Here is a 176,105-nt window from a genome sequence, read left to right on the forward strand (position 1 = left end):
CGCGAACAACCGCACGGCGGTCGGCATCGAGTCGGTGGGGACGAACCCACTGCCGAGGAACGGCAGGAGGATCAGCGGCATGGGCAGGTTGCTGGCCGTCTCGACACTGTCACTGACCAGGCCGAGGGCGACGGACAGCCAGGTCAGCGCAAAGGTGATCATGGCGAGCACGCCGATCGCCGCGAGCCACTCCACAGCGTTGGCGTTGGGCCGGAACCCGACCAGCAGCGCCACGACGGTGACGGCCACGAGGCTGAGCAGGGTCTGCGCCAGGCTGCCCAGTACGTGACCCGTCAGGACCGACGGTCGGAAGATCGACATCGTGCGGAACCGGGCGATGATCCCCTCGGTCATGTCCATCGCGACCGAGATGGCGGTGCCCTGCGCGGCGCTGACCACTGTGATGAGCAGGATGCCGGGGGTGACGTAGTTGGCGTACTGGGAGCGGTCGCCGGACGGGCCGAGGCCGGCGCCGAGCGTGCCGCCAAAGACGTAGACGAAGAGCAGCAGGATGATGATCGGGATGCCGATGAGCAGGAACGTCATCGACGGGTACCGCCGCATGTGCAGCAGGTTGCGCCGCAGCATCGTGCTCGAGTCGCGGACGGCGAGGGAGAGGGTGCTCATCGCGCGGGAGCCCTTTCGTGGTCGGGTCGGCTGGCCCGGGTGTCGGGCTGACCGGTGAGGGTGAGGAAGACGTCGTCAAGGTCGGGGGTGTGCACGGAGAGCCCCGCCACGCTGATCGAGGCGCTGTCGAGCTGGTCGAGCAGGGATCGCAGCGACCCGACCCCGCCGTCACTCGGCACCTGGAGGGTGAGGGCCGCGTCGTCCCGGGTGGCGGCCCCGAACGTCCGGGCCGCCACGTCGAGCCCTTCCTGGTCGGCGAACTGCAGCACGACGTGGCCGCCTGGGATGAGCCGCTTGAGCTCGCGCGGCGTGCCCTCGGCGATGAGCCGGCCGTGGTCGAGGAACGCCACCCGGTCGGCGAGCTGGTCGGCCTCCTCCAGGTACTGCGTGGTGAGCAGGATGGTCACGCCCTCGGCGGCGAGTGCGCGGATGATGTGCCACATGGCCCGGCGGCTGCGCGGGTCGAGGCCAGTGGTCGGCTCGTCGAGGAAGATGACGCGGGGCTCGCCGACCAGGGTCATCGCGAGGTCGAGCCGGCGGCGCATGCCGCCGGAGTACGTGGACACCGGCTTGCCCGCCGCCTCGGTCAGGTCGAACTGGTCGAGCAGGTCGGCGATGCGCCGCCGACCGGCGGCCCTGTCCAGGTGGCACAGGTCGGCCATCAGGGTCAGGTTCTCCCGACCGGTGAGCAGGTTGTCGACGGCGGAGAACTGGCCGGTGACGCCGATCAGGGCGCGTACCGCGTCGGGTTCCCGGGTCAGGTCGTGGCCGAAGACGCGGGCGTTGCCGCCGTCGGCGTCGATCAGGGTGGAGAGAATCTGCACCGTGGTGGTCTTGCCGGCGCCGTTCGGACCGAGCAACGCGAAGATGGTGCCCTCGGTGATCATCAGGTCGATGCCGTCCAGCACGACCTTGTCGCCGTAGGACTTGCGCAGGTCGGTGGCGACGATCGCGGGGTTCATGGAGTTGGTCATGGTCTCCTCATTTGTGGTCGTCGTGCGGGTTGTCAGGCGCGACGGATCGTGATGTCGCCGTAGGAGGTGTTCGCGCGAACCTCGGCCGTCTCGTCGGTCTGCGCCGGGCTGTCGGTCGACTCCAGCGCGTTGTGCACGCGGCCGTGCTTGGAACTGAGGTCGAGCCAGGCGGCGGTCCCGCGACGGATGCCGACCTCGATCGCACCGTAGGAGGTCTGCAGGTCGACCGCCCCCCGGACGACCTCACCCAGCCGGAGGTTCCCGTAGGCGGTGCGGGCCGTCACCGAGGCCGTCGACGCGTCCACTGTGATGTCGCCGTAGGCCGTGTTGATCCGGGCCGCGCCGCCGCTGCGGCCGATCCAGCAGTCGCCGGACGAATTCTTGATCTCGACGGTGCCGTCGACCGCGCCGAGGCGCACCTTGCCGGATGAGACCTTCACCCGGGCGGAGCCCAACACACGCTCGACCGTGACCTCGCCGTGGCTACTGTCGATCTCCAACGGCCCGGTCTCGTCGAGCCGGACGCCGCTGCCGGTCTTGATCAGGCACTCGCCGAGCCGACCCTCGCTGCGGAACGCCGCCCACGACGACTCGGCGTGCAGTCGCGACCCGGTCGGCACCTCGATCAGGACGTCGACCGACGGCCCGGGGCCGAACCCGTAGCGGCGCCAGCTCTTCGGCACCCGGATCAGCAGTTTCCCTGCGGCGTACTCGACCGTGGTCTGTTCGGCGGCGCCCACGTCGGCCTTGCTCGACGGGTCGCGGGGCCGCACGGTCACCACCGTGTCGGTGCGGTCGCTCGCGGCGATCCAGGCATCGCCGATCGGCAGCTCGATCTGGACGGAAATCGGTTCTGGCGTCTCGAAAATAGGCATGGTGGTCTCCCGAACTGTGGTCGGCGGAGGTCGCCGCTGGTCAGCGGCGTGGCGGTGGAAGGGGTACGGAGAGTTAGCGGGCCCAGCCGGTGAAGTGCTGGCCGGAGGTCGGCTCCACCCGGCGTGGTGGATGACGCTGCGTGTCGCCCGCCCCGATGGCACCGGCGACGGCGCGCACCAGCCAGGCGTTGACCGAGAGCCCGGCGCGGCCGGCGGCGTCCTCGACGCTGGCCTTCAGGTGGTCGGGGATCCGCAGGTTGATCCGCGAGGTGCCGCCCTCGTCGCCGTCGGGCGCGGACACCGGCACCGACAGCGGTGGCGGGCCACTGGGCTCACTCGCCACCTCGACCGGCGGGCTGGCCGGCGTCACCACGAAGTCGGGTTCGCGCCCGCGCAACCGGACATGCACCGAGCCCGGTGCGAGGTCGCGGGTGATCTCGTCGGCCGCGTCGGACAGCGCTTCGAGCAGCGTGAGACGGGTGGCCGCCTCCAACTGCGCGAAGAGTCGTTCGGCCAGTGCCCGGGCTTCCGGGTCCACGCCCTCCGCAGCCACGGCGAACTCGTCACGCAGGTTCTCGACGTATGACCTCAGCTCCATGACACCATCATGGCACCACTTTGGCTCAGAGTGCAACAGTCATGGCTCAAGAAGACGCCGCCACCTGGCTCCACTGCGGGTCACCTGACTCTCAGAGGTCGCCGAAAAGCCTCCTGACCAGGTGATTCGCATCCTCCTGGCTCAGCCCGGAGGCGACCAGGAGGTCACTGACGGTCGTCCGGATCTGTGCCACCACCACCGCACCAGAGAAGCCAACGCCGTCCCGATAGGCGTGCCCGGCCGTCCGGACCGCCCGTAGCGCCTGCTCCCGGGCCCGGTTCGGCTCGGCGCCGGCGGCGAACTGCCGCTTGAGAAGGCGGACCGCCTCGGCGAGATCGGCCACCGCCGTCGGCAACGACTCCGGCACCGGCTCGCCGTCCTCGATGAGCGTCACCGATCGTCGGATCAGGGTGCCGCTGTTGCGCATCGCCCGGTCGATCGGCTCCGCCGCCTGCGCGTAGCGGCCCACCGGCCCGTGCCGCTGATGCCAGTACACCGGCGACAGGGTGCTCGCCTCCCGGGCGCCCTGGGTCGCCTCGACGAACGCCTTCAACCGGCCCGCGCTCTGCCGCAGCTCACTGCGGGCGGTACGGGCCCGAGCGGCATCCCGCTCGGTCAACGCCTCGGCGGTGGCGTCAAGCTGGGACGCGAGGAGATCCAACGCCGGCCGCGCGGCCCGGTTGAGCACGCGCAGCGGGTTCAACGGCAGCAACACGGCGGTGACCAGCAGCGCCACTCCTCCCCCGACGAGCGCGTCCACGAACCGGGGGATCTCCAGATCCCGGACGGCCGGGCTGAGCGTGGCGATGAGCACCGCCGTCGCCCCGGCCTGGACCACCACCGCAGCGCTCCCCGCGAGGAAGAGCGCGACGACGATCGCCAGCGTGACGATCAGGGCGAGCTGCCACCACCCGGTGCCGATCACCAGGAGGAGCAGGTCGCCGATCAGCACTCCGACGGTGACACCGATGATCAGTTCGACGGTGCGACGCAACCGCTGACCAACCGACGCGGCGAGCGTCGAGACGGCGGAGATCGGCGCGAAGACCGGCTGCGACACCTGCAGCAGCGAATGCGCCACGAACCAGGACAGCCCCGCGGCCAGGCCGGCCTGCAGGGCCAGGCCGCCGATGGTTCGTACTCGTCGGACCCGGTCGCGCAGCGCGGCCACCAAGCGGTCCCACCACCGGGCGACGGTCGACGGGCCCGCGTCCGCTCCGCGCCGACCGGCAGCGACCATGGCGGCACCTACCCCGCCACGACCGGGTCAATCCTCGCCGGCACGGCCCGGCCGTCCTCAGCGCGAGGCGAGCGCCTTCTCGGCGTACGCCCAGAGCCGGTCGGCCGCGGCCGGGTCCAGCGCGTGGGCGGCGACTCCGCCGGTGGCGTCGGGACCACCGGGAACGACCTCGGCCTCCTGGTTGTCGTCGAAGTACCGGCCGCCGACGCCGTCGAGCAGTGGTGAGCCGGCGAGCAGGACCGTGGTCGACGCTCCCTGGTCGGGCTTCTTGTAGTACTCCGCCTCGATGAGGTTGCCCGCTTCGTCCATCGCGCCCATCGCCCGCATCGTGTCGTCGTCGATGTGGCGCTGGAGGTTGGTGAAGATGTACCCGGGGTTCAGGGCGTTCGCGGTGATCCCGTCTCCCGCCCACTGGCGGGTGATGCCGACCGCGAGCAGAACCTCCGCGGTCTTCGACTGGCCGTAGGCCGACCACGGATCGTACGGCCGCCGCTCGAACTGCGGATCGTCGAAGTCGAACGGCGTGGCAAGGTGCGCCCCGGAGCTGACCATCACGACCCGGGCCGCCTCGGCGGCCCGCAGATTGTCGTGCAGCCCCCGGGCCAGCGCGAAGTGGCCGAGGTGGTTCGTCGCGAGTTGGAGTTCCCAGCCCACGGCGGTCAGCTGGCGGGTCGGGATCGCCATGATTCCGGCGTTGGCCACCAGCACGTCGAGCGGGCCCTGCCAGGCCGCGACGAAGGCGTCGACCGACGCCAGGTCGGAGAGATCGAGGGCGGACGACCGGACGGTGCCCACTGCGGCATCGGTGGCGAACTCCTCGGCGAGCCGGTCAGCCGCCCGAGGATTCCGGGTCGCGATGGTGACGTCGGCGCCGGCCCCGGCCAGCGCGCGCACCGTCTCCACACCGATGCCGGAGGCGCCCCCGGTGACGATCATCCGGCGTCCGGTGAGGTCGACACCGTCGAGGACCTCGGCGGCGGTGGTGCGCGCGTGGAACGGGGTGATGAGGCGTGGGTTCGCTGTCATGAAACCCAGGCTACGAACGCTCGGATCAGACTGCCTATAGCCTGGAGTCCTTCATACTTTCGTGAGCGTCCAGAAGAGGTGGGGATGGATCCGCTGGACGATGTCCTGGCCCTGCTCGGCGCGACGAGCCACGTCTCCGCCGGCCTGGTCGGGGGCGGACGCTGGGCGGTCGGTTTCGAACCACCGACGGGGGCCAAGTTCAACGCCGTCCGTCGGGGCCGATGCTCGCTTCGGGTCGACGGCCACCCCGAGGTGATCAACCTCGGTACGGGCGACTGCTTCCTGCTGACCCGACCGGCGGCCTACACCCTCTTCAGCGACCCTGATGTGCCGGTCCAGCCCGCGTACCCGATCTTCACGGCTGCCACCGACGGTGCGGCGCACGTCGGCGACGGTGACGACGTGTTCCTCATCGGCGGTGCCTTCACCCTGGGCGGACGGGCACGCAGCCTCCTGCTCGACAACCTCCCGCCGGTCATCCACGTGCCCGCCGACACCCCGGAGGCCAGTACCGTCCAGTGGGCCCTCGGCGAGATCGACGCGGAGCTGCGATCCACGCGACTCGGCTCCCACCTCGTCGCCGAGCACCTGGCGCTGGTCCTGTTGATCCGAGTCCTGCGGCTGCACCTGGCCCGCCACGAACAGCCCACCTCGGGGTGGCTGGCCGGTCTCACCGACCCGGTGGTCGCTCCCGCGCTACGAGCGATGCACGCACGACCCGCGCACGCGTGGACGGTGGACGAGGTCGCCCGGGCGGCCACCGTCTCCCGGTCGACGCTGGCGGCCCGATTCAAGAAGGTCGTCGGGGTGGGTCCACTGGAGTACCTGACCGGGTGGCGGATCGAACTCGCGGCCGACCGCATCCGGCGCAGCTCCGACACGGTCGCCACCATCGCCCAGGCCGTCGGATACCGCTCGGAGAGCGCGCTCAGCGTGGCTTTCAAGCGCACCACCGGCCTCTCACCGCGCGCCTACCGCACCGAGCTGGCGAGGGAGGGCCGGAACGACGTACCCGAAGCGGCAGTGACCGCCGGTCCGGCCCTGCCTGGGTGGTAGCGCCCCGGCCGGTCGAGATTGAGCGGGTCCGGTTCGGGTAGAACCCGCTGCCGTCACCCGGTCGGCGGCCCCGGCGCGTGCCGTCGAGGCTGGGTCGCGGGACGGACGGCGAGACGCCTCGGGGGGACGTGGGATGGGCCAGAGCGGTTGAGCGGGGCGGACAGCTCCGGTGGCGTCGTGGAGCTACGGGTGCACGGCGTCTCCGGCGCGAGCGCCGCACAGGTGCTGGGCCTGGGACAGACCGCGCAGGTCGCCGGTGACCGCAGTGGTGGGTTCTACCGGCCGCGCCCCCGGTACTCGGACAGCACCGGCGAACACGGGGTGACGCGTGAGGCGTACCGCTGGGGTGACCTGCCCTCCGGGACTGTGGCCCGCACCCTGGCGGTGGTCTTCCTGCTCCCCTTCATGCTTGTCAACGTCGCGATCTGGATGCGCCCGGCGAACCCGAGTTCCGAGGCGACGGTCAAGTCCCTCTGCCGGCTGCTGGCACTCACGCTCACAGTGCTGTACGTGCTCGCCATCGCCGGCGTCGCCCTGGACCTCGTCGGATGGAAGTGTCTGGCGTCGCCGGACTGCCTGGCCGGACGCAGTTGGTTGTCCTGGTTGGGTGGACGGCCGGTCGGACTGCGGCTGGCGGTGCTCGCGCTGGTCCCGGCCGCCGCGATCGGCCTGATCTGGCGGGTCAGCTGCCGACCGGAGCGGACGTTCGAGGCGTTTCGCGCACCCGATGAGGACATCTCCACATCCCGACTCGGCACCCTCGGTCAGTGGGACGCCGAGCCACTGGTGGGCCGGTTGCGCGCCATCCATGTCGCGGTGGCCTTCGCGACGCTGGACCTCGCCCTGCTCCTGGCTCGCGGCGCGAGTGGCGCTTCGGCGGCCACGATCGCGCTGACCGCGGTCACGGGGGTGATCCTGGCGGGCTGCGTGGGGCTGCTCTGCACGCCGCCCCTGATCGACCGGGCCCCCGACGACCGGCGGCTCGACCGGGTCACCCGCACCCTCCGGACCGCTGCCATCATCCTGACCGTGGTCGTCGTGGCGCACGTGCTGACCAGTTCGCAACCCTGGCCAGAGGAGCGGGAGCTCCCCGGCTACGACTCGACGCTGACTGGTCTGTTCGTGGCCCAGACGACGCTGCTGACCGCGCTGGGCGTGGTGCTGCTCTGGCAGCAGCGCCGGGAGCGCAGCGCCATCCCGCTGTTCGGGCTGGGCGCTCTCGTCGTCGCCGCCACCGGGATCAGCATGGCGGTGGCGTACTCGGCCGAACTGGTCGGCCGGGTGGCGGATTTCCTGGATCGCGACGCCCCAACCGTGGAGGGCGTCGCCGCGGGCCCACCCCGGGCCTTCGTCTGGGCGATCTACGGCTTCTTCCGCGCGGTGCTGATCACCGCGATCGTCGCCGGCCTCGTCATCCTGATCTCCCGTCGCGGTCGACGCCGGGCTGGCGAGGGGATCGTCGCGCGCGACTTCCCGAACCCGCCGGCCGAGGCAGGGCCCCGACTGCGGCAGGTCCGAGACGCGATAGCCCGGGCTCGCTTCACCGAGAAACTGGTGCCGTTGGCAGTGGTCTACGGCTGCCTCGCCGGACTCGGCACGGCCACCACCACGATCGGCCTGCTCGGGCAGTTCCCGGGCGACGTCATCGAGCGGAACATTGGATTGCCGGCGGCGGCGACCACGTTCGCCATCGTGTTCGCCAGCTGGGTGATCGCGGCGATCATCCTCGGCCTGATCATCGGCGGCATCTTCGCGTACCGGACCGAGCCGTACCGCCGGCACATCGGTGTCCTCTGGGACCTCGGCACCTTCTGGCCCCGGGCCGCCCACCCGTTCGCGCCGCCCTGCTACGCCGAGCGGGCCGTGCCGGAACTGGTCCGCCGGATCACCTACCTCGTCGAGCGCGGCGACGCGGTGCTGCTCACCGGGCACAGCCACGGCTCGGTCCTGCTCGCCGCCACTGTGCTCCAACTGCCGCCGCAGGTCGGCGACCGGGTCGCCCTGCTCACCCACGGATCACCGCTGCGCCGCCTCTACGCACGACTCTTCCCCGCCTACGTCGACGATGCGGCACTGCACGAGATCGGCCAGCGGGTGGGTTGGCGCTGGGTGAACCTGTGGCGCGACACCGACCCCATCGGTGGCTGGATCTTCTCGCCACGTCCCGCACCCGCGCCGGCCACCACCGGTGACCCGGCCGCCGCTGTGGATCGTCGACAGCGTGACCCCCGTGACGTGGTGACACCCCCCGGGGACAGCGTCGCCCCAGCCATCCACGGGCACTGGCCGGGCGAGTCCGACGAGCCGTTCATCGAGGCGGTACGGGAGTTGGTGCAGCGCCTCGGTGGGCGGGCCGGCCCGCCCGGGACGCCGAGGTAGCGGGCCGGCTCAGCGTTCCCGGCCCGCCCGGGTACGCCAGGCGTCCAGGGCGGTGCCGGCGAGGCGGGCACCGTCGGCCGGGACGAGCGAGCGTTCGCCCAGCTTGGCGCCGAAGTACCTGGCGTCGGGGTCGGCCACCACCGAACGACGGTCCTGTTGGTCGGTGAGGAGGGAGCGGCCCAGTTCGTCGAGGCGGAACTGCTCCGGGCCGGCGACCTCGACCACGGAGTTCGTCGGCGCGCCGAGCGCGACCTCGGCGACCGCGGCCGCGACGTCGTCCGCGGCCATCGGCTGAATGAGCACCGGCGCGAGGTGCACGGTGTCGCCTTCAGTGGCGGTGTCGATGATGCCCTGGAGGAACTCGAAGAACTGGGTGGCGTGCACCACCGAGTACGGGAGTCCGGACGCGACGATGAGCTTCTCCTGGGCGACCTTCGCGCGCATGTACCCGCTGTCCGGGATCCGGTCGCACCCCACGATGGAGAGCGCCACGTAGTGGTTCACCCCGGCGTCCGACGCGGCGGCGAGAAGCGTCCGGGTCGAGGTCTCGAAGAACTCCAGTACGGCGGCGGCCTCGAACGATGGCGAGTTCGACACGTCGACGACGACCTCGGCATCGGTGAGCGCGCCGGCCACTCCCTCGCCGGTCAGGGTGTTCACGCCGGTCTTCGGCGATGCCGGCACCGCCTCGTGGCCCTGGGCGCCGAGGCGGTCCACGAGCTTGGAGCCGATGAGGCCGCTGCCCCCGATCACGACGATCTTCATGGTCGCACCACGTCCTGTCTGCACTGGGTTGAGTCGTGCTGCCAACCAGTAAGACGGAAAGCGTGCGCGGATGCAGGACAATCGGGAGAACAGTTCGACGGAGATCAGGAGGTCGACGTGGCCACGGTGTCCCACCCGGTGTTCGCTCGGGTCTACGAGCGGCTCAGCGTCGCTATGGACCGTGCCGGCACGGCGGCGTTCCGGCGGGACCTGGTCGCCGGCCTCTCCGGCCGGGTGATCGAGATCGGCGCGGGCAACGGACGGATGTTCGCCCACTACCCGCCGGGGGTGACAGAGGTCCTCGCTGTCGAACCGGAGCGGCGTCTGCGGGCCGCCGCCGAGCGCGCCGCGTCGGCCGCGCCGGTTCCGGTCGCTGTCGTCGACGGTCTGGCCGAGGCGCTGCCCGCCGGGGACGGCGAGTTCGACGCGGCGGTGGTCGCGTTGGTGTTGTGCACAGTGCCCGATCAGGCGAGCGCGTTGGCCGAGATCAGCCGGGTGCTGCGCCCCGGAGGCGAGGTGCGGTTCTTCGAGCACGTGGCCGCCGAGGAGGCCAGCGGTCTGCACCGCGCTCAACGCCTCCTCGACGCCACACTGTGGCCGAAGCTGTTCGCCGGCTGCCACACCAATCGCGACACCGTCGCGGCCATCGCCGCGGCCGGCTTCGAGGTCGAGGAGCTGCGCAGGTTCCGTTTTCCGGTCACCAGCAACAGCCCCTCCTCCCCCTGCGTCCTCGGCCGCGCGGTCAGGCCGGTCCCGACGGTCCGGCAATAGGTCGAGATCGGCTCGACCGCTTCGCCGCGCCCACCCGCCATCCGTGGAAGCGGCGAAACACGAACGCGAAGGTCGATCCAATTCAGATAGTTGCAACCTGGCTATTGTCCCGTTTTGTTCTCATTCGAACACCTGGCGTGATGTGGTGGTCAGCGCGCTTATCGGCGCCATACAGGCCGTATCACGCAGGACGCCACTCGCTGGCCGTCTCCTGCGAGTAGTACCCACGGAGGGTGTTCTGTGACAGCTAAACCCAAGAATTGGCTACGGCGGCGAGTTGTCCTGCCGTCGCTCGCGGCTGGCGCAGCCGCCACTGTGGCAGCCAGCCTGCTGCTCTTCAGCTCGACCGCCGCCAACGCGCAGGAAGCGCCGGTTAACCTGGGGACGGCGGCCGACTTCTCCGTCCTGGCCGGAGCGGAGCCCACCAACACCGGCCCCAGCTTCCTGGCCCAGAGCCTCGGGCGGTTCCCCGGAAACACCTCGTCCGGCTTCGAAACGGCAACCATCGGCGGCGAGATCCACCTCGGCGACGCTGTCGCGCTCCAAGCTCAGAGCGACCTGACCATCGCCTTCAACGACGCCGCCGGCCGGACCCCGTTCACCAACCTCCCGGCCGAGCTGGGGGGCAACACGCTCAACGAAGGGGTCTACCGGATCGGGGCCGCCCAACTGACCGGACCGTTGACGCTCAACGGCCAGGGCGACCCGTCGGCCGTGTTCATCTTCCAGATCGACTCCTCGCTGACGACGGCGTCGAACAGCAGCGTCGTCCTGATCAACGGGGCATCGGCCTGCAACGTGTTCTGGAAGATCGGCAGCTCGGCGACGATCGGCACCGGCACCACCTTCGTGGGCACCATCATGGCCCAGGCCGCGATCACGATGGCCACGGGAGCGACCCTCCAGGGCCGGGCGTTGGCGCGCACCGAGGCCGTCACCCTGCAGACCAACACCATCACCGCACCGATCTGCGCCGGGCCGACGGGCCCGCCCGGACCGACCGGCCCACCCGGGCCCACCGGTCCGCCCGGTAGCCCCGGCGCACCCGGCAGCCCCGGAGCACCCGGCAGCCCCGGAGCACCCGGCAGCCCCGGAGCGCCCGGAAGCCCGGGAGCGCCCGGAAGCCCGGGAGCGCCGGGAGCGCCGGGAGCCCCTGGCGCGCCCGGTAGCCCCGGAGCGCCCGGTAGCCCCGGAGCGCCCGGTAGCCCCGGAGCGCCCGGTCCGTCCGGACCCCCCGGACCTCCCGGTCGACCTGGTGGCGGCGGCAAGCACCCCATCCTGCCTGTCACCGGCAGCGGTGCGATCCCGGCCATGACCGGCGTCGGAAGTGTGATGGTCGTGCTGGGCGCTGTCGCGTTCTTCCTGGCCCGGCGTCGACGCCTGGAGTCCTGATCGGTGGCCCGGCCGGTGTGATCCCGGCCGGGCCAGGTCACGTCGTCGGCCCGCTCCCCACCGGGAGCGGGCCGACGACGCGCTCGCCATGGACGGTCAGTCCACAAGCCCCAACCCGCGCATGGCTTCGTCCTCCCGCTCGTGGGACAGGTAGAGCAGAATCTGGGGCCGGGGGTCGCCGAGGCGTACCACGTAGGTCTGCGCGAACTGCGCGCTGCCGGCCGTGCCCCGGGGCGGCGCGAAGTCCAACGTCCACCTGGTCGGCACGAGGACGTACCCCGGTGCGAGATCGAGAACGTCCAGAACCGCCACCTGCGCTCCGGTCAGACCAAACTGCTCGGTCATCGCCGCGTGGCGTTCGTCGAGAGCGGCCCGGTACCCGGCGTCGTTGGTGACGGCCGCCGCCCCGCCCGGGTCGCCCTCGATGTACGTCTCGGCGTAGCTCGCGGCAACGGTGGCGCTGTCGCCGGTCTCGACGGCCCTCGCGTAGGCGTGCAGGAAGGCGATGATCTCGTCGCGTACCGGTGTCTCCGTCGACTTCATCCTCGGTCCTCTCAGTTCGGCGAGTGTCCGCGTGACCTCACCGGCGGGGCAGCCCGGCCAGCCAGACGTCCAGCTCCGCTGGGGAGCGCAGTAACACCACTGGCGGCGCGGACGGGTCGGCCTGCCAGGCCCGCATCCGCCGTCGGGCCCGGCCGAAGGCGGCGACGTGCCACACCAGAATCGAGTCCGAGGACAGCACACTGCTCAGCGACTCGCGGTTGCCGTTGCAGATCACCTCGCCGGTGGCCACCCGGCGGACGGTACGGCGGAGCAACCGTCCGAACGACAACCATCGTGGATAGTCCAGGCCGACGACCAGATCGGCGCGGGCCATCGGGACGTCCCGCCAGCCGTGGTACGCCCCGTCGATGATCCAGCGGTCCCGTCGGCAGACCTCCTCGATCCGGGCGCGTTGCTGGGCGACCGGCACCTCGACCCAGCCCGGTTGCCAGAGCAGGTCGTCCACCGGATACCAGGGCAGTCCGAGGTGGTCGGCCAACCGCGCCGCGAGGGTGGACTTGCCGGAGCCGTACACCCCGTAGACCAGGATGCGACGCGGTGCGCTCATCGCGGCAGCGTACGTCGTGAAGAAAAATCGGTTGTCGTGCCCGGCGCGCCTCGGCCAGAGTGACGTCCATGACGTACTGACGGACTCCACCCCCTGCTCCGCGCCACCGGTGATGCCTCCCGGGGGCCGTGACGCCGTCCGCTTTCACGTTCGCAGCCAGAGACGAGCCTCCTTGTCCCAGCACCATCTCCCTCGGGAGCCCCTGCCTCCGTCCGCCCCGGCCACCGTCACGGTGTTCGCCTCTCCCGCGAGCTGGATCGAGTCCGATGCGCTCGCACAGTGCCAACAGGTCGCCGCCCTGGACGGCATGCGGCACGTCGCCGCGATGCCGGACCTGCACCCCGGAAAGGGTGCGCCCATCGGCGCGGCCATGGCGTCGACAGTGCTGTACCCGTTCCTGGTGGGCTCCGACATCGGCTGCGGCATCGCCGTGTTTCCGATCACGCTCAAGCGGGCCGTACCGGAACGGCTCGCCGCGCGGTTCCCCGACCTCGACCAGGCGCTCGACCCGGTACGCGACGCCGACGACCCCGCCTGGGCCGCTGTCGACCGTGACGTTCCGGCCGGCCACCTCGACGGTCTCGGGACGGTGGGCCGGGGCAACCACTTCGTGGAGCTGGCCCGCGTCGACACCGTCTTCGACGTACGGCACGCGGGCCGGCTCGGGCTCGACGCGGGCGATCTCGTGCTCATCGTGCACAGCGGTTCCCGTGGTCTGGGCGAGCGGATTCTGCGGGCACACACCGAGGTCCACGGTGCCGGAGCGGCGCCCGACCCCGCCGCCTACCTCGAAATGCACGACGAGGCGGTGCGTTGGGGCTCGCTCAACCGCCGGGTGCTGGCCACCCGGGTGGCGCACGCGTTGGGGGCCGAGCCCACCGCGCCGATCGTCGACCAGTGTCACAACCTGGTCGAGGTCCGAGACGGGGTCTACCTGCACCGCAAGGGCGCGGCGCCGGGCGACGGGCGCGATGTCCTGATCGCCGGCACCCGGGGAACGGCGTCCTACCTGGTGGCCGCGCACGCCGGGCCGGAGGCCAACCATTCGGTGGCCCACGGCGCTGGCCGCAAGATGTCGCGCGCCGACGCCCTGCGGCGGGGCCGGGCCAAGCACACGGTCGAGGAGCTACGCCGTACCCCGGTGGGTTCGCTGGTGGTGTGTGGTGACCGGCAACTGCTCTTCGAGGAGGCACCCACGGCGTACAAGCGCATCGAGCAGGTGATCGCCGACCTGGTCGAACACCGGCTGGCCACACCGGTGGTCAGCACGACGCCGGTGGTCACCTACAAGACGCCCGACCTCGGGTCCGCCGCACGCCCGCAGCGGCGGGGCCACCGCGGCCGGCGAGGCCGCTCATGACCACGTTCCTGCTGTTGTCGGCCGGGCGTGGGCCGCAGGAGTGCGCCTGGGCACTGAGCCAACTGCTGCACCGGCTGCGCGACGAGGGCGTCCGCCGAGGTCTGACGGTCCAGCAGGTCGAGGCGGTCCCCGGTGACCCCGCCGGCACCTACCGGTCGGTGCTGATCCGGATCTCCGGCGTCGACGCCGAGGCGTTCGCGGCCTCGTGGACCGGGACGCTGTGCTGGCAGGCCCCGAGCCCGTACCGGTCGGGCGTCGGTCGGAAGAACTGGTACGTCACCGCCCAGCCGCCCGAGCGTGACGCTCGGCCGACGACCTTCCGCGAGGTGGACGTCGACATCGTCGCCTGCCGCACCGGCGGGCCGGGTGGTCAACACCGGAACAAGGCCAGCACTGCGGTACGCGCGACGCACCGCCCCTCGGGCCTGGTGGTCGTGGTGGACGAGGAGCGGCAGTTCAGCCTCAACCGTCGGATCGCCCTGGACCTGCTGCGCCAACGCATCGAGCGGGGCGACGAGGCGGCGCGGCGGGCCGTCACCACCGCCCGGTGGCGCATCCACGACGGGCTGGTTCGTGGCGATCCGGTGCGGGTGGAACGTCCGACGCCCCGGTGACCGGGAGGCCCAGCGACTCAGACTTCCAGCACCGCGTCCGCGAATGCCTGCGGCGCCTCCTGCGGCAGGTTGTGTCCGACACCGCCCCCGACGGTCCGGTGCTCGTACGGGCCGGCGAACTGTTTGCCGTAGACGCTGGGCTCCAGGTGCGGCGCACCGTTGGCGTCGCCCTCCAGCGAGATGCTCGGCACCGTGATCGTCGGCTTCGCGGCCAGGCGCTCCTCGATCTCCGCGTACTGCGGCTCGCCGTCGGCGAGGGCCAGCCGCCAGCGGTAGTTGTGGATGACGATGTCGACGTGGTCGGGGTTGTCGAACGCCACCGCGCTGCGGTCGAACGTCGCGTCGTCGAACGTCCATCTGGGCGACGCGGTGTGCCAGATCAGCTTGGCGAAGTCGCGCCGGTTCTTGTCGTACCCTTCCCGACCGCGCTCGGTGGCGAAGTAGTACTGGTACCACCACGCGAACTCCGCCTTCGGCGGCAGCGGGACCGTGCCCGACTTCTGCCCGTCGATCAGGTAACCGCTGACCGAGACCAGTCCCCGGCAGCGATCGGGCCACAGCGCGGCGACGACATCGGCGGTCCGCGCGCCCCAGTCGAACCCGGCGAGTTTCGCGGTGTCGATGTTCAGGGCGTCCATCAGGGCGATGAGGTCGAGCCCCATGGCCGCCGGTTCGCCGTTCCGCATGGCGTCGTCGGAGAGGAACCGGGTCGTGCCATAGCCCCGCAGGTACGGGACGACGACCCGGTGACCGGCGGCGGTGAGCAGCGGTACGACGTCGGCGAAGCTGTGGATGTCGTACGGCCACCCGTGCAGGAGGATCACCGCGTCCCCGTCGGGCGGCCCGGCGTCCACGTAGCCGACGTTCAGCACTCCGGCCTCGACCTGTCGCAGGTCGGTGAACCCGCCAGCAGCCCTTGCCATCGACTTCTCCCCGCGTTCGGACCTGCTCGGATGTGCCGATCACGCCCGAATCTAACGACCCACCGGGAGCCTGAGCACCGTTCACACAAGGACCGCTCGACGGATGCCGAACTGGCTAGGATGACCACGTCCTGCGACGTTCCCGGTGGAGGTCGTGGGGTCGTAACCGGATGACCGTAGGGTGATGGCATGGCTGAGCGACCTCTGACCCTGATGGCGGTGCACGCCCACCCCGACGACGAGGCGACGAGCACCGGTGGCGTGCTTGCCCGCTATGCCGCCGAGGGGGTCACCACAGTGCTCGTGACCTGCACCGACGGGCGCTGTGGGGACGGCCCGGGTGGGGTCAAGCCGGGCGAGGAGGGGCACGACCCGGCCGCTGTGGTGGCGATGCGCCAGGCCGAGCTGGAGGCCAGCTGCGCCACGCTGAACGTCACTCACCTGGAGACCCTCGGCTACGCCGACTCCGGGATGATGGGTTGGCCCACCAACGACCTGCCCGGCGCGTTCTGGACGACACCGGTGGCGGAGGCGGCGGCCCGACTCGCCGAGCTGATCCGGCGGTACCAGCCGGATGTGATCGTCACGTACGACGAGAACGGTTTCTACGGCCACCCGGACCACATCCAGGCCCATCGGATCACCATGGCCGCCGTCGAGCAGACGGACGTCCCGGCGAAGGTCTACTGGACCACTGTGCCGCTTACGGCGTTCGCGGAGTTCGGCCGGATCATGAAGGAGCTCGGCGTCGAGTGGGCCGATCCGGACGCGGCGGCGGAGCCGGGCCCGCAGCTCGGCCTGCCCGACGACGAGATCACCACCTGGGTCGACACGAGCAAGTACGGCGCGCAGAAGTTCGACGCGCTGGCCACGCACGCCAGTCAGACCGAGAACATCTTCTTCCTGCAACTGGGCCAGGAGCGGTTCACCGAGCTGATGGGCGTGGAGACCTTCGTACGGGTCCGGGACCGGACGGGCGCGCCGACCCCCGAGGACGACCTCTTCGCCGGTCTGCGCTGATCGCTCTTCCGTAACGCCACCAGGCATCGTCGGCCACCGGGTCGACGATGCCTGCGCTGTGCGCCGCCGTGACCTCACCACGCGAACCGGCCGCCGAAAGTTTCGACCGCCAGCCCTTCAACGCTGGGCAGGTCATGTGATGAATTTCCGGAAGTTTTCAGCGTTGACGCCCAGACATAGATCGGCTTAACGTTTCGAGCAAGTTTCCGGTTTCCGGCCGGAACTACCGGAGTCCCCCATCAGTTTGCGTTTCCCCCGACCACCACCGGACCCTCACCTCCTAGATCGACATCTATCTATTGATCGTCTGGAAGGGAAGGCACATGAAGTTAAGACAGTGGTCGTCCGTCGGCCTGGTCGCCGTCGCGACCATCGCCACGCTGAACACGGTGCCGGCGACCGCGAGTCGACCGTACGACCCCACGACGCAGAGCCTCGGCACCCTCGGCCTGCGCCACGGCCTACACGTCGGCACCGCGGTCGACATGGCTGCCCTCAACGACGCCAGCGACCCGCAGTACCGCAAGCTGGCCTCCTCCGAGTTCGCCTCGGTCACCGCCGAGAACGTGATGAAGTGGGAGAGCCTGGAGCCAACCCGCGGCACCTACAACTGGGCGCCGGCCGACGAGTTCGTCGACTTCGCCAAGCGCAACCGGCAGAGCGTGCGCGGTCACGTGCTGGTCTGGCACAACCAGCTGCCCGCCTGGTTGACCAGCGGCGTCGCCGACGGCTCCATCAGCAAGCAGGAGTTGCGCGAGCTGCTCCGCAACCACATCACCACTGTCGTCAACCGCTACAAGGGCAAGATCTGGCAGTGGGACGTGGTCAACGAGGCGGTCAGCGACCCGTGGGACACCCCGTCGACCCTGCACTACAAGGGCTTCTGGGCGCAGAACCTCGGTCCCGGCTACATCGCCGACGCGTTCCGCTGGGCGCGGGCCGCCGACCCCAAGGCCCTGCTGTTCTACAACGACTACAACATCGAGGCGTTCGGCTCGGGCAACCCGGCGGACGACAAGACCCAGTTCGTGTACGACATGACCAAGAGCCTGCGCGCCCAGGGCGTCCCGATCGACGGCGTCGGCTCCCAGGGGCACCTGGGCACCCAGTACGGCAACTTCGACACCCTCCAGGTGACCGCCGCGCTGAAGAAGTTCAGCGGGCTCGGCGTCGCGACAGCGTTCACCGAGGTCGACGTCCGCAGCCAGCTGACCGAGGGCGTCCAGGCGGGCAACGCGGAGGAGATCAACCCTCGGCTCCAGGCGTCGGCCGCGAACTTCAGCGTGCTGATGAAGGCGTGCCTCGCCGTGCGGAGCTGCCTGTCGTACACCGTCTGGGGCTTCAGTGACAACCATTCGTGGGTGCCGGGCTGGTTCGACGACCCGCCGGAGGGCCTGGCCACCATCTACGACGAGAACTACCAGCCCAAGCGGGCGTACCAGGAGTTGAAGTCCGACCTGATCTTCGCAGGGCCGCCGTACGTCCTGCCGCGCATCGCACCCAGACCCCGCCGCTGACGCCCAGGGCCGTGTGGAGCTTCCCGAAGCTCCACACGGCCCGTGTGCCACCACGGATGTCGACGTTCGACTCACGTTCGGTGGTTCCGCTGTCGCCATCCGGACGCCATCGGAGGGCTGGTGCCGGATCTGCCGGTTTATTGATGGTGTTGGTGTCACTATGGCAGGCGTGGGAACTGCGAAAACTGCCATGCCTGCGATCTCGCCGCTCACCGGCGATCCCATCAAGCGGGCCGATGCCGAACGGCTAGCGGGGGTGCTGAAGGCCTTCGCCGATCCGGCGCGACTCCGGTTGCTCAGCCTGATCCAGTCCGCGCCGGAAGGTGAGGCGTCAGTGAGTGACCTCACCGCGGCGCTCAACCTCTCCCAGCCGACGGTGAGTCATCACCTTCGGATCCTCACCGAGGCCGGCCTCCTCGAACGCGACAAGCGCGGGGTCTGGGCGTACTACCGCCTGGTGCCCTCCGCGATCGCGCAGATCGCCGACCTGTTGACGCCGCCCAGGAAGCGGGCGACGAAGAGGGCCCGCTGACCGGGCCGGAGGGCGGCTCGTCACATCCGCTCCACTGTGCGGATGCCCAGCAGGCGCAGCCCCTGCCGCAGGGTCCGGGCGGTCAACTCGGCCAGCAGCAGCCGACTCTCCCGCAGCTCATCCGTGGCACGTAACACCGGGCAGCGCTCGTAGAACGCGTTGAACGCTGTCGCGAGTCGGTGCAGGTAACCGGCGAGCTGATGGAACTCGAAACTCTGCTCCAGCTCGCCGACCACCGCCGCGAAGCCGAGCAGCTCGACCGCGAGCGCCCGCTCCGCCGGCTGCGCGACGACGATGGGGACGTCCGGCCGCACGGCGGTCCCGGCCCGCCGCAGCACGGACCGGATCCGGGCGTACGCGTACTGGAGGTAGGGCGCGGTGTTGCCGTCCAGCGCCAGCATCCGCTCCCAGTCCAGGACGTAGTCCTTGGTCCGGTCGACGGACAGGTCGGCGTACTTGATGGCGCCGATGCCCACCGCGCGGCCGATCTCCTCGGCGGTCCCGGCGTCCAGATCCGGGTTCCTGCTCCGGGCCAGGTCGGTGGCGCGGGCGACCGCCTCCTCCAACAGCCCGACCAGCTTCACCGACTCACCGGCCCGGCTGCGCAGCATCCGCCCGTCGGCGCCGAGGATGGACCCGAAGCCGAGGTGCTCGGCCCGTGCCGGCGGGCAGAGCCAGCCGGCCGCCTCGGCGACGGCGAACACCATCGCGAAGTGCTGCCGCTGCGGTAGGCCGACGACGTACAGCAGCCGGGTGGCGCCCAACTCGCCGACGCGCTGCCGCAGCGCGGCCAGGTCGGTGGCCGGGTAGCCGTACCCACCGTCGCTCTTGCGCACGATCAGCGGCAGCGGCTCGCCGTCGCGGCCGGTGAACCCGGGCGGAAAGACGCACTCGGCCCCGCCGCTGGGCAGCAGCAGCCCCAACCGGTCCAGGTCGTCGACGACGCCCGCGAGCAGATTGTTGTAGGCGCTCTCGCCCCGAAAGTCGGCAGCGGACAACGTCACGTCGAGCAGGTCGTACACGGTCAGGAAGTACCGCTCTGACTGCGTCACCAGCAGCCGCCACAACCGGCGGGTCCGCTCGTCACCGCCCTGCAACGCGACCACCCGCAGCCGCGACCGTTCCTGGAACGCCTCGTCGGCGTCGAACGCCACCCGGGCCGCCCGGTAGAAGGTATCCAGGTCCCCCATCGACAGGTTCTGCGCGGCTTCGGCCTCACCGAGGTCGATCAGGTGTTCGATCAGCATGCCGAACGGTGTCCCCCAGTCACCCAGGTGGTTGACCCGCACCACCCGGTGTCCGAGCCACTCCAGTAGCCGGACCGCAGCATCACCGATGACCGTGGAGCGGAGGTGCCCGACGTGCATCTCCTTGGCCACGTTGGGCGCCGAGTAGTCGACCACCACTGTCTGCGGCGTCGCGGTCGGCGGCACGCCGAGCCGGGCGTCACCGGCCAGCCCGGCGACCAGGTCGGCCAGGGCCTGGTCGGTAACCGTCAGGTTGAGGAAGCCCGGCCCGGAGACCTCCGCCGACACGCCGACGTCATCGAGCACCGCGTGCGCCAGCACCGCGGCGGCGATGTCGCGCGGCGGGCGGCCGAGCCGCCGGGCCAGCGCCAGCGCCGCGTCGGACTGGAAGTCCGCGCGCGGGGACCGCCGCACGAGCGGGTCGACCGGGCCGCCGGCCACCGCCGCGAACGCCGGTGCCAGCCGGTCGGACAACAACTTTTCAAGATCCATGAGTACGCCGATCTCGCTCGGACCCACGCTGCCACGTGAGCCGTTGACGGGGAGATACGGGCGGACCGAGGACGACCAGCGAACAACCGGCGGCTCGATCCGCCGGTCGCAGGAAACAGGTCAGCGCGGGCGGGCGACGGATCGCCGGCGTCGCCCCGCACCGACCTGGACGTCACACGACAGTCCGGTGCACTGAGCGATCACGCTGGTCATGCGGGGCAGCCTAGCGGCCCGGCCGAGGCGACGACACCCCAATTCCGCGGTCCCGCCGATGCCCGAGGGGCCCCTTGTCGTTTCGGTCGACTCGGGGCAGGGAACGTCCTCGGGACAAACGAGGGGTGATGATGAGCCGATACACACCACTGTCGATGGCCCGTACGCGACGCGCGCTAGCGCTGCTCGGCACCGTCGCACTGACCGCTGCCTGCACCGCCACCGAGGATTCGCCCGGTTCGGCCCCGGCGGCCACCGCACCGGTCACCGCGTCGGCGTCAGCGCCCCCGACAGACCCGCCATCGCCGAGCGCGAGCACCCGGGTAACCATCCCGACCTCGGCCTTCGTCGAGCTGCCCGCCGAGCTGCGCAAGTCTCCGCGACGGACGACACCCGTCGAGGAGGCCCTGCCGAAGCTCTGCGGCAACGAGTTCGGCACCGGCGGCCGGCAGGTCACCGCGAGCGCTGCCATGACAGTCACCTACCAGAAGGCCGGCGAGCCCTCCAGCAACGTGCCGCAGGGGATGATCCACCAGACCATCTTCACCTTCGACGGCGACGGCGCCGCGGGTTACCTGAGCCGGCTCCGCACCGCCCTACAGGCGTGCCCCTCGTACGACCAGTCCGGAAGCCGCGTCACCGTCAAGAGCAAGGCGCTGCCCGGGGTCGGCGACGAGGCGTTGCTGCTGACCCGGACGTGGCCCGAGACGAGCCTGAACGGCGAACGCACCGGCGGCACCGCGTCCAGCCAGATCGCTGTGGCCCGCGTCGACAGCGCGGTGACCGTCTTCGACGACCAGGGGTGGGAGGGCACCAGCGGCAACCCCGCCATCCTGGACCGGGTCGTCCGCGACGGCGTAGGCACCATCGACGCCTGGCAGCGGTAGCCCCGAGGCCGCCGCCACAACGGCTTCCACCGACCGGTCCTGTTCTTCGTCGGATCATGGACACCTGGACCCGAGCCGCGCTCGCGCCCGGAGACTAGAGGATCTCGGTCCACAGTGACGTCGACGACCTGGATGTGGCGGCTGATGAAGGTTTCTCCCCCGGGCAGTGGCGAGCACCGCGACGGTCCACCGCACGCCGGCGAGCTGTTCACCGACCGGGAGAGCGAGTCCCAGGCGTTCAAGTCGACACTGACCCGTTTTCGCCAGCTGCTCGACAGCGACGACGAGGTCGGGGTCGCCCGCCACAACGTACTGACCTTCTACGGCCTGGGCGGCATCGGCAAGACCGCTCTCTCGGAACGGTTGGAGGCCTGGGTCCGTCACGATCTCCCGCTCGTCAACGGCTGGGGTCCACCTCCGGCCACCACCGTCGACGCGACGGCCCGCATCGACCTGCATGGCTCTGCCGGTCGAATGGACCTTCCGGCCGCACTGCTCGCGTTGAGGGCCGGTGCGGCCGGCATCCGCCGCCGCTGGCCGGTCTTCGACCTGGCGTTCACCGCCTACTGGTCGGCCCTCCGTCCCGGTGAGCCGCTGCCACGCTTCCGGGGGCGGGACGAGCTGGAGAACTCCGTGGCGGAGACGGCGGGCGAGGTGCTCAAAGACCTCGGCTCGCTGGCGGACCTCGCCGGTGGCACGGCCGCCTCGCTCGGAGTGCGTGGTGTCCGGAAGGTCGTCGGCGTACTTCGGCGCCGACGTGATCTGCGGCTCGCCGTCGACGGGTTCCCGGGCTTCGAGGATTTCCTGCTCCGCTGCGCCGACGAGCCGAGCCCCACCGAGCCTCGACCGGCCCTGGCCTGCGAACTCGCCGCGGCTCTGTCGTGGGAGCTGGCCCAGATCGTTCCGTCGCCCCTGGTGGCGGTGTTCGTCGACACGACCGAGCGGCTCGCCCTGGACCCGCGACGGGTCTCGGAGGGGCACCTCAACCGGCTGATCCACTGCATGCCGAACGTGTTGTTCGTGCTGACCGGGCGCGATCTGCTGGACTGGTACGACGAGAGCCGCGTCGACCTTCCGCACCGCGGTGCCTGGACCTGGCCGGGGCTCGTGCCGGGAGCCTCGGACAATCCCCGGCAGCATCTCGTGGGCAACCTCTCCCCCTCGGACACCCGGGCGCTGATCCTGCGCGGACGTACCCGACTCGACCTGCCGATGAGCGACGACGTCGTCGAGCACCTCGTCCGATCGTCGGCGGGGCTGCCGCAGTATCTGGAACTGGCCCGGCAGGTCGCCATCTCGATCAAGGATGCCGGGGTTGGACGCCAGGTGAAGGCCCAGGACGTCACGGGCTCCCTCGGTTCGCTGGTGATGCGCATCCTCGACGACGTTCCGGCCGACGAGCAACGGGCCATCCGGGCCGCGTGCCTGTTCCGGGTCTTCGACACGCACCTGATGGCGGCCGCGGCGGACGTCGACCACGGGTGCGCCGAGCGGGCCGTTCGGCGTCCGATGATCGACCACCACCACGGCGACCGCTTCCCGTACCGGATTCACGACGCCGTCCGGGAGGCGATCCGCCGGTCCGACCACCAGATCTCCGGCGGCTGGGCCGAGCGCGACTGGGAACTGGCCGCCGGCCGGGCCGCAGCGGCGGTCCGACGTCTGCATGACGACGCCAAGGATCGTGAAGACAATCGCGAGGTCCTGGACCTGATCGGTGTCGCGGTCGTGCTGGTGTGCGAGCAGGGCACGACGCTGGAGCCAGCTCCGAGCGAGAACTACGCGGACTGGTTGTCACGCGCGATCGTGTTCAGTCCTTCGGTGCAGGGCCTACGGTCCCGGGTGCCGGCCGCGAGCCGCACCGGGTACGGCCGCCTGGTCCTGAACTTCATCGCGGCCAAGTCCATCGAGACGCCCGTGGACGAGCGGCTCAGTCTGCTCCGCGAGATCTTCGACTCCGATCACCCGCTCTGGACGCCCGCGGGCCGGCATCTGGGCTACACCCTGCGGCTGCACCAGCGTTGGGACGAGGCGCTCGCCGTCTTCGACGAGCTGGTCGCACGTAAGCCCACGCCACTGCACCTCGGGCAGCGTCCACAGGTGCTGAGCCTGGCGCGACGTTTCACAGATGCCGACCAGGCCGCACAGGGGCTCCCGGTGCGGAGCCTCATCACGAGGGTGGCGGAGTACGCCCATGGCCGGCCGGAGCGCTACTTCGCCGAGGTCCCCGACAAGATGGCGAAGCTGCGCGACGCCGGTCGCCAGCGGGAGTACCTGGAAGAGGTCGGCACACTGCTGATGCGGCGGGCGTTCTTCCGCGGCGATGTGAGCGCCGACGAGATGCTCGACTTCGCCGAGCAGGCCGACCTGTCCGGGCACCTGGTAGCGACCCGCTCGGCGTTGCTGACCACTGTCCTGCTGGGACACTCTGCCCCGACGGACATCGCGCCGACCATCGACCGGCTACGAATCCTGGACGAGGCGTCGATGGGCGACATCGGGTACCGCTACGGACTTGCCGAATCCTGTACCGCACTGATCGTCGGCGACCGCGACCGCCTGGAGCGACTACGAGACGAGCTCAGCCGGCTGACGTCGCGAACCCGTTCGATGATCCCGGTCGAGTGCTTCCTGGAGTCGGTCGGCCTTCCACTGCCCGCTCAACCAACCCAGTGGCTCGAGCCCGCCGAGGTCGTCACCCGCCGCTGGGCCGATCACTTCGCGGCGTACGCCGCACGTCACAGGTAACGCCAACCCGTCATCATCCGTCGCTACGGGAGGTTCGCCATGTCGGACGGTCAGGGAACGAAGGCGCCGTGGCTTCCGCCGCGGTGGTTCATCCGGCTGGCCTGGTCGGTGCACCGGGGCCTGTACCGGGTCACCGGCAGCAAAGTTGGGCTGTGGCGACCGCGCGAGCACCGGTGGGGCACGCTGCGGCTGACCACGACCGGTCGCCGCACCGGTCAGCAGCGCAGTGTCATCATCGCGTACTTCGAGGATGGCCCGAACCTGGCCGGGGTGGCGATGAACGGGTGGGGCGAAGGCGCCCCGGCCTGGTGGCTCAACCTCCAGGCCCACCCGGACGCGTCAGTCGAGCTGGCCGACGGGCGGCGGCTGGTGCGCGGTCGGGCCGCCACCGACGACGAGCGGTCACGACTGTGGCCACGCTGGCGCGAGGCCGACAAGAACTTCGACGCCCACGCGGCGCGGCGATCGTCGGAAACCACAGTGGTGATCCTGGAGCCCAGATCAGAGGGTGAATTCCCATCGTCGGGTCAACGGCCGAACGCGAGGTAGAGACCCAGGCCGAAGCTCACGACCAGGACGATCGCGCCGACGACGGCGCGGCTAGCTCGCGCGCCGAGGCCGCCAGTGCGAGTCCTCAACGGGAGGTCGGGTTGTGCCGGTGGCCCTCGGCCAGGTTCGCGTCGTAGCCGGCGGCCTGGAGGGCGAACAGTTCGGCGTACCGGCCGCCGGTGGCGACGAGGTCGGCGTGTGTGCCGGCCTCGACGAGCCGGCCGTGGTGCAGGACGAAGATCCGGTCGGCGTGCCGGACGTTGGCGAGCCGGTGCGTGATGAGGATCGTGGTGGCACGACCTCTGCGGTCCCGGATCGTCTGGAACAGCGCGTCCTCGGCGCGGGGGTCGAGCGCGGAGGACGGCTCATCCATGATCAGCAGTTCGGCGTCGCGCAGGAACCCGCGAGCCGCGGTGATGCGCTGCCACTGCCCACCGGAGAGGTCCTGGCCCCGCGCGAAGGTCCGGTCGAGCAGCGTCTCGTACCCGTGTGGAAGTTCGTTGATCATGTCGTGGGCGACGGCGCGGCCGGCGGCGGCCTCGATGCGGTCCTGCCGGGCGTCGCTGTCGACGTCGCCGATGGCGATGTTCGTGGCCGCCGTGAACGGCCACTTGTGGTATTCCTGCGTCACCACGGCGATCCGGGCGCGCAGCCCGTCGACGTTCCAGTCCGACAACGGCCGACCGTTCCACTCGATACTGCCCTCGGTGGCAGCGCGAAGGCCGGCGATCATCGCGGCGAGGGTCGTCTTACCCGAACCGTTCTCCCCGACGAACGCGACAGTCTGCCCGGCGGTGATCGTCAACGTGACGCCGTCGACGGCGGGGTCGTCCCGATCGGGGTAGCGCAGGCTCACCTCGTTGACTGTCAACTCCCGCAGCCGGTCAGGATCGGCGGCGGCAGCGGGTCCGGTGCTGGTCGGTAGGTAGGCGTCGGCGCGGGCCATGAAACCGGTGTAGTCGCCGAAGTGCTGCCCCTGGGTGTAGACGTGGTCGACCTGGAAGGTGGCGATGGACAGCGACCGCTGCGCGGACTGCACAGCGATGACGCAGGTCGCCGCGGCGGCGAGCGGGATCTGCCCGTCGAGGAGCAGCAATCCGAGCAGGGCGTAGACGGTGCCGGTCGCGAGGCCGCCGACGATGGCTCCGACAGTGGTGGTCGTGGTGACTCGCCGGGCGAGGGCGAGTTGGATGTCGGTCTCCACCTGCATCACCCGGTCGTACTGGTCGAGCAGGAACCGGCGCAGCCCGTAGGAGCGCAACTCCGGGGCCGAGGCCCGTTCGGCCATCAGCTTGTGCAGCAACCACAGTCGACGTCGGCGCACCGACCCGGCGTTGTACGTCTGGTAACGCAGGTGACCGGCCCGCAGCGACGCCCACGCGTTGGGCACAGTGGCGACCAGCAGCGCCAGCAGCAGCAGCGGATGGATGACGATGACGGCGGCCACCACGGCGAGCAGCCCGGCCAGCCCGGCGAGCAGGTTCATCGACGCCTGCACCAGCGCGATCGTCGACTCGGTGCCGCGCGAGGCGCGTTCCATGTCGTCGGCGAACGCGTCGGCGTCGAACGCCTCCAACCGGACCGCTGTGGACACCTCGAACAGGCCCCGCTCCACCTCACGGCTCACCCGGGGTGTCAAGCCGTTCTGCGCGTACCCGGTGGCGATGCCCATCCCCGCGCGGAGCGCGACAGTCGCCGCCAGCACGGCCAGCGCGGGCAGGGCCGCCCGCACCTTGTCCGCTGTCGGTCCACCGGCGAACAGTTCCACCAACACCCGCTGGGTGGCCAGCAGGCCGAAGGCGGCCATCACCCCGGCGCCGACAGTGGCCGCGGCCACCACTCCGGTACGGAACCGGTCCGCGCGCCAACTGATGCCGAGGGCTGTCCGGACGAGCCTGGGCAGTTCAGCGAAGACGGCGAAGAGGCCGGCCTCCGCCCGTGCCCGCACCCCCGTCTCCCACCACATCTCCCGCAGCTCCGGCAGCACCGACTCCGTACGTCCAGCGTGAGGCGTGCCGGGATTGGTGCGGTGAGCCTCTGCGGTGGCGGTCTCGCTCATGGACGTACCTCCGGGCGGCGCAGCCGTCGCCATTCCCTGCCGGGCTGGCGGGGCGGCGGGTGGCGGCTTTCTGGAGGATTGGACCACCCGAAGATAGCTCTCGGCAATCGCCCGAACACTCGCCGTTATCGATGCGAGGTCGCCGGGAAGGCGTCCCGGTGCGTCACTGTGTGCGCGGAGCGTCGAGGCGCGCTTTCAGCGCCGTGGCGATCTCGCCCGCCGCGACGATCTGCTCCGGCGTGAGGGCGTCGACGAAGAGCTCCCGGATGGCGCGCAGGTGCGGAAAGGTGGCTCCCCGGAACGCGTCGGCGCCGGCCGTCGTGAGCAGCACCTGCGCCCCGCGGGGAACAGTGGCGCACTCCTGGCGGCGGATGAGGCCACGCCGCTCCATCCGCCCGAGGTGGTGGGAGAGCCGGCTCCGCTCCCACCCGATGTGCGAGGCGAGTTCGGACGACCGCATCGCCTCGCCCTGCGCCTCACTGAGGGCGAGGAGCACTGCGTAGTCCCCGGTCGAGAGCGAGGAGTCGCCCTGTAGGCGGGACTCGAGCCGGGAGCCGAGCGCTGCCGTCGTCTCGATGAAGTCCCGCCAGATTCGCAGCTCGTCGGCGGTCGGGAGTTGGCGTCCGCCCCGCCGGCCGGGTGTGGCCTCCGTCATCTCACTCTCCTGGGAATTGACGTGTCAATCTCGAAGTTAGCATCATTGACACGTCAACCGGTAGGTCCCGCTCTCCGTGGATCGCCGGCGGATTGCACCGAGGAGGAGACGATGGCAGCTGCAGACTTCGAGCTGGGGCTCAACTCGTTCGGGGAGGTGGCCACCGACGGCGACCGGGTCCTGAGCGACGCCGAGACGGTACGGCTGCTCGTGGACGAGGCACGGCTCGCCGAGTCGGTGGGACTCGACGTGTTCAGCGTCGGTGAGCACTACCGCGAGGGCCACAACGACTCGGCGACACCAGTGCTGCTGGCCGCGGTCGCGACGGCGACCGAGAAAATTCGCCTCGGCACCTCGGTCACAGTGCTCAGCACGAACGACCCGGTACGGCTCTACCACGAGTTCTCCACCCTCGACGCCGTCTCCGACGGCCGCGCCCAGATCGTCCTCGGACGCGCGTCCGCTACCGAGTCGTTCCCGCTGTTCGGTTACGACCTGGCCGACTACGAGCGGTTGTTCGAGGAGAAGCTGGACCTCTTCCTGCGGCTTCAGCAGGACGAACCGGTCACCTGGTCCGGGACGGTACGAAGCCCACTGACGGCGCAGCGGCTGCACCCACTGATGCAGCCGGGCGGCATCCCGACCTGGATCGGTGTCGGGGGAAGCCCGAACTCGGTCATCCGCGCCGCCCGGCACGGACTTCCGCTCATGCTCGCGATCATCGGCGGGCGCCCCCAGCGCTTCGCCGGCCACGTCGACCTGTACACCAGGGCGCTCGAACAATTCGGGCATACCCTGCAGCCAATCGGGCAGCACTCACTCGGCCTTGTCGCGGACACCGACGAGGAGGCGGTGGAGACGTGGTGGCGATACTGGCAGCCGGTCGTGGCGGCCCTGGCCGCCGAACGCGGCTTCTACAAACCGGACCGCGCGCGCTACGAGGCCGAAATCGACCACGGAGCACTCTTCGTCGGTTCACCCGAAACGGTGGCGCAGAAGATCGCCACTGTCGCTCGCGACCTGCGGCTGAGCCGCTTCGACCTGAAGTACGACATCATGCACCTGCCCCGCGAGGCACGCGCGCGCACCATCCAACTGCTCGGCAGTGAGGTCGCGCCGCGGGTCCGGGAGCTGCTGGCTAAGGAGCCCAACCATGTCTGATCTGCTGTTCGGCCTGGACACGTTCGGCGACGTACCGGAGGACGACAACGGCAAGCTCGTCTCCCACGCGGCGGCGATCCGGCAGGTCGTCGACGAGGCCGTGCTCGCCGACCAACTCGGGGTCGACGTCATCGCCCTGGGCGAGCACCACCGACCGGAGTACTCGGTCTCCACACCGGAGACGGTGCTGGCCGGAATCGCCACCCGCACCTCGCGGATCCGGTTGGCCTCCGGCGTGACAGTGCTGAGTTCCGACGACCCGGTACGGGTGTTCCAGCGCTTCGCCACAGTGGACGCGCTGTCGAACGGCCGGGCCGAGGTCATCCTCGGTCGCGGCTCGTTCACCGAGTCGTTCCCGCTGTTCGGCTACGACCTGCGCGACTACGACACCCTGTTCGAGGAGAAGATCGAACTGTTCGTCAAGTTGCTGGACGAGAAGCCGGTCACCTGGAGCGGCACCCTGCGTGCCCCGCTGGAGAACGCCGACGTGTTCCCGAAGACCGAATCGGGTCACCTGGACACCTGGGTCGGTGTGGGTGGCTCGCCGCAGTCGGTCGTCCGCACCGCCCAGTACGGGCTGCCACTCATGCTCGCCATCATCGGTGGCGCACCCGAGCGCTTCGCGCCCTACATCGACCTGTACCGGCGGGCCGCCGACCAGCTCGGTACGACCGCGCACCCCGTCGGCATGCACTCGCCGGGCTTCATCGCCGACACCGACGAGCAGGCCAAGGAGATCTACTGGCCGCACTATCGGATCATGCGAGACCGGATCGGCAAACTGCGGGGCTGGCCACCGATCCGCCGCCAGGAGTTCGACTCCGAGGTGGAGAACGGCTCCCTCTACATCGGTTCACCGGAGACGGTGGCCCGCCGGATGGCCCGTGCGATCCGCAGCCTCGGCGTCGGCCGGTTCGACCTCATCTACTCGGCCGGAGCGCAACCGGCCAGCGCCCGGATGCGCGCCGTGGAACTCTACGGCTCGAAGGTGATCCCCATGGTCCGCGAACTGCTGGCCTGATCAGCACTTTCCCAGCGAGAGGACGACATGAACGACAACGACCGGAGCCAGCCGGCGACCCTCGGCATCCTCGGGGCCGGCAAGGTGGGCACGGTGCTCGCCCGGCTCGCCGTCGCCGCCGGCTACCGGGTACGGGTGGCCGGCTCCGGCGACCCGGCGAAGATCGCCCTCACCGTCGAGGTCCTCGCCCCGGGGGCCGAGGCCACGACGGCTGTCGACGCGGCGGCCGACGCCGACGTCGTCATCCTCGCCCTGCCCCTGGGCAAGTACCGCAGCGTTCCCGCCGAGGCGTTGCGCGGCAAGCTCGTGGTCGACGCCATGAACTACTGGTGGGAGATCGACGGCATTCGCGACGACCTCACCAACCCGCGTACCTCGTCGAGCGAGACCGTCCAGGCGTTCCTGTCCGGCTCACGCGTCGTGAAGGCGTTCAACCACATGGGCTATCACGACCTGGAGGACGAGGCCCGGCCGGCGGGGGCGACAGGCCGCAAGGCCATCGCGGTCGCCGGCGACGACGACGCCGACCTCACCGAGGTCGCGGCCCTGGTGGACGCGCTCGGCTTCGATCCGGTCGTCGCCGGCCCGCTGGCCGAGGGGGTACGCCTCGAACCGGGCAGCGAGTTGTTCGGCGCCAACGTGAGCGCCGACGAGGTACGCGCCATGCTCGACCGCTTCGGAGAGTCGGAGCGGGGACGGATCATCACCGCTGCCCGCACGGCGTCGTAGCCGTCACCTGGGGCCGCTCAGCTCAGAGATGATCGGGTCGCGGGGAGTCTCCGAACCCGCCCGCCGACCCGATCATCGTCATCGTGCCCCGGAGCTAGTTGTTGTTACGCCACCAGGGCGACCATCCGGAGCAGCCCCAGGCGCCACAGGCCCGGAACCGCACCCGACTGCCTTGATCTCGGTAGCGGTGAGTCGTGCCGTCCTCGTAGAAGTCGTAGTTGCACACTCCCCAGGCACCCTCGCCTTCGAGGTTCTGGCAGTCGCCACTGCGGTAGTTGTGCCAGGTTCCGCCGTAGTAGAGCTGGTTCTGCCATTCCCCGATGGCCGCGTACGGCGTGTCGCGGTCGTAGACCCAGATCTGGTCACCGTAGGCCCGGAAGCAGGCTTGGGCTGGCGACGACGAGCTGGAGGAAGGGCCCGGCGCGTCGACGCAGTCCACGACGTCGGGCGGCCAGCCGGCCGGCGTCGCGATGGTAGCCGCGGCCGGCGCGCCGGCGAGTAGGACGAAGAGGGCCGCCAGGGCCACGATGAAAGCTGGTCGCGTTGCTCTCTTGACTGACATGAGGCGAACCCATCATCGCCACTCGAGCCCCACAAGCCATCAGGGTGTACGGAACAGTGCGGATTCGTTCCGAACGCTGGAAGACCGCTGTCGAACGACGGGCAACAGTTCCCGCGGTTCAGCCGTTGCCGAACGCCGCCCGCGGTTCGAGGTGCTGGCCCACGGCGTACTCCCGGTCGAAGTCGGTCGGGCCGAGCGCCTCGGTCGCCGCGGCGCCCATCCGGGCGAGGTCCGCGGCGTCGTCCGGGTCCGGCACCTGGCCGAGCGCCGCGAACGCGGCATCGGCGACACCGATCATCCGCGCCGCGCGGGCGTGGTCCCCCTCGGCAGTCGCGAGCGCGGCGCCAGCAACGCAGACGTACGGCACGAAGTCCGCCCAGCCGTTGCGGAACACCCGCTCGCGGTTCTCGGCGAACAGCGTCCGGGCCACCTCCACGTTGCCCAGCCCCAACTCGCAGAACGCCAGGTTGTGATATTCGGAGTTGACCGTCTTGGGCTGGCCGAGCGCCTCGTTGAGCGCGATGCTCTCGCGGTACAGGTCCCGAGCGCGGAGCAGGTCACCGGACATCCTCGCGACGCCGGCCAGCACGTGCCGCGGTCGTTCCTCCAGGGCCCGGTCGCCGGAGCGCAGCGCCACCGCGAGGGCCTCCCGGGCCCGTGCCTCTCCGCCCGGCAGGTCACCGCCGCGAATGGCGACCCGGGCGAGGCTGTACCGGGCCTCCACCTCGCCCGCCGGATCGCCGGCCGCCTGGGCCCGCTCGATCTCGGCCTCGCTCATCCGCACCACGGCGTCGGTCTCGCCTCGGCGAAACGCCGAGCGCACGCTCTCACTGAAGGTCATGACCCTCTCCCCCGTCACTGACTCCGCCCGGTCGACATCGTCCGTCACCGCGCGTGGAACATGGTCCAGGTCTCCACGAGCGTGAAGCCCATCGACTCGTAGAGCGGCCGACCCATCACGCTGGTGTGCAGGTAGGCGGCGTCCGCGCCGGCCGCGATGCCGTCCCGCAGAACCGTTTCGGTGATCACCCGGCCCAGGCCACGACCCCGGGCGGACGGAACGACGGCGATGTTGAACACGCCGATCACCCCGGCGGTCCGCATTCCGAGCCCGGTGCCGACGGGCCGGCCCGACTCCTCGGCCAGGTAGCCGGTGATGGGGTCGGCGTCGAGCACCGCACCACCCATCAGCGATCCGAAGAGGCCCTCGGGAACCTCGAAGCTCCGGGTGAGGGCGTCGGTGTAGAGATCGTTCTCGGCGGCGCCGACCTGACGAACCAAGGAACGCTCTGCCGAGCCGGCGCGGAAGGTGAGGTCGTCCGCCGCGCAAGCCAGCACTGGCAGCTCGGCGCGTTCGAGCAGGCCGTGCCGGGCGGCGAGCTCAGCGACCTGATCGTCCGCCTCGCCCCTCACGATGATCGACCACTGCGCGGCCTGCCCGCCGACCTCGGTCGCCATCTCGTCGAGGGCCGCGAGGTCGGGCTCCGTGGACCTGTCGTAGGCGGCGTTGAGCGTCGCGACGCCGGCCTGCGTCACCCCCGCGCGGGCGGTGCCCCGCTCGGCGTACCCACCCTTCGGGGTCATCCTGCACAGGGTCTCGAAGGCGTCGAAGTACGCCGCCGCCATCCGATCGGCGGTGATGTTCATTTCGGGACTCCCTAGACCGGTCGTTCTGCTTCGGTCGTCAACCTAGCCACCGATCACGCTGACCAGCAAATCACGGGCGCGAGGACCGCCACCTGCTGTCCGGCTTCGAACCGATCAGGAATCGAGAAGCCCGCCAGAGGCGAGCGGCCTAGCCTTTCCCCAGGTGAACGGCAGCACGCCGACCTGGACGACGAGAGGGAGCCCGAGAATGTCCGCGAAGACCACCACCGTGTCCGACGGCTTCAGCCCCGAGGAGCGGGCCGCGATGAAGGAGCGCGCCGACGAGCTGCGCGCCGAGGGCAAGAAGGGCGCCAAGAAGGCGGACGGGCTGCAAGCGGTCCTCGACCGGATCGCGCAGATGGAGCCGGAGGACCGAGCGCTCGCCGAGCGCGTGCACGTGACGGTGACCGCTGCCGCCCCGGGCCTGATGCCGAAGACCTGGTACGGGATGCCCGCCTACGCGAAGGAGGACGGCAAGATCGTCGTCTTCTTCCAGGACTCCGGCAAGTTCAACTACCGGTACTCGACTCTGGGCTTCCAGGACCCGGCCAACCTCGACGACGGGGATCTCTGGCCGGTGGCGTACGCGTTGCAGCAGTGGAGCCCGGCCGTGGAGAAGAAGATCACCGAGCTGGTGCGGAGGGCGGTCTCCTGACCGACGCCCGCCCCCTCGTCGGCGCGCTCACGGTGCGATGATCGAGGGCCGGAGCCGATGGAGACAGGTGGTGCGGACGATGCGGTTTGAGCCTCCGGTGGTACGACGAGTCGCCCGATGACCGGCCGGGCCGGTGAGGTGTTCGACACCGGTCGGACGGTGTCCGACATCGAGTCGTTGCTCGCCACGGACCTGCCCACTGGCGGCGTACCGGTCAGCGAGGGGGACCCGGCCACCGGTGAGTGGACGGGCACCCGAGGCGAGGGCTTTCAGATCGTTCCGCTCTGGGAGAGCGACGCCCTGACGGGTGTGTACGGTGCCGAGTGGAACCAGGCCGAGGATGCCGCCGAGGCGAACCTGGCCCTCGTCGTAGCGGAGTTGGACCAGAGGTGGGGCGCGCACCGCACGGTCTCCATGCGGGTGCCGCTGTTTCGGGATCAGGCCGGTGAACCCATGCCGGCGCTGTTCCAGTCGCTCTGCGACCTGGACTGCTACGGCGACCTGACCGTCTGGGGGCCGACGGTGGCCGACGGCCGGTGGGTGGCGGTCTCGGTCAACCAGTGTGACGGCGACGCTCCCATGATCATGACGGCGGTCGTCAGTCAGCTATCGATCATCGAACTGTCGGACTGACCTGCCCGGTGACCCCCGGGTGCGGGCCGTCATCGACGTTGCCCACGGCTCCTAGGGTTCGGGCATGTCGATCACAGACCAGGCCCTGGCCATCGAGGCGGCGGAAGCGGGAGCCGCAGTCGTCCGCTCCCGGTACGGCTCAACTCTGACGCGCGTCATGAAGACCGCCGGCGACTTCGCCACCGCCGCCGACGTCGAGGCCGAGCAGGCCATCCTCGACGTCCTGCGCGCGGCGCGTCCGCAGGACGCCGTGGTGGCCGAGGAGAGCGGGCGCACGGGTGCCGGCGACAACGGGCGCACCTGGCTGGTCGACCCACTGTGCGGAACGTTGAACTTCGCCGCGCGGACCATGCTGGCCTCGGTCAACGTCGCCCTGCGGGTCGGGTCGGACGTCACAGTGGCGGCCTCGGCGGACCCGTTCGCCGCCGAGGTGTTCTGGACCGACGGCACCGCCGCGTACGTCCGGGGCGCGAGGACGGACGAGCGACTCGTCCCGTCGGCCGAGTCGACGCTTGTCGACCTGAACCTCGACCCGCCCTTCCCCAACCGGGACGTCTTCCTGGCCGCCCGCATGCTCACCGACGAGGGCTTTCTCGCACAGTTTCGGCCCCGGGTGGTCTCCACCAGCCTGGCCGTGGCCTGGGTCGCCGCCGGTCGCCGCGCCGCCTATGTGACGGACCGTCACGACCTGCGGAACAGCGTCCACTTCGCGGCCGGAATCGCGCTCTGTCAGGCGGCTGGCTGCGTGCTCACCGGGCTCGACGGCCAGCCGCTGCACGCCGGTGGGGACGGCCTCGTCGTGGCCGCGGACGAGCGGACGCACGCCGCTCTGCTGACGCTCATCCGGAAACAGCGCTCGCGATAGACCCGACCTTGACATGAAGTGCGGTTGAAGTTCTAGCGTCCCTAGATGATCACGTCCGGGCGACAGTGCCCGGCCGTACGTCAGACGAGCACCACCGTCGAAGGGATTCTGATGTTCCTGTCCCGCCTTCTCCGCCCGCGTACCGTCGCGAGCGCGCACTGCGACCTCCCCTGTGGCGTCTACGACCCGGCGCAGGCCCGCATCGAGGCCGAGTCGGTCAAGGCGATCTCCGAGAAGTACCAGGCCAGCGACGACCCGGAGTTTCGCACCCGCGCGTTGCTCATCAAGGAGCAGCGCGCCGAGTTGGTGAAGCACCACCTCTGGGTGTTGTGGACCGACTACTTCAAGCAGCCGCACTTCGAGAAGTACCCCCAGCTGCACGGCCTCTTCAACGAGGCGACGAAGCTGGCAGGTGCCGGCGGCGCGAAGGGCGCCGCGGACCCGGCGGTCGCCGAGCAGCTCCTCGGCAAGATCGAGGAGATCTCGAAGATCTTCTGGGAGACCAAGCAGAGCTGATCAGCCGGCACCGGGTGGCACCCGCCACCCGGTTCGGCGTACCGCGTTCGGGAGGAACCGCATGACGTCGCGCACCGACCTCGTCGAAGATTTGATGGGCCGTTTTCCACACGTGCCGCGGGAGGCGGTCCTCAAGGAGGACCTGCTGCGGGGCGGCCTCGCCTTCGACGACGCGGCACTGACCGACAACGAGCACGGCGACATCAAGCCGAAGTCGTACTTCATCTTCTCCTTCGACCATCGGACGCTGCCGGAGTTGGGGACGGCGGCGCTGCGCCGGCCACCGGAGGAGATCGTGCTCACCGGGGGCCCGTACGACCTGCGTCGTACCGTCGTCTCGGTCCGCACCAACCCCGGCTCGCCGTATCGCGTCGGCACCGACAACGACGGTCGACTGCGCCTCTTCCTGGACGGACGGCCGATCGCCGATGTCGGGCTGCCCCCCATGCCGGCGTACTACCGCCACACGCTCGCCAACGGCAAATCGGTGATGGAGGTCGCCCCGACGATCCAGTGGGGCTACCTCATCTACCTCACCGCGTTCCGGGTCTGCCAGTACTTCGGCGCCAAGGAGGAGTGCCAGTACTGCGACATCAACCACAACTGGCGGCAGCACAAGCAGGCCGGCCGGCCCTACACCGGGGTCAAGCCGGTCGACGAGGTCCTCGAGGCTCTGGAGATCATCAACCGGCACGACGTCGATCGCGCGTCGCAGGCGTACACGCTGACCGGTGGCAGCATCACCTCGCAGGTCAACGGGCTGGCCGAGGCCGACTTCTACGGCCAGTACGCGCAGGCGATCGAGGAGCGGTTTCCGGGTCGGTGGATCGGCAAGGTCGTGGCCCAGGCGCTGCCCCGAGCCGATGTGCAGCGGTTCCACGACTACGGGATCCGCATCTACCACCCCAACTACGAGGTGTGGGACAAGCGGCTGTTCGAGTTGTACTGCCCGGGCAAGGAGCGGTACGTCGGTCGGGAGGAGTGGCACCGCCGCATCCTCGACTCGGCCGAGGTGTTCGGCCCGCGCAACGTGATCCCGAACTTCGTGGCGGGCGTGGAGATGGCCGCCCCGCACGGCTTCACCAGCGTCGACGAGGCAATCGCCTCCACCACCGAGGGGCTCGACTACTTCATGTCCCGGGGGATCACGCCCCGGTTCACCACCTGGTGCCCGGAGCCCACCACCCCACTGGGCCGGACGAACCCGCAGGGCGCGCCGCTCGAATACCACGTCCGTCTGTTGGAGGCCTACCGGGCGACAATGGACGCCCATGGTCTGTCCAGCCCGCCCGGGTACGGCCCCGCTGGGCCGGGGCGAGCGGTCTTCTCGGTCAGTTCCTTCATGGACACCCTGCCGTCCACGGATTCCTGACGGACGCGCTCGGCTGGCCTCCCCATGTCGATCCGCCGAGGAGCGGTATACCTCAGAGGTATAAATATGCCTCTGAGGTATACCGCTCAGAACCGCATCCGCCCCGACGAAGGTTCCGACGGCGATCGGCCGAGCGACACTCGCCTAGCTGGCGTACGTCTCGAATTCACCGATCCGTGGCGTACCGCTGGAGCTGTTGATCTTGAAGTTGAGCTTGCTCGTCGCGGTTGCCGAGAAGGTGATCGAACCGGCCCCGCTGCCGGCGGCCAGGACCGCCCCGTTGTCGTTGTTGATCAACTGCCAGGACCCGATGGAGCCCTGGGTGCCGGACGGTTCCCGGATCACCACCCGGGACACCTGGGTCGCGGAGCCCCACTTGATCGAGATCGTGCCGGTCGCTCCGGCCGGTGACCAGTAGGTGCTCAGGTTGCCGTCGCGCACGTTGCCGTAGCTGGTTCCGCTGGCCTTGCTGGAGCCGTCGGCGCCGGCGCCGAGGCTGAGGTTGGTCCCGCCGGTGGGCGGGGGCGTCGTGGGCGGAGGCGTGGTGGGCGGGGGCGTGGTCGGCGGCGGGGTGGTGGGCGGCGGGGTCTGCGGCGAGCAACTGCCGTTGGACACCTTCAGGCCCGTGTTGGCGCCGACCGTCTGACGGACGATGTCCGGCACGCAGCTCGCCCCGTCGAGGCTGTACGAGTACGGGATGCTGACCGTGGTGGTGGAGGTCGGGTTGGGGCCGGCGGGGTAGTTCTCGCTGCCGGCGCTGGACCAGGTCACGTTGTCGAAGACGTTGCCGGCGACCTGCCAGTAGCCGCGCTCGTTGGTGTAGAAGGTCCCCAGGACGTCCTTGGAGTTGCGGAAGTAGTTGTTCTCCACCTTGGCCCTGGCTCCGGCCCGGGAGTTGATTCCGGACTCGTGCAGGCTCACGTAGTGGTTGTTGTAGATGTGGGCGACCCCACCGCGCAGCAGCGGCGTCCGGGAGTCGATGTTCTCGTAGAGGTTGTGGTGGTACGTGATGAAGCCGTTCGACAGGTCGCTCTCGCTGGACCCGACGAGGCCGCCGCGACCGGAGTTGCGCAGGATGCTGTAGGACAGCGTCACGTACTGGGTGTTGTCCTTCATGTCGAAGAGGCCGTCGTACCCCTCGGACTCCCCGCCCGACGCCTCCAGGGTGACGTGATCGACCCAGACGTTGCGGACCGTGCTCTCCATGCCGATGGCGTCCCCACCGTTGGAGGTGGGCGAGCCCGACTTCTTGACGTTCCGGATGGTCACGTTCTGGATGATGATGTTGCTGGAGTCGCGGATGTGGATGCCGAGCTGGTCGAAGACGGCGCTACCGACCCCGATGATGGTGACGTTGCTGATCTGCTTGAGCTCGATCACGCCCGCGGCGGTGTTGCAGCTCGACCCCGACACCTTGCTGGTGTTGCCGTGATTGATGGTCCCGGTCACCTCGATGGTGATCGGAGTGCTGCTGCTGGTCCGACCGCACAGCGCGGCATGGATCGCAGTGCCCGTGGTGGCCCGTACCGTCTGCCCGCCCGCGCCGCCGGTGGTCCCGCCGTTCTGGGTGGCGTAGCCGGTGGCGCTGCCGACCGCCGCCGATGCCTGCGGGGTCGGTAGGACCACCCCGACCGCGATCGCCACCGCCGCCGCAGCCGCCGCGGCCAACACCGCCTGACGTCGCAGCACGACTGGTCGTCTCATGTCGCCTCACCTTCGCATTCGTCTCGTTCCAGGCTTCGCCCCGACGGACATCGCGACCACACCTACCGACGGACGTCATTCAGAAATTGGCGACAGTCAATCGCGAAGAGTTCATCGAGGTCTCTCGTGCCCTGGTGGAAGCAGGGTTGTGTCGTGCGAGCGGAGTGCGCCCGGTGCCATCGCTCGCCCGACCATCAAATGGAACATCGATGTAACGCAATCGTAGGAAAGCGGTTTCCCTGAAGGCAATAGCTGACGCTTGCAGGTTTGTTGCAGTGCTCGGTATTGACACGACCAGGCCCGCCATCGATGCTCTGCTAAATCAGTTTAGCGACCGGCTCGCTCCGACCCGTCCCACTCCCGGTCCCCGAACGGGATCGCTGGCTGAGAGCTCCACCCCCGAGAAAGGACACGCATGAGACTGCGAAGAGGACTGATCCCGCTCGCCGCCACCCTCGTTCTGGCCGGCGCCTCCGGCACGGCGTACGGCAGCGCGAGCGACAGCCGGGGCGCCACCGACGGAATCCGCAGCATCACCCCGATCACCACCGTCTACACCTACGGCCAGAAGGTCTCGGCGGTGGCGATCGAGTACGGGGCCACTGTCAACCCGCGCACCCTCGACACCGCGACGTTCTCGGTGACGGACACCATCTACAACTTCCGCTTCAACCCCATCGAGGACCTGCCGAAGCTCGCCGACCGGACCGTCACCCACACGTACACCAACGGAACACCGGGCACCCGTGCCGACCACCGGTCGGCGCCGGGCCGGTACGTCATCGTCGAACTCGACCCCGCCGACACCGGCGGTTCGACGGTCATCGTCTCCAAGTGCCCGACGTTCCTCTGCACGGTGAAGGTCAACCCCGAGCTGCCGACCCGGGTCGTGCAACGCAAGGACGTGCACGGCCAGACCGGCCGCGGGGCCGGCAAGGGGCCGGTGCTCGCCCGGGCCACCCCGCGCGACTCCCGTCCCGTCACGGAGAAGCCGGTCAACCAACTGGTCGACGAGTTCACCTACGGCTCGTTCCTGAGTGGCGGAATGGTGCTGCCGTACCACTACCACCTGCCGAAGAACTACCAGCCGGGCCGCACGTACCCACTGATGGTCGTCCTGCCCGGTCACGGCATGGGCTGGGACGGTGACAACCTCGGCGTCCAACTCGCCGCCGACATCCCGGCGACCGCGTGGCTCCAACCGCGCTGGACCGGCACCGCCGAGGACGTCATCGTCCTGGCGCCCCAGCACCAGCGGGTCGGTGGGGTCGCCGAGGCGGACCTGCTGGTCAAGCTGCTCGACCAGTTCGCCGGCCAGTTCGCGGTGGACACCCGTCGGGTGTACGCGACCACCGTGTCGTACGGCTCGCAGCTGCTCTGGGAGGCGTTCGCCAAACGTCCCGACCTGTTCGCCGGCGGGCTGGTGACCGGTGGGTTCCCGGTCAACGCCACCCAGGCGACCGCCATCGCGGCGGCCGAGGTGCCGGTGTGGATCACTCACGGCGAGCACGACCACCTGCTCAACGTCTCGGGCGCGCGCAACTCCACGGCGGTGCTGCGGCAGGCGTACGCGGCCCGGGGCAAGACGCCGGAGCAGACCGCCGACCTGGTGCGCTACACCGAGTACGCCGACGCTGCCTTCTCGGTGCCGGACTACCACGCGGCGTTCGGACCGACCTACGAGGACGCCAGCATCCTGCGGTGGCTGCTCAACCAGTCCAAGCCCTGAGGCTGGGGCCGGGCGACGCCCTCACCGTGATCCGGTAGCGCGACTCCCTCGCGCCGACCGGTCACCGGCGGGCGTCGCCCGCGTCGGACTCGCCAGCAGTGGCCGCACCCCCGACGAGCACCGACTCCTGACCCTCCTGCCGGCCCTCCTGCCTGGCGCGGGCCAGCAGCCCGGCCAGCCGACGCCGCCGGTGCCGGGCCGCCGCCCGCAGCCCCAGGAGCAGGCCGGCGAGCAGACCCAACAGTGCGAGCTGCGCCCACGGCACGACCCAGGTGGTGACGGTCGCGGAGGCCGGTCGGAGGTCGGCCCCGGCCTGGCCGTCGCCGAGCAGCGTCGGCGACGTGCTGACTGTCGTGCGGAGGCGCCCCAGGGCCCAGACGCCGCCGGCCCGGGTCTCCACCGTCCGAGCGCCGCCGGGCAGCAACTCCTCGACCTCGCTGGTGGCGTCGTGGCTGTTCCGGCCCAGGAGGTCGGACATCGCCACCCGACTCGTTCCGCTGACCCAGACGTTGCCGTCGTTCTCGACTGTGTAGCGGACCCGCACCGTGCCGCCGGCGAAGGGGTTCCACGACGGGGAGTACGTCGCGCCGAGGCCCCGGACGGCCAAAGCCGCCCGCGCGGTGCCGTTCACCCGCAGCATCACCCGGAAGCCGACGCGGCTCTCGACGTTGACAGTGCCGCCGGTGCTGGTGACGGTCGCGGCGATGCCGGCCGGGTGGTCGCCCGGTGTGGCGTCCTCGGGCACCGTGATCGTGAACGGCACCACCCGTGTCTCGTTGGGGCCGACGGTGACCTTCTCCTGCACGTCGATCCAGGTGCCGCCGTCGACCGAGGGACGGTCGGACGACAGCATGTTGAAGCGGCCCTTGTCGGTGAGGTAGCCGTCGGCGGCCTTCAGGGAGAAGGCGACGGCGGTGCGGCTGAAGTTCCGTACCGCCAGGTGTTCGGTCACCGCCTGCCCCGGGTCGAGGCTGGCGTTGATCCATCGGCGTTGGTCCGGCCCGGTCGCGGTAGCCGGCTGGACCGTCCAGGTCAGGGCCTTCGGGTCCGGTTCCGCCGCCGCCGCGCTCGGCGCGGCCACAACCGCGAGGGACGCGGCGGCGAGGACGACGAGCGCGCGGCGCAGCGGGGTGACGGTCATGAAACGGCCTTTCGGCACGGGGCTGGGCGGGGGCCTGATCCGGGCCCCCGCCCAGGCCACTACTCGAACAGTGAGAGCGTGAGGGTGGAGCTGTACTCGCCGGCGGCGACCTCCGCGGGGGTCCGCAGGTACAGGTCGGCGTTCACCGAGTACGAGTCGCTGGCGACGGCCTCGGAGTCGAAGGCCGAGACCAACAGCTCCTGGTCGACGAGGCCGACATTGTTGCCCGGCTGGGTCGCCTCGTCCAGGCTGGTCACCACCTCCTCGCCCTCGGTGACCAGGCCGGTCTCCCCGCCGTCGAGCAGGCGCGGCTTCCAGCCGAAGTGGTCGGCGGTGATCGGTGCCTGGCCGGCGGCGCCCGCGAAGTCGGAGGAGCTGCCGAGCACCGCCCAGTTGGCGCCGTCGGGGACCTCGTCGGCGACGCGGGTGTCGGTGACCGTCACCGTCGGCAGTGTGCCGACGAACTGGCGAACCAGCAGGGTCGAGCCGTCCTCGGACAGCGCGACGGCGTCGCCGGCGATCGACAGGGCGAGCACGCCCGGTTCCCTGATCTCGTCGATGTCGACGGTGACCCGCACGCTGGCGTCGTCACCGGGCTCGGCCAGTGCGGGCGACGGCAGCACCGCCGCCCCGGTCAGCACGGCGCCGACGACGCCGGCCGCGAGTGTCTGCCGCCGTTTGTATGTGTTCATGTGATCTCCGTTCTCCGCCATCAGGGGTTATCCGCCGCAGGTGCCGGCGGGGTGTTGCACGGTGCGGACGGTCGTCACGTCCTGTCCGCCGATCGCCCCAGTCACCCGGACCGTCGCCGAACCCGCCGGCACCGACACGGCACGGGTGTTGAAGGACTGGTAGGCGTTCGCGCCCGACGCGACGGCAGTGAACGACCGCTCGCCGTACGGCGTCTCGAGGGTGATGCCCACCGGCGCGTCGTGGTCGTTGCGCGCCTGCACCGCCACGTACGCGTTGCCGCCCACGCACCGCGCAGACGCGGTGAGCGTGACGGGCAGGTCGAGGCTGGCCGCCGCGAAGGCCCAGTTGTCGATCTCGAAGAGGTCGACACCGGCCGGGCCGGTGTAGGTGAAGTAGACGTCGTGCACGCCACTGACGCCGTCAAGCTCGGCGGTCACCTCGGCCCACTGTCCGACCGGGCTGTCCACTGTGGCCGTGCCGACGACGGGACCGTTGACGTCGTCCAGCCGTACCTGGATCTGCCCGCCGGCGGCCAGCGCACGCACCCGCGCCGTCAGGCTCTGCGCGCCGTTGTCGCCGAAGTTCACCGAGGACAGCGCCGACCAGTCCCCATTGTCGATGTCGCGGACCACGAGGTTGGGTGCCGCGCCACCGAACTGGGCGGAGCCGCCGTCGACCTTCGTGGTCGCGACGCCCTTGCTCCAGCCGAAGGTCTCGGCCTCGAAGACGCGGTACGGGTCGAAGTGGCGGACCTGGTCCACGCCGGCGTAGGTGCCGACGACCTGCTGGATGGTGCCGTCCGGGTTGAAGGCCAGTTCCTGGATGTGCGGGCTGCGATATCCCTGGGTGGTGTTGCCGTTGATGCGCTTGTTCAGCGTCGGGGCGTGGTACGTGAAGTAGTACTTGCCCCCGAACTCGAAGACCGACTGGTGGTTGTTGCCACCGGTGCCGGCCCCGAAGAACTGCGACTGGTTCGGGAAGAGCACACCGGCGTAGGTCTCCTTCGGCCACGACATCGGCCCGTCGGAGATCATGTAGCCGATCTGGCCACCCCCGGGGTAACCGGGGAGCGGCTGCTGGCTGCCACCGAAGTCGTTCCCGCCGAAGTGCGAGGAGTACGAGAAGTAGTACTTGCCCTGGCGCTTGAAGACGTGGCCCGCCTCGAAGGCGACCGGGGCGTCGACCACAGCGGCCGTCCCCTCGGTCGAGACCATGTCATCGCCGAGTTCGATCGACCGGATGTTCTTCGGGTTGTTGAAGCGCTCGGCCGGCGGCATGCTCGTCGACGCGGGACCACCACCGAAGTAGAGGTACGGCTGGCCGTCGTCGTCGACGAACGGGGCCGGGTCGAACTTCCACGCGACGGCCTCGGCGCCGGGGGTACGGCCGTCGATCAGCGTGCTGGTGCGCTCGCTGGTCCACGGGCCGAGCGGCGACGCACCCGTGATCACGTTGCTGGAGCCACCGCCGTTGGCGTAGTAGAGGAAGAACTTCTCCACTCCGTTCACCACCTTCTTGGTGATGCCCGGAGCCCACGAGTTGGCGGTGAACGGGGCCACCCCGTTCGGGCCGGCGACCTGGATCTCACCGTGGTCCGTCCAGTTCACGAGGTCCTCCGAGGAGATCACCGTGATCTGGTTGATGTCGCCGTAGTTGATCCCCGGTGAGACGCCAGTGGTCGGGTTCGGCGCGTAGCCCTGGGTGTCGTTGGTCATGTACATGTAGACCCGGCCGTCGTGCACGAGGCCGAAACCGTCAGCCCCGAACTTGTGCCCGATCAACGGGTTGTGTTCCCCGGGCAGCTTGCCGACGACCTCGATGGTCTTCGACGCGGGCGCGGGCGGCGCGGCGCCGACCACTGACACGTCGTCGAGCTTGAAGTCCATCAGGTGCAGAGCCGGGTCGGTGGACGGCGCGCTCGTCCAGGGGGTCTCGAAGAACAGGCGCGCCGTCGACACGCTCTGCGTCGTCGGGATCGTGAACGTTCCGTTGAACTGTGCCCACTGGCCCTTCGTCGCCGTCACGCTGACGAGGTTGGTGTAGGTGCCACCGCCGTAGTGCATCGTGGCGAAGAACTGCTTCGTCGCCGGTCCGCTCTCGTTCTCGTACTTGATGCGGGCCGTCAGGGTGTAGGCCTGCCCGGCCTGCACCTTGCCGCTGAGGTCCTGCATCGGGCCGGACCCGGTGGTCGTCCGGCTGGTGACGAGCGCCGCGTTCGCGCCGGAGTGGGCGTCCAACGTGGCCGACAACTGGGCGCCGTCGGAGGCGTTTCCGTTGTTGACGAACCAGTTGGTCAGCCCGTCCTCGAACCCGCCGTTGACGACGAGGTTCGTGTCGGCGGCCTGGACCGGCGACGCCGGGGCGACGAACCCCGTGGCCAGCATCAGGCCGACCGTCGCGAGCGCTGCGACCCGTCCTCGGGTCGCCCGTCGCATTCGTTGTTCCACGAGACATCCTCCTTCATCTCTGACGTGCGGTCATCGGTGTACGGGGGATCGGTGGGTGCGCTTTCCGTGGGTGGTCCGGGCATCAGGGGTCGACTGCCGCCGCCGGTCCGAGAGTGGGCGGCGGCGCGGGGCAGGTCGGGTGTACCGCGCCGCCCGGCCGGTGGCCGGTGGTGCTGGTCGGTGGGCCGAGGGCTCGTGGTGGGGTTATCCGCCGCAGGCGTTGGCGGGGTGCCCGACGGCGTGGACGGTGGTCACGTCCCGGCCGGCGACCGCCCCGGTGGCCCGGACATTCGCCGAGCCGGCCGGCACCGACGACACGCGGGTGTTGAACGACTGGTAGACGTTCGAGCCCGGCGCCACGGCGGTGAACGACCGGTTTCCGTACGGGCTCTCGACGGTGATGTCGACCGGCTCGTCCGAGTCGTTGCGCGCCTGCACCGCCAGGTACGTCTTGCCGCTCAGGCAGCGCACCTGGGCGGTGGCCGTCACGGGCAGCGCCGCCAGCACTCCGAGTCGGGCCAGTTGGTAGCTGAGTGCCCGCTCCGGCGCGTCGATCTGGTTCTGGGTGCCGAACTGGCCGGCCCGTGCCGACGTCGCCGCCGCGAGCGCGGACTGCGTCGCGGCCCACGCGTCGGCCGGGTAGTGGCGCGGATCGAGAGTCTGCGCGTGGGCGATGGCCGCGTCGAGGGCTGTGGTGTCCAGTGGCCGGGCCTGCGCGGTCAACACGTCGCTGAGCAGGTAGTCGTCGAAGTCGACGTGGCCGCCGGTCTCCTGGGTCGCGTAGGTGAACAGGCCCACCCGGTGACCCATGAAGTGGGCGAGGCTACCGTCGAGCGCCTGCGGGCCCACGCGGTTGCCCAGCCGGGTCCACTGGACGCCGTCCAGGCTGTAGTAGAACGTCGTCCACAGCTGGCCGACCGGCGCGGAGAAGTCGAGGTCCGCCTTCACGTGCACCTCGGTCGCGTCGCCCAGCGACACCGTCGTGCCGGCGATGAAGTTCTCCAACGTCGACTGGTCGAGGTCGACAGCGAACGGCTGCGACCGGTTCACGACGCCGAGGGTGTTGACGTCACCGACGCGCTTGACCGCCACGTACGAGAATCCGCGGTTGTAGGCGGCCAGGCCCGCGACGTCGCCGTTCTTCATCCCGGAGACGTCCATTCGGGTCTGGACCGACTGCCGTGGCCCGAACGTCCGCTGCGAGAGCGTGTTGCGTGCCTCCTCGAACCACGCCAGCTCGGCCCGGTTGGACAGCTTCGTGTAGACGTACTGGCCGGTGACCACACTGCCGGCCGTCAACCGCAGCCAGCCGTCGCGGTCGGTGAGTGACCAGTACCGGTTGTCCGGGGCGTGGTTCCACTCCCAGGCCAGGTCCAGCCGTGAGCCGTTGGGGGCGATCTCCGCCGGGTCGAGCGGCGCGGGGACGGTCCACTGCTCGTCCTGGTACGCCTTGTGCGGCGCGTCGTTGGCGAAGTCGTCCGAGGCGACGATGCTCTTCTGCCGCTCGAACAACTCCTCGGCCGGGCTGAGCCGGATCGGCTTGTCGAACAGGCCGTTGACCGGTACGACCCCGTTGGTGCCGAAGGTCGGCCACCCGTTCTGCCAGGTGGCGGGGATGAGTGCCGGGATCCGGCCGATCGGGAACGTGTCCCGGAAGAACATGCCGTGCCAGTCCGTCCCGCCGCCCGCGCGGCTGATCGGCACCAGGCTGCCCTGCGCGAAGCCGTTGGAGTTGAGTACGCCGCGCGCCTCGTAGGTGTTGACCCCGCCGGCCGAGGTGTAGCGCCCGAGCAGGTCCTTCGACCGGAACATGACCACCTGGCGCCCCTGACCGGAAGGCCAGGTGATGATGACGGCGTAGTACCAGCCGTCGATGTGGTAGACCTGCGCGCCCTCGAACAGCCCACCGATGAACGGCTGACCGGCGTAGTTGTTGGCGGTGAAGATGTTCGGGTAGTCCTGCGCGATGGCCGTCAGGTCGGCGTTGAGGCGGACGGCGCTGGTGCCGCCGGAGCCGTAGAAGATGTACGGCGTGCCGTCGACGTCGAAGAAGAGCGACGGGTCGTGCAGGCCACGGCCGAGGGCGGTGCGCTGCCACGGGCCGTTCTCGATGTCGTCGGTGCGGTAGAGGTACGCCCCGCTGAGGTTGTTGGTGTTGAAGACGGCGTAGAACGTGCCGTCGTGGTAGCGCAGCGACGAGGCCCACTGGCCCTGGCCGTACGAGTTCTGGCCGTTGCGCAGTGAGAAGGAGTCGCCGATGCTCGCCCGGTCGAAGACGTAGTTGACGATCTCCCAGTTGACGAGGTCGTACGACTTCATGATCGGCGCACCCGGGCTCAGGTGCATTGTCGTGCTGATCATGTAGTAGACGTCGCGGCCCTCGTCGTTCTCGGCGGCTGGCACCCGCTCGACGCTGATGTCCGGCACGTCGGCGTTGAGCAGCGGCACCGAGTAGGTGCCGGCGCCGGTGTCGGTCGAGGTGTACGACGATCGGGGCGACCATCCGTCGGCGGCGTGCGCGGCGGCGGGGGTGGCCACCAGGCCCGCGCCGACGAGAACGGCCGCCGATGCGAGCGCACACAGTGAACGAAGGCGATTCGTGAGCACTGTGGACACCCGTCGGGCCAACGTGGTCGTGGCACGACGAGCGGCGGCGTTCAGGCTGTTCACAGCGGATGCGCGGGCGATGTTCAGGACACGCGAGCGGACCGACACGACCAAGGCGAGCTCCAAACGCGAGAGCGGCGTGAAGGCCATCGTGTTATCGCTAACAACCCCTGTCAAGACTATCGATGAAACGCGCCCGAAGTATCCCCGTAACACCGCCGGCATTCCACAGTGGACAGCCATACCGCAGCTCCGACCCCGGTGATCATGAAGTTATTGCCATGACACGCCGTCATTGACGGTAATAACTTCATGATCACCGGGGAGCGCGGCGGCTCGAGCGCCTCAGTCGTTCAGGCAGGCGCGGACGGCGGCCGTTAGGCGGTTGGCGCGCTCGTCGCCCAACCCGCGCATCTGGTTGACCACGTAGCCGAAGCCCACCTGATGCTCGGCGTCGGCGAAGGCCAGGTTCCCGCCCGCGCCGTCGTGGCCGAAGCTGCGCTCACCCAGCAGGGGCCGGGCCGGTGGCGAGTGCAGCAGGAAGCCGGTGCCCCAGCGCTGCCCGGTGTCCGGCGGCCCGTGCCGCTGCGGGCCACGCGAACGAACCACTACCGCGTCGTCCACCGACGCCGCCGTCAGCAGCGGTGCACACTGGATCTCCGACACACAGGCGGCGTAGAGGCGCGCGAGGCTCTCGGCGGTGCTCACCGCGCCCGCGCCGGGAACACCGGCGGCCCGAATGGCGTCGTCGTTGAAGCTGACCAGGCCGTCGGCGTCGGCGGGGAAGGCGAAAGCACCCCCCATGGTGATGCCCCGTTCGGCCACCGGGTCCACGAACGGGTCAGGGTCCGGGGGCGGTGCCAGGCCCCAGGCGACGGTGTCGCTCTCGGAGGCCGGGAGCCCCAGCCAGGTGTGCAGCCCGAGCGGGCCCGCGACGGTGTCGGCGAAGAACGCGCCGGGTAGTTGGCCGGTGATGCGGTGGATCACCTCACCGACCAGCCAGCCGTAGGTCATCGAGTGGTACCCGTGCGCCGTGCCCGGTTTCCACAGCGGGGCCTGCTCCTCGATCGCCGTGACGACCGGATCCCACGCCAACACCTCGTCGAGGGTCAGCGGTCGGTCCACCGCGGGCAGACCTGCCTGGTGTGTGAGCAGCCAACGCACCGGGATGTCCGCCTTGCCGTGCTGTCCGAACTCCGGCCAGTAGCGCGTCACGGGAGCGTCGAGGTCGAGCCGACCCTGTTGGACCAGCAGGTAGGCGCAGATCGCCAGGATCCCCTTGGTGCAGGAGAAGACGACGACCGGCGTGTGCGCGTCCCACTGCCGCCCGGTACGGGTGTCGGCCACCCCGCCGTACAGGTCGACGACCTTGCTGCCCCGCAGGTAGACGGTGACCGCGGCGCCGACCTCTCCCCGGGAGGTGAAGTTGTCGCGGAAGACGTCGGCGACGCGCCCGAAGCGATCGTCGACGTCGCCGTGGATCTGCGGCTGTGTGACCACTGCCTACCCCTTCACTGACCCTTGGATCAGGGCCTTGATGAACTGTCGCTGGAAGATCAGGAACACGATGAGGGTCGGAGTGAGGATCAGCAGCGACCCGGCGCACAGCAGCACCAGGTCGGTGCCCCACTGGCCCTGGAACGCTCCGAGCGCCCCGGCCATCGTGCGTTTGGTGGCGTCGTCCACGAGGACGATGGCGAGCAGGAACTGGTTCCACGTCCAGAGGAACATCAGGATCGTCAGCGAGGCGATCGCCGGGCGGGCGAGCGGCACCTGGACCCGCCAGAACAACTGCCACGTGCTGCTGCCGTCCACCCGGGCCGCCTCGGACAACTCGACCGGCACGTTGGTGAAGTGGGCCCGCATCCAGAACACCGCGAACGGCATGTACAGCCCGATCAGCGGCAGGATGATGGCCCAGCGGGTGTTGAGCAGGCCGAGGTCCTGCATCTGGTAGTAGAGCGGCGTGACCACTGCCTCGAACGGCAGGGTCAGACCCAGCAGGAAGAGACCGAAGACGAGTCGGCCACCGGGCACCCGCAGCTGACCGAGCCCGAAGCCGGCCATGGTCGCGATGAGCACCGACACCGGTACGACGCCGGCCACGATGAGCAGGCTGGAGCGGAGCAGGGCGCCCATGTTCGCGGCGGTGAAGGCGTCGGCGAAGTTTCCCCACTGCGGGTCGGACGGCCACTCGAGCCCGCTGGGCACCGTGCCCCGGGGCTGCAACGCCGCCGAGAGCATGCTCACGAACGGCAGCAGGGTGACGACGATCAGGGCGATCAGAAAGACCCGGCCGGTCAGTTGTTCGCGTCGGCTCAGGTTCACGGCTTCTCCCCTCGGCTCAGGCGCTGGATGGGCAGCACGCACGCCAGCACCAGCAGCATGAGGACGACAGCGAGCGCCGAGGCGAGCCCCACCTGCCGCTGCGAGAAGGCCAGCCGGTAGATCTCCAGGCCCGGCACTGTGGTCTGGAGGCCGGGGCCGCCGCTGGTGGAGATGTAGACGATGTCGAAGCTCGCCAGCGCGGCGATGATCGTCACGGTGAGGCAGACCCCAATTTCCTGGCGCAGGCTGGGCAGGGTCACGGCGAGGAACTCGCGGACCGGACCGGCACCGTCGAGGCGGGCGGCCTCGTACAGCGCCGGATCGATCTTGCTCATGCCGGTGACCAGCAGAATCGTGCAGAGGCCGAGCAGGACCCAGGCCCCGATGACGCCGACGGCGGGCAGCGCCGTGTCGAAGTCGCCGAGCCAGGCGCGGGCGACGCCACCTAGCCCGACCGCGCGCAGCGCCTGGTTGACCAGACCGTTCGACGAGAGCAGCCAGCTCCACGCGATGCCCGCCGCCACCAGGGGGATGACCTGCGGCAGGAACAGGATGGTCCGGACGACGGTGCCGAACGCGCCGGTCGTGATCCGGCGGACCATGCTCGCCACCAACAGTCCCAGCGCGACGGGGATGAAGCTGAAGAAGACGATCAGCACCATCGCGTTGCCGATGATTTTCAGCAGGTCGCTGTCGGTGAAGACGGTGAGGTAGTTGTCCAGGCCCACCCAGCGGGCCGCCCCGATGCCGTTCCAGTCGTAGAGCGAGTACTGGAGGGTCAGGACGAGCGGGCGCAGGACGAACACCGCGTACATCACCAGGGCGGGCAGGACGTACAACCAGCCGGTCCCGGCCGCGCGGGCCCACCGGAATCGGTGGGCCCGCGTCGGGGTGGGGCGGGCGCGACGATCGTCGCGCCCGGTTGGTGCGCTGCCGAGGGCAGACGTCATCGGGACAGTTCCTTCTGATACTCGGCCTGGACCGCCTTCACGTACCCCTCGGGCGTCTGCTGACCGGCGATCAGCTTCTGCATCTCCGGCGTGATCGCGGCGGCGAAGATGCCGCCGGTCGCGTTCGCGGTGAAGTCCACAGCGCCGTTCTCCGCACCGAGCTGCTGCGACGCCTTCAGGGTCTCGGCCAGCACCGTGTTCGGGGTGGCGCTCGGCACCGGCAGGTCACTCGGGCCGCCGGGGCTGGAGCCGCCGACTGTCACCGAGATCTCGCGGGCCTTGGCGTTGGTGTGCACCCAGTTCAGGAAGTACGCGGCGGCGTCCGGGTTCTTGGCCTTGGCGGAGACGCCGAAGGTGTTGGGGGCGGACATCGCCACGTGCTTTCCACCGGCGGACTCGGTGGGGAAGAGGAAGAAGCCCACGTTGCCGGGCATCGACTTGTCGAGGTTGGCCGACTCCCAGTCGCCGTTGAACATGAACAGGCCGTTGCCCTTCTGGAACTCCCCCACCATGCCCGCGTAGTCGAGGGCGTTGGCGTCCTTGGTGAAGTAGCCGGCCTGGGCCCACTTCTGGATGGTCTGGGTGGCCTTCAGGGCGGCCGGGGTGTCGAACGTGGCCCCCGGCTTCTGGAAGATCCAGTCGGCGACCTGGGTCGGGTCGCCGAACTGGTTCTGCAGCGCCTGGTGCGGGAAGTTGATGCCAGCGGTGTTCTTGTTGAACTGCATGATCGGCTGGACCCCGCCGGTCTTCGCCTTGGCCAGCAGCTCCTCGAACTCGGCGACCGTCGCCGGCGGCTGGGTCATGCCGATCTGGCTGGCCAGCTTCTTGTTGTAGAAGACGCCGGTGACGCTGTAGCCGAGCCCCATCCCGTACAGCGATCCGGTGCCCCGGGTGTTCTCGCCGACGCGCAGCTGCATGAGCTGCGAGGCGGGGAACTTGTCCCAGCCGTACGCGGTGAAGTACGGGTCGAGGTTCTTGAGCAGGTCGTCCTTGACCAGGTCGACCATGGTCGGGAGCCGGATGATGTCCGGCGAGTTGTCCGAGGCCATCACCCGCGGCGCGTTCTCCACGATCACAGTGAACTGGTCCTCGCGGATGTTGAACGTGACGTTCGAGTGCTGCTTGGAGAACTCGTCGGCCAACGCCTTGGCCAGCGGAAAGCCGGTCTCCGCGTACATGTCGAGGGTGATCGGGTCGGCGCCCAGCTCCGTCTTCACGGCGGCATCGGACTTCTGGGTCGACGACCGGTCCTCGCCCGGCGCGCTGCAGGCCGTCGCGGTCATCCCGACCGCCAGCAGCGACGCGAGGAGCACTGTTCTCCGTCGCGGAAATTTTGTCAGCAATTCTGCCATTTCATGACTCCTTGACATCTCCACGCGTCCCGCGACCCACGGCCGCGCGACGGCTCCACCGGGACCACCGCGACCGGGTGGCCGCCACGACACGTACGCCGTGACCTGTCGCCCGGGCGCAGCACCCGTACCGTCAGCAGATAAAGAACCCGGCACGGCCACCGAAGGCGCCTCTGGAAGCACCAGAAGTGGTCGCTAAACTGATTTAGCAGAGCATGCGCGCGGCGCGGGGAGCTGTCAAGGACAACTTGGCAACGGCGCGGAAACGTCGGGTTCACACCACGCCGACGCGACCGGTCCTCGATCCCGGGCGGCGACGCATCATGATGGGCGGGAGCGGCGCCTGTGGCACCGCGCCTGATTCGGAGGACTGATGGGCCGCAACAGAGCAACACTCGCCGACGTCGCGCGGAAAGCCGGGCTGTCCAAGACCGCCGCGTCGATGGTGCTCAACGGCAGGGAGGGCACCCGACTCTCGGCCGAGGCGCACCAGCGGGTGTTCGCCGCCGCCGAGGAGCTCGGCTACCGACCCAACCTCGCCGCGCGCAGCCTGCGCACCCGCAAGACGGCCACCATCGCGTTCGTCTCCGACATCGTGGCCACCACCCGGTTCGCCGGCGACCTCATCCGCGGCGCCCTCGACGCGGCCCGTGAACGGGACCACGTCCTGCTCATCACCGAGACGCAGGGCGACGCCACCTTCGAGCAGTACGCCATCGAGGCCGTCCTGGATCGGCAGGTCGACGGGGTGATCTACGCGGCGATGGCGACCCGACGGCTGATGGTGCCCGCGGCCATCCTCGGCGGCCCGGTGGTGCTGCTCAACGCCACCAGCCCCGACGGCCTGCCCAGCGTGGTCCCCGACGACGAGGGCGCCGGGCGCTCCGTCGCCACGGCCCTGCTGGAGCTTGGCCACCGCGACGCGATCGCGCTCATCGGCCGCAACCGACTCAAGGAGGACGACCCGGAGGTCTCGCTCGCCGCCCGCGCCCGCCTGCACGGCATCCGGCAGACGCTGGACGAGGCGAAGGTCGGCCTCCTGGCCGAGTGTTTCTGCACCGAGTGGTTGCCCGAGCACGGGTACGCCGCCATGCGCAGCCTGCTGAGCAAGCCGAAGCGACCCAGCGCGATCATCTGCATGAACGACCGGCTGGCCTTCGGCGCCTACCAGGCACTGGGCGAGGCGGGGCTGACCGTCCCGGAGGACATCTCGGTCATCTCGTTCGACGACGACCCGATCGCCGCCTGGTTGCGTCCGAGCCTGGCCACCACGGCGCTGCCACACGAGCAGATGGGGCGGCGAGCGGTCGAACTGCTCCTGGACGGGGGCGCCACCGAACCCTCGCTCGTTCCGATGCCCCTGCGCCGACGCCGGTCCCTCGCGCCTCCGGCCGGCTGACCACAGGCCCTCCGATCCGTGCCGCCGGGTTGGCACTGGCCGGCGCTAAAACGGTTTAGTGCTAGGTTTCCGACCATGCTTCGTCTACCCGACCACTGGGTGTGGGACAGCTGGTACGCGCGGGACGACAACGGCCTCTGGCACGTGTTCTTCCTGCGCGCGTCCCGCGCCCTGCACGACCCGCACCGCCGCCACCGCCGGGCCACCATCGGCCACGCCGTCTCGGCGGACCTGCGCTCGTGGCGCCTGGTCGCCGACGCCGTGGTGCCCGCCGACGCGCCCAGCTGGGACGACCTGGCGACCTGGACGGGCTGCACCGTCCGCGGGCATGACGGACGGTGGTACCTGTTCTACACCGGCGTCGGTCGTGCGGAGGACGGGCTCGTCCAACGCATCGGACTGGCCGTCTCCGACGACCTCATGACCTGGCACCGGCACGGCACCGAACCGATCGTCGAGGCGGACCCCGCCTGGTACGAGCTGCTGGACAAGGAGCTGTGGTACGAGCAGGCGTGGCGTGACCCGTGGGTGTTTCCCGACCCCGACGGCGAGGGTTGGCACATGCTCATCACCGCCCGCGCCAACACCGGTCCGGCGGACACCCGTGGCGTCGTCGGCCACGCCACCTCCACCGACCTCGTCACCTGGACCGTCGCGCCGCCGTTGTCGACTCCGGCCGGCTTCGGTCACCTGGAGGTGCCCCAGGTCGCGGTCGTCGACGGGCAGCCGCTGCTGCTCTTCTCCGCCGAGGCCACCGGCAGCGCTCGGCGCGACGACCACCGGATCTGGGTGGTGACCGGCGAGACCACCCTCGGGCCGTGGGACATCGCCTCCGCCCAGCCGTTCGCCCACCCGCACCTGTACGCGCCCCGGCTGGTCCCCGGCCCCGCCCACGACTGGTCCCTCATCGGCTTCCTCGACCACGTCGACGAGACGTTCGTCGGGGAACTCACCGATCCCGTCCCGGTCCGCTACCAGGCCGCGACCGGGCTGACAGTGGACCCGGCGAGGGCGAACGTGGCGCGGTAGAGCGAACAGGTCCGGGCCGAGGCGTCTCGCCCCGGCCCGGACCTGTCGATGTCCAGCTGATGGATCAGCTACGCAGCTGCCACTGCTGGTTCGTACCGCCGGAGCAGGACCAGAGGATCAGCTTCGTGCCGTTCGCCGTAGCGGCGCCGTTGGCGTCCAGGCAGAGACCCGACTGCACTCCCGTGATCGTGCCGTTGGCGTTGACGTTCCACTGCTGGTTGGCGCCGCCGTTGCAGTCCCAGATCACCACAGTGGTGCCGTTGCTGGTGCCCTGGCCAGAGGCGTCCAGGCACTTGGTGCCGTACACCATGAGCTGCCGGCTGGCGGTGTGGGTCCACCGCTGGTTGGTGGCCGCACTGATGCAGTCCCAGATCTGAGCCTGCGTGCCGTTGGTGGTGCTGGAATTGCCGATCTCGGCGCACCGGCCCGACTGGGCACCCACGATCTGCACGTTCGTCGGGTTGGTGCCGCCACCGCTCTGCACGCCAGCCGAGTTGATGACGGTCTGCGCGCCCGACGGCCAACTGCCGTTGCTGACCGTGACGTTGCCGTTGACCACGTTGCCGCGGTCGCCGTTGGTCACGTTCGTGGAGTTGTTCGTCGACCAGTTGTTGGTGACGGTGAAGTTGCCCATGTTCTCCGCGTACCAGTAGTTGGCGGTGGCCCAGGTACCGGTGGAGGAGAACACGTTGTTACGGGCGGTGTAGTAGCGGGAGCCCTCGTCGAAGTAGAGCCCGAACCAGCCGTTGGTCCGCAGGCAGTAGTTCTGGTTGATGGTCCCGCCCGGGTTCGCCGACAGCGTGTAGATGCACCCGCCGTCGGTCATCTGCTGCATCACGTCGTGCACGTAGTTGCCGATGACCTGGTTGTTGGCCGCGGTGGTCGCCGTGGTGTAGCGCGGCTGGTAGTTGTACAGACCCCGGTTCGCGTAGTGCTGGCTGCCGCCGGCGTCGTTGGCGCCCCAGCCGTAGCCGACCGACAGGCCGGTGTACGGCATGTTGTAGACCTCGTTGTACGAGACCGTCGCCGTGTTCACGTAGGTGGTCAGGATCGAGACCACGCCCCGGTACTCCAGGCCGAGATCGTGCACCCGGTTGTTGCTGATGGTGATGTTGCGGTTGACCATCCGCTGGTCAGCGGGGTGGTGGGCGTCGGCGCGTACGCCACCGACCACGACGCCACCGGCGGAGTTGCGGGCGATCTCGGAACGGGTGACGGTGATGTTGCTGGCGCCCAGGCCGACACCGCTGGCGTGGGCGTTGGCGTCGTTGCCGATGCCGATCGCGGTCTGCCCGAGGTTGACGAACTGGGAGTCGCTGAACGTGATGGTGTTGGCCGCGGAGACCTGCACGGCGGCGGGCATCTGGTTCCAGTTCGGCCGGGTGGCCTCGAACTGGGGGCAGCCGGCCTGGCAGGAGGTCAGCGCGTCGGACGGCCGGGACCAGGTGCCGGTGATGTGGGCGCCGGTCTGCTGGTCGGCGAAGCCGTTGCTGCTGCTCGGGCCGAGCCAGCTGGTGCCGGTGAAGGTGATGCCGCTGAACGAGATGTGGTGCGCAGGCGTGTCGAGAGTGCCACCCACGTTGACCAGGGACTGCAACTGCGGCAACTCGACGCTGACCGAGCTCATGTTCTGCCCGGCGAGGGGGATGTAGTTGAGCTGACCGTTGCTGGGGTTGAGGTACCACTCCCCCGCCGAGTCCAGGAACTCGTACGCGTTGGTCAGGTAGAAGGGGCCGGCCCGGTGCGGGCTGGAGAGGGTGTCGAACCCGAAGGTGTTGTTGTTCCAGGCGGGCTGCTGCATCGTCAGGAAGTTGCCGCTGATGCTCTGCACCGGCGAGTACCGGTCGGTGAACGAGCCGACGCTCTCCACCTCGACCCGGTTCTGGTTGCCGAGGTTGTTGAGGTAGTTGAGCGCGCTGTTGGTGAACCGCATGCCCGACGTGGTGAAGGTGAAGTTGGAGCGGGTCATAGCGGTGCGCGCCCGCGTGGCGACGGCCCCGTTGACGTAGAGCTGTCGGGAGTCGAGCCCGGCGCCGACGTTGGCCCGCCAGATGTTCTTCGCGGAGTCGACGAGCGACCAGCCGGTGACGGCCCGGGCGCCGGTGATCGTCGGACGCGCCCCGGTGGCGGCCCGCCAGATCACCTGATAGCCGTTGTTGCCCGAGTCGGCCGCGGTGAACCGCATCGGCGACGAGAGCCGGTAGGTGCCGTTCGCCAACTCCACCACGATGTCACCGGACATCGTGCTGTTGATCGCTCGCACCGCGGTCTGGGCGGCGCTCAGCGAACACGGTTGGCTGGCGGAACAGGTGGTGCCGGTGCCGGAGGGTGACGCGTAGAGGGTGGTGGTGGCCGCGAGGGCCGGGGACGCCGAGGCGGTTACCGCGACCACTGCGGTCACCGCTGTCGCGGCGGCGCCGGCCAGCAGTCGGCGCAGCGCCGGAAGGGACGAGGACACGGGACGGTGCTCCTGACGTGAGAACGGGGTGGGGGTGGCGGAACGGCCTCGACCAGCGCGGGGGTGGCGGGTCGGGGCGGTCATCCGAGGATCTCCCGGAGATAGCGCAGGCCGTCCGTGGCGAGACGGTCCTGCGAGGGGGCCAACGGACGCCAGATCGCCGCAGCGGTGGCGATCGCATCGTTCTCCGCGGTGAACGACTCGATGCAGATCGCGCCCTGATAGCCGGTGTCCCGCAGGACGGCGAAGAAGCGGGGCCAGTCGAAGTGGTCAGCACCAGGAGCGCCCCGGTTGGTGCCGCTGACCTGGACGTGCTTGATGTGTCGGCCGGCGACCGCGAGGGCCGCGTAGGGGTCGGCCTCCTCGATGTTCATGTGATAGGTATCGATCATGATGCCGACGTTCGACGGAAGCCCGTCGATCAACTCGATCGTCTGCTCGATCGTGTTGACGACGCTCGTCTCGTAGCGGTTCAACGCCTCGACACCGATGCTCACACCCACCTCGCCGGCCTGGTCGGCAACCGGCGCCAGGGCCCGCCGGAAGTCTGCGTAGCAGGCCGCCCGAGCCGCCGGCGACATCCGCCAGGTGCGGCCGACCGAGGCGTACGCGGGACCGCCGACGCATCCAGCGCCGACGGCCGCCGCGCTTGCCACGCAACCCATGAGGTACGCCACCGTCGACTCGACGACCGCTGGTGGGGCGTCGACCAGTTCCCGCCCCGGCGAGGTGACCGCGCAGACGCCGGCGGCGACGAGGCCGTGCGCCGCCAACAGGTCCCGGGTACGGATCGGGTCCCAGTCGCCGGGCTGCTCGATCGGCAACTCGACAGCGTCGAAACCGAACGCGGCGATCCGCGGGATCAGCTCGGCCAGGGCCTTGTCGTCGACCGGCGAGGCCCAGACCCAGGGGTTGACGCCGATGGCGTACATCGGACCCTACTTCCAGCGCTGCGGGTAACCGGGCAGGTCGGTGCAGCCGCACATCGCGTAGTGCAGCGGCGGCATGCCCGCGTCGAGATACTGGTCCAGGTTGTCCTGGGTGACCGTCGGCTGCGGCAGCTTCCACGGGTTGGACACCTGCTGGCCGTCGAGGATCCGCAGCGCGGCGATGACCGGCGTACGCCACTGGTAGGTCGGGTAGGTCGGCGCGATGGCGGTGAGCTTCTTGTCCTTCCAGATCTTCAGGAAGTCGAGCTGGTCCTCACCGTTCATCGGCGGAACCGGCTTGCCCGCGTCCTGGAACGCCTCGACCGCCGCGACGGCCACCGCTCCGGCGTCCATCCAGACCCCGTCGATCGTGCCGTACCGCTGGATGTAGTCGTCGACGATCTTCTTGGTCTTGGCCGGATCGCCATCGGTGAACTCGACACCGACGACGTCGACCTTCGCCTTGTCGAACGCCACCTTCGCCGCCGACCAGCGGGTCTCCAGGACGTCGACGCCGGGAAGGATCCGCAGGGCGAGGACCTTGCCACCGGGCTTCATCTTCTGGCTGACGAACTCGGCCCCGACGTGCCCGAACCCGTAACCCCCGATGGGGTTGATGAACGTGACCGGGCACTTCGTGTTGACACCACGGTCGAAGACGACGACCGGCAGCCCGGCCTTGCAGGCCGCCTCGACGGCCGGGGTGAGCGTGGCGGTGGTGTTCGGCGAGACGATGAGCGCGTCGCAGCCCTTGCCGAGCAGATCGTTGATGTCCGCGATCTGCTTCTGGTCCTTGCCCTCGGCGTCGACGTGCACGAACTCACTGATGCGGCTCTTCTGCGCCTCGACCTCGGCCTGCATGGTCTTGAACCCGACCTGCCGCCACGGGTTGTTCAGGGCCGCGTTCGAGAAGCAGATCTTGTGCGGGCCGCTCTTCTTGAACTTGGCGGTGTCGACCATCGTCGGGTTGAGCACCTGCTCCCACGGCTTGTCGGCCGGGCCTGTCGGTGCCGCGTCGAGCAGCGCCAGTTCGGCGTCGTAGTCGGCCTGCACGAAGAACTTCGACTGGTCCCCGGTGCCGGACCCAGTGGCGGCGGACGCACTTCCCGACGGGCTAGCGGCCGGCTCGTCGGTGGCACAGGCGGCGAGGGACAGCAGGGTGACGGCGGCAAGAGCCGCCATGGAACGTCGCACTATGGTTTCCCCTTTATCTCGAAGAAGAACGCGTTGCCGAGACCGCCACGGCGAGCAGGATGATCCCGCCCTGGACGGTCGACCTGAGGGCGCCGGAGACGCCGTAGAAATTCATGAGGGCGAACAGCAGTTCGAGGGTCAGCGCGCCGAGCATCGCCCCGACGACGGCGCCGCGCCCCCCACCGAGCGCCACCCCACCGAGGACGACAGCGGTGATCGCACCGAACTCCAGACCAGCGCCGGCCTGGAACGACACGCCGCTGTAGCCGCCCAGCAGGATGGCCGCCACCGCCGCCGCGAGCCCGCTGAGGATGAAGGCGAAGGTCCGGGTACGCCACACGCGTACGCCGCTGAGCTCGGCGGTGCGCGGGTTGTCGCCGACGGCGACCAGCGTCCGGCCGAAGTCGGACCGCATCAGCAGCACGGCCGCCACCGCCAGGACCACCAGGACCAGCAGCGCGTACGGCACGCGGCCCAGCACCGGCACGTCCTCGAAGGCCCGCCGGCCGAACCGCCGGAACTCCTCGGAGAGCCCACCCTTCGGGGCGCCGTCGGACCACAGGTAGACCGCGCCGACGAGGATCAGGAACATGCCGAGGGTGGTGATGAACGACGGCACCCGCAGCCGTGTCGTGATCAGGCCGTTGACCAGCCCGACCAGTGCGCCGAAGGCGAGCAGGAGCAGCACCACCGGCCAGGTACGCGCCGGGTCGCTGTCGATCAGCCGGGCGGCGACCACCACCTGAGCGGTGACCAGGGAACCGACCGAGAGGTCGAACTCGCCGGACACGATCACGAAGTACTGGCCGGCGGCGAGCAGGATGATCGGCGCCGAACGACCGAGGAAGGACATCAGCGACTGCGGGGCCAGGAAGTCGGGCTGCCGGATGCCGACGAGCACCAACAGCACCGCGAGGATCGCGAGGATCGGCAGGACACCACCGGGACGCACCCGCGGCAGACGCAACGGCAGGGAACGGGGCTGGACGGTCTGCATGGCTAGGCCGCCTTTCGCATGGCCCGGCGGGCGTAGACGGCGACCGCGGCGATGATGATGACGCCCCGGATCACCTGCTTGAAGAAGGCGTCGACCTCGAGCTGGTTGAAGATGGCGTCGATGCTGGCCAGCAGCAGGACCCCGCCGACGGTGCCGATGACGCCGCCGCGCCCACCGGCGAGGGCGGTACCGCCGATCACCACCGCGGCGATCGACTCCAGGTCGTAGAGGCCCTCGGTGCCGACGCGCGGAGCGCCCGAGCCGAGCCGACTGGCAAGGTAGATGCCGGCGAGCCCCGCGCACATCGAGCACAGCATGTGGGCGGTGATGAGGACCCGGTCGTTGCGGACGCCCGAGAGCCTTGCCACCTCCGGATCCCCGCCGACGGCGACCAGGTGGTGGCCGAAGCGGGTCCGCGAGAGCGCGAACCAGGCCGCCGCGGTGACCGCTATCAGCAGCAGGAACGACACCGGCACCGGACCGACGCGCTGATAACCGAGCGCCTGCACCAGTGAGGGTGCTGTGGTGCCGGCGGGGCCGTCGTAGCCGTTGTCGAGGTAACCCTTGAGCAGCAGCCCGACGCCGAGGGTCGCGATGAACGCGTTGACCCGGAACCTGGTGACGAGGAGCCCGTTGAGCAGCCCGACGCCGGCGCTGACGACCAGCACCAGGCCGATCGCCGGCAGCACCGCGCCGTCGCTGCCGTTCATCGTCTCGGCCGCGACGAGAGTGCTGAGGCTGATCACGAACGCCACCGAGAGGTCCAGCGAGCCCCCCAGGATGACCAGGGTCTGACCCACCGCGACCAGCCCGAGGCCGGCGGCGACATGCAGCAGACTCACCGTCGTGGACTGGTTGAAGAGCTGACCCCCGTCGAGCAGGACGACCAGCCAGCCGATCGTCAGGGTCAGGGTCAGGGCCACGAACACGCCCGGTACGGAACGCCGGGCGGGCAAAAGCGACAGAGCGCTCACTGGGCCACCTCGGTTCGCGACTGCGGGGCTCGCAGACCCGGCTCACTCCTCGCGCTCACTGGGCCGTCTCCCGAACGGTGCCGACCGCCAACGCGACGACCTCCTCCTCGGTCGCGCCGGCGGGCAGCTCGCCCGCGACGTGGCCGTCCCGCATGACGACGATCCGGTCACTCATCCCCAGCAACTCCGGCAGATCGGACGAGATCATCAGCACGGCCGCGCCATCACGGGCGAGGCGGCGGACGAGGTCGTGAATGGCTGACTTCGCGCCCACGTCGATGCCCCGGGTCGGCTCGTCGAAGAGCAGGATCCGCGGGTTGAGCGCGAGCCATCGGGCCAGCACGACCTTCTGCTGGTTGCCGCCGGACAGAAAGCGGATCTCCTGGTCGTCGCCGGCGCCGCGGATCTCCACGGCGGCCAGCAACTCGCGTACGCGGGCGGTCCTCGCGGCCCGGCCGGACCGGGCGGCGAAGACGGCCCGGCTGGCGAGCAGCGCGTTGTCCAGCACCGACTGCCGGGGGACGATCCCCTCACCCTTGCGGTCCTCGGTGACGTAGGCGATGCCGGCCCGCATGGCGGTGCGGGGTGAGCGCAGTCGGATCGGCCGGTCGTCGAGCGTCACGTCGCCGGTCGTGAACGGCGACACCCCGAAGATCGCGCGGGCCAGCGCCGAGCGTCCGGAGCCCTGAAGGCCACCGATGCCGAGCACCTCGCCGGCGCGCAACTGGAGGTTGACGTCTCGCAGCTTCCGGTTTCCGGCGTCGCGAAGGTTGAGCCGCACCGGGCCCCGGTCCTGCGGGACGGCCCGGTCAGGGTAGTAGCTGGACAGTTCCCGGCCGACCATGTGCCGCACCAACGCGTCGGCGGTGGTGTCAGCGGTGTCCACTGTGGTGACCCGCCGGCCGTCCTTGAGCACTGTGATCCGACTGGACAGGTCGAAGACCTCGGCGAGCCGGTGCGAGACGTACAGCAGCCCGATGCCCCGCTCCTGGAGTCGACGCACCAGCCCGTAGAGCAACTCGACCTCGTGGTCGGCCAGCGCGGCGGTCGGCTCGTCCATGATGAGCAACCGCGCGTCCAGGGCGAGCGCCTTGGCGATCTCGACGACCTGCTGCTGCGCGACACCCAACTGCCCCACCCGGGCGTCGGCCGGCAACGTGGTCTCGCCGATCGAGGCGAGCAGCCGCGTGGTGCGGTCGAGCATCCCCCGACGATCGACGAGCCCGCGTCGAACCGGCTCGTGCCCCAGGTAGACGTTCTCCGCGACGGTGCGCTCCGGGAGCAGGTTGAACTCCTGGTGGATGATGCCGATGCCGGCCCGCTGCGCGTCGCGCGGACCACGGAAGGTGCGCGTCGCACCGGCGAACTCGACAGTGCCCCCGTCCGGGGCGTACCCGCCCGAGACGATCTTCATGAGGGTCGACTTCCCGGCACCGTTCTCACCGACCACGGCGTGCACCTCGCCCGGCGCGACATCGAGGTCGACACCGTCGAGAACACGGACTCCGAGGAATGACTTGCCGATGCCCCGAAGGGTGAGAAGCGGCGTCGGCGGCGGATCTGACATCCCGAAAGCCCTCACAGACAGTAATGATCGACAAGGTTAAATGCCACACTACGGCGGCTTCGAGGCGCTGAACAACAAACTTTCGTGCCAACAGCGAGGGCTTACGTTCTTGCGGTGCAAACATTTCCTTGACACCGGCGAAACATCACACGTATGAAGATAGATGTTTGGATGCGGCTCCGCAATCCTCGATCAAGCCCGACCGCCAGGCCGGGCTGCGATCGGCGGGCGGTGCCGCAACGAGGGGGCCGAGCGCGACCGCCGTCCACCGGGCAGGACGTCGGACGTTACTTCGTGCATTGACAGTCTTCGATCTCTAGCTCATCCTGACCTCGTGGACCACGGGACAAGAACCACAGCCACCATCACGCTGTGTGACGTCCCGCAGGTCTGACTGCCGTTGCGGCGAACGGCATGAGGACAGACCAGCGCGCCCGTGTCCCTCGCGTGTCCAGGTCAACCTGACGCGTCGTAGGACCCGTGTCCGCAATCCCAACGCCCGCCCAACTAGGAGACGGCATGCGTCGTAACACATTGCTCATCTCAGTGATCGCCGGTCTGTTACTGGCGCTCGGACTCGCTCCACCCGCGTCGGCCGCCCCGGCCTTCCGCGCCCTGGTGTTCAGCAAGACCACCGGCTACCGGCACGACTCGATCCCCGCCGCGATCTCCATGGTCCAGCAGCAGGCCGCCGCGAACAACTTCGAGGTGGTGGCGACCGAGGACTCGAGCGTCTTCACCGCCGCCAACCTGGCGACCTTCGACGTGATCGTGATGCTCCAGACCTCCGGCATGGTCTGGACCTCGGCCGCCCAACGCCAGGCGGTGGAGGGCTACCTCGCCAGCGGCAAGGGCATCGTGGCCGTCCACAACGCCACCGACATGGGCATCGAGTCCGAGTACCCGTGGTGGGACAACACCATCAACGGCGGCGCCCACATGCCCGAGCACTCCCCCGGCGTGCTGCAGGGCACCGCCATCGTCGCCGACAAGAAGCACCCGTCGACGGCCAGCCTGCCGGATCGGTGGACCCGCAGCGAGGAGTGGTACAACTTCGACGCCAACCCGCGCGGCAAGGTGCACGTCCTGGTGACCGCCGACGAGCGCACCTACAACCCGGGATCCCGGGCGATGGGCCCGGACCACCCGATCTCCTGGTGTCGGGACACCGGCGGCGGGCGGGTGTGGGCCACCGCGATGGGCCACGCGATCGCCTCCTACAGCGAGACGAACTTCCAGAACCACGTCCTCGGTGGCATCAAGTGGGCCGCCGGGAACGCTGCCGGCGACTGCGGCGGCACCGTCTGGGGCAACTTCGAGAAGCGCACCCTGGACGACAACACCGTCGACCCGATGGCGATGGCCGTGGCCCCGGACGGGCGCGTGTTCTACGCCCAGCGCGGCGGGCAGCTGAAAATCTTCAAGCCCTCCACGAACAGCACGGTGACCGCCGGCACGCTGAGCGTCTACACCGGCGGTGAGGACGGCCTCACCGGCATGGCGCTGGACCCCAACTTCGCCACCAACGGGTACGTGTACCTCTACCACTCGCCGGCGAGCAGCTCGACCGACGTCAACCGGGTCTCCCGCTTCACGATGAGCGGCGACACGCTGAACACGTCCAGCGGGGTGACGATCATCGACATCCCGGCGTACCGCGACCGGACGTTCCCGGAGCCCGGACACACCGGCGGTTACATCGAGTTCGGCCCGGACGGAAACCTCTACATCGGCACCGGCGACGACACGCCGCCGAACCTCGACCCCAACTGGCAGGGCTACGCCCCGCTGGACTGGCGCTCGGGCAAGTCGAACCTGGACGCCGCCCGGACCGCCGGCAACACCAACGACCTGCGCGGCAAGCTGCTGCGTATCCGTCCCGGGGCCAGTGGCAGTTACACCATCCCGAGCGGCAACCTCTACCCCCAGGGCACGGCGCAGACCAAGCCGGAAATCTACGCCATGGGCTTCCGCAACCCGTTCCGCTTCTCGATCGACCCCGCCAACGGCTGGGTCTACCTGGCGGACTACGGACCGGACCGCAACCCGCCGACCACCAACCGTGGTCCCGAGGGCCTGGTCGAGCTCAACGTGATCAAGACGCCCGGCAACTACGGCTGGCCGTTCTGCCACGGCAACAACCAGCCCTACGCGCCGTTCAACCCGGACACCGGCGTCGTCGGCTCGAAGTTCAACTGCTCGGCGCCTGTCAACAACTCGCCGAACAACACCGGCCTGACCAGTCTGAAGCCGGTCGTCATGCCGAACATCTGGTACGGCTACCCCACCTCGACGACCTTCCCGGAGCTGGGCTCCGGCGGCTCCGCCCCGATGGGCGGCCCGGTCTACCGGTACGACGCGTCGAACCCGTCCCAGACGAAGTTCCCGCCCTACTACGACGGCGTGCACTTCTTCTACGAGTGGTCGCGCAACTACATCAAGGAGGTGCACTTCGACTCCTCCACGGCGGTGACCCGCACCAACCCGTTCCTGCCCAGCGGTGGGTTCAACAAGCCGATGGACATGGAGTTCGGCAAGGACGGCTCGCTCTACCTGCTGGAGTGGGGCACCAACTTCGGTGGCGGCAACAGCGACTCCGGGCTCTACCGGATCGACTACATCCAGGGCGGCCGGTCACCGATCGTCAAGGCCACCGGCACACCCACCAGCGGCTCCTCGCCGCTGACCGTCCAGTTCAGCAGCGCGGGCACGTCCGACCCGGACGGCAACACGCTGAGCTACCTGTGGACGTTCGGCGACGGCACCACCTCGACGGCGGCCAACCCGTCGAAGACGTACACCTCCAACGGCAACTACACGGCCCAGTTGAAGGTCACCGACAGCACCGGTAAGACCGGCTTCGCCAACGTCCCGATCACCGTCGGCAACAGCGCCCCGGTGGTCACCATCACCACACCGGGCAACGGAGGCATGCTGACCTTCGGCGACAAGGTGTCGTACCAGATCACCGTGACCGATCCGGACGGCGGCACCGTCGACTGCTCGAAGGTCATCCTCAATCCGGCGCTGGGTCACGACGACCACGCTCACGAGACCACGGAGTACCCGGGCTGCTCGGGCACCATCTCCACCGACCTGCTCGGTGGGCATCCGGATGGCGCCAACCTGTTCTACGTGCTGAACGCGCGGTACACCGACAACGGCGGCTCGGGAGGCGGGTCCCCGCTCACCGGCACCGCGCAGGCGATCCTGCAACCGAAGCACAAGCAGTCCGAGTACTTCAGCAGCCAGTCCGGCATCCGGGTCGTCGACCAGGCCGCCGCGGAGAGCACCAAGCGCATCGGTGACATCTCCACCAACGACTGGATCGCGTTCAACCCGATGAACCTGTCGGGCATCTCGACGGTCAGCTACCGGGTGTCGTCGCCTTCCGGCGGCGGTTCGATCGAGCTGCGCGCCGGCTCGCCGACCGGCACCCTGCTGGCCACCACCACGGTGCCCAGTACGGGCGGCTGGGACAACTACCAGTCCACGACTCCGGTGAGCGTCGCCGCGCTCAGCGGGACACAGACGCTCTACATGGTGTTCAAGAACAGCAGCAACTCGTTCGATCTGGACTCGCACACCTTCGGCGGCAACGGCGTCGGCACGCCCGGCACCGGCGGTGGCCTGGCGGGCAAGACCTACACGGTCACGGCGCAGCACAGCAACAAGCTGATGGACGTCAGCGGTGTCTCCACCGCCGACGGCGCCCAGATCACCCAGTGGGCGAACACCGGTGCCAACAACCAGAGGTGGCAGGCCGTCGACGCCGGTAACGGCGCGCTCTACCTGAAGGCGGTGCACAGCGGTAAGTGCGTCGAGGTGGTCGGCAGTTCGACCGCGGCGGGTGCCTTCCTCCAGCAGGCCACCTGCAACAACGGCAACCAGCAGAAGTTCACCGCCACCGCGACGGGAACCTCCGGCGTGTACACGGTGAAGAGTGTGCTGAGCGGCCTCTGCGTGGACGTCAACGGTGCTGCCACCACCGACGGCGCCCGACTGTTGCAGTGGACCTGCCACAGCGCGGCCAACCAGCAGTGGCGGTTCACCGCGGTGTGACCCCGCGGCTGTCGCGGTAACAACTGACGTCCCGGTCGGGACCGGTGTCCGAGTAACGGAGCCGGTCCCGGCCGGGACGTCGTCGTTGGTCAGGCAGGCCGACCGGGCGGCGCGGCGAGCAGCCCGGCCGCGGCCAGGTCATCCCACAGTTCCTCGGGTACGACGATCCCGGACCGTCGCACCGTCTCGACCGCCTGCGCCTCGTTGCGGACGCCGACCACCGTCGACACCACGGCCGGGTGCCGGCGGACGAAGGCGAGGGCCGCCTGCGGCAGGGTCACCCCGTACGTCTCGCAGACAGTGGCGATCCGCCGCGCCCGCTCGATCAGCGCCTCCGGGGCCTGCTGGTAGTTGTAGACGGCGTCGGCCGGCGGCCGGTCCCGCGACAGCAGCCCGGAGTTGTAGACGCCCGCGATGACCACGCCCACCCCCCGGTTCTCGGCGGCCGGCAGCAGGTCGGCCGCCGCGCCCTGTTCGAGCAGGGTGTACCGCCCGGCGCACATCATCACGTCGACGTCGGTCTCCCGGACGAACCGCGCCAGCATCGCCGACTGGTTCATGCCGGCGCCGATGGCACCCACGACGCCCTCGTCGCGCAGGTCGATCAGGGCGGGTACGGCCTCGTGCGCGGCCTGCTCCCAGTGGTCGTCCGGGTCGTGCAGGTAGACGATGTCGATCCGGTCCAGCCCGGTCCGATCGAGGCTGGCCTCGATGGAGCGGAGCACGCCGTCGCGGCTGAAGTCCCACACCCGCCGGTGGGTGGCAGGCACATCGAACCCGTCGGAGTCCCGCAGGTGCGCGTCCTGGGGCGAGGGCACCAGGAGTCGCCCGACCTTCGTCGACACCACGTACTCGTCGCGCGGCCGGTGGCGCAGCGCGGCGCCGAGGCGGCGCTCGGACAGCCCGAGACCGTAGTGCGGCGCGGTGTCGAAGTACCGGACGCCCGCCTCCCACGCGGCGTCGACCGCCGAGGCGAACTCCTCGTCCGTCGTCGTCCGGTACAGGTTGCCCCCCTGCGCCGCGCCGAAGCCCAGCTCGGTGAGCCGTAGCTGCGGGCGGCGCGGCAGCGCGCGCGCCATCATGACGGCCCCAGCCCGTAGACGCGGCGTGCCGTCCCGCCCCAGACCGACGCCCGGCCGGTCCCGTCCTGGCCCTCCAGCAGCGCCGCCAGGGTGTCGACCCACCGCTGGTACGAACTGGCGAGCAGACAGACCGGCCAGTCGGAGCCGAACATCAGTCGATCCGGCCCGAACGCGTCGAGGGCGTCCTCGACGGCCTGCCGGAGGTCGGCCGGCGTCCAGTGCGGGAGCGGCACCTCGGTCACCAGCCCGGAGAGCTTCGCCGTCGTGTTGGGCGAGGCCGCCAACGACCGCAGGTCCCGGCTCCACTCGGCCATCTCCGGACTGCCGAGCGCGGGCTTGCCCAGGTGGTCGAGGACGAAGCTCACCTCGGGCAGGTCGCGCGTGAGACGCGCGGCCATGGGGAGCTGGTGTTGGCGTACCAGCAGGTCGAAGACGAGGCCGGCGGCACCGACCGCCGCGATCCCCCGACGGACGTCGGGACGGTCCAGGTACGCCGGGTCGCTCTCGGACTGCACGAGGTGGCGGATGCCGACGAGGCGTTCCCCACCTCGGGCTGCCCGCAGACCGTCGAGGCGCTCCGCAACATCGTCGGCGGTCAGGTCCACCCAGCCGACGACCCCACTGACGAGTGTGTCGTCGGCCGCAACTTCCAGCAGGTCGACCGTCTCCGTGTCGGAGGCGATGGACTGCACCACCACTGTCGCGGTGACCCCGGCCGCCCGGGCCAGCGGCGCGAGATCGGCGGGTTCGAAGTCGGCGTCGATGGCCGCCATGGTCACCGGGTCGATCCACGGCTGCGGGTGCCGGGCGCGGACCCAGAGGTGGTGGTGCGCGTCGACGATCCCGGCTCGCCCGGGCTCCTGTGCGCCCGTCATCGGCCCAACCAGCCGCCGTCGACGGGCAGCACGACGCCGTTGACGTAGTCCGACGCGCTCGACGCCAGGAACACGGTGGCGCCGCCGAGGTCGTCGGCCCGGCCCCACCGCCCGGCCGGGATCCGGCCGAGGATCGCCTGGTTGCGGTCGGGGTCGTCGCGCAGCGCCTGGGTGTTGTCGGTAGCGATGTAGCCGGGCGCGATGGCGTTGACGTTCACTCCGTGGGCCGCCCACTCGTTCGCCAGCGCCTTGGTGAGGCCGGCCACGCCCGACTTCGACGCGGCGTAACCGGGGACGGTGATGCCGCCCTGGAAACTCAACAGCGACGCTGTGAAAATGATCTTCCCTCGGCCGCGCTCGACCATCGTCCGGCCGATCTCCCGGCTGAGGATGAACTGGCTGCTGAGGTTGACCTCGATCACGTGGTCCCACATCTCGTCCGGGTGCTCCGCCGCCGGGGTCCGGGCGATCGTGCCGCCGTTGTTCACCAGGATGTCGACCGGCCCGAGAGCGGTGATGTCGCGGGCCAACCGGTGCACGGCCGCCCGGTCGCCGAGGTCCGCCCGCAGCGCGGTGAACCGGCGGCCGGTGGCGCGCACCCGGCGTTCAACCTCGCTGCCCTCCGCCTCGAGCTGGGCGGAGACCCCCACGATGTCGGCGCCGGCCAGTGCCAGGGCCTCGGCCATGGCGAGGCCGATACCGCGCCGCGCCCCGGTCACGACGGCGGTCTGGCCGGACAGGTCGAACAACGTCGTCACTTGTTACCCTCCCGCACATCGAGCAGCACCTTCATGACGCCGCCACCCTCCAGCGCCTCGAAGGCCGCGCTGACCGCCTCGACCGGCTCGACCCGGGAGATCAGCTGCTCTGCCGGGATGGCACCCGAGGCGACCAACCGGATCGCCTCCACCATGTCGTCGCGCTGATACAGCCGGGCGCCCAGGAGTTCCAGCTCACGCCAGAAGAACCGGTGCAGGTTGACCTCGCGGGGCTGAGGATGGATCGCCACCATGACCAGCCGCCCACGAGTGGTGAGGACGTCGACCGCCGTGGTGACGCCGGCCGGTGAGCCGGACACCTCGAAGGCGATGTCGGCGCCCGCGCCATCGGTACGGTCGTTGACCAGCGCCACGACGTCGGTCGCTCGCGGGTCGACGGCCTCGATCCCGATGCCCTCCGCCACCTCGCGTCGGAACGGGTCCGGCTCGACGAGGAGCACCCGCGCGCCACGGCCCCGGGCGACGGTGGCGATGAGGACGCCGACCGGCCCGCCACCGACCACTACCACCTGGTCGTCGGCGGTCACGTTGCCCCGGCGGACGTCGTGCACGGCGACCGCCACCGGCTCGACGAGCGCCGCGTGGTCGAGGGGCAGTTCCTCCGGAAGCGGCAGAACCAACTCCACCGGCACCGTCCAGGAGGACTGCATGGCGCCCGGTGAGTCGATGCCCAGGAAGTTCATCGCGTGGCAGACGTGGGAGTTGCCCCGCTGACAGGCGGCGCAGCGTCCGCAGGGCCGGGTCGGCATCACGGTGACGGCCTGACCGATGTTCCAGCCGGTCACGCCCTCGCCGACAGCCGCGATCCGCCCGGACATCTCGTGCCCGATGATCGCTGAGTCACCAACCCGGGCGTCCATGTCCCCGTGGTAGATGTGCAGATCCGTACCGCAGATGCCGGTGTACGCCACCTCGATCCGTACCTGGCCGGGGCCCGGTGGCTCCGGGTCGCGGTTCTCGATTCCGAGGTGTCGCGCTCCCCGGTAGACGACTGCCTTCATCGTTCCTCCGTCTCGACGGTCGGTACGTCGATCGTGCCGACCGGGCATGGTCGTGGGTGCACCGCCGTCGCGATGCACCCACGCCTCACCTGTTCTGGTTGTCAGCTCAGTGCCGTACGGTCGGCGACACCTCGTTGCGGGAGTTCAGCGACACGACGGGCACCTGGCGGGTGGGGATCACCCCGTCGACTCCGGCCAGCAGCCGTCGTCCGGCCCGCTCCGGCCGGACGTTGGGGCTGTCGGCCGTCTGCGCCTGCGGGCGGCGGTTGACCGCCCGGATCCGCTCCTCGTCCACCCGGACCCCAAGCCCTGGCGCGTCGCCGAGGATGAAGGCGCCGTCCTCGACGTGCAGGTCGATGGAGACACCAACGGGTGAGTGCAGGTCCTGCAATTCGCTGGTCAGGTGGTTCGGCACCGAGGTCGCGGCGTGCAGCAGCCCGACCGGGCTGTTGCCGATCGGGCTGACCGGCAGGTCGTGAGCGTGGGCCAGGGCGGCCGCCCGCAGGAAGTGGGTGACCCCCCAGACGGCCGCCATCTGGACGATGTCGACCGCGCCGGCCGCGATCAGCGGACGGTACTGTTCGAGCCCGGTGAGGTTCTCACCGGTGGCGACCGACGCGGACACGCCTCGGCTGACCGCCGCGAGACCCTCGGCGTCCCAGCGCCGGACCGGCTCCTCGATCCAGATGAGATCCAGGGTGCGTTCCAGCTCGCAGACATGCCGGACCGCCTGCTTGCGGGTCCACGCCTCGTTGACGTCGAGCATCAGGCCCGGCCGTCGACCGTGCCCGGCCTCGGTCAGGACCTCCTTGACCAGGCCCAGACGGTGCCGATCGCGCTCGATGTCGAGGCCGCCCTTGAGCTTGGCCGCTCGCAGGCCGTGGCTCGCGTACACCTCGTACTCCGCGACGAGTTCGTCGTCGGTGAGCCCGATGTCCAGCCCGGACGCGTAGGCGGTGACCCGCCGGTCCCGTCCGCCCAGCAGCCGCCACAGCGGCTCGCCGGCGGCCTGCGCCTTGATGTCCCAGAGCGCGGTGTCCAGAGCGCCGATGGTGCCGAACACCGGCCCCGCGTGGCCAGCCTTGAAGGTGTGCCGCAACATGCGGTCGTACAGGGACGTCACGGCCCGGGGGTCTTCACCCTCGATGGCTGGGAAGATCCGCTCGATCTCGACGTGCGGCCCGAGGCCGACTCCCGAGATGCCCTCGTCGGTGTCGACGATGACGATCGAGACCGGGACCACCCCGTCGGCGAACACACCGTTGGCGTCGCCGACTGGTCGGCCCCATTCCTGGACCGTGGAGAGCGTCCGATATCCCGTGATCCGCATGTCAACCCTTCGTGGAACCGGCGGCCACGCCGTCGGCAATTTGGCGCTGGAGGAACAGGTAGACCAACAGGACGGGTATCGCGGCGATCAGCACCCCGGAGGCGAAGGTGGGGATGTTGTCGGAGTACTGCCCGCGCAGCGAGGTCACCCCGATCATGAGCGTCCGGTGATCGGCCGAGGGCATCATCACCAACGCCATGAGGACGTCGTTCCAGCAGAACAGGGCGTTGAGGATCCCGACCGACAGCAGCGCCGGGGTGCCCAGCGGCAGCATGATCCGGCGGTACACGCCGTACACGGTGCTGCCGTCGATCCGCGCGGCGTCGACGATCTCCGGCGGAATGCCCTTGTAGTAACTCGTCATGAGAAAGACCGTGAAGGGCAGGAACTGGGCCACGTAGACCAGGATCAGGCCCGGGTACGTGTCGATGAGCGCGGTGTCGGCCATGATCCGGGCCAGCGGCACCATGATCACCTGGAATGGGATGAAGAGCCCCGCGAGGCAACCCAGGAACAACGCCGACGAGCCGCGGAACCGCAGTTGGCTCAGGGCGAAGCCGGCCATCGACCCGAACAGCAGCAGCAGGAGCACCGACACCGTCACCACGAACAGCGAGTTGATGAAGTAGCGGCCCATGCCGACGCTGTTCCACGCCGTGCTGATGTTCTCGAAGCGCAGGGCGTCGGTCAGGCCGAACCGGTCGAGGATGTAGTCACGCCGGGTCTTCATCGCGACGTTGGCGGTGAACAGCAGGGGGTAGATCGTCGCCAGGGCGAGCAGCGACATGGGGATGGCGACCAACCACCGTCCCAGGCGGAGGCGAGACATCAGTCCTCCTTTCCGGATCGTTCGAGCAGCTTGATCTGCAACAGCCCCACGACGAGCATGATCATGAAGAGGATCGTCGAGGCCGCCGACGCGAGAGCCGGCCGGTTCATCTGGCCCTGCTGCTTCCAGATGTAGAACTCCGGCAGGTACGTCGACCCTTCCGGCCCGCCACTGGTCATGATGTAGAGGAGGCCGAACATCGAGGTCAGCATCCCGATCATCGTGGTCACGAAGACGAACTGGATGGTGCGCGAGAGGGCCGGGATGATCACGTGCCAGACGACCTGGCGCAGCGTCGCCCCGTCCACCCGGGCGGCGTCCAGGAGCGCGGCGTCCAGCGTGGCGAAACCGGCGAGGAACACCACCAGGGCCATCCCGAAGGTGGCCCAGATATGCACGCCCACCACCATGAACATCGCGATGTCCGGGTCACCGAGCCAGTCCACCGGACCGACACCGAACGACCCGAGCACGGCGTTGAGCGGGCCGTCGAAGGCGAGCAACAGGTTGAAGATCGCACCGACGATGACCGGCGACAGCACCGCCGGGAAGAAGTAGACGCTGCGGTAGAAGCGGTGGCCCGGCACCCGAAGGTAGATGAACGTCGCGAGCAGACCGGGGATCGCCACCGCCACCGGCAGCAGAAGCACCAGCAGTCCGACGTTCTTCAGCGCGGTCTGGAACAACGGGTCGGCGAAGAGCTCACGGTAGTTGCCGAAACCGACAGCCGTCCCGTTCTGCTCACCGTCGCCGGTGAAGGAGAAGTTGACGCCCAGCAGCAGCGGGTAGAGCCGCAGCAGCACGATGATCAGGACGGCCGGGAGGACCAGGATGTAGGGGGCGTAGCGCTCGGCCCTCAGGCCACCACGGGTGCGACGGGGTCGTGCGCCACTCCGATGCGCGGCGGGGGTGACCGCCGCCCCGCCGGCCCGTCCGGCCGAAGCCGGACGGACCGACGGTTGCGTGTTTCCCATCGGCACGAGGTCAGCCCGCCTGGTCGGAAGCGGCCAACTGCTTCACCACCTCGTCGACGCTGATCGACCCGCTGAGCAGCTGCTGGGAGAGGCGCCCCATCAGGTCCAGCGTCTTCGAGGAGAGCGCCACGTGCAGAGCGGGCTTGCCACTCTTCAGCTCACCGACGATCGTGCCGACGGCCGGCCCGGCCTGCGACACGTCGATGGTGGTGTCGGCGGCGATCGCGCCGGCGTCGGCGTAGAAGGCCTTCAACGCGTCGGCCGAGCTCAGGGAGCGCACCAGGTCGGCGGCCACCTTCGGGTCCTTCGTCCACTTGGCGACCGCGTAGCCGATGCCACCGTCGTACGGGAGGCTCGGGGTGGTGCCGGCGGTGACGACGGGAGCCTTCATGACGCCGAGCTTCTCCGCGGTCAGGAACTCGTTGAAGTCCTGCCAGTGCCCCACGTCCGACATCAGACCCATGACGTGGGCGGCCTTACCGGACTGGAAGAGCGCGAAGGAGTCGTTGAACATCGCGGTCGAGTTGGCCCCGTCGCTGTTCATCTTCCTGTCGCCGGCCTCCTTCCAGGTCTGGAAGATCCGCTTGACGTTGGGCGAGTTCCAGTCGCGCTTGCCGGCGATCCAGGCGTCGTACTCCGCGGCGGTGAGGGTGGTCGAGCCCAGGCTGGAGAGCCAGAACTGGATGCCGACGCCTTCCTTGTTGCCGAGGGCGAAGCACTTGGAGCCGGCCTTGGCGATGGCGGCGCAGTCGGCGACGAACTTGTCCCACGTGGTGGCCGGGCTCGCCGGGTCGAGGTTCGCCTTCTGATAGATCGCCTTGTTGTAGTAGATCGGGTAGCCCTGCAGCGTCACCGGGACGGCGTAGGTCTTGCCGTCCTTGCCGAACGCCTCCCAGCCGGCCAACCGCTGCCTGTCCTCGGCCACGTAGTCGTCGAGGGGCACCAGCGCGTCCACCCGGTCGCGGATCTGGCCGCCACCGTTGAACAGCATCACGTCCGGGCCCTTACCGGACTGGATCGCCGCACCGAGCAGGGTGTAGTACTGGTCGAAGGGCTGCGCGACGAACTCGACCTCGACGTCGGCGTGCTTCTTCTTGAAGTCGGCCTTGGCCTTCTCCAGATAGGATTTGGCGAATGGCTCGCCGGACTTCCAGTCCCACACGACCAACTTGCCGTCCGAGCTGGTTGACTTGCCCGAATCGCTAGCACTTCCACAACCGGCCAGGGCCAGGCCCACAACGAGGACGGCCGACCATATTGCGCGCTGTCTCATCGATTGTCACCTCTATATGGGGGGTGGCCGGCGGGTGTCCCGCGAGCCAAATGTTGACCGGAAGGTAACTCGTATGACGTGTGACGTCAACAGTCGGCCGTACACTGACCCAGACGTCGTGCCACGGCGAGCCATTCGGAGGGGGACATGACGCCACCGCAGGAGACAGCCCTGAACAGCCCGGCGACCCCGGCGTGGGTGCGTCGGCCGACCAACCTCGCCAGGGCGGTCACCGCCGAACTGGTGGAGCGCATCGTCCGCGGCGTACACCCGTCCGGGTCGTCCCTGCCTCCCGAGCCGATCCTCTGCGAGACCTTCGGCGTGAGCCGGACCGTCGTCCGGGAAGCAGTGAAGATCCTGCAGGAGAAGGGGCTGGTGCAGGTCCGTCAGGGCGCCGGCACCATGGTCACCCCACCGTCACACTGGGACATGCTCGACGAGCTCGTCCTCGCGGCCACCATCGCCGTGGACGACAGCCTCGCCATACTCGACGACCTGGTCGTCACCCGGCGGGTGCTGGAGTCCGACATGGCGAACGTCGCCGCCCGCCTCGCCGACAGCGGGACGGTCGATCGACTGCGGGCCATGGTGGACCGGATGGACGAACTCGTCGACGACCACGTCACCTACCACGACCACGACCGGGCCTTCCACGACACGATCATGCAGGCATCCGGGAACCGGATCGCCCGTGGCGTCGTACGCGCGCTGGAGAGCCAGGTCATCAACACCGCCCGGTACATGGGCCGGACCGAACGGGCGTTGTGCGTGGCGTCCAACCAGGGTCACCGGCGCATCTACGAACGCATCGCGGCCCACGACCCCAACGGCGCCGCCGAGGCGATGTTCACCCACATCACCGAGGCCTGGCTGGTCCGTCGCAGTGGCTCGGGGAGCCCGGTCCGCCTCGAACGCTGACCGTCACGGGCAACGGACGGCGCCCGCCCCCGAGGTACGGGAGCAGGCGCCGCCAGCTGTGGCCAACAAGAGTCACGAGAACTGGGCGAAGAACCTCCAGATCTCACCCTTGGTCCAGGTGGTGATGCCGCTCTCGGCGTAGGTGCCGTCCACCGGGCCGGGCATGTGGCCGTTGTCGTACGCGGCCCACCGCACCGGGTATCCGGCGCGGCAACCCGAGTAGGTGGTCGTGACGTGCGTGCGGCTGCCGGCCGCCGGCTCGCGCGGGCTCTGCGCGGTGCAGCCGTTGTTCCGGACGAACGTGTCGCGCAACGCCCGGCCACCCGAGATGCCCAGGACATTGTCCGAGATGCCGTGCAGCCCGAAGTACGCGATGGGCTGCGTACCGCCACTGCAGCCGCTGATCTGCCCACCGGAGATGACGGCGACGGCGCGGAAGACGTTGGCCCGCGCGCAGGCGACGGCGTAGCTCATGCCGCCGCCCCAGCTGAAGCCGAGCGCGAACCGCTGCCTCGGGTTGACGCAGAGGCTGCTCTCGATCCGGCTGATCATGTCGTCGACGAAGACGATGTCCTCACCGCCGGAGTTGCCCCAGCCGTTGCCGAACCCCTGGGGCGCGACCAGGATCGCGCTGTTGTTCGACTGCTCCTGCTGCCCGTAGTACGACCACGGGGTCCCGCTGGTGCCGCCGGAGGAGATCTCCTGCATGGTGCCGCCGCGCCAGTGGAAGGCGAAGATCAGCCGGTAGGGGTTGCTGTTGTTGTAGTTCGCCGGCACCCGGAGGATGAAGGTCCGGCTCTTGCCGTTGCTCTGGATCGTGTGCGTGCCGCTGGCCAGCGTCGGCGCCTTGCCGCACCCGCTACCACCCGACGGCGGCGGGTTACTGCCGCCCACCTGGACGAGCTGCCACTGCTGGTTGGTGCCGCCCCAGTCGGCGTACTGCACGATGTTCCCACCGTCAGCCGTGGACGCGCCCTGCACCTCGACGGCCTTGTTGCTGTTGCGGTTGATCAACCGAACATAGCCACCGTCCGAGTCGGCCAGCCGGAACTGCTGGTTCGTCCCGTTGAGATCAGCCCACTGCACGATCGCGCCACCGTCGGCGGTGGAGAAACCACTGACGTCGAGCACCTTGCCCGAGTGCCGCGACTTGATCCGGTAGTAGCCACCCCCGGAATCCACGAACTGCCACTGCTGATTGACCCCGTTGTTACGCGTCCACTGGCTGATCCGCGCCCCGTCGTTGGTGGCCGAGGCGTACAGGTCCAACGCCTTACCGCTGTTGCGATTCACCAGCACGTAGGAGGCGTTGGTGTCCACCGTCGCCGCTGACGCGGGCGCCGCGTTGACGGCGACGAGTGTGCTGGCTGCCATGACCGCGGCCGCCGCCGCGGCCAACCCTGACCGCCAGCGAGATCTTTGTCGAGAGGCGGGACGAGCCTCACCGAGGGCTTCCATGGTCCACTCCTTCGATCGGGGTCACCCACGAGCGGGAGCGCCCGCGCGTGCCCTGGCGTGCGTGCCGGCGTCGTGGTGGTGGCGTCAGCACGTCTGGGGTGTTGTGCGGGCAACCCGCGGCCAACGGCGTACGTCGATGGCGATGCCACGATCCGGGCTTCGTGGCAGGCCGCGCCGAACCCCCGCGGTGCGACGTCGTGGCTCCCGAAGGCCGGGTGGCCCGCGGGGTGAAAATTAGCGGGTAAGACGTCATACGTCAAACGATTGGCGTCGATCCGAGCAGATGTCCGGCAGCGGCAACCCGACGGTCGCGGCGGCCCGCCCCGGAGGGAGCGGGCCGCCGCTCGTCACACCTCGCCTGGGCGGGCGCCGGCCGGATCCCGTACGGCCGGCAACTCCCGCTCCCCCGAGTCGATGACGGCGGTCGTCAGCCGATTCGGACCAGTTGCCACTGCTGGTTGTTGCCGCCCCAGTCGGCGTACTGGACGACGTTCCCACCGTCGGCGGTGGACGCGCCCTGCACCTCGACGGCCTTGTTGCTGTTGCGGTTGATCAGGCGTACGTAGCCGTCGGCCGAGTTCGCGAGTCGGAACTGCTGGTTCGTGCCGTTGAGGTCGGCCCACTGCACGATCGCGCCGCCGTCGGCGGTGGAGAAGCCGCTGACGTCGAGCACCTTGCTGGAGTTGCGCGCCTTCAGCCGGTAGTAGCCACCGCCCGAGTCGACGAACTGCCACTGCTGGTTGACGCCGTTGTTGCGCGTCCACTGACTGATCCGCGCCCCGTCGCTGGTCGCCGAGGCGTAGACGTCCATCGCCTTGCCGCTGTTCCGGTTCAGCAACACGTACCAGGCGCTGGTGTCCACCCCGGAGCCCGGCGGAGGCGTGGTGGGCGGCGGGGTCGAGCCGCCGTTGAGGGCGTCCAGGACGGCGGTGTACGCGGCCTTCTTGTTGCCGTTGCAGTCGAACAGCAGTGCGTTGTCGGACCCGCGCCACGAGTCGCAGTCCCGTACGCCCCAGGTGGTGATGCCAGTGCAGCGCGAGACGGCCAGGCAGGCGCGGGTGACGGCGCCGAAGATGTTGGCCTGGTTGCCGCCGGTCATCACGTCCAGCTCGGTGATCTGGACATCCACACCGAGATCGGCGAACCGCTGGAGGTTGGCCTGGTAGTCACCGGCCAGCGAGGTGCCCAGGTGCGACTGGAAGCCCACGCAGTCGATCGGCACGCCACGGGACTTGAAGTCCCGCACCATGTTGTAGATCCCCGTCGACTTCGCGTTGATCCCGTCGGTGTTGTAGTCGTTGTAACACAACTTCGCACCCGGATCCGCCGCCCGCGCCGCCCGGAACGCCGCCTCGATCCAGTCATTACCGGTGCGCTGCAGATTCGAATCCCGACGCCCACCACTACCACCGTCAGCGAACGCCTCGTTCACCACATCCCACGAGTGGATCTTCCCCCGGTAGTACGAGGCGACCTGGGTGACGTGGTTGATCATCGCGCTGCGCAACGCGCTGCCCGACATGCTCTGCGCCCAGCCCGGCTCCTGCTGGTGCCACAACAACGCATGGCCTCGCACGCTCATGCCATTGGCCTGGGCGTGACTGACCAGACGATCACCACCGGTGTACCGGAACTGGCCCTGCTGCGGCTCGGTGGCGTCCCACTTCATCTCGTTCTCGGCCACGACACTGTTGAACTCACGGTTCAAGATCGTCGTGTAGGCGCTGGTGGAAAGCTTGCCGGTCGCGACGGCGGCGCCGAAGTAGCGGCCCTTCTCGGCGGCGGCCGCCTTCAAGGTCGTGCCGGCACCGGATGCGGGAGTCAGCGCCACCGTCATACCGGTGGTGAGGGCGACGGCGATGGTCGCCGCCGCCAGCATCGTTCTCATGGGTTTCATGGCGTTCCTTTTCAGTGGTTGCATCGGTGGTGGTGATGTGCCACTTCACTCGGGGCGACCGATCGGAACGGTCTTCCTGGCCACCCGGCATCAGCACGCGCGGTTGGTCCGAGAGGGCTGTCGCCGGCAACTGCCGGTCCCGAGGTGACGGCCGCATGCCCTTGCGGACGTCGTGATCCGAGGTACGACCCGTGCGGCTCGCCCGGTGAGCCACGGGAACGATCGCCCTCTATATCGAGAGTGAGCGATAACATGCCGTTCGTCAAGACGTAACGGGCCGTTCACGCCGATCTCCCGGAACGCCGCGTTTCGCCCGGTACCAAACGCCCAGAGCAACAGTGCTCAACCGCCGCGCGACCAGCGGAAGAGTCGTACCACCGCACCGCTCGGGCCACGCCGGAGGGCAACCCTGTTATCGCTCACAGTTGTGGCTGCGGCTCCTGGCCGTTCACGAGCAGCCGGTGGCCGAGCCACTCGGAGACGGCTGCGCCGGATCCACGTCGGCGCGCACCCCGGCGAGCAGGTCGGCTGTGGTGTGGGCCGCGATATCGGGCTGCGCGGCGTCGGCGAAGCGCTCGACGACCGCTCGGACGTGTCGCTCGGCGGGTGCGGCGAGGCCGTCGTAGACGGCCGCGAACAACTCCCGCGCCGGACGCCTGAGCCAGTCCCGTGGAAGCAACTCCACTGGCAACTGCGGATCGAGGACGGGAAAACGCCGGAAAGTGTCCATCACCTCGGTACGGGCCCGCACCGCGGCGGCGCCGTCGATCTGCCCGGACAGCACCTCGGACGACAGCGGCGTCCACCGCCGGAGGAACGCGTCGTAGCTCCGACCGATCGCCTCGACGTCCCAGGCCTCGATCGGTGCGCGGTGAATGGCCGAGGCGAGCGCGCTCTGCCGTCCGCGAAACACCGTCACGGCGCCGAGGGTGAGTCGGTCGAGTTCAGCCCGAGCCGCTGACGTCAGCTCCAGCGGCGAGATCCACAGACCGTCGTACAGCGGCGCGTAACCGAGCCACCGAAGTTGCGCCCGCAGGGCCCGGCGCTGCGCACTGCGATCCTGCGGCAGCGAGAAGGCGACGATCGTCCACCGCCCGTCCCAGAGCGCCGTCGAGGTGGTGGAGGCGAGAATCCACTGCCCGCCGGCGGAAAGGTTGGCGGCGGCGGCGCGGCTGAGCCGGTAGGAGCTGCGCCTCCCCAGTCGACTGCCCTCCACCACACCCCGGCGGGCCAGCCGACTGATCGCGGTCCGCGCTCCGGCTGGCGTCACGCCGGTCTCGCCGAGCAGCGCGACGATGGCCGCGGACGGAAGGGCGACCCGGGTCCGCAGCGTGTAGTCAGCCAACAGGGTCACCGCGACACCCTGCGGCGAGTTGCCGACCTGCCGGCGGGGCAGCCGCAGTGGCTGGTCTCCGTCGTCCGGATAGATCTCGTCGATGTCGAAAGGGCTTGCCACAGGCGCTCCGCGCTCCTCGGGGACGGCATGACGACTGTAGACGGACCGCCACCACTCCCCTATAAATCGAGAACCCTCGATTGACACTTACCGGCCCGGAGGGAACACTAACTGACACGCGACGCCATCCGAAGCCGGGCTGGGCGAGCCACAGGTAGCGGGCATCGTGCGATCACCGCGGCAGTCGGGCACACCGCGAGCGGATCGCACTGTCAATCCAGCCTGCACAGGCAATCGAAGGAGTCGTCAGTTGAGAATCAGAAGGAAGTTGCTACTCGCCCTGGCCACGGCACTGGCGGCGGCCGGCCTGGTGGCCCCCACTGTCGGGCCCGCGTACGCGGCGTCACTGACCGAGGTGACCAGCTTCGGTGACAACCCGGGCCGGATGCGCATGCACGTCTACGTGCCGGACAACCGGCCGACCCGACCGGCTGTCGTGGTGGCCATGCACGGTTGCGGCGGGTCCGGCCCCGGCTTCTACTCCGGGAGCGAGTTCGCCAGCCTCGCCGACCGCTACGGGTACATCGTGATCTACCCGTCCGCCACCCAGCAGGCCGGGTTCGGCAACTGCTTCGACGTCTGGTCGGACGCCGCCAAGCGACGTGGCGGCGGCAGCGACCCGGTGTCGATCGTCTCGATGGTCCGGTACGTGCAGCAGCAGTACGCGGCCGACCCGGAGCGGGTCTACGCCACCGGCAGCTCGTCCGGCGGCATGATGACCAACCACATGCTCGCCCTCCATCCCGACCTGTTCAAGGCCGGCGCCGCGTTCATGGGCGTGCCGTTCAACTGCTTCGCCAACGCGGCGGACTTCCCGCCCACCAGCAGCCAGTGCACCGGCGGAAACATGAACCGGACGCCGCAGCAGTGGGGTGACGCGGTCCGCCAGGCGTACCCGGGCTACTCCGGGCCCCGCCCGCGCGTGCAGCTGTGGCACGGCACCAACGACACGCTCGTGCCGTACTCGCTGTTGCAGGAGGCGATCGAGCAGTGGACCAACGTGTTCGGGCTGAGCCAGACACCCACCTCCACCGACACGCCCCAGGCCAACTGGAACCGCCGCCGGTACGCCGACAGCGGCGGCACCGTCCAGGTCGAGGCGTACAGCATCCAGGGGGCCGGGCACAGCCTGCCCTCCGGTGGCATGGCCGCGTCGGCCGTCGCGTTCTTCGGACTGACCGATCCCACGACGCCACCGCCGACCACGCCGCCCCCGACCACGCCGCCCCCGACCACGCCGCCGCCGACCACCCCGCCGCCGACTTCCGGCGCCTGCCGGGTGACAGTCGACGTCAACGCCTGGAACACCGGGCTGACCGAGAACATCACCGTCACGAACACCGGCACCAGCGCCGTCAACGGCTGGTCAGTGGTCTTCACACTGCCGGCCGGGCAGACCATCACCTCGGGCTGGAACGCCACCTACTCGCCCAGCTCCGGGCAGGTGACGGCCCGCAACGTCGCCTACAACGGCGGCATCCCCGCCAACGGCTCGGTGAGCTTCGGCTTCCAGGCCACCCACACCGGTAACAACGCCCGACCGTCGTCGTTCACCCTCAACGGCGCGTCCTGCACTGTCGCCTGAGACCGGGTGGACGTCCACCCGCGCGTGCGCCGGTCACCACCTGGTGGTGACCGGCGCACGACTCGTACGGCGTGGCCGGGATCAGCGGTAACCGGCGGTCACCACGCTGGCCTGCACGGCATTCTCGGTCGCGTCGGACGGATAGCCCGCGACCATCGCTCCCTCGTAGAAGGTGCCGGCGCTCAGGTTCGCGCCGCCGTCGGGCTTGCAGCAGTCACCGCCGCTGCCCAGGATGATGGCGCCCTGCTTCTTCATCGGGCTGTAGCCCGGCGGGAGCGAGCCGTCGTACAGCGTGTAGAGGCTGCCGACCTGCGCGTCGCTGCCCTTGATGGCGAACCGGGTCGTGCCGTTGTTCTTCAGCGTCGCGGTGACGAACTTGCTGGTGAACGCGCGCTGGTTCGGGTTCCAGGAGCTGCTGCCGCCCGGGAAGAGACCCCACTCGAGGTCGGCCTGCACCCAGGGCCCGCTGCCGGAGCAGCCGCCGAACCAGCACTGCTTGCCGAAGTTGATGGCGTCCATCGCGCCGGCGGCGTCGGCCTTCCTGGTCGTCTCGCTGTTGCCGTAGTCGAAGCAGCAGCCGCTGTTGACGTGGGTTCCGCTGGTCACCATGTACATGCCCTCGGGTGCCGCGCCGGTCGGCACGCCGGTGAGGTGCCCATCGCGCCAGTAGCTGTTACCGGGGTTGATGTAGAGCGAGTACGCCTTGGCGCCGCCCACGGTGAGCGACTCCGAGGTCGCGATCGCCGGCTTGCTCTGCGGGGAGCCCGGAACGACGCTCGAACCCTGGTACCAGAGGTCGTTGCCGCGCCCGGACTGGTCGAAGACGACAGTGATCACGCAGGCGGTGCCGGAGCAGAACGAGTCCTGCGTCGCCGCGTTGGCGGTGCCGCCGGTGCCCGTGAGCCCGATGTTGCGGGTCGTGTTGTCCGACGAGCGTCGGACCTGGTAGAGGTTTCCGGCGTACGCCTCGTAGAGCGCCCGCGTGGTGCTGTGCGCCGCGATGCACGGGGTGCCGCCGGAGGCGTAGATGTCGCACGGACGCGCGCCGGTCGGCGGGTTGGTCGGCGGCGGGGTGGTGGTCGGCGAGGCCCACTGCTGGTTCGCGCCGCCGTTGCAGGCCCAGAGGATGACTTTGGTGCCGTTCGCGGTGGCGGCGGCGTTGGCGTCGAGGCACAGCCCGGACTGCACGCCGGTGATGGTGCCGTTGCTGTTGACGTTCCACTGTTGGTTGTTCTGGCCGTTGCAGTCCCAGATGATCACCTGGGTGCCGTTGGCGGTGCCGCGGCCGGAGGCGTCCAGACACTTGTTGCCGTACGCCTGGATTTGCTTGGTGGACGTCCAGGTCCAGCTCTGGCCGGCGCTGCCGTTGCAGTCCCAGAGTTGCGTCTGGGTGCCGTTCGTGGTGCCGGAGTTGGGCACTTCGAGGCAGCGGCCGGACGGCGTACCGACGATCGGGGTGCTCTGACCGACGACGATGGCGGCAGCCGAGACGGGTGCCGCGGCGGCGGACAGTGATGTGCCTTGTAGGGCGCCGACGCCGACGAGCACTCCGACCAGCGCGGTCGCCAGGGCGGCCAGACGTCGGGTGCGAGGACGTCTCGGGACGAGATCACGGGCTGTTCCTGGCCCGGTGGGGGACGGGGTTCGCACGAGGTGGCTCCTCGAAGTCGTGGAAGCGCGGTGGGTTTTGTTCGACGGGCCATGGGGGCGGTGGCGATGGCGAATCGATTCGCAGCGAATCGTATGACCTTTAATTAATTTATGTCAATGAATGCGGTGGCGGGGTGGCGCGCTGGCCGTTGGGCGGACGACCGGCACGCCACCTCCCCCCGGGACGCCTACCGCCCCAGGAGCCGCCACGTCTGGTTCAACGGGCTGCCCTGATTGACCGCCCTGCAGGTCCACTGGTGGACCAGCGCGCCGGCCGCCGTGGAGACCGCGTTGACATCGACGCACTTGCCACTGTGCCGGGCGACGAGTTGGTAGTCGTGCGAGTCGTTGCCCGAGTAGGTCACCTTTCGCAGCGTGAACTGCTGGTTGAGGCTGTTCAGGCAGGTCCACTGGTGCACCGCCGCACCGTCGGCGGTGGAGACGCCGCTGACGTCGAGGCACTTGCCGCTCTGCTGGTTGACCACCGTGAAGGTGTTCGCCACTCCGGTTACCGGGCGGAAGTTCCAGAGCTGCTGGTCACCACCGTCGCAGTAGTTCTGCTGTTGGACGTTGCCGTCGGCGGTGCTCAGGCCGGCGTTGTTCAGGCACTGCTGGGAGTGCTGGGCCACCGCCACCGACTGGAAGCCACCGTCCGAGGGAGGCAGCAGCGTGACGGTGTACGTGTCGGTCTGGTTGGTGTACGGCACCGTCACCGTGGCATTGTTGTTCGACACCCCGACCACGCTGTTCGAGACCGTGACCGGCCCCGCCACCGCGCCGCCACCGTTGTGCGGGATGCGTTGGGTGAGGACCCGGACCTGGTTGTTCTGCACGATGCCGCTCGTGGTGTCCAGGCGTTGCAGGTTGACTGTCAGGTTCCCGGTGGTACGGCCACCGCCGATGAGCACCTTCGCCACCCCGGCGGCCTTCGTGGCGTACGCGTCGTACGACTGACTGGGGGTCACCGCGACGATCTCCCCAACCTGGGAGGCGTAGTAGCGGTAGTTCCACCACTCCCCCTTGGGCTGGTGCTGGCCGGCCGAGTTACGGATCAACAGGTTGCCGAGATCGTTGTGCAGGCTGCCGCCGCTGGCCCAGTTCGCCCGCAGGCCGTCGGCCCGGGCCCGCTCCAGGCGCGCGATGTACCAGGCGCCGTCGGCCGGGTTCTGCTCGTCGGGCGCGCCGTACTCGTTGATCTGGTACGGACGCGGATGGGCGATGCCACGCGGGTCGAGGGTGGCGTTGGCGGCAGCGACGTTCGCCACCGGGTCACCGGGCAGCGAGTGCCAGCTGATGATGTCCGGCACCGTGTTCGTCGAGCGGACGAAGTCCAGGTACTGGTTCCAGAAGGCGTGGTTGGTCGACGGCACGCAGGCGCAGCTCGGCCCGACGATGAGCTGGCTGGGGAACTCCGCCCGGATGCGCTGGTAGGTCCGCCGCCACAGTTCGAGGTACTGGGAGATCGGCCGGTTCCAGAAGATGGTGATGTTGGGTTCGTTCCAGATGTCCCACTGCACAGACAGCCCGGACGCCCGGACGTCGTTGATCAGGCGGGTCAGGAAGTTGTCGTAGTCGGTCCAGTTGCCGTTGTCACCGGGGAAGCGGGAGATTCCGGCGCCGTCGGCACCCCAGAGGTCGTGCGGCAGGAGGATGAACTTCCCGCCGAGGGCTGTGGTGCGACGCGCCTGGGCGAGTGTGGAGTTCCAGCGGCGGTCGTAGGTTCCGCCGACCCAGCCGCTGCCCGGGAGCTGCGCGCCGCCGGCGCGCATGTACTGGAACTTGACGTCCCGGTAGAAGTGGTCGGCCGGACCGCTGGCGTTCTCGGTCATGCCGTAGATCCAGCCGGAGGCGCGGTAGGTCGGCGCACCGTTGGTGGTGGCGAAGTTGACGCTGATCGACTCGTCGGCGGCCTGGGCGGGGGACGGGACGACGGTGACGGCGGCAGCGGCGGCGAGCAGGCCGACGACGAGTCGGGCCACGGACACGCGGGCTCGGCCTGACCTGCTGCGGGACGGGGTTTTCACGGGCGGCTCCTTGGTGGGGCGCGGGGGACGCTCTCCGGAGGGCAGCACTTGCGAATCGATTCGCACGGATCGTAGGACCGGGAACTGAACCATGTCAATGAAGTGACGGCGCGGTGACGTCCACGTTGCCCAGCGATCCTCACGGCGCGACCAACTGACCCTTGACCCCCGGGTATGGCCAGACCTATCTTCGGGCGAACCGATTCGTCGAATCGATTCGCAGCATGGTGTGACTGTTCCACGCCGCGACGATCAACCGACACACCCCACCTGACGATCGATGTGAAGTGAGGCACCACATGACCGGACTCAGTCGTCGGCGGCGCCTGGCCGCCGTCGCCGTGATAGCTCTCGCCGCGGTGACGGGCAGCGCCTGCTCGTCGTCCGCCGACGGTGGTGCCGACGGTGGCGCCTACCTCGTCTGGGACCCGTATCCGCAGTTCGCCGACGACTCCGAGTGGGTAGCGCTGCTCAAGAAGTGCGGCACCTCCGCGGGGGTGACTGTCGAGCGCACCGGCTACGACACCACCGACCTGACCAACAAGGCGCTGCTCGCCGCCCAGCAGGGAAACTCACCGGACGTGCTGATCGTGGACAACCCGGTCATCTCCACTCTGGCCGAAGCCGGTGCGCTCACCACCACCGACGACAACAAGCTGGACGTCTCGGCCATGGAGAAGAACCTGCTCGGCGCCGGCCAGAGCGGCGGCAAGACCTACGGGGTGCCGATCGGGGCGAACACCCTCGCCCTCTACTACAACAAGGATGTGCTCACCGCCGCCGGCGTCGATCCCGCCGCCGTCACGGACTGGACCTCGCTGACCGCGGCACTGACCAAGGTCAAGACCAAGGGAAAGAAGGGCATCACCTTCTCCGCGATCGGCACCGAGGAGGGCAGCTTCCAGTTCCTGCCCTGGTTCTGGGGATCGGGCGCCCAACTGACGAGTCTCGACTCGCCGCAGGCGGTGTCCGCGCTGGCGCTCTGGACCGACTGGCTCAAGCAGGGCCACGCCCCGAACTCCGTCATCAACAACACCCAGACCACGAGCTGGCAGGAGTTCGCCACCGGCGACTACGCGTTCGCCGAGAACGGCACCTGGCAACTGGCCAACGCGGAGAAGCTCGGCTTCTCGTACGGCACCATCGCGATCCCGGCCAGCGCGGGCGGCCCGGCCCCGGCGCCCACCGGCGGTGAGTTCGTCTCCATTCCGGTGCAGAAGAAGACCGGCCGGTACGAGACGTCGCAGAAGCTCGTCACCTGCCTGACCAACGCCGACAACCTCCTCACCACCGACACCACGCTCTCCTACGTCGCGCCCGTCGCCGCCGTGCAGGAGCGACAGGCCACCGCGGACCCCAAGCTCAAGGTCTGGGTGGAGGCGGTCCGGGCAGCCAAGGGCCGCACCGGCGACGACCTCGGCACGAAGTACCCGAAGATCTCCGAGGCTCTGTGGACCGCTGTGCAGTCGGCCCTCAGCGGCGGGAAGTCGCCACAGGAGGCACTCGCCGCCGCGCAGACCGCCGCCACGACCAGGTAAGCGATCCGAACCGACACCATGCCCTCCACGACAGAGACCTCCACCGCCGTACGAGACCAGGGTGGGGCGGCGACCGCCGTCCCGCCCGGGCCTCCGCCATCCCGTGCCCGCCGGCCCAGCCGATGGTGGGCGTGGGGCTTCCTGGCACCCGTGACCATCTACCTGGCGGCCTTCTACGCCTACCCGCTCTACCGCAACGTCGAGTTGAGCCTGCGCGAGTACACAGTCCGGTCGTTCGTGCAGGGCGGAGCGCCCTTCGCCGGCCTCGACAACTACCGAACGGTCCTGACCGACCCGGCATTCGGGCCGACACTGACGCACACAGTGGTCTTCACAGCGGCCTCGCTCGTCTTCCAGTTCACCATCGGCATGGCCCTGGCCCTCTTCTTCCACCAGCACTTCCCGCTGTCGCGCACGCTGCGGGCACTGATCCTCGTACCGTGGCTGCTGCCACTGATCGTCTCGGCGTCGACCTGGTCGTGGCTGCTCAACAGCGACTCGGGGCTGGTCAACGCGGCGCTCGGCGTCGTCGGGATCGACCCGGTCAACTGGCTCACCTCACCGGGCTGGTCACTCACCTCGGTGATCATCGCCAACGTCTGGATCGGCATCCCGTTCAACCTGGTGGTGCTCTACAGCGGCCTACAGGCGATCCCGACCGAGATGTACGAGGCGTCCGCGCTCGACGGCGCGACGGGGTGGCAACGGTTCTGGGGAATCACCTTCCCGTTGCTGCGCCCCGTCTCCCTGATCACGCTGCTGCTGGGGCTGATCTACACGCTGAAGGTCTTCGACATCATCTGGATCATGACGAAGGGCGGCCCGACCGGCTCCTCGGCAACACTCGCCACCTGGTCGTACCGGCTCGGCTTCGGCAACCTGCTGCCCGAGTTCGGCCCGGGCGCGGCCATCGGGAACCTGCTCATCGTGCTGGCTCTGGTCGCCGGCCTCGTCTACATCCGGATCGAGCGGAGGCAGCAGCTGCGATGACCACCTCGACGCCTCGCGCCTGGTGGAAGACCGGCGTGGGCCTGGTGCTGACCGGGCTGATGCTCTTCCCCGTCTACTGGATGATCAATGTGTCCTTCACCCGGGACCAGGACATGCGCGCCACTCCCCCGCACCTGTTCCCCACAAACGGCACCCTGGACGGCTACCGGGCGGTGCTCGACCAGCAACTGCCCTACCTCGGCACCAGCTTCCTGGTCGGCCTCGGCACTGTGGTGCTGACCGTGGCGCTGGCCGCCCCCGCCGGTTACGCGCTGGCGAAGCTCCGGCCACCCGGCGGTCCGGCGCTGAGTTTCCTGCTGCTGATCGCGCAGATGATCCCGGGGATCATCATGGCGATGGGCTTCTACGCCATCTACCTCACCCTCGGCGTCCTCAACACGCTGCCCGGCCTGATCCTGGCCGACACGACGCTCGCGGTGCCGTTCGCTGTCCTGATCTTCACGGCGTTCATGTCCGGCATCCCCGACGAACTGCTCCAGGCCGCCGTGGTCGACGGGGCCGGTCGGCTGCGGACCTTCTGGTCGGTCGTGCTGCCGGTCAGCCGCAACTCGATCGTCACTGTGTCGCTCTTCGCGTTCCTGTGGTCCTGGTCGGACTTCATCTTCGCCTCGACCCTGGCCGGCGGCGGCGACCACCAGCCGATCACCCTCGGCATCTACCACTACATCGGCAACAACAACCAGCAGTGGAACGCCATCATGGCCACCGCCGTCGTCGCCTCGATCCCCGCCGCAGTGCTGCTGATCCTGGCCCAGCGGTACGTCTCGATGGGTGTGACCGCCGGCGCCGTCAAGGACTGACCATCCGCGGCGGTCGAGGCTTGACCACCCGCACCACAGAAAGGCACCCGCCACCCATGACCGTCGCCCCGTCCGGTCCGGAGTTCTCCATCCAGGACATCCCGTTCAGCTACCGCGGATCCTGGTTCAACATCTCCCCAGTGGTAGCCGAGAAGACGTACGCCGACGACCTGCATTTGGTCTCCCACCAGACCGGGCTGCACCCCGTACTGCGGTTCACCCCCACCGTCGCCGGCACCACAGTCGTCGCCACGCCCGCCCTGCTGAGCTGGCGCAACGGGGCCGACCGGATCGAAGCCGTCTACGACGGGCCGGACACCCTGCGGGTCCGGGGCCACCGGCTCGGCCTGCGGGTGGCCGCTGCCGCGCACACCCTCACCCCGTTCAGCGGCACCTACCTGTACGCCGACCCGGTCGACGGATCACACGTGTTCACCTCGTACGAGACCGGTCGCCGATACCGGATCACAGTGCTCTCCGGCGCACTGCCGCGGACCGACGGCTCGCAGGCGCTCGGCACCGCCGACCGTTCCCTGGATTTTCCCGGCGACCAGCCCTGGGAGATCGCGATCGAGGAGTACGCCACCGCCCGCCGCCCGTACGCCGGTTCCGTCACCTTCGAGCAGTTGTGCCGCGACCGGTTCGCGGAGTTCACCGCGTTCGTCGACGCGATCGCGCCCTGGCGCGGCCCGGACACCCCGGCCGCCGAACTGGCCGCGTACGTCCTGTGGTCGGCCACTGTCGCCCCGGCGGGCTTCGTCACCCGGCCGGCCGTCCTGATGTCCAAGCACTGGATGGACAAGGTGTGGAGCTGGGACCACTGCTTCAACGCGATCGCCCTGGCTGCCGGCGAGCCGGAGCTGGCCTGGCACCAGTTCCAGTTGCCCTTCGACCACCAGGACGAGGCCGGGGCCCTCCCCGACTCGGTCACCCACTCGGAGGTCCTGCACAACTATGTCAAGCCTCCCATCCACGGCTGGGCCCTCCGGCACCTGCGCCGACGCCTCCCCCAGCCGCCGGACCGGGCGGCCCTGGCGCAGACGTACGACCGGCTCGCCCGCTGGACCGGGTTCTGGCTCGACGCGCGACGCGCCCCCGGCCATGACCTGCCGCACTACCAGCACGGCAACGACAGCGGCTGGGACAACGCCACCACCTTCGACGACAACCGGGTCCTCGAGACGGCTGACCTCGCCGCGTTCCTGGTCTCGCAGCTCCGCTGCCTCGCCGACCTCGCCACCGAACTGGGTGAGCCCGCCACCCGCTGGTCGGAGGAGGCCGACCGGATCCACGGGGCGATGCTGCGCGACCTGTGGGACGGCGAACGCTTCTGCGCCCGGGACCCCCACACCGGGCGCCGGCGACCCAGCCGCAGCCTGCTCGACCTGATGCCCGTCGCGCTCGGGGCCGATCTGCCGGCCCCGGTCGCCGCCGCCCTGGCACGCGGCGTCGAAACCCACCTGACCACGCACGGGCTGGCCACCGAGCCGACCGACTCGGCCCACTACCTCGCCGACGGCTACTGGCGTGGCCCGATCTGGGCGCCCTCCACCGTCCTGGTCGAGGACGGCCTGCGCCGGGCCGGGCAGACCAGGATCGCCGACGACATCAGTCGGCGGTTCCTCGCGCTGTGTGAGAAGTCCGGCTTCGCGGAGAACTTCGACGCCGAGACCGGCACCGGGCTGCGGGACCGCGCCTACACCTGGACCGCCAGCAGCTATCTCATCCTCGCCGCCGCCCAGGAGGAGCGGCGGGTCAGGGGCGGGTAAGCCTGTCGGATCAGCGGCCGCGGACGGGGCCGGTGCTGGAGCGCAACGAGATGGGCGGGCTGTAGAGGCGGTGTCGTGGCACGGCGCCGGGAGCCGCGATGATCTCCAGAAGCAGCGACACCGCCTCGGCGCCCATCTCGACCATCGGCACGTCGGCGGCGGTCAGCGGCGGACGGAAATCCTCCGCCCAGTGCTGCGCGGCGACTCCGGTGACGGAGAAGTCGCGTGGCACTGACAGCCCGGCGCCGGTCAACGCGCGCTGCATTCCGGGCAGCGCGGCCTCGTTGATGGTGGCCACCGCCGTGACCTCCGGGTGCGTCGCCAACAGTTGCTCCATGCACGCCTCGCCGGAGGCGGTGTCGTCGCCGCTGCAGACCTCCACGCCGGTCAACCCCCGCTCCGCCGCCGCCGCCCGAAAGCCGGTCAGGGCACGATGGCTGGGGCCGTACCCGGCGGCCACCAACTCGGCGGACCGGTTCACGAGTGCCACGTGCCGGTGCCCCAGGTCGGCCAGGTGCTGCACGCACCGAGCGATCAGCCCGGCGTAGTCGATGTCGATCCAACTCATCCCGTGCGGCTCGGCGGTCCGGCCGATGGTGACGAACGGCAGCCCGGCCTTGGTCAGTCGGGTCACCCGGTCGTCCGCCAACCGGATCTCCATCAGGACCACGCCGTCCACCCGACGCCCGGTGACGATCCGCTCGAACGACCGGTCATGGTCGCCACCGGAGGGGGACAGCAGCACGTCGAGGTCATGGCGGGCGGCGGCCTCGACGACGCTGGCGACGAAGCCCAGCTGCATGTCGGTCAACCGCTGGCTCGCTGGCGGGATGACCAGCCCGAGGGTGCGGGTGCGCCCCTCCTTGAGAGCACGGGCGCTGGCGTTCGGCCGGTAGTCCAACTCGTCGATGACCGACTGGATCCGTTGCCGGGTCGCCTCCGACACGCTGCGTTTTCCGCTGAGCACGTAGGAAACGGTGCTGCGGGACACCCCCGCCCGGCGAGCGATCTCCCCGATGTTCATCAATCGCCCTCGAATCGATTTTTGCCCCGACACGGGGACGCACCTTGCTCCGCTGACCAGCATATCCGTCCTCAGGCTCATCGATCGATGACCAACGTGTGTCAACTAGCGCTCATAGATGGACGCCCATTAATGTCACAGGTATGACGTGTGACGTCAATTCCATCGCCCCGCCCCCGCCACGCACCCGAAAGGATCCGATGAATGTGAAGAGAAAACTGGGTCGCCTGATGGCCGCCGCCGGGACCCTGTTCGTCCTCGTCGTCGGCGCCGGCGCCTATGTGGTCTCGGACGCGCCGGGCGTCGCGCACGCGGCCGGCACGGGTCCGTGTGACATCTACGCCTCCGGCGGCACGCCGTGCGTGGCCGCGCACAGCACCACCCGCGCGCTGTACGGCGCGTACAACGGCCCGCTCTACCAGATCCGACGATCGTCGGACAACACCACCCGCGACGTCGGCGTGCTCAGCGAGGGCGGCTACGCCAACGCCGCCACCCAGGACACGTTCTGCGCCAACACCAACTGCGTCATCACGATCATCTACGACCAGTCCGGCCGCAACAACCGTCTCACCCAGGCGCCCCCCGGCTACTTCGTCGGCCCCGCTCCCGGCGGATTCGACAACCTCGCCGACGCGAAGGCGGCACCGGTCACCGTCGGCGGCCAGAAGGCGTACGGCGTCTACATCGCCCCCGGCACCGGCTACCGCAACAACAACACCAACGGCGTCGCGACCGGCGACCAGCCCGAGGGCATCTACGCGGTCGTCGACGGCACGCACTACAACCAGTGGTGCTGCTTCGACTACGGCAACGCGCAGACCAACAACCTCGCCGACGAGCGCGCCATCATGGAGACCGTCTACTTCGGCGCCAACAAGCAGTGGGGCTACGGGGCGGGGGCCGGCCCGTGGATCATGGCCGACCTGGAGTGGGGGCTGTTCTCCGGCGTCAACGCGGGCTACAACAACATCGCGTCGATCAACCACCGCTTCGTCACCGCCATGGTCAAGGGCGAGCCGAACCACTGGGCGATCCGGGGCGGCAACGCCCAGTCGGGCAGCCTGACGACCTACTTCGACGGGCCACGCCCCAACGGCTACCACCCGATGAAGAAGGAAGGTGCCATCCTGCTCGGCATCGGCGGTGACAACAGCATCACCGGTCGCGGCACCTTCTTCGAGGGTGTACTGACCTCCGGCTACCCGACGGCGGCCACCGAGAACGCCGTCCAGGCCAACATCAACGCCGCCGCCTACGCGCCGGCCGGCGGCGGCAACCCGCAGCAGAACGTCCAGGTCGTCGGCGCACAGTCCAGCCGCTGCATCGACGTACCGAACGGCAGCACCACCAACGGCACCCAGGTCCAACTCTGGGACTGCGTCGGCAACACCGCGCAGCGCTGGACCTACACCGCCGGCAAACAACTCCAGGTGTACGGCAACAAGTGCCTCGACGCCTCCGGCCAGGGCACCGCCAACGGCACCCAGGCCATCATCTGGGACTGCCACAGCGGCACCAACCAACAGTGGAACCTCAACTCCAACGGCACCATCACCGGCGTCCAGTCCGGGCTCTGCCTCGACGCCAACGCGGCCGCCACCGCCAACGGCACCAAGCTCATCCTCTGGGCCTGCAACGGCGGCACCAACCAGCGGTGGTCCACCCGCAGCTGACCCACCATCCGATTGAGCGGCCGTCGGCGGCACGGCCGTGAGCTACCTGGCGGCCTGCACCGTTCAACTGGCCCGCAGTGTCAATCTGTGAGGAGCGGTATACCTCAGCGGCATAAATATGCCTCTGAGGTATACCGCTCAACACCGCGTCCGCCCGCGACCCGGGCCGGGTAGGTTTCGGGACTGGGCGAAAAGCGGGGGTCGGATGATCAAGGGTTGGCACGGCTGGTTCGGTACGTTCAACGGCGTCGTCCTCATCACTGTGGTCGTCCTGCCGTTGGCCGCCCTTGCGATGTGGGCCCTGGCGCGTCGCCGACGTGCCACCGGCGACGCGTCGGCGTGGCGGACGTCGCTGGCCGACGTCGGCATCGTCTATGGCACGGTCCCCTGGGTCTGGATGATCATGTTGCCGGGTGAGCAGGCCGGCACCGTCTCCGGCCGGGTGACACTGGTGCCGCTGCGCGACCTGCTCACGATCTTCTCCGACGGGGGTCCGGTGACGGCGACGTTCCAGATCGTCGGCAACCTGCTGGTCTTCGCGGCCCTGGGGTTCTTCGCCCCGCTGCGGTTCCCGGCGCTGGCATCGGTGCCGCGGATCCTGGCCCTCGCGGCCGGCTGCTCGGTCCTGGTCGAGACCGCCCAGTACGTCCTGCGGCTGGACCGGGTGTCGTCAGTGGACGACGTCCTGCTCAACGCCGCGGGCGCCGGGCTGGCGGCGCTGGTATCCCGCCGCTGGTGGCGCGACACACCCGACAGGTCCACGGATCGTCGACCTCAGCCGGCCCCGGCAGCGGGACGCTGAGCGTCCCGGTCAACTACCAACAGAGCTGACAGTCGATCAGGTGGACGGCCCTGCCAGCCGCTCCAGCCGCGCCAGACCATCCCAGCCGCGCTCGCGCATCAGACCCAGCAGCCGCTTCACCCGCGGGTCCGCCTCGACGGCCAGCGCGTCCAGAAGGTCGAACGGTAGATCGTCCTGCGCCACCTCACCGAGGTCGATCTCGCCAGAGCGGTATGCCTGATCGGCGAGGCTGGCCAAGATGTCGGCGGCCTCCACCAGACGCGCGTCGTCGCTGGTGTCGCTCTCGAAGACCTCCGACAGGATCCGATAGAGCCGAATGAGTTGCGGGTCGTCGAGCTGCGCGATCTTGCTGGGCATCCATTCGCGGACGCGATCGGGCCAGCGAGCCGACATCAGGATCCAGCTGTCCCGCTCACCCGCCACCACCCGTTCGGAGACGCCAATGTCCCGGAGCCGGTCGAGGTAGGTGGTCACCTCTGGTGCGAGCGCCAGACGATCCCCGGAGGCGAGTTGCGCGATCTGCTTCCGGCTGGTCTCCAGTCGTGCGATCTCGTCGCCCAGGTGCCTGTCGATCTCCTCGACCGCGGACGCGAAGGTCGACGCGTCGGCCTCCAGCATCTGACCGATCTGGGAGAGCGGTACGCCGGCGTTGGCGAGAATCCGGATCCTGATGAGGGACACCACCGCCCCTGCGCTGTACCGCCGGTAGCCCGAGGAGTCCCGCTCGGGCTCCGGCAGCAGGCCGATCTGGTGGTAGTGCCGTACCGCCCGCACCGTGACCCCGGTGTACGCCGCCAGTTGACTGATCGTCAGCATGCCCTGATCCTGCCCTTACCTTGCCCAGCCCTGGCCGACATCGGGTCAGGAGATCTTGCGGCGGTAGGTCAGGGTGGCGAACAGGTAGGCCACCACGAGAATGCCGACGCACCAGGCGAGGGCGGTCCAGATGCCCGATCCGACCGGCTTCTGCGCGAAGAGGTCTCGGATCGCGTTGACGATGGCGGTCACCGGCTGGTGCTCGGCGAAGGCGCGCACCGGGCCGGGCATCGACGCGGTGGGCACGAAGGCCGAGCTGACGAACGGCAGAAAGACCAGGGGGTACGAGAAGGCGCTCGCGCCGTCCACCGACTGGGCGGTGAGGCCCGGGATGATGGCGATCCAGGTCAGCGCCAATGTGAACAGCACCAGGATGCCGGCGACGGCGAGCCACCCCAGCACGTTCGTTCCGGTGCGGAAGCCCATGAGCAGTGCGACGAGGACGACGACGACCAACGAGATCAGGTTGGCGACCAGCGAGGTCAGCACGTGCGCCCAGAGCACCGACGATCGTGCGATCGGCATGGACTGGAATCGTTCGAAGATGCCGCCCTGCATGTCCAGGAAGAGCCGAAAGGCGGTGTACGAGATGCCCGAGGCGATCGTGATGACCAGGATGCCGGGGAGCAGATAGTTCACGTACGAGTCGGAGCCGGTCTCGATCGCGCCGCCGAAGACGTAGACGAACAGCAGCATGAAGGCGATCGGCATGACTGCGGTCGTGATGATGGTGTCCGGGCTGCGGGCGATGTGGCGCAGTGAGCGTCCCAGCAGGACAGTGGTGTCGCCGAGGAAGTGCTTGTTCATCGTTGTTCCTTCTCGGTCTTGGCGCCGACGAGGGTGAGGAAGACGTCCTCGAGGGTCGGCTGCTTCTCGACGTACTCGATCTCAGCGGGTGGCAGGAGCTGCTTGAGCTCGTCGAGGGTGCCGTCCACGATGATTCGTCCCTCGTGGAGGATCGCGATCCGGTCGGCGAGTTGTTCGGCCTCGTCGAGGTACTGGGTGGTGAGCAGCACCGTCGTGCCGCCGCGGGCGAGTTCCTTGATCGCCTGCCACACCTCGATGCGCGCCTCCGGGTCCAGCCCGGTCGTCGGCTCGTCGAGGAAGATGACCGGCGGGTTCCCGATCAGGCTCATCGCGATGTCGAGACGGCGACGCATACCGCCGGAGTACGTCCGCACCCTCCGGGCGCCCGCCTCGGTCAGCGAGAAGCGCCTCAGCAGGTCGTCCGCGATTGCGCCGGGCTCCTTGAGGTGCCGCAGCCGGGCGACCAGGATCAGGTTCTCCCGCCCGGTGAGGATCTCGTCGACCGCCGCGAACTGCCCGGTGAGACTGATCGACTGTCGTACGTCGGCGGCCTGGGTCGCCACGTCGAAGCCGGCGACCCGGGCCGTCCCGCCGTCGGCCCTGAGGAGCGTGGCCAGGATCCTCACCACTGTGGTCTTGCCGGCACCGTTCGAGCCGAGCAGGGCGAAGATGCTGCCCCGCGCGACGTCGATGTCGACGCCGCGCAGCACCTTCAGCTGCTTGAACGACTTCTCCAGGCCATGCACGTGGATCGCGGGCTGCTCGGCCTGAGCTGGCGTCTGCGAATTGCTCATGGCGGCAGCATGGAGGGTTGACGCAGCGTCAGGGTCAAGCCCGAAGCCGCAGGCCTCAGTCGGGCTTCGGCTGGGACCGTAGGCGACGCATCTGGGCGTGGCTGAGGTCGTGCGCTCGGTCCATGTGGCGCGTGATCACCTCCAGCTCCTCGTCGGTGTGCTCGTCGAGGAGTGCCTGCCAGGACTGGCCGAGGTCGTCCCAGACCGCGGTGACCCGGTCGAGGCGATCCGGGACCGGGGCGACCAACACCCGGCGCTCGCCACCGGGGTCCGGCAGGGCCGGGCCCTCATTGACGCCGCGGCAGCCGCCGGCCTCGGTCACCTCGTGTTGACCACCGTCCCGCACGCCGACCGCCGCGTCGACATCGCCCCCGACGAACGCACACCCACCCAACTGGCCGAGATCCTCGCCGACACCATCGGCCGCCCGATCACCCACGCGCAGGTGCCGCTGGCCCAGGTTCGACAGCGGTCCACCGACCTGGCGGCCATGTTCGACTACTTCAGCACCGTGGGCCTGACCGTCGACGTCGCCGCGTTGCACCGGGACTACCCGGAGGTCGGCTGGCACAGCTTCGCCGACTGGGCCCTCGCCCAGGACTGGCCCGCGCTGCTGTCGGAGACGCGTGCGCGACCCTGACTCTTAACTCCGATGTCATCACCCGATCCCACTGGTGACGTGTCGCCGTCCGCCGGAAGGAGTTGGCTGCCAGTCGTCGCACTACGTCTTGACCAGGAGTTGATCCACGTGCCTTCCTCTCGTCGTACCTTCCTCGCCAGCGGCGCCGCCGCCGGCGTCGGCCTTGCCGTCGCGGGCGGCCTGCCGTCCCTGGCGCAGGCCAGCCCGGCCCGGCCGCACCCGCCGGTGAAGCCCGGTAACGTGCCCTTCCCGCCGCTCGTGGACGACCCCAAGGGAATCCTGGCCCTGCCCAAGGGCTTCAGCTACACGGTGGTCACGCGTACCGGTGTCACCCGGCTCGACCGCGGCCAGGGCACCACCCCGTCCGACCATGACGGCATGGCCGTCTACGACGCCGGCCACGGCCGGTACACCCTGATCCAGAACCACGAGATCGACCCGGGCGCCGAGTTCGGCGTGCCGCACGTCAAGGGAACTGTCTACGACGCGGGCGCCGTCGACGCCGGCGGTTGCACCGTGATCAAGACCGACCTCGCCGGCCGCAACCTGGGTGAGTTCGTGGCGCTCTCCGGCACCATCTCCAACTGCGCCGGCGGTCCGACCCAGTGGGGCACCTGGCTCACCTGCGAGGAGACCGAGGACCGGGCCGGCGACACGTGGGAAGAGGGCGGCCGGTCCGGCGTCTACCAGAAGGACCACGGCTACGTCTTCGAGGTGTGGGCCGACGGCAGCGCCGACCCGAAGCCGATCAAGTGCCTGGGCCGCTACTCCCACGAGGCCCTGGCCGTCGACAAGGACCGCACCCGGGTCTACCTCTCCGAGGACGCTGACGGGCCCAACGGCCTCTTCTACCGCTGGACGGCGCCACACGGCGTCAAGCTGGGCCCGGGCGCGCTCACCCGCCTCGCACCGAACGCCGGCGTCCTCGCCGCGATGCAGATCATCATGGATGACGGTTCGGTACTGCCGGACGTCGCCTACCTGACCTCTGCCCAGCTGGGCCGCCCCTTCCCGGTCCGCTGGATCGAGGTACCGGACCGCGACGCGCGCACCACGTCGGTACGCGAGCAGTTCGCCGACGGCCAGGTCACCCGCGGACGCAAGTTCGAGGGCGTGTGGGCCACCGACGAGGGCGTGTACGTGGTCAACTCCTACGCCTGGGACGAGGGTGACCTGCCGGCGGACGCGGCGCCGCACGACGGAATGGTCTGGTTCTACAACTACAAGAACCAGACCATCCAGCTGGTGACGTACTTCCCGCACCAGACCGCCTCCGAGGAGGGTACGGCGGTCAAGTACACCGACCTCACCTTCGACGGCCCGGACAACGTGACAGTCACCCCGTGGGGAAGCCTCGTTCTCGCCGAGGACGGCACGGGAGCCTCGCACGTGCTCAGCACGATCCCGGGCGGGCCCACGTACGCGATCGCCCGCAACCAGCTCAACGACTCGGAGTTCTGCGGGCCGACCTTCAGCGCGGACGGCAAGGTGCTCTTCGTCAACATGCAGGACCCGGGCCTCACCCTGGCCATCACCGGTCCGTGGGAGAAGTACCTGGGCTGACCGAGCCCGACGGTGGGGGCCAGGCGATTTCGCCCGGCCCCCATCAGGCTCGGCCGCGCTCAGGAGACGCGCGGCAGGCGGCACTAGTCGAGGCAGAACTCGTTGCCCTCGACGTCCTGCATGTTGAGGCACGACTCGTTCTCACCGTCGGCGAGCAACAACTGCCCGCGTACCGCGCCGAGCGGGATCAGCCGCGCGCATTCGGCCTCGAGGGCGGCCAGGCGCTCTTCGCCCACGAGCCCGGTGACGACCCGCACGTCGAGGTGCACCCGGTTCTTGACGACCTTGCCCTCGGGCACCCGCTGGAAGTACAGCCGTGGGCCCACCCCCGACGGGTCACTGCACGCGAACCACGAACCCTGCTCGAAACTGACATCGTCCCAGGTGGCGAGCCCCTCCGGGGGCGGCGGCGGGACGTACCCCAACACCTCACACCAGAAACGACCGACGCGCACGGGCTCGGCGCAGTCGAATGTCACTTGGACCTGCTTGACCGACATCCGTTCACCTTATGAGTCGCGCTGCCGCCGCTGTCCTCGCGCCCCAGGTGCTAGGAGGTGACGCGCTGGCGTTGGTAGTGGCGGGCGGCCTTGGCGCGAGCGCCGCAGCCGTCCATCGAGCACCAGCGTCGGGTGCCGTTGCGCGACGTGTCGTAGAAGTGCAGGACGCAGGCGGGGTTACCGCAGCGTCGGATGCGGTGGGGTTCCTGACCTAGCAGATCCAGGTAGTTGATGGCCGCTCGCCAGGAGGGGAGCCAGCCCGGGTCGACGTCAGGCTGCTCATGCGCGGCCCCCGCACGGAGCGTGTAGCGCGAAGCACCACGGGCGAGGATCGCGTTGACCCCCCGTTCGGCGGCGTCGTCGGGCTGTTCGAGGACGCGGCGCAGCGCGGACCGCGTCTCCCGTAACGGGGTCTCCACCGCTGCGGGGTCACCCTCCAGATGGTGTTCGGCGAGCCATCCCCGCAGCCCGTCCGGCTCGTCGAACAGGTCGACCCGGCGGCCCCGCTCGACCCACTGGGTGTTGACCAGGTCCAGTGCGAGGGGTTCGCCCATCAGTGGCCGACGTGTCATGTCACCAACCTTACTACCGTCCGCCGTTTGACAGGTTAGTCGTCGCGACGTATCTTCTTACCGGTAAAAGTCGTAACGATGGTTAGGTGACCCCTGGAAGGGGGCGCTCGTCATGCCACACCGCTACCTGCAGGAACTGACCACCGCGTCGGTGGTCGCCGCGCAACAGCGCTACGGCAGCCGGCCCGCCATCCAGCGCATGACCGCCAACTGGGACACGGATGCGACATTCAGTGACGAAGAGGCGGCTTTCATCACCGAACGCGACAGCTTCTACCTCGGCACCGTCGGCGAGAACGGTTGGCCGTACCTACAGCACCGCGGCGGCCCACCCGGCTTCCTGCACGTCCTCGACCCCGTCGACGGGCACAGCGTCCTCGGCTGGGCCGACCTGCGCGGCAATCGGCAGTACCTGTCGGTCGGCAACCTCGCCACGTCACCGCGGGTCTCGCTGCTGCTCATGGACTACGCCCACCAGCGCCGGCTCAAAATCATCGGCACGGCGCACGTCACCGACGCGCGGGACAGCGGGTTCGAGGAGCTGCTGGCGAGGCTGAGCGCGCCCGGACCAGCGGGCCGGGTCGAACGGTTGATCACCGTCACGGTGCAGGGCTACGACTGGAACTGCCCCCAACACATCACGCCCCGCTTCACCGAGGCGGAACTCTCCGACGCGCTCGCGCCGGTACGCGACGAACTCGCCCGCCTGCGCGCCGAGAACCAGGCCCTGCGCGAGCAGGCGCGTCAACAACCAGGGAGAACACCATGAACAAGCTGACCGTACGCACCGTCGGCGGCCCCACTGCCGTCCTCGACTACGCGGGCCAACGCGTCGTGCTGGATCCGACCTTCGACGATCCGCGGACGTACCAGAACGGGCCGGTCACGGCCACCAAGTTCACCGGCCCGAGCGCAGCGCCCACGGACCTCGACCCGGTCGACGTGGTGCTCGTGTCGCACGAACACCACATCGACAACCTCGACATCTCCGGGCGGGAGTACGCCCGCCGGGCCCGACGGGTGTTCACCACCACGGCGGGGGCGCCGAATCTCGGGCCACTGGCGACCGGCCTGCGGCCCTTCGAGTACGCCGAGGTCGGCGACGTGCGCGTCACAGCGGTTCCGGCGCTGCACGGTTCTCCGGAGATCGGCGTGGTCAACGGCCCGGTGATCGGGTTCGTGTTGGAGGCGGCCGGTTGGCCGACCGTCTATGTCAGCGGCGACAACGCCTCGCTGGATGTGGTGGCGGTCGTCGCGGAGCAGTTTCCGGCGATAGAGATCGCGATCCTCAACCTCGGCGCGGCCCAGATCGCGGCCCGCGGCGAGGCGTTCCTCACCCTGACCGCGGAACTGGCGGCCCGAGCGGCGACAGTGCTCGGCGTCCGGGCGGTCATCCCGGTCCATCAGGACGGCTGGGGGCACTACACCCAGGGCGCCGACGACGTCGTGCGGGCCTTCGAGGCCGCGGGCCTGACGGACGTGCTCGTCGACCTGCGACCCGGCGACTCAGCCACCGTCTGACCACGGCCTGCGGATATCTCACTCCACCTTGGTGAGAAGTGGTTTCCCCTTCTCGACGACGTACGTGGCCAATTCGACAGCAACACCATCGCCGACGTTGCGGGCCTGGTGGTGCACACCGTACGGGACCGTGAGCGCGTCGCCGGGATTGCACACAATGGGTGGCTGCCCCTCCAGCCGATATTCGAGCGTTCCCTGCAGAACACAGATGATTTCCTCGCCGGGGTGGAAATGCTTGAACGGTGGCGAATCCGGGGTGAACTCCACCCGCGTCTGAATGACCTCTCGCCCGGGGATGCTGAGGTCGTGCCGTTGCAGATCGATCCGCCACAGCCCTGGTGCTGACTCCACCGCCGTGGGGCTGATCCCCTCGGGTCGATCCTTGGTGCTCATGACGGCCTCCTGTTAGCCGTCGGGCCGACGGCCATTACTCGGATTGGTGCATCCCCGTCGAGAATAGGGAGTCACAGACGATCGGGGGCGGGGATGCCGACACGGAGGTCCGATTCCGCGAAGCGGGCCTGTGCCGGGCGCGTAATTCGGCTTGTGCTGTTCCCTGAGGACTGCTTCGCTGTTGCCCGTGACCGAGCTTCGTACGCCGCGACTGCGCCTGCACCCCATCGACACCGCAGAGGGGGAACGCATCGTCGGGCAGCGCGCCGGGGCCGGGGACGACTGGGCCGAGGACTTCCCTTTCGACGGCGACGTCCTCGGCGTGCGGGGCTTTCTCGCCGCCACCGCTGCCTACGGCGACCGACGTCCGTTCGGGCACTACCGGATCACCCGCACCGCCGACGGAAAAGCCATCGGAGGAATCGGTTTCAAGGGCCAGCCGGAGGACGGACGCATCGAGGTCGGTTACGGCCTCGCCGCGTCAGCCCGGGGAAACGGCTACGCGGCGGAGGCACTGGCCGCCCTGCTCGACCTCGCGACCGCGCACGGGCTGTCCTGCGTTGTCGCCGAGACCACCGGCGACAACGTCGCCTCCCGGCGGACCCTCGAACGTGCCGGCTTCCGGCACACCGGCACCAACGACGATCTCTACCGGTACGAGGTACTCCTCGGCGCCCCCTCGCGACCGACTCGGACGCGGTAGTCCGATCCGGCGGCGGCCCGCTGCAGCCGAGGTCACCGACGAGGCAGCAGCCCTCGATCGGTCATGTGGGCGCGCAACGTCTCGGCATCCTCGGCGGACATCAGCCAGCGGGGGATCACGGTCGCGGGCATTCGGCCGACGTACACGACCCAGAAATCTCCGGTTTCCCGCACCTGGGCAACCCCGTCCCAGGCGATGCCGCCGGACTCCGAGCCGCTGCGCATCATGATGTTGTCATCGGTGATGTCGTAGGCGCCCTCGACGGCGTAGTTACCGGAGCGGCGTCGGGCGCGCGCCAGCACCCACGGCCGGTACAGCATCGACAGCACGCCGGCCACGACCAGCGCGGTCCACAGCGGCGAACTCCGCTCGCCCCACCCGAACCCTCGCGAGACGACGAGACCGATGACCCCGACTGCCGTCAGGACCGCCCCGATGTAGCCGAATCTGCGGAGCCGGGCGTTGCCGAGCGCAGCGGCCACCCGGCTCGGGTAGGCGGGATCGGCGGGGACGTCAAAACGGATCTGCACGCCAGAACGATAGTGCCTCCACCCGCCCCGGAAGGCGCCTTGCCCCGCCCCACCTGACACGGCGAGGGCATCCGGGTGCGGCAGTCTGATGAGGTGAACGCCGACGACGTCCGAGTGCCCCGGGCCCAGGCGGGGTCGAGCCCGCAGCATCTGCTGACGACAGTGCTCGGCGAGTACCTCGACTCCTCCGACGCCAACCTGCCTTCGACGGCGGTCATCGCGATTCTGCGGGAGTTCGGGATCAGCGAGTCCAGCGCCCGTGCCGCGTTGTCCCGACTGGTCAAGCGTGGTCTCATCGCGACAAGGAGGAAGGGCCGGTCACCGGTCTACCACCTCACGCCGCAGGCGATCGCCAAGCACCGCTCCCGGATGCGGCACTTCCTGAACTTCGGCTCTCACCCAGTGCCCTGGACCGGCGAATGGGTGCTGGCCTCCTTCTCTGTTCCGAACACCGGCCAGGCGTCCCGTCATGCGCTCCGCAGGTCGCTGACCGCACTGGGGTTCGTGGGCCTGTACGACAGCGTGTGGATCCGGCCGGGATCCGACGCCGCGCCGGCGCGGGAGGCGCTGCACGACCTGCTGCACCGCGTCGAGGGTGCCCGATGGTCGGTCCTGCACGTCCGGTTCGACGAGGAGGCAGGGCCACACGGGCCGGCCTCCGCGTACGACCTGACCAGTCTCGCGTCCGCGTACTCGAGCTTCATCGAGCAGTACGCGGAACTGCGGACAGCCGCGCGCAACGGGGAGGTGGACCCGGCCCGGGCGTTGGTGGCTCGGACCTCCGCGATGGATTCCTGGCGGAAGTTCGCCGACATCGACCCGGACCTCCCCCCGCACCTGCTGCCGGGGTCCTGGCCTCGCCGGGAGGCCAGGGAGACCTTCCTGGACATCCACACCACGCTCGGCTCACTCGCTCAGGCGCGTCTGGTCGAGGTGGCGACGCCGCACTGGCCGGATGCCGCCTCGTGGATCACCCACTTCCAGGCGTCGAGGGATCCCTCACGGCCGGAGCCGACCGGCGGAAAGCACTGCAGCGGCCCACTCGCCGGCTGACGACGAAGCGGCCGGTCAGAGCCAGCAAGACATTGACACTTTTCGTTGCGACAGTGATAGTAACTGCATACAGCTCCCATCGGAGCGCCTGCAGGGACCGCGGCCGGGCGGTCGCCGGCGCTGAATAGGCGGGCAGTGGCGGCCGAGGGCACGGCCGCCGCTCAGGCGGCGACGCGCCGACGTCGACCACACCCGTGGCCAGCGCCGAGCACTCTCGTCGGGGCGCGAGTGACACCACCGCCACCGTTGGGAGGGCCACAGTGACTGTTCCTGGAGGACTCAATGAGAAGGCGAGCAAAGATCTACGCGGGGCTGTTGGCCGCCATCGTTCCGGTCACCTCCGTGATCATGGCACTCGGCGGGACACCGGCGTCCGCCGCGATCGGCGGTTCCGGCCCCTACCCCGCCGACTACGAAACCTCGGCCACCCTGGCCAACCACACCATCTTCCGGCCGCAGACCCTCCCGTCCGAACGCCTGCCCATCGTCGTGTGGGGCAACGGCGGCTGCTCGGCCAACGGACTCTCCCAGGGCAACTTCCTCCGCGAGATCGCCTCCCACGGCTTCCTCGCCATCGCCAACGGCGCCCCGAACGGGTCCGGCTCCACCACCTCCCAGATGCTCACCCAGTCCATCGACTGGGCGGTCGCGGAGAACTCCCGGCAGGGCAGCAAGTACTACAACAAGATCGACACGAGCAAGGTCGCTGTGGCGGGTTTCTCCTGCGGAGGCCTGGAGGCGTACGCCGTCTCGAACGACCCGCGCGTCACCACGACCGGCATCTTCAGCAGCGGTCTGCTGAACGACGCCGACGACTACCAGCTCAGGAGACTGACCAAGCCGATCGCCTACTTCGTCGGTGGGCCCAGCGACATCGCCTACCCGAACGCCATTGACGACTGGGGCAAGCTGCCCGCGGGTCTGCCCGCCTTCATGGGCAACCTGAACGTCGGGCATGGCGGCACCTACGACCAGGCCAACGGCGGAGAGTTCGGCCGGGTGGCGACTCTCTACCTCAAGTGGCGCCTGAAGGGCGACACCACCGCCGGCCGCACCTTCGTCGGCGCCGACTGCGGTCTGTGTAGCAGCCAGTGGAGCGTCCAGCAGAAGAACCTGACGCTCGACGACGGCACCCCGCCTCCCACCACCCCGCCTCCCACCACGGCGCCGCCGACCGGTACCACCGGCTGCACCGCTGTCTACTCCGTCCAGGACCAGTGGAACGGCGGATTCGTCGCCAACGTCAGCGTCACCGCGGGAACAACAGCCCTGACCGGCTGGCGGGTCACCCTCACCCTGCCCAGCGGCGCGTCGGTCAGCTCGCTCTGGAACGGGGTCAGCAGCGGCACCAGCGGGACCATCACGGTCGCCAACCAGAGCTACAACGGGCGATTGGCCGCAGGTCAGGCCACCAGTTTCGGCTTCCAGGGCACCGGCAGCGGCAGCGGAACCACAGCGAGTTGCACCGGAAACTGACGCCCCCCGGCAGATCGAGTCGTTCGGTGGGCCGGTGCCCCGGCACCGGCCCACCGAGGCACGGCCGATAGGGAAGACTGGCGCGCATGGCTGATCTGAGCGATGCGAAGGCCGCGCTTCACCACTACCTCCGGGAAAGCCGCGAAAACCTCGTCTGGAAGCTCGACGGGCTCAGCGAACGGGAGGTCAGGCTGCCCCGCACGGCGACCGGCAACAACCTGCTGGGTGCGCTCAAGCATTGCCTCAACGTCGAAGCCGGCTACTTCGGGCCCACCTTCGGTCGCGAATTCCCGACGCCCGACGAGCTGGTCCCCTTGGCGGCGTACGACGAGGACCCGCAGGCGGACTGGTACGCCCGTGAGGACGAGACGAAGGACGGGCTGATCGACCTGTATCGCCGGGTTGGCGCGTTCGTTGACCAGACGATCGACCAGTTGCCCCTCGACGCGCCGGGGCGGGTGCCGTGGTGGCGGCCAGGTCGGCAGGACGTGACGCTACAACGGATCATCATCCACGTGACCTGCGATCTCGCCCGGCACGCAGGTCACGTCGACATCATGCGCGAACAGCACGACGCGGCGATCGGCCTCCGGCGGACCAACACCAACATCCCCGACGACTACGACTGGCCGGCCTACGTCAGCAAGCTGACGAAGCTGGCCGACCAGTTCTGATGATCGGCAAGACTGTCGGCGTGCGAGACGACCTCCCCCAGATCGAAGCGGCTTTCCTGGGCACGCCACTGGCCGGCCTGCCGCTCGGGCACGGCCCGTCGGGCACCATCCTCGTCGCCGACGTCGACCCCGACCGTCTGCACGAGGTCTGGCGGGCCGCCGAGGCGCTGGTGCCGGTCATCGGACGCCGGCCGGTCATGGTCACCGACGACTTCGACGACGCACTGACGATCCGGTCCGAGCCCGAGCAGGGTCCGTCGGAGTCGGAGCTGCGCGCCTTCGTGGACGTGGCGGCATCGTCCGACCCCTGGCTGACCTACCGCCACTACAGCGAGGACCAACAGGTCGACGAGGACGAGATCGAGTTCTACGCGCGTGGTACGACCGGCGTCGACCTGACCGCCCTGATGCCTGATGTGGCGCTGCCGACCTCACTCCCGGTGCTGGAGCGGGCGCTGTACGACCGGCTGCTCGCCGACGCCGACCTGCACGCCCAGGTGCTTGGCAACGTGCGGCTCGTGACGCAGACCGACTACTGGTACACGCCGGACAGCGTCCTGCTCATGCTGCTGCCGACCAGTGACGTCCGCGGCTCGGCGTACTGGGTTGACTTCTACGGTGCGCTCACCGAGGAGGACCGCCAGCGGCTCGCCGAGGTACTGGCCCAGTGGCGGCACCGGTGGGACGCCCGCCTGGTCGCGTCGTGGGACACCATGCTCCAGTTTCAGGTGGGCCGTCGCCCGACGCCGGGTGACGAGGCGTGGGCTGCCGCTGGTCAGCTCAAGGCGCTCGCTCCGGACCTCGAACTGAGCCAATGGGAGGTCGCCGTCGCCCTACCGGCCGGTGACGCGTGGTTCATCCACAATCGGCCCTGACGGACGTGGCTCGGTTACTGGCCTCGCGGTCTGTGTGACCCCTTCCTGACGTAGTTCGAGGACAAAGGGCTGATCATCGCTCCGGACGAACCGAATCTCCAGATCGAGGTCCGGGTGTCGGTAGCTACCGTCCGGCTCCGCCAGCAGGACAACCGGTTGCTGGGTCGAGGCGGCGAAGGTCAGTTGGCCGTCGGTGAGGGCGATGTCGATCGGGTAGTCGTCGCGCAGGACGTAGCGGCCCGTCACGTCGGCAGGCGGCGCGGGGGGTGATCCTCGTGATGGCGTACCGACGGTCCACGGCGGCGCGGACGCTGACCAGCAGCTCCCAGCCATCCTCGGAGTTGGTCATCGCCGCGACGGCGGCGCCGCTGTCGGGCCACACGTAGGAGAAGCAGGTGTAGCCGACGTTCGACCCGGTGTGTCCGAAACGCCGACGCTCGGCGCTTCGTTCGCCAGCCGTCCGGAATCCTCGTGCCGCCGCCGTGGTGGCCATGCGCCACCTGATCCGGTCGCTGGTGCGGAAACTGCTGGTCGAAGCTGCTGTCGGCCATGGCCAGCGGGTCCAGCACCAGAGTTCGCAGGAGGTCCTCGAACGGGGTTCCGGTCGCGTCCACCATGAGCTGCTGGAGCACCGAGTAGTGGCTGCCCGAATAGCGGAAGCGGCTACCCGGCAACACTGTCGGCCGGACCGGTGGAGTGGTCGTCGTGCCGCTGCCTTGCAGGACCTGCAACAGCGACGGGGCGCGATCTGCGGCGTAGCCGCGGTACCAGGTGTCGGACAGGCCGGCAGTGTGCGCCAGCAGCTGTCGATTGTCGACCGCACCTACCGGTGGATCAACTCCCGTCAACCGGTGCGGCTCGTGACGCTACGGGAGACCTCCCGGATCAGATCGAGCGGTTCTTCGGTCCAGTGGGAGGCGAGGACGAGTTCCCGGGCCGGGTCGACCCACAGCAGGTGTCGTCCGCCGTTGCCCCGGGCGCTGCGGCCGGTCGTCGGGGCTCCCGGCCACGGCACCTGCTCATCGTTGAGCCACCACAGATAGCCGTACTCCCGTTTGACCGGGCACGGGGCCCAGGACTGGTCGACCCATTCGGCGCTGAGCAGCCGGGTCCCGGCACGGGTCCCCCGGTCCAGGAAGAGCTGCCCGATCAGGGCCAGGTCCCGGGCCGGGACGATCAGTCCCCCGCCCCAGTGCGCGCCGCCGGAGACCACCTCGACCCGGCGGCCGTCGAGGTCGACGACGCTCGTCCGGTACCCGTGCCACGACCACCGGTCGGAGGCGCCCACCGGGTCCATGATCCGCTCCCGTAGCACCTCCGGCAGCGGCCTGCGAAGCAGCAGCGTCAGCGCGTACGCGAGCAGGTTCATCCGTACGTCGTTGTACGCCCATCCCTGGCCCGGGGGTGTGCCGTGCACCTCGGTCCGCTCGCGGAAGCTCTGCGCGTCGACGGCCGTCGGCTTACCCCACAGCTCGCCCTCCCACTGGCTCGACTGCTGCAACAGATGACGCCAGGTGATCTGCTCGTTGTGCGGCCCCCGGAACTCGGGAACGTCGACGACCTGGTGCACCGGTTGGTCCGGCACCAACAGCCCGTCGTCGAAAGCGAGGCCGGCCACCACCGACACGACCGACTTGGTGACGCTGAACGCCATCTCCGGGACGTCCGGGTCGCCCCAGGCCGCGACCTCCCGATTTCCGACCCGGACAACTCCACTGGCCCCACTGGCAGCAAGCAGCGGACCGACCACCTCGCGGTGACTGGCGTCGGAGACCTGTGCCGCCTGGTAGGTCTCGATGTCGGCGGCGGCCGTCGTCCACCGAGCGCCGAACTCCCGGACGATCCGCTCCAGCCGCTGCTGATCCACCGACACGTCACCCATGCCCAGCAGTGTCCAACACCCCCACCACCGGCGGGGCGAGCCATGACCAGGCACATAGGATCGGGCGACCTCGTACGCCAGACCTGAGGAGCGTCAGGTGACCCTGCTGGAGCGTCTGCACCTGGCCGGCATGAGTGAGGTCGTCTCGGTGCAGCCGGTGACCGGCGGGCTCGCGGCTCTCGCGGGCATCGCCACGCGCCGGGATGCCCCACCGGTGTTCGTCAAGGGCTTCGACGACCCCCCGGCCGACGACGTCTTCGTCGCCGAGGCCGAAGGGCTGGCCGCCCTGGGCGAGTTGGGCGGTGTGGCGACACCCGAGGTGATCCTGGCGGATCGGGACGTCCTGGTGTTGTCGGTGTTGAGCGAGAGGCCGCGCAGCGAGGCCTTCTGGGAGCAGTTCGCACACCTGCTCGCCCGCCTGCACCTGAGCACCACCCATCCCCGTTTCGGCTGGCACCGCGACAACTGGCTGGGCCGTCGCCGCCAGGTCAACACGTGGAACGACGACGGCTTCGCCTTCTTCGCAGAGCACCGGCTGCTGCGTTGGCTCGACGAGCCGCGCGTCGAGGCGGCGCTAGACGCGGAGGACCGGTCGGCGTTGGAACGGCTCTGCGACCGGCTGCCCGACCTGCTGCCGGAGCGTCCGGCGTGTCTGACGCACGGCGACCTGTGGGCACAGAACGTCCTGGCCACCGCGGACGGAGAGCCGGCGCTGATCGACCCGGCCGTGTCGTACGTGTGGGCCGAGGTCGACCTCGCGCACGTGTGGTCCACCTCGCCCCCGCCCGAGGCGCGACGGATGTTCGAGGTCTACGCCGAGCTGACCTCGCTCGACGCCGACTGGGAGGCCCGGATGCCGGTCATCCAGCTACGACAACACCTCGCGGTGCTGGCTCAGTTCGACGACGACTGGGGCGCGGCCGATCAGATCCGCGCCGTCCTGGCCCCGTTCCGAACGCGATCCTGACCACACGCGCGGCGCGAGGGGTCGGGCCCTCCATTACGGTGACCCCCTGGAATGGGGGGTGGGCCATGACACCGGAGGTGTCGCCGCGAAGGGCCAGGGCCGTGCTCGTCACGCTCTCCCTCGCCGCGTTCGCGTTCATCACGACCGAGCTGCTGCCAGTCGGTCTGCTGACCCGCATCGCACCCGATCTGGACCGGTCCCGCTCACAGGTGGGCCTGCTGGTCAGTGGGTACGCAGTCGTGGTGGTGCTGGCGTCAGTGCCGCTGACCCGACTGACTCAGCGGGTCCCCCGGCGGCATCTGCTCGGCGTCACGATGTTCCTGTTCGCCGCCGCGAACGCCGCCGCCGCGCTCGCGCAGACGTACGCCGTGCTGGCCGGCACCCGCCTGGTGACCGCCCTCGCCCAGGCGCTGTTCTGGTCCGTCGCCACGGCGACAGTGATCGGTCCGTTCCCGGTCGCGGTGCGCGGTCGGGCGGTGGCGCTGTTCGCGACCGGGGCGACGCTCGCCCCGGTGCTCGGCGTACCTCTCGGCACCTGGCTCGGGCAGCAAGCCGGCTGGCGCGCGGCGTTCGCGGTGCTGGCCGGTATCGGTGTGGCGATCGCCGCCGCTGTGCTGCTCCTTCTTCCCTCCTATCCCCCGGCCGCCGGCGGCGCCGCCCGGGGCACCGCACCGGACGGGCGGCGCTTCGCCGTCCTGCTGATCGCCACCGCCCTCGGCATCGGCGGCTTCATGACCCTGCAGACCTACGTGACACCGTTCCTGCTCGACGTCAGCGGCTTCGCCGACGCGGTGCTGGCGCCGCTGCTGTTCGTCTCCGGCGCGGCCGGCGTCGTCGGGACCCTGGTCGCGGCCCGGACTCTGGACACCCGACCGATCGCTTCGCTGCTGACGCCGCTGAGCATCGGCACTGCCTCGCTGCTCGGGTTGTACGCGCTCGGCGCGCTCAAGCCAGGTGTGGTCGCGCTTCTCGCCGGGATCGGCCTCGCGTACGCGGCGTTCGGCTCCGCGGTGCAGAACCGGATGCTGCACCTGGCCCCGGGCAGCACCGACATCGCGTCGGCCGGAGTCAGTATCGCCTTCAACGCCGGCATCGCCGGCGGATCACTGCTCGGCGGCGCCCTCCTGCCCACCTCGGGGGCACGCCCGCTGGCGCTCGCGGGCGGGCTGCTGGCGCTGGCCGCGCTCACGCTGCTCGCCGTGGACGCGCGTCGCGGCCGCGTCGTCGCGCCGGAGCCGACCGTCGCCCCGGCCCGGGTGGTAGGACCGCACTGACGTCCGTGCGGGTGAGCGGCGGGACAGCAGGTATCCGGTGCCCGCGGCGGCGAGCCCGGCAAGGCCGGCCGTCGCGAAACCGCCCGCCGGCACGGAGAGGTCGATCGCCACGCCGACCAGCGGGGCTCCGAGCGCGAAACCGGCGCTCTGCGCCGACGACTGCAGACCCGTCACCTCGCCGCGCACACCGGGCGGCGCCAGGCGGCTCACCGCGTCGGCCACAGTGCCAAGGGTCGGCGCGGTGAGTAGTCCGCTGCCGACGACGGCCACGCACAACCACTGCCACTCGTGGGCCAGGCCGGCGGGGATCGTCACGAGGCCGAGCAGGGCGAGCAGCAGCCAGGTGGGCAGTGGCCGGGTCAACGCGCCGTAGATCAGCCCGCCGATGACCGACGAGACACCGAACACCACGACGACCACGGCGGCCCAGGACACCTGACCTGCCTCCCGCAGGGTGGCGACGATGGCGAGGTCGACGCCGCTGAGCAGCGTCGTCGTCCCGAACGCCATCGTCAGCACGGCGATCATCCTGGCGTCCAGCCACTGCCGGCGTGGGGGTCGTTCCGCAGCGGCGGCGTCCACCTCGTCCTGGGCGCGCATCGGTGGGTTGAGCACGGCGATGCCGACACCGCCGGCCAGGATCGCGGCGCCGACCCCCCACGCCACCACGTCGGGGGACACCGTCGCCGCGCCCAGGATCACCACCGCGGGCCCTACGATGTACGACAGTTCGCCCTGCACCGATTCCAGCGCGAACGCGGCCCGGCGCTGCTGCGCCGTCGTCATCGCGGCGATCGCCTGTCTGCTCACCGCCTGGGCCGGCACCATCAACAGGCCCGCCGCGAAGCTGGCGACCAGCAGGAACCCGTACGGCAGGACGGGCACGCCCAGCCAGAACACGACCTGCGCGGTGGCGGTCACCAGCAGGACGAGGCGCAGGCCCCGCGAGTCGATCATGCGGCCGAGCAGCGGCCCGCCCAGCGCCACTCCAGCCGTCAGGGCCGCCGCGACCCCACCGGCTGCCGCGTAGCTCAGCTCCAGGCCGAGGACGACGACGAGGGTCAGCGCCATCACGTCGGCCGTTATCGCGGTGCGGGCGAGCAACGAGACACCCAGCAGCGGTGCCATCCCTGGCACGGCGAGCACCTGCCGGTAGCTGGTCACCCGGTTGACGCTAGTTCCGCCCGTACGTCATAAGAAGACGCCATTTCGTTGAGGCTGGCATAATGACTGCTTATGGCAAGGGACCTGGAGACCGCCCTGCTGCGGTCGTTCGTCGCCGCCGTGCGGGAGGGCAGCATCAGCCGTGCCGCTACCGCTCTCGGGCAGACCCAGCCCGGTCTCAGCCAGCAGCTACGCAAGCTCGAAGGCGTCGTCGGTCGTCCGCTGCTGCACCGGTCGTCGTCCGGTGTGTCGCCGACAGGGGCGGGCGAAGAACTCCTGCCGTACGCCGAACGCATCCTCTCGCTCTCCGCACAGGCACTCGCCGAAACCGGACGCGCGCTCACCGGCCACTGTGGCGTCGGGTTGCTCGAAGACCTCGCCGCGGCCCACCTTCCGCAGGCCCTCGCCGACCTCGCCCGGCTGCATCCCGGGGCGACGCTGGAGGTGCTCAGCTGCTCCAACGCCGCCATGCGGGAGGCCTACGACGCGGGCCGCGTGCACCTCGTGCTCGACGCGGTACCGGACATTCCCGGGCCGCCGCGCTGGACGGTGCGCGCCCCGCTGGTCTGGGCGACCGGGCAGGGTGTGGACGTGAGCGCCGATCCGCTGCCGGTGGTGCTGTTCTCCAACCCGTGCTCCTGGCGTACGTCGGTGCTGGACGCGCTAGAGCGTGCCGATCGACGTTGGCGGGTGGCCTTCGAGAGCAACAGCCTGGTCGGGGTGCTCGCCGCGGTACGGGCCGGGCTCGGCGTGGCGGCGCTTATGCCCGCGAACCTCGAACCGGTCATGATCTGCCGTGACACGGCTGCCCTGCCCGTCCTGCCGGACGTCGAGTTCGGTCTCGCCCGGCACCCGCGGACCGATGGTGATCCGCTCATCGACGCCGTGGAGACGGTGCTCCGTCGCATCGTCTGAGCACCTGGCCCGGAGCCCCGAGGACGAAGACCCCGTCCTGTTCGCGGACGGTCAGCGTGGTCATCGGCTCGCCCTCTCCGGGCGCGACCGGGGCAGGCCGATGATGAGGATGACGCCGACGCTCAGGTGCAGCAGTGCGAGGGTCACCTTCGCTCCCCCGCCGACGCCACTCGGCGGCCCAATCACGAGTGACAGCAGCAGGACGGCGACCGCTGTCGAGGTCCACCAGACGCGGGAACGGTTGGTACGGCGTTCCAGCACCGCGAGCAGCGCCCAGCCGGCCAGCGCCGCGACTGTGGTGGCCACGATGACCGCGGCCACAGTGACCTGCCGGGTCGAGTTCGCGGACCTGACCGCCAGGTCGACGCCGGCCGCCACGTGCAGGAGCACGTACTCGACAACCGACACCACTATCGCGCCGGCCGCCACAGCGGCCCGTCCCAGGAAAAGGTTGTTCGTCATGGTCTGAGTCTGTGGACCGGGCCGGGCCGGACGCGTCGGTCCAGACGCCGCGGCGGGTACGTCCGCCGGCGCGTCGGCGTACTACCAAAGGAGGTGGTCCGGCCGACCGCGAGCCCAGTAGCGTGCGCCATGTGGATGCGGCGACGTGCGAGGTCGAGCCGCCGCGGACGTGGCGTTCCGTTCCGGTGGTCGTGACGACAGTGGCGATCGGCGTCCTCGTCGCGACCATGTTGTGGTCGGCCACCCGGTCCAGCTCCGCCGGCCTGGTCGGCGTCGACGTCGCGCTGGCGGTGGCCGCCCTGGCCCTCGTCCCGGTGGTCGTCCGCCGCCCGCAGGTCGGTGGCGTGCTGGCCGGCCTGCTCGTCGCGTTGTCTCCGGTGGCCACGCCGGTGGCCAGCTTCGCGGTGCTGTTCGTCGCCCGCAACCGGCCGTTTCGGCAGGCGGCGGCGGTGGCGGCGGTCGGCGTGGCGGGCGAGGCGGCGCAGGCGCTCTGGCGGCCGGTGCCCAGCCTGACGTACGGGTGGCGGCTGGTGCTGATGACGATCGCCTACGCGGCCCTGCTCGGCTGGGGCACCTGGGCGCAGGCCCGCAACGCCCTGCTGGCCGCGCTGCGGGACCGCGCCCGACGGGCCGAGCAGGAGCAGGAGCGGCGGGTCGACGAGGCGCGGGCGGCGGAGCGCAACCGGATCGCGCGGGAGATGCACGACGTGCTGGCCCACCGGCTGTCCCTGCTGGCGGCGGCCGCCGGCGCGATGGAGTACCGGCCGGACGCGCCGCCCGAGCGGCTCAGCGCGGCCGCCGGGGTGATCCGGGCCAGCGCACACCACGCCCTCGACGAGCTGCGCGAGGTCATCACCCTGCTGCGCAGCGACGACACCGAGTCGCCCACCGACACACCACCCGGGCAGACCCTCGCCGACCTGCCGCGCCTGGTGGACGAGGCGCGGGCCGCCGGGCAACAGATCGAGGTCGACGACCCGCTCGGCCCGTCGGTCGAGATCCCCCCGACGGTCGGCCGCACCGCGTACCGGATCGCGCAGGAGGCACTGACCAACGCCCGCAAGCACGCGGCCGGTCAGCCGGTCCGGCTGGTGCTCGGCGGCGCGCCCGGCTCCGGCCTGAGCATCGCGGTGAGCAACCCGACCACGCCCGACAGCGGTGCCACCGGTAGCGCCGGTACCGGCCTGATCGGCCTCGCCGAACGGGCTGCGCTCACCGGCGGTCGGGTCGCCCACCAGGTCGACGCCGCGGGCCGGTTCCACCTCACCGCGTGGCTGCCGTGGCCGACGTGACGGGTCCGATCCGGGTCGTCATCGTCGACGACGATCCCCTCGTACGGGGGATGCTCACGCTGATGCTCGACGGCGCCGACGGGATCGTCGTGGTGGGCGAGGCCGCCGACGGCGCCACGGCGATCACTGCGGTGGACCGGCACCTGCCCGACGTGGTGCTGATGGACATCAGGATGCCCGGCGTCAACGGCATCACCGCCACCGAGCGCCTGCGCCGCCGCCACCGGCCACCCGAGATCATCGTGCTCACCACGTTCGACACCGATGAGCACGTGGTGCGGGCCCTCCGCGCCGGCGCGAGCGGCTTCCTGCTCAAGGACACCCCGCCCGAGCAGATCAGTCGGGCGGTCCGCGCGGTGGCGGCCGGCAACCCGATGCTGTCTCCGGGCGTGACGCGCCGCCTGATGCAGCGGGTCGCGTCGGGGGCCGAGTCCTACGAGCAGGCGCACGAGCGGTTGACAGTGCTCACACCCCGGGAACGCGACGTCGTGCTGGCCATCGCCCAGGGGCGCTCCAACGCCGAGATCGCCAGCGAGCTGCTGATGAGCGTGACGACGGTGAAGGCCCACGTGTCGCACATCCTGACCAAGCTGGATCTCGACAACCGCACCCAGATCGCCCTGCTCGCCCACGACGGTCGGCTCCTCTGACCGGGAACCGGGGTCAGGCCAGCACCGCCGGCAGGACGAGCACTGCGAAACGGATCACCCGCCCGGAGAGGCAGGCGACGGCGAACTCCCAGCGTCGAAGGCCCGCGGTGCCGGCGGCGAGGCTGACGACTGCCAACGGTGGAACCCCCACCGCGGCGGAGGCCAACACCGTCGGTAGGGCGGTGCGGCGGCGGGAGAGCCAGCGTCGGATCGGTTCGGTCCACCGCGCGGCCCGAGCCGACGCGCGCCCTGACTTTCTCCGTTTCGCGACCCTGCGGGCCAGGCGCCCCGACCCGCGACGCGCCGACTCGAACAGCAGCAGCTTGCCGGCGGTCTGCCCGAGCGCCAGGGCGACCACCACGGCGACGAGAGCGTGGCCGCCGCGTTGCCCGGCGACCACGGCGAAGGCCTCGGCGTTGACGATCGGGACGAGCGCCGAAGCGACACCGTAGCCGAGCGCCACCACCGCCTCGGCGAGGCTGCTCATGCCCGGCCGTCCCGTTCGAGCAGCCGGACCACCGCTGCGACCGACCACAGCTTGACCACGACGACGGTGACGGCGACGCCCAGCGCGAGCAGGTACTGCCCGAACGCGATGGCGCCGATGACCCCGGCGGTGTTGGCGACCTTGGCCACTGGCGACCAGTTCAACGCCCACACCCGCCGGTCGACGAGGTGGAAGTAGTTGGGGCTGAGCACCGGCCAGCACAGGAACGCCAGCGACAGCATGGTGTCCAGCACCAGGAACGAGAGCAGGAAGACCACCGCCACGACGGCGACGTCCGGCACGAGGGAGACCAGGCCCACGCAGAGTACGGCGGTGCAGGCGCGGTCGCTCACGATGTCGAAGACGGCCCCGGCCCGGGTCTCCTGTCCGAGCCGGCGGGCGGCCCAGCCGTCGAGCACGTCACCGAGCCAGTAGATACCGTACGATACCGCCATCAATGCCACCGATCCGGAGACGAGGGCCACGATACCGACGGTGACGGCGGCGACCGTGCGAACGGCGGTGATGTAGTTGGGAACCGTACGAAGCGGGCCGACGGTGATGGCGGCGCGGGAGTCGACGAGAGTCACCTCCGCAGAGTCGTCCGGCAGGCGTTTTCGCGGAACGTGCCAGGGTGCCGAAGTGGTTCCGAGGGCGGTACCGGGGTGCCGGCCGATCCGGTACCTGGGTACTGGCCGGCCTTCCGGCTGGTCGCGGAGACTGTGCGGGTGATGACTGGAATCCGCGAACGGTTGCGCGACCCCGAGCGAGTGCGCCGGCTCGCGTACGCTGCGGTTGGTTTGATCATCGCCGCCGTGGTCACCACAGTCGAGGACGGCGTGTCCGTCCCGGCCGGCTGGGCGTGGCTGGTGCTGCCTGTCGGCCTCGGGGCCACGGCGCTGCGCCCCCGCTACCGAACCGCGGTCTTCGCGGTCTGCGCGGGGTTCGTGGCGATCGTGAGCACCGGCGAGTCGGTACAGCTGGGCCTCGCGGCCGCCGGCCTGGTGTTCGTCTCGGTCTGCGAGGATCCGGCCCGACACCCGTGGCTGGGGTGGGTGGGTGGCCTGATCGGCGCGGCCGGCGCCCTCACCACCGCGCTGTTGAACGAGCGCGGGGTGTACGAGCAGCCGTTCTTCTTCGTGACGGCCGGCTATCTGCTGGCGATCCTGATGCGGTCGTGGTCACGCGGCCGTGCCCTGACCCGGGAGACGGACGACCTGCGCGGCCAGGCCGCCTGGCTCGAACAGCGCACCAATCTGGCCCGTGAGCTGCATGACGTGGTCGGCCACCACGTCACCGCGATGGTGGTGCAGGCCGAGGCGGGGCAGCTCAGTGACGACCCGGGCGCGGCGCTGCGGGCGATCGCGGGCAGTGGCCGCACCGCACTGAGTGAGCTGGACACGCTCGTCGTGCACCTGCGCGATCCGGACGCGTCGATCGCGGTGAGCGCCCCGCCGCGCCTGTCCGACATCGACGAGCTGCTCGCCCAGCCGCTGCGCCAGCAGGGCGTGACGGTGCGGGTCCAACTGGACCCGGAGCCGGGCCTGGACGAGATCGGTGTGTTGACCGCCTACCGCATCGCCCAGGAGGCCCTCACCAACATCGCCCGCCACGCGAAGGCCAGGGAGGCCTGGGTCGAGTTGGTCCGCGTCGGCGACCACGCCCGCCTGCGGATCAGCGACGACGGCGTCGGGCCGCCCCGGGCACCCACGAGCGGCTCGGGCCTGCTCGGCATCGGGGAGCGCGTCGCCGCGCGCGGCGGGAGCTGGGAGCTGAGCCAGCGCCCCGGCGGCGGCACCGTGGTGCAGGCCGACCTGCCGGTGGCGACCAGATGATCCGCGTCGCTATCGCCGACGACCAGGAGCTGGTCCGGGACGGCTTCAGCCTGATCCTGCGGTCCCAACCCGACATCCAGGTAGCAGCCGAGGCCGCCGACGGCCGGCAGTTCCTCGACGCCGTACGTCGCGACTCCCGCATCGACGTCGCCCTCGTCGACATCCGCATGCCGGTGCTCGACGGCCTGCAAGCCACCCGCGAGCTGGCCACGATTCCCCACGCCCCCGCTGTCATCGTCGTCACCACCTTCGACGACGACGCCTACGTCCTGGACGCCATCGCCGCCGGAGCACGAGGGTTCCTGCTCAAACGGTCCAGCGCCCGCGACCTGATCGCCGCTGTGCGCACCGTCGCTGCCGGCGAGGCGGTCCTCTCCGCCGAGGTCACCGGCGCCGTGCTCGACCGAGTCCGCGCGACCGGGCCTGCCTCCCGCGTGGAGTTGGCGGCCTACCAGCTCACCGCTCGGGAGACCGACGTGCTCGCCCTGATCGGCGCCGGGCTCAACAACAACGAGATCGCCGAGCGCCTCTACCTGTCCATGAGCACCGTCAAGACCCACGTGACAAACGTGCTGGCCAAGACCGGCAGCCGCGACCGCGTACGGGCCGCCATTCTGGCGATCCAGGCCGGCCTGACGCCGTGAGTCAGGGATCGGTGCGCACCAGCCGACGCTGCGGGCTGGCCTGCCAACCCCCGAACAGCCCCTTCGCCACAAAGGCGATGAAGAGGGCCGACGCGATGGTCAGCACCACTGCCACAGGAGCGACGTGCTCGGCCTGCCACTCGAGATCGCCCGCCGTGATGGCCGTCTGGTCGATGCCGAAGACATCGGACCACGGCAGCAGCGAGGCCGGATACCACAACGGTGCGTATGAGTACGGCAGGCCGACACCACCGTTGAGCGTCCAATAACCGGCCCCGTCGTAGATCAACGCACTGTCGACGACGACCGCCACATCGCAGGCAACCAGGGCCGCAACGCACAGCAGCACGGTGGCACTCTTGCCGTGCCCCCACCTGGCCAACCTGCTCGACAGGATTGCGCCCGTGCCGAGGAGTGCGGCCCAGACGCTGCCGGTTAGCGCCTCGATCGGCAGGTACTCGACACGCAGTCCGTGCGCGAACAGCACAAGCAGGAGCACCGTCGATATCCACATCAGGCTGAGCCGCATGGTCATCGACGAGGTTGATCCCATGCCGCGAGGCTACCGTGGATCGCCTCGGGTTAGGGGCCACGGACTCTGCCGACGGCCCGGTCAGATCAGATCGGGCTCGGGAGCGCTAGCTGACGCGGTCGCGGCCGATCGGTCGTAGGGTTGCCGTATGGCACAACGACTCGTCAGCGTGTGGCAACCGTTCTTCCTTGCTAGCGAGAGTCGGGGCGCGGCCATCGACGCCGCGACCGAGTTGGAGGATCTCGGCTTCTCACGTATTTGGTTCTCCGGGGGTTTCGGCGAGAACGTCGCCAGCCGTTTCCGGGAACTCCTGGACGGGACCACGCGCATCGGCGTCGCCACCGGAATTCTGAGCATCTGGCATTCATCGCCACCCGAGGCGGCGGCGTTCGCTCAGGACGCGGAGCAGGCGCATCCCGGCCGGTTCCTGCTCGGTCTCGGCGCCAGCCACGCGGTGGTGGTGGAAAGTGGCGGCACCGACTATCGCAAGCCGTACTCGCGGATGGTGCAGTACCTCGACGGCCTCGACGCGGCCGGGCTTTCGCCCGAGCGACGCATCCTGGCGGCACTGGGCCCGCGAATGCTCGAACTCTCCCGCGACCGCTCCGCCGGGGCGCACCCGTACTTCGTCCCTGCCGAGCACACCGCGGAAGCCCGAGCGGCGATCGGGCCCGACCGGCTGCTCGCCCCCGAGGTCGCTGTGGTCCTCGACGCGGACGCCACCACCGCGCGCGCCACCGCCCGCCAGTACACGAGCGGGTATCTCGCACTGCCGAACTACACAAACAACCTGCGGCGATTCGGCTGGACCGACGAGGACTTCGCCGACGGCGGCAGTGACCGCCTCGTCGACGCCCTGATCCCGTGGGGCAGCGTCGAGAAGGTGGTGGCGGGGTTGGAGAAGCACTACCAGGCCGGCGCGGACGAGGTGGCGATCCAGGTGCTCAACGGCGGCGATGACACGGCGTTCCCCGCCGACGCGTTCCGTGCCCTCGCCGCAGCCCTGATCTGACCTCCGAAAATCGCGGCACCGTCGGCCGCCGTCGCGGCTCGGATGCCGTCAACCATGTGGACCGGCACCAACTGACCGCTCTCCTGGCAGGCAAGGGCGCTGTGCCGGGATGACGGGTGGGGTCTGACCGGCTGGTGGCATCGTCGAGCCATGCCTGGGTCGCCTTCTACGACGCCACGTGCGAACTGCTGACCGCGGCGCTTCAGGGTTGAGATTGGTGGCCGCGACACCGCTCAGACTCGCCCGACGAGATCGAGGCCGGTCAGGTCCGCCGACAGCGCCCACAGGCGGGCTGCCTCGCTGCTGTCCGTGGGGCTGCCGTCGGTGATGCGGCAGTCCACGCAGTAGTCGCCGCCGTTCGCGTCGAGGTGGGGTGACGTGGCGGCCCAGACCTGGGTCGCCGCGCCTTGCTCGACGGTCTTGAACAGGCCCGGCGCGGGAGTGCGGTCAGCGTCGATCCAGCCGGCGGCGACCATCTCCTCGGCTGCGAGGTGCCGTTGCAGGGCAGTGAGGATCCAGCCGGGGTTGACGGAGAAGGCACGGACGCGGTGCGGCCTGCCGAGCAGGTCGAGGTGGCGGGCGAACAGGATGTTCGCGAGCTTGGACTGGGTGTACGCCTCCCACTTGTCGTACCCGCGCTCGAACTGCACGTCGTCCCACCGGATACGCCACGCCGGGTTGCGCCCGGAGGCCACCGAGACGACGCGAGCCGTGTCGGGGGCGGTGAGCGCGGGCCACAACAGGTTCGTCAGCGCGTAGTGGCCAAGGTGGTTGACCGCGAAGTGCCCTTCCCAGCCGGGTCCAACCCGGGTTTCGGGGCAGGCCATGATGCCCGCACTCGCGATCAGGATGTCGAGCGCGGGGTGGCTGCGGAGGAACCGTACGGCGAAGGCGCGGACGGAGGTGAGGTCGGCGAGATCGAGCTGGTCGACCTCGACCCCGGGTACGTCGGCGAGTGCCTGCTGCGCTGCATTCGGACGGAGAGCTGGGACGACGACCCGAGCGCCCGCTCGGGCGAGCGCGCGGGTTGTGGCGAGACCGAGACCGGAGTAGCCGCCTGTGACGAGGGCGGTCTTTCCGGTGAGGTCGAGCCCGGCGAGGACGTCTCCGGCCGTACTGTGGGCACCGAACCTGGTGTGGGTCGTTTCGCTGGTCATGCCGCGGACGCTAGGTGCTAGACCGAGGTCTAGGTCAATGGCTACGGTCGAGGCCATGGCGGACGGCGGCCTGAGCATCGGGCAGGTGGCGCAGCGCACCGGGTTGAGCGTGCACACCCTGCGGCTCTACGAGCGTGAGGGCTTGCTAGCCAGCGAGGTGCGGCGCGACAGGTCCGGCAGGCGCGTCTACAGCGCCTGGGACGTCGAGTGGCTGGCAAACTGCGTGAAGTTCCGTGCCTCCGGGATGCCGCTCACCACGATCAGCCGCCTGGCCCAGCTCGTACGCGAGGGCAGCGGCAACGAAGCCGAGCGGCTCACGTTGCTTCGCGAACATCAGCGCCACATCACCGAGCAGCTCACGCAGCTGCACGACACCCTCGAACTCATCAACGGCAAAGTGGCCAGCTACGAACAGCACCTCGCCGCCGGCGCCTCCGGTGATCCCTGGCAACAGCAACCCCAGCCCGCCCCGACAGAGGGCACACCTCAGTTGGGCTGACGAACACCGCCGGCCGGACCGGGCTCGCTTGCTCTCGTGGCCGTTCGAGTGCCTGGTTGCGGTGCCTGGTTGGTGGGTAGGACCTGAGTGTCGGGCAGATGGGTACGCTGCACTGGCGGTGGCCTCGGCCAAGCACCTCCGCACCACTGCCACCCTCACCGCCCGGGTGGCACCACCGGCGTTCCCGTATTCGCAGACGAGAGGCGAGACCCACACCATGACCGCCGTACCAGGCCAACGGTCTACTGCTGCTGTGGGTTCGGCGGCTGCCGAGCAAGCAGCGGAGGAGGACCTGCGGGCGTTGTTCGGGCAGTCCATCGCCGTCTTCGCGTCTCTGGCGGGGCCGTCGCACCTGGTGGAGACGGCGAACCCGGCGTTCTTCGCCAGCATCGGCGAAGAGCGGGCACGGGTCGGGGTGGCGATCGCCGAGCTGATGCCCGAACTGGCCGGTCAGGGATTCATCGCGCTCCTGGACCAGGTCTTTCAAACTGGTGAGCCGTACACCGGCCGTGACGTCCGGGTCGTGCTGGGCAGCGGCCCGCAGGCGCGGGAGGCGTTCTTCGACTTCACCTACGAGCCCCGTCGGGACGCCGACGGCAACGTGACCGGGATCCGTGTGCTCGGCGTGGAGACGACGCAGGTCAAGCATGCCCAACGGCTGATGGCCGAACACCGCGCCCTGCTGGAGCAGATCGCCCGTCAGGCACCCCTGACCGAGGTGCTCGACGGGATGGCCCGCTGTATCGAGAACCTCGCACCGCAGGAGGTGCTGGTTTCCGTCCTGCTCGCCGATCCCGACGCCCGGCACCTGCGCCACGGCGCCGCGCCGAGCCTGCCCGACTTCTACAACCAGGCCATCGACGGCATCGCGACCGGCGAAGGTGTCGGTTCGTGCGGCACCGCCGCGCACCGGCGGGAACCAGTCATCGTTACCGACATCGCCACCGATCCGTTCTGGGACGACTTCCGGGACCTGGCCGACCAGGCCGGACTGGCGGCGTGCTGGTCCACGCCGATCCTGGCCCGCGACGGCGGCCTGTTGGGCACCTTCGCGATGTATCACCGCACCCCGCGCATCCCGCAGGACACCGACCTCGCCCTCACCCGGCTCTTCGCCGGCACCGCAGCCCTGGCCATCGAACGCCACCACATCGAGCAGGCGAAGCTCGCCGCCGAGGCACGCGCCAAAGCGGCCAACGACGAACTGGCCAAGGTGCTGCGCGTGGAGCGGGAACTACGCGCCGAGGCCGAGCAGCGCGCCGCCGTCGCCGCGGAACTCGCCACCCAGATGCGTGCCGCCGCGGCCGCGCAGGCCGCCGCGCCGCACCCCGAGCGCTGCCAGCTCGGCGGCGCCGCCGGGTGCACCGCGCCGGCCGAGGTCAAGATCGCCGATTCGTGGGGTGACGCGGCGTGGGGCTGCCCCGCCCACGTCGAGGAGGCCATCCTCAACGTGCGGTCGGTGTTCATCGCCAGCGAGGAACTCGGCGGCCTGACCGCCTACCTCAACCGCTGATGGCTCACGGGCGCCTGCCGAACAGCTACGGGCGGGCGCCACTCCTTGCGGTAGTCGGGGTGCTCGTTGTACGACTGCACGAGCACTCGGAGCGCGTACGCGAGACCGGCGAAGCGCTCGTCGCCGGGGTCCATCGCCTCGTACTCCCGCGCCAGCATGTCGACCAGGTCGAGCATCGGTAGTTGGCTGTCGAGGAGAGCTTCGCTCCCGAAGCGGTGAAACACGTCGACGTACGCGTGGCCCATGTTCGTGACGAAGGTGAGGTGGCAGCCGCGCACCTGCTGATCCTCGTCCGCCGCCCGATAGTTGCTCGGCGACGGATCGTGGCCGCTGCCCGAGCGGTCTTGGCAGAGCCAGGAACCGTCGCCGCAGGTCCGATGCAGGGTCAGGGCGTCCACCGTACGCCCGGGTTCACCCGCCCGGACCAGTCGAAGACGGCCATGTTGTCCCACTGATTTCCGGTGCCGTTGATGTTGGCCGGGTCCCAGCCGTTGCCACGGACGGCGTACCAGGTCGGTTCCCAGTAGAAGACGCCGATGGCACCCGCGTTGCGGGCCGTGTTCTGGACCCAGTCGAACTCCTGGGCCTGCCCGGACCAGGTCGCGCTGATGCCGTCACAGGTCGCGTCGCCGATGGCGTTCGGCTCGCTGTCCGCGTTGTTCCGGGTGAAGGGGTACGCGGTCTCCACGATCACCACCGGCTTGCCGTAGCGCCCGCGCAGGTCGACGATGGTGTTGTAGAGGTTCGCCAGGCTGCCGTGCCACATGCAGTAGTACGACTGGGCGGTGATGTCCCACTGCACACCCTGGGCGCGGATGCCGTCGTAGAACCATCGGGCGTTGGCGTTGCTGTCGGCGTTCGCGGTATGGATCATCACCGGGATGCCGCTGCCGCACGCCTTGGTGGCGTTGTAGCCCTGCTTCAGCAGCCCGGCCAGCGGGGCGAAGTCGTTGTTGACGACCTTGCCCTCGTTCCACAGCATCCCGACGTTGATCTCGTTGCCGATCTGCACACTGTCCGGTGGGGTGCCCTGCCCCCGGAGGCTGGCGCAGACGTCGTAGGTGAAGGTGTAGACGTCGGTACGCAGTTGGCTCAGGCTGTGGCCGGCCCAGGCGGCTGGCTTGTACTGCTTGCCAGGGTCGGCCCAGGTGTCGGAGTAGTGGAAGTCGACGAGCACCTTGAGGCCCTTCGCCCTGGCCGCCCTCGCCTGACCCAACACCGCGCTCTTGTTGTTGTAGCCACTGATCGGGTTGTTCCAGACGCGCAGCCGGACGTAGTTGACGCCGACCGACTTCAGGATGTCCAGCGGGTCGCGGGCTACCCCACCGGCGTCGTAGTACCTGGCGCCGAGATCCAGGCTGCGCTGCAACGAGGAGACGTCGGCACCGCGCATGGTGAGCGTGTTCGCTGCGGAGACGGGCGCGGGCGCAGCGGCGAGCGTGGTGGCGACGGTGACGATGCCGACCGCGACAGCCCCGAGCAGGGCCCGCGCGCGGCGACGGTGGGGTGTGGCCGGATGTGTGTTCACGAGCTCCTTCAGCCCACTGTGCAGGAAGCGCCGTTCAGCGAGAAGCCGGTCGGCGGCGCGTCGCTGACACTCCACCGCCCCTGGACGCCGAAGGTCGCGGAGCCGTTCGGCGCGAGGACGCGGTTCCAGTCGACGTTACGAGCGGTCACTGTGGTCCCGCTCTGGCCGATCGTGGCGTTCCACCCCGAGCTGACCTGCTGATCTCCCGGGAAGTTGAAGGTGACGGCCCAGCCGTCGATCGGTGCCGCCCCGGCGTTGTGGACCGTCGCCGTGGCCACGAAGCCGCCCTGCCACTCGGACTGGTTGCGGTAGGTCACCCGGCAGGTCGAGGGCGGCGGGGGCGTCGGAGTGGTCGTCGTCGTGGGCAGAGTGACAGTGTTCGACGCGATCGACACGTTGCCCACCGCGTCGCGGGCCCGCACGTAGTACAGGTTCCGCAGCGGCGTCGACGCAGGTAGCGGCGTCGTGTACGTCGTACCCGGCACGGTGGCGACCAGTTGCGAGGTGAACCAGCCGTCGAACCGGTAGACGTTGTACCCGAGCACGCCGACGTCGTCCGTCGACGGCGACCAGGACAACGTGCCGGTCGACGCGGTCACCTCGCCGACGGTCAGGTTCTGCGGCGCGGTCGGCGGGGTGGTGTCCGGGCCGGTGTCCGTCACCGGGGTGACCACTGTCAGCGCGTTCGACCAGTTCGAGCGTTGCCCGAGGCTGTCCCGGGCGATCAATCGGAACGTGTACTGCTGGCCCGGCCCGAGGGAGCGGGTGATCGTGGTGCTGGTGACGGCCCCGACGCTGGCGCTGAAGACGATGTCGCCGAACTCCTGGTAGTACGTGATGTCGTACCCCGCGATGGCGCAGCAGCCGGACGTGGCGGCCGTCCAGGTGAGGGTGACCGACGCGCTCCGGACCTCGCTGGCGGTCAGGTTCGTGGGCGCACTCGGCGGGACGGGCGAGGTGCTTGGCGTGCTGGACGGCGTTGGCGACGAGGTTCCGGCCGGTGCTGCGACGGACACCGCGGCCCCGCCGGGCGCTGGGGCGACCCCCGGGTACGCGGCGGGCGTCACGATGCCGGCGTCGGCCGCCGGTGCGACGCTCAGAGCGGTGCCGAGCACCGCAGTCGACAGCACGACGGCGGCCAGCAGACCCGACCGCAGACGGCGGAACGGCGAGGACGAGCGAACGCCTGTCATACGTCGACGATGCCGCAGGAGATCGATGATCGCCAACGTGTCTCACGCCTCGGCCGACAACCGGACCGGCTCATGCCCGACTTCTTACCGAACCATGACGTGCAGGGTGACCGCTGACCGTTGACCGCCCGTTGGCCCGTACCGAGGGGAGACAGCACAGCACCGGAGCCCTTTCCGGCTTTGAGGAGATTCCGATGAACCGCAGAAAGAACGGGACCGCACTGGTCCAGACCCGGCCGGCCCGAATCGCCATGGCCGCGCTCGTGCTGGCGGCCACCGGCGCGCTCACCGCCACCTTCGTCTCCAGCGGTGGCAAGGGCACCGCGGATGCCGCCACCAGCCTGGACCAGTTCGTGTCGATCGAGAACGTGCCGCCGAACGTGCAGAACCCGAGGCCGGCCGCCGGTGCGTCGACCGGCCGGTTCACCGTCGACTGCGGCACGAACGGCAACGGCAAGTTCAGCCCGGACAATCCGGTGGCCCAGCCCGGCATCCGCAACGGCGCCGAACACGTCCACGACTTCGTCGGCAACCTGGCCATCACCGCGAACTCCTCCGACGCCGATCTGGACGCCTCCGGCACCACCTGCCGCAACGGCGACAAGTCGTCCTACTTCTGGCCGGTGGTGCGCATCGACAAGACCGTCCGCGGCGGCAAGCAGGTCCAGCAGGCCCTCGCCCAGACCCAGCCGATGGTCGTCTGCCCCTCGGTCGGCAAACGGCTGCGGGCCGTCCCCATTGGGGCCCGCGGCACCGTCGACCGTCTGCTGGCCGAGTTGGATCGCCAGCAGGCCGCCGCGAACCAGCGGATGACCGCCAGCCGGGGCCGCATCGACGCCGCATTCAACCGGGAGGTCATCGACTCTCTCCGGGCCCGCCGCGCCGCGATGATCAAGCAGATCAGCACCACGATCACCGCCGCCGGCGGTAGCCAGCCTGGCCTGGTCTCGCTTGTCGACTGTGACGTCAGCTACGACGACATGCACGCCCGGATGCCCGGCAGCGCCCACCGGGAGAGCGTCAAGGCAGCCCAGGCCGCGAATCCGCGAATTCAGTGCCCGGCCGTGCGGGACAGGTTGCCCGGCGTACCCGATCGGGCGCTCGCCGAGGTGAACCGCAACCTCGACGACCTCGACCGGCAGATCTCCGAAGCCAACGAACGCCTCGTCACCAGTCGTGGCCAGGGCGGCCCGGCGTTCGTCGACAACGCCATCCTCGGACCGCTACGCGCCAAGCGGGTCGCCGTGCTCAACCGGATCGCCACCGCGATCGGGCGGCAGGCCCCTCGCCCGCAGGGTCTCGAAGCGCTCGCCGGCTGCACGCTGGACCAGGCCCCCAGCACCCCGACGGCACCGAGCAGCGCGCCCACCACCGCCGCCGCTGCGCTCCCCGACCCGCAGGGACCCAACCTTGAACTGCCCGGCAACACCGGCGGCATCGTCCGCCCGGCGCAGGTGCTGATCGAGTACCGCGGCAACCCCGTCAGCGCTGTGGTGCCGATGCCGAAGTTCCTCCGGGCCCTCACCGGCGACGCCAAGCCCACCAGCCGTGGCCCGGCCAACGCCCGTGCCACCTGGACCTGCTCGGGCTTCACCGACCGGCTCTCCGACAAGTACCCGATCTGCCCCGCCGGCAGTCAGGTGCAGCGCGTCCACGACTTCCCCGGCTGCTGGGACGGCCGGAACGTCGACAGCGACAACCACCGCAACCACGTCGCGTTCGCCGACAAGGCCACCGGCGCCTGCCCGCAGGGCTTCCGGGCGATCCCGCAGCTGCGGATCACCGTGGCCTACGACATCGCCCGCGACGTGCAGGTCAAGGGCCAGTACGCCCTCGACTCCTTCCCCGAGGAGAACCACAACCCCTTCTCCGACCACAACGACTTCGTCAACGTCAACTCCGCCCAGACGATGCAGCGCATCGCCACCTGCATCAACAAGGGCAAGAACTGCTCCTGACGCCGGGGCCGCGTCGCTCGGGCGGGGCGGGTCGCGGCCGGCTGCCGGCCGCGACCCGGTGTGTCGCCAAAATCGAGGGGACGATTCACTGGGAGCGATACCAGTGGGGCAAAATTCGACCCTCCCGATCGTTACACTCGCCGGAACGCCGGCACCGCCGCAGACCTCGACCTGCGCCAATCCCCATCGAATGGAGACGCCTGTGACCCGCGACAAGGCGGCACCCCCCGGTATCGACCCCAACATCCCCAGCGTGGCCCGGGTCTATGACTTCTTCCTCGGCGGCAAGGACAACTTCGAGGCCGACCGGAAGGTCGCCGAGCACGCTCTGCGGATCACACCGGACGGGCCGGCAGCCGGCCAGGCCAACCGGGCCTTTCTGCGTCGAGTGATTCGCTTCCTCGTCGGCGAGGCCGGCATCGACCAGTTCCTCGACATCGGTTCGGGGCTGCCCACCCAGGGCAACGTGCACGAGGTCGCCACCGAGCAGAACCCGAAGGCTCAGGTGGTCTATGTGGACAACGACCCGATAGTTCTGTCGCACGGACGGGCCCTGCTCGCCGCGGAGGGCACCGCGACGGTGATCCAGGCGGACATCCGTGAGCCGGAGGCGATCCTCAACCACCCTGACGTACGACGGTTCCTCGACTTCGACCGGCCGATCGGTTTGCTGCTCTTCGCGATCCTGCACCACCTCGGCGACGACGAGGACCCGAAGGCGGTGGCGGCCGCGTTGATCGATGCGTTGCCCTCCGGCAGCTACGTGGCGATCTCGCACTTCCGCGACCCGGGCGAGCGAGACCCGGAGGGCTCCCGCAAGGCCCGCGAGGTCGAGCGGGTCTTCAACGAGTCGCTGGGCACCGGCCGCTGGCGTACCGACGAGGAGATCCTCTCGTTCGCCGACGGGCTGACGGTGCTGGAGCCGGGGCTGGTGCCGCTGGCCGAGTGGCACCCAGAGCCGGACGCACCGGCTACGGTGCAGACCGACACCTATCACACCTTCGTCGGGCTCCTCGCCCGCAAACCGTAGGCGGCGTCTCACGTTGAGGTCCGTCGGCGGGAGCTCGCCCCGCCGACGGACTCGCCGCGTCGGATCTGACCCCCGGCGAGAACAAGGCCGCCAGTCCCCCGTACGTGGTGCGGCCAGACCCACCCCGGCTACTGCCGTCCGCTTCGGCCGTCCAGCCGCTGTCCTCAGCCTGGCGGCAGGAAGATGGCCCTGGCGCTGAGCGCCAGGGCCAGGCCTCCCAATCGATCACGCGGAGGCTGGGACATCAGCTCCCGGAGTCCGGGAACAGGTAAAGGTCGAACCGCATCCCCTGGTTGTCAAGCTCCAACTGCTGGCTGCCGTAAAGGCTGGGCGGGCCGGCGTACGTGCCGATGAGGTTGTACAGGCCCGGGTCGACAACGAACTGGAAGGCACCATCGGGGCCAGTCACGACCTCGATCCCGGCCGGCTCCAGCCGAATCGTCGCCCCCTCCAACGGCAGCCAGGTGGTGGTGTCGAACGCTTGGCCCTGGAGGCTCCAGATGGCAGACACCGTGAAGCTTCCCTGCGTCATGGGGCTCAGCCGGCCGCGGCGGTCGACCGCCACCGCGTACACCGGCCGCTCACCCGTCACGCTGCCTACGTCGATCGTCACACTGGCCGTACCGTCCGACGCCGCTTGGACCTCGCCGTCCAGATGCGTGTTGTCGACGCTGTAGCGGAACTTGGTCACCCGGGTGTCGCCGTTCGCGGCGAACGTGATGGCGATCTGGCCACCTTCGGCGGCGCTGTCCCCGCCCGGGAAGCTGATTGCCGGCTGCAGAGGCGCCTTCGTCCCGGACGGTCCTCGGACGGCCGCCGATGCAGGCGGCGCCACCAGCATCGAACCGGCGGCCAGTGCCAGCGACGCGGCCAACGCGGCAACACCACGGCGAGTGAGACGGGTGTGCGCACCCAACGTTGATCCGACGAACATTCCAGCCCCCGTATCATCAGAACGTCATAGCGCGCTCACCCTAGTCAGCAAGATGATCTACGTCAACGCTGTTCAATGCGTTGCTAATGGACTGTCGTGCGGCATGCCGCCGCCCACTTTCGCGGATGAAACGTCGCTTCGGCGACCGGGCCACCTTTTGGTGCGGGTGGGCGAGATCGCTCACGCCATGCGGGCGAGCACCCCGCGGGTGCACCGACGTGACGTCACGTGCCTACCGCGCGGGTTCCAATACGACGACTGGGATCTGGCGGGTCGTCTTCCGCTCGTAGTCGGCAAAGCCTGGATACGCGGCCTTCTGAGCGCTCCAGATCCGCTCCCGTTCGTCCCCCGCGGCGACTCTGGCGACCAACTCGACCTTGTCCGTACCGATCTCCGCTTGGGCCTTCGGGTCAGCGAGCAGGTTGTAGTACCAGTCGGGATTGCTGGGCGCGCCGCCCTTGGACGCGAACACGGCATAGCCGCCGTCCACCTTCTGGTACATCATCGGGCTCACGCGAGGCTGGCCGCTCTTGGCACCGACCGTGTGCAACAGCAGTAGCGGGGCGCCGGCGAACTGACCGCCGACCTGCCCACCGTTGGCGCGAAACTCCGCGATGATCTTGTCGTTGAAGTCGCTCATGCCTTCTCCTCGCCCCGCGCATCGGCTCCGTCGACACGATTCTGACAGTCCCCGGCGCTCACTGCTTGCGTGCGCAGGCCGCAGTCGCCGAGTGCGCCAACGTGGCGTCCCGGCCATGGGCGAGGGTCGCTTCAGGCACTATGACCGATGTTCCCGAATCAAGCGCAGGAGGATGCGCACCGCGAGCACCCCGAGCACGACCACGGCTGGAATGGCCAGAAGAGTCCACGGTCTATCGAGCAGGTTGGCGGTCCCGAGCAGGGCGACCGCGAGGCCCTCCCATAGCAACTCGCGTCCACTGAGAAGTTCTCTGCGACGCGGCCGCTGGCCCCGCCGCCTCTCTGTTCGCAAGCGTCGAACCGCGTGCAGCGTGAACACCACGCCAAGTGCGAGGCAGAGCGGGCCCGCCAGAAAGTCCAGCGCGGTCGGCACGACTCCTCCTACGGGCTTCTCGGCTGACAGGGGGAAGCGCCGAGCGACGGACCGATCTTGCCATCACCCTCGGCTCTCCGCTGGTCCCACCAGTACACCTAGGGCACAGGCATTGCCTCGGCGCGGGCAGCCGCCGGAGGCGAAGAACACTATGCTGCGGCCCGAATGGAAGCGGGGTATCAATGATTGTCGGTGGGCGAATGCGCGGCGGTCCTCTTATCGCAGGGGTGCTGGTATTGGCGGGACTTGCCGGCTGCGTGGAACAGCCTGCCCCGCCGACGCCGTCGGTGAGCGCCACCCGATCGGCCCTGCCCAACGAGCCGCAGGCCCTGATGGCGACTATTGGAGGGCTGGTCAAGCAGACCGGTGTCGGCGACGACATCCGGCAGGGCGAGATCGAGACCGGCGAGGCGTGGTACGAACCCTGCGACTTGCTCATCGCCGATCCAGACCGCGCAAAGAACACCGGGTTGCAGCTTGACGCAGTGTGGTCCGCTGGCCTCGAGGTCAACCCCGTGCCGTCTTTCCAGAACATCCAGCCCCCGATGACCCTCTTGAATGTCCGGGTGTTTCACCTGCCCGATGCCTCTGCTGCCGTCGCCGGCGCAACGAGGGCGCGAGCCGCCCGCTGCCCGAGCGAAGAGTTCCGCCTCAACATCGGCCAGGCGACTGCACGGTGGGGGTCAGGCGCGGTGACCATCGCCTCGACGAGCGCGCGGCTAACCACCGCGACGGTTGAACGAGTAGACCCGGCAATCGACGCAGGGGTGGATTATCTGCCCGGCGACGCCCGGCTGGTCTTCGCGCACGGACCACTGCTGATCAGCATCGAGGCGCTCGCGCTGTGGCCACGCCAGCAGAACTCCGCTGCCGAGATCACCGCAGCGGCTCAGGAGAAGGCAATGAGCCTGGCGGCGGCGATCGTGAAGACCCTGTCAACGTCGAGCGAAAACTGACGCCGCACGTCACGATGAGACCGTGGTGGGAATGCGGCGCGTGCACCACGGGCAGGCCCTGGCCTACCGGCAACGCTGGCCCGAGGGGTCGCAGAGGGATCCGGGGTCAAGGGCGGCTCGCAGGGCGGCGCGTAGCGGCCGGGGAATTCGAACTTTCGCTGGGGAATCACGCTGGCTCACTCGACCGTCGGTCTGGCCTGTTGACGAGCGCCCGCCCCGGCTCTCACGCGACTCAGGTGTTCACGGGCGTCGTGTCGGTGGGCGAAGTGCGACAGCAGGTCGTCGTGGCGGAACTGATACGAGATGCCAGCTGGGCGCAGGAAGCCGAACGCGCACATCCGCTGCAGGCAGCGGGCCGGTGCCGGAGGCATCCGGAACGCCGAGGCGACGATCATCGCGAGGTAGCGCCGCCAGAGCGCGCAGGCGACCGTCTCGCCGACGATCACGCAATAGCCGATACCCAGCACCGCGCCGGGCCACAAACCCCACGTGTAGCTGAAGCCCCACACCACTGCCGGGCAGACGACCGCCGCGGAGAGCCGGGATACCGTGCGCTCATGGCGCAGGACGCCCAGCGGGCCGACGATTTCCGGGCGGGCATCGGTGGCCAGGGTCTGTCCGAACCCCACGGTCAGCCCGATCGCGAGCCACGACGTAGCGAATCCGATCAGCCCGACCAACGGGTCAACGAGCACCCAGGCGGCCGCGCCGATGAGCAGGGCCGTTGCTGCCTGTGGCAAGAAGAACCGTGGATTGCCCAGGCGGGACCAGTCTGGGGTGGCCGCGGGCACCCACGGCTTCGTGCTCGTGCGCGCGAGCATCGCCACCCAGGTCAGAGCGCCGATGAGCAGGACACCGCGACCGAGCCACCCGCGTGGCCACAGGAACAGAGTCAGCCAGACGAAGCCGGGCGCCGACATCAGTACGCAGATGGCGAGGTCCACGAGGCGAGGCACCCGACGGCCGGCGATCGGCCAAAGTCGGTGCAGCACGATGTCGTGCGACGGCAGGGCCCGTCCTGCGAAGCTGGCCTGGGTCACGCGATTGTGCTCCAAGTAGCGTGCATACCGCGACAGCCAGTACAGGTCGGCGACGTTGCGGAGACGGCGCCACATCGAGCCGCTCAGGACGACCGACTCCACGTACCGTGCCACCAGCGACCGGACATCAGCCGCCTCCGCGCCGGTGACCAGTTGCTCAGATGAACCGCCGATCGACCGCCGATTGCGGGCCAACTCCGCCACCATGCTCAGCTGCCACGGGCTTTTCAGCGCCCTCACCTGGCCGGCGTCCCGCAACGACTCGGCCAGGCTTTCCGCCACCGGGAAGCGGTCGGTGCCGCCGATGGAGCGCGACAGATAGGTGGTGGCGTCGGCGTAGCCGACCGGCCGAACCGTGTACGAGGTCAAGGTGTGATGCTCGCGCAGGTCCGCCCGGATCGCCCGCCAGGTGGCTTGACGGCAGGTGAGGAGGAACGGCGCCCGCTTGCCGCGCAGCCGCCAGTCAACGAGCCGCTGGAGGAACCACTCGGCCGGCTCCACAGCCTCCTCCGTGCTGCAGAGTTCGTCGAGTCCGTCGAGCAGGGGCAGCACGTCGCCCGACTCGATCAGCTCCCGGGCGGATCGGCGGGACACGTTGAGTTCGACAGCGACGAAGCCGGCCAGCCAGGTCGTGATGTCGCTCTGACCGGTCCAGCGGCTCAACGGCACGACCAGTGGAAGCACCTGCGGATCGTCGTTCACCAACTCCAGCGCGATCCGCAGCGTGCTGTACGACTTCCCGCGGCCGGGGTGGGCGACCAGGACCACCCGTGTCTGCCGGTGCCGCAGCCCATCGGCGAGCGCCTGCAGCGTCGTATCGGGTTCGCCACCCGCCCCGTACGCCAGGTCGATGTCCTCCGCGGTCCGGCGCATCTGCGCGGCCCGGGCGGCGACGTCGCTGGCGACCTTCAACTGCAGGCGCGCGAGCAGCCCGAGTGGCTCCTCTCGACGGGCCAGCCAGCGCAGGGACTGCACCATCACGACAAGCAGAGCCACCGCGCCAAGGATCGTGCCCAGGTAGCCGGACTGACCGGAAAGCGTCGGCTCGGCCCGGTAGGCCGGAATGAACCGACTAACCGTCACCACGAGGACCACACCGACGAGCACTGTGAGCACAGCGGCCGTCCACCGCAGTATCTGATGTCGTCCGGACCGGGTCATCGCAGCGCTGGAGACGGAGGCATGTCGATTCCCTCTCAGGTCGTTCTCCGACGATAACTGACGGCTGCACGGCGAATTCGCGTCGCCAGGGTGACGCTGGTCTGTCGCGCTGGCGCGCTGCCATGATCGGGCCATGCGGGTACATCAGTACGTCTACTTCTCGTTGCGTTCGGACCGTCTCCCTTCGCGCGAGATGGCGACACGGTTAGGCATGGAGCCAGACGAGATCAGCGTCAAGGGGAGTAAGAGGGAGAACCCTCCGGTGCCGGCCGTCCACTCGTGGAGGGTTGTGTGTCGTGACAGCGGCTTGACGGTCGATGAGCAGATCGACCGCATCATCGACCGCCTTGGGCCTATCGCTGATCAGATCGCGGCCCTCGTGAGAGTGATCGATGAAGCGGAGGGTGAGGGCATCACCTCGACACTCCAGGTGGTGCGCTACTTCAAAGACGACGATGGCGACCAGCATCAACGACTCGGCTGGCACCTCGATCGCCGAGCCCTGGAGTTCCTACACCACACAAGGGCCGAGCTGGACGTGGACGAATACGGAGACGACTGAACTGCCTTGACCCACTCCGCGCTCCGCCCCCCGCTGACCGACGAGGTTCTGCGGACGGTGGAAGCGCAGCTTGGCTACCAGTTGCCCACCGCGTACGTCGACCTGGCCCGTCGACACAACGGCGGCTCTTTCGCCCGTGATGCCCACCCCGCACCCAGCCGAACCTCCTGGGCTGATGACCACGTTGGCGTGTACACGTTGGCATCGGTCGGTCGAACTGCCGGGTTCAGCCTCTGTGGCGAGATCGGCAGCGCTTTCTGGGTGGCGGAATGGGGCTACCCCGACATCGGCATCTACATCGCCGACTGCCCGTCGGCGGGTCACGACATGATCGCCCTCGACTACCGCTCGCCCGGTGAGCCTGCCGTAGTGCACGTCGACCAGGAGTGGAACTACCAGATCACCGTCCTCGCCCCCGACTTCGAGACCTTCGTGATGGGCCTGGTCGACGAGTCCGAGTACGACGAGGACTGATCGTAGGTCCGCAGGATGCTCACCGAAGCCAGCCGAGGAAGCGTCTGTGCAGCGCACCCGCCGGCACCCAGGTCAGGTCCTCGGAGGCCCGCACCAGTTGCGCACCGAGGTAGAGGGCCAGGGAGATCGGGGCGTCGTCGAACTCGGCGCGTAGCTCGCGCTGCCGAGTGCGGCAGGGCCAGGGCGCGGCGCAGCCGCCGCAGCTCCAGATCGGCAGCACCGGGCCGTGCGTGGTCATGCGCGGCCTCCAAGCAGCGCCGCCGTCATCGACCGCGCCTGCCGGCTCGTCGCCCAGTCCACCTGCCAGCTTGGGTACGGCGTGAGCCGCGACCACCACGCCCGGCAACCGGTGCCCAGGCCGTCCTGAGCGAGCAGGTGTACGACCAGGATCTGCCGCTCGGCCGCGTTGCTCACTGCTCCTCCTCGGCGGGCCAGTGCCCCCGGTTGATCGGAATGCGGTGTCGGCTGCGACAGGGCAGTTCCGCCCCACAGCGGCAGACCCAGCTCCACTTCCGCCACGACCAAGCCGGGCGGTGTCGCCGTGCCAGGGTCATCGCGACGGCGATCAGGTACTGGTCGTAGGTCACTCGTCGCCATGGTGGTGTCCTGTCCCGCATCACTGGCTCCCTCCGCTGGGCAGCACTCCACGGCCGACCCCGAAACGACGGGACCGGATCTGGAACGTTCGGTAACTGCGACGCTACGATCACGGCGACGGCGGTGGGACTCACCCGCAGTACGAGTGAGCAGGCCAGATGAGCTGCCGCAGCATCGGTTCCACAGCGGAACGTCGACCACGGGTCAACGTAGGGATGACGCATGAAAGGTCACGGACGATCAGCACCGCATCGCGGCGAGGTGACCGGCTACCTGTTCAAGCTGATCCGGGAGTCCATCCCGCTCACGCAGGAGCAGCTCGCCGTCGACCTGAACGTCGATCGCGTGACCGTGCAAAGCTGGGAGTCCGGGCGCCGGCCATTCACCGCGGTACCGCTCGGGCAGTCGATCGCCGTCCGACGCCGGCTCGGACGGCTTGGCGCGAACACACTCCTGCTCGCAGCACTTGACGACGCCGCCGAGGCGGATCTCATCCTCGCCGCCGTCCTCAACGAACATGTGGGCCGCTGCGACATCGCCGAACACCCGCTTGGCTGGTCCGTACTCACCCACCGCCTGACCGACTTGATCCTCTGGGCCGTTCTCGGGCAGACACCGGCCTTCGCCAGGGGGCTACCCGTCGCCCATCCCCGACGCGGTCCCGTCGCGTCCGGGCCGAGCCTGTCCGTCGACGAGCAACGTGCGTTCTTCGCTCACCTCCAGGTGCTCGCCGACCGGGCCGCAGCCGGACGGCATCGCAATGTGCTGCTGCACCGGCAAGCCTGCTTCCTCGCCGGCATGGACCCCACCAGGGCAGCAGCAGGTTGGCTGACCCAGACCACCGCCCGAGCACGCCGCACGACCATCTTTCGCACCTGGTCACCGCTGTGGCCCGACGCCCGCTCCGTCGTCACGTCCCTCGCCAACCAGGGAGACCCGGAACCGTTACGAGACTTCATCGCTCGCGCACACCCCGACGACGCCTGCGAGCGAGCGGCCCTCAACTACTCGGCGTACTGGGTGGGCGAGATCCCGTACCGCCACCGCGACGACTCCTTCATGCCCGAAACGCTCGCTGACTGGCATGGCTCAATCCTTCTTCGGCACCTGGTCGAGCGCATCGATCCAGGGCATCCCTTCGTCGACCTCAACATCCACAACGTCTGGGCATTGCTGGCCGCACGACGCGGTCTCGCTCTCGACAACCCCGCCGCGACTCGAACACTCCTCGACCACAGTGTCCCGCTCCTGGACAGTGACCGGATCTCCGCCCAGTCGCGGCAGGAACTAACCTCTATCGTCTACAGCCTGCGGGCGGACGGACTCACCGGCACAGGGACGGGCAGATGACCGACGACCACGACGCCGCCGGAGCGATGAACTTCATCTTCGAAGCCGGCGTCCTCAAACGCGCCGCCCGCACCGGCTGGTGGTTCGCCGGCGTTAAGCAACCCGAATCCATCGCCGAGCACTCCTTCCGAACGGCGCTCATCGGAATGATGCTCGCCGCCATGGAGGGCGCCGACCCAGCCCGAGTGTCGATGCTCTGCACCCTGCACGACACCCAGGAAACCCGAATCACCGACATCCCACACATCGCCAAGCGCTACCTCACCGCCGTACCCAACACCGCCGTCACCGCCGACCAGGTCGCCGCCTGCCCCCCAGCCGTCGCCGACGTCATCACCGCCGCAGTCGCCGAATACGAAGCCGGCGAGACACTAGAAGCTGTCGTCGCCCGTGACGCCGACAAGCTGGAATGCCTCGTTCAAGCCGTCGAGTACCGCCACCAAGGCATCGACAACGTCCAGCGCTGGATCGACAGCTCACGAGCCGCGCTAAAGACCGCCAGCGCCCACCGCCTTGCCGACGCCGCCCTCAGCGGACAACCCCTGGCCTGGCTCACTCCCCCGCCACAGGAGTAAGCGTTCAACACTTGGCGTTGTGATGATCAGCGGCGGGGGCGCAGTCGACCAAAGCGGGCTCTCTGCCTTGTGAGCTGCTGTTACGCCTGGCATTGATGTTCAACGTTGGGCGTCGCCCGTTTCCCTCTGACGGCCTGGAAACGGCACGATCTTGGGCCCAGCCGGCGCCCGCGACGGTCCGGACTGCCCACCACCTCGCTCGTCAACGGTCTGTCGTGCCGCGGCAGCCCCTTAAGCCTTCGCTTTCGCGCCAGCCGCCGGGGCATGTTGCGTGGCCGGAGTCGGAGCGACAGCGGAGCGACAGGCGGCGGCGCTTGCGGCCCGTCTCGGGCCGCCTTGATGGACGTACAGAAGTCCTCCCATACACCAGCGGGCGGCTGTTTGCCCCGTCACGGGACATGCTTGACAGTGGCGTCCCACCAGGTGCTTGAAAGGCGATTCCACCGCTTGGCCGCAGCCCTCACCTACGGTGACAGGACCGCAATTGCGGCAGGTTCGTGCGGGTTGACCCGGGGCTCTACGCCGCCGTGGTCGGGTAGCCGTACTCCTTTGCCTTCTCGCGCAGGTCGGCCAGTTCAACTTCCGGGTTGAGCGCGCTCACGGCTGCGTCGGTCAGTGGACGGAGCGCAACGACGTGTTCAACCACAGCGTGATCCAGTTCAATTTCGTAGACATCCTTGGCGTGCTCGATGTACTCCGAGACGATGTCGTCGCAGAGGATGTCGAGCAGCCATGAGCCGTCTGGGTCGACCTCATCGTCGTCGGCAGGTGAGAAGTCGATGTCGTTGCCGGCATGCCACCGCTCGTCGTTGGTGCGCCGCCAGAGGACGAAGGTGGCGTCAAGGGTGCCGTCCTGCCGGCAGAACGCAGGCTCGTGTACCTGCGTCTGGAACTGCTCAGGCATTCCGTCGAGGAGGCCCGGCCACAGCCGCCCGTCGCTGTAGTTGAACATCGACGACTCGTGGTAGATACCCCGGACGAATACGCCGTCGGCGGTGAAGACTATGTCGTACTCCTCGCCGCTGCCGTTACGCATCGACGCCGCCTCGTCCTCGCCCCATTCGCGGTCGTAGGCATAGTAGTCGCCCTCGACGATCGCATCGAGCATCGCTAGGGCTTTGCAGCGCTCGCGCAACACGTCGATGGATGGCAGCCGCGCGGCGATGTCGTACACGGTCACGCCGGGAGCCTACGTCCCGACGGCGAGCCAGCGCTGCAAGTCGCTATGCCACCCCGCAACCGACCGAGCCAGAATCCAGCGGCATCACGGCCTCCCTCAGGCCGACGGGAACATCTACCGACAATGACGTGACCCCCGAACGATCTAGGTGCCTCGTCAAAGTATGTGCTGGGACGGATCTGTCGAGCATGGTGGGACTAGACACCAGCGGGCGCCTGCCCTGCCGAATGCCTCGCAGGTCAGTGAGTAGAAAGCCGGTGGTTCGGCAGTGGACGACCACGCTACCGTTCGCGGATGAGCATCCTGCCCGGCGCGACGAAGAAGTCGTTCGCGGGTCGCGATCTTCGGCATCGCACACTTGATGGATACTCATTCAAGTTGTGTGACTTCCGTGGCGTCGACCTCCGGGGCGCCTCCCTCCGCGGTGCCAGCTTCTCTGGCTGTGATCTACGGGATGCCGACCTGCGTGACACGGATCTGTCCTACGCGCGGTTCAGCTACGTCCTGACGCACGATCCGGAGTATGGACGAACGGACGTTACCGGGGCCCGGTGGAACGGGACCGACCTTCGAGGCGTCACCGCCGAGCGTGTCATTGGTTGGCCGCACGGCCTCTCAGACTCCGGGGTTACGTCCGGATGACGCGTCGGCACCCGGCGCTACTCCGGCGCTCGTCGAGCACGCCAGCGTGGCCTTCCTGCCGCTGATGCGGGCCACGTCCCGCCGGCTCTCGATCGCACCGGCCGCTGTGCCGGTTCTCCGAATACACTGAGCGGCCCAGCACCGCAGCATTGCCGTCCACGATGGCCCGGTTTCGCACACCTACACGGGTGGGGGCAGCCTGCGGCAACCAGGTCTCGTCGAGGGCGACCCGCGACGCACTCAAGCGGCTCGGCGATTCTCTCGGCTGCTGACACACCAGTCGGCCAGGCCGGGCAGCGGTGCCGCTGGTGCTCCTTCAACTCTCGCTGGCGTTGACACCTGGCAGGTCGAGGTAGGCCAGCAGCCTCAGGACACCGGCGAGATGTTGCAGGTCGTGCCAGAGCGTCGGCACGGGGTCTGCCGGACGGCGCAGCAGTGCATGTAGCTCTGCCACGTCGTCACCGCACTGCCCGACGTCGATTCCCGATCCCGGAACGTCTCTCAGGTCGAACGCGGTCTCCAGGTCGACGTTCCAGTAGAGATCGACACCGACGCCCGCAAGGTCGATCTCCGCGCCGAACCGCTCCTCCACCATGTCCAGCAGCACGCCGCACACCCGGCGAAGGTCGTCAACCTTCAGCACGTCCGTCACGTTCACCATCCTCCGGCCACGCCACACAGACACATTGACCGCGGCTACTCCACACAAGCAGAAAGGCCACCTCCCGAACCCGGGAAGCGGCCTCTGACTTGCGGAAACTGAGAGTGGGCGATGCTGGTATCGAACCAGCGACCTCTTCGGTGTGAACGAAGCGCTCTCCCACTGAGCTAATCGCCCTCAGCGCCACTGACTCTACCCGATCGTGGAACCGGACCGGAAATCCGGGGTCAGTGGGTCGCGAGGTAGTGCATCGCCTCGGCCACCACGTCGATGCCGAGGCTGTACTTGAGGGACAGCCAGACCACCGTGGCCACGAAGACCAGGCCGACAGAGCCGAGCACGATTCGCACCAGCAGCGACTGTCTCGTTACCCAGCGTGTCCATCCGTGGACGTGGCGGCGGGTGAAGCCGAGCAGCCGGCGCGCCCAGTGGTATTCGACGGCCCAGATGCCCAGGCCGGCGATCACCAGCAGCCAGCCGGGCCCGGGGAGCGGGATGAGGGCGATGCCGATGGTCACCACCAGCGCCCCGGCGATCGCGATGAAGATCTTGAGTGCGATCCGGCCGGTGGGGTTGGCGCGGATGAGGTCGAGGGTCAGCGAGATCCGCTCACGCCAGCGAGGACGACGCGGCGGGTCCTGCACCGCGACTCCACCACCACGACCAGCACCGGCATCGCCGCCGCGACCAGCACCGCTGCCGCCGCCACCATCGGTGCCATCACCACCGGGACGACCGGCGTCGGACGCCGGCCGACCGGCCCGCTCGGGCTGCTCCATCGGCACTCCGTACCCCCGCTTTTCGGCTGCTCGGACCGCGACGTTCGGCGGGCCGGGCGCCGCCGCCGGATCCACTGAGGATTGCTTCGTCACCATTTCACCCCCCAGTGTCGCTCGGGCCCGTCACTGCAACGGCCGACTGGACGTTACCGGAGTAAGTCGACGACTGAGCCACCCGATACCGGGCGGGATCACGCACTGGGCAGAACCGGAAATCCTACATGAATGCTCACATTCACGCGGCCTTTCCGTCCCCCTTCCCACCACTGGGTGAAGTCAGCGTATGGCGGAGCGTAGCCAGGAGTAGCACCTGAGTATGGGAAAAGCGGGACACGCGCGTTCCGCAGCGGTGCCGGGGGGAGAACGTCCATGAGTGTCATCCGACCGACGACCGTAGAGGTCGAGACGTCGCTAAGGCTCGTCGCACCTGACGCCACCGCCTTGCCGGTGCGTGCCAGTCTGCGTTACGACCCTGCTGACCCGTATGCGGTCCATGTCCTGTTCCATGCCGAATCGGCAGGGGGCGAGGCGGTGAGTTGGTCGTTCGCTCGCGAACTTCTGGTCACCGGCCTGGACGAGCCGGCCGGCATCGGGGATGTGCGGGTCTGGCCCTGGGCCACACCGCGCGGCGACTTCGTCGCGCTGGCCCTCTCGTCACCGGACGGCAACGCCCTCTTCGAGGTGCCGCGCAGCGTCCTGGTGCGTTTCCTTCGACGGACCTACGTCGTCGTCCCGCGCGGCCGTGAGGCCGAGCACCTGGACGTCGACACGGCGGTGAACCGACTGCTCGCCGGTCGCTGACCGCCCGAACCTGCAACACCGGCCATACCGGGGCCGCGCGGATCTGCCGAGTCCGCGCGGCCCCGGCACACACCCAGGAAGTACGCGCACAGCGCTCCCCGGGTCGGCCGGTGCTCAGCCGTGCGTGGTGATGCCGCCGTCGACGGGAATGACCGCCCCGGTGAGGTATGCGCCGGCGCGCGACGAGAGGTAGATGGCGGTGCCGGCCATGTCCTCGGGGCGCCCGATGCGGCCCAGCGGCACCTGCTGCTCGATGGCGGCCCGGCTCGCCGGGTCGTCGAGCGCGAACGCCATCATCTTGCTCTCGAACGGGCCGGGCGCGATCGCGTTGACGGTGATCTGCTCACCGGCGAGCTGGTGGGCGAGGCTGCGGGTGATCATGTGCACGGCCGATTTGGTGGCCGAGTACGCGTACACCTCCATCATCGGCACCCGGATGCCGTCGATCGACCCGATGTTGATCACGCGGGCCGGGTCGTCGGCGCTGGCGGCGGCGCGTAACGCCGGCAGCAGCGCCGTGGTGAGTCGGAAGACAGCCTTGACGTTGACCGCCCAGAGCTTGTCGAACGCCGCCTCGGGGTAGTCCTCCAGCGGTGCGCCCCAGGTCGCGCCGGCGTTGTTGACCAGCACGTCGAGGCGACCGAAGCGCTCGCGTACGGCGGCGGCCAACGCCTCGGCGCCGGCGTTGTCGCTCAGGTCGGCGGGGATTGCCTCGCAGCGGCCCTCGGCGGACAGGGTGGTGGCGACCGCCTCGCAGACGTCCGCCTTGCGCGACGAGATGATCACGTGTGCGCCGGCCCGGACGAAGCCCTGAGCGATCATCAGCCCTATCCCCCGTGAGCCGCCGGTGACCAGGACCGTCTTACCTTCGACCGAGAACAGCTGCGTCATGCCCATCCCATCGCGAGTCGGCGGGTGCCGCCGGCCGGTCGGGTGACCGGCGGATACCGGGTGGACCGCTGACCGACGGCGCTACCGCCGGGTAACGTAGCCCGGCCGCCGGGACCGCGACAAGCCCGCAGCTTGCCGCGGATTCCGCTGCGAACGTCGATCGGGATGCGGTGACCTGCGGTTCGGGCTACCGTCGCAGGCGATGGTCTCCACCGATCCCTCCCCCGCGCCATCGATCGGAACGGCGTCTCCGGTCACCGACGAGATAGCCACGTTCGCGCTGGCCGATCTTGCCGGTGCCCCGGGCTGGCGTCGGCCGGTGATCGTCGAGCGGGAGCTGTTGATTCTCACCACGCGTGGGCACGGCGACGCGGAACTCGACTTTCACCTGCTGCCGTGCCGGCCCGGCACGCTGTTGCGGGTCCGCCCCGGCCAGGTGCTGCGCTGCGCCGGCCCCCAGTTCGACGCCACAGTGGTCGCCTGGGAGCCCGAGGCGCTGCACGGCTTCGACGTCGACCTGACCACGACAGCGACCTGGCGGCAGTTGGCCGGTGAGGACGAGGACGCGGTGATCAGCGAGGTGAGCCAGTTGGCGGTGGACTGTCGGCGGCACCCTGACAGCCCGACCGCCCGCGCGCTGCTCCGGCATCAACTGGCGGTGCTGCTGCTCCGGCTGGCAGTGGCCCACGACGACCGGTCGCCGTCCCGCCCCGAGGACGAGACGTTCCACAGGTTCCGCAGCGAGGTGGAACACGGCTACCCGCACACCCGACGGGTGGAGGACTACGCGGCCGAACTCGGCTGCTCGGTGCGGACGCTGACCCGGGCCTGCCTGGCCGTCACCGGTCGCAGCGCCAAACAGGTCATCGACGAGCGGGTCGCGTTGCAGGCCAGCCGGTTACTGACCGCGACGGATCAGCCGATCGCCCAAATCGGCCGGCGGCTCGGCTTCTCCGAACCCACGAACTTCGGCCGCTTCTTCACCCGCGAGATCGGGGTCAGCCCGGGCGCGTTCCGGGCCGCCCGGGATCAACCGGTGGCCGGCCGGGTGGTCCGACCTCGACCGCCGGCCGAGTCGACGGGCGTCAACGGCGGTTGGTTCCGCCCCGGCACCCCGGGCGAACCCACAAACGGCGGGCACGCCACGAGACCCGGACCGCCCGCCGGAGGGCCCGGCGGCACCGGGCGGGCATGATGGCACTGTGCAGATCTCCGCGCGCGGCGACTACGCGGTACGGGCGGCGTTGAGCCTCGCCACCGCGTACCCCTCGCTGCTGTCCACCCAGGCCATCGCCGCGGAGCAGGACATGCCCCGCAAGTTCCTGGAGGCGGTCCTGGCGGATCTGCGCCGGGCCGGCATCGTCCGCGCCCAACGTGGCGCCGAGGGCGGCTACACCCTCGCGCGTCCACCACGCGAGGTGACAGTCGGCGCGGTGCTGCGCGCCGTCGAAGGCCCACTTGCCGGGGTACGCGGGCTGCGCCCCGAGGAAACCCGGTACGAGGGGTCGGCGGAGAACCTGCCCGGCCTGTGGGTGGCCGTGCGCGCCGCCGTGCGGCGGGTCGTCGACGAGGTGAGCCTCGCCGAGATCGTCAGCGGTCGACTGCCCGCGCACGTCCGCAAGCTCACCGCACTGCCCGACGCGTGGGAGCCGCGCTGACCTCGGGCCGGCTCACAGCGCCCACACCACCTCCTCGGTGCTGAGCCGGGGCAGCCGCCGATCCCAGGCGTCCGGGCCGGGGCGGCCCAGGTTGAGCAGCAGCAGCGCCTCGTGCCGGCCGTCGGGGAAGAACTCCCGGCTAACCCCTGCCGCGTCGAACCCGGCCATCGGGCCGGCGGCCAGCCCGGCGGCCCGTACGCCCACCAGCAGGTAGCCGATCTGGAGGGTCGCGCTGAAGCGGGCCTGCTCGGCGCGGGACGGGCGGTCGCTCAGCCAGTCGCGGGCCTGCGGCCGGTGCGGGTACAGCTCCGGCAGCCGTTCGTGGAAGTCCACGTCGGCGGCGAGCACCGCCACCAGTGGCGCCGTGGCCGTCTTCGCCCTGTTGCTCGACGAGACGTACGGCAACAGCCGCGCCCGCGCCGCCGCCGAACGGAGCAGCAGCACCCGCAACGGCTGACCGTTGTACGCCGTCGGCCCGTACCGGATCAGGTCGTGGATCGCCGCGACCTGGGCGTCGGTGACCGGTTCGTCGGTGAACGTGTTGGCCGTGCGGGCCGCCCGGAACAGCAGGTCCTGGGCGGCCCGGTCCAACGCGAGCAGATCGGCCGTGGTGACTGCGCTCACGGGGAGACGGCGGTGGTGTAGCCGCCCCGGTGGTGGACCAGTGGCGTGCCGTCGCCACAGTCGCCGAGCGCCAGCGGCTCGGCGATCACCAGCGTGTGGTCGCCGGCCGGGACCCGGTGCACCACCCGGCAGAGCAGCCGGGCCAGCACCCCGTCGAGCAGCGGCACCCCGAACGGTCCCGACGTCCAGTCCGGGTACGCGGCGAACCGGTCGATGCCACTGGTCGCGAAGACCGTGGCGGCCTCCCGCTGCCCGGCGCCCAGCAGGTGCACGGCGACGTGCTCGGCGCGGGCGAGCACCGGCCAACTCGACGACGCCACCCCGAGGCAGAACGAGACCAGCGGTGGGTCCAGCGACACCGACGTGAACGACGTCGCGGTAAAGCCCGCCCGGATGGGCGCGCCGATCCCACCCAGGCAGGTGGGGTCGGTGGCGCGGGCGACAGCGGTGACCACCGTGACGCTGCTGGCCTGCCGCCGCAGCAGAGCGCGGAACAGGTCCCGGTTCACCGGTCGCAGCTCGGCGATGTCCGCCGAGGGGCGCTCCACGGTGGTCACGCCGGCACCAGGGCCGACGCAGCGTACGCACTGGCCGGTCGGGGCAGGGCGTAGTGCTCGCGCAGCGTCCGACCGGTGTACTCGGCGCGGAACAGCCCCCGGGAGCGCAACACCGGCACCACGTGGTCGACGAAGTCGACGAGCCCACCGGGCAGGTGCGGCGGCATGATGTTGAACCCGTCGGCCGCGCCCTGGGTGAACCACAACTCGATCTGGTCGGCGATCTGCTCCGGCGTACCGGCGACGACCCGGTGACCCCGGCCGCCGCCGAGTCGGCCGATCAGCTGGCGGATGGTGAGCTGCTCCCGGCGGGCCAGCTCGGTGACGAGCTGGTAGCGGCTCTGGTGGGCCTGCACGGTGCCGGCGGCCGGCAGCTCCGGCAGCGGCCCGTCCAGCGGCAGGCCGGTCAGGTCGATGCCGAGCATCCCGGAGAGCTGGGCAAGGGCGTACTCGGGGACGATCAGCTCCTCCAGCTCGGCGGCGAGCGCCAGCGCCTCGGCTTCGGTGCCGCCGATCACCGGCGCGATGCCGGGAAGGACCTTCACCAGCTCCGGGTCGCGGCCGGCGGCGGTGACCTGCCGGCGCAGCTCGGCGTAGAAGCTCTGCCCGTCGGTGAGGGTCTGCTGCGCGGTGAAGACCGCCTCGGCGTAGCGAGCGGCGAAGGCTATCCCGTCCGGCGACGAGCCGGCCTGCACCAGCAGCGGTCGGCCCTGCGGCCCCCGGGGAATGTTCAGCGGGCCACGGACCTGGAACTCCGGCCCGCGGTGCGCCACCTCGTGCACCCGGTCGGTGTCGGCGAACACCCCGGCTGCGGTGTCGAAGACCAGCGCGTCGTCCTCCCAGCTGTCCCAGAGCTTGACCGCCACGTCCACGAACTCGGCGGCCCGCCGGTAACGGTCGGCGTGTTCGGGGTGGCTGTCCCGGTTGAAGTTGACCGCCTCCCGCTCCTGGGCGGAGGTGACGATGTTCCAGCCGGCCCGACCGCCGCTGAGGTGGTCCAGCGAGGCGAACTTGCGGGCGACGTGGAACGGCTCGTTGTAGGTGGTGGAGACCGTCGCGATGAGACCGATGTGTTCGGTCACCGCGGCGAGCGACGCGAGCAGGGTCAGCGGTTCGAAGACGGCCTGGATGTTGTGTCGGGGGTTCGGGCCGACCGAGAGACCGTCGGCGAGGAAGAGCGAGTCGAGGGTGCCGCGTTCGGCGATCCGCGCCAGCTCCTGGAAGTGCCGTACGTCGGTGACCCGACGCGGGTCGGTGCGGGGGTGCCGCCAGGCGGCCTCGTGGTGGCCGACGCCCATCAGGAACGCGTTGAGGTGCAGGGTGCGGGTCATTGGTGTCCGTCCTATCCGGCAGAGACGTCGACGCGCCAGGTGGAGAAGCGACGTTCGAGGGCGACGAGGAGCTGGTTGACGACCAGGCCGATGGCGGAGATCGTGATGATCCCGGAGTACATGTCGGCGATCGCGAAGTTGTACTGCGCGTAGTTGATGAGGTAGCCGAGCCCGGCCTTCGCGCCGACCATCTCGGCCGCGACGAGCACCAGGATCGAGTACGCCCCGGCCAGCCGGACGCCGGTGAAGATGGTCGGCACCGCGGCCGGCAGGATCACCTTCTGGAACAGCCGCAGGTGGTTGAGCCCCATCGAGCGGGCCGACCGGATCAGCAGCGGGTCGACGCCCTTCACCCCGGCGATGGTGTTCAGCAGGATCGGCCAGGAGCACGCGTACAGCACCAGGGCGATCTTGGAGGTCTCGCCCAGGCCGAGGATGAGCACGAACACCGGCAGCAGGGCCAGCGCGGCGGTGTTGCGGAACACCTCCAGCAGCGGGCTGAGCAGCTCGGCGAGCGGCCGGTACCAGCCGATCAGCAACCCGAGCGGGATGGCGGTGAGCACCGCCAGGCCGAGCCCGGCCAACGACCGGGTGAGGCTCGCGCCCACGTGCTCGGCGAGCTGCCCGCTGCGCAGCAACTCCCACCAGGCCACCAGCACCTCCGACAGCGGGGGCAGGAAGACCCGGTCGACCAGCCCGAGCCGGGGTGCGCCCTCCCAGATCGCGGCCAGCGCGGCGATGGCGACGGTACGGTGCAGCACCTTCGCGCCGACGCCGAGCAGCCGACCGGCGCGACCGGAAGCGGCACTGTCGGCCGCAGCACGGGGCACGGTGGGTGGCCCGGCGAGTCGGGCGGGACGTTCGGCGATGTCAACCAACGCGGGCCTCCTCGGTGTGGCGGACGCCGGTGCCCTCGGCCGCCTGGGCGGCCCGCACCTCGTCCCGCAGCAGGGTCCAGATCTGGTGGCGGTGGTGGCGGAACGCGTCGGTGGAACGGACGTCCTCGACCACGTCCCGGTCGCCGAGGTCGATGTCGATGACCTGTTTGAGCCGCCCGGGCCGCGACGTCAGCACCGCCACCCGCTGACCCAGGTAGACGGCCTCGTCGATGCCGTGGGTGATGAACACGATGGTCTTGCCGGTACGGGCCCAGATCCGCACCAGCTCGTCCTGCAACGAGTCGCGGGTCTGCGCGTCCAGGGCGGCGAACGGCTCGTCCATCAGCAGCACGTCCGGGTCGTACGCGAGGCTGCGGGCGATGGCCACCCGCTGCTTCATCCCGCCGGACAGTTCGTGCGGGTAGCGGTCGGCGAACCCGCGCAGGCCCACCAGGTCGAGGTGGTGCTCGATCAGGGCGGCGCGCTCGGCGCGGGGCACCCCCTTGGCCTCCAGGCCGAACGCGACGTTACCGGCGGCGGTGCGCCAGGGCAGCAGCGCGTACTGCTGGAAGACGATGCCCCGGTCCAGGCCGGGACCGGTGACCTGCCGACCGTCGACGAGCACCCGCCCCGCGGTCGGCTCGGTGAGCCCGCCGAGCAGGTCGAGCAGTGTGGACTTGCCGCAGCCGCTGGGGCCGACGACGACCAGGAACTCGCCGGGGCGTACCCCGAGGGTGACAGCGTCCAGCGCGGTGACCGCGCCGGCGCCGCCACGCCGGCTCGCGCGGACCGGGAAGGTCTTGCTCACCCGATCGAAGAGGATCTTGTCGGTGCTCACGCGTTCCCCCCGTCCACGAACGGATTGAATCGGTTGGTGTAGATGTCTCCGGGCTTCGGGCGGCCGCCCTTGAGCTCACCCTCGGCGGCGAGCCAGTCGATCCAGGTGCCGAACTCCTGCTCGCCGATCACGCCGCCACGGCCGGCGACCCCACTGCTCTTCCAGTACGCGACCAGGGACGGGTCCTCGTTGCGGCCGCGCTTGCCGATGATGTCCCGCATCCGGGCGACCACTGCCTCCCGGGGTTGGGTACGGGCCCACTCGATGGCCTTGCCGACCCCGGTGACGAAGGCATTGACGGTCTCCGGGTTGCGCTTGATGAAGTCGTCGCGGAAGACGTAGGTGCCGCCGCTGAACGCGCCGAGCAGCTCGTAGTCGGTGAAGATGGTGCGGATGCCGCCGCTGGCGACCGCCTTGTCGCGGATCACCCCGCCGAGCACGGCGACGTCGATCTGCCGCTGCCGCAGCGACTGCTCGGTGTTGACCGGTGGCAGGGCGACCAGCTCGACCTGCTTGACCTCGGCGGGAGTGAGGCCGCCTCGGGCGAGCCAGGTCTTGAGTACTGCCTCGGCGTGCGCGCCGAGTGTGTTCATGCCGACCTTCTTGCCGATCAGGTCACGAGGACTGCGGATCGGGCTGTCGTCGAGCACGTAGTAGCCCTGGAAGGTCTGCGCGTCCGAGCCGTAGTAGCTGACCACCGCGGTGATCGGGGCGTTGGCGGTGGAGAGCTTGACGATGGCGCCGTTGAACGCGCCGCCGAAGTCGCTCTGCCCGGTGGCGGTGGCCTGAATGTCCTGCGGACCACCGGTGACGTTGCCGATCCACGTGAGCTTGACGTCGCCGAGGTAGCCGAGGTCGGCGGCGAGTTCGGGGAGGGTGACCTGACCGACCGAGCCCTGGTAGCGCAGCTCGCTGGCTTGGGCGTCGTCGGCTGCCGCGTCACCGCCGCAGCCGGCGGTGGCGGTGAGCACTACCAGCGCGGCAACGGCGGCGAGGGTACGCAGAATTGCACGACGGGGTGGGGACATGAGGAGTCTCCTGATCTGTCCACGATGGGAGCGGGGACGCCCGGATGAGGGCGTGCGGGCACGCTGCTCCGCGTTGAGCGGGCGGGCGGTGAGAGTGCGGCGCTGGAGCCGAGCCGGATGGACCGGTCAGCTCAACAGAGCGCGCTCGCGTGCCGGACCAGGTCGACGTGCACACGAGCGGTGAGGAGTAGCTCATCCCGCTGCGACATGACCCCATGCTGCCCGGGATCGGAACGAGCGGTCAACGGCCTTCCAGAAGATGAGACTTCTATCGCTGACGATGTTACGGAGCACCCCAACCAGTGTTTACCACGCCGCAACACCTATCTGTTGGATAGAGATTGCGATGCCCGATGGGCGACCGTCCAGGACGGACGGTGAGAGGGTTTCAAAAGTTGTCGGTTCGGGCATGTTCGATCTCGACACGGCAGGGAACGGTGACGAGGGGAGACCTCCGATGGGCCTCATGTTTCGCAAGCGCAAGAAGTACGGTCCGATCATCCTGAACTTCACCGAGAACGGCTTCTCCTCGTGGAGCATCAAGATCGGTCGCTGGTCCTGGAACTCCAAGGCCCGCGCGCACCGGGTCGACCTGCCGGGTCCGCTGAGCTGGAAGCAGGACAAGTCCCGGTCGTAAGCATCCCGGGAGTCGAGCGGGGTGCCGGTGATTCACCGGCACCCCGCTCGGCGTTTCGCCCCGCCCCACCCCGCCCCGGCCCGGCCCGGCCCCGGCCCGCCCCGGCGATCTTGCAGTTTCTGTCGCTGTTTTGCGTGGAATAACCCTTATGCCGGAGCAGAAAGTGCAAGATCGCGTGGGCGGGGGGCGCGACGGGGGGCGCTCAGCGCGCCAGGGTGATGATCTCGTCGCCGGCCAGCCGCCCGGACTCGCGATCGCGTCGCACGGCGCCGGCGTCGAGAAGCTCGACGAGCGCCTGGTTGGCGTCGGCGGCACGGTAGACCGTCGCGGTGAGGGTGTGCCGGCGCAGCTCGGTCACCGGCCGTGGCCCGCCCGCCCGCAACTCGGCCAACAGCTCGTGGGCCAACGGTTCGAGGTCGGGATCACCGACCACGTCGACAGTCGTGCCGGTCGGGTCCAGCGGGTCGCGGTAGCGCACGCCGAGGTCCGCGCCGACCGCCCAGAGCGCGTCACGGACCGCCTCCAGGCTCCGGTCGGAGCGGCTACCGAACGCGATCACCCCGGCGGCCTCTCCGCCGGGCAGCACCGGCGCCACCTCGGCGACCAGGGGGAAGCCGGCGGAGACGAGCACGTCTCGGGCACTGTCGCCGGTGTGCAGCAGCAGCTCTCCGGTCCGGCCGTTGGTCGTGGCGGTGAGCAGCTTCGGCGTCACCGCCCCGGGCAGGTCGACGAAGGAGAACAGCGGCGCGCCGGCCGCCCCGGCTGCCTTCACCGCGACCGGCAGCCGATACGGCTCGCCAGGAAGCAGGTGCACTGTGACCTCGGCGGGCAGCTCCGCCTCGATCGGGCCGAGTCGGGCCGGCAGGTCGGCGGCGGCGTCGGCCAGGACCAGCACCGTCACCTGCCGGCCGCGCACCTGGTCGCCGTGCGTGGCGACCAGGCGTAGCGCGGCCTCCGCGCTGCCCGCGTCGGCGCCCGCGAGGGCTATGGTGGCCCGCCGGGAGCGGTGCAGGGCCGCGGGCAGCCAGGTCGTCAACTGGCGGACCAGCAGGTCGCGGAGGAAATCAGTGGTCCGGTCGGTCGGCATCGGTCCGTTCTACCGTACGGCCGGTCAGGCCGGGACGGAGATCCCCACCCCGCCCCGGGTCTGCCCGCCGTAACGCTGCCGCTCGGCGTCCAGGTCGAGCCGACCGATCTGCTTGCGGGCGGCCAGCGCGGTGTCGTCGAGCAGGTCGGCCGGGATCAGCCAGACCACCTCGAACTCCAGACCGTCCGGGTCCTTGCCGTAGAGGCTCTTGGTCGTGCCGTGGTCGGAGGTGCCGACCAGGGCGCCGGCCGCGGCGAGCCGCTCGGCGGTGGCGGCCAGGTCGTCGAGCGTGTCCACCTCCCAGGCGAGGTGGTAGAGGCCGACGGTGGACCGGCCGGCGGTCGACCGCCCGGCGCCCGCGCCGATCTCGAAGAGGCCGAGGTCGTGGTCGTTGGTGGAGTCGGGGGCCTGGAGGAAGGTGGCGCCCCGGAAGCCGTCCGGGGTCATCGCCACCGGGCGGAAGCCCAGCACGTCGCTGTAGAACGCGACGCTGCGGGCGAGGTCACTGACGTAGAGGACCGCGTGGTTGAGCCGGTGGATACCCATGACCCGAGACTAACGCAGTTTAGTTGAACCTTCAACCATCCGGAGTATGATGGCGGTCATGACCCGCTGGTTGGACCCCGACGAGCAGCGCACCTGGCGCGCGTACCTCACCGCTTCCCGGGTGCTGATGGACACTCTCGACCGTGAGCTGCAACGCGACGCGGGCATGCCGCACGCGTACTACGAGATCCTGGTCCAGCTCTCCGAGGCCCCCGGTCGCCAACTGCGGATGAGCCAGTTGGCGCAGGCCGCGGGGTCGTCGCGCAGCCGGCTCTCGCACGCCGTGGCCCGACTGGAGGCCGCCGGCTGGGTGCGCCGTGAGGACTGCCCCACCGACCGGCGCGGGCAGATCGCGCTGCTCACCGACGAGGGTTTCGCCACCCTCGCGGCCGCCGCACCCGGCCACGTCGAGGGGGTACGCCGACACCTGTTCGACGCGTTGAGCCCCGCCCAGGTCGACCAGCTACGCCGGATCAGCGAGACCCTGGCCGAGCACCTGACCGGATCCTGACCAATCGACACCGGCGCGGGTCTTGTACTTACCGTCGTCGGATGAGCACGATGGGGCGTGTCTTCCGGCTTCGGTGAACTGACTGATCAGGCGCACCACCTCGTGTCCTCCGGCGATCTTGCCGGCGCGCAGCAACTGCTGTCCGACGCGCTCACCGACGCCGACCCCCGCCCGGCCAACGCCACCCCCGAGCTGGCCGAGGCGGCCAGCCTCCAGGCGCGGGTGCTGATCGCCCTCGGCGAGCCGCACTCGGCCCGCGGGTGGGCAGCTTTCGCGTACGCGGCCACCACCCGCCTGCACGGCCGCGCCGACCCGCGCACGGTGGCCGCTGCGGCGACCCTGGCCGCGGTTCTGCACCGGGTCGGCAGCCATTCCCGGGCGGCGCGGCTCTACCAGGAAGTCATCATCGAGCTGACCGCGCAGGACGGCCCGGAGTCACTGCGGGTGCTCGCCGCGCACGCCGACCTGGCCACCGTCGAGTACGCGCGCGGCCAGTGCACTGTGGCCCGCGACCGCCTCCAGGACGCCTGGGAGCTGCACCGCGAGGTGTACGGCGACGGGCACCCCAGCGGCATCAAGATGCTGGCGCGGCTCGGGGCGATGCAGCGCGACTGCGGGCAGTTCACCGAGGCACACGACAACCTGGCACTGGCCCGCGAGCTGTGTCGCCAGCACCTGCCCGCCGACGACCCGCTGGCCACCCAGGTGGCGGCCCTGGCCCGGGCGGCGGCCAGTCCCGACCACGCCTGCGCGGACAACCCGCCCACGGCTCGGGACACGCCGGTAGTGCCGGCCGCCCGCGTCCCACCGCACAGCGACGGGCCAGCCGAATCCGGCTACCACCCGCAGGCAGCCGCGACCCACCACGCCGGGGCGGTGCCCAACCCCCGGCTGCCCTCCGACGAGGCGGTCGGGTCGACGGGCGGCAGATGGTCGACCGAAGCGGCGGACGAGCCGTCGCCCCACCCCACCGACCCTCCGGTGCCCCCGTCGGTGGTCGGGCTGGCCGGCGGCACGGAAGAGCAGCCCGGCGTCTACCGACTGCACCGACCCGCCGACCCGTACACGTCGCCCGACCCGAACCCGCCGTCCGACCAGCACCAACCGTCCGACCCGTACGCGCGGCCAGACCCGTACGCGCGGCCAGACCCGTACGGGCAGGTCGAGCCGTACACGCCGTCGCGGCTGCTGCCGGTGCCCGTGCACCGCGCGCCGCCGGAGCAGCGCAACCGGCTGGTCCCGGTGCTGGTGGCCGGCGTGGTCGTGGTGCTCCTCGGCGCGGCAGCGGTGATCGCCGGGGTGGCCCGGGTCGACGGCGACGACGAACCGACCCCGCCGCCGGCCAGCGCCTCTCCCACCACCGGCGCGCCGGCCAGCGCCGCGCCCGCCCCGGGCGGCTCGGCACCCACGTCGGCTGCCGCCGCGGCGCCGCCCGGCACCCCACCCAGCGCGGTGACCCTGCGCGACACCCGGGACAGCATCGCACTGAACTGGACCTATCCGGCCGGCGGCGAGGGCCCGGTGGTCATCGCGGGCGGCCGCACCGGCCAGACCCACAACATCTTCGCGACGCTGCCCGCCGGCACCACCAGCTTCGTCATCTACGCGCTCAACCGCACCAACGACTTCTGCTTCACCGTCGCCGTCGCCTGGTCCACCGACACCGTGGCGCGTTCCAAGCAGGTCTGCACCCGCCGCCGCTGACCCGCCGCTGACCCGCCAGCCGCTGACCCGCCAGCTTTGCCCCCGCCCGCCACTGCCTGCCACCCACTGCCCTTGCCCGCTACGCCCCGCCTTCACCGCCCTGCCGCTACCCCCGCAGACCTCACTCAGCGTGGGCGTACCTGTTGACCAACCTGCCGTGACGCGCCGTCACACCCGACGCCCCAGCCCACGGTCCCTCCCAGACTTTGCTCTGCTTACCTATACGCACCACTTGGGGTGACCAGCTGAAACGTCGTGGCCGTCGCTTCGGCACGCGCCGGAGAGCATCACGTTGGGTAGCTGTCGCATCCGCGGGTGCAGAGCAAAGGGGGCATCGGTGGTCGGTGGGGGGAGGTCGCCGTCACGGCCCGTCTAACTTGGGGGGTCCTCGGCCGGCAACGCCGGCAGCAGCAGGCACACCCGTAACCCTCGCTGCTCCGGCGCGTCGGTCAGGGTGATGCCGCCGCCCGCGCGTCGAACCAACTCCCGGACGATGGCCAGCCCCAGGCCGGCGCCCCCGTCGTCGCGGGCCCGTCCGTCATCCAGCCTGGTGAAGCGGTCGAAGACCCGCTCCCGGTCGGCCACCGCGATCCCCGGGCCGTCGTCGGTCACCGTCACCAGGTGGTACGCCCCGACGCCAGGCGTGACCGTGGAGCCCACCGTCGGTGCCGCCGCCGACGCCGCGAGCATGACACTGCCGTGCGCGTGCCGTACCGCGTTGTCGACCAGGTTGGCCAGCACGCGACGCAACTCCTCGACGGTGCCGACCGTCCAGAGCGGGCCGACCGGCGGCGTCACCAGCACCGGCGGTGACGGGTAGCGGGCGGCGACCTCGGTCAGCAACGCGCCCAGCTCCACCGGGCCGGTCCCCCGGGCCGTCGGAGTCTCGTCCAGACGGGCCAGCAGCAGGAGATCGTCGACCAGGCGGCTCAACCGGTCGGTGTCGGCGAGCAGGTTGGCGGTCACCGCCGTCCAGTCCGTCCGGTCGGCGAGGCGCTGGGCCACCTCCAACTCGGTCCGGATGTTGGTCAACGGGCTGCGCAACTCGTGCGCGGCGTCGGAGACGAAGGCCCGCTGTCGGACGCGGGCGGACTCCAGCCGGCCCAGCATGCCGTTGAGGGTGACCGCCAGACGGTGGATCTCGTCGGCCGACGCCGGCACCGGCAGCCGGCCGGCGCCGGCCCTCCCGGTGATCTCCTCGGCACCTCGACGCAACGCCTCGACCGGCCGCAGGGTCGCGCCCACCACCCGCCACGCCACCCCGGCCAGCACGGCCACCAGAAGCGGGAACGCCACCAGCAGGATCGTCCGGACCACATGGGTGCTGTGCCGCACGTCGGCCATCGAGCGGGCGACCAGCACGGTGAGCGGGTCGGCCGCGGTGCCGGCGGGTACGGCGACCACCCGGACCGGGCCGACGAGCCCGACCCGCTCGGCCGGCACCTCCAGCCGCTGTCGACCGTCGCGGTGGAGCCGCTCCGGGCGGACCATCGGCACCAGACGGTCGGCATCGATCGAGGCCGCCCGAATTCGTCCCTGCCCGTCGACGACCTGCACGCGGACCTGCCCCCCGGCCACCGGCAGCGGGTCCGGCAGCGCGTCCTCTGCGGCGAGCAGGGCGACCGCGTCGGCGGTGCGGAACGCCTCGGTGTCGACAGTGCGCTGGAGCACGAAGCCGAGCGCGCCGAGCAGCACCACCCCGCCCACGGCCAGCCCGATGGTGAGGCCGACCACACCGATCGCCATGAGCCGCCCGCGCAGCCCCAGGACCGGCATCCACCCGGGCCTGGCCCGACGGTCGGGGGCCGGGCCGTCGGTGGTCACGTCGCCAGCCGGTAGCCGGCACCACGGACCGTCTCCAGCCGGTCCCGGCCGAGCTTGCGGCGCAGATAGCCGACGTACACCTCGACGGCGTTCGGCGCGGTCTCCAGGCTGGCGTCCCAGACGTGGTCCAACAACTCGACCTTGGAGACGACCTGGCCCGGCCGGCGCATCAGGTAGTCCAACAACGCGAACTCCCGCGCGGTCAGCGCCACCTCGGCGTCCGCCCGGGTCACCCGCCGGCGGGCCGGGTCCAGCCGCAGGTCACCGACCGCCAGCACCGTCGGGCGCTCCGGCGCGCCCCGACGCAGCAGGGCCCGGAGCCGGGCCAGCAGCACCACATACGAGAAGGGTTTGGTCAGGTAGTCGTCGGCGCCGCAGTCGAGGCCGTCGGCCTGGTCGTACTCGCCGTCCTTGGCCGAGAGCATCAGCACCGGCAACCAGTGCTGCTCCGCGCGCAGCCGCCGGACCAACTCGTACCCGGAGAGGCCGGGCAGCATCACGTCGAGGATCATGGCGTCGTACCCGCCGTGCCGGGCCGCGTCCAGGCCCGCCGGGCCGGTTGCCGCCACGTCCACCGCGAACCCCTCCGCCTGGAGACCGCGTTGCAGGGCAGCCGCCAACCGGGCCTCGTCCTCCACCACCAGCACTCGCACAGCTCAAGGGTGCCACCCGGGTCAATCGGCGCGGTTCGGTGTCCTCAGCGCGTTCACAGCACGGACGAGGCAAGATGGCCGCAGGAGGTGCCACCATGTCCGTCCTGAGAAGCCGTCCCGTCCTTCGTTGGCTGGTTCCGGCCGCCGCGGCCGTCACCGTCATCGGCGGTGGCGCGGCAATCGGCACGTTCGCCGCCGAGGCCGAGCCGAGCCTGCCGCCCCGAACCGCCGCTCAGCTCCTGGTCGACCTGCAGACATCCCGGCTGGAGGGGTTGTCCGGGACCGTCGTGCAACGCGCCGACCTCGGCCTGCCGCCCCTCGTCGGGCTGGTACCCGGCAACGAGCTGACCACCCTGCTGACCGGTACCCACACCCTGCGGGTCTGGTATTCGGGGCCGGACCAGCAGCGTGTCGCGCTGATGGACACGCTGGGCGAGCAGGACATCATCCGCAACGGCCGGGACCTGTGGACGTGGCAGAGCCGCAGCAACACCGCCACCCACCGCACACTGGGCGGCGACGCCGGGGCCTGGAAGCCCGCCCCCGAACCGGCAGCGAGCCTGCCAGCCACCCCGCAGCAGGCCGCCGACCTGGCGTTGGGCGCGATCGACCCGAGCACCGAGGTCAGCGTGGGCCGGTCGGCCACCGTGGCCGGCCAGGACGCGTACGAGTTGGTGCTCCAGCCGCGCGACCAGGACTCCCTGGTGCACCAACTGCGGATCGCCATCGACGCCAAGCAGCACGTGCCGCTGCGCTTCGAGGTGCTCGCGAAGGGCAGCGACCGGCCGGCGTTCGAGGTGGCCTTCACCCAGGTCGACTACCGCCGCCCGGACGCCGACCAGTTCCGCTTCAACCCGCCGCCCGGCGTGACCGTCGACGAGGAGAAGGCCGAGCGCCCGATGGGCAAGCCCGGTCACGTCGAGCCGGCGAGTGACCCGCAGGTCCGCGCCGTGGGCGAGGGCTGGACGACAGTGCTGGTTGGCCGCCTCGACGGGGCCGATGCGGGCCGGAAGCCCGCCGCGAAGCCGGCCGCTCCCCCGGCCGGCGCCGAGCCGGACCTGGACATGTCGAAGCTGCTCGGCGGGCTGCCGGCGGTCAGTGGTGACTGGGGCAGCGGTCGGCTCCTCACCAGCAAGCTGTTCAGCGTGCTGCTCACCGACGACGGCCGCGTGCTCGCCGGAGCGGTGACGCCGGAGCGGCTCTATCAGGCCGCGCGCGGCTGATCTCCGCGGTGTTCGCGCCGGGTCGACCTGACGGTCGGCCCGGCGCTTCGCTGTGGGTCAGGCCGAGGTCAGGAGACGCCGAGGGCGTTGAGGTACGCGTCGGCGAGGACCGCGTGGCCGGGCAGGTACGGGTGGACCCGGTCGTCGGCCCAACGCGTCGCCGGACTCACCGCCAGCACCCGGTCGAACGCCGCCTGGTTGGGCACGTGCACCGCGTCGAACTCGGTGGCCAGCACCGCCACGACCGCCGCGTACCGGTCCGTGTCGGCGCGTTGCGGGACGCTCCGGTCGGGCTCGATGAAGAACGGGTCACCGAGGATCAGTCGGCAGCCGGTGGCGTCGACCGCCCGACGGAGCAGGTCACGCAGGGTGCGCTCGTACTCCTCGATGCCGACGGCCTCATCCGGCCGGTCACCGTAGTGCCGCCAGATGTCGTTGATGCCGATCATCACCGCGAGCCAGTCGGGGCGCTCGGCGATGGCGTCGTCCTCCCAGCGGGCGGCCAGGTCCCGCACGGTGTCGCCGCCCACACCCCGGTTGACCCACTCCAACTCCAGCTCCGGGTGCCGGGCGTCGACCAGGGCGCGCACGAGACTCACATATCCGCTGCCGTAGGGCGCGGCGACGTCGCGTCGACCACAATCGGTGATGCTGTCCCCGATGAAGACCACCCGTTGCCCGGTCCGCAGGATCATCCGCCGCCACCTCGCGATCACCGGCGCGCCGGACCGCACGGCTTGGTGAGAACCGGCGGAACGCGCTATCTTCAACAGTTCGAAGGCACAAAAAAGAACGGCTAAAAGCCGTTCCTGCAAAGGATTCTAATCTTTAGGGAGACGGCTTGTCAAGGCACTCCGGCGGTTCCGGCGAATTGCCGCTCGACGACGAGATCGGTCGCGAGCAGGAGTACGTCTCGATGCTCTACAACCGGCTGGACCAACTGCGTGAACAGGCCGCCCACCGGCTCACCGCCGAGCTGCACAACACCGGCGGCACGCTCCAGGACCGCTCGCAGCGCGACAGCTCGGTAGCTATGTACGCCGATCAGGTCGAACAGTTCTCCGCCGTGGAGAACGGGCTCTGCTTCGGCCGTCTCGACGGCGACGACGACTCCCGCCACTACATCGGCCGGATCGGCATCTTCGACACCAGTGGTGACTACGATCCGCTGTTGATGGACTGGCGGGCGCCCGCCGCCCGCCCGTTCTACCTCGCCACCGCCGCGAACCCGCAGGGCGTACGCCGTCGCCGGCACCTGCGTACCCGGCAGCGGAAGGTGACCGGGCTCAACGACGAGGTGCTCGACATCGACAGCGCCTCCCCCGGCGCCCACGAGGAGCTGACCGGTGAGGCGTCGCTGCTCGCCGCGCTCAACGCGGGCCGCACCGGCCGGATGCGCGACATCGTCGAGACCATCCAGGCCGAGCAGGACGAGGTCATCCGCGCGGAACTCCCGGGCGTGATGGTGGTCCAGGGCGGGCCCGGCACCGGCAAGACCGCTGTCGCGCTGCACCGGGCGGCGTACCTGCTCTACACGCACCGCCGGGAACTCTCCAGCCGTGGCGTGCTGCTGGTCGGCCCGAACGCGACGTTCCTGCGCTACATCTCCCAGGTGCTGCCGACCCTGGCCGAGACCGGCGTGCTGCTGCGTACCCAGGGTGATCTCTTTCCCGGGGTGAGCGCCCAACGGAGCGAGCCGGCCGAGACCGCCGCGCTCAAGGGCCGGGCGGTGCTGGCGGAGGTGTTGGCGCTGGCCGTACGGGACCGGCAGTGGGTGCCGGACGAGCCGCTGGAGATCGAGGTCGAGCGGGAGACGCTCACCCTCGACCCGGAGATCGTCCGTGCCGCCCGGGACCGGGTTCGCCGCGCCGACCGACCGCACAACCTGTCCCGCGCGCTGTTCGACGTGGAGATCGTGCACGCGCTCGCCGACCAGGTGGCCGAGCGGATCGGCGCCGACCCGCTCGGCGGGGACAACCTCCTCGACGAGGCGGACCGGGCCGAGATCCGCCGCGAGCTGCGCGAGGAGACGGAGATCCAGGCCGCCCTGGACCGGCTGTGGCCGGTGCTCACCCCGCAGCGGCTGCTCGCCGACCTGTACGCCGACCCGGACCGGATCGCCGCCGCCGCGCCGATGCTCAGCGAGGACGAGCGGGCGCTGCTGCGGCGCGAGCGCGGTGGCTGGACGCCGGCCGACGTGCCGCTGCTCGACGAGGCCGCCGAACTTCTCGGCGAGGACGAACGCGCCGCCGCCGCCCGGCGGGACCGCATCCGGATGATGGAACGGGAGTACGCCGAGGGCGTGCTGGAGATCGCCAGGGGTTCCCGCTCGATCGACGTCGAGGACGAGGCCGAGGGCGGTGAGATCCTCGGCGTGACCGACCTGATCGACGCGGATCGACTGTTGGAGCGGCAGGAGGAGGCCGACCGACTGACCACCGCGCAGCGGGCCGCCGCCGACCGCACCTGGGCGTTCGGCCACGTGATCGTGGACGAGGCGCAGGAGCTCTCGCCGATGGCCTGGCGACTGCTGATGCGCCGCTGCCCGAGCCGGTCGATGACGATCGTCGGGGATGTGGCACAGACCGGCGCGCTGAGCGGCACGCCGTCCTGGGCGGACGCGCTCGCCCCGTACGTCGAGCAGCGGTGGCGGCTCACCGAGCTGACTGTCAGCTACCGCACTCCCGCCGAGATCATGGCGGTCGCCGCCGAGGTGCTGGCCGACATCGACCCGGCACTGCGGCCGCCGCGCTCGGTGCGGGAGAGCGGCGTACCGCCGTGGGACCGGACGGTGCCCGACGGCCGGTTGGCGGCGGAGTTGGTCGCCGAGGCCACCCGGGAGGCGGCCGGGCTGACCGAGGGGCGGCTCGGGGTGCTCGTGCCGGCCGGCCGAGTCGGCGAGTTGGGTGCGGCGGTGACCGCCGCCCTGCCCGAGGCCGCCGTCGGCGAGCATCCGGAGCTGGAGAGCCGGGTGGTGGTGTTGACCGTCGCGCAGGCCAAGGGGTTGGAGTTCGACTCGGTGCTGGTGGTAGACCCAGACCGGATGGTGGCCGAGTCCCCACGCGGACGCAGCGACCTGTACGTAGCCCTGACGCGCGCCACCCAACGCCTAGGCGTCCTCCGCCCGGCGAGCTGACCACGAAACCCGCCGTCCCCACCGAGTTGTCGCTCGGCGGGGACGGCGGGTGGGGTCAGTCGTTGGATGTGTCTCTGATGGACTTCGCGGGGCCGGTTGCCGACGTGGACTGGTCGCTGGTGCCGCCGCCCATCGGGGTGCTGAGGCCGCCGGTGGTGGCATCACCGGTGGTGGTCGGCGCTACCTTGCCCGGGTGTCGCTCCGGCTGTCGCGCCACCCGGCGTACGCTCGCCGGCCCGGCGGTGCCACCGGTGGTGGTCACCGCGCCCTGCCCGCCGACGGGGCCGCCGTCGCGCAGCACCTGTGGGTCGATCCGTTCCTTCGCCGGGTCGAACGGGTCATCGCGCTGAATCTGACTCTCCACATCGGTGCGGGGCACAGTCACCTCGTCGAGGGCGCCCTTGCCGTACACGCCACCGGCGATCCGATCCTCGGCCTCGCGGGCGGCATCCTGCCGCATGTCGTCCTCACGCACGTCCATCACCTCGCAGAAGCTGTGGAACTGACTGCGTGCCCGGCCACCGGCCGACCAAACCCGGCGTGACCGGGAGGTCGTCCACGGCGGTTCACCGGCACGCCGCCCGCTGGCCGTCTTCCCGCAGCCCGAGATGTCCATGCTGTCCCGCGACCGGTGGGAGATGCCCGCCGGCAGGAGGGGATGACAGCGTGCGCACAGTACGCCGTACCGCCGTCGCGGCCCTGGTGGCCGCGACGGTGACGACCGGGCTCGCGGTGCCCGCCCAGGCGAAGCCACGACCGGACCGGACATTCGACGTGCAGGCCCACCGGGGTGGCCTCGGGCTGCGGGTGGAGAACACCCTCGCCTCCTTCGGCAACGCCCTCCAGCTCGGGGTGAGCACCCTCGAACTGGACGTGCAGATCACCGAGGACGGCCAGGCCGTCGTCACCCACGACCGCAAGGTCACCGGCACCAAGTGCGTCGACACCACACCGGTGACGCCCGGCGACCCGGAGTTCCCGTACGTCGGGAAGTACATCAACACGCTCAGCCTGGCCCAGGTGCGCTCGCTCGACTGCGGCTCCAAGACGCTGTCGGACAAGCCCGGCCAGCTCGCCGTCCCCGGTGCCCGGATGCCGCTGCTGCGTGAGGTCTTCGCGCTGGTCAACCGCTACCGGGCGAAGGACGTGAAGCTCAACGTCGAGACCAAGGTCGAGGCTGGCGCGCCGACCGAGACCGCCCCCCGTGAGCAGTTCGTCCGGGTCACCGCGGCCGAGATCCGCGCCGCCGGACTGCTCAAGCAGGTCACCATCCAGAGCTTCGACTGGGGCGCGCTGATGCGCATGCGTCAGGTCGAGCCGAAACTGCCGCTGGTCGCCCTGACCAACTACGACTTCCTGCAGACCGGGCAGCCGGGTAAGTCGCCGTGGCTGGGCGGGCTGGACATCGACGACTTCGGCGGCGACCCGATCACGGCGATCCGCAGCTTCGGCGCGAGCGCCTTCTCGCCGGTGCACGGGATGCCGCAGAACGGCACTGTCACCGACCCGGGCTACAAGCCGTACGTCACGAAGGAGATGGTCGCCCGGGCGCACCGCTACGGGATGAAGGTGATCCCGTGGACGGTCGACGACGTGCCGACCATGACCAAGCTGATCGACGACGGTGTGGACGGCATGATCACCGACTACCCGGACCGGTTGCGCGGCCTGTTGGCGCAGCGCGGTTACCGGCTGCCGAAGGCGTACACAGCGCCGTTCGACATCCAGGCGCACCGGGGCGGTCGGGCCACCCGACCGGAGAACACACTGCCGGCGTTCGCGAACGCGCTGTCGAACCGGGCCATCTCCACCCTGGAGCTGGACACCAACGTGACCGCCGACGGCAAGCTGGTGGTGCTGCACGACCGCACGGTCAACGGGTCGCACTGCGTCGACACCGCCCCGGTGCGCCCGGGAGACCGAAAGTTCCCGTACGTGGGCAAGTCGGTGCACGAGTTGACACTGGCGCAGCTCAAGACCGTTGACTGCGGCACGAAGACGCTGCCCGAGCTGCCCGCCCAGGTGCCCGCGCCCGGTGCCCGGATCCCGACGCTGGACGAGGTCTTCGCCCTGGTGAAGGCGAGTGGCCGCACCGACATCGGAATGAACATCGAGACGAAGATCAGCCCGGTGGTGAACGACACCGAGCCGTACCGCAGCTTCACCCGCAAGCTCGTCGACGCGATCCAGCGGGCCGGCTTCACCAGCCGGGCCACCATCCAGTCGTTCGACTGGCGCACCATCACGTACGCCCGGCAGCTCGACCGGCGGATCAGCACTGTCGGCCTGGTCTGGCAGTACGGTCCAGCCGAGTGCGCGACCCTCGCCGACGAGTGCTCGCTCGAGGCGGTCTACGGCAACCCGTCGGTGAAGAGCCCGTGGACCGGTGGACTGGACTGGTGGAAGTACCAGGACCTGGGCAAGCTGACCCGGGCCGCGGGCGCTGGCACGGTCTCCGCCAACTGGCAGGTGCACGACCCGAAGCAGGGCACTGTCGCCTCGACCGACTGGTACCTGCGGGAGAACCCGGCGTACTTCCACGGACCGGACGTTCGGACCCTGCAGACGCGCTACGACCTGAAGGTGATCCCGTACACCGTGGATGACGCGACGGTCATGCAGCGGGTCATCGACCTGGGCGTCGACGGCATCATCACCGACGACCCGGACCTTCTGGTGAGCGTGGCGACCCGCAACGGCCTGCGCTGACCCGTCGACCACCCGATCGCCGGCCGGACTTTTCCGGCCGGCGATCGGTGTTACCTGCTGCCGGGCCTCGGGTAGTCGGGGGTTGTCCCCGCCACGAAAGCGAACCGTGCCGTGGCCGAAACGCGGTAGCGGGGCGAGGGAATGCAGGTACGACTCATCGCATCCTGAGGAGGACCAGATGAGCACGCAGGCTGCTTCCACCCGGCCGATGAACCGGCCCATGAACGACCCGCAGAACCCCGCGTCGATGCGGGACATGCAGACCCAGCAGATGCCGTCCATGCATGACGGGCGCCGCAACGACATGCAGGCACCCGGTACGGAGACCAAGCAGGCGTTCAAGACCACCGAGTTCTGGATCTACCTGATCGCGGTGGCCGCCGTACTGGGCGCGTCGCAGGTCGTCGGTAAGAACTCCGCTGGGGTGGACATCTTCCGGGCCGACAACGCCTGGTTCCTGATCACCCTGCTGACGCTTGGCTACCTCGGTAGCCGTGGCCTCTCGAAGGCTGGCAGCAACTGGCGCAGCGGCGAGGAGCGCAAGGCCCGACACTGACGTTGACAGTGCACAGTGGCCTCCGGGAGATCCTCCCGGAGGCCACTGTGGTGTCTGTAGCGGTTACTCGTCGCCACCGAAGTCGCCGAAGTCGCCCTCGAACGATTCCTCGATCATCTCGCCGGCGATCATGCCGCCGGCGACACCCAGCGCGGCGCCGGCCACCATGCCGCCCATGCCGTGCCCACGGCTGTGACCGTGGCCGTGGCTCGGGCCGTACTGGGAGCGCAGGCTGCCATAGCGGGACGTGGTTTCGCGCAGCCAGCCGTCGACGACCTGCGCCCAGTCCACCCGGTCGACGTCGGTGTGCGACACCTGGTAGCGACCGAACGCGTCGTGCCCGGCGCTGAGGAACCCGCCGCGCTTGTCGCACTCCAGGATGACCTCCACACCGCGCTGGCTGGTCACGAAGGTCAGCTCGACCTCCCGGATGGTGCTCGCGTACTGCGGGGAGGCGAAGAACTCGATCTCCTGGTAGAACGGCAGCGTCTGCTGCACACCCCGGATGTGACCACGCTCCAGGTCGGCGTGCTTGAACCGGAAGCCGAGCCGCTGGAACGCCTCCAGGATCCGCTCGTGCACCGGCAGCGGGTGCACCGCCACCTGGTCCAGGTCGCTCTTGTCGACAGCGCGGGCGATCGCCAGCTCGGTGCGCAGACCCATCGTCATACCGTGCAGGCGCTGGCCGTACACGTCGGTGATCGGGGTCTCCCACGGCACCGGCAACTGGAACGGAATCGAGAGCTGCTGCTTCGGGGCGAGCACGAGCGACCCGCTGACCGCCATGCGGTGGAACTCCATGGTGCCCGCGTACTCGGTGTCGTGTCCCTCGACCTCGACCCGGGTGACCAGGCCGATCACCACCTGCTCGATGGCTGCCTCAGAGTCACCGCCAACGAGGTTGACCTGCCCGTCGAGGGTCAGGCCGGGCCGGGTGTTGGGGTTGGTCAGCACGGTGTCCACGCTGGGACCGCCCACACCGAACGCGCTCAACATCTTCTTGAAGACCATCGGAACTCCTGTGCGACGCCGACCGCTCCAGGCTGGAGTCGGACGTTGACTCGAACGGCACCCTATCCAGCACCCCTGTGAGATGGCTGTGAAGCGCCAACGTCGTCGTGCCGCGCCGGCGCCCGAGCTCGTCGACGTCGGCCCTTCCCGCCCAACTTGTCCTCTCCCCGTTCTGGGTCAGCGGAAGGGCGGGTGTCCGTCGGCGGCCTTTGGAGTTGATGTCGCAAACGATTCAGGCGTTCGACCCTCCGAACCGCAGCCTTCCGCGATCTTGCACTTTCTGTCCCGACTTAAGGGGCGATCCACGCATCTCGGCAACCGAAACCGCAAGATCGCCGCAGGGAGCGCGGGACGCGCGGGGACGCGCGGGGGCGTGGGGACGCTCAGTCGGGTTCCACGATTACCAGTTCGCCGACCTGTTCGCCGATCGTGGTGTGTGCCTCCGGCGGCAGCCCACGGTCGGTGATCAGCACGTCGGCGGCCTCCAGCGGGGCGATGGTGGCGATGCCGATCGTCTCCCACTTGGTGTGGTCGGCGAGCACCACGAGCCTGCGGGCCGCGCCGATGAGGCAGCGGTTGACGCCGGCCTCCAGCAGGTTGGGCGTGGTGAACCCGGTCCGTGGGCTGAGGCCGTGCACACCGAGGAACAGCAGGTCGACGTTGAGCGCGCTGATCGCCGCCTCGGCCACCGGCCCGGTCAACGCGTCCGACGGGGTGCGGATGCCACCTGTCAACACGACGGTCTGGTCGGCGCGCGGGTTCTGGTAGAGCGCGTCGGCCACCGGGATCGAGTTGGTCACGACGGTCAGCCCGCGTACGTCGGAGAGCAGCGTGGCCAGCGCGGCGGTGGTGGTGCCGGCGGAGAGCGCGATGGCCATCCCCGGCTCGACCATCGTCGCGGCCCGAACGGCGATGGCGCGCTTCTCCGCCTGCTGGCGGATCGACTTCGCGGCGAAGCCGGGTTCCTCGGCCGAACCGGGCCCGGCGAGGGTCGCGCCGCCGTGCACCTTGTCGACCAGGCCGCGTTCGGCCAACACCTCCAGGTCGCGCCGGATCGTCATGTCGGACACGCCGAATCGGCTGACCAGATGACTCACCCGCACCCCGCCGCGTTGGCGGATCAGATCGAGGATGGCGGTCTGCCGCTGCTGGGCGAGCATGTGGGGAACCTCCTTCGCGCCGTGGCCGTCGTCAGAATCAGGTCCGATCCTCACGGACCACCGCCACGTCACCGGCCGGCAGTGCCAGCTCACCGGCGCAGTGTCCTCCGGTCAACAGTTCGACGCCGCGCGCCGGCAGGCGTACCTCGGTGTCGGTGTGGTTGATCGCGAACAGCCAGGTCCGGTCGCCGTCACGGCGGCGGACCACCTCCACCCCGGACGGCGCCGACGCCGCCGGGCGAACGTCGGCCTCGGCGAGCAGCCGGGCCACCAGTCGGTCGGTGGCCGGCTCGTCCAGCCGGGTGCCGACATACCAGGCGGCACCGTCGCCCAGCCGGTGCCGGGTGAGTGCCGGCACGCCCGGCAGGGGCCCATCGGTGTACGACGCGAGCACCTCGGCGTCGTCGGCGTGCACCCACTCGGTCCACACGTCGGCGGCGCTGCCGTCGTCGAGGTGGACCTGCTCGCCCTCGCGCAGCGGGAAGAACTCCTCGGTCCGAACGCCGAGCAACTCCCGGAACGCGCCCGGGTAGCCGCCCAACCGGATGTGGTCGTCGGCGTCGACGATGCCGCTGAAGTAGGTGACCGCCGCCGTGCCACCGGCCTCGACGTAGCGGTGCAGCGCGGCGACGTCGTCGTCCCGGACCAGGTAGAGGGTCGGCACGAGGACCAGCCGGTAGCCGCTGAGGTCGGTCGACGGGTGGACGACGTCGGCGGTCACGCCGGCCCGCCAGAGCGAGCCGTACAGGGCGTTCAGTCGGTCGGCGTAGGTGACGTCGACGCTGGGGTGCGAATCCAACTCGACACCCCACCACGCCTCCCAGTCGAACAGGATCGCCACGTCGGCGTCCACCCGGCTGCCGCGTACCTCCGCGAGGGCCTTGAGGTCCGCGCCGAGCTGGCAGATCTCGCGGAACACCTTGGTGTCCGGCCCGGCGTGCGGCACCAGCGCGGAGTGGAACTTCTCCGCGCCGGCACGGGAGGCACGCCACTGGAAGAAGAGCACCCCGTCGGCGCCGCGGGCGACGTGCGCGAGGCTGTTGCGGCGCAGTTGACCGGGCAGCTTGGCCACGTTGCGCGGCTGCCATTGGACGGCGCTGGTGGAGTGCTCCATCAGCAGCCACGGGTCGCCGCCGGCGACGCCCCGGGTGTGGTCGGCGGCGAGCGACAGACCGAGGTGCGCCTGCGGGTCGGCCGCGGTCAGGTAGTGGTCGTTGGAGACCAGGTCCACATCGTCGGCCCAGGACTGGTAGTCCATGTGCTTGACGTCCATGCCGATCATGAAGTTGGTGGTGATCGGCTGGTGGACCAGCGCCTTCAGGACCTCGCGTTCGGCGCGCAGTTGGGCGCGCAACTCGTCGGAGGAGAAGCGCAGGAAGTCGAGCTGCTGGGTGGGGTTGGCGAAAGCCGTCACTGTGCGCGGCGGGTTGATCTCGGCCCAGTCGCCGTAGCGCTGACTCCAGAACGCGGTGCCCCAGGCGTCGTTGAGCCGGTCCAGGTCGCGGTAGCGCTCCCGCAGCCAGCCACGGAACGCCTCGGCGCTGACGTCGCAGTAGCAGTGCGCGTTGTGGCAGCCCAGCTCGTTGGAGACGTGCCACATGACCACGGCGGGGTGCTCGGCGTACCGGCTGGCGACCGCGCGCACCAGCTCCAGCGACCGCTTGCGGAACACCGGTGAGCTGGGGCAGTACGCCTGTCGTCCACCCGGCCAGAGGATCGTGCCGTCGGCCCGGCGGGGCAGCATCTCCGGGTGCGCGCGGGCCAACCACGGCGGTGGGCTGGCCGTGGCGGTGGCCAGGTCGACCTGGATGCCGCCGTCGTGCAGCAGGTCCAACACCCGGTCCAGCCAACCGAACTCGAACCGCCCCGGGGTGGGTTCCAGCAACGCCCAGGAGAAGATGCCGACGGAGACCAGGTTGACCCCGGCCTGGCGCATCAGGTCGACGTCCTCGGACCAGGTTTCCTCGGGCCACTGCTCGGGGTTGTAGTCGCCGCCGAAATAGATGCTGTCACCCTGCCATCGCCGCATGACAGCTGAGGGTGCACCCGCCGGACCGCGAAAGTCAACAGGTTCCAACATCGCGCTTCTTTCCAACGTTTACCAGGTAACGGCCGTGTCACGACTGGGTTATCAGAGGCGAACTGCCCTCTTGACAGCGCCCGACCGCAGGGTAGCTTGAGGCCCCAATGGCCGTTCGTGTTCGCCAATGTGGATTCTCGGTGGATCTCAATGTGTGATCACGACGCTGGACCTGCCTTCACCACCCCTGAGGCCCTTGGGCGTAGCTCCTTCTCATTCGCAGGAGGCACAGATGTCCCGTCCCCAATCCCAAGCCGAGTACCTGGCTCGGCTCGTACCGCCCTCAGTCGCCGGCATCAACCGACGATCGTTGCTGGCCGGCGCGGCCGGTACGGGCGCGCTGCTCGGCACCGGCCTGCTCGCCGGCTGCGGCGACGACTCCGGCTCCGGGGGGTCCAGCAAGGACGTGTCGCTCGGCTCGAACCAGTCGGACCCGAAGCCGAAGGACGTCCTGGTCAAGGTCACCGACGGCTTCAAGACCTCGTCCGGCGTGCAGGTGGCGGTCAATACGGTCGACCACAACACGTTCCAGGAGAACATCAACAATTACCTGCAGGGCAAACCGGACGACGTGTTCACCTGGTTCGCCGGCTACCGGATGCGCTTCTTCGCGCAAAAGGGCCTGGCCAGCGACATCAGTGACGTGTGGAGCAAGCTCTCCGGCTACTCCGACGCCTTCAAGAAGGCATCCACCGGCGACGACGGCAAACAGTACTTCGTACCGGCGTCCTACTACCCCTGGGCGATGTTCTACCGCAAGTCGGTCTGGCAGCAGTACGGCTACCAGGTGCCCACCACCCTGGACCAGCTCACCGCTCTCGGCGCGCAGATGAAGAGGGACGGCCTCATCCCCATCGCCTTCGCCGACAAGGACGGCTGGCCGGCGATGGGCACCTTCGACATCCTCAACCTGCGCATCAACGGCTACCAGTTCCACGTCGACCTGATGGCCGGCAAGGAGGCCTGGACCTCCGACAAGGTCAAGAAGGTCTTCGACACCTGGGCCGGCCTACTCCCCCTGCACCAGCCCGACAGCCTCGGCCGCACCTGGCAGGAGGCCGCGCAGTCGTTGCAGCAGAAGAAGAGCGGCATGTACATGCTCGGCCTCTTCGTCGGTCAGCAGTTCAGCAACGAGGAGCAGAGCGACCTCGACTTCTTCACCTTCCCCGAGATCGACCCGGCCATCGGCGCCAAGGCGCTGGACGCTCCGATCGACGGCTACATGATGGCCCGCAAGCCCAAGAACGAGGACAACGCGCGCAAGCTGCTGGAGTACTTCGGCGGCAAGGACGCCGGCGACATCACCGTCAAGAACGACCCGGCCACCCTGGTCGCCAACACCAGCGCGGACGTCAGCGGCTACACCGCCCTGCAGAAGAAGGCCGCCGAACTGGTCGGGTCGGCCACCGAGATCGCCCAGTTCCTCGACCGGGACACCCGGCCGGACTTCGCCTCCACGGTGATGATCCCGGCGATCCAGCAGTTCATCAAGAGCCCCAAGGACATCGACGGCCTGACCTCGTCCATCGAGAACCAGAAGAAGTCGATCTTCACTGACTGACGGCGGAAGGGGGAGGACATCGTGTCCGACCTGCCCCTGATCCAAGCGGATCGCGCCGTGCCGCCGCCGGCCACGACCACCTCCACCGGTGGTCGTCGTCGGCGGCTACGGCTCCTGTCCCGCACCGACCGCGTGGTCATCACGCTGATGGTGCTCGTCCCGCTGCTGCTCGTCACCGGGTTCGTCTGGATGCCGGCGGCGGCCACCGTGCTGCTCTCCGGCACCAACTGGGACGGCATCGGCCCCCTCAACGAGATCGAGTTCGTCGGCGCTCGCAACTACAGCGACGTGGTGAACATCTACCCGCCGTTCGTGCCGGCGGTCCAGCACAACCTGCTCTGGCTGGCGGCGCTGTTCGTGGTCGCCACCCCGTTCGGCATGTTCCTGGCCGTGCTGTTGGACAAGGAGTTGCGCGGCAGCCGCTTCTACCAGACCGCGCTCTACCTGCCGGTGGTGCTCTCGCTGGCGCTGATCGGCTTCGTCTGGCAGCTGCTCTACTCCCGGGACCAAGGGCTGATCAACGCCGTCTTCGGCAGCAGCATCGACTGGTACGGCGACTCGAACGTCAACATCTGGGCGGTGATGGTCGCCTCCGGGTGGCGACACGTCGGGTACATCATGCTGCTCTACCTGGCCGGCCTGAAGGGCGTCGATCCGTCGCTGCGCGAGGCCGCCGCGGTCGACGGCGCCTCGGAGAGCCGGGCGTTCTTCCGGGTCGTGTTCCCGGTCATGCGGCCCATCAACATCATCGTGCTGGTGGTGACAGTGATCGAGTCGCTGCGCGCGTTCGACCTGGTCTGGGTGGTCAACAAGGGCCGCAACGGGCTGGAGCTGATCTCCGCGCTGGTCACCCAGAACGTGGTGGGTGAGGCGAGCCGGATCGGCTTCGGCTCGGCACTGGCAACGATCATGCTGGTCGTCTCGCTGGTCTTCATCACCATCTACCTGGCGACCGTGATGAGGGAGAACCGGGAATGAGCGTGGACACTCCGGTTCGTCGGCGCAAGCTGACCCCGTTACGGATCCTGCTGCACGGCTTCCTCATCGTCGTCTCGCTGGCCTGGCTCTTCCCGATCGCCTGGGCGGTGCTGACCTCGCTGCGCTCGTACGACTACACCGCCGCGAACGGCTACGTCTCGTTCGGCGGCTGGACCTTCGACAACTACCTCACCGCCTGGCGGACGGCGGAGTTCGGGCAGCACTTCCTCAACTCGGTGTACATCACCGTGCCGGCGGTGCTGCTGACCCTCTTCCTCGCCTCCTGCGTGGCGTTCGTCATCGCCCGGTTCAGTTGGAAGCTCAACCTCGTCCTGCTCGGGATCTTCACAGCGGCCAACCTGCTGCCCCAGCAGGCGCTGCTCATCCCGCTGTTCCGGCTGTTCACCGAGGTGCCGCTGCCGGAGTTCATGAGTGACTCGGAGCTGCTCTACGACAGCTACTGGGGCCTGATCCTGATCAACGTGGCCTTCCAGTGCGGCTTCTGTGTCTTCGTGCTGAGCAACTACATGAAGGCGCTGCCCCGTGACCTGTACGAGGCGGCGATGGTCGACGGGGCGAGCATCTGGCGACAGTACTGGCAGGTCACCATGCCGCTGTGCCGGCCGGCCCTGGCCGCGCTGGCGACGTTGGAGGTGACCTGGATCTACAACGAGTTCTTCTGGGCCACCGTCCTCATGCGTACCGGCGACAAGTTCCCGGTGACCAGTTCGCTCAACAACCTGCGCGGTGAGTTCTTCACCGACAACAACCTGGTCTCGGCGGGCAGCGTGCTCGTCGCGATCCCCACCCTGGTGATCTTCTTTATGCTCCAGCGGCACTTCGTTCGGGGCCTGACCTTGGGAGCCTCCAAAGGATGACCATCCTGCACCTGCGCCGCGCGCGGACCAGCCTGGTGCTCGACGCGCGCGGCCCGGGGCTGCCCCGGGTCGTGCACTGGGGTGGCGACGTCGGCGACCTCGACGACGACGGCCTGCGCCAGCTCACCGACGCGACAGTACCGCCGGTGGTGCCGAGCAGCTTCGACGAGCCGACAGTGCTGTCAGTGCTGCCGGAGGCGAGCGCCGGCTGGAGTGGACGGCCCGGCCTGGCCGGGCACCGCGACGGGGCCGCCTGGTCCACGGCGTTCCGGTTGGACGGTCTCGACGTCGACCAGCCCGCCGACGGTCCGGCGCGGGTGACCGTCCGGGCGTCGGACCCGGCCGCCGCGCTGACAGTGACCATCGAGATCACGCTCGACCCGTACGGCCTGCTGACCGTTCGGCACCGCCTGCGTAACGACGGCGACAGCGCGTACGAGCTGCGGGAGCTGACGCCGGTGCTGCCGGTGCCGGCGGTCGCCACCGAACTGCTCGATCTGACCGGCCGGTGGTGTCGGGAACGGTCCCCGCAGCGGCACCCGTGGCAGCACGGCGCCTGGGTCCGCGAGGGCCGGCACGGCCGCACCGGGCACGACGCCACTCTGCTGCTGGTGGCCGGCACCGCCGGGTTCGGCTTCGGCCACGGCGAGGTCTGGGCGGTGCACACCGCCTGGAGCGGCGACCACGTCACCTTCGCCGAACGTCGACCCACCGGCGAGTCCACCCTCGGTGGCGGCGAGCTGCTGGCCCCCGGCGAGATCCGGCTCGGCCCCGGCGAGTCGTACGAGTCTCCCCTGCTCTACGCGGTCTGGTCCGACGCCGGGCTAGACGGGCTCAGCGACGTGCTGCACACCCACCTGCGGGCCCGCCCGGGGCACCCGCGCTCCCCCCGCCCGGTGACCCTCAACGTCTGGGAGGCGGTCTACTTCGACCACGACCTGGACCGGCTGCGGGCGCTCGCCGACCGGGCCGCGCAGATCGGCGTGGAGCGGTTCGTGCTCGACGACGGCTGGTTCCGGGGCCGGCGCGACGACACCGCCGGGCTCGGCGACTGGTACGTCGACGACGGCGTCTGGCCGGACGGCCTGCAACCGCTGATCGAGCACGTCACCGGCCAGGGCCTCCAGTTCGGCCTCTGGGTCGAGCCGGAGATGGTCAACCCCGACTCGGACGTGTTCCGCGCGCACCCCGACTGGGTGCTCGCCGTGCCGGGGCGGCTACCGCCGGCCTGGCGTCACCAGCAGGTGCTCGACCTGGGCCGCCCCGAGGCGTACGACCACGTGCTGGAACGTCTCGACACGCTGCTCACCGACCACCCCGGCATCCGGTACCTCAAGTGGGACCAGAACCGCGACCTCACCGAGGCCGGGCACCACGGCCGCCCCGGGGTGCACGGGCAGACAGTGGCGGTCTACCGGCTGTTCGACGAGCTGCGCGGTCGGCACCCGGGTGTGGAGATCGAGAGCTGCTCGTCCGGCGGGGCCCGGGTGGACCTGGCCATCCTGGCGCGCACCGACCGGGTCTGGGCCAGCGACTGCAACGACGCCCTGGAGCGGCTCAGCATCCAGCGCTGGACGGGGTTGTTGCTGCCACCGGAGCTGATCGGCACCCACGTCGGCCCGGAACGCTCGCACACCACCAACCGCGTACACGATCTGGGTTTCCGGGCGGCGACGGCGCTCTTCGGCCACCACGGCATCGAGTGGGACATCGCGTCGATCAGCGCCGCCGAGCAGACCGAGCTGGCCGCCTGGGTGGCGCTGCACAAGCGGCTGCGCCCGCTGCTGCACGCTGGTCGGGTGGTCCGGGTCGATCACCCGGACCCGGCCGTCTGGGCGCACGGCGTGGTCGATCACGACAACACCCGAGCGGTGTACGCGGTGGCCCGGCTGGCCACCTCGGTGACGCAGGTGCCCGGCGCAGTGCGGCTGCCCGGTCTCGCCCCGGGGCGGCGGTACCGGATGCGACAGGTGTCGGGCGTACCGGCTCCGGCGAGCATCGACCTGTCCCCGCCCACCTGGCTGGCGGGTGGTCTCACCCTCAGCGGGGCGGCGCTGGCCCGCGTGGGTGTGCAGCTGCCCGCGCTGCACCCGGAGCAGAGCCTGGTGCTGGAGGTCGACGCCGTCGACTGAAAAGATTCTGGAGAATCCTCGGCCGGGGTGTCGAGAACGGCCGGGCCTGCTTCTACCTCACTGTGAGAGCACCGACGACGGTGCGCAGGCGTGAGGAGCCAACCATGAAGTACATGCTGCTGATGCAGTTCAGCGCCACCGGGACCGACTTCCCGAGCATCGACACCTGGACCCAGGACGAGGTCCGGGCGCACGTCGCGTTCATGGGCGAGGTCAACGCCAAGCTCACCGCCGCCGGCGAGTGGGTCGACGGGCAGGGCCTCGGCGGCCCGCAGCAGGCCCGGATCGTCCGCGCCGGTGAGGGCGGGGCGCCGGTGGTCACCGAGGGGCCGTTCGCCGAGACGAAGGAGTTCCTGGCCGGCTTCTGGATCGTCGACTGCGAGAGCCCGCAGCGGGCCGTGGAGCTGGCCGCGCAGATCTCCACGGCGCCCGGCCCCGGCGGCCGACCGCTGAACATGCCGATCGAGGTGCACCCGGTGATGTCCGCGCCGGCACAGGAGCTGTGAGGGCTGAACACCGATCCCCGCATCGAGGACCTGCTGCGCGAGTTGGCGCCGCAGGTCCTCGGCGTGCTCAGCCGTCGCTTCGGTGACTTCGCCACAGCGGAGGACGCTGTGCAGGAGGCACTGCTGGGCGCCGCCACCCAGTGGCCGACCAAGGGGCTACCGGCGAACCCCCGTGGCTGGCTGATCCAGGTCGGCTACCGGCGGATGATCGAGCTGGTCCGCGGTGAGCAGGCCAGACGCCGCCGGGAGGACCTGGTCGCCCGCCAGGATCCGGACGACCAGCGGTACGCGTCGGCCCCGGACGAGGAGTTGACCGCCGAGCGGGACGACACGCTGGTCCTGCTCTTCCTCTGCTGCCACCCGGCGCTCGCGCCGACGGCGGCGGTGGCACTGACCCTGCGCGCCGTCGGTGGGTTGAGCACCGCCGAGATCGCCCGCGCATTCCTGGTGCCCGAGGCGACGATGGCGCAGCGGATCAGCCGGGCCAAGCAGCGCATCCGGGCGTCCGGGCTGCCGTTCCGGATGCCCGAGCCGGCGGAGCGGGCGGACCGGTTGGTCGCCGTACGACAGGTGCTCTACCTGGTCTTCACCGAGGGGCACACCAGCACCACCGGCCCGGACCTGCGCCGCGTCGACCTCGCGGCGGAGGCGATCCGGCTGACCCGCGCGCTGCACACGCTGCTGCCGAACGACAGCGAATCGGCCGGACTGCTGGCGTTGATGCTGCTCACCGAGGCACGCGGGCCGGCGCGGACCGGGCCCTCCGGTGAGCTGATCTCACTGGCCGATCAGGACCGCAGCCGCTGGGACGCGACGGCGATCGCCGAGGGCGTCGCCCTGGTCACCCGGGCCCTGCCACGCGGGCCGGTCGGTCCGTACCAGATACAGGCCGCCATCGCCGCCCTGCACGACGAGGCACCGAGCACCGAGCAGACCGACTGGTCGCAGATCCTGGCGCTCTACGAGGTGCTGGAACGCCTGGTCGGCAGCCCGGTGGTGGCCCTCAACCGGGCCGTGGCGACGGCCATGATGCACGGACCGGCCGCCGGCCTGGCCGCCCTCGACGCGTTGGCCCACGACCCGCAGTTGGCCGGAAACCACCGGCTGACCGCCGCCCGCGCCCACCTGCACGAGATGGCCGGTCACCAGGCCCAGGCGATCGTCGACTACCGCGTCGCCGCCGCCCGCACGAGCAGCCGCCCCGAGCAGCTCTACCTGACCATGCGAGCTGCCCGACTGGCCGCCGAGCCCGTAGATCTCCCGTGACGAAAGAGATCAACTGCTAGTCCCGCGCGGCGCGACCCCGGCAGCTTCACCCGCCACAGCGGGCAATCTTGGACAGTTTCCGTTAGCTCGGCGGGCCCGCGGAACGGAAAGTGTCCAAGATCTACCCTGCCAGCCCCACTCCGTCGCCTCTACCGGGGCGACAGCGCGCGGAACCGGCGGCACAGCCGAGGGCGGCGGTACTGCCCGCAGCGGCGGCGCGGGTGTCGGTGGGTGGTGGGTGGGTGTGTGTTCTGGGCCCTTTGGAGCTGATGCTGTAAACGATTCATCCACCAGGCCGGGAGCGGGGCGCGGAGCGCGGGGCGCGGGCGCGGAGCGCGGGGCGCG

Annotated in this window: 165 protein-coding genes, 1 tRNA gene and 1 pseudogene (1 of these 167 cut by a window edge); 75 read left to right on the top strand and 92 right to left on the bottom strand. The window is 69.8% G+C overall.

Annotated elements, in window-relative coordinates:
* The 6 genes from NIE111_RS23205 to NIE111_RS23230 all read right to left on the bottom strand — a co-directional run.
* Positions 1 to 627: the 5' portion of an ABC transporter permease gene (locus tag NIE111_RS23205; RefSeq protein WP_238686384.1), read on the bottom strand. The gene continues 162 nt to the left of window position 1, outside the view; the window shows 627 of its 789 coding nt (coding positions 1–627); its start codon is at positions 625 to 627; the stop codon falls past the left edge of the window.
* Complete coding sequence (locus NIE111_RS23210; protein WP_238686385.1) at positions 624 to 1,601, bottom strand: ATP-binding cassette domain-containing protein; 978 nt, start codon at positions 1,599 to 1,601, stop codon at positions 624 to 626. The genes NIE111_RS23205 and NIE111_RS23210 overlap by 4 nt, the downstream gene beginning before the upstream one ends.
* A gap of 32 nt (positions 1,602 to 1,633) precedes the next feature.
* On the bottom strand, positions 1,634 to 2,476 hold the full coding sequence (locus NIE111_RS23215; RefSeq protein ID WP_238686386.1) for a DUF4097 family beta strand repeat-containing protein: 843 nt from the start codon (positions 2,474 to 2,476) through the stop codon (positions 1,634 to 1,636).
* A gap of 73 nt (positions 2,477 to 2,549) precedes the next feature.
* Positions 2,550 to 3,074: a hypothetical protein gene (locus NIE111_RS23220; protein WP_238686387.1), complete on the bottom strand. Its 525-nt coding sequence runs from the start codon at positions 3,072 to 3,074 to the stop codon at positions 2,550 to 2,552.
* A 91-nt stretch (positions 3,075 to 3,165) separates the two neighbouring features.
* Complete coding sequence (locus NIE111_RS23225; protein WP_238686388.1) at positions 3,166 to 4,314, bottom strand: FUSC family protein; 1,149 nt, start codon at positions 4,312 to 4,314, stop codon at positions 3,166 to 3,168.
* Positions 4,315 to 4,371: 57 nt separating this feature from the next.
* Positions 4,372 to 5,340 (bottom strand): SDR family NAD(P)-dependent oxidoreductase, encoded by a 969-nt coding sequence (locus tag NIE111_RS23230; RefSeq protein ID WP_238686389.1) that lies wholly within the window; start codon positions 5,338 to 5,340, stop codon positions 4,372 to 4,374.
* 84 nt (positions 5,341 to 5,424) lie between these two features.
* Here NIE111_RS23230 and NIE111_RS23235 point away from each other — a divergent pair, with 84 nt between their 5' ends.
* Complete coding sequence (locus tag NIE111_RS23235; protein WP_238686390.1) at positions 5,425 to 6,396, top strand: AraC family transcriptional regulator; 972 nt, start codon at positions 5,425 to 5,427, stop codon at positions 6,394 to 6,396.
* 177 nt (positions 6,397 to 6,573) lie between these two features.
* Positions 6,574 to 8,775, top strand: a complete 2,202-nt coding sequence (locus NIE111_RS23240) for a hypothetical protein (RefSeq protein ID WP_238686391.1) — start codon at positions 6,574 to 6,576, stop codon at positions 8,773 to 8,775.
* A 9-nt stretch (positions 8,776 to 8,784) separates the two neighbouring features.
* On the opposite strand, the gene NIE111_RS23245 is transcribed toward NIE111_RS23240, so the two are convergent.
* On the bottom strand, positions 8,785 to 9,540 hold the full coding sequence (locus NIE111_RS23245; RefSeq protein ID WP_238686392.1) for an SDR family oxidoreductase: 756 nt from the start codon (positions 9,538 to 9,540) through the stop codon (positions 8,785 to 8,787).
* A gap of 117 nt (positions 9,541 to 9,657) precedes the next feature.
* Here NIE111_RS23245 and NIE111_RS23250 point away from each other — a divergent pair, with 117 nt between their 5' ends.
* Both NIE111_RS23250 and NIE111_RS23255 read left to right on the top strand, forming a co-directional pair.
* Complete coding sequence (locus NIE111_RS23250; RefSeq protein WP_238686393.1) at positions 9,658 to 10,311, top strand: class I SAM-dependent methyltransferase; 654 nt, start codon at positions 9,658 to 9,660, stop codon at positions 10,309 to 10,311.
* Between the two features lie 240 nt (positions 10,312 to 10,551).
* On the top strand, positions 10,552 to 11,703 hold the full coding sequence (locus NIE111_RS23255; RefSeq protein WP_238686394.1) for an ice-binding family protein: 1,152 nt from the start codon (positions 10,552 to 10,554) through the stop codon (positions 11,701 to 11,703).
* A 96-nt stretch (positions 11,704 to 11,799) separates the two neighbouring features.
* On the opposite strand, the gene NIE111_RS23260 is transcribed toward NIE111_RS23255, so the two are convergent.
* Complete coding sequence (locus tag NIE111_RS23260; protein ID WP_238686395.1) at positions 11,800 to 12,246, bottom strand: YybH family protein; 447 nt, start codon at positions 12,244 to 12,246, stop codon at positions 11,800 to 11,802.
* Between the two features lie 37 nt (positions 12,247 to 12,283).
* Positions 12,284 to 12,814: a P-loop NTPase family protein gene (locus NIE111_RS23265; RefSeq protein ID WP_238686396.1), complete on the bottom strand. Its 531-nt coding sequence runs from the start codon at positions 12,812 to 12,814 to the stop codon at positions 12,284 to 12,286.
* A 172-nt stretch (positions 12,815 to 12,986) separates the two neighbouring features.
* Here NIE111_RS23265 and NIE111_RS23270 point away from each other — a divergent pair, with 172 nt between their 5' ends.
* Together NIE111_RS23270 and prfH are read left to right on the top strand one after the other, a co-directional pair.
* On the top strand, positions 12,987 to 14,174 hold the full coding sequence (locus tag NIE111_RS23270) for an RNA ligase RtcB family protein (RefSeq protein WP_238686397.1): 1,188 nt from the start codon (positions 12,987 to 12,989) through the stop codon (positions 14,172 to 14,174).
* Positions 14,171 to 14,788: a peptide chain release factor H gene (gene prfH / locus NIE111_RS23275; RefSeq protein WP_238686398.1), complete on the top strand. Its 618-nt coding sequence runs from the start codon at positions 14,171 to 14,173 to the stop codon at positions 14,786 to 14,788. The genes NIE111_RS23270 and prfH overlap by 4 nt, the downstream gene beginning before the upstream one ends.
* A gap of 17 nt (positions 14,789 to 14,805) precedes the next feature.
* Here the strand turns inward: prfH and NIE111_RS23280 are convergent, their stop codons facing one another.
* On the bottom strand, positions 14,806 to 15,711 hold the full coding sequence (locus NIE111_RS23280; RefSeq protein WP_238686399.1) for an alpha/beta fold hydrolase: 906 nt from the start codon (positions 15,709 to 15,711) through the stop codon (positions 14,806 to 14,808).
* Positions 15,712 to 15,900: 189 nt separating this feature from the next.
* Here NIE111_RS23280 and NIE111_RS23285 point away from each other — a divergent pair, with 189 nt between their 5' ends.
* The 3 genes from NIE111_RS23285 (at position 15,901) to NIE111_RS23295 (ending at position 18,780) form a co-directional block, all read left to right on the top strand.
* Positions 15,901 to 16,731, top strand: a complete 831-nt coding sequence (locus NIE111_RS23285; RefSeq protein ID WP_238686400.1) for a PIG-L family deacetylase — start codon at positions 15,901 to 15,903, stop codon at positions 16,729 to 16,731.
* Between the two features lie 323 nt (positions 16,732 to 17,054).
* Positions 17,055 to 18,248 carry an endo-1,4-beta-xylanase gene (locus NIE111_RS23290; protein ID WP_238686401.1) on the top strand — a complete coding sequence of 398 codons (1,194 nt, stop codon included), beginning with the start codon at positions 17,055 to 17,057 and terminating at the stop codon, positions 18,246 to 18,248.
* Between the two features lie 190 nt (positions 18,249 to 18,438).
* Positions 18,439 to 18,780: an ArsR/SmtB family transcription factor gene (locus NIE111_RS23295; protein ID WP_238686609.1), complete on the top strand. Its 342-nt coding sequence runs from the start codon at positions 18,439 to 18,441 to the stop codon at positions 18,778 to 18,780.
* Between the two features lie 20 nt (positions 18,781 to 18,800).
* Here NIE111_RS23295 and argS read toward each other — a convergent pair whose 3' ends face one another.
* Positions 18,801 to 20,519, bottom strand: coding sequence for an arginine--tRNA ligase (gene argS / locus NIE111_RS23300; protein ID WP_238686610.1), 1,719 nt, complete (start codon positions 20,517 to 20,519; stop codon positions 18,801 to 18,803).
* A gap of 341 nt (positions 20,520 to 20,860) precedes the next feature.
* Here argS and NIE111_RS23305 point away from each other — a divergent pair, with 341 nt between their 5' ends.
* The 3 genes from NIE111_RS23305 (at position 20,861) to NIE111_RS23315 (ending at position 24,916) form a co-directional block, all read left to right on the top strand.
* Positions 20,861 to 21,619 (top strand): hypothetical protein, encoded by a 759-nt coding sequence (locus NIE111_RS23305; RefSeq protein ID WP_238686402.1) that lies wholly within the window; start codon positions 20,861 to 20,863, stop codon positions 21,617 to 21,619.
* Positions 21,620 to 21,733: 114 nt separating this feature from the next.
* Positions 21,734 to 24,367 (top strand): hypothetical protein, encoded by a 2,634-nt coding sequence (locus tag NIE111_RS23310; protein ID WP_238686403.1) that lies wholly within the window; start codon positions 21,734 to 21,736, stop codon positions 24,365 to 24,367.
* A gap of 39 nt (positions 24,368 to 24,406) precedes the next feature.
* Entirely contained in the window at positions 24,407 to 24,916 is a 510-nt protein-coding gene (locus tag NIE111_RS23315) for a nitroreductase/quinone reductase family protein (RefSeq protein WP_238686404.1), read from the top strand.
* 85 nt (positions 24,917 to 25,001) lie between these two features.
* On the opposite strand, the gene NIE111_RS23320 is transcribed toward NIE111_RS23315, so the two are convergent.
* Together NIE111_RS23320 and NIE111_RS23325 are read right to left on the bottom strand one after the other, a co-directional pair.
* Positions 25,002 to 27,008 carry an ABC transporter ATP-binding protein gene (locus NIE111_RS23320; RefSeq protein WP_372488392.1) on the bottom strand — a complete coding sequence of 669 codons (2,007 nt, stop codon included), beginning with the start codon at positions 27,006 to 27,008 and terminating at the stop codon, positions 25,002 to 25,004.
* A gap of 130 nt (positions 27,009 to 27,138) precedes the next feature.
* Positions 27,139 to 27,630: a MarR family winged helix-turn-helix transcriptional regulator gene (locus NIE111_RS23325; RefSeq protein ID WP_238686407.1), complete on the bottom strand. Its 492-nt coding sequence runs from the start codon at positions 27,628 to 27,630 to the stop codon at positions 27,139 to 27,141.
* A gap of 111 nt (positions 27,631 to 27,741) precedes the next feature.
* Here NIE111_RS23325 and NIE111_RS23330 point away from each other — a divergent pair, with 111 nt between their 5' ends.
* The 3 genes from NIE111_RS23330 to NIE111_RS23340 are packed head-to-tail and all read left to right on the top strand — an operon-like array spanning position 27,742 to position 30,541.
* The gene (locus NIE111_RS23330) at positions 27,742 to 28,791 is read left to right on the top strand and encodes an LLM class flavin-dependent oxidoreductase (RefSeq protein WP_238686409.1); all 1,050 of its coding nucleotides are present in this window, start codon (positions 27,742 to 27,744) and stop codon (positions 28,789 to 28,791) included.
* Positions 28,784 to 29,812 (top strand): LLM class flavin-dependent oxidoreductase, encoded by a 1,029-nt coding sequence (locus tag NIE111_RS23335; RefSeq protein ID WP_238686411.1) that lies wholly within the window; start codon positions 28,784 to 28,786, stop codon positions 29,810 to 29,812. Before NIE111_RS23330 ends, NIE111_RS23335 begins: the two co-directional genes overlap by 8 nt.
* Positions 29,813 to 29,839: 27 nt before the next feature.
* Positions 29,840 to 30,541 carry an NADPH-dependent F420 reductase gene (locus NIE111_RS23340; protein WP_238686412.1) on the top strand — a complete coding sequence of 234 codons (702 nt, stop codon included), beginning with the start codon at positions 29,840 to 29,842 and terminating at the stop codon, positions 30,539 to 30,541.
* Between the two features lie 94 nt (positions 30,542 to 30,635).
* On the opposite strand, the gene NIE111_RS23345 is transcribed toward NIE111_RS23340, so the two are convergent.
* From NIE111_RS23345 to NIE111_RS23355, 3 genes are all read right to left on the bottom strand, one after another.
* A complete protein-coding gene (locus NIE111_RS23345; protein WP_238686413.1) occupies positions 30,636 to 31,103 on the bottom strand; it encodes a hypothetical protein in 468 nt (155 codons plus the stop codon).
* A gap of 118 nt (positions 31,104 to 31,221) precedes the next feature.
* Positions 31,222 to 31,944 carry a tetratricopeptide repeat protein gene (locus tag NIE111_RS23350; RefSeq protein ID WP_238686414.1) on the bottom strand — a complete coding sequence of 241 codons (723 nt, stop codon included), beginning with the start codon at positions 31,942 to 31,944 and terminating at the stop codon, positions 31,222 to 31,224.
* A 44-nt stretch (positions 31,945 to 31,988) separates the two neighbouring features.
* Positions 31,989 to 32,750, bottom strand: a complete 762-nt coding sequence (locus tag NIE111_RS23355) for a GNAT family N-acetyltransferase (RefSeq protein ID WP_238686415.1) — start codon at positions 32,748 to 32,750, stop codon at positions 31,989 to 31,991.
* Between the two features lie 208 nt (positions 32,751 to 32,958).
* Between NIE111_RS23355 and NIE111_RS23360 the strand changes: the two genes are divergently transcribed.
* From NIE111_RS23360 to NIE111_RS23380, 5 genes are all read left to right on the top strand, one after another.
* Positions 32,959 to 33,405 (top strand): iron chaperone, encoded by a 447-nt coding sequence (locus NIE111_RS23360; RefSeq protein ID WP_238686416.1) that lies wholly within the window; start codon positions 32,959 to 32,961, stop codon positions 33,403 to 33,405.
* 117 nt (positions 33,406 to 33,522) lie between these two features.
* The gene (locus tag NIE111_RS23365) at positions 33,523 to 34,038 is read left to right on the top strand and encodes a hypothetical protein (protein WP_238686418.1); all 516 of its coding nucleotides are present in this window, start codon (positions 33,523 to 33,525) and stop codon (positions 34,036 to 34,038) included.
* A gap of 64 nt (positions 34,039 to 34,102) precedes the next feature.
* The gene (locus NIE111_RS23370) at positions 34,103 to 34,903 is read left to right on the top strand and encodes an inositol monophosphatase family protein (RefSeq protein ID WP_238686420.1); all 801 of its coding nucleotides are present in this window, start codon (positions 34,103 to 34,105) and stop codon (positions 34,901 to 34,903) included.
* A 111-nt stretch (positions 34,904 to 35,014) separates the two neighbouring features.
* Complete coding sequence (gene sodN / locus NIE111_RS23375; RefSeq protein WP_238686611.1) at positions 35,015 to 35,419, top strand: superoxide dismutase, Ni; 405 nt, start codon at positions 35,015 to 35,017, stop codon at positions 35,417 to 35,419.
* 61 nt (positions 35,420 to 35,480) lie between these two features.
* Entirely contained in the window at positions 35,481 to 36,791 is a 1,311-nt protein-coding gene (locus tag NIE111_RS23380) for a radical SAM protein (RefSeq protein WP_238686422.1), read from the top strand.
* Between the two features lie 144 nt (positions 36,792 to 36,935).
* On the opposite strand, the gene NIE111_RS23385 is transcribed toward NIE111_RS23380, so the two are convergent.
* Positions 36,936 to 38,495, bottom strand: coding sequence for a pectate lyase family protein (locus tag NIE111_RS23385; RefSeq protein ID WP_238686423.1), 1,560 nt, complete (start codon positions 38,493 to 38,495; stop codon positions 36,936 to 36,938).
* A 415-nt stretch (positions 38,496 to 38,910) separates the two neighbouring features.
* On the opposite strand from NIE111_RS23385, the gene NIE111_RS23390 reads away from it, so the two are divergent.
* Complete coding sequence (locus NIE111_RS23390; protein ID WP_238686424.1) at positions 38,911 to 40,224, top strand: hypothetical protein; 1,314 nt, start codon at positions 38,911 to 38,913, stop codon at positions 40,222 to 40,224.
* Positions 40,225 to 40,285: 61 nt separating this feature from the next.
* Here NIE111_RS23390 and NIE111_RS23395 read toward each other — a convergent pair whose 3' ends face one another.
* The 8 genes from NIE111_RS23395 to NIE111_RS23430 all read right to left on the bottom strand — a co-directional run bounded on the left by NIE111_RS23395 (position 40,286) and on the right by NIE111_RS23430 (position 51,703).
* Positions 40,286 to 41,365 (bottom strand): WxL protein peptidoglycan domain-containing protein, encoded by a 1,080-nt coding sequence (locus NIE111_RS23395; protein ID WP_238686425.1) that lies wholly within the window; start codon positions 41,363 to 41,365, stop codon positions 40,286 to 40,288.
* A 59-nt stretch (positions 41,366 to 41,424) separates the two neighbouring features.
* Positions 41,425 to 42,057 carry a hypothetical protein gene (locus NIE111_RS23400; protein WP_238686427.1) on the bottom strand — a complete coding sequence of 211 codons (633 nt, stop codon included), beginning with the start codon at positions 42,055 to 42,057 and terminating at the stop codon, positions 41,425 to 41,427.
* Between the two features lie 27 nt (positions 42,058 to 42,084).
* Positions 42,085 to 44,505 (bottom strand): family 43 glycosylhydrolase, encoded by a 2,421-nt coding sequence (locus NIE111_RS23405; RefSeq protein WP_238686429.1) that lies wholly within the window; start codon positions 44,503 to 44,505, stop codon positions 42,085 to 42,087.
* A gap of 204 nt (positions 44,506 to 44,709) precedes the next feature.
* Positions 44,710 to 47,175, bottom strand: coding sequence for a glycoside hydrolase family 43 protein (locus NIE111_RS23410; RefSeq protein ID WP_238686430.1), 2,466 nt, complete (start codon positions 47,173 to 47,175; stop codon positions 44,710 to 44,712).
* 282 nt (positions 47,176 to 47,457) lie between these two features.
* On the bottom strand, positions 47,458 to 48,612 hold the full coding sequence (locus NIE111_RS23415) for a serine hydrolase domain-containing protein (RefSeq protein WP_238686432.1): 1,155 nt from the start codon (positions 48,610 to 48,612) through the stop codon (positions 47,458 to 47,460).
* A 3-nt stretch (positions 48,613 to 48,615) separates the two neighbouring features.
* Positions 48,616 to 49,440, bottom strand: a complete 825-nt coding sequence (locus NIE111_RS23420) for a carbohydrate ABC transporter permease (RefSeq protein ID WP_124860646.1) — start codon at positions 49,438 to 49,440, stop codon at positions 48,616 to 48,618.
* A complete protein-coding gene (locus tag NIE111_RS23425; protein WP_238686434.1) occupies positions 49,437 to 50,390 on the bottom strand; it encodes a carbohydrate ABC transporter permease in 954 nt (317 codons plus the stop codon). Before NIE111_RS23425 ends, NIE111_RS23420 begins: the two co-directional genes overlap by 4 nt.
* Positions 50,387 to 51,703, bottom strand: a complete 1,317-nt coding sequence (locus NIE111_RS23430; protein WP_238686436.1) for an ABC transporter substrate-binding protein — start codon at positions 51,701 to 51,703, stop codon at positions 50,387 to 50,389. The genes NIE111_RS23425 and NIE111_RS23430 overlap by 4 nt, the downstream gene beginning before the upstream one ends.
* A 412-nt stretch (positions 51,704 to 52,115) precedes the next feature.
* Between NIE111_RS23430 and NIE111_RS23435 the strand changes: the two genes are divergently transcribed.
* Together NIE111_RS23435 and NIE111_RS23440 are read left to right on the top strand one after the other, a co-directional pair.
* The gene (locus tag NIE111_RS23435; RefSeq protein ID WP_238686438.1) at positions 52,116 to 53,141 is read left to right on the top strand and encodes a LacI family DNA-binding transcriptional regulator; all 1,026 of its coding nucleotides are present in this window, start codon (positions 52,116 to 52,118) and stop codon (positions 53,139 to 53,141) included.
* A gap of 18 nt (positions 53,142 to 53,159) precedes the next feature.
* A complete protein-coding gene (locus NIE111_RS23440; protein WP_308193737.1) occupies positions 53,160 to 54,170 on the top strand; it encodes a family 43 glycosylhydrolase in 1,011 nt (336 codons plus the stop codon).
* A gap of 64 nt (positions 54,171 to 54,234) precedes the next feature.
* On the opposite strand, the gene NIE111_RS23445 is transcribed toward NIE111_RS23440, so the two are convergent.
* The 6 genes from NIE111_RS23445 to NIE111_RS23470 form a co-directional block, all read right to left on the bottom strand.
* Entirely contained in the window at positions 54,235 to 56,628 is a 2,394-nt protein-coding gene (locus NIE111_RS23445; protein WP_238686443.1) for an RICIN domain-containing protein, read from the bottom strand.
* An 80-nt stretch (positions 56,629 to 56,708) separates the two neighbouring features.
* A complete protein-coding gene (locus NIE111_RS23450) occupies positions 56,709 to 57,560 on the bottom strand; it encodes a sugar phosphate isomerase/epimerase family protein (RefSeq protein ID WP_238686444.1) in 852 nt (283 codons plus the stop codon).
* A 6-nt stretch (positions 57,561 to 57,566) separates the two neighbouring features.
* On the bottom strand, positions 57,567 to 58,739 hold the full coding sequence (locus NIE111_RS23455) for a substrate-binding domain-containing protein (RefSeq protein WP_238686446.1): 1,173 nt from the start codon (positions 58,737 to 58,739) through the stop codon (positions 57,567 to 57,569).
* Between the two features lie 25 nt (positions 58,740 to 58,764).
* Complete coding sequence (locus NIE111_RS23460; RefSeq protein ID WP_091401048.1) at positions 58,765 to 59,748, bottom strand: ABC transporter permease; 984 nt, start codon at positions 59,746 to 59,748, stop codon at positions 58,765 to 58,767.
* Positions 59,749 to 59,750: 2 nt separating this feature from the next.
* Positions 59,751 to 60,722 (bottom strand): ABC transporter permease, encoded by a 972-nt coding sequence (locus NIE111_RS23465; RefSeq protein WP_238686447.1) that lies wholly within the window; start codon positions 60,720 to 60,722, stop codon positions 59,751 to 59,753.
* Between the two features lie 55 nt (positions 60,723 to 60,777).
* Entirely contained in the window at positions 60,778 to 62,289 is a 1,512-nt protein-coding gene (locus NIE111_RS23470; protein ID WP_238686451.1) for a sugar ABC transporter ATP-binding protein, read from the bottom strand.
* A 519-nt stretch (positions 62,290 to 62,808) separates the two neighbouring features.
* Between NIE111_RS23470 and NIE111_RS23475 the strand changes: the two genes are divergently transcribed.
* On the top strand, positions 62,809 to 66,351 hold the full coding sequence (locus NIE111_RS23475; protein ID WP_238686453.1) for a ThuA domain-containing protein: 3,543 nt from the start codon (positions 62,809 to 62,811) through the stop codon (positions 66,349 to 66,351).
* Positions 66,352 to 66,440: 89 nt separating this feature from the next.
* On the opposite strand, the gene NIE111_RS23480 is transcribed toward NIE111_RS23475, so the two are convergent.
* The 8 genes from NIE111_RS23480 to NIE111_RS23515 form a co-directional block, all read right to left on the bottom strand.
* Positions 66,441 to 67,433: an aldo/keto reductase gene (locus tag NIE111_RS23480; RefSeq protein WP_238686454.1), complete on the bottom strand. Its 993-nt coding sequence runs from the start codon at positions 67,431 to 67,433 to the stop codon at positions 66,441 to 66,443.
* The gene (locus NIE111_RS23485; RefSeq protein WP_238686456.1) at positions 67,430 to 68,308 is read right to left on the bottom strand and encodes an amidohydrolase family protein; all 879 of its coding nucleotides are present in this window, start codon (positions 68,306 to 68,308) and stop codon (positions 67,430 to 67,432) included. Before NIE111_RS23485 ends, NIE111_RS23480 begins: the two co-directional genes overlap by 4 nt.
* Positions 68,305 to 69,066 carry a 2-dehydro-3-deoxy-D-gluconate 5-dehydrogenase KduD gene (gene kduD, locus NIE111_RS23490; RefSeq protein WP_238686458.1) on the bottom strand — a complete coding sequence of 254 codons (762 nt, stop codon included), beginning with the start codon at positions 69,064 to 69,066 and terminating at the stop codon, positions 68,305 to 68,307. Before kduD ends, NIE111_RS23485 begins: the two co-directional genes overlap by 4 nt.
* Positions 69,063 to 70,088, bottom strand: coding sequence for a zinc-dependent alcohol dehydrogenase (locus NIE111_RS23495; RefSeq protein ID WP_238686461.1), 1,026 nt, complete (start codon positions 70,086 to 70,088; stop codon positions 69,063 to 69,065). Before NIE111_RS23495 ends, kduD begins: the two co-directional genes overlap by 4 nt.
* A 106-nt stretch (positions 70,089 to 70,194) precedes the next feature.
* Entirely contained in the window at positions 70,195 to 71,418 is a 1,224-nt protein-coding gene (locus NIE111_RS23500; protein WP_238686463.1) for a mandelate racemase/muconate lactonizing enzyme family protein, read from the bottom strand.
* A gap of 1 nt (position 71,419) precedes the next feature.
* Positions 71,420 to 72,247, bottom strand: coding sequence for a carbohydrate ABC transporter permease (locus NIE111_RS23505; RefSeq protein ID WP_112601630.1), 828 nt, complete (start codon positions 72,245 to 72,247; stop codon positions 71,420 to 71,422).
* Positions 72,247 to 73,221 (bottom strand): carbohydrate ABC transporter permease, encoded by a 975-nt coding sequence (locus NIE111_RS23510; protein ID WP_238686464.1) that lies wholly within the window; start codon positions 73,219 to 73,221, stop codon positions 72,247 to 72,249. The genes NIE111_RS23505 and NIE111_RS23510 overlap by 1 nt, the downstream gene beginning before the upstream one ends.
* 10 nt (positions 73,222 to 73,231) lie before the next feature.
* Positions 73,232 to 74,494: an ABC transporter substrate-binding protein gene (locus NIE111_RS23515; protein WP_238686466.1), complete on the bottom strand. Its 1,263-nt coding sequence runs from the start codon at positions 74,492 to 74,494 to the stop codon at positions 73,232 to 73,234.
* 147 nt (positions 74,495 to 74,641) lie between these two features.
* On the opposite strand from NIE111_RS23515, the gene NIE111_RS23520 reads away from it, so the two are divergent.
* On the top strand, positions 74,642 to 75,412 hold the full coding sequence (locus NIE111_RS23520) for a FadR/GntR family transcriptional regulator (RefSeq protein ID WP_210781643.1): 771 nt from the start codon (positions 74,642 to 74,644) through the stop codon (positions 75,410 to 75,412).
* A 72-nt stretch (positions 75,413 to 75,484) separates the two neighbouring features.
* Here NIE111_RS23520 and NIE111_RS23525 read toward each other — a convergent pair whose 3' ends face one another.
* The 3 genes from NIE111_RS23525 to NIE111_RS23535 all read right to left on the bottom strand — a co-directional run bounded on the left by NIE111_RS23525 (position 75,485) and on the right by NIE111_RS23535 (position 80,223).
* Positions 75,485 to 76,786 carry an RICIN domain-containing protein gene (locus tag NIE111_RS23525; protein WP_372488393.1) on the bottom strand — a complete coding sequence of 434 codons (1,302 nt, stop codon included), beginning with the start codon at positions 76,784 to 76,786 and terminating at the stop codon, positions 75,485 to 75,487.
* Between the two features lie 511 nt (positions 76,787 to 77,297).
* On the bottom strand, positions 77,298 to 78,767 hold the full coding sequence (locus NIE111_RS23530; protein ID WP_372488394.1) for an endo-1,4-beta-xylanase: 1,470 nt from the start codon (positions 78,765 to 78,767) through the stop codon (positions 77,298 to 77,300).
* A gap of 448 nt (positions 78,768 to 79,215) precedes the next feature.
* On the bottom strand, positions 79,216 to 80,223 hold the full coding sequence (locus NIE111_RS23535; RefSeq protein WP_238686468.1) for a PaaX family transcriptional regulator: 1,008 nt from the start codon (positions 80,221 to 80,223) through the stop codon (positions 79,216 to 79,218).
* A gap of 250 nt (positions 80,224 to 80,473) precedes the next feature.
* Here NIE111_RS23535 and NIE111_RS23540 point away from each other — a divergent pair, with 250 nt between their 5' ends.
* On the top strand, positions 80,474 to 81,808 hold the full coding sequence (locus tag NIE111_RS23540) for an extracellular catalytic domain type 1 short-chain-length polyhydroxyalkanoate depolymerase (protein ID WP_238686469.1): 1,335 nt from the start codon (positions 80,474 to 80,476) through the stop codon (positions 81,806 to 81,808).
* Positions 81,809 to 81,889: 81 nt separating this feature from the next.
* Here the strand turns inward: NIE111_RS23540 and NIE111_RS23545 are convergent, their stop codons facing one another.
* Both NIE111_RS23545 and NIE111_RS23550 read right to left on the bottom strand, forming a co-directional pair.
* Positions 81,890 to 83,458 (bottom strand): arabinofuranosidase catalytic domain-containing protein, encoded by a 1,569-nt coding sequence (locus NIE111_RS23545; RefSeq protein ID WP_238686470.1) that lies wholly within the window; start codon positions 83,456 to 83,458, stop codon positions 81,890 to 81,892.
* A 188-nt stretch (positions 83,459 to 83,646) separates the two neighbouring features.
* Positions 83,647 to 85,482 carry an RICIN domain-containing protein gene (locus NIE111_RS23550; RefSeq protein ID WP_238686471.1) on the bottom strand — a complete coding sequence of 612 codons (1,836 nt, stop codon included), beginning with the start codon at positions 85,480 to 85,482 and terminating at the stop codon, positions 83,647 to 83,649.
* A 299-nt stretch (positions 85,483 to 85,781) separates the two neighbouring features.
* Between NIE111_RS23550 and NIE111_RS23555 the strand changes: the two genes are divergently transcribed.
* The 4 genes from NIE111_RS23555 (at position 85,782) to NIE111_RS23570 (ending at position 90,600) form a co-directional block, all read left to right on the top strand.
* Positions 85,782 to 87,020, top strand: a complete 1,239-nt coding sequence (locus NIE111_RS23555; RefSeq protein ID WP_238686474.1) for a sugar ABC transporter substrate-binding protein — start codon at positions 85,782 to 85,784, stop codon at positions 87,018 to 87,020.
* A gap of 150 nt (positions 87,021 to 87,170) precedes the next feature.
* A complete protein-coding gene (locus tag NIE111_RS23560) occupies positions 87,171 to 88,010 on the top strand; it encodes a carbohydrate ABC transporter permease (protein WP_238686476.1) in 840 nt (279 codons plus the stop codon).
* Positions 88,007 to 88,831, top strand: coding sequence for a carbohydrate ABC transporter permease (locus tag NIE111_RS23565; protein ID WP_238686478.1), 825 nt, complete (start codon positions 88,007 to 88,009; stop codon positions 88,829 to 88,831). The genes NIE111_RS23560 and NIE111_RS23565 overlap by 4 nt, the downstream gene beginning before the upstream one ends.
* 56 nt (positions 88,832 to 88,887) lie before the next feature.
* The gene (locus NIE111_RS23570) at positions 88,888 to 90,600 is read left to right on the top strand and encodes an amylo-alpha-1,6-glucosidase (protein ID WP_238686479.1); all 1,713 of its coding nucleotides are present in this window, start codon (positions 88,888 to 88,890) and stop codon (positions 90,598 to 90,600) included.
* Positions 90,601 to 90,610: 10 nt separating this feature from the next.
* On the opposite strand, the gene NIE111_RS23575 is transcribed toward NIE111_RS23570, so the two are convergent.
* A complete protein-coding gene (locus NIE111_RS23575; RefSeq protein ID WP_091401000.1) occupies positions 90,611 to 91,624 on the bottom strand; it encodes a LacI family DNA-binding transcriptional regulator in 1,014 nt (337 codons plus the stop codon).
* A 200-nt stretch (positions 91,625 to 91,824) separates the two neighbouring features.
* Here NIE111_RS23575 and NIE111_RS23580 point away from each other — a divergent pair, with 200 nt between their 5' ends.
* The gene (locus NIE111_RS23580) at positions 91,825 to 93,300 is read left to right on the top strand and encodes an arabinofuranosidase catalytic domain-containing protein (RefSeq protein WP_238686483.1); all 1,476 of its coding nucleotides are present in this window, start codon (positions 91,825 to 91,827) and stop codon (positions 93,298 to 93,300) included.
* Positions 93,301 to 93,505: 205 nt separating this feature from the next.
* Positions 93,506 to 94,102 (top strand): VanZ family protein, encoded by a 597-nt coding sequence (locus NIE111_RS23585; RefSeq protein WP_238686485.1) that lies wholly within the window; start codon positions 93,506 to 93,508, stop codon positions 94,100 to 94,102.
* A 36-nt stretch (positions 94,103 to 94,138) separates the two neighbouring features.
* On the opposite strand, the gene NIE111_RS23590 is transcribed toward NIE111_RS23585, so the two are convergent.
* Genes NIE111_RS23590 through NIE111_RS23600 form a run of 3 tightly spaced genes read right to left on the bottom strand, consistent with a single transcriptional unit; the run spans position 94,139 to position 96,519 of the window.
* Positions 94,139 to 94,918: a MerR family transcriptional regulator gene (locus NIE111_RS23590; RefSeq protein WP_238686487.1), complete on the bottom strand. Its 780-nt coding sequence runs from the start codon at positions 94,916 to 94,918 to the stop codon at positions 94,139 to 94,141.
* A gap of 45 nt (positions 94,919 to 94,963) precedes the next feature.
* Entirely contained in the window at positions 94,964 to 95,725 is a 762-nt protein-coding gene (locus tag NIE111_RS23595; protein ID WP_238686489.1) for an ABC transporter permease, read from the bottom strand.
* On the bottom strand, positions 95,722 to 96,519 hold the full coding sequence (locus tag NIE111_RS23600; protein WP_238686490.1) for an ABC transporter ATP-binding protein: 798 nt from the start codon (positions 96,517 to 96,519) through the stop codon (positions 95,722 to 95,724). The genes NIE111_RS23595 and NIE111_RS23600 overlap by 4 nt, the downstream gene beginning before the upstream one ends.
* Before the next feature lie 97 nt (positions 96,520 to 96,616).
* Between NIE111_RS23600 and NIE111_RS23605 the strand changes: the two genes are divergently transcribed.
* Complete coding sequence (locus tag NIE111_RS23605; RefSeq protein WP_238686492.1) at positions 96,617 to 97,159, top strand: Rossmann-fold NAD(P)-binding domain-containing protein; 543 nt, start codon at positions 96,617 to 96,619, stop codon at positions 97,157 to 97,159.
* 108 nt (positions 97,160 to 97,267) lie between these two features.
* Positions 97,268 to 98,722, top strand: coding sequence for an alkaline phosphatase PhoX (locus tag NIE111_RS23610; protein ID WP_238686493.1), 1,455 nt, complete (start codon positions 97,268 to 97,270; stop codon positions 98,720 to 98,722).
* An 83-nt stretch (positions 98,723 to 98,805) separates the two neighbouring features.
* Here NIE111_RS23610 and NIE111_RS23615 read toward each other — a convergent pair whose 3' ends face one another.
* Both NIE111_RS23615 and NIE111_RS23620 read right to left on the bottom strand, forming a co-directional pair.
* Positions 98,806 to 99,222 carry a VOC family protein gene (locus NIE111_RS23615; protein WP_238686495.1) on the bottom strand — a complete coding sequence of 139 codons (417 nt, stop codon included), beginning with the start codon at positions 99,220 to 99,222 and terminating at the stop codon, positions 98,806 to 98,808.
* Positions 99,223 to 99,272: 50 nt separating this feature from the next.
* Entirely contained in the window at positions 99,273 to 99,794 is a 522-nt protein-coding gene (locus NIE111_RS23620; RefSeq protein WP_238686496.1) for a CGNR zinc finger domain-containing protein, read from the bottom strand.
* Between the two features lie 112 nt (positions 99,795 to 99,906).
* On the opposite strand from NIE111_RS23620, the gene NIE111_RS23625 reads away from it, so the two are divergent.
* Positions 99,907 to 100,563: a pyridoxamine 5'-phosphate oxidase family protein gene (locus NIE111_RS23625; protein ID WP_238686497.1), complete on the top strand. Its 657-nt coding sequence runs from the start codon at positions 99,907 to 99,909 to the stop codon at positions 100,561 to 100,563.
* Positions 100,560 to 101,315 carry an MBL fold metallo-hydrolase gene (locus tag NIE111_RS23630; RefSeq protein ID WP_238686498.1) on the top strand — a complete coding sequence of 252 codons (756 nt, stop codon included), beginning with the start codon at positions 100,560 to 100,562 and terminating at the stop codon, positions 101,313 to 101,315. The genes NIE111_RS23625 and NIE111_RS23630 overlap by 4 nt, the downstream gene beginning before the upstream one ends.
* Positions 101,316 to 101,333: 18 nt before the next feature.
* Here NIE111_RS23630 and NIE111_RS23635 read toward each other — a convergent pair whose 3' ends face one another.
* Positions 101,334 to 101,708 (bottom strand): cupin domain-containing protein, encoded by a 375-nt coding sequence (locus NIE111_RS23635; RefSeq protein ID WP_238686500.1) that lies wholly within the window; start codon positions 101,706 to 101,708, stop codon positions 101,334 to 101,336.
* A 187-nt stretch (positions 101,709 to 101,895) separates the two neighbouring features.
* On the opposite strand from NIE111_RS23635, the gene NIE111_RS23640 reads away from it, so the two are divergent.
* Positions 101,896 to 102,411 (top strand): GNAT family N-acetyltransferase, encoded by a 516-nt coding sequence (locus tag NIE111_RS23640; RefSeq protein ID WP_238686502.1) that lies wholly within the window; start codon positions 101,896 to 101,898, stop codon positions 102,409 to 102,411.
* Between the two features lie 32 nt (positions 102,412 to 102,443).
* Here the strand turns inward: NIE111_RS23640 and NIE111_RS23645 are convergent, their stop codons facing one another.
* Positions 102,444 to 102,941: a YcxB family protein gene (locus tag NIE111_RS23645; protein WP_238686504.1), complete on the bottom strand. Its 498-nt coding sequence runs from the start codon at positions 102,939 to 102,941 to the stop codon at positions 102,444 to 102,446.
* 93 nt (positions 102,942 to 103,034) lie between these two features.
* On the opposite strand from NIE111_RS23645, the gene NIE111_RS23650 reads away from it, so the two are divergent.
* The 4 genes from NIE111_RS23650 to NIE111_RS32345 all read left to right on the top strand — a co-directional run bounded on the left by NIE111_RS23650 (position 103,035) and on the right by NIE111_RS32345 (position 107,019).
* A complete protein-coding gene (locus NIE111_RS23650) occupies positions 103,035 to 103,994 on the top strand; it encodes a PaaX family transcriptional regulator (protein WP_238686505.1) in 960 nt (319 codons plus the stop codon).
* Positions 103,995 to 104,276: 282 nt separating this feature from the next.
* Complete coding sequence (locus NIE111_RS23655; RefSeq protein ID WP_238686507.1) at positions 104,277 to 105,470, top strand: cellulose binding domain-containing protein; 1,194 nt, start codon at positions 104,277 to 104,279, stop codon at positions 105,468 to 105,470.
* 86 nt (positions 105,471 to 105,556) lie between these two features.
* Positions 105,557 to 106,144: a DinB family protein gene (locus tag NIE111_RS23660; RefSeq protein ID WP_238686508.1), complete on the top strand. Its 588-nt coding sequence runs from the start codon at positions 105,557 to 105,559 to the stop codon at positions 106,142 to 106,144.
* Between the two features lie 20 nt (positions 106,145 to 106,164).
* A complete protein-coding gene (locus NIE111_RS32345) occupies positions 106,165 to 107,019 on the top strand; it encodes a DUF4253 domain-containing protein (RefSeq protein ID WP_238686510.1) in 855 nt (284 codons plus the stop codon).
* On the opposite strand, the gene NIE111_RS23670 is transcribed toward NIE111_RS32345, so the two are convergent.
* Genes NIE111_RS23670 through NIE111_RS23680 form a run of 3 tightly spaced genes read right to left on the bottom strand, consistent with a single transcriptional unit; the run spans position 106,978 to position 108,901 of the window.
* Entirely contained in the window at positions 106,978 to 107,265 is a 288-nt protein-coding gene (locus NIE111_RS23670) for a hypothetical protein (protein ID WP_238686511.1), read from the bottom strand. The two genes, NIE111_RS32345 and NIE111_RS23670, sit on opposite strands and share 42 nt — an antisense overlap.
* Entirely contained in the window at positions 107,262 to 107,867 is a 606-nt protein-coding gene (locus NIE111_RS23675; protein ID WP_238686512.1) for a serine hydrolase, read from the bottom strand. The genes NIE111_RS23670 and NIE111_RS23675 overlap by 4 nt, the downstream gene beginning before the upstream one ends.
* Positions 107,864 to 108,901, bottom strand: coding sequence for a serine hydrolase domain-containing protein (locus NIE111_RS23680; protein ID WP_238686513.1), 1,038 nt, complete (start codon positions 108,899 to 108,901; stop codon positions 107,864 to 107,866). Before NIE111_RS23680 ends, NIE111_RS23675 begins: the two co-directional genes overlap by 4 nt.
* Positions 108,902 to 108,998: 97 nt before the next feature.
* Here NIE111_RS23680 and NIE111_RS23685 point away from each other — a divergent pair, with 97 nt between their 5' ends.
* Entirely contained in the window at positions 108,999 to 109,868 is an 870-nt protein-coding gene (locus NIE111_RS23685; RefSeq protein WP_238686514.1) for a fructosamine kinase family protein, read from the top strand.
* A gap of 65 nt (positions 109,869 to 109,933) precedes the next feature.
* A complete protein-coding gene (locus NIE111_RS23690) occupies positions 109,934 to 111,142 on the top strand; it encodes an MFS transporter (protein ID WP_238686515.1) in 1,209 nt (402 codons plus the stop codon).
* A gap of 303 nt (positions 111,143 to 111,445) precedes the next feature.
* Here NIE111_RS23690 and NIE111_RS32455 read toward each other — a convergent pair.
* Positions 111,446 to 112,270 (bottom strand): annotated as a pseudogene (locus NIE111_RS32455) (MFS transporter); the annotation flags it as partial.
* Between the two features lie 108 nt (positions 112,271 to 112,378).
* Here NIE111_RS32455 and NIE111_RS23695 point away from each other — a divergent pair.
* Positions 112,379 to 113,221, top strand: coding sequence for a LysR family transcriptional regulator (locus NIE111_RS23695; protein WP_238686517.1), 843 nt, complete (start codon positions 112,379 to 112,381; stop codon positions 113,219 to 113,221).
* Positions 113,222 to 113,281: 60 nt separating this feature from the next.
* Here NIE111_RS23695 and NIE111_RS23700 read toward each other — a convergent pair whose 3' ends face one another.
* Entirely contained in the window at positions 113,282 to 113,683 is a 402-nt protein-coding gene (locus NIE111_RS23700) for a DUF6069 family protein (protein WP_238686521.1), read from the bottom strand.
* 131 nt (positions 113,684 to 113,814) lie between these two features.
* Here NIE111_RS23700 and NIE111_RS23705 point away from each other — a divergent pair, with 131 nt between their 5' ends.
* Together NIE111_RS23705 and NIE111_RS23710 are read left to right on the top strand one after the other, a co-directional pair.
* Positions 113,815 to 114,975 carry a sensor histidine kinase gene (locus NIE111_RS23705; RefSeq protein ID WP_238686523.1) on the top strand — a complete coding sequence of 387 codons (1,161 nt, stop codon included), beginning with the start codon at positions 113,815 to 113,817 and terminating at the stop codon, positions 114,973 to 114,975.
* Positions 114,963 to 115,625, top strand: coding sequence for a response regulator (locus NIE111_RS23710; protein ID WP_238686525.1), 663 nt, complete (start codon positions 114,963 to 114,965; stop codon positions 115,623 to 115,625). The genes NIE111_RS23705 and NIE111_RS23710 overlap by 13 nt, the downstream gene beginning before the upstream one ends.
* A 13-nt stretch (positions 115,626 to 115,638) precedes the next feature.
* Here the strand turns inward: NIE111_RS23710 and NIE111_RS23715 are convergent, their stop codons facing one another.
* Together NIE111_RS23715 and NIE111_RS23720 are read right to left on the bottom strand one after the other, a co-directional pair.
* Positions 115,639 to 116,112 (bottom strand): VTT domain-containing protein, encoded by a 474-nt coding sequence (locus NIE111_RS23715; RefSeq protein WP_238686528.1) that lies wholly within the window; start codon positions 116,110 to 116,112, stop codon positions 115,639 to 115,641.
* Positions 116,109 to 116,702 (bottom strand): CDP-alcohol phosphatidyltransferase family protein, encoded by a 594-nt coding sequence (locus tag NIE111_RS23720; RefSeq protein ID WP_238686533.1) that lies wholly within the window; start codon positions 116,700 to 116,702, stop codon positions 116,109 to 116,111. The genes NIE111_RS23715 and NIE111_RS23720 overlap by 4 nt, the downstream gene beginning before the upstream one ends.
* A gap of 141 nt (positions 116,703 to 116,843) precedes the next feature.
* On the opposite strand from NIE111_RS23720, the gene NIE111_RS23725 reads away from it, so the two are divergent.
* Both NIE111_RS23725 and NIE111_RS23730 read left to right on the top strand, forming a co-directional pair.
* Positions 116,844 to 117,947 carry a sensor histidine kinase gene (locus tag NIE111_RS23725; protein ID WP_238686534.1) on the top strand — a complete coding sequence of 368 codons (1,104 nt, stop codon included), beginning with the start codon at positions 116,844 to 116,846 and terminating at the stop codon, positions 117,945 to 117,947.
* Positions 117,944 to 118,591, top strand: a complete 648-nt coding sequence (locus NIE111_RS23730) for a response regulator transcription factor (protein ID WP_238686539.1) — start codon at positions 117,944 to 117,946, stop codon at positions 118,589 to 118,591. Before NIE111_RS23725 ends, NIE111_RS23730 begins: the two co-directional genes overlap by 4 nt.
* Position 118,592: 1 nt before the next feature.
* Here the strand turns inward: NIE111_RS23730 and NIE111_RS23735 are convergent, their stop codons facing one another.
* Entirely contained in the window at positions 118,593 to 119,144 is a 552-nt protein-coding gene (locus tag NIE111_RS23735; protein ID WP_238686541.1) for a hypothetical protein, read from the bottom strand.
* A 127-nt stretch (positions 119,145 to 119,271) separates the two neighbouring features.
* On the opposite strand from NIE111_RS23735, the gene NIE111_RS23740 reads away from it, so the two are divergent.
* Complete coding sequence (locus NIE111_RS23740; RefSeq protein ID WP_238686544.1) at positions 119,272 to 120,135, top strand: TIGR03620 family F420-dependent LLM class oxidoreductase; 864 nt, start codon at positions 119,272 to 119,274, stop codon at positions 120,133 to 120,135.
* 233 nt (positions 120,136 to 120,368) lie between these two features.
* Here the strand turns inward: NIE111_RS23740 and NIE111_RS23745 are convergent, their stop codons facing one another.
* Positions 120,369 to 121,292, bottom strand: a complete 924-nt coding sequence (locus NIE111_RS23745) for an SDR family NAD(P)-dependent oxidoreductase (protein ID WP_238686546.1) — start codon at positions 121,290 to 121,292, stop codon at positions 120,369 to 120,371.
* Between the two features lie 37 nt (positions 121,293 to 121,329).
* Here NIE111_RS23745 and NIE111_RS23750 point away from each other — a divergent pair, with 37 nt between their 5' ends.
* Together NIE111_RS23750 and NIE111_RS23755 are read left to right on the top strand one after the other, a co-directional pair.
* Positions 121,330 to 121,791, top strand: a complete 462-nt coding sequence (locus tag NIE111_RS23750) for a MerR family transcriptional regulator (protein WP_238686547.1) — start codon at positions 121,330 to 121,332, stop codon at positions 121,789 to 121,791.
* 118 nt (positions 121,792 to 121,909) lie between these two features.
* The gene (locus NIE111_RS23755) at positions 121,910 to 123,304 is read left to right on the top strand and encodes a GAF domain-containing protein (RefSeq protein ID WP_238686548.1); all 1,395 of its coding nucleotides are present in this window, start codon (positions 121,910 to 121,912) and stop codon (positions 123,302 to 123,304) included.
* Here the strand turns inward: NIE111_RS23755 and NIE111_RS23760 are convergent.
* Genes NIE111_RS23760 through NIE111_RS23770 form a run of 3 tightly spaced genes read right to left on the bottom strand, consistent with a single transcriptional unit; the run spans position 123,289 to position 126,025 of the window.
* Entirely contained in the window at positions 123,289 to 123,702 is a 414-nt protein-coding gene (locus tag NIE111_RS23760) for a DUF6221 family protein (RefSeq protein WP_238686550.1), read from the bottom strand. The two genes, NIE111_RS23755 and NIE111_RS23760, sit on opposite strands and share 16 nt — an antisense overlap.
* Positions 123,690 to 124,832: a glycoside hydrolase family 53 protein gene (locus NIE111_RS23765; protein ID WP_238686551.1), complete on the bottom strand. Its 1,143-nt coding sequence runs from the start codon at positions 124,830 to 124,832 to the stop codon at positions 123,690 to 123,692. The genes NIE111_RS23760 and NIE111_RS23765 overlap by 13 nt, the downstream gene beginning before the upstream one ends.
* A gap of 8 nt (positions 124,833 to 124,840) precedes the next feature.
* Positions 124,841 to 126,025, bottom strand: a complete 1,185-nt coding sequence (locus tag NIE111_RS23770) for a cellulose binding domain-containing protein (RefSeq protein ID WP_238686553.1) — start codon at positions 126,023 to 126,025, stop codon at positions 124,841 to 124,843.
* Between the two features lie 194 nt (positions 126,026 to 126,219).
* On the opposite strand from NIE111_RS23770, the gene NIE111_RS23775 reads away from it, so the two are divergent.
* Positions 126,220 to 127,983, top strand: coding sequence for a DUF1996 domain-containing protein (locus tag NIE111_RS23775; protein WP_238686554.1), 1,764 nt, complete (start codon positions 126,220 to 126,222; stop codon positions 127,981 to 127,983).
* Between the two features lie 202 nt (positions 127,984 to 128,185).
* Positions 128,186 to 129,013, top strand: a complete 828-nt coding sequence (locus NIE111_RS23780) for an SAM-dependent methyltransferase (RefSeq protein ID WP_238686555.1) — start codon at positions 128,186 to 128,188, stop codon at positions 129,011 to 129,013.
* Positions 129,014 to 129,257: 244 nt separating this feature from the next.
* Here NIE111_RS23780 and NIE111_RS23785 read toward each other — a convergent pair whose 3' ends face one another.
* From NIE111_RS23785 to NIE111_RS23795, 3 genes are all read right to left on the bottom strand, one after another.
* Positions 129,258 to 129,887 carry a peptidase associated/transthyretin-like domain-containing protein gene (locus NIE111_RS23785; protein WP_238686556.1) on the bottom strand — a complete coding sequence of 210 codons (630 nt, stop codon included), beginning with the start codon at positions 129,885 to 129,887 and terminating at the stop codon, positions 129,258 to 129,260.
* A gap of 292 nt (positions 129,888 to 130,179) precedes the next feature.
* Complete coding sequence (locus NIE111_RS23790; protein WP_238686557.1) at positions 130,180 to 130,587, bottom strand: nitroreductase family deazaflavin-dependent oxidoreductase; 408 nt, start codon at positions 130,585 to 130,587, stop codon at positions 130,180 to 130,182.
* 138 nt (positions 130,588 to 130,725) lie between these two features.
* On the bottom strand, positions 130,726 to 131,019 hold the full coding sequence (locus tag NIE111_RS23795; RefSeq protein ID WP_238686559.1) for a hypothetical protein: 294 nt from the start codon (positions 131,017 to 131,019) through the stop codon (positions 130,726 to 130,728).
* 227 nt (positions 131,020 to 131,246) lie between these two features.
* On the opposite strand from NIE111_RS23795, the gene NIE111_RS23800 reads away from it, so the two are divergent.
* Positions 131,247 to 131,975, top strand: coding sequence for a hypothetical protein (locus NIE111_RS23800; protein WP_238686561.1), 729 nt, complete (start codon positions 131,247 to 131,249; stop codon positions 131,973 to 131,975).
* A 176-nt stretch (positions 131,976 to 132,151) separates the two neighbouring features.
* On the opposite strand, the gene NIE111_RS23805 is transcribed toward NIE111_RS23800, so the two are convergent.
* Positions 132,152 to 134,131, bottom strand: a complete 1,980-nt coding sequence (locus NIE111_RS23805) for an NACHT domain-containing protein (protein ID WP_238686562.1) — start codon at positions 134,129 to 134,131, stop codon at positions 132,152 to 132,154.
* Positions 134,132 to 134,309: 178 nt separating this feature from the next.
* Here NIE111_RS23805 and NIE111_RS23810 point away from each other — a divergent pair, with 178 nt between their 5' ends.
* Entirely contained in the window at positions 134,310 to 134,738 is a 429-nt protein-coding gene (locus NIE111_RS23810) for a DUF4279 domain-containing protein (RefSeq protein WP_274531537.1), read from the top strand.
* A 6-nt stretch (positions 134,739 to 134,744) separates the two neighbouring features.
* Complete coding sequence (locus NIE111_RS23815) at positions 134,745 to 135,212, top strand: SMI1/KNR4 family protein (protein WP_238686564.1); 468 nt, start codon at positions 134,745 to 134,747, stop codon at positions 135,210 to 135,212.
* Between the two features lie 19 nt (positions 135,213 to 135,231).
* Here NIE111_RS23815 and NIE111_RS23820 read toward each other — a convergent pair whose 3' ends face one another.
* The 3 genes from NIE111_RS23820 to NIE111_RS23830 are packed head-to-tail and all read right to left on the bottom strand — an operon-like array spanning position 135,232 to position 135,799.
* Positions 135,232 to 135,450, bottom strand: coding sequence for a hypothetical protein (locus NIE111_RS23820; protein WP_238686565.1), 219 nt, complete (start codon positions 135,448 to 135,450; stop codon positions 135,232 to 135,234).
* Entirely contained in the window at positions 135,447 to 135,626 is a 180-nt protein-coding gene (locus NIE111_RS23825; protein ID WP_238686566.1) for a hypothetical protein, read from the bottom strand. The genes NIE111_RS23820 and NIE111_RS23825 overlap by 4 nt, the downstream gene beginning before the upstream one ends.
* Entirely contained in the window at positions 135,623 to 135,799 is a 177-nt protein-coding gene (locus NIE111_RS23830; protein ID WP_238686567.1) for a hypothetical protein, read from the bottom strand. The genes NIE111_RS23825 and NIE111_RS23830 overlap by 4 nt, the downstream gene beginning before the upstream one ends.
* A 232-nt stretch (positions 135,800 to 136,031) precedes the next feature.
* On the opposite strand from NIE111_RS23830, the gene NIE111_RS23835 reads away from it, so the two are divergent.
* Both NIE111_RS23835 and NIE111_RS23840 read left to right on the top strand, forming a co-directional pair.
* Positions 136,032 to 137,159, top strand: coding sequence for a helix-turn-helix domain-containing protein (locus NIE111_RS23835; protein WP_238686568.1), 1,128 nt, complete (start codon positions 136,032 to 136,034; stop codon positions 137,157 to 137,159).
* Positions 137,156 to 137,734, top strand: coding sequence for an HD domain-containing protein (locus NIE111_RS23840; protein ID WP_112671432.1), 579 nt, complete (start codon positions 137,156 to 137,158; stop codon positions 137,732 to 137,734). The genes NIE111_RS23835 and NIE111_RS23840 overlap by 4 nt, the downstream gene beginning before the upstream one ends.
* A gap of 517 nt (positions 137,735 to 138,251) precedes the next feature.
* Here the strand turns inward: NIE111_RS23840 and NIE111_RS23845 are convergent.
* Positions 138,252 to 138,914: a hypothetical protein gene (locus NIE111_RS23845; RefSeq protein ID WP_238686569.1), complete on the bottom strand. Its 663-nt coding sequence runs from the start codon at positions 138,912 to 138,914 to the stop codon at positions 138,252 to 138,254.
* Positions 138,915 to 139,208: 294 nt separating this feature from the next.
* Between NIE111_RS23845 and NIE111_RS23850 the strand changes: the two genes are divergently transcribed.
* A complete protein-coding gene (locus NIE111_RS23850; RefSeq protein ID WP_238686570.1) occupies positions 139,209 to 139,556 on the top strand; it encodes a pentapeptide repeat-containing protein in 348 nt (115 codons plus the stop codon).
* 316 nt (positions 139,557 to 139,872) lie between these two features.
* Here NIE111_RS23850 and NIE111_RS23855 read toward each other — a convergent pair whose 3' ends face one another.
* From NIE111_RS23855 to NIE111_RS23865, 3 genes are all read right to left on the bottom strand, one after another.
* Positions 139,873 to 140,217 (bottom strand): hypothetical protein, encoded by a 345-nt coding sequence (locus tag NIE111_RS23855; protein WP_238686571.1) that lies wholly within the window; start codon positions 140,215 to 140,217, stop codon positions 139,873 to 139,875.
* A gap of 105 nt (positions 140,218 to 140,322) precedes the next feature.
* Positions 140,323 to 140,394 (bottom strand) — tRNA-Val (locus NIE111_RS23860).
* Positions 140,395 to 140,444: 50 nt separating this feature from the next.
* A complete protein-coding gene (locus NIE111_RS23865; protein WP_372488396.1) occupies positions 140,445 to 141,071 on the bottom strand; it encodes a PGPGW domain-containing protein in 627 nt (208 codons plus the stop codon).
* Positions 141,072 to 141,365: 294 nt separating this feature from the next.
* Between NIE111_RS23865 and NIE111_RS23870 the strand changes: the two genes are divergently transcribed.
* Positions 141,366 to 141,797: an SsgA family sporulation/cell division regulator gene (locus NIE111_RS23870; RefSeq protein ID WP_007457244.1), complete on the top strand. Its 432-nt coding sequence runs from the start codon at positions 141,366 to 141,368 to the stop codon at positions 141,795 to 141,797.
* Between the two features lie 114 nt (positions 141,798 to 141,911).
* On the opposite strand, the gene NIE111_RS23875 is transcribed toward NIE111_RS23870, so the two are convergent.
* Positions 141,912 to 142,688, bottom strand: coding sequence for a glucose 1-dehydrogenase (locus NIE111_RS23875; protein ID WP_238686573.1), 777 nt, complete (start codon positions 142,686 to 142,688; stop codon positions 141,912 to 141,914).
* Between the two features lie 202 nt (positions 142,689 to 142,890).
* On the opposite strand from NIE111_RS23875, the gene NIE111_RS23880 reads away from it, so the two are divergent.
* Both NIE111_RS23880 and NIE111_RS23885 read left to right on the top strand, forming a co-directional pair.
* Positions 142,891 to 143,883: a helix-turn-helix transcriptional regulator gene (locus NIE111_RS23880; RefSeq protein ID WP_238686574.1), complete on the top strand. Its 993-nt coding sequence runs from the start codon at positions 142,891 to 142,893 to the stop codon at positions 143,881 to 143,883.
* A 7-nt stretch (positions 143,884 to 143,890) separates the two neighbouring features.
* Complete coding sequence (locus NIE111_RS23885) at positions 143,891 to 144,346, top strand: RrF2 family transcriptional regulator (RefSeq protein WP_030333674.1); 456 nt, start codon at positions 143,891 to 143,893, stop codon at positions 144,344 to 144,346.
* Positions 144,347 to 144,358: 12 nt separating this feature from the next.
* Here the strand turns inward: NIE111_RS23885 and NIE111_RS23890 are convergent, their stop codons facing one another.
* From NIE111_RS23890 to NIE111_RS32460, 7 genes are all read right to left on the bottom strand, one after another.
* Positions 144,359 to 144,970 (bottom strand): malonic semialdehyde reductase, encoded by a 612-nt coding sequence (locus NIE111_RS23890; RefSeq protein WP_238686575.1) that lies wholly within the window; start codon positions 144,968 to 144,970, stop codon positions 144,359 to 144,361.
* Positions 144,967 to 145,527: a flavin reductase family protein gene (locus tag NIE111_RS23895; RefSeq protein ID WP_238686576.1), complete on the bottom strand. Its 561-nt coding sequence runs from the start codon at positions 145,525 to 145,527 to the stop codon at positions 144,967 to 144,969. The genes NIE111_RS23890 and NIE111_RS23895 overlap by 4 nt, the downstream gene beginning before the upstream one ends.
* A complete protein-coding gene (locus NIE111_RS23900; RefSeq protein ID WP_238686577.1) occupies positions 145,524 to 146,858 on the bottom strand; it encodes an LLM class flavin-dependent oxidoreductase in 1,335 nt (444 codons plus the stop codon). The genes NIE111_RS23895 and NIE111_RS23900 overlap by 4 nt, the downstream gene beginning before the upstream one ends.
* A gap of 11 nt (positions 146,859 to 146,869) precedes the next feature.
* Positions 146,870 to 147,736, bottom strand: coding sequence for an ABC transporter permease (locus tag NIE111_RS23905; RefSeq protein ID WP_238686578.1), 867 nt, complete (start codon positions 147,734 to 147,736; stop codon positions 146,870 to 146,872).
* Complete coding sequence (locus tag NIE111_RS23910; protein ID WP_238686579.1) at positions 147,729 to 148,574, bottom strand: ABC transporter ATP-binding protein; 846 nt, start codon at positions 148,572 to 148,574, stop codon at positions 147,729 to 147,731. The genes NIE111_RS23905 and NIE111_RS23910 overlap by 8 nt, the downstream gene beginning before the upstream one ends.
* Positions 148,571 to 149,602, bottom strand: coding sequence for an ABC transporter substrate-binding protein (locus NIE111_RS23915; protein WP_238686580.1), 1,032 nt, complete (start codon positions 149,600 to 149,602; stop codon positions 148,571 to 148,573). The genes NIE111_RS23910 and NIE111_RS23915 overlap by 4 nt, the downstream gene beginning before the upstream one ends.
* 131 nt (positions 149,603 to 149,733) lie before the next feature.
* Entirely contained in the window at positions 149,734 to 149,811 is a 78-nt protein-coding gene (locus tag NIE111_RS32460) for a putative leader peptide (protein ID WP_349881247.1), read from the bottom strand.
* 248 nt (positions 149,812 to 150,059) lie between these two features.
* On the opposite strand from NIE111_RS32460, the gene NIE111_RS23920 reads away from it, so the two are divergent.
* A complete protein-coding gene (locus tag NIE111_RS23920; protein WP_030333600.1) occupies positions 150,060 to 150,239 on the top strand; it encodes a DUF4236 domain-containing protein in 180 nt (59 codons plus the stop codon).
* A gap of 202 nt (positions 150,240 to 150,441) precedes the next feature.
* Here the strand turns inward: NIE111_RS23920 and NIE111_RS23925 are convergent, their stop codons facing one another.
* The gene (locus NIE111_RS23925) at positions 150,442 to 151,326 is read right to left on the bottom strand and encodes a hypothetical protein (RefSeq protein ID WP_238686581.1); all 885 of its coding nucleotides are present in this window, start codon (positions 151,324 to 151,326) and stop codon (positions 150,442 to 150,444) included.
* Positions 151,327 to 151,350: 24 nt separating this feature from the next.
* Positions 151,351 to 151,872 carry a VOC family protein gene (locus tag NIE111_RS23930; RefSeq protein WP_238686582.1) on the bottom strand — a complete coding sequence of 174 codons (522 nt, stop codon included), beginning with the start codon at positions 151,870 to 151,872 and terminating at the stop codon, positions 151,351 to 151,353.
* A gap of 49 nt (positions 151,873 to 151,921) precedes the next feature.
* Between NIE111_RS23930 and NIE111_RS23935 the strand changes: the two genes are divergently transcribed.
* Positions 151,922 to 152,383 carry a MarR family winged helix-turn-helix transcriptional regulator gene (locus NIE111_RS23935; protein WP_030333595.1) on the top strand — a complete coding sequence of 154 codons (462 nt, stop codon included), beginning with the start codon at positions 151,922 to 151,924 and terminating at the stop codon, positions 152,381 to 152,383.
* Positions 152,384 to 152,440: 57 nt separating this feature from the next.
* Entirely contained in the window at positions 152,441 to 154,087 is a 1,647-nt protein-coding gene (locus NIE111_RS23940; protein ID WP_238686583.1) for a tetratricopeptide repeat protein, read from the top strand.
* A gap of 372 nt (positions 154,088 to 154,459) precedes the next feature.
* Here the strand turns inward: NIE111_RS23940 and NIE111_RS23945 are convergent, their stop codons facing one another.
* Positions 154,460 to 155,833 (bottom strand): ATP-binding protein, encoded by a 1,374-nt coding sequence (locus NIE111_RS23945; RefSeq protein WP_238686613.1) that lies wholly within the window; start codon positions 155,831 to 155,833, stop codon positions 154,460 to 154,462.
* Between the two features lie 74 nt (positions 155,834 to 155,907).
* On the bottom strand, positions 155,908 to 156,564 hold the full coding sequence (locus NIE111_RS23950) for a response regulator transcription factor (protein ID WP_238686584.1): 657 nt from the start codon (positions 156,562 to 156,564) through the stop codon (positions 155,908 to 155,910).
* Between the two features lie 95 nt (positions 156,565 to 156,659).
* Between NIE111_RS23950 and NIE111_RS23955 the strand changes: the two genes are divergently transcribed.
* Complete coding sequence (locus NIE111_RS23955) at positions 156,660 to 157,787, top strand: LolA family protein (protein ID WP_238686585.1); 1,128 nt, start codon at positions 156,660 to 156,662, stop codon at positions 157,785 to 157,787.
* Between the two features lie 68 nt (positions 157,788 to 157,855).
* On the opposite strand, the gene NIE111_RS23960 is transcribed toward NIE111_RS23955, so the two are convergent.
* On the bottom strand, positions 157,856 to 158,482 hold the full coding sequence (locus tag NIE111_RS23960; protein WP_238686586.1) for an SGNH/GDSL hydrolase family protein: 627 nt from the start codon (positions 158,480 to 158,482) through the stop codon (positions 157,856 to 157,858).
* 146 nt (positions 158,483 to 158,628) lie between these two features.
* On the opposite strand from NIE111_RS23960, the gene NIE111_RS23965 reads away from it, so the two are divergent.
* Complete coding sequence (locus tag NIE111_RS23965) at positions 158,629 to 160,923, top strand: HelD family protein (RefSeq protein ID WP_238686587.1); 2,295 nt, start codon at positions 158,629 to 158,631, stop codon at positions 160,921 to 160,923.
* 55 nt (positions 160,924 to 160,978) lie between these two features.
* On the opposite strand, the gene NIE111_RS23970 is transcribed toward NIE111_RS23965, so the two are convergent.
* Entirely contained in the window at positions 160,979 to 161,398 is a 420-nt protein-coding gene (locus NIE111_RS23970) for a hypothetical protein (RefSeq protein WP_238686588.1), read from the bottom strand.
* Positions 161,399 to 161,589: 191 nt separating this feature from the next.
* Between NIE111_RS23970 and NIE111_RS23975 the strand changes: the two genes are divergently transcribed.
* Positions 161,590 to 163,632 carry a glycerophosphodiester phosphodiesterase family protein gene (locus NIE111_RS23975; RefSeq protein WP_238686589.1) on the top strand — a complete coding sequence of 681 codons (2,043 nt, stop codon included), beginning with the start codon at positions 161,590 to 161,592 and terminating at the stop codon, positions 163,630 to 163,632.
* Between the two features lie 178 nt (positions 163,633 to 163,810).
* Positions 163,811 to 164,188, top strand: coding sequence for a hypothetical protein (locus tag NIE111_RS23980; protein WP_238686590.1), 378 nt, complete (start codon positions 163,811 to 163,813; stop codon positions 164,186 to 164,188).
* Between the two features lie 63 nt (positions 164,189 to 164,251).
* On the opposite strand, the gene NIE111_RS23985 is transcribed toward NIE111_RS23980, so the two are convergent.
* From NIE111_RS23985 to NIE111_RS23995, 3 genes are all read right to left on the bottom strand, one after another.
* Entirely contained in the window at positions 164,252 to 165,199 is a 948-nt protein-coding gene (locus NIE111_RS23985; RefSeq protein WP_238686591.1) for a sporulation protein, read from the bottom strand.
* Between the two features lie 383 nt (positions 165,200 to 165,582).
* Positions 165,583 to 166,359: a DeoR/GlpR family DNA-binding transcription regulator gene (locus NIE111_RS23990; RefSeq protein ID WP_238686592.1), complete on the bottom strand. Its 777-nt coding sequence runs from the start codon at positions 166,357 to 166,359 to the stop codon at positions 165,583 to 165,585.
* A 37-nt stretch (positions 166,360 to 166,396) separates the two neighbouring features.
* On the bottom strand, positions 166,397 to 168,388 hold the full coding sequence (locus NIE111_RS23995) for a beta-galactosidase (protein WP_238686593.1): 1,992 nt from the start codon (positions 168,386 to 168,388) through the stop codon (positions 166,397 to 166,399).
* A gap of 283 nt (positions 168,389 to 168,671) precedes the next feature.
* Between NIE111_RS23995 and NIE111_RS24000 the strand changes: the two genes are divergently transcribed.
* The 6 genes from NIE111_RS24000 to NIE111_RS24025 all read left to right on the top strand — a co-directional run bounded on the left by NIE111_RS24000 (position 168,672) and on the right by NIE111_RS24025 (position 175,760).
* Entirely contained in the window at positions 168,672 to 170,000 is a 1,329-nt protein-coding gene (locus NIE111_RS24000; protein ID WP_238686594.1) for an ABC transporter substrate-binding protein, read from the top strand.
* A gap of 21 nt (positions 170,001 to 170,021) precedes the next feature.
* Positions 170,022 to 170,978 carry a carbohydrate ABC transporter permease gene (locus NIE111_RS24005; RefSeq protein ID WP_238686595.1) on the top strand — a complete coding sequence of 319 codons (957 nt, stop codon included), beginning with the start codon at positions 170,022 to 170,024 and terminating at the stop codon, positions 170,976 to 170,978.
* Positions 170,975 to 171,856 carry a carbohydrate ABC transporter permease gene (locus NIE111_RS24010; protein ID WP_238686596.1) on the top strand — a complete coding sequence of 294 codons (882 nt, stop codon included), beginning with the start codon at positions 170,975 to 170,977 and terminating at the stop codon, positions 171,854 to 171,856. Before NIE111_RS24005 ends, NIE111_RS24010 begins: the two co-directional genes overlap by 4 nt.
* A complete protein-coding gene (locus NIE111_RS24015; RefSeq protein WP_238686597.1) occupies positions 171,853 to 173,988 on the top strand; it encodes an alpha-galactosidase in 2,136 nt (711 codons plus the stop codon). Before NIE111_RS24010 ends, NIE111_RS24015 begins: the two co-directional genes overlap by 4 nt.
* A gap of 104 nt (positions 173,989 to 174,092) precedes the next feature.
* A complete protein-coding gene (locus tag NIE111_RS24020; protein WP_238686598.1) occupies positions 174,093 to 174,494 on the top strand; it encodes a YciI family protein in 402 nt (133 codons plus the stop codon).
* Between the two features lie 63 nt (positions 174,495 to 174,557).
* Complete coding sequence (locus NIE111_RS24025) at positions 174,558 to 175,760, top strand: RNA polymerase sigma factor (protein ID WP_238686599.1); 1,203 nt, start codon at positions 174,558 to 174,560, stop codon at positions 175,758 to 175,760.
* Positions 175,761 to 176,105: the final 345 nt, after the last annotated feature.

Source organism: Micromonospora hortensis (assembly GCF_022230935.1).
Lineage (GTDB): Bacteria > Actinomycetota > Actinomycetes > Mycobacteriales > Micromonosporaceae > Micromonospora > Micromonospora hortensis.

Coding starts and splice junctions, on each gene's coding strand:
- NIE111_RS23385 (WP_238686423.1), bottom strand. CDS start 38,495: ATGAGACGACCAGTCGTGCTGCGACGTCAGGCGGTGTTGGCCGCGGCG.
- NIE111_RS23380 (WP_238686422.1), top strand. CDS start 35,481: ATGACGTCGCGCACCGACCTCGTCGAAGATTTGATGGGCCGTTTTCCA.
- NIE111_RS24010 (WP_238686596.1), top strand. CDS start 170,975: ATGAGCGTGGACACTCCGGTTCGTCGGCGCAAGCTGACCCCGTTACGG.
- NIE111_RS23305 (WP_238686402.1), top strand. CDS start 20,861: ATGATGAGCCGATACACACCACTGTCGATGGCCCGTACGCGACGCGCG.
- NIE111_RS23220 (WP_238686387.1), bottom strand. CDS start 3,074: ATGGAGCTGAGGTCATACGTCGAGAACCTGCGTGACGAGTTCGCCGTG.
- NIE111_RS23595 (WP_238686489.1), bottom strand. CDS start 95,725: ATGAACAAGCACTTCCTCGGCGACACCACTGTCCTGCTGGGACGCTCA.
- NIE111_RS23370 (WP_238686420.1), top strand. CDS start 34,103: ATGTCGATCACAGACCAGGCCCTGGCCATCGAGGCGGCGGAAGCGGGA.
- NIE111_RS23340 (WP_238686412.1), top strand. CDS start 29,840: ATGAACGACAACGACCGGAGCCAGCCGGCGACCCTCGGCATCCTCGGG.
- NIE111_RS23515 (WP_238686466.1), bottom strand. CDS start 74,494: ATGAGACAGCGCGCAATATGGTCGGCCGTCCTCGTTGTGGGCCTGGCC.
- NIE111_RS23775 (WP_238686554.1), top strand. CDS start 126,220: ATGAACCGCAGAAAGAACGGGACCGCACTGGTCCAGACCCGGCCGGCC.
- NIE111_RS23505 (WP_112601630.1), bottom strand. CDS start 72,247: ATGTCTCGCCTCCGCCTGGGACGGTGGTTGGTCGCCATCCCCATGTCG.
- NIE111_RS23960 (WP_238686586.1), bottom strand. CDS start 158,482: ATGATCCTGCGGACCGGGCAACGGGTGGTCTTCATCGGGGACAGCATC.
- NIE111_RS23285 (WP_238686400.1), top strand. CDS start 15,901: ATGGCTGAGCGACCTCTGACCCTGATGGCGGTGCACGCCCACCCCGAC.
- NIE111_RS23555 (WP_238686474.1), top strand. CDS start 85,782: ATGACCGGACTCAGTCGTCGGCGGCGCCTGGCCGCCGTCGCCGTGATA.
- NIE111_RS23400 (WP_238686427.1), bottom strand. CDS start 42,057: ATGAACACATACAAACGGCGGCAGACACTCGCGGCCGGCGTCGTCGGC.
- NIE111_RS23855 (WP_238686571.1), bottom strand. CDS start 140,217: ATGGTGAACGTGACGGACGTGCTGAAGGTTGACGACCTTCGCCGGGTG.
- NIE111_RS23700 (WP_238686521.1), bottom strand. CDS start 113,683: ATGACGAACAACCTTTTCCTGGGACGGGCCGCTGTGGCGGCCGGCGCG.
- NIE111_RS23345 (WP_238686413.1), bottom strand. CDS start 31,103: ATGTCAGTCAAGAGAGCAACGCGACCAGCTTTCATCGTGGCCCTGGCG.
- NIE111_RS23730 (WP_238686539.1), top strand. CDS start 117,944: ATGATCCGCGTCGCTATCGCCGACGACCAGGAGCTGGTCCGGGACGGC.
- NIE111_RS23920 (WP_030333600.1), top strand. CDS start 150,060: ATGGGCCTCATGTTTCGCAAGCGCAAGAAGTACGGTCCGATCATCCTG.
- NIE111_RS23935 (WP_030333595.1), top strand. CDS start 151,922: ATGGCGGTCATGACCCGCTGGTTGGACCCCGACGAGCAGCGCACCTGG.
- NIE111_RS23925 (WP_238686581.1), bottom strand. CDS start 151,326: ATGCCGACCGACCGGACCACTGATTTCCTCCGCGACCTGCTGGTCCGC.
- NIE111_RS23360 (WP_238686416.1), top strand. CDS start 32,959: ATGTCCGCGAAGACCACCACCGTGTCCGACGGCTTCAGCCCCGAGGAG.
- NIE111_RS23715 (WP_238686528.1), bottom strand. CDS start 116,112: ATGAGCAGCCTCGCCGAGGCGGTGGTGGCGCTCGGCTACGGTGTCGCT.
- NIE111_RS23455 (WP_238686446.1), bottom strand. CDS start 58,739: ATGGCGGCTCTTGCCGCCGTCACCCTGCTGTCCCTCGCCGCCTGTGCC.
- NIE111_RS23520 (WP_210781643.1), top strand. CDS start 74,642: ATGACGCCACCGCAGGAGACAGCCCTGAACAGCCCGGCGACCCCGGCG.
- NIE111_RS23630 (WP_238686498.1), top strand. CDS start 100,560: ATGAACAAGCTGACCGTACGCACCGTCGGCGGCCCCACTGCCGTCCTC.
- NIE111_RS23570 (WP_238686479.1), top strand. CDS start 88,888: ATGACCGTCGCCCCGTCCGGTCCGGAGTTCTCCATCCAGGACATCCCG.
- NIE111_RS23280 (WP_238686399.1), bottom strand. CDS start 15,711: ATGGCAAGGGCTGCTGGCGGGTTCACCGACCTGCGACAGGTCGAGGCC.
- NIE111_RS23985 (WP_238686591.1), bottom strand. CDS start 165,199: ATGGTCTTCAAGAAGATGTTGAGCGCGTTCGGTGTGGGCGGTCCCAGC.
- NIE111_RS23265 (WP_238686396.1), bottom strand. CDS start 12,814: ATGAGCGCACCGCGTCGCATCCTGGTCTACGGGGTGTACGGCTCCGGC.
- NIE111_RS23690 (WP_238686515.1), top strand. CDS start 109,934: ATGACACCGGAGGTGTCGCCGCGAAGGGCCAGGGCCGTGCTCGTCACG.
- NIE111_RS23425 (WP_238686434.1), bottom strand. CDS start 50,390: ATGACGTCTGCCCTCGGCAGCGCACCAACCGGGCGCGACGATCGTCGC.
- NIE111_RS23235 (WP_238686390.1), top strand. CDS start 5,425: ATGGATCCGCTGGACGATGTCCTGGCCCTGCTCGGCGCGACGAGCCAC.
- NIE111_RS24000 (WP_238686594.1), top strand. CDS start 168,672: ATGTCCCGTCCCCAATCCCAAGCCGAGTACCTGGCTCGGCTCGTACCG.
- NIE111_RS23915 (WP_238686580.1), bottom strand. CDS start 149,602: ATGTCCCCACCCCGTCGTGCAATTCTGCGTACCCTCGCCGCCGTTGCC.
- NIE111_RS23745 (WP_238686546.1), bottom strand. CDS start 121,292: ATGACCAGCGAAACGACCCACACCAGGTTCGGTGCCCACAGTACGGCC.
- NIE111_RS23875 (WP_238686573.1), bottom strand. CDS start 142,688: ATGACGCAGCTGTTCTCGGTCGAAGGTAAGACGGTCCTGGTCACCGGC.
- NIE111_RS23770 (WP_238686553.1), bottom strand. CDS start 126,025: ATGACAGGCGTTCGCTCGTCCTCGCCGTTCCGCCGTCTGCGGTCGGGT.
- NIE111_RS23485 (WP_238686456.1), bottom strand. CDS start 68,308: ATGACGGGCGCACAGGAGCCCGGGCGAGCCGGGATCGTCGACGCGCAC.
- NIE111_RS23635 (WP_238686500.1), bottom strand. CDS start 101,708: ATGAGCACCAAGGATCGACCCGAGGGGATCAGCCCCACGGCGGTGGAG.
- NIE111_RS23735 (WP_238686541.1), bottom strand. CDS start 119,144: ATGGGATCAACCTCGTCGATGACCATGCGGCTCAGCCTGATGTGGATA.
- NIE111_RS23900 (WP_238686577.1), bottom strand. CDS start 146,858: ATGACCCGCACCCTGCACCTCAACGCGTTCCTGATGGGCGTCGGCCAC.
- NIE111_RS23990 (WP_238686592.1), bottom strand. CDS start 166,359: ATGCTCGCCCAGCAGCGGCAGACCGCCATCCTCGATCTGATCCGCCAA.
- NIE111_RS23695 (WP_238686517.1), top strand. CDS start 112,379: ATGGCAAGGGACCTGGAGACCGCCCTGCTGCGGTCGTTCGTCGCCGCC.
- NIE111_RS24015 (WP_238686597.1), top strand. CDS start 171,853: ATGACCATCCTGCACCTGCGCCGCGCGCGGACCAGCCTGGTGCTCGAC.
- NIE111_RS23625 (WP_238686497.1), top strand. CDS start 99,907: ATGCCACACCGCTACCTGCAGGAACTGACCACCGCGTCGGTGGTCGCC.
- NIE111_RS23245 (WP_238686392.1), bottom strand. CDS start 9,540: ATGAAGATCGTCGTGATCGGGGGCAGCGGCCTCATCGGCTCCAAGCTC.
- NIE111_RS23655 (WP_238686507.1), top strand. CDS start 104,277: ATGAGAAGGCGAGCAAAGATCTACGCGGGGCTGTTGGCCGCCATCGTT.
- NIE111_RS23260 (WP_238686395.1), bottom strand. CDS start 12,246: ATGAAGTCGACGGAGACACCGGTACGCGACGAGATCATCGCCTTCCTG.
- NIE111_RS23460 (WP_091401048.1), bottom strand. CDS start 59,748: ATGCAGACCGTCCAGCCCCGTTCCCTGCCGTTGCGTCTGCCGCGGGTG.
- NIE111_RS23495 (WP_238686461.1), bottom strand. CDS start 70,088: ATGAAGGCAGTCGTCTACCGGGGAGCGCGACACCTCGGAATCGAGAAC.
- NIE111_RS23450 (WP_238686444.1), bottom strand. CDS start 57,560: ATGTACGCCATCGGCGTCAACCCCTGGGTCTGGGCCTCGCCGGTCGAC.
- NIE111_RS23530 (WP_372488394.1), bottom strand. CDS start 78,767: ATGAAACCCATGAGAACGATGCTGGCGGCGGCGACCATCGCCGTCGCC.
- NIE111_RS23725 (WP_238686534.1), top strand. CDS start 116,844: ATGACTGGAATCCGCGAACGGTTGCGCGACCCCGAGCGAGTGCGCCGG.
- NIE111_RS23620 (WP_238686496.1), bottom strand. CDS start 99,794: ATGACACGTCGGCCACTGATGGGCGAACCCCTCGCACTGGACCTGGTC.
- argS (WP_238686610.1), bottom strand. CDS start 20,519: ATGGATCTTGAAAAGTTGTTGTCCGACCGGCTGGCACCGGCGTTCGCG.
- NIE111_RS23475 (WP_238686453.1), top strand. CDS start 62,809: ATGCGTCGTAACACATTGCTCATCTCAGTGATCGCCGGTCTGTTACTG.
- NIE111_RS23580 (WP_238686483.1), top strand. CDS start 91,825: ATGAATGTGAAGAGAAAACTGGGTCGCCTGATGGCCGCCGCCGGGACC.
- NIE111_RS23750 (WP_238686547.1), top strand. CDS start 121,330: ATGGCTACGGTCGAGGCCATGGCGGACGGCGGCCTGAGCATCGGGCAG.
- NIE111_RS23295 (WP_238686609.1), top strand. CDS start 18,439: ATGCCTGCGATCTCGCCGCTCACCGGCGATCCCATCAAGCGGGCCGAT.
- NIE111_RS23395 (WP_238686425.1), bottom strand. CDS start 41,365: ATGACCGTCACCCCGCTGCGCCGCGCGCTCGTCGTCCTCGCCGCCGCG.
- NIE111_RS23480 (WP_238686454.1), bottom strand. CDS start 67,433: ATGATGGCGCGCGCGCTGCCGCGCCGCCCGCAGCTACGGCTCACCGAG.
- NIE111_RS23230 (WP_238686389.1), bottom strand. CDS start 5,340: ATGACAGCGAACCCACGCCTCATCACCCCGTTCCACGCGCGCACCACC.
- NIE111_RS23840 (WP_112671432.1), top strand. CDS start 137,156: ATGACCGACGACCACGACGCCGCCGGAGCGATGAACTTCATCTTCGAA.
- NIE111_RS23660 (WP_238686508.1), top strand. CDS start 105,557: ATGGCTGATCTGAGCGATGCGAAGGCCGCGCTTCACCACTACCTCCGG.
- NIE111_RS23740 (WP_238686544.1), top strand. CDS start 119,272: ATGGCACAACGACTCGTCAGCGTGTGGCAACCGTTCTTCCTTGCTAGC.
- NIE111_RS23215 (WP_238686386.1), bottom strand. CDS start 2,476: ATGCCTATTTTCGAGACGCCAGAACCGATTTCCGTCCAGATCGAGCTG.
- NIE111_RS32460 (WP_349881247.1), bottom strand. CDS start 149,811: ATGTCGCAGCGGGATGAGCTACTCCTCACCGCTCGTGTGCACGTCGAC.
- NIE111_RS23525 (WP_372488393.1), bottom strand. CDS start 76,786: ATGGCAGCCAGCACACTCGTCGCCGTCAACGCGGCGCCCGCGTCAGCG.
- NIE111_RS23510 (WP_238686464.1), bottom strand. CDS start 73,221: ATGGGAAACACGCAACCGTCGGTCCGTCCGGCTTCGGCCGGACGGGCC.
- NIE111_RS23500 (WP_238686463.1), bottom strand. CDS start 71,418: ATGCGGATCACGGGATATCGGACGCTCTCCACGGTCCAGGAATGGGGC.
- NIE111_RS23325 (WP_238686407.1), bottom strand. CDS start 27,630: ATGACGGAGGCCACACCCGGCCGGCGGGGCGGACGCCAACTCCCGACC.
- NIE111_RS23225 (WP_238686388.1), bottom strand. CDS start 4,314: ATGGTCGCTGCCGGTCGGCGCGGAGCGGACGCGGGCCCGTCGACCGTC.
- NIE111_RS23600 (WP_238686490.1), bottom strand. CDS start 96,519: ATGAGCAATTCGCAGACGCCAGCTCAGGCCGAGCAGCCCGCGATCCAC.
- NIE111_RS23955 (WP_238686585.1), top strand. CDS start 156,660: ATGTCCGTCCTGAGAAGCCGTCCCGTCCTTCGTTGGCTGGTTCCGGCC.
- NIE111_RS23870 (WP_007457244.1), top strand. CDS start 141,366: ATGAGTGTCATCCGACCGACGACCGTAGAGGTCGAGACGTCGCTAAGG.
- NIE111_RS23350 (WP_238686414.1), bottom strand. CDS start 31,944: ATGACCTTCAGTGAGAGCGTGCGCTCGGCGTTTCGCCGAGGCGAGACC.
- NIE111_RS23590 (WP_238686487.1), bottom strand. CDS start 94,918: ATGCTGACGATCAGTCAACTGGCGGCGTACACCGGGGTCACGGTGCGG.
- sodN (WP_238686611.1), top strand. CDS start 35,015: ATGTTCCTGTCCCGCCTTCTCCGCCCGCGTACCGTCGCGAGCGCGCAC.
- NIE111_RS23980 (WP_238686590.1), top strand. CDS start 163,811: ATGAGCACGCAGGCTGCTTCCACCCGGCCGATGAACCGGCCCATGAAC.
- NIE111_RS23565 (WP_238686478.1), top strand. CDS start 88,007: ATGACCACCTCGACGCCTCGCGCCTGGTGGAAGACCGGCGTGGGCCTG.
- NIE111_RS23365 (WP_238686418.1), top strand. CDS start 33,523: ATGACCGGCCGGGCCGGTGAGGTGTTCGACACCGGTCGGACGGTGTCC.
- NIE111_RS23575 (WP_091401000.1), bottom strand. CDS start 91,624: ATGAACATCGGGGAGATCGCTCGCCGGGCGGGGGTGTCCCGCAGCACC.
- NIE111_RS24020 (WP_238686598.1), top strand. CDS start 174,093: ATGAAGTACATGCTGCTGATGCAGTTCAGCGCCACCGGGACCGACTTC.
- NIE111_RS23995 (WP_238686593.1), bottom strand. CDS start 168,388: ATGCGGCGATGGCAGGGTGACAGCATCTATTTCGGCGGCGACTACAAC.
- NIE111_RS23835 (WP_238686568.1), top strand. CDS start 136,032: ATGAAAGGTCACGGACGATCAGCACCGCATCGCGGCGAGGTGACCGGC.
- prfH (WP_238686398.1), top strand. CDS start 14,171: ATGACCACGTTCCTGCTGTTGTCGGCCGGGCGTGGGCCGCAGGAGTGC.
- NIE111_RS23470 (WP_238686451.1), bottom strand. CDS start 62,289: ATGTCAGATCCGCCGCCGACGCCGCTTCTCACCCTTCGGGGCATCGGC.
- NIE111_RS23880 (WP_238686574.1), top strand. CDS start 142,891: ATGGTCTCCACCGATCCCTCCCCCGCGCCATCGATCGGAACGGCGTCT.
- NIE111_RS23315 (WP_238686404.1), top strand. CDS start 24,407: ATGTCGGACGGTCAGGGAACGAAGGCGCCGTGGCTTCCGCCGCGGTGG.
- NIE111_RS23435 (WP_238686438.1), top strand. CDS start 52,116: ATGGGCCGCAACAGAGCAACACTCGCCGACGTCGCGCGGAAAGCCGGG.
- NIE111_RS23320 (WP_372488392.1), bottom strand. CDS start 27,008: ATGGCGACGGCTGCGCCGCCCGGAGGTACGTCCATGAGCGAGACCGCC.
- NIE111_RS23810 (WP_274531537.1), top strand. CDS start 134,310: ATGCGGGTACATCAGTACGTCTACTTCTCGTTGCGTTCGGACCGTCTC.
- NIE111_RS23585 (WP_238686485.1), top strand. CDS start 93,506: ATGATCAAGGGTTGGCACGGCTGGTTCGGTACGTTCAACGGCGTCGTC.
- NIE111_RS23615 (WP_238686495.1), bottom strand. CDS start 99,222: ATGTCGGTCAAGCAGGTCCAAGTGACATTCGACTGCGCCGAGCCCGTG.
- NIE111_RS23335 (WP_238686411.1), top strand. CDS start 28,784: ATGTCTGATCTGCTGTTCGGCCTGGACACGTTCGGCGACGTACCGGAG.
- NIE111_RS23945 (WP_238686613.1), bottom strand. CDS start 155,833: ATGGCGATCGGTGTGGTCGGCCTCACCATCGGGCTGGCCGTGGGCGGG.
- NIE111_RS23290 (WP_238686401.1), top strand. CDS start 17,055: ATGAAGTTAAGACAGTGGTCGTCCGTCGGCCTGGTCGCCGTCGCGACC.
- NIE111_RS23210 (WP_238686385.1), bottom strand. CDS start 1,601: ATGACCAACTCCATGAACCCCGCGATCGTCGCCACCGACCTGCGCAAG.
- NIE111_RS23930 (WP_238686582.1), bottom strand. CDS start 151,872: ATGGGTATCCACCGGCTCAACCACGCGGTCCTCTACGTCAGTGACCTC.
- NIE111_RS23355 (WP_238686415.1), bottom strand. CDS start 32,750: ATGAACATCACCGCCGATCGGATGGCGGCGGCGTACTTCGACGCCTTC.
- NIE111_RS23850 (WP_238686570.1), top strand. CDS start 139,209: ATGAGCATCCTGCCCGGCGCGACGAAGAAGTCGTTCGCGGGTCGCGAT.
- NIE111_RS23820 (WP_238686565.1), bottom strand. CDS start 135,450: ATGACCACGCACGGCCCGGTGCTGCCGATCTGGAGCTGCGGCGGCTGC.
- NIE111_RS23680 (WP_238686513.1), bottom strand. CDS start 108,901: ATGGGTGACGTGTCGGTGGATCAGCAGCGGCTGGAGCGGATCGTCCGG.
- NIE111_RS23390 (WP_238686424.1), top strand. CDS start 38,911: ATGAGACTGCGAAGAGGACTGATCCCGCTCGCCGCCACCCTCGTTCTG.
- NIE111_RS23330 (WP_238686409.1), top strand. CDS start 27,742: ATGGCAGCTGCAGACTTCGAGCTGGGGCTCAACTCGTTCGGGGAGGTG.
- NIE111_RS23790 (WP_238686557.1), bottom strand. CDS start 130,587: ATGAGCGACTTCAACGACAAGATCATCGCGGAGTTTCGCGCCAACGGT.